Raw genomic sequence first — 230,686 nt, 5'->3', positions numbered from 1 at the left:
TCACACTCGATGCCCATTAATGCTGCTGCCGTTGCCAACGCTACGCCATGTTGTCCTGCGCCGGTTTCGGCGATTACTTTGGTTTTGCCTAATTTCTTGGCTAATAACACCTCACCCAAACAGTGATTAATCTTATGCGCGCCAGTATGGTTTAAATCTTCACGTTTAAAATAAATCTGTGCGCCGCCGCAATGCTCGGTCAAACGCTGCGCATGGTAAATGGGGCTTGGACGACCAACGTAAGTCTCACGTAAGCGCTTCATCTCAGCGATAAAGTCTTCATCTTTGATAATTTCACGAAAACCTGTTTCAATTTCTGCCATGGCTTTGGCCAGCTCAGGATGACCAGTTTTGCCACCGAACTCACCGTATAAACCATCGTCATTAGGCAAGATTGACTGATGTAATCCGTAGCCAGCTGCTATATTTTGCGTTGTCATATCGAGACCCTATTCCCTTAAATGCAATGTTTGAAATGAAAGTTTTGAAATACTAATTTTTAATCATAAAAGAATATTTTTGTACTTTTGTTCTAGTACATTGAAACAAGATATTAAGGTATTTTTTTTAGAAGGTCAAGCTCATGGATAAACTAAAATAACAAGTGGCTATAGTTGATACCAAATAAAATAAATACGTGATTTTATGACGCGAGACTGGGATGATTTTTTCTAGCTTGCTGTGCCTACGCCGACAGAGGCTGCAAAAAATTCATCCCAATCCCGCTGTATCGTTTTTACATTGAGCTGACTATATAACTATTAAAAATAATAGAAGGGTTTACTGGGTTAACTCGATTTTTATTATTCATGCTCTTTAGAGCAATAATATAAAAGACATAGTTAAGCAACCTATGTTTGCTAATATAGCGCTCGTTTAGCCTACCTAACTAGGCTTACCCTTACCAGATAATCACTTTTTCAGCTTAAATAACACCTATTAGGAAGCAGTATGCAACGACGTCAACTGATTAAAGCCATGGGTTTCAGCTTAGGCGCTATCAGCACCTCCGCTGCAGTAAGTGGCTGCCAAACGCTTACAAAACCAGTAAAACTACCAAGCAAGGTTACCCAAGCTGGTCACTTTCCTAATATCATCGTTGGTAGTGGCTATGGCGGTGCGGTATCGGCGCTGCGATTGAGCGAAAAAGGTCATAAAGTATTGATACTTGAGATGGGCATGCGCTGGGATAGAAGTCCCAAGCACGATACTTTTTGCAAGATGATTAGCGCCGATAAACGCTCAAGCTGGTTTAGCAATTGGCCAAATGCGCCCATCACCATTCCTATTCCCATTAAAAAATATCCGGGAGTTTTGGATTTAATCGAATATGACGATATGAAAGTCTTCGCTGGGCGTGCCTATGGCGGCGGCTCTATCGTTAATGGCGCGATTGCCATTCAGCCCAGACGCTCGCACTTTGAATCTGTATTTCCATGGATTGATTCTGATGAGATGTACGATACTTACTTCCCTCGCGCCATGAAGGAACTCAAAGTTAGCCAAATTCCAGAATCATTCTTTAATGAGTCCGAGCATTATGAATTTACCCGCGCCGCTGAACGCCAAGCTTCAAAAGCTGGGCTGAAGACGGAATTCTTTGGTAATAGCTATGACTTTGACTACATGCAAAAAGAAGCGCGCGGCGAAGTGTATAAGTCAGCACTCGGCGGCGAAGTAATCTATGGTAATAATGCGGGTAAATTCTCACTGGATCTAACTTATCTAAAGGACGCCGAAGCCACTGGCAATGTCACCGTCAAAACCTTACGCAAGGTCAACACCATCCAAGCGCACGATAACGACCAACTGCGCTTAGAAGTTCACGTCATCAATAAAACTGGCGGCATCGATAAAATTGAACATTACACTTGCGATAAGCTGTTCCTGAATGCGGGCAGTACTGGTACCTCAGAGCTGCTACTTAAAAGCCAAGCTGAAGGAAAATTAAACAACCTAAACGAACATATTGGACAACATTGGGGACCCAACGGCAACATCATGACCGGTCGTAATTTCGTCCATGCGGCTGGTACTATCCAATCTACCATTCCGGTCAAGGCCATTAATATGTGGGACGGCGATAGAGACGGCTCAAAGTACAAAATCTTTGCCGAGCTCGCCCCACTACCGCTAGGGCTTGAAACTTGGACGACGCTCTATCTCGCCATCACCGACAATCCCGAACGCGGCAATTACTACTACGATAAAACCACCAAAACCGTCAAACTCAACTGGAAACGTGAGCAAAATGAATACTCGGTAAATGCTGCTAAAGAGTTGTTAGATAAGCTCGCCAAAGCTAACGGCGGCTCTACTTCAAGCTTATTGTTTACCAAAGGCTTTGGCGATGACTTTTGCTATCACCCGCTCGGCGGTTGCGTCCTCGGTAAAGCGACCGATGAAGTTGGACGCGTTAAAGGGCATGAGAATATCTATGTGCAAGATGGTGCGTTAATCCCCGGTAGCGCTGGCGTTAATCCGTATGTGTTTATCACAGGACTTGCTGAACGTAATATGGCAGCTATTTTGAAGGCAGATTTTGGGTAGGTTGTTAGAGTCTTAGGATTTGGTTAGATAGAAAACGATCTTGAGGGGCGTTCTTTGGGTTAAGCTTGGGAATAATATAACTAATGCTGCTGTTTGCTCATATCTTGCCTATTTACTAGAGCGGGAGCTAAATGCTAGAGTCGTTCGAATACTCGAGCGAACGCCTATAATTATGCTAAGTAAGTTGTCAAGGAAGCACGCTGGTATTAAGCTTAAACCACGTCTCAAGACAGTTATAGATAATTAAATTAATTTGCCGACTTCAGAAAACAGTTTTCTATTATCCTAAAGTACATAATCCATTGTATTCATAAATAATAGATTGAACATCCATATTTAAAATTAATCCAAGGATAATATCATTGTCATACGATAAACTAATTCATTTTTTTGAGAAAGTAACGAAGGATGTTTGGATGAATTTGGAGTATGCCCATCATTCTAATCTCAGCTTTGGTGAAACTACAATATCAGATGTAATTTTGTTGAATATACTAAAATCAAATAACCCTAACATCTTTATTAGACAAACGAAACAAGATGAAGAATCAGAGTTTGGGACAGACTGGGTGTGGTGGATTGGTAGCAGTAAACTTGGTTGGGTTTGTTTTGCTGTTCAAGCAAAAAAGTATTACACAAATGATAATAACTACAAAACTATTAATCACCAGGTTTTAGTAAATAATATTAAAACATCTCAGTCATTAATACTAGAAGCTCATGCTAGCGCTATTGGAGCTGTACCTATTTATGCACTATATAACTATGTTTTAGACAAAAATTTTGATTTAGGTAGTCAAAATCTTAATTACTCAAAAGGTAGATATGGTGTAACAGTAACTTCATTGAATACAATCAAGAAAGCGGTAAAAACTTATGGTGGACGTAAATTCAAGTCTTTGCATGACGATCCTAGTACATTCCCATTACCTGATCTAATAAAGTTAACAAAAATATTTCTAAATCAAAACAACACTAATGGTTATAAGTATTCAGAGCTACTTAACTCTAACACTAAAATTCATCAAAAATTACCTGAAAACCTCGGTTTGATGCCAAAATCAGGATTTGTTTTTATGAATAGAGATCTAAAATTTGAGCAACCTACTTTTGCTAAAAGAGCTTTAGTTATCAATATTGATAAAGATTAATTTAATTTATGTAGAGTATGTGATGATTTTTTAGAAATCATAGTTTAGGTATAGTCAGTCCTAAATAAAATAAGCACAAATATTATAACGCGCTACTGATATAAGTTTTCCTTGCTTGCTGTGCCTGCGCAGACAGAGGCTGCGCAATACTTATCCCAGTAGCACTGTGTTTGTTTTATAGTGGATCGACTATATCTGCTTACCTAGCTTTCTATTGTACATAATCCTATAGGCTAAAACGTCAATCTATGAATTATCGTGAATAACCATAATTTCAATTACGATAGACTCATAGAAGGTAGCAGATCTCACCGCTAGCCCTGATAGCAGCGGTATCCTGACGCAGAAGATGGCGATGCGGACTATGGTTGGGGGTGGTATCGAGACAACAGGAACACCACCAGACAAAACAGTCCGCACGCCATCGACCAGTTAGATACAAGCGGATAGCAGGATTAGCTCCAAAAACTAACTATTCCTCCAACAAACTATAAATCACCTTCTCCAAAATCTAATCAAAATACTCTGCCCTATCATGATATACGAATACCCAAAATCATAACTCCTCTACTAGACAGTTATTGAATTCCAACCCCGCATCGGCAACAATGACAATATCTATTTATAACATTCAATATAGAAAAACCATTCGAGAAAAAGGAAAAAAAATGAAACTGCGCATCTTAAAATCTGCTGTGACCAACCCTTGGTTTAACCTCGCCACAGAGGATTGGATATTTAATACGCTCAATCCCGACTCGCACACGCTATTTTTATGGCGCAATAGCGAGACCGTGGTCATTGGGCGCTCACAAAACCCATGGGTGGAATGCAAAATCGATAAGATGGAAGCCGACGATGTGTTTTTGGCGCGTCGACAAAGTGGCGGCGGCGCGGTGTTTCATGATTTAGGCAATACCAACTTTACCTTTTTGTCGCCCAAAGCCGACTACGACCAAGAGGCGAACTTTACCATTATTATTAATGCACTAAAAAAATTGGGCATAGACGCAGATTTATCTGGTCGTAATGACATGCAAGTCGGTGATAAAAAAATATCAGGCAGCGCCTTTAAACATGCCGCCGATCGCAGCTTTCACCATGGGACATTACTGGTGAACGCCAACATGCAAAAGCTTGGCGATTATCTCAATCCGCATCCGCTTAAGCTGAAAGCCAAAGGTATCAAGTCTGTGCGCGCACGTGTCGCTAACTTAGTAGAGTTTAACGATACGATTAATCACGAGATCTTATCCGATGCCATTATCGAAGCGTTTTTTGAATATCATGGCGACACCGCGCCAGTAGAAGAATTGGATGAAGCCAGCCTCGCCAAGCAGCCGACGCTCAATAAATATTATCAACAAATGGCAGATTGGGATTGGCGCTTTGGCAAGACGCCTGAATTCACCCATCACATTGAAACGCGCTTTGACTGGGGCATTATTGACTTGCACCTTGATGTGAAGCAAGCGGTCATTAGCGAGGTGGTTATATTCTCTGATGCGCTAAATGTTGAGTTGATTGACCTACTAAAAGACATGCTAATTGACGTTAAATACAATAAGGTCGACATCAAAGCCACGCTTGATGAATTAGGCAGAGCGCATCCTGAGTTAGCTACGCAGGTTGATGATGTTTCTAAGTGGCTGACTAGTGAGATGGAAGGTTAAATGTGAGAGTAAGGACTTGATAAGCAACGAACTGGAACAGAGAGGCAAAACAGTCTATAGAATACAAATATATACTTATTAAGGTTATTTTATTTATGGTGTAGCAATTTTTGAAAGGTAATGTATGAGAGCATTTCGCTTTATGCTTCAAGGCTTTTTACTGTTGGGCATGAACACTCTAGCTGTAGCCATACCATTTGGTCATAGCAATGGTAGCGGTGGCACCGTTTATGCCTTAGGCTCAGATATTATCAATCAAGACGATAGTAACGATTTTGATAAACTATACATTCCTGAAGTTCGTTTGCCTTGGTATTCTTATGATCCGTTATCAGACTCTAAAAAAACCTATCTGCCAAAGATTATAGATAGCAGAAAATATTATGATGTAAAAGCCAAAAAATGGCTTTATAGCGACTTCTATATTTTTCAAGCCAGGTATTTAGCAGGTAGTAAAATTGAAATTCAGGTTAGCTACGATAATGGCGATAGACCTTGGCATGATGCTTATTTAAAAGCATTACAGTATGCAAATCAATTGGGCTATATACCACCTGTCCTTCGAAAACCTACTCATTCGATGACTATTCACAATAACTACAATGGTTTAAGAGGTGGCAGTAATAACATCATTATTTTTGAAGAACGTGGTGCTGAACATATAAAGCTAGGCTCAATAGAAGAGGCTTTGTTTCATGAAGCTACTCACAACTACTTTAATGATATGATATTTAAAAAAATAATCCGCAATATCAATTATGGAAGCAAGCTCAAGCTAAAGATAATGACTTTATTTCCTATTATGCAAAAAATAATGATTACGAGGATATTGCCGAAAGCCTTATCTCATATTATGCCGTAAAATATAAGAGTCAACGTATTGGTAAGCTGCAAAATGATGTATTAAAAGCAATACCTAATAGAATTCACTACTTCGAAAGTCTAAACTTGAATTTAACCCATTTTGATATACCTATTAATCCTCATAAAGATTATCTCATACGTAATAACACCAACTCTCATACGATAAACATTTCTTCTAAATCTAAATTAATCCACGCTACCCCAAGCTCTAAATATTCAGATCTACTTTGGCAGTTTAAGACCATACCTGCGGGACAATATGGCGATGATAGATATATATTACATGCAAAACAATCTGGTAATACTAGTTGCCTAGATATTGTCAATGGTGGAGATAATGATTAGGAATTACATTTAAAAAATTGTGGGGGTTTCTCTGGACAGAATTTCTCCCTTGTTCCTGTTGGCACTAATAAATATAACTTGATGCCGTTATGGCAGAAGAATTTATGGAGCGACTCTACTCGCTATTTTAGTTGTCTGTCTTTAACAGAAGCTAAATCTACCAATATTGTGCTAGAAAAATGTGATGGCAGTAAAAGCCAAATTTTTACTATAAAACCATCATCTCTAGCGTAGAGTTTTGACTAATTATATATAAGCTATTATTAGCTGCTGTTCTAAATTTATTCATCACCTTGAAACTGACTTTAATTGGAGCATTATTGATTTGTACCTTGATGTGAAGCAAGCCGTGATTAACGAGGTGGTGATTTTCTCTGATGCGTTAAACGTTGAGTTGATTGATCTGTTAAAAAATACGCTGACGGACATTAAATATAATCGCAATGAAGGGAAAGACAAGCTTGATGAGTTGGGTAAAGCGCATGCTAATTTAGTTGCACAAATTGATGATGTGTCTGGATGGTTGCTGAGAGAGATGGAAGGTTAGATTTTGGTGTTTGATTAAAAAACTATAGATATAGATTTTTCAGACAATAATAAATTAGAAGGTGTTTTTATGAAGTATTTACATGCAATGATTAGAACGAATAAGCTAGAAGAAACCTTATCGTTTTATTGTGAGCTTATGGGCTTGAAACTGCTTAGAAAAAAGGATTCTGAAGCAGGTAGATTCAGCTTATACTTTTTGGCGACCCATGAAGGTGCTCCAGAAATTGAGCTTACTCATAACTGGGACGAGGAAGAATATAACAACGGCAATAACTTCGGGCACTTTGCCTTTAGAGTCGACAATATATATGAGCAATGCGAAATATTTATGGCAGCTGGTGTCGATATATTAAGACCGCCTAGAGATGGGTATATGGCTTTCGTTAAAGACCCTAACAATATCTCAATCGAGCTACTTCAAGATGGTAAGCAATTAGAACCCATTGAACCATGGATTTCAATGGGAAATATTGGTAGTTGGTAGGTAAATAAGGCTGAATTAGACTTTTCAAGCTCTTATCAATAGTAAGGATTAAACGTAACTCACCGTTAGATATCAAAGTTATGGATTTGGTGAGTTACGCTACCGACCACCCTACACTCACTTAGTCGATTTTTGGATACTTACATCCTGCCATTTTCGAAAGAAAGATAAAAATACAGCCGATCCAATCAACGCCATAAACATATCAGACTGCGTATCCCAGACATAACCTTGGGTCCCCAGAAAGGATTCTGCATCGCTGCCAACTACTAAAGCTATCCACCATTCTATCAGCTCATAAAAGGCACTAAACGCCAAACAAACTGACATCACGAAAACTAATAGCCAGCGTTCGTTTTTTACTACATTTAAGCGAAGTAGAAGTTCTCTAGCAATACATGCTGGTACAAATCCCTGTACGAAATGTCCCAATTTATCGTAGTGATTGCGCTCCCAACCAAACCAGTTGGCGACAGTGTCAAACAGAGGTACTTCGGCATACGTGTAATGACCGCCTATCATTAATACGACGCAGTGCAGCAATATTAAAAAATACGTTAGCCTTGATAAGGTAAATTTTTGATAAGTCGCGGCTAATATGCCTAAACCAATCAGAGCGGGCGCAACCTCCAAAGCCCAAGTGAAATAATTTTTAGGCGCAATACCCGACCAAATGAGCACAGCAAAAAATACCACCAACCAAACGGTCTTAAGCGAAACATCGTGCCCTCTATTTTTATTTAAGTTATTCATTAACGTTTTAATATTCCTTGTTAAAAATAGAGGCTGTTATCACGGTGCTTACTATTTGATTATTAAGGGCATGTGATGAATTTGGTAAGCTATGCTATCGTTAACTCGCTCTAATAACTAAACTCAACTTACTGCTCTCTTGGCAGCTTATCCAACAGTTTCTTAACCTCAGTGACATACTGCCCCAAATCTGGCTCTAAATGAAATCCCTCTACTGGTGTGGGTAAACCTTTCTGCTTGCCCAATCTAACGATTATTGCGTTCTCTTCAGGCAACACTAAAACGCGCTGTCCCAAGTGACCCAGCATGGCATAAAACGGAATCGGACTTTCCATATCTGTCCATACTGAATGACCGTAAACTTGCGCTTGCCCTTCTGCAAATGCCTCCACATTGGGCGTAATTATAAAATCAACGTGCTCTTTGCTAAGCAGTTGCTTACCTTGCCATTCGCCACCATTTAATAATAGCTGCCCAAATTTGGCAAAATCTAAAGCACTGGCATTGAGACAGCAATATACTTTTTCAATGCTCTCTGAGCCATCGAGCGACCAATAAGCATCACCCTCCATTCCTAAAGGTTGCCAAAACTTCTCTTCTAGATAGCTAGAGATGGTATAGCCATGTGGTTCTAACGCTCTTGATAAAGCAATCCCAAGCATTTGCGTGTCACCCGACGAGTATTTGAACTGGTCACCACATTCTTCTACAAAATCGCGATTGACCATTTGCTTAACTAAGTCATGACCATAATAGGATTCCGCAGTGGGATTAATCGGAAAATAGTAATCCTCTGTCCAATCGTAGCCCGAGGTCATCGCCGATAAGTGTGAGAGGGTGCAACCTTGAGCGTATTGATTATCAGCGTATTCAGGTAGCCATTTAGTTATGGGCTCATCAATACTTGATATATAACCGTCTTCTACCGCTTTTAGATAGAGCATGGTTGTGACGGTTTTTGCCATAGAAAAGCTATTGGTATGTGAGTCGGCACTGTAGCCTTGCCAGTAGTTTTCGTACAGCAGCTTGCCGTCTTTGATAATGGCAAAGGCAACGGTTTCATCGGTGTCCAAGGCGTTTTGCAAGGTAGGCGTGAGTTTAACTTGCTCAAAGTTAGAAGATTTGTCCCAAGTAATAGGATCTTTTGCGCGGATGGTGCGATTATCAAAATCGACATAATCATCGATATTGGCAGTATTTTCGCCTTTAAGATAAGTAAGCTGTAAGCCACGAAAAATATAAGCATTGCCTGTCACTACTAAGCCTAAGCTGATAATAATGAGTAGTGCTACAATAGGCACAACGATCCATTTAAACAGTGTTTTTAACACTACCATTATAAAATCCTTTTTTATGGCGTGGTTGGTGAGATAAAAATTAACAGTAGGTCATACTAATTTGTAGTCGCTCTAGAACCTATACGTCAAACATCGTTTAAAATTAAGAATTAATAGTCACTCCATTTCTCTAATGTTTTCTTATCATAGCAATCATCGTAATCGTTTAAATATACTAAATTATTAGCGACTGCAATAGTTACAGCACCGCTTCCTGAAGCACCCCAGCTACTGCCGTATCGTATAAAAACTGGCTGCTCTTTTGATCTCTTAAACTGATATGTAGCATCTGCCCAAGTGGCATAGTCTTGGTCACAAGATGATGCAATTTTAATTATTTCCCCCGAACCAAAAAGCTTATTTATTTCACTCTTGGAAGGATTTCCCCCTTCGTTTTGAATCATTATTTCGATATTGGTGATGAAAGTTCTAGCACCATTGACATTTATTTGAGTATAGCCAATATTAGGATTTTTACTATTCCCTACTTTGGTTGTGCCTACCATAGTACTGTCATGTGCTCCCGATTCATAATACGGCCATTCCCATTCGATGCCTTGAATCTTCTCTACATCCTCCCAACCATTTACATTGTATTCAACATTTTTAGGAATGGCTATCACATCAATGATAGAAGAAAACTGTGCAGAATAAGCAGAGGCTGAGAATGTAAGAGCTGTAGTAGCGAAAGCTAGTAATAAAGTTTTACTTGCCATAAAAATTCCTTTTCAATAGCATCAAAATTAGGGCGTGTCCCTAATTCAGTTTGCAGTGGATCATAGTACAAGCCAAATACAGCATAGACTTATAATTTCGAGCTAGTTTTTCGTAGCGAGTCGCAATACTACGAAAGTGTTTTAGCCTTGCAAACGTGTTTTCAACTAAGTGTCGTAGCTTGTATAAATAGTGATCAAACACTAGGTCTGGTTGCTTAGCGTTTTTTCTTTTAGGGATGACAGGGCTTATGTTGTCTTGCTTTAGCCTAGTTCTAATGGTTTCAGAATCATAAGCTTTATCAGCAATAAAGTAGGTCGCATCCGTTAGCATCTCTATAATGTCATCTACCGCTTGGCTGTCGTGGACATCACCCCCAGTGATTTTAAAATCAATCGGGTTTCCATGCGAATCGACGGCGAGATGAATCTTAGTGGTGGTTCCACCTCGTGACTTTCCGGTAGCTCGAAGCTCTCCTCGTCTGGCGCCGCTTGAATGCTGATGACAGCGGATGTAGCTTCCATCTGCGAATATCCATTCTTCATCAATACTTGCTCGTAGGTCAAAAAAAATTGCTCCCACAAACCCTTTTTCGACAACCTATTGAAACGATTATAGGCAGTTTTCCAAGGACACAGTTCACTCGGTATGTCACGCCATGGCGCGCCTGTACGAAGTTTCCACAATATGGCTTCCATAACTTGTCTGTCGTTTTTCCAAGTATGACAGCCATGAGCTTTCATGGTACTTTGGAGTTGTTCCCATGTATTATCTGTGAGCACTGTTCTTGCCATATGTAGAGGGCCATGTTTGAAGTAGTCTCTATATTTTAAGGCTTTTGAACTTACTTTTCCAGATTAGGGACACGCCCTAGTTCAAGATAAAATACACCCTACAAAAAAGCAGCAAGATAATCTACCTTGCCGCTTTGACAACTTCTAACCTAAGTTTTAAATTCCTGCCGCAACCTCAGCCCCATCTCTTATAGCACGCTTAGCATCCAACTCTGCCGCTAGCTTTGCACCACCGATTAGATGATATTGTGCATCAGGTGCATCACCAACATTTGGCATCAAATCCACGACTGATTCTTGACCAGCACAAACGACGACGCTATCGACACGCAATAGCTGGCTTTGACCTTGATTATTGGTGATCCAAACCCCTTCATTGGTAATTTTATCGTACTGAGCACCCGATACTTGGATAACGCCATGCGATTTGACATGGGCGCGATGTACCCAGCCAGAGGTTTTATTCAAACCACTGCCCAAACGGCCTTTGGTACGCTGCATGAGATAGACTTGGCGGATAGGTTTAATCGCTTCAGGTTTAATCAAACCGCCTTCGCTTTGATAGTCAGTATCACAGGTTACGCCCCATTCTTCACGCCACTCGTCGATAGACTGGGCTTTTGGACGGTAACTTGGGTCTTTTAATAACTCAGGACCTAGCTCATCAAGCGGTTGACCATGCTTAGCCGTGAGGTACTCACTGACATCAAAACCAATACCGCCAGCACCGATGACGGCAACCGTATCGCCGACGGATTTTTCACCAGAGAGCAATTCAGCATAGCTCATCACTTGTGGTAAATCAGCACCTTCCAACTTACCTGCTAGGCTTCTCGGCACGACACCGGTTGCGACGATGACGTGATGGAACTTAGCTTTCTCGAGCATCGCTTTATCAACTTTGGTATTAAGCTTAACTTCAACGCCTAAATGCTCAAGCTCATTGATATAGTAGCGTATAGTCTCAAAAAACTCTTCTTTACCAGGGATGACTTTGGCGTAGTTAAACTGTCCACCCAGGATATCTTTGGCTTCAAATAATGTCACATCATGGCCGCGCAAAGCTGCGACATGAGCGGCTGACATGCCAGCGACACCGCCACCGATAACCGCGACTTTTTGGGGTTTTTTAGCTTTCTTATAGACCAATTCCGTCTCATAGCAAGCTTGTGGATTGACCAGACAAGTCGAGCGTTTATTCTCAAAGGTATGGTCAAGACAGGCTTGGTTACAAGCGATACAGGTATTAATACGCTCGGCTTCACCATTTTTAGCTTTATTCACCCAATGCGCATCGGCTAAAAACGGACGTGCCATTTGAATCAAATCCGATTGACCGCTAGCCACAATTTTTTCAGCCGTATCAGGCATGTTGATACGGTTAGCTGCCATCACTGGGATACTAATATGCTTTTTAATCTCAGCGGTAAAGTCCACAAAGGCAGCACGTGGTACGCTAGTGACAATCGTTGGTACACGCGCTTCATGCCAGCCGATGCCGGTATTCATGATGGTCACGCCCGCTTCTTCTAACGCTTTGGCGACGATGATAACTTCGTCCATGACGTTACCGTCTTTGACCAAATCAATCACTGATAAGCGGAACAGGATAATGAAATCTTCTCCCGTCGCTTCACGTACGGCTTTAACCACATCAACCGGAAACTTCATACGCGCATGAATGTCACCGCCGTAAATGTCTTGGCGTTTATTCACATGACGAGATAAAAACTGATTGAGCAAATAGCCTTCAGAGCCCATGATTTCGACACCATCATAACCGGCTTGCTTGGCTAGACGTGCTGAGCGTGCAAAATCATTAACCGTTTGTTCAATGTTTTTAATGCTCATTTTGCGAGGTTTAAACGGTGAGATTGGCGACTTAATCGGGCTTGATGACACCACAAATGGATGATAGCCGTAACGACCACTATGTAAGATTTGCATAATCATTTTGCTGTCGTATTTATGCGCAGCTCGGGTCACCCGTTGGTGATTAAGGACATCCATTTTGCTATTCATGGTGCCGCCAGCAGGTAGTAGCCAACCTTCACGATTCGGCGAGATACCACCCGTAATCATCATTGCTGCGCCACCTTTGGCACGCTCAGCGAAATACGCTGCAAGCTTACCGTAGTTATAAAAGCGGTCTTCAAGACCAGTATGCATCGAACCCATAACCAAGCGATTTTTTAACGTGGTAAAGCCCAAATCTAGCGGCTCAAATAAATGTGGGTAATGTTCGTTGGTGCTAGCAGTTTCAATCGTATTGGCAGTGCGGCTGGCGGTCATGTCATTTTCCTTATGAATGGTTTACGGGAATGCTCTGTAGAAATGGTTATGCTGCGGGATTTAACATTATCGCTATCGTAACACACCGCTATTATCGTCAGCTATGCAGACAAGCGACTGATGAGTGAACACTATGTTCATCCTAACGATTAATAACATCTATTGACGGCATTGCTTTATATTACTTGGTTAAATAAACGCCACAAAATCTGCCCAATTTTTGCTTATGACTGTTTATAATAATCAGTTACTGATACAGTAGTTTCGATAAAACATGGTGTTATCGAATACCAGAATGACGATAAAGGACTATCTTAATGACTGACTTTCACACCGGTCTTGGCAAAAATGCTGCCAATCATCAACCGCTTACTCCTATTGATTTTATCATTCGCAGCGCGCAAGTTTATCCTCATAAGACTGCCATCATCTATGACGACCTAGAGCATAATAATCTGACCCAAAGCTGGCAACAAACTTACGATCGTTGTCGACAACTGGCGGACGGCTTGCGTAAATTGGGCATTGATAAAAATGATACCGTTGCAGTCATGCTGCCGAACACCCCAGCTATGGTCGAGTGTGCTTTTGGGGTGCCGATGTCAGGCGGCGTAATCTGTACCTTGAATACCCGTCTCGATATCAACGCCCTCACCTTTTGCTTGCAACATTCAGAAGCCAAAGTTTTAATTTTAGACAGCGAATTTGCTGAGCATGCTGAGATTATCAATGAAACCTTTCCCAACTTAATCGTCATTCATGCAACCGATGCTGCCGTCGATACCGAGCGTTTTGGGCAAATGACTTATGACGAACTTATTGCTAGCTCCGACAGTTTGGACAATTGGGAAAAACCTTTAGACGAATGGGACGCCATTGCCCTCAATTATACTTCTGGCACGACCGGCAAGCCCAAAGGCGTGGTCTACCATCATCGCGGTGCGACGCTCAATGCCATCTCTAACATTTTAGACTGGGACATGCCCAAGCATCCGATGTATCTATGGACGCTACCATTATTTCATTGTAATGGCTGGTGCTTTCCATGGACGATTGCAGAACGCGCGGGCGTCAACGTCTGTTTGCGGCAGATAAATGCTGATTTGATTTTGCAGGTGATTGCGAAGTATAAAGTCAGCCATTATTGCTCAGCGCCTGTGGTACACAATATGATTGCCAGCGGCAAACCTGAATATAAAGAGGCTATCACCCACGAAGTCAAAGGCTGGGTTGCTGGTGCGCCGCCCTCTGAAACGATGCTCGCTGCGATGGAGGAGATGGGCTTTCATATCTCCCACGTCTATGGACTTACCGAAGTCTATGGACCGGTCACTGTCTGTGCGGAGCAAGAAGAATGGAATGAGCTCGATGTTACCACCCGCGCCCAGAAAAAGTCACGCCAAGGCGTTACCTCCCATCTCATGACAGGGTTTGATGTGTTTAAGCAAGGTACGACTGAACCGGTTGCTGCCGATGGCGAGGAAATGGGCGAGCTGGCACTGCGTGGCAATATGGTCATGAAAGGCTATCTAAAAAGCCGTAAAGCAACCGAAGCTGCCTTTGCTGATGGCTGGTTCCGCACGGGTGATTTGGGCGTTAAATACCCTGATGGCTATATTAAAATCATGGATAGGCTCAAAGATATTATCATTTCAGGTGGTGAAAACATCTCCAGTATTGAAGTCGAAAACGTCCTATATAAAATGCCAGAAATTCAAAGCTGTGCTGTCGTTGCCGCACCGCATGATAAATGGGGTGAAGTACCGGTTGCCTTTATCGAGATTTATGCTGGTAGCACCTTGCAGCGTGATCATGTGATGGAGCATTGCAAGCAGCATTTAGCAGGCTTTAAAGTGCCTAAATATATTATCTTTGCTGAAATACCGAAAACCAGCACAGGTAAAGTGCAGAAGTTTGAACTACGGCAAGCCGCCAAATCACTGGCCCATGAAACGCCAAAAGTAACGACAAGCACAAAATAACTCATCGGTTAATCACTAATACGTTTCTCAGATATTAGTGATTAAGCACAAAAAAGGTCAGACTAACAAACTTAGGCTGACCTTTTTTGTGTACTTAAAACTTTAAACTCATTATTTATCAGCCAAGCTTAGGCTCAAGCCATTGATAGATTAGCATACCCACTATCATCGCTGGGATAAAGACATAAGCCTGCCATTGACCTGTTCCTAGCAATACAATACCAGGACCAGGGCAAATACCCACCAAACCCCAACCAATACCAAATAGCATCGCGCCGATAAGAAGTTTTTTGTTGATGGTGGTTTTGCTTGGCATCTCAATTAATGACCCAATCCAGCTGGTCTGTTGGCGCTTAGCCAATTGTACACCCACAATTGCCACCATTAAGCCGCCGCCCATCACCAGTGCAAGTGAAATATCCCAAGCACCAAACACATCTAAAAATCCTTGTACTTTGACAGGATCGGTCATACCCGATATCAGCAGTCCAAAGCCAAAGAGTAAACCTGCCAGCAATCCAATTATATTTTTTAGCATTATTATTTCTCGCACGTCATTTGTTAATCCAAGCTTTTATAAATAGTATCCAACGCTGTCTTAGCACTCTTAGCCATGCGCGACGCCATGGTTAAATCAAGCCCAAAACCTGCCGACCAATATAAACCGTCACAATACCAAAGAACATAAAGGTCACTGTCGCCGCCATCGAGCGTGGCGATAGGCGCGCATTACCGCAGATACCATGCCCACTGGTACAGCCCGAACCTAGGCGCGTACCAAAACCAACGAGCAATCCTGCACCAACCAATAATGGCAAAGAGGTGCTGATTTCTATATCAGGTAACGGTCTTATCAGACTATAGAGCACTGGCGAAACAACAAGCCCTAGTATAAATAGTATTTGCCACATCTCTACACTTTTGGGTTTTAACAAGCTTGAAAAAATGCCACTAATACCAGCGATACGACCAATACCTAATAGCAGGATAACAGTCGCCACGCCCAGCATCATTCCACCCACTAAGGAAATTGGCGTAAATGCTTGCCAGTCTATTTGTATACTCATAATGTTTACCTAAGCTTATTTTTATATAAAACCAATTTAAAATTCGTTTTATATAAATACATTATATTATAAAATATAATAAAAAGGTAAAAAAATACTGAACCTTGCGTATACAGGGCTCAGTATCTCTTTATTTGATTGCTGACTGCTAAATAAAGGTATTGGTTAATAAACGAGTCAACGAGTCAGCGACTCAAATTATTTCGCTAGCACTTCGTCAAGTGCTTTTTCAAAACGCGCTACTGCACCGTCAACGTCAGTCAGTTTATCTAAACCAAATAAACCTAAGCGGAAGGTTTTAAAATTATCCGGCTCACCGACATTTAGTGGTACACCAGCAGCGATTTGCATGCCCGCTTCAGCGAAGGCACTGCCTTTATGCATATCATCACGCTCAGTATAAGACACGACAACGCCTGGCGCTTCGAAACCTTTAGCAGCGACGCTTTCAATACCTTTATTTGCCAGTACTTTACGGATACGGTTTCCGAGTTCCCATTGTGCATCACACAATTTATCAAAGCCGATTTCTTTCGCTTCTAGAATGGTATCGCGGAATTGACGCAAGCTATCGGTTGGCATAGTCGCATGATAAGCATGACCGCCGTTTTCATACGCACGCATCACAGTTAGCCACTGTTTTAAATCAAGACTGAAGCAGTTAGATTCAGTGTTCTCTACTTTTTTGATGGCAGCGTCGCTGAGCATGACAAGACCTGCACATGGCGTGCTGCTCCAGCCTTTTTGCGGCGCACTAATAAGGACGTCAATGCCCAAGTCTTTCATATCGAGCCATACACAACCTGAGGCGATACAGTCGATGACTAATAAACCACCAACGCTATGTACTGCTTCGCTCAACGCTTTGATATAGTCTTCTGTCAAGATGATGCCAGATGACGTTTCGACGTGTGGCGCATAAACGACAGCTGGTTTGTCTTCTTTAATTTTGGCAACCGCAGTTTCAATATCAACTGGCGCAAATGGTTTTGGTGCATCGCCATCATCTTCACGCTCAGCCGTTAATACCGTAGACGATTTGGCAAATTTGCCTTTTTCCAAGATTTGCGTCCAACGATAGCTAAACCAGCCATTACGGATGATGAGGCAGTCTTCATCAATGGTCAATTGGCGGGCGACCGCTTCCATACCATAAGTACCAGACCCTGGGATAATGACCGCTGCTTCAGCGTTATAAACCGTTTTTAGGTTGCTCAATAAGTCATTCATCACCTCTTGAAAGGCTTTTGACATGTGATTAAGGGCGCGGTCGGTATAAACCACTGAGTATTCTAATAAGCCGTTTGGATCGATATCTTGACGTAATGCAGGCATAGGACATTCCTTGTTTGTTGTTAGACAATTTAATTATTTTTAAGTATTGGTTATAGCAAAAAAAACACTGTTTTAGCCAAATACCAATATAGATAGTATTAACTGGGTATTAATATTGAGTATGTATTAAGAGTTTGACGCAGGGTTGACGATATAGCGCTTTATCCTAGTGCTATTGCCGTTGATGGTGGTATCTTTTACGTCGTTGATGTTATTAAATTTTAAGCAAAACCGCATATGATATGCGCACCATTATCGTTGCTACGCGGTGGTAGGCTGATAATAATGGTCGTTGACAATTGATGAGTGGAACGGCGGTTAAAATAACATAAAGGCGCTAGCACGTTTAACGAATACCGCCAGCATATTCCAATAACCATTATCAATTAACCAATCAATCATCATCGCTTAATATAGTCATAACAGCTTGATATTAGCACTGATAATGCAGCTTGACAACGCATGTTTGCGTTAGGATAACACTTGTATAATTTATAGTTTGTCGATGAGGTTTATCGATAAATAGCAGCCGACTATCGGCGACCACGATGGGCGTCCTGTAGCCCTGATACCACAAAGTCGAGCAATTCATTATCTCCTTCGCGAGCCGCTTTACGCATCAGCTTCGATGGCGCATGGGTCAACGTTTGCGTCAGGCGGCGTGATAGCTCGGTGATAATATCTTCAGGACTGGTATTATCCTGCTGAAGCTTAGCAATGGACTCATGCAGTAGTTTTTCTACCTGATCCTGAGTACGTGCACGGTAGTGCTGAATATCCTTACCCACTTGGCGCACTTGAAAACGCCGATCCATCTCAACGACCAATTGGCTGACTAATAGCTCAGCATCTACTGCCGCTTGCCGTCGTTGTTCGATATTTCCCGCAATCACGTGTTGTAGATCATCAACAGAATAGAGATAGACATCATCTATCCGGCTAATCGTCGAGTCAATATCACGCGGTACGGCTAAATCAATCATCAACATCGGCTGATAGCGACGACTTTTTAACGCCCGTAAGGTCATGGTTTTATCAATTAAGATATCCATACTACCGCTACAGCTGCTCACAATATCCGCTTCTGCCAGTAATTGCGGTAGCTCTTGCAGAGGCCTCACATCCACGCGGCGGTTAGGATTACGTAGCTCAGCAGCTAAGGCTTCTGCACGTTCAGGATTACGGTTACAAATTATAACGCGCCCTACTCCAAGGCCAGCGATATGAGTCGCCACCAAGCGATTCATCTCACCGGCAGCAACCACCAATAAAGTTCGACTGGGCAAATCATCAAAGATTTGCGTCACCAGTTTAGCAGCAGCATAGCTAAGCGATACCGCTTGTGCGCCGACTTGGGTTTCATTACGCACACGCTTAGCAGCGGCATACACTTGATCGACAATCCAACCAAGCTGATTACTAAGTGCTTTTTGATCGTGCGCAAGATGTACAGAACGCTTGATTTGACCAAGTATCTGCGGCTCACCCAGTATCATAGAATCAAGCCCTGCAGCGACTCTAAGCCAATGCGTTAAGGCGTGAGTATCACGATGGACATACAAATAAGAGTCAATCTCGCTCAGTGGTAACTGCTTAAAGTCAGCAAGCCACGTTTTTATTTTTAAGATATGAGCGCTGATGGTAGCAGAAGAAAGATTGGCGTTGCTGCTCAGTGTATTCTCTGAACCAACCTCCGCTGTACTCTCTGTAACTTGTGAGGTTGAGTTTTGTGGGATTGAGTCTTGTGCTACAGCGTTTTCTGGTACTAAGTTTTGTGGTACTAGTGCATAAATCTCAGTACGGTTACAGGTGGAGACAATCACGCTACCGTCAGTAAAGCCTTGTAGCTGCTTGAGCGCGATATTCACATCCTCACCCACAAGTGCCAAGCGCTCTCGTAGAGCGACTGGTGCGGTTTTATGATTGACCCCGATGACCACTAATCTCATTATTGATAGACCATAAATATAACGTTTATCTGCCAGCCAAACGCTCTCAGCGCTTTTTTAAAAATATTAAAAAGCAGCTTTGAAGACATCGTTTTTTGGAGACATCGTTTTTAGCTTTGTAAGACACCATTTTTAAAAGACAGCTCTTGATAAATGTCTTTGAAAAATAGCCTTTAACAGAAATTCTTCACAGTAACATGCTAAAAAGCGCTCATTATATCATTATTGCCAGCTTTATTTAACACTCGCCTATACAAGGCAGCTATTTGTCTGTATTTGGGCGCACCAGTGACAAATCAACTGCTAGCATCAGTTCAATATAAAAGAGGTACGTTAAAAATAGCGTTATGCTGGGATAAATTTTCCTCGCTTGCTGTGCGCTTCGCACTCCAGAGGCTTCGCAGAATTTATCCCAGCAGCACTATATTCTTTTTAAATTGAATCAACTGCTAGCATCAGCTCAAAATTGAAATGGTTACTTATGTTGTTTATATAGTCAGCTTAAAACAAAATAGACCCACCCGAAATAGCGATTTACTGGTAAAAAACTTCCTCGATTGCTAATATTTAAGTAACACGGGCGCTCTTGTTTATATCCTCAATCTACTCTTATAATGTTCGATATAAATATTCATCACAGACATCTGATTTTAAAGCGATTGTAATTAAATTGCCTTTTTATGATGCAGACAATTTCATGGGTAAATAATAGGTAGACACTGCTAGCTATGGTTTTTTTTGGGTCATTATTTAGACAGCAACCTATGCATAACGCTCAATCCAGCCTCCGAGCTTTACTGCACGCCGTTATTGAGCGTCTATGCCAACGTTATAAGCTAGCTTTATCGCTGGCCATTTGTTTGTGCCTAGGATTACCTGCTCATGCCAACCATTCCAACCATTCCAACCATTCCAACAATGTAAGCGCATCATCAAACATAAAATTATCCGAAATCTCATCAGTCATCGCCAATGATACAGCTGTCACTGATAGCGCCTCTAGTAAAATGTTTAATAATAAAACGCTTGATACTCAAACTCAGGTAAATGAGAGTGTGACAGATGTAAATCGTTTGCCACCCAGCGAAGCGCCAGCTGATTTTAGCGAACCAAGCTTATATGCGCTTTTAGATGCAGAGTTTTCAGCAGATCGCGATGATACCGAAAGAGCCGTTACTATTTATAAACAGCAGTCTTTTAAACAAGACGCGACAGCGGTGTTTGAGCGGGCGCTAAGCTTATCGTTACGTTATGAAAACGTTGAAGATTCATTACAATTTGCCAAAACATGGCAAGACCAAAACCCAGATCACGTGCCCGCTTGGCTTTATGTCGCTCATTTGGCATTGCGGGCGCACGATTATGAGTTGGCGGGTGAGACCCTAAATCGTATCTTAAACTATGATCCTCGCGCCGACCTCAGTGAAATTCTTATCGGCATTTATCCAAACTCCGATGAGGACAGGCGCGAATTACTCGCAGCCTTACAGCCTATCGCCAGCGAACAAAACGCCTCGCTGTCAGTATTAAAAGCCGGTTTACTCTACCAGTTTAATGAGCCTGAGATTGCCCTCGTGCATATCAATCGGGCGCTTGAGCACCAACCGGAATATGTACCTTTTATTACCTTAAAAGCCGATATCTTGCGCAAAATCGAACCGGCGGAGGTAGTCGTTAAGTATGTCAGCCAAGCACGTCTACGTAATCCTGACAGTAAAAACTTATACCTATACGAGATTCGCTATTTACTTGACTTACAACAAAGCGAGCAGGCATGGCAACGCTTACTAGACGCCCACGAGCGTTTCGCTGATGATGCTGAGATTACCTTGTTAGCCGCGCTAGTCAGTTTGGATATTGAAAAGTATGACAGTGCCGACCAGCTACTTAATATGTTGGCCAAAAATACTGCTTACCTTGATCAAGCCTACTACTATCTTGGTATTAGTGCCGAGCGCCAGCAGCGCTTTGAGCAAGCCAAATACTATCTCAATGCCGTCATGCAAGAAGACTTGGTACTAGAAGCTCGTAGAAAAGTAGTGGCATTTGACTTACTCAATGACGATGTCGATGCCGCAATCGCCACTTTAGAAAAGCTGCGTAAAGATTTTACCGTGTTCGCACCTGATAGCTTTGTGCTACAAGCCGATATTTTATGGCAGCAAAATGAGCCTGAAGAAGCATTGCGTCTATTAACTCGGGCAGCTCGTAAGTACCCTGATAATGAGATGTTGCTATTCGCCCGCGCCCAGCTTCTTGATGATAAGGATGACTATATCGTTAAGCGCACCTTACTCAATCATTTGCAAACGCTCGATCCTACCAACCCGTCCTATCAGCTTAGTTACGCACAGCTACTGCTCGTCAATGAGCGTGGCTCTGAGCAAGGTTTGGCGCTGGCAACCGCTATTATACAGATTCGCTACGATGACCCACGTTACGACAATGAGCTGCATCTACAAGCGCTCAATGTGCTGGCAGGCAATGCGTTAGCCAATGAAAAGTACCAACAAGTCATCGACTACCTACAAACACCTTATGAGGTACTTCCCACCCTGCGCTCAGGAACTTTACTCCTACGCGCTTATCAAGGCTTAGGTGATGATGAAAAAGTCGAGATATTACTGGCCGACTTGCAACAGCGCTTCTCATTTGGACAGCACAATATCAATGACCGTATACAACTATACTAATGTACATATTGGATAAGCTATCTAGTTTTGCAGTGTAATCGAGTGATTTTAAAAGAGATGCAGCGCTGCGGGGATAAGTTTTTCGAAGCTTCTAGAGTGCGGAGCGCCCAGCAAGCGAGGAAAAACCATCTCAGCAAAGCGCTATTTATCGAAGCCTATAATTACAAGCCACTTATAAGAAGCTAACAGCCACGCATAACCGAGTAACAAATAACACTTAAGCTAACCTATTTTCTAAACAATAATTTTGCAAATTTGTCCATTTTTGAGGAAATATCATGTCAGTACTAACCCCTTCATATAAGAAGCATAATAAGTTAGCCCTATTCACCGCTATGACGGCAGCGATGCTAATCACGTCTGGCTGCCAATCAATGAAAACCGCTAATGCGACCAACCAGCCTACTACCACCGTACAAGGTCAAAACGCTGAGCAACCCAAAAAGCTTGAGAGCTTTAATATCACTGGTAAAATTGGCGTCACAACACCTGGCAATGACACAACCGGCACCCAAGGCGGCAGTGCATTCTATGCGTGGGGCCAACAGAATGACCGCTTTGCCATTGAGCTCATCGGTGCGCTAGGTATTGGTAAAACCAACATCGAATACAACGGTCAATCAGCGACTTTGGTTAGCGAAAAAACTGGTACGTTGACCGCGGATGATCCTGAAACGCTACTGAAAAAAGCCACCGGCTGGCAAGCGCCAATTTCACAAATGCCTTATTGGGTATCTGGTCGCCCAGCACCTTCAGATAGCGCGCCGCAACTCGACGCACAAAACCGTTTAATTAGTTCGGTAAATGGTGAGTGGCAAGCGAGCTTTAGTTATAAAGGCACAGATAAGCTACCGAACAAAATCAGCGCTGTTCAATCGCAAGGCAATAAAGTCGTCATGACGATTGACCATCAAAAATAATAGCGACACATAGGTTTGAGTGCTATACAAAAACTGCTATTTGAGAATTTCGCTTGAGAATTGTGACGATCATTTATGACTAAAAACGCTGCTATCGCATCAGTTATCAGCCGCTTATCACCGGCAAAAATTAATCTATTTTTGCATATCACTGGTAAACGTGCCGATGGCTATCATGATTTGCAAACCGTCTTTCGGCTGCTTAATTGGGGCGATTATCTGCATTTTTCGGTCACAGATAAAACAATAGCTACTATTGATAGCGTAACAGGTAATAGTGCAGCCAATGTTAATAGCCTGTGTGGTCAGCTACTAACGTTAGATGGTGCAGAAGCTATAACCAGCAGTATAGAAGACAATTTAATTTTTAAAGCGGCTCGCACCCTACTGGCAGCTGCCATAGACTCAAATAAGCTGCCTGATCAACTGCCGTCAGTACAAGTGACTTTAGATAAGCATTTGCCAATGGGCGCAGGCTTAGGCGGTGGCTCATCTAATGCCGCGACGACTTTGATGACGTTGAATGAGATTTGGCAGCTTAATTTTACTCAAAATGAACTAATAAAAATCGGTACTAAAGTGGGCGCGGACGTGCCAATCTTTATCTTTGGGCAAGATGCGATTGCGATGGGTATTGGTGAGGAGCTGACAGCCATTGATTTACCAGATCAGCAATATTTGGTACTGACACCAAATGCTCACGTCAATACTGCTAAGCTTTTCGCACATCCGCAACTACAACGAGATATCGCTCCGTTATCGATTGAAACCATTAAAAATCAGTCCAATGATTATGTACAACATTTGGGTTCACCTTATCAAAATGTCTTTACGCCAGTAGTAACCAGTCTTGCTCCTGCCGTCGATAAAGCATTACGATATTTACAAGGGTTAGAGAAGCAAGCACTCGGCATAGCACGAATGACCGGCTCTGGTAGCGCAGTATTTTTACCATTGGATGTGAGTGTGGTTAATGATAAGGCACTTTTAGCAAAATGGATTACAGATGCGCCTTGTGCAGGATATGTGGTGAAGAATTTGTAGGGTCATATTTAAGAGGTACGTACCCTTTCTGTGCGCTGAGCGCACCCTACTCAAACTCTAAAGTCAGTTGGTATTACTATGAACCATTCACATCTCAATAAGAGTGTAATAGCAGCCACGTTTTTTGTTTGCCTGTCATCAAGTTTGACTGGGTGTACATCACTATCCAAATCTCATGATGAATCTAATTCTAATCGCTTGTCTGATAATATAGTTTTGCCACAGAAACTAGAGATAATAGCGAAAGTTGACTCTCAAAAGATGGCCATTTCTCAGCAAGACTCTAAAGTCAGCTCACCTGCTGAACTATTCACTTATGCAACTACTCTTTCAATGCGCGAGATCAATTTTGTTTTAAAAGGCAAATATGTTATTAAAAATAACTGCTTATACTTTGTCAAAAATAACAATGAGTATCTTAGTCCTATTTTTTATCCAGATAGAGTCGTTCTTTTTGAGAATGAACAAGTCATTTCTCTAAATGGAACAAAAGTTAAACTCGGTGAGGAAGTTGTTACGAGTGGTAGAATTCAAGAACGTATAGGTAATTACTACTTACGAAAAGGTGATATTGTTGTTGAAGACCCAGAGAATAAAGCTTGTTTGACAGAACCCGCGGTATTTATGAGTGGTAGAGTGGTGAATCCTCTAGTCTAAATCAACCTCGTATAGCATCAATTTGCGATTCAAAAACTTAATAAAAAATATCTATTCACTATAATAGTAGTTATTCAATTCACGCTAATTCAATTAGTTTCGAATAAAAGCCATTAAAAGCCGTAAATGACTTGCAAAAGCTGAATATTTATTTATAATAGGTCGCCTCAATAGGGGTATAGCCAAGTTGGTAAGGCATCAGGTTTTGATCCTGACATCCGTTGGTTCGAGTCCAGCTACCCCTGCCATTTTTAAGCTCAAAGCGTTTGATGTGTGCTTATTATAAGCAGTTTATAGATAGCCGCTTATCGTATTGACATTGACAATGTTATCCCAGTTTCGGTATAGTTCGCAATGAGCACCGTTAGGGAAAAGTTATGTTTTAGACGGTTTATTCGTTTATCAGATAACGAACAGGTCGTGACGCTATTCTAAGAATGACTGTTAGTAAAGTTACGATTAGATATCGACATACACAGCCTAGACATTACAGGGGTATAGCCAAGTTGGTAAGGCATCAGGTTTTGATCCTGACATCCGTTGGTTCGAGTCCAGCTACCCCTGCCATTTTTTACTGTAATAGTAGTCATCAATAGTTTTCCATACTCTTTTCTGAATTTGAGCAGTTTGACACTGCTTAGCGGTCGCTGCTTGAGTCAATCAATAGGACTTCTGTCATGCCTTATTTGGCGATTTTTACGGGTAATGCCCACCCTGAATTAGCAAAAACCGTAGCCGATCATCTTCATATACCTCTTGGTAAAGCTGACATCACGCGTTTTTCTGATGGCGAAATTGCCGTGGAAATCAAAGAACACGTACGCGGTAAAGACGTGTTTATCATGCAGCCTACTTGTGCACCGACCAACGACAATTTGATGGAAATCATGATGATGGCTGACGCTTTGCGTCGCTCTAGTGCTGGTCGTATCACAGCTGTCATGCCTTATTTTGGCTATGCGCGTCAAGACCGTCGTCCACGCTCAGCTCGTGTACCTATCTCGGCTAAAGTCGTCGCTGATATGCTAAACATCGTCAGTATCGATCGCGTGATGACCGTTGATTTGCATTCAGATCAGATTCAAGGCTTCTTTGATATCCCAGTAGATAACATCTACGGCACCCCTGTATTACTCAACGACCTACAAAAACAAGATTATGACAACATCATGGTCGTCTCTCCTGACGTCGGCGGCGTCGTACGTGCACGCGCCATGGCTAAGCAGTTAGGCGATACCGACATGGCGATTATTGATAAACGTCGTGCCCGTGCCAATGAATCACAAGTCATGCATATCATCGGTGATGTCCGTGACCGTGATTGCGTGATTGTTGATGATATGGTCGATACCGCAGGGACGCTATGTAAAGCTGCTGAAGCACTCAAAGCAAACGGCGCACGCCGCGTAGTGGCTTATATCACTCACCCTGTGCTATCAGGTAATGCGCTGCAAAACATTAGTGAGTCGGCATTGGATGAGATTGTCGTCACTGACACCATTCCATTATCTGACGCAGCTAAGGCTTGTAGCAAAATTCGTCAAGTCAGCATTGCGCCGATGTTGGCTGAAAGCTTACGCCGTATCAATAACGAAGAATCTATCAGCGCGATGTTTGATGCTTAAGCGTTATGGTCGATTAAAGATAAAGCGCCAAGTGTAGATACTTGGCGCTTTTTTTGTTCAATAGTTTTACTTAATGGTTTTACGCTATCATTTATATAAGCGTTTTGCTTGGCTTTTTTGCACGGTCGTTTTGTATGACCATTTTACGTAGGTCTTTATTATTGTTAAAGAATCACGTATAATGCGCGCCTGTATTCATCATTAGCTAACCTCTATTATTTTAGGTGTTATTATACTTAGCGACATGATTTATACTTTCTAAAGTATTGATTATCCAGTGGTAGACTGGTCGCAAGTCTATTATTGCTGGTAGATACTTCACATACTCTCTATAGGATTATATCCATGGCTATTGATCATTTTGCAATCAACGCGGTTGACCGCTCTGCTGAACAACAAGGTAAAGGTGCGAGCCGCCGCCTACGTAAGCAGAACCTAGTTCCTGCTATCATTTATGGTGGCGGTGAAGAGCCAACGGCTATCTCAATCAAAATCAACGAGCTAGTAAAGTCACTTGAATATGAAGCCTTCTTTTCACAAATTTTGACCATCACGACCGATAAAGGCGATGAGCATCAAGTTGTTATCAAAGATCTACAACGCCATCCTGCTAAAGGTTTCCCAATGCATGCTGACTTCCAGCGCATTGTGAAAGGTCAGAAAATCAACATGAACATTCCTGTACATTTCACTGGTCGTGAAGAAGCGCCTGGTACGAAAGCTAGTGGTATTCTATCAACGCTAGTAACTGAGATCGAAATCGTTTGCCTACCATCACAGCTACCTGAATATCTAGAAATAGATGTATCTGGTATGGAAATTGGTGATCTTTTCCGTCTATCAGACATCAAACTACCTGAAGGCGTTATCATCTTTGATCTTGATATGGAAGATGCACACGACCGTACGATCGTTAACATGCAGGCTCCAACGGTTGAAGAAGTTGACGAAGACACTGAAGTTGATGCAGCTGAAGTACCTGCTACTGCACAAACTGATAGTGCAGCTGAAGATAAAGACGGCAAATAATAAACAACCTCTATATAGCGACCTATCGTCTACTATGTAATACAAGGTTTGTTTAGTCAAAAAAATAGCAGGTGATGCATATCTCCTGCTGTTTTTGTAAGTAAGGTTTGAGAAATCCGATGCATGCTATTCAATAAATAGCACCATCATCACAAACCTTACCACTCATTTATTATAGTCAAGCAGGGTATTTTTATGGCCATAAAGCTTATTGTCGGTCTTGGTAATCCGGGTCAGGAGTATATGTTTACGCGCCATAATGCAGGATTTTGGTTCGTTCACCATTTGGCTCAGCAGTTTAATATTACCCTCGCCCCCGACAAAAAATTCCACGGTGTGACAGGACGCGGGCAAATTCATGGCTCTGATGTGCGCCTGTTGATGCCGCTGACCTTTATGAATAAATCGGGTCAGTCGGTTGTGCCCATGGTTAATTTTTATGGCATTGATAATGACGAGTTATTAATCGCCCATGATGAGCTTGATATTCCAGCTGGTAGCATCAAACTGAAAACCGACGGTGGTCATGGCGGTCATAATGGTCTGCGTGACATCACCCCGCATATCGGCAATGATTTTCATCGTCTGCGTGTGGGTATTGGTCATCCGGGTCACAAATCTAAAGTCAGTGGACATGTCCTCTCGAAAGCCTCACCAGATGAGCAAATTGCCATTGATAGCGCATTGACGGCCGCTTTTGAAGCCCTCCCGCTATTACTAGAAGGTGATGTCGAAAAGGCACGTTCGCAAATTAATGGCTTTAAGTTGCTTGATTAAAACGCCTGAATAAAATAGCTATTTAAGAAAAGCAGCCTTTTATTTTAACAAGTCAATCCCCATTAACACTTTGATTTGACTCATTTATATCAGTTACACTAAGGAAGCAACCTATGCTACTTAATATGCTCAAGTGCAAATTACATCGCGCCCGTGTTACTCATGCTGAGCTGCACTACGAAGGTTCATGCGGTATTGACGGTGATTTATTAGACCTTGCCGGTCTACGTGAAAACGAATCTATCGACATCTATAATGTCACCAATGGCAAGCGCTTTCGCACCTACGCTATCCGCGCTGAAGCTGGCTCAGGTATTATCTCCTTAAACGGTGCAGCGGCTCACATGGCTGATTTAGGCGATATCGTCATCATCTGTGCTTACGCGCATTTTGATGAAGTTGAAGCTTCAACGTATCAGCCAAAACTGGTCTATTGCAACGAGGACAACACCGTTAAAGACACGGCGAATATCATCCCTGTACAAGTGGCGTAATAGCCTTATTCGTACCGGCATTCAATTTGCTTACTTTTATAAATAGTATTTTTATATTTGTCAGCAGCTGACTTATTTGTATATACCGTTAACGTCGAGCTTATTAAATCTGTAATTTTAATAGAAAAGCTGAATCTAAATAGGTTCAGCTTTTTTTATATCCATAGATGCGTTTAAATCCATAAGGAAAATTATCGATGTGGCTGGCAGTCATCGCAGTATTGATTGGTCTGACTATTTTGGTTTGGAGTGCCGATGTCTTTATTGAGGGCGCGACCACACTAGCAAACCATCTACGCGTTCCCAGTTTTCTTGTCGGTGTCGTCATTTTAGGCTTGGGAACGTCAGCACCCGAGATGGTAGTATCTGTATTAGCAGCGCTACAAGGCAGCCCTGAGCTGGCATTAGGGAACGCCTATGGCTCTAATATCATGAACATTGCCTTAGTATTGGGAATCACAGCACTTATCAGCCCCATTATCATTCACAGTAGCATCGTCAAACGCGACTTGCCGCTGTTACTTGTCATTACCATACTGGCAGCATGGCAGCTGCGCGATGGGCAACTCAGTCAGACAGACGGTGTCCTGCTATTGCTAGGATTGTTAGCGGTATTAACTTTTCAGATAATTGTCGGTTTGCGTGAGGGGAAGAGTACAACAGAAAATAGAGACAAGATAGATAATAGCAAAGCTGAAACCGCTGGTTTATCTCGCGGTTTGGCAAGCTTAGTAATTGGCATGTCGATATTGGTATTAGGCTCACGCGCTATCGTCTGGGGCGCGGTCGAACTTGCAACCTATTGGGGGCTGAGCGAACTGATTATTGGTTTAACGATTGTTGCAGTTGGTACGTCATTGCCTGAATTGGTTGCCAGCTTATCAGCGGCCCGTAAGGGTGAGCATGATATGGCATTGGGCAATATTATTGGCTCTAATACCTTTAATACCTTGGGAGTAGTAGGACTTGCAGCGCTCATCGCCCCTATTCAAGCTGACCCAATTATTTTGTCACGCGATGTTTTGGCGATGGGGCTGCTTACCACGTTATTGGTTGTGCTTTCTGTATTGGCTTTTATCAGCAAACGCCAACTTGGGCGTATTTCGGGTTCTATATTGCTACTATTTTTCATCGGTTATACGATATTACTGGCAAAAACTTTTAATCTATAGATTAGAATGGCGGCTATTTGCCTTGCTTGCGGTTTCTAATCACTCGCCATAGCCCATCATTTTCTGTTTTTGGCATTTTTAAAGTAATGCTATTAGATAACATGTCTTGCACCGCGAGGCCGCGAGAGTTAAACAGGCAAAACGCATAGTTAAAGACAAAGCCCAAAAATGCACTGGTTAATAAGATAGCGCGCGAGCCACCAATAACACTACCAATGATGCCAAATATAATCGGCATCATACTGGCTGCCAAAATCCGCTTAAATGATTGCCCCCAGCTCAGCAACTGACCATTACTATTGACCGTCTTTAAGCGCCACGTCTGCATACCCAATGTCTGACCACCACGACGCCAAAACAAACCATAAAAACCGACCAGCGTCAGTATAAAAGACGGCGTCATAATAAAGTTTTGATACCAAGTTGGCAGCGACTGGGCTTGTGATGATTCTGTACCTGCATTCATGGTCAATAGCGTACCAATAACGGTCAGCACGGTACCAACCAAGAACAATAATGCTAAAATTAACATGCCATCATAAAGAATAGCGGCCATACGGGTACCTGGTTTGGCAATCGCGAGTTCCTCAATCTCAGAGGTATGATGTGCTTTATTTTTAGCAGCAAATTTGGAGGGACGTTTAGGGAGACTCTTTGACATGGTACAAGCTCATAGCCAGCAGTGAATAATGGCTCTATTGTACCGTAATTGTGCTCATTATCGTATACTATCCAGCGCTGATGTTTACACCATAAAATCATAAACAGCAGACATAAAAAAACCGCCAAATTGTCATAAGACAGGCGATTGATTTAGTAAAAAAGTGATGATGTAAAATGGTGCGCTTGGAGAGATTCGAACTCCCGACCCCTTAGTTCGTAGCCAAGTGCTCTATCCAACTGAGCTACAAGCGCGTACTTTACACATCATTCACTACGCAGTAAATAACTTTGTAGTAAATTAGGTTGGTAATTATATAGATTATATTGCCTGTGTCAAGACATTTTAATCATTAAAATATAATATATTTATTTTAACGATTAAAGTAGTTCAACAACGTTAAATTGCATTACAACTCTACTAACAAACCGAATAAATGGCGGTGAAGGAGGGATTCGAACCCTCGATACGCTTACACGTATGGTTCCTTAGCAGGGAACTGGTTTCAGCCACTCACCCACTTCACCGAACGATATAAAACGCTTATCAAAATATTTTTTAATAAAAAACACTTCTTTAAACACAGTATCAATGCTAATGATACGTCTTATGCCGTGGGCGGTATTATAGCAAAGCCCAAACGAATTGCAAGCATTCTCTGAGCTTTTAATCATGCTTTTCGCATAATTAACAATTTATTGGTCTTTATGGCTTTTTTGGTAGCGGATGGCTATAGTATTTGCTACTTATTATAAAAGATATCAAAGGATGTGTTATGCGACCAGTCGTGTTGTGTTTTTCGGGGTTAGATCCATCCGGTGGTGCTGGATTACAAGCGGATATTGAAGCCATTGGGCAAGCAGGTGCTCATACTACCATCGCCTGCACAGCGATTACCGTACAAAGCTCGCAGCAGGTCATTGGCTTTGAGGCGTGTGCAGCAAGCTTAGTAAGAGATCAAGCCATGGCAGTGCTTAATGACTTGCCTGTTGCTGTTATCAAATCAGGCATGCTTGGTACGACTGATAATATCGCCATGCTAACTCACTTATTTGCCGAGCAGGTTATCACTGCTGGCACACCTTTTGTTTTAGACCCGGTATTGGTTGCCAATAGCGGTGGCAGCTTAGGCGATGAGCAAACTTTGGTCACTGCATTTAGAAAGCTGTTGCCGTATGCCACTTTAATCACGCCAAACACCCATGAGCTACGCGCCTTAAGCGCGGAGCAAGACTTGCATACAGGTGCGCAAAAACTATGCGCCCAAGGTACTCATGCCGTATTGGTTAAAACCTCACATGATTTTGATAGTGGTGATATTGAGCAGTATTTATATATCAAAGGCGAGATGGTGCATAAAAGCACCTTGCCACGCTTAGATGGCGAGTTTCATGGCTCTGGCTGCTCATTGGCAAGCTTTATTGCTGGACGCTTGGCAATGGGTGACGCGCTTATCGATGCAGTCAAGGCAGCCGATAGTTGGATTACCCAAACCTTGCGTGCTGCTGATGTTCCGCACCCTAATGATGCTAAAGCGCAATTGATACCCAATCGCTTTGTCCGCTTTTAGCACTTATTATTTATTATTTATTATTTATTTTTATATAAACGACAAACATAAAAAAGGCGCTCTAACTTAAGCTAGAGCGCCTTTTTATTACCAATTTTTTATTCAAACTTTCTTAAAATTATTAACTCAACTAGCTTAGCCCAACATCGGCATAAAGCTTGATGCCAAACCACCGATAAAAATCTCAAGTAGATAGAAGGCAAAAAAGGCAATCATCGGCGATAAATCAATCATTCCTAAGTTTGGCGTAATACGGCGAAACGGCGCTAAAATTGGCTCGGCCAAATTGATAATGATACCAATAATAGGATGCTCAGATCTGGTAAACACCACAATCCAACTAACAATGATAGAACCAATCACCAAGTAGCGGCACATGCGTAAAAAGTCTAAAACCAAGCTAATAGTACCGGTAAAAAACAGCGGTACAGGACCAATACCTTTATGCGTTAATGCTGCTTTTCCTGCAATATCAATCAGGCGAATCAAAAACATCAGCACAATAGCGGCAATACTAATACGACCTTGTCCGACGGTTGGAAAAATACGTCCAAAGACATCGACAATATGGGTCGCTTTATAAGCAGGCGCAATCATAGGATTGCTGGCGTCCATCCCTGCAAACTGTAGCATAAAACGAATAAACACCAACATCATGGCGAAGGTGGTGACCAAATCAAAAATTTGCAATAACATGTTGTTCATGAAGTGCTACTCAATGTGACATTATTAACGGATTTTAGGATGACGAATGTCATTATCAGGCATTTATTCTTACCAATCAAAGACAGGTTTTTTATAAAATCCTGCCTCTGATATAGAGGTGCTTACTTACTCATCTCTTCACTTAATGCTTGGCTGCGATCGTAGCAAGCTTGCATGGCCTCACTAATTTGACGACCAATATCATTGGCTTGCATCGACTCAATCGCGGCTTGAGTAGTACCATTTGGCGAGGTAACCTTGCGACGTAGCTCAGCGGGCGCATCATCACTTTCCATCGCCATTTTTGCTGCACCTAGCATGGTTTGCATGGCGAGCGCTGACGCTTGCTCTTTATCCAACCCTAAAGCCACTGCCCCATCAACCATCGATTCGATAAAGTAAAACATGTAAGCAGGGGCTGAACCTGAAACTGCCGTTACTGCGTGCATGTGCTCTTCGTTATCGACCCACATCACCAGCCCTGACGCTTCCATGACGGCCGTTGCTAATTGCTTTTGCTCAGCAGAGATAGCATCAGTACCATAAAGACCAGTGGCACCCATCTGAATCATCGCCGGCGTATTTGGCATCGCGCGTACGATATTGCCATAGCCACCCAACATGTCAGATAAAATCTGGGTCGATAACCCTGCCGCTACCGAAATCACCAACTGCTTGTCCAAAACATCAGCAAAATCACTGACCACCGCTTTCATCACTTGCGGCTTTACTGCAAGCACCACAATGTCAGCATCGATAACAGCAGCTTTTGCATCCGTTGTTGGATCAACGGTATTTAACCCTTTAGCAGCGAGTTGCTCACGCGCCTCGCTACTAGGATCGGCGACCGTAATCAGACTGGGCTTGACACCGCAGCTTACAAGCCCGCTAATCAAAGCCTGCGCCATATTGCCGCCACCGATAAAGCTGATTTTCTTATTATCCAATACTGACATAGATGTCTCCTGCTGACCAAATTCAAAGGTACTCAAACTAACATAACGATAGGTAAAATGACACTCAGTTTACCATACTGCTACTAGCACCGTTTAATAAATTCATGACTGGAACAACGGTCTGAAGCTCACTATAAGTATTTCGGTACGGTCATTAAACCAGCATAAATATATTATATTTTTAAAGAGTTTGATTAAAAATTATATTGCTTTTGATACTTTCAAAAAGCGGTTTGTTATCGCTATAAACACTCGAATGATCAGCGCTTAACACCCAATTCTCAAAGGGCGAAAGTAACAATAAAGGCAACTCTATAGGTATTTCATCTTTTGTATTTATAAATATAAGAGTCACGACTATCAAACTCTCGCGTAACCATAGTGGAATACCCAAGGTTTGATATAGCTTTTTACCAGATTGCGGGCGCGACGCCAGTGCCGTTTGCAAGCGCTGCTTACGATTTAATGGTGTTATTTTTAGTACTGTCTTGAGCGCAATATCACTTTTATCATTGTCTAATAGTTGCGCCAACGCATTTGGCATAATCTGCAACTGCCAAGTAAGGTTTTGGCTGCTACGTACCGTAATGGATACAGGCTTACTATCACGCAAATTAGTGCCAGTTAAATTAGTCTCAAACAAGACAGTATTAGACAACGTCTGCATTTGTTCGACAAGCGGGATTTTAAGCCATATTAGCCATTCATTACTAAGCCGATAAAGCTGTTCACGGTAGCGGCGAATAGTATAGGACTGTTTGCGACCTTGCCAAAAAAGCGCCGTTTGATGATCATGGTCATAACGTTGGCTTAAGCTTAAGACATCATCAACAAGCTGCTTAGCAGGCGGTAATGGCTCATCTTGACCTAACCAATAGTGCAATAATTGTCGCTGACGATAAAGTGGCAACTCTTTTAGCTTATCAATATTTAGTACTCTTTGAGCAGATGACAGCTGTAATGATGCTACCTCTGTCTGCTGTAAATCTTCTGCTGCTTGTGCATTAACCGTTAATTGCGCATCGCTTAATAACTGCGCACTACGAGCAATATTATCAATAACGTTGGGATTATATTTAGCCAATACCGGCATGATGTCACAGCGCAGTCCACTACGGACATTATCACCACCGTCATTGGTTGGGTCATCGATATACGGTAGTTTTAAACGCTGAGCATAATTTGTAATATGGCTCCTACGTATAGTGAGCCAAGGTCGCCATAATACGATGCGATGCGCACCCTGTGGCTGTACACGCCACGGCTGCATACCAGATAGACCATTAACGCCAGCGCCTTGGATCAGGCGCATCAACACCGTTTCCGCTTGGTCGTCGGCATGATGGGCTAACAATAAAACATCGTCTAGATTGAGTTGCGCGCGCATAACGTCGTAGCGAGCTTGTCTTGCTGCTTGCTCATCATGACCGTTTACTTGCGCATGTAAAATATGGCATGGTATCTTTTGAGCCTCTGCCCAATTAGCCACATGCTGCGCCCAAATACCACTATCCACCTGCAAGCCATGATTAACATGCAGTAGTTGCGGTAAAAACGGCAACTTACCTTGCCAATATAACTGCACACACAGCGCTGCAAGTGCTAATGAATCACGCCCACCACTACAGGCCAGCCAAATTCGGCGACCGTGTAGATTTTCGCCATACTCAGCTAGACTGTTTAATAACGCTTTTGCCAAATTATCATCAATCGACAGTTCAGCTATTGGCTCAATAGGATATGGAAGAATTGCGCTGCTGCTCATCATTAGCCTTATTTATTTGATTACTATCGTTAAAGCACTTCAAACGATACAGTGCTGCTGCTATAAATTAACGAATACATAGGTTAATAAACACAAAAAAACGCGCCATCAAATGACACGTTTTTATTTTAACATTAAGCGCAAACCTCTAGTGCTAAAAGCTACTCACTAGCTATTTAGAATGACAGAGCACTAGCAAGGCAACATCACTTCTGAGTTAAAAGATTTGAACTTCTCATAACGCAGCTCACAACGATCGTGCGCATCTAAATTCTCAAGCTCATTCAATTGCTCAACGAGTAATGCTTTTAGCGCATTCATCACGGGCTGTGGCTGCACGTGTGCGCCCTCGCCTTCGTCGATAACCGCATCAATCAAACCCATTTCATATAGATTGATGGCATTTAATTTTAAGGCTTCACTGGCATCTTGCGCTTTTTCAGCCGTCTTCCATAGGATAGAGGCACAGCCTTCAGGAGAGATGACCGAATAAATGCTGTTTTGTAGCATATTTACTTTATCACCAACGCCAATCGCCAACGCCCCACCTGAGCCGCCTTCGCCAATGATGGTGACGATGATAGGGACTTTTAGGCTTGAAAATACAGCGATGCTCTCGGCGATAGCCTGCGCTTGTCCACGCTCTTCGGCACCGATACCAGGATAGGCGCCTTGAGTATCGACAAAGGTCATGACTGGAATATTAAAACGCTCAGCCATTTTGACCAAACGAATAATTTTGCGATAGCCTTCAGGATTGGCCATACCAAAGTTATGGGCGATACGCTCGCGCGTACTGCGACCACGGTGTTGGCCAACGACCATCACTGGCATACCGTTTAGGCGCGCAAGTCCACCAAGGATTGCCTTATCATCAGCAAAAGCACGGTCGCCATGCAACTCATCAAATTCGGTAAACAGCTGATTCACATAGTCCATAAACAATGGACGTTTGGCATGCCGTGCAAGCTGAACGCTATCCCAGACGGTACTCATAGACGCTTCCCTTTCATAATTATGTTTAATAGAGTTATGTTTAATAATGGCATCGTTATCGCTTTTAGGATAATGAAAGTACAGTTGTAAACTCAATAAAAACTATAATAGCACATCTTATATGCCATAACATTACCGACAACGCAGCTTTTGTTACGTTAGTTTTATCCAAATAACGATTAAATCGCTCACGAGTTTCAGCCTATATTGGTTTCACCCTATAAATCTTTAAACCTCAATGACGCTCAGCTTAATGCCCCATTTAGCAAATTGTTCAATTTCAGTATACAAATCTGATAATAAAAAAGCATAGTGCTCACTGCTATCGGCAACGGTGATTTCCCAGCGGTGCTCATCGACTACTTTTAGCGTTAATGTTGGTAATTCATACTCACTGCGACTGTGGTGCGCCAGTACCGCTAAACGTAGTAGCAGACAGAGATAAACCAGCTGATCGCCGCCAATCATACAAGTCTGCTCCAACATATCAGCTTTAAGCTTACGCCGATGATTGAGCATCAACTGCGCCATACGTTTTTGATCGACTTGCGAAAACCCTGGAATGTCAGAATATTCCATCAAATAGGCGCTGTGTTTATGATAGCTACTATGAGCAATCGCCAGCCCTATTTCGTGTAAAAAAGCGGCCCGCCTGAGTAGATCACCATCTTCGGTGCTGAGCCCAAGTTTTTCTTGAACTTGTTCAAAGAGAATACGACTGGTTTTGGCCACTTGCTTAGCCTGCTTTTTATCACCTGAGTAGCGCTTAATCAGCGCCAGCACGCTACGGTCACGCACATCTTCGCTAGCAAAGCGTCCGAGCATGTCATACATGACCCCTTCGCGTAACGCGCCATCCGAGTAAGTAATGGTCTCAACGCCCAGCACCTTCATGACTGCCCGTAACACCGCAACGCCTGCTGGGAATACCGCTTTACGGTGCTCCTTGACCCCTTCTAAATCGATATCATCGACGTTGCCAATTTTCAGCAGTAATTTTTCTAACTTTTTGACCCCTTTATAAGTGATGCGTTCTTGCTCATCGGCCCAGCCTTTAGAGACAAGGACATTACGCACCGCTTTAATCGTACCACTTGAGCCAATGACACTACTCCAGCCCACTTTTTGGTAGCGACCATTAATCGCAAGCACTTCTTTACGCGCACCTGAGATTGCATTATGAAAGGCTTCTTTGGTAATCATTCCGTCAGAAAAATACTTCTGGGTAAAAGCGACACAACCCATCTGTAAGCTCTCGGTCAATAGCGGGTCAAACTCTTGACCAATGATAAATTCTGTCGAACCGCCACCGATATCAATGACCAAACGCTTGTCACTACTGGCATTGGTGTGCGAGACGCCCAAATAAATCAAACGCGCCTCTTCTCGTCCCGCAATAATTTCAATGGGCTTGGGTAAAATCTTATTCGCACGATCAATAAAATCATTAGCATTTTTGGCTTGGCGTAAAGCGTTGGTCGCGACAATACGAATACGCTCAGGAGGCACCGAGTCTAAACGAGCTACGAAGCGGCTCAAACATTCAAGACCACGCTTTTCAGCCGCAGCACCTAAAATATTATGCTCATCCAAGCCTGCCGCTAACTGCACCTTTTCAGACATAGAAACCACTTTTCGCACCTCACCATGGTCGAGACGAGCAATGGCTAGGTGAAAACTGTTGGAGCCAATATCAATGGCTGCCATCATTTCATCTTCGGCGAGTGGTGGGTTTTTTAGGTAGTCTTTGGGCATAAGAGAAGTCGTTACCATGTTAGATAAAAAAATAGAGTATTTAAAAGATATCGTGCTTTTAAAATAGAGCATCTACTAGATAAAAAAGTAATAACACTCAGGAATTAAAAACATCAAACCGATATAAATTCGCAATGAAAGAGAGACATTAATATCAATAGCTCTATATCGCTCTGTATCACTCTTAAATAGAATCAATTATATCGCAATTTTTGCCATTAAAGCATTTATGCCAAACGCTGGCAAGTAAGCGGCTACCATAGCTAAACACTGATTAGGATTTGATTAAACAGTTGTTAAATAAGAAAGCCTCAGTCCACTTCTAGTACTTGTTTTACCAGTAGCAGTTTGCTACATTAAAAGTTCCTTATATTGTAATAAAGAACAAGTACTTACCCGTAACAACAATGGTGTATGCCATAAAAAACCATCCCTATTTTGCCTTATAGATCCATCACGGACTGATGAGAGATAACCAGCAAGGAAGCCAAAACCATGAACCAGACCATGAATCAGACGATCACCCAAAAATCGCCAGCCAAGACTACAATCGCTGAGAAAGTTAGTAATAGCACGCTTGTAAAAGTAAACAACCCAGCCAAACAGAAATTTTATGATTTTTATTTGGATGAACATCAAAATATGGCGTGCCGTCGGCTACATTTTGCGGGCAGTAGCTTTGGTTTAATAGGACTCGCAAAATCTATTAAGAATCGCTCAGCAAAACCATTGCTTAAAGGTATTGCTGCAGGATACGCGTGTGCTTGGGTTGGACATTTTTTCTTTGAAAGAAACAAACCGGCTTCTTTTAAGTTTCCATTAAAAAGTTTTGCCAGCGATTTTCGGATGTATGGAGATGTGCTGCGCGGTCATTTGAGTTTAAAAGACAGGAAATTCGATAAGGTACGATAAAATAAGACCTATATTTATTTTTAATAAAAAAACCAGCATGATTTCTCATACTGGTTTTTTTAAGCGTCTGAGTCTTAAATAAACTCGTTACGCCTTTGCCATCTCTGCAAATATTTCATCAGCCGCTTTAATAGAGGCATCCAAATCTTCATTGCTATGCTTGATAGACATAAAGCCTGCTTCATAAGCAGACGGTGCCAGATAAATACCGCGATCGAGCATGCCATGGAAGAAGGTATTAAAGCTATCCATGTCACATTCGGTCACTTCATCAAAATTCTTTGGCGCGGCAGTTTCATTATCTTTGACAAAGAACATGCCAAACATACCACCCAATTTATTGGTGCGTAAGTTAATACCATGTTTATCAGCAGCAGCTTGAATACCATCGATTAGATGGTCAACTTTCGCTGAAAGCTCATCATAAAAGCCATCGACGGTTAAATCTTCAAACATCGCAATACCAGCGCGCATCGCTAGTGGATTACCTGATAACGTACCTGCTTGATAGACGCCACCTAGTGGCGCGATACAAGACATAACGTCTTTTTTACCACCAAAGGCACCAACCGGCAAGCCAGCACCGATGATTTTACCAAAGCAAGTCAAATCAGGGTCAATACCAAAATGCGCTTGTGCACCGCCAAGTCCAACACGAAAACCTGTCATCACTTCATCAAAAACCAATACTGCTCCATTCGCCGTACACTCTGCGCGCAACGTATCATGGAATGCTTGGGTAGGAATAACCATGTTCATGTTGCCAGCGATTGGCTCAACGATAACACAAGCAATCTCTTCGCCCCATTTCTCAAAGCAATCTTTTATCGCTTGTGGATCATTATAACGGAGAGTAATAGTGTGCTTAGCAAAATCTGCTGGAACACCTTTAGAAGTTGGCTCACCGATATCGAGCATGCCTGAGCCAGCTTTAACCAACAAGCTATCAGAGTGCCCATGATAGCAGCCTTCAAATTTGACGATTTTATCACGTCCGGTATAGCCGCGTGCCAAACGGATGGCGCTCATGGTCGCTTCCGTGCCCGAGCTGGTCATGCGAATCATCTCAACACTTGGAACAATTTCACAAATTTTATCAGCAACGGTGGTTTCAAATGGCGTTGGCGTCCCAAAGCTGAGCCCATCGTCAGCGGCTTTTTTGACCGCATTAATAACTTTTGGATGGGCATGACCCAAAATCATTGGACCCCATGAGCCAACATAATCAATATAAGCATTGTCTTCGGTATCATAAATCTTGCTGCCGTTAGCACGGTGCATAAAAATCGGTGTGCCACCAACGCCAGCGAAGGCACGGACTGGTGAGTTCACGCCACCAGGAATGTGTTTGCGAGCTTGGGCAAAAAGTTGTTCGTTTTTAGTGCTCATAATTATTCTCTATTTATTATTTCTTTAATATTGGTTCTTTAGTATTTTATATCGCTGATTGAATATTGTTGATCAAACAATTAGATGCAACCACATTTAAGCTGAACAATTTAAGCTTTTTTAACCACAGATGATTTAAGTTTCATCGGACCAAAACCATCAAGTTTACAGTCGATATCATGACCATCAGAGGCATCAGGAAGTAGGCGAATATTTTTTGCCTTTGTACCAACTTTTATAATAGTTGAAGAGCCTTTAACTTTTAAGTCTTTAATGACAGTAACGGTATCGCCATCTTGCAACTCATTACCGACTGCATCACGAATGACCTCATCTTGGTCTTCAGCTTGCGCAGCATCGGTCTCTGACGCTGTCCATTCATGAGCGCACATCGGGCATACCAGTAACGCGCCATCTTCATACGTATATTCAGCATCACATTTCGGACAATTTGGTAAGCTCATAATTCCCTCGGCAGCCATCATAAATTAGGTTTATTGTAGAGCCTATATTGTACCGTAACTCGCCACCTTTAACCAATTCGTGCGCTTGAAAACCAATCGCTCTACCCAATTTAATGAGAATAGTCAGCTGAACGATGACGTTTTTTATGACGGCGTTTTTTGTGGTACTCTTCTTAACCTCATTTAATTTTATAGTTGCTTATTTGGCATAAAAATCTGACGTATTATTTTTTGACGCTTATTCTTAACATTTACTTTTAACCTTTAGTAATTTATAAAAAACCTCTTATTAGAAGGATAATAACAATGACACAAACTATCAATGCAGCAGCATTACCACAATTTTCTCAATTGACCGTCCAAGGCGAGGATGCCGAAAAATTCTTACAAGGACAGTTAACTTGTGATGTCACCAAGCTCGGACTTAGCTATCAGGCAGCGGCCATCGGTAACTTAAAAGGTCGGATTGAATTTGGACTTTGGATTAAAAAACAGGCTGAGAAGCATTACGACGTGGTTATCAGTGCTGATTGCGCTGAGGCCTTACAAGGGCACTTTAAAAAATTCGGCGCTTTTTCAAAGTTTGATACCAGTGCACCAACACCGATTTATCCTTGTGTGCTCGATAATGTACCGACCTTTAGCCATCAAGATGACCACAATACGCCAGAAAACACCCAAGCTTGGATGCAATCTAGTATCGCAGTCGGTAACTATTGGATAGTCGCAGCCACCCAAGGCGAGTTTCAACCACAAGAGCTGCGCCTACATCAGCGCGGTGGTATGGACTACGATAAAGGCTGTTATTTGGGTCAAGAAGTTATCGCCCGTATTTACTTTAAGTCGGCTCCTAAAGCATTTTTGCACTATGTGAAAGGAACAAGTGTTAAAGGTTCAGGTGATGTACCTGCTGCCGGTGAAAAGTTAGATAAAATCCAAGTGGTCAATGCTATCGCCAATCCAGAAGGCTTTGAAGCATTAGTCGTCGCCCGTCCAGAACACCTTGCTGATAGTGATTTAACCATACTAGAGTTACCACCAGCGCTACAGGCTGATGTCGCCCGTCCCAAATAGAAAGCGCTTAATGATATAAACCTAGCAGGGATTTTTATGACCCATATTGCGGTACTCGGAGCAGGCGTAGTGGGCGTGACCACCGCATGGTATCTTCGCCAAGCAGGCTATGATGTAACCGTAATTGAACGTGAATCTGCTGCTGGCATGCAAACCTCCTTTGCCAACGGTGGTCAAATTTCAGTCTCGCATGCCACGCCTTGGGCAAACCCTACGACCCCGATGAAGGCACTCAAATGGCTGTTTAAAGAAGATGCGCCGCTGCTTTATCGCTTGCGTGCTGATAAGGCGCAACTTAAATGGGCGATGCAATTCTTGCAAGAGTGCCGCGCCGATCGTGCAGATGCTAATTTGGTACAGATGGTGCGCTTAGGTCTGTATTCACGAGATGCTTTGCAGCAGCTGCGTGCTGATATCGGTATTAATTATGAGCAGCAAACGCGTGGTATTATGCACTTTTATACCAATCAAGCTGAGTTTAATGCCGCCATTGTGCCAACTGAGCGTATGCAAGAGCTTGGCTGCGAGCGTTATGTGATTGATATCAATAATGCCGTCAGTCTTGAGCCAGCACTTTACCCCATTGCTCATAAACTCACGGGTGCAACTTATACCAGCCGTGATGAGTCAGGCAATGCGCACTTATTTACCCAGCGTTTAGCAGAGTACTGCATAAAAGCAGGCGTTAATTTTTTATACGATACTGAGATTTTAGCCGTCAATGCGGATACTCACTCTACTCATCCGCACGTACATAGTATTACCATTCGACCTAAAGGCGAAAACGCGCAAACCTTTAGCGCTGATAGCCATGTATTGACACTTGGCAGTTATAGCGTAGCGCTGATGAAGCCACTCAATATGCATCTGCCTATTTTCCCTGCTAAAGGTTATTCTGCGACCTATCAGGTCAATCCACGCGCGCCACACTTAGCCCCCTTTGTCAGCTTGATTGATGATGAATTTAAGCTAGTGACCTCGCGTCTTGGTGATAAATTACGAGTTGCTGGGACGGCAGAATTTAATGGTTATAATCTAGACTTAAATAGCACACGCTGTGAAGCCATCACTCGCCGTGTGCAGCAATTATTTCCTAAAGGCATCATTGCCAACTCGGTGCAATATTGGACAGGATTGCGGCCAATGACGCCATCTAATGTGCCATTGATTGGGCGCGCGCATAGTGGTCAAGTCCGCCACGGTAGCCGCAACAATAGCGCTACTTTCGATAACTTATGGCTCAATACTGGTCATGGCACGCTCGGCTGGACGCATGCTTGTGGTTCGGCAAAGGCTATTAGTCTATTGATACAAGGCGAAACACCAGCAGTCGATTTTGACTTTGTAGGTATAGGAATACAAAAAAAGGCGCTAATATAAGCGCCTTTCTTATTTACATTAAAGACTTTTATTATAAAGCTATTCTATGCAGCACTTCCTGAATCAATATCGGAATCAACATCAGAGTCGGTGGTCTCCAAATTAATCACTTTTGGCTCAATTACTTCCAACTTTACTGGTACGCCATTCACAGCAGCATTACCACTCAGCCGATCGATTAACGTATCATCCGTTAGATCATTAACACTGACGCCTGCATGCGCTTGAGCAATCTTTTGCTTGACGCCTTTACGACCATGTCCAAAACCATGCGGAATACTCACTACCCCCGGCATCAGCTCATCAGTAATTTCTGCTGCGATAACCACGCTACCGACGCGCGATGTTACTTTGACATCTTGCCCATCTTTGATGCCATATTGCGCAGCCGTCTCAGGATGCAGCATCGAGATGCAACGAGGCTTACCTTTGACCAAGCGATAACTATTGTGCAACCACCAATTCTTTTACTAAGCGCTTAATTTCGATTGCGTTTATACCGGTAATATCGGCAACTGACTCAGCGCTGTAATCTTTGGCAAAATCTGCCAGTCGCTCAATCTCTGGCATGAGTGCTACAGCTCTATTATTAGTCTGTGCTTTCTTGGCATAGCCTTGCAGGTAGATTTCATTGAGCATTGCTAATAATAACAACACATCGGTGGCTGGACGAATAAAGTGATGTTCACTGGCGATATCTGCTGTTTCTGTACGCCTTGGGTCAATGACTACCACCTTACCATTGCGCGCTTTTATATCTTTTAGCTTTTGGCGCATATTCGGTGCAGTCATAATGCTGCCGTTAGACGCCAGCGGATTGCCACCGATGATGAGCATATACTGCGTACGATTGACATCAGGCACAGGAATGCGCAGCATATGGCCAAATAAATGCATGCTAACGATATGATGCGGTAATTGATCGATAGAAGTCGCAGAGAAACGACTGCGGGTTTTCAGACTGCTTAATAGATGTTTAATGGTCAGCATGCCGCCCATGTTATGCACATTCGGATTTCCCAGATAAATACTAATGGCATTTTGTCCGTATTGCTTTTGCACCGTTTGAATACCGGCAGCGACTTTATCAAGCGCGTCAGGCCAGCTTATTTCTTTCTTTCCAGCCATTGGCCGTTCTTTCAACAGGGTGGCGCAGGCGATCAGGATCTTCATGCAAATCTTGTAAAGCCGTTGCCTTTGGGCAAATATAGCCCTTACAAAAAGGATCGTCTTTATCACCTTTAATGGACAAGACTTTTTCACCATCGTGCTTGATAACAATACCGCACATCGCTTCGCATAAATTGCAGGTTCTAAAATGAGTTAGTTCACGGGTTTTAGTCTATCCACTGCTCATGGTCACGCTCCCTGTTGTTTTATATTATCATTCTCAATAGATCGATGATAAATTCCTTTTTAAGACTTTATTTGCCGACAGTCTATTCTCTACTATATCTCGCTGGCACTCTAACTCATAGTCAAATGTATGCACGGTAGTTACGCGCGTGAGTTACGTACAACGCTGACAAAACGCCCTCACTATTACATAAATCTATTACCCATAACATAGTCATGGTTTTTATCATAATCGGGTAACAGTAAAAACATTGTCCATACAGACAAAGTGTTTTGAAATTCATATATTGGTATCACAAGTTAGCTATTGGCTGATTGTGAAGTATTTAGAACGCTAGAAGCAAGGTACTTAAAAAAAGTACAGAGTAAGCAATAAGAATCATAAATAATAACTTGGATATCAAAGCGTTATACACCCTATTGATTTAGTCTCCTAAAGATTAGTTTTCTAAAGAAAAGGTGGTGTAAAAAACGCAATAACTAGAATAAGGAATATATCAATGAACGAACATACCCTGAAAGGCGAATGGAAACAGATGAAAGGTTCAGTAAAGCAAAAATGGGCTGATCTTACTGATGATGACTTATTACATGTCGAAGGTAGCCGTGACAAGCTAGTCGGTAAAGTGCAAGAGCGTTATGGTCATAGTAAAGATGATGCTGAACGTGAAGTAGACGCATGGCGCACTGAAAATAATTACTAGTAAAAAAGCAAACACTTTAAACAAAGGCCGCATTATTTTTTAATGCGGTTTTTTTATACTCTATTTATTAGTGAGCGTTTATGAAAGATATAGGTGATGGAAGATAAAGTGCAAAGCCCAGACACAATAAAGCCGCATAGCAACGAATTGCTATGCGGCTTTATTGTTAACTATCCATGTTACCTATCACGACTCTAATCACTGCATCCTTGCAAGATATTGAGTATATTGTGACAGTCGGGCATCCTGCCCATTTTTTCTTACTAGTATTGGCATTAACTGCCTTCAACACGGGTTATGTGTCCTTATTCCAATCGCTGTTATCATCCTGATGCTAGTGATTGAAGTATTATCCTTAATACGGTTAACTCAATCCTTGAGTCACATTCCCTTATGCCGTGTGTGTATAGTGTCAAATTATTAGCCTACTGTTAAGTCGCGTAAGCGTCTTTGCATGTAAGCATATGCTTACGTCAACTTAAAACCAAATACCAATAAATCAATAACCTTATGATAATTATAGCTTTATCATAACACCCTATTATCGAAGTACTATAAAAATAATCTGAAGTTTAAAAGTGTTAGCGATGTTTGTGGTTATTAACAACACCTTGGTGACTTAAAGTATCGAATGCTTACGCAATTATTTGCAAAATTTACAACTTATTAACACCAATGACATGTGGTAATGAGTTTTAGGTCTTACTATGTACATGTAAGAAAACATTTCAAAAAAAATAGAATAAAGAACAAACATCTATTATCTACAATAATAGTTTTAGCATCATTTATGATTGTTAAGCGTTATTCAGTATCAAACATTGAAAGACCAATACATTATTCAGTTAATTCATATCATAGGAGATTCCATCGTGAAAACGCTTAAACCTTTCTCATTTAAAACAGCCCTGTCTGCAGGTCTTGCAATTACTCTAATAGGAGCAACTGCTGGCTGTGCCGTGGCAGGTTCGGGTTATGATAATTATCCGATATACAATGATAATAGTGGCTATGCTAATGCTGAAAATAATCGAGCTATCCAACAGCTGCGTAAAGACTTACGTCGTCAAGGCTATCAAGTAATGGACATCAGGTCTGACAGTAATCGTGGCAATCGTGTGCTTACCGCATTTGCCAAAAAGAATAATCAAGCGTATGAGCTTAAATACACTTCTCCAGATCTAAGACTCATTAGTTCGAACAAAAAAGCTTGGTCTAATATCTGGCAAGATAAAAACAATGGCTACAATGGTAAACACCATAACAGCGGTAAATATAATAATAACAATCGTTATAAAAATGATGATGTCGAAGACAGAATAAAGAAAGAAGCGCGTTACCCAGCGATTAAACAGCGCGCCATTAGAAAAGTAGAAGGAATGGGCTATCGGGTCAAAGATATAGAGCTTGAAGAAAAGAACAATCGCGGCATTTTTGAGATTGAGGCCAAACGCGGTTCACAAGAATATGATATTTTACTTGGCTATCCAAACCTAAACGTTATTAAGATCGAAAAAGACTGATATTACAAAGACTAACATTAACAACCCTAACCTTTGTTAATTGTACTCTTTTAGGCAACAGATAAAATTTTGGCATCGTTAACCATTTGATGCCTTTGGTCAGATAAACCAGCCCTTGGTTTATCTGACCATTTTTTATAATAGCATTTCATTATGGAGTATCTATACAGTCACCATAATGAATGAAATATTAACAATATAATAGGAACATTTATTATGAAAACCTTCACTTTCTCAACGCTAAAAACCGTTTTTTCTGCTGGTCTTGTGGTTGCCTTATTGGGCACCACCGTTGCTTGTACCACTGTGACACCAAGCTACGATAATCAGAAAGTCCATCGTCAGCAAGGTAATAATCACGGCAACGGGCTCTATAAAAATAATGGCCGTTATAATCAAGGCAATTATAATAATAACGGTCATTATAATAACAACAATAATCGCTACAATAATAAAAACGGTCATTATAAAAACAATAAGGGCCGATACAATAATAACGGTAGTCATAAAAACAATAAGGGCCGATACAATAATAACGGTCGTTATAATAATAACAATTACCATTATAAATAGAATAAAACTCTTGGAGACGTCATCAAAAAGGAAATATATGGCCTAACGGCTAGGCGTTTAGCGGCCAAGATTATAAAATTGAACTCGGCTATTATAAGATTGATGACGTTTAATGTAGCTTAATATCTGCTAAGACGTATTTTAAAAACATTTAACTAAACCTTTGATGTTAATGATGGCTTGATATGAACAATGAGTACAGACAATGAGGAGTCTACATTATGAACCATAAATCTCTATTAAAAACCACCGCCGCGACCAGTATAGCAGCCATGCTATTGACGATAACGACGGGCTGTGTCACCGCTCCTGGCTACAACGCTTATAGCGACCTCTACGAAGATATTTATAAAGACAGTAGCGTCTATAAGAAACACAAGAAAACGATCAAGGCCATTGATAACGATCTTTATCGTCCCGCTATTGAGCAAAAGGCGGCTAATAAAGTAAGTAACATGGGCTACCGTGTTGAAGACGTCAAATATAAAAAAGGCGACAGCAAAATAAAAGTGAAAGCCCGACGTGGTGGTGAAGACTATAAAATCGAACTTGCTTATCCAAGCTATAACGTGATTAAAATAAAAGAAGACTAATAATCTGGCTTTTTAGGATAAGAGGTTTGAGCGATTTTAAAGGTGGCACTTCGGTTCAAAGCCGAGCCACTGTTAAAAACACATGTTAAAGAGCTTCTTTTAAAAATCCAGTACTTCAATGACATCGTAGGCAGGCGTTTCATAAGGATGCGCCTGCTTTAATGCGTGGACGACGTTATCAATATTGGCAGTAGCAACCACCATCTCTACCCGCCACTCACTGACAGTCTCTAAACTATCATGCACGCCAATATGCGGCTTACTGTCTTTCAATGGCATAAACTGCCCTGCACCCTGCACTTGCCAGCAGCACTGTTCATAATTGCCAATCTTCCCAGCGCCCGCAGCAAACAACGCTGATTTTACCTGCTCTAACGCCTCTTCTGGAATAAAAACGGTCAGTTTATACATATATTAACCTCATCAAGTATCTTTAAAATTCAATCAAAGAAAACCATAAAAGCAGCTATTTTTTCGATAGAGAAGGATGGTCGGTCCATATATAGCGCAGTAACCAATCTTTCGCCTCGCCAGCGTAATCGATACCGATGCGGGGGCGCAGTGACACTGGTGGCTGACAACCATCATCTTCGACCCAGACTTTTGAGGCGGGAATGATCGGTTTGCCGTATAACGCTCGATCTATTTGTAAGCCCTTCGTCAGCTTTCCAGGACCTGCCAGCTGTTTAATATGATTTAATTGCTTAATCGATCCTAGTAATTGCTCTTCAATCAAGCGGTCACTATCGTCTGTTAAAAATCCAGCACGTATTAGAACAGCTTCTGGCGACTCAATCGGTCCGCTGACTAAGTTGAGCATATGATGAGTGCCATAGGTCAGATACACATAAAACACACCGCCTTGACTGTACATAACCTCTGTGCGTGGCGTGCGTGTGCCTGCATGCGCATGACACGCCGCATCATCTTCACCAATATAGGCTTCCGTTTCTGAGATACGCATCCGCAAGATTTTTTGCTTACCATCGCTATCTGCCAGCTGACGACACAAAATTTTGCCAATTAAGTCAGCAGCGACCACGCAAGTTGGCCGGGTAAACCACGATGGCTCTAAAATAGTAGACTGAGTCGTGGGCAGTTCAGGCGTTAGCATTGATGACGACCTTTTATTATTTTTATATTCTTAACAGCTAATAAGTTAGCATAAAAATAACATGCGGTATCTAGGACAATGTTTGCGCTGTGTTTGATGGCTGTATAAGAAATTTAAATGAGAGAACGAATGCTTGAAATGGTCACGCTCAAGCTTAAGGGCAGCCATAAATAAGTATAGTCAGGGGGGTGAATTATTATGAGGTTTCATGAGCAGTAAGCACACGCACAAAGCTTAGTAGTCTGTCATAAGTAGTGCCATTAAACAGGTCTATTTTGAGTGGTCTATTAATTGATTAAGAGGTATAAATAGGTGCTTCCATTAGGGTATACCCTATTTAACACGTTTATAAGACTAAACCGCCCTAAGATTGTCGGAAGCTCAACATTTTGAGAGAATACAACAACACACCTTACTTTTTAGAATTTAACAATCTAGGAAGATAAAAAACTTTACTCGCACCGTGGAGTTCTAACTCATGAAAATCATTACTGAAACCAAAATTCCTGCGCCGATCGATGTCGTTTGGTACGCTTTCAATGATCCGAATGACATCCTACAATGGGACTCTTGCGGCGAATGGCATACGATCACGGCATCGAACGATTTGAAGGTTGGTGGTTTGTTAGAACTGCGCATCGAGTCTAAAGTTGGCAAGTCAGGTTTCGATTTTGCCGCTATCTACACGCAAGTAGAAACAAACCGTCTGATCGAATGGCGGCAGATGGATGATGACCGCCTTATCCGCGTGGATTTTTCCGAAAACGGCACTGGCACTATCGTCCGACAGACGTTTAACGCTGATCCGGCGATCCCCAGCAACGAGGAGCGGGCAGATTGGCAGGGTGTGCTAGACAATTTTGGAAGGTATGTAGCCGCAAAGCATAATATTTGACCGGCTAAATGTCCGCGAGACACGAAGCCCACTAAGCTTCAATATAATCGTGACTGAATATTCTAGATACTCTCTAATTGGGCGCTTACTAAACTGTGATGCATCCTTTCTTAGTCGATTAACCATCTTAAACTCCCACTCTTTAGAGTCTGAGCTGTGCTGACAATCTTGCAGAAACTAACTTGGGAGATTTCAATCAAATAGCTTAATGGGAATTATCCATCCTATCGATTTCATAGCCATTAAAGTCGTATCTAAGACTATCAGTTCGATGCCTGTATAGGGAACCAAACCAGTGAGAACGCCTGATTGGTTCGCCATAGGTATACACTTAGAATGTTGAGTGTCGCAAGCTCCACCTAGCCTATGTGTTGAAAACCTACGATTTATATATCTAAATTTTCAGACATGTCAATTATAGGTTTACAATAAGCAAATTCAGATTCTTTAAAAACCTCTTTCGCTTCTAAAACTATACTTTTAGTTTTACCATCTACATACCATGCTGCAAAATAGCCGAGGATATCATCAGAATCTTCAATTTGAACATATATTTTTGAATCTAGGTTTGTGGAAATACTAGAAAGCCATAACAGAATTTCATTCATTGTTAGCTTTACTTCCTCAGAAAAACTGATATACGAACGAAATTTAATATCTTTATAATCTTCAACACTTGAGATATTCCAGAATATATCAGATTGGCCTTCACTATCCTTAGGATAGGAAAACAGCTCAGTGTCAACAACTAAAGAAAGTTTAAAGCTTTTAAAGAATAAACCTCTAACCTTTATAAAATTGACACTGTTCTCAAAATCTAGATTTAAATGTTCCATAACATCTCACTTAGTTTAACCTCAAAACATTAACATTATGTACTTTGCCAAGTACACTAATAGCACCTTAATACTTTAAGCCATCTGTGCTATTACCCTGCAGCCTAGTGTTCAAGTCCTCACTAGGGAACCGAAATTAGTATAAGAAATTACCCGTACTTTAGATGCCTTTTATACCTTATCATTAGATAATCACTTTATCCTATAGCCATAAAAAAACTGAGCACGTGGCTCAGTTTTTTATTTTCTTAAATCTTGATCAAGCACTTAGCTTAATGGCACACCAATACGTTTTGCCACTTCTTCATAACCTTCAATGACGTCGCCTAATGACTGGCGGAAACGATCTTTATCCAATTTTTTCTTAGTAACTTTATCCCAAATACGGCAACCATCCGGTGAAAACTCATCACCTAAAACAATACGGTCGTGGAATACGCCGAACTCTAGTTTGAAGTCTACCAGTATCAAATCGCCTGCATCAAACAGAGCTGTTAACACTACATTTACTTGATGGCTCAGCTCTTCCATTTTCGCCAGTTGGGCGTCAGTTGCCCAACCAAGAGACACAGAAATCGACTCATTCACCATCGGATCACCAAGCGCATCATCTTTATAGAACAGCTCATAAGTAGGTGGTGTCAAGGCTTGACCTTCTTCTAAACCTAAACGACGTACCAAACTGCCCGCAGCAAAGTTACGCACAACGCACTCAACCGGAATCATATCCAAACGCTTGACCAACACTTCGTCTTCAGACAATTGCTTTTCAAAATGTGTTTCGATGCCAGCGTCAGTCAGTTTTTGCATGATAAAAGCATTGAATCGGTTATTTACCACGCCTTTGCGTGCTAATTGTTCGATACGCTTACCATCAAGCGCTGAGGTATCATCACGGAAATGTAAAATCAGCAGATCGTTATCTTCTGTTTCATAAACAGACTTGGCTTTGCCTTTATACAGCAGTTCTTGCTTTTGCATTATGGGGATTCCTGTTCGTTCAAGCTTATGTGGTAAAAACGCGCAGCGACCGCTAAGAGTTTTATATTACCGTGTTAACCAAATAGAGCTAACACTAATAAAAAACCAGCGGTATAGATAGGGATGAAAAAGGGGTTTACTCTGATGCTTCAACCGCAGCCAAACCACGTTGAGGTTTAGGCAATTGATACTGTTTACCCGACTCATTCTGTAATTTGAGTGTACTTGCACCCGCATTGGGTGTGGGGTATAGCGGTACAAACGGCGCAGTTTCTTGCGCAACAGGTAGCTCTATTGGCGTAAGTTTTTTGCTTTGCTGATACTCTAAGCTACCGTTATCACGCTTGCCAATCAATTCTTTTGTCGCTTGGCAGCCGCTTAATACTAAGGTGCTACCCAAAATCAAGGTCATCATAGCAGGGAATATTTTGACTGTCGTTGATGATACTTTCATCATATTATCTCTCTGAGTTAGCAATCATTGCCTATGTAGACAATCAGCTTATCGTTTTACAAAATCTTATAAACGGTTGCTAAACCGATGTCATGAATAACAGACTTAGCATTTATAAGCTTAATTTTTATAATAGGTTTGCGCGAACCAGGGCGGTATCAATCGTTGCATGATGTTGTTCAGCCAACCATACGAGTGGCAAGCGAATACCAGTATCTATCATACCCATTTTATGCAGGGCGTACTTCGCTGGGATAGGACTGGATTCAATAAATAAATCACGATGTAAGTGCTTAACGACATCATGTGCTTTGTTAGCCGCGTCAAAATCACCGCGTAAGGCTGCTGTAAAAGTTTCGCTCATCGCTTTTGGGGCAACGTTGGCAGTCACAGAAATATTACCTTTGCCACCAACTTTCATCAATTCAAGCGCTGTGCCATCATCACCAGATAAGACGATAAGTCTATCACCAACGGCTTTAATTAATTGCTCACCGCGAGTAACCGAACCTGTCGCATCTTTAATCGCAATGATATTATCGATATCAGCTAAGCGTTCAACGGTTTCTTGCGCGATATCAACGACCGTACGTCCCGGCACGTTATAAAGCATCTGCGGCATATCCACCGCCTCAGCGATGGCTTTATAATGTTGATATAAACCTTCTTGTGGCGGTTTATTATAATAAGGAGCAACCAATAATGCGCAGTCTGCACCCGCTTCTTTAGCATCTCTGGTCAGCTTGATCGCTTCCATGGTATTGTTCGCGCCTGTACCAGCAATCACTGGCACGCGACCTTTGACATGCTGCACAAAATAGCGAATCACATCGCTATGTTCTTGCATTGACAATGTCGCGGATTCGCCAGTCGTACCGACGGCGACGAGGCAATGAGTGCCTTGTTCAATTTGCCAATCTATGAGGTCTGCCAGACGTTTATAATCGACCGTGCCGTCAGGATGCATGGGCGTTATCAAGGCTACCATTGAGCCTTGTAGTTGGGTTTTGATCTCGTCGTATGCTGTGCTCATAACCGTGCCTTACTATATTATCTTAGCTTTTATCAAAGCTATCACATGATAAGTCGTTTGCAAGTGCCAATGTTCGATGCTTACTGCTTATATCTATGTCCGCGCGAATACTATGCGTGCTCATAAACGCCAATGGCAAGATCTTGCTTGATGTTAATACTGAGTATTTATATATATCATAACGTTATTAACGCTGTTTTTATCCGCTGTAAATCCAACAGATAGATAGCAATAAAAACGCCTGCTAGTGTAGCATATTTTGGCTTAACCGCTATCAATCAATTAATGCCTAATCGATGTGTCTGACGAAAAAATGCCTATTAGTTTTAGTATCAGCTATCAATAAATATTGAATACAAAGTTAATCGTTTAAAGCTTTTAGACTGAACAGTTAGTTTAGCGTAATTACTAAGCACCGATAAAACCTTTTAAGGCATCTTAACCAATCGTCAACACACCGATAGTTGGACGATACAAGCAAATAAATTATTGAGCCAGCACTGATAGAAGTGATTGATAGCAGTAGTAGTATCAACTATCCAATCCTACTCAATCCGCAAACCGATAATACCCGGGATACCTTGACGCATAATCTCAATAGTTACCACGCCTTTTTGGGGTAATAATGACACGGCATTAGAAAAATCATTGACCGCTTTGATGGGTTTCTGATGCAGGTTGGTAATAACGTCACCCGCCAGTATGCCGGAGCGTGCAGCCAATCCTGTTGGCTCAATCGCGGTAACCAATACACCGGTTTTATTATCAGATGCCAGCTCTACTTTCTCCTCTGGGGTCAAATTGCGCAGTGCCAGTCCCAAGCTTATTTCGTTATTTTTCTGAGTACTATTTTGTGCTTGCATATCGCTCGATGCGTTACTGAGCTTGCCGGTGATTATAGATTGCTTACCATCACGCTGAATCTGTACGCGAAATGTATCATCTGGACGTGCCCGATTAATGAGGTTCAATACATCTGATGCTTCCATAATCTGAATATCATTGTATTGTAAAATAATATCCCCTGATTTTAGCCCTGCTTTTTGGGCCGGTGAATCTGGTGAGACTCGTGTTAATAATGCTCCTTGTGGACGAGCTAAGTTATAAGCTTCGGCCAGATTACGATCGATATCTTGCGGGTAAATGCCGAGATAGGCGCGCGCGACCTCGCCATTGGTTTTGAGCTGCTCGTAAACGTCCATCGCCGCATCAATTGGGATAGAAAACGATAGCCCCATATAACCGCCCGTCCCACTAAAGATACGAGAGTTGATACCAATTACTTCACCGCGCTGATTAAATAAGGGGCCACCTGAGTTACCAGGGTTCAATGCCACATCGGTTTGAATAAAGGGCACGCTGGTTTCACGCGAAAAGTTGCGGGATTTGGCGCTGACAATGCCCGCAGATGCCGAATAATCAAAACCAAATGGCGATCCAATGGCCAGTACGGGCTCACCCACTTTTAAGCTATTAGAATCACCAATCGGCAGCGCTGGGAATTTTCTACCAGTGACCTTTAATACCGCCACATCCGAACGCTCATCACTGCCAACCAAAGTGGCATCCAGCTCCGTTCTATCATTGAGGGTGACGCTGATTTTGTCTGCGCCCGCGACCACATGGTGATTGGTCAACATGTAACCATCTGCGGTGACAAAGAAGGCGGTGCCATAGGCGTGTTCAATCGCAGGCGTCGCTGCTTGATCGGGAATACGCAGGCGGTCACCAAAGAACTTACGTAACAGCTCAGCGGTTTGGGCTTTAGCAAGCTCAGCCTCACTAACGGTTTTGGTCACATTCACGCGTGCCACCGCTGGGGTGACTTGCTGTACCAAACCTGAGAAATCTGCGGTGGTAACCGCCGCTTGCGCACTCGGCATAGTGGCTATATTGATACCAGCAACCATTGTAGTGGCAACGGCAATTGCCAGCGTGCTATGTTGTAGACAGCGCACTAAATTAAGCGTGTTCGGTAGTTTAGACATATTGATAAGCATATTATCCTCCCTATAATGGGCTTTATAGTTGTTATGAATCGTTGTTATAAACAGTCTTGATATGACCGTTATTGATAGTAATGTTGCATAAGCAGTTCAAGATAAAAGAGAGTCACTCAAAATAGCACTCTGCTGTGGTTTGTTAGTTTACCGTCCATTTTATACTTATGGTATAAAACTTTATCTTTTCTATCATAAACAGCGTTAATCTAGTCGCCTACTCTGAGCATGCACGACAAAACAGCAAGTCTGTTCAAAGTCCGCCTTAACATACATAAAATAAAATCATGTTATGATAACAAGCCAAATAATTCTTACAGTAAACAAAAGTTAATTTTACATGCTGTCATTTTTATTACATTAGCCATCATCACACTTATTTTTCATCTTTTGCTTTCTAGATTATGTTTATTAATCTGACAAAGCTTTTGTCTTTACTGCGATATAGTAGATATATCATATCTTACTTATATTGTGATTCATGCTTTGATCGATAGTGCGATTGATACTGATGCTGCGATTAATAGTAGCGATATAGGTTATCGCCCAGCGGTTACAGGTGTTTTTGACCGCTTATTTTAGTGGCAGGTTTTTTTGATAGCAGGTTATTATGCTAATAGCTGTCGCACTTTGATAGATATAGAATATGACAAGATTATAAAAGGATTAATTTATGGATACCGCCCTATTATTATCCGGCGTGGTTGGGATTGGCATTGCCGCCCAATGGTTGGCTTGGTATTTAAAGCAGCCGTCCATTTTGTTTTTATTACTGATTGGTATTATTGTTGGACCAGTATTAGGGGTTTTCGATCCTGACTTAGTATTGGGCGAGCTGATGTTCCCTTTTATCTCATTGGGTGTGGCGATTATCTTGTTTGAAGGCTCGCTGACCTTAGAGTTTGATGAGATTAAACAACACGGCTCTGTCGTACAGATGCTGGTGTCGATCGGCGTCCTTATCACGATTGCTATCGTGGCGCTGTCGACATACTTGCTATTTGATGTCGATCCTATTATCGCCTTACTGTTCGGGGCACTGGTTTGCGTCACCGGTCCGACGGTTATTATGCCGCTACTACGCAGTGTGCGCCCCAATAAAACTATCTCCAATATCTTAAAATGGGAAGGTATCATCATTGATCCTATCGGCGCGATTGCGGTGGTATTGGTTTATGAATATATCATCTCGGGCGGTGAAGCCAGTAGTATCTTGCTGTTTGCCAAAATTGTGGTGTTGGCAACGGTGATGGGTTTGGCTGGCGCGTGGGCTTTAGCCTTCTTAATGCGCAAGCATATGATCCCTGAATTTTTGCGTAATGTTTTCACCCTGTCTTTTGTTTTGGTATTATTTTCAATATCGAATCATTTAGAGCACGAGTCTGGCTTATTGACAGTCACCGTGCTTGGGGTGGCGCTGGCTAACTGGCCCAAATTCCCACGTGATACGATTTTAGAGTTTAATGAATCGTTAACCATCTTATTGGTATCGGTATTATTTATTATTCTTGCGGCTCGCGTTGAGCTTGAAAGCCTGCTCAGTGTTGGTTTTGCAGGTCTGGTGCTACTGGCCATTGTGATGTTTGTCGCGCGTCCCCTATCGGTTTGGGCATCGTCTATTGGCTCCAATCTAAAAACCAATGAAAAGCTGATGATCAGCTGGATTGGTCCACGTGGTATCGTCGCAGCCGCTATCTCATCACTATTTGCTATTCGCTTGCAAGAGTATGATATTCAAGGTGTCGAGCTACTCGTGCCTTTGGTGTTTTTAGTCATTATTGGTACAGTGATGATTCAAGGTTTGGGCGCAAAAATGGTTGGTAACTTTTTGGGTGTGCGTGAGCCTGAAACTAATGGTATTTTGGTGGTAGGCTCAAACCCAATCGCCCTGTTGGTCGCTACTTCCTTGAAGGATCAGGGCTTCGACGTCATCGTCGCCCATAATAACTATACCAATATTGCCAGTGCGCGCATGAGTGGTCTGCGTACCTACTTTGGTAACCCTGTCTCTGACCATGCCGATCATCATTTGGATCTTATCGGTATCGGTCGTCTGTTTGCCATGAGTATGGATAAAGAGATGAACACCTTGTCTGAGATTCATTACCGTCATGAATTTGGTGAGCGCAAATTATACCGTCTCAAATTCAGCGATGAAAAAGTTAAAAGTGAACGCGATGACAAACAAGCAAACTTTCATTCGCAGTGGTTATTTGGCAATGATGCCACTTATACCAAGCTTGCCAGTATGCTGTCCAAAAAAGCCCGTATTAAAATTACCAATATCACTGACAGCTACAGCTTTGAGCAGTATAAAGCCGATAATAAACAATTCGTGCCGCTCTATACCGTCGACAAAGAAGGCAAGCTGCACGTTATTACCGATAAGTTCGATGGTACTGTACCACGTGATCGTAAGCTTATCTCACTGGTAGTGGATGATGAGGTACAACCAAAACCGGTCGATGTGACGCCCAAACAAGCGCAAGCGCGCGCGGCAGCGGATGCAAACTTTGAATCCAGCTCTAAAGCACCTGAAAAGCGTCAAGAAATAGAGCTAACGGACGGTGACAATGATGCAACGCTAGTAGCGCCTATCGTAGAAGCGGATAAAGAGACGGATATACAGGCTGAGCAAGAAACGCTGGCCAGTACCGTAACCAATACTTCAGCCGCCCCATCTACAATAGTAATGACTCAATTATCAGCACCTAAAAACACTGTGAGTGATGAAAATAAAGAGATAGCGTCTGATCTTTCGACAGCAACTGTAAAAACCAAAATAGCTGGCAACAGTAAAAATAGTGGGAAAAGCAGTGGAAATGGCAATGGTAACGCGCCTAAAACCAAAAAAGGCTCCCTTGACCCCAATCGTTTACCGGACTCAAGTAGTGATAAAGCTGCGAATAGCGCTAATAATGAAGTCGAACTGAGCAAAGATTTAGGTAAAAAAGACTCAAGTAAAAACGATTGAAACAAAAAGTGCATAATGAATAAATATGGCTTTTTTAAATATCCAACCATTTTAAATATTTATCAATAAAGAAAGCCCCAACTTATAAGTCGGGGCTTTTTATTTGGGCAAGCTCATGGCTTTATAAAGCTATCTATTAAACATCCCAATAAAGCTATCTATTAAACATCCCATTTCTCTTTAACCGTCTGCCATATTCGCGCGCTGACCTCATCAGCGCTGCCCAATGCATCAATACGTTGTATGCGCTCAGGATGCTCGACAGCAAGACTACTAAAACCATTATGCACTCTAGTGAAAAATTCAGTTGCCTGCTGCTCAAAGCGATCAGCCGCACTACGTTTATTGGCGCGTGCCATACCTTCTAATACCGGCAAATCCAACCATAAGGTTAGCTCAGGTAACTGCGCGACGAACTGCTCGATAAGCATGTCAATTTTGCGGCGTACAGTAACATCGCCATGCGCCCGTCCAAAGCCTTGATAAGCAATGGTCGAGTCGGTAAATCGGTCACATATCACCCATGTCCCACGTTGCAACGCGGGCAAAATAACTTGCTGCATATGGTCGCAACGTGCGGCAAACATTAATAGCAATTCCGTATCATCATTGATAGCGGTATTAGGGTCTAACAATATCTCACGCAAGCGTTCAGCAAACGGACTACCACCCGGCTCGCGGGTACGCAGATAATCAATGCCACGCGCTTGCAAGCGTGAGCATAGCTGCTCAATGGCGGTAGTCTTGCCGACGCCTTCGGTACCCTCAAAACTAATAAAACGCCCTTGAATGGGCGCAGTGTTGATATGAGATAAATGAGGCTGTGTAGATGCTGACATGATATGACCTTATGTCATTGATGAGCGTTATCGTTATCGTTGTTATTGTTTATGGTTATAACGCTCATTAAACGATGGTTTTTAAATCAATATAAAAAGAAGCATAAAGAACTGATTACTGCGGCAGCGTTTGGGCTTTCTTTTCACGCATGACGCTGAGATAGTCTTTGACCGCTTGATTGTGCTCAGCCAAGCTATTGGTAAATTTATGCCCGCCATTACCTGTCGCCACAAAATATAACGCTTCGCTATCGGCAGGATGCAAGGTCGCTTCAATAGAGGCAGCTGAAGGTAATGCAATCGGTGTTGGCGGTAGACCATCGATTTGATAAGTGTTATAAGCCGTTTTTTCATCGATGTCTTTACGGCGAATATTACCTTCATAACGGCTACCCATACCATAGATAATGGTCGGATCGGTTTGCATACGCATACCTTTATTCAAACGGTTATTAAACACCGCCGATACCAATGGACGTTCTTCTGCCACACTGGTTTCTTTTTCGATAATCGACGCCATCACCAGTGCTTCATAAGGACTCTTATAAGGCAGATTTGGAGCCCGATTTTCCCAAGCTTTGGTCAACGCTTGCTGCTGGCGTTTATATAGGTCAGTCAGCACCTGCTTATCACTACTTCCTTCCCCATAATAATAAGTATCAGGCGCAAACCAGCCCTCAAGATTGTGATTGACGATAGGGTCATTACTGTTCACTACCGCATCTGGCAAGATACCAACCAAGTCCAACGCTTGCGCAATACTGGCATTATCCGCGTCACTGGTCAGCACTTCTTTCTTGATGCCTTTATTGTCACGTAGCGCCTGATATAAATCTTTAGACGGTTTACCTTCGATAATTTGCACCTTTACCATCGCTGCTTTTTCGCCTTGCTCTAAGACTTGGAGAGCTTCAGCAATTGTTGGGTTCGCAGGAAATTGGTAGATGCCTGCATGCAACGGCGCATCGACTTGCGACTTGATATAGAGCTTGGCAATAGTGGCAGAAAATAACGGCACATGCTGCCATTGCGACAATAGCCCGTAATAAGTCTGGCCCTGTTCAATCGTCACCATCTGCTTTGGTTGCTCAATCCGTCCAAACAAGGTCTGATAAACCATCACTAAGAAAAATACTGCAATCAGTCCCAGCACCAACAACACTTGATAACCGCGCTGCATAAAAAACGATGGGTTATCGACTTTATAATGGCGTGGTTTATTTTCTCCGCTAATCAGTGAGATATCCGTCGCCGGTACTTCTTCTGCGACTGCCTCATCTACTACTGGTTTTGAGTCCAGCGGTGCTGTGTCGACACGCTCATCAGCAGTGCCTTCTTGGTTATTAGATGGCGTATCATTAGGGCTTTTAGGAGGCGTTTCAGGTGTGGGCGTGCTCATGGCAACTCGCGAGGCAGAAGATTGCTAGAATTTAGCACTGAACCGTGCGATTTTCAATGGTATTTGCTTAGCTTATCAATTAACTTAGCGTTTAAGCCCAGTTATATGGCTTAATACTAGTACCTCTTATTACTTTTAATCCTTTCTTCTAATAACGAAAACTGGCTATGAATCTAAATTTTAATCAAAGTCTTGCCAAAAACTATAAATCACCAAGCCAAATCATTAGAGTGTTAAGCGAAGATTGGGTCGCTAATCAAAGCTATTGTCCTAATTGCAATGCCGAGCCATTATCAGAATTTACTAACATTGAGAATGGTTATGATAAAAAAGATGAGCAGATTTTGAAAATATTTCAAATAGAAATTATCGAGATGCTGAGTAATATCGTAGAAGTTGGCGCAGAAAACGAGCAAGAAGCGCTATTAAAAGCGCAAGAAATGTATCGAAACGAGGAAGTTTTTTTATACTCTGATGACTTTATTGGTACCAAATTTAATATTTTTGAATAGGATAAAACAGATTAAAAACTCACCACTTCACCCGTCAATAACTTCAGACTGGTCATTGGCATAATACCGCGCAGGGCATTACAAAAGAATAGTTGGCTTAACTGTGGCAAATCCTCATCTTGCAACGCCCTTATCACGACTGGATATTCCGTGGTAGACAAGGCATCAATAATTACTTGGCGCATCACTCCAGCGACGCCCGATTGTGCCATAGATGGCGTGTACCATTGACCTTGAGTTAAATAATTCGAGTCATTTTTATTGAGGTCTAAAAGGCTTTCGGATTTTGAAGACTGCTGCTCTGATGAAGTCGGCTCTGATAACTGATAAAACACATTACTCATCGTGCCTTCAACCCAGCACCCACTCATATCACGCAGCAAGCCTTCACTAATACCTAGTTCTGCATTAGGCGCTAATATATTGGCTTTAATGCCTTGTAGCTCCGCACTTGCCAGCACATTATCGAGACGATTGAGACTTTTTAGTCCCGCAAGAGGCGGCGGCAAACAAGCAAGCTGCGAGGATAAGCAAACGGCAGTGCTGGCAGACTGCATGGGAATTAAGTGACAATCAGGTAAATGCAGCTGCTTGGATGTTGCAATAGTCATCGCAGAGGATTTTAGCCAAATCTCGCACTTGCTACCGGACTCGCTTAGCGTATAGCCGTAGCCACGGATATCTTGCACGGCGCGAGTGATTATTAGCTTAAGTATACCTTGATTTAGTTGCTGGGCATGCGTTTGCAAGATAGCTAGTAGTGAGCGGCTGTCTAAATCAAGGTGCAATGCCTCGGCATGAGAGATGAGGCGCTGATGATGATAATCTTGCCACAGTATAAGCCCATTTATAACGCCCATGGTGGTAAAAAACCCATCGGCATATGCCAGTCCGCGATTGTCTAATGAGGCGATAACCGTTGAGTTATCTGGCGACTTATCTGTATGAGGCAGATGAGACAAACATGACCAGCTATTGGACGGCAGCATGGTTTATTTATTATCTGTTTGAACAGCGGATTTATTGATGATTAGCATACAGCTATAAAACTCACATTTTGCCAACTCTACTTTTTGACCGCCAACCACTTTGTTTTTGATGATTTGGCCGTTAAGCATATCAGCAACCAGCTTGCCGCCTTCATCACCCATCAGTTGACGTGCAAGCGTATAGGATTTTTTGGCATGGTTTTGGCTCAGCTCTTTTTCTTTATCAGAGTCAGTAGGATTGGCAAAGTACCAGCCAAGCTCAAGATATTTTTCAGAATCAATAAGATCTAAATAAGGCGCGTCGGTATTCATAAAACGGTATTTGGCAGCTGGATTACTGGCATAGTCTAAGCTATTTTCGTCAGTGCTGACCACCTTACCAAAGGTTGATTTTATACTATCCAACTGGTCGACATTGAGCGCTTGTACTTTTTGAGTGCCCCACGACGCGACATCATATTTAATCGGTGTACCTTCTTGGGGGGTGGCACCATCTAAATCGGCATTCGTCGCAGCGCTTTCTTGTTTAGGTGTATCAGCGACATTCTGCTTGCTGGCATCAGTACTCACTTCTTGAGCTGTTGCATCACTATCCTTGGTGCTATCACAGGCGCTCAAAGACACGCCAACTGCCATTATCGTACTGACCATAAAGGTCTGTAAGGTCTTATTCCACATGGGCAATTTACTCACACTTTTAGATGGTTCTGAAAATGGTATTAACGAGCAGGCAGAGATGCCGCTGATAATGAACAATGTCTTTTGTTAAAATAATTTTTATAACTAAGCTTTTATAACCCAGCTTTATATATTTAAGCAATCATTCGAGCATGCTGGCACTTTTTTCATGCTCTCTAGTTTACCCAACTGCTTAACACTTGACTACCCTTTACGTTACCGATAACACTCGCAGAGAGTACAGATTTGTTAAAAACCCATTTTGTCAAAAACACCTATTTAATGAAAGGCTTACTAGTCAAGCGCTAGGTTTGTCAAACACAGCGTTATCCCTTATGATGATTGAATTAGCACTGTTTCTTATCAACGCTTTTATTTTTCCTTTTACCCTTTGCAGCCAGCGGACTATTTATGACCCAGCATTTTATCGTTATTGGTAATCCGATTGCCCACAGTAAATCCCCTGAAATTCATACGCTATTTGCAGCGCAGGTAGGCATAGATATTAGCTATCAGCGACAGTATTGCCCCGATGATGCTGCCAGTTTTATTGCGGTAATCGAGGCATTTTTTCATGGCGGCGGCGTGGGTGCCAATGTGACCGTACCGTTTAAACAAATCGCTTATGATTGCTGCGTGGCGCGTGGCGGCCTATCTGAGCATGCCAAAGTCGCAGGTGCGGTCAATACACTCCTGTTAAATAAAGAGCGGCTGAAAAATGGCGCAACGATAGCAGAAGCAGTCTATGGCGACAATACCGATGGTCAAGGCTTGGTCAATCATATCAGCCGCTTAGGCTGGCCACTTAATGGCGCACGCGTGGCACTCATTGGCGCAGGCGGTGCAGCACGTGGCGTGATATTGCCACTGATTGAAGCCGGTATCAGTCAGCTAACCATCGCAAATCGTACATTGAACAAGGCTGAAGTATTAGTTGCTGAGCTTAGCGCCGCAAGCGAAACGATAAATCAATACACCATCCGTACCTGTACGACGGCTGATTTAAGCGGAGGGTTTGATATCATTATCAATGCCACATCCATCGGACTTTCAGGTGAAACCTTACCATTAGCCGACAAGCTAAACTGCCAATACGCTTACGATATGATGTATGGACGTGAGCTGCCATTTTTGCAGCATTTTGCGGCACGTGACGCCCAGATATCTGACGGTTATGGCATGCTTATCGGGCAAGCGGCGTTAAGTTTTGAGCGGTGGACAGGACATGCTATTGATGTGACACAAGCAACAGCGACATTAGAAAACTCATCAGCATAAAAAACGTCGTGTGAGTGTAGCCACTATAATATATAGTCGATTCAATTTAAAAAGAATACAGTGCTACTGGGATAAATTTTGCGAAGCCTCTGGAGTGCGAAGCGCACAGCAAGCGAGGAAAATTTATCCCAGCATAACGCTATTTTTAATGTACCTCTTTTATATTCAATTGGCTATAGCCATAACATAGTCAAAATCTAGGTTTTTTATACTAGCCAAAACGCGTGAGCACCAATTTTTCTATACGGCGCAGCGGTACGCGTAAATTCGTTGAATGCATAACGACCCCACCGCCAAGGCCGACCATGCAACCAAGTAAGGTATCGAGCAAGCGCGCGCTTGTCACTTCTTGATAAGCCGCTGACGTAAGCGGCAAACCACTGCCGTATTCCGCGATGAATATCGTCAGCGGCGTGATAAATATGACTGCTAAGCCATAATGACGATCGACTAATGATTCAATGCAAAGCATCATAATCAATATCGAAATAGCCACACCCCATATTGGCAAGCCCCAAGATAGCATCCAACTCGCCAGCCCCACGCCTACCAATGTCCCTAGTAAACGATGTATTTGCTTAATCCACATCGTACGTAAATGGATACCCTGAATGATAAGGAAGCAACTGACTGCCGCCCAATACGGATTAGGCATATTTAGCATCAATGCAATCAGCAGCGCTAAACTCACAAAGCCCGCGACAATAATGCTCTCACTAATGGTATCGGGCTCATAGCTGTAGATTGGTGTAGGCGTAGCAGGACGCGTCGCTAATAAAAACAGCGAATACAGTAGCCCCATGATTAAGGCAAAGCCACTGCCGAGCATCACAAGCCCAGTTGCTGACATGATATTTTCTAGCGGCACTGGTATGAATAACGCAATCGCTCCTGCCATCATTACAAATAGTCCTGCGGGCGGTGGCTGGCGATAATAACGCCCAAAGATAACCACACCAAAGGCTATCAGCATAAATACTGGTAGCCTAAGAATAGGCACTTGCTGCGCTATCAGACCGAATGCAAAGCATAGCGACATGGCAAAGCCCCATACCATTAAAGTCACTAAGCGATAGGGCAATTTGCCGACTAAGGGTAAGTTTAAGATAACCATAGCCCCTAACGATGCCTTGATTCCTGATGACAAAGCATCAAAGTAAGCGCCCACAAATACAGGGAAGCTAATGGCAATAGCGGCGATAATCGGCATATGCCACGGTCTTTTACTGCGATTGACGGTTATTAAATGCTCAAGCTCACCACCAATCAATGACCTTATGTGAGTCAATAATACGGTTAGCCAAGTCACTCGCCTTACCTTGTAATTTGGCTCGCGCTTTGATGCGCTCATAACTAACATCCCTCATTTCGTAGATACATTTAATTTATAGACTACTAAATTACTTTGTTCATTTGGTGATTCGATAGTAAGTGACTGCTCAATCATGAATATCAACAACAAGTTAACTGACATATTTATAACTTAATGTTTTCATTAATTTGAATAATCATGAATTTTAGTTATTAGTTGTATATTTGTCGCTATAGAAGATTTATACTGACATCAATGCCACAACAGCTGTTTTTATCAAGGATGCCTTAACGATTATCAAAATGGATAAGCTGTTCTTAATAAATCTTCCTGACGACCATTGATACCGTCTACTTTCAACCCCAATAATTAAATAACTGTTTATATAAACCGTGGCTTAAATACTGAGCCTAGCGTCTATGATAACGAATAATTAAAGAGAGCGACTATGTTAACTTACAAAGCACCTTTACGTGATATCAAGTTCTTAATTAATGACGTTTTTGACTTCCAGACGCATTATAAAGATTTGGACAATGGCGAAAATGCAGATCCTGAAACCGTTGATATGATTCTTCAGGGTATGGCTGACTTTGCTGAAAATGTACTAGCTCCTTTATATCAGCCAGCTGATGCAGAAGGCTGTCATTTTGAGAATGGTGTTGTCACTACTCCTAAAGGCTTTAAAGAAGCTTACGATCAGTTTGTAGACGGCGGCTGGCAAGGTATTTCGTACCCTGAAAAATTTGGCGGCATGAACTTACCAATGTCAATCAACTTGATTAAAGCTGAACTTATTGGTACGGCTAACTGGCCTTGGGCAATGTATCCTGGTCTATCGACCGGCTGTATCAATACCATCATGCAATATGGTACGGATGAGCAAAAAGAGACTTATCTGCATAAATTGGTCGAAGGTACTTGGGCGGGCACGATGTGTCTGACTGAACCACAATGTGGTACTGACTTGGGTCAAGTTAAGTCAAAAGCGATTCCACAAGATAATGGCAGCTATAAGCTTAGCGGTACTAAGATTTTCATCTCAAGCGGTGAACATGATTTAACCGAAAACATCGTGCACATCGTTTTAGCACGCCTACCAGGTGCACCAGAAGGCACACGCGGTATCTCATTATTTATCGTACCGAAATTCTTACCAAATGCTGAAGGCGAAATTGGCGAGCGCAATGGTGTTACTTGTGGTTCAATTGAGCATAAAATGGGCATCAGCTCATCAGCAACGTGCGTCATAAACTTTGATGATGCTATTGGTTACCTCATTGGTGAGCCGAACAAAGGCCTAAAAGCCATGTTCACCTTTATGAACACCGCCCGTATCGGTACTGGTATCCAAGGTTTGGCACATACTGAATTGTCATTCCAAAACGCCCTACCGTATGCCAAAGATCGTCGCTCAATGCGCACTTTATCAGGTACCAAAGACCCTGAAAAAGTAGCAGATGCGATTATCCATCATGCTGACGTACGCCGTATGTTACTCACGCAAAAAGCCTTTGCTGAAGGCGGTCGCTCAATGATTTATCATTCAGCACGCTATGCGGATAAAATGTCTCAAGGTATCGCTAACGGTGATGACGCAGAGTTTGAGAAATGGGATGATAAGCTTGGCTTCTATACGCCAATCCTTAAAGGCTTCTTAACGGAACTTGGTATTGAAGCGGCTAAGCATGGTCAGCAAGTTTATGGCGGTCATGGTTATATCAAAGAATGGGGCATGGAGCTTATCGCTCGTGATGCTCGTATCGCTACTATGTACGAAGGCACCACCGGTATCCAAGCACTAGATCTATTAGGTCGTAAGGTTATTTTGCAGTCTAAAGGTAAGATTATTCGCGACTATACGTCAAGCATCATGAAATGGTGTGGCGAGTATGCGCTTGATAAAGAGATGCGTAAATTCGTTTGGGCATTGACTAAGCTTTGTGCTGAGTGGAATACATTGACTGTACGCTTGATGCTAATGGCACGTAAAGACCGTGAAATCATCTCAGCGGCGTCAGATGATTTCTTGATGTATTCAGGTTATGTGATGATGGGTTACCACTGGGCTCGTATGGCAGCGGTTGCTTATGACAAGCTTGAAAATGGCGGCACTGAATCTCCAGAGTTCTATAAAGCTAAAATCCAAACGGCAGAATTCTACTTCGATAAGCTATTACCACGTACCTCAGGTCACGCCGAAAGCATGGTTGCACCAAGCAGCAGCATGACAGCGATGGACATCGATAACTTTGCTTTCTTAGACTAAGATTAATTTAAAACTAATCAATAATTTATAAAAATAAAAAGCGCCTATTTATTAGGCGCTTTTTTATGCTTAAATAAAACCTCTATCGTTTTTTAATCGTTTAATGGCACTTATGGCAAACTGATATCAACTATCGCTTTTAGGAGCTCATCATGTTGAACACTAATAAAAAAACATCTTTATCATCACGCTATGTTCGTACGCTACTGCTTAGTGCAGCACTCATTAGCTTTACTATAAATAGCTCCATCGCTGTTGCTAAAAGCAACGATACACCTATTCATTTTGCAAAAGGAGCCATGACTAGCACCATCACTGGTAAATTGAAGCCCAATGAAAATGAGCATTGGTATCGCTTTAATGCGACCAGTTGGCAATATGCCGTGATTAATATTGCACCGCTCGCAGGTAAAGGTACTGGCACATCTGAGACTGCTAACGTGGGCGTGCTACATTTGCCAAATGGAACGCAAGATGGCACCAAAGGCGGTATTATTTATCAAGGCTGCTTGCCAGCAACTGGTGAATATCGTCTACGCGTTGCGCGCAATCTCATGGCGACACAAGGTAAAACTGCCGGTTATACCGTTGAAATCATGATATTACCTAAGCCTGCTAGTGAGTCTTTATGTGAGTATTTATAAGCAATACAAGACACATTATCGTTTATTCATTCAGCATTTTCTTCTGATATACCGTACTAATCTCTTCAACCTCAACACATATCTGCAACGCTACTCGCCCTGATTGCTCTGCGCCCAGCGTTTGCTCTATGGTTGCAACCAGTAAATCAGCGAGTTGATTACGGATGAGTATGTCACGACCCGTCATTATTTTCAGATGCGCATAAACAAAGCCATTAACTTGCTCATCATCTTCAACGCCCACTAAAAACGCTCCAACAGGAACTATACGTGCTTTAATATCCGTTGCTTTACCAAAGTGTCCACTGTCCCATAGTACTTTATTTAATGCTTTTAGAAATGATTCTTCATGAGCAATACTGACATTGGGCGTCACTTGGATGGTTAAATGTGGCATAACACTATCCTTATAAATATGAGTAAAAAATGGCAAAAAAGCGACTATCTAAGGGTAAATTTATTTACTTACTATAAATAACATCATAAATATCAATTTTAATCATCAGTTATAGCAGCAAAGCGAGCCGTAAGCGTTGTCGCTAATTGCATGGGCGGTAGCTCAATCTCCAAACCACGGCGACCACCGCTCACATAGATGGTCAAATGTGCTTGCGCTGAGTCATCTATGATGGTTGCCAATCGCTTTTTTTGTCCCAATGGACTAACACCGCCCAGTACATAACCCGTACTACGCTCGACTTGCTTAGGGTCTGCCATTTGAACTTTTTTGCAAAGCAGTATTTTATTAACAGATAGGGCTTTGGCCATTTTTTTAAAGTTTAACGTTTTATGCACTGGCAAAATAGCAACAGCGAGCACATCTGTGTCAGTCAATACGACCAAGGTTTTAAAAACTTGTGTCACATCAATACCCAGCTTTTCGGCAGCTTCTAAACCAAAAGAGATGGCATTACTGTCGTGAGTATATTCGTGTAATCGATAATCAAGACTACGTTGTTTGGCGAGATTGATAGCTGGAGTCATAATATTTTAACTTAATTAAGTAACGTTAATGAGTAAGCAGAAATACAATATATAGTAAGTTCAAAATAAAATACGGACGATTGTCACAACATTCTGCTGCTATAAACTGTGCTCGCTTGCTGTGCACTTCGCCAGACAGAAGCTTTAAAAAATTCATACCACCAATACTGTATTATTTTTAAAGTGAATTGACTGTATTATTTTTAAAGTGAATTGACTGTATTATATCTTGTGCAAAACTATTATTACGCTAAACACCTTAACTTTCAAATCATTGAGTGCCTTACGCAGCGTGTAACTTACGACATCGTAACCACAGCTTATTAATATTGGTAGTATATACAGACACTATATATCGCTTTGATGGCTTTTATGGCATTATAAGGGCAATATATTTGACTAATTTTGATACCGATTATGATACCGAAGTTCTTAAAAAAACGGATTTTTAAAGCGCCAGTAGCGGCCGATAACGCCTCAGTAACTGCAGAATCAGTAACTCCAGCAACTGATGTCAGCCCCATTGCTACCAAAACGTATTCTAATGCACCACTCAATCAGCTGTATCGTCAGCTGTCCGGGCAGGTACTTGATGTTGCTGTTAAGCCAAAGCTTTTAGGCGAATTACCCGAGTTTGATAATGACGATAAGACCCTAAGATTTTATGTGCTGCAAGATTATTCGCGCTCGAATAGTATTTTGATTGATCTGCAAACACAAGAACACAAGCTACCACCAGCGTTGGTCGGGGTAAATGATAGTGCCCATGGTATTAAAGAAAACGCTGCTATTATATTTTTGCATCATCCACATGCCAAAGACACCCAGCTATCACCGCGCCTATCGCGTCTAGTATCTGCTGTTTTACAGCATCCAGAATTAAAAGTACGCTTGGTGCCGGTCTCCATTCTGTGGGGACGCGCTCCAGAAAAAGAGGACTCACTATTTAAACTGTTGACTACTGATAACTGGGAAGACCCCAGCATTACCAAACAGTTATTTAATATCGGCGTGATGGGACGTGATACCTTTGTACAGTTCCATCCACCACAAGACTTACGCACGCTTATTAATGATAACCTCAAAGGTGATGGTGATGCATCGGCTGTACTTGAATCAGTAGCCGCTAATTTAAATGTAGAAGCTTTAAAAGATATTAATTCGAAAGATACTGATTCAGCAGATAACAACAGTGCTGTTAAGAATATCGATGAAGCGCCAAATTATGCGGTGGTTGCGTCGGCTGACGGCAATCGTGAGCTGGTGCGGTCTTTGCAACAACAGCTCAATATTTATTTAGACAAACAGCGTGCCAGCATGCTCGGTCCTGATTTATCAGACCGACGTAACTTAGTAGATAAGCTGGTTTATTCACCAGCGATCAAACATGCGATAGAAGCAGAAGCTGCCGAGACAGGCACCAGCGAGCGTGAGGCTCGTATTCTTGCAAAAAGCTACGCTAATGAGATGGTCAATGATTACTCGCATTCCATTGTTCGCGGCTTTTATAAGTTTTTAACTTGGCTGTGGACGCAGCTATATGACGGTGTAGAAGTACATCACTTCGAGCGTGTACGGGAGCTTGCGGCAGATTACGAGCTGGTCTATGTACCCTGCCATCGCAGTCATGTTGATTACCTGCTACTGTCTTATGTCATCTACAAGCGTGGTTTGAGCATTCCTTATGTCGCTGCGGGCGATAACTTAGATGTGCCTATTTTGGGACCTTTATTACGCGGCGCAGTTGCCTTTTATATTCGTCGCAGCTTCCGTGGCAATGCGCTTTATACCGCCGTTTTACGTGAATATATGCATACCCTTATCACTCGTAATACACCTATTGAGTACTTTATCGAAGGCGGGCGCTCACGCTCAGGGCGTTTATTGCCACCGAAAATGGGTATGCTGGCAATGACGGTACACAGCCAATTGCGTCAAAGCAATAAGCCGGTGGTCTTTATTCCAACCTATATCGGTTATGAGCGCATTATGGAAGGCGGTACCTATATTGGTGAGCTAAAAGGTAAGCCAAAAGAGTCTGAATCTTTGATTGGTCTGCTGAAAGTCGGTCGGAAGATTGAGCGTATCTTTGGCAATGTACACCTAAGCTTTGGTACGCCGCTGCATCTGACCGACTTTATGACCAAATTTGACGTGCCAGAAAACAGCTTACCTGCTGATCGTACCGATACGCCGCTCGATAGTAAAGCCAGTGCTATGGTTGATAATATCGGCATCAAAGTCATGCAACATATCAATAAAGCTGCTGTAGTCACTCCGGTATCGCTGCTGTCATTAGTATTATTATCTGCACCAAAATCGGCGCTCGATGAAGACATTTGCCGCGAGCAAATTGCCCTTTATCAAGGTCTTGCTCAACAGCTGCCGTATTCAAGTGATACCGTTGTCACCGACATGTCGCCACAGCAAATCATTGATTACGGGATTAAGCTGAAGCTTATTGAGCGTATTCCTCATATCTTGGGTGATATCATTCAGATTGCAGGCAAGCAAGCAGCATTACTCAGCTATTTCCGTAATAACATTTTGCATGTGTTTATTCTCTTGTCGTTCTTATCGGCATTGGTGGCGCGTAACGGTCGTATCGAGCGTAGTCGTTTGGATAATATTGCCAAACAGCTTTATCCATTTTTACAAAGCGAGCTATTCTTATATTATCCTGCGCACGGCTTGGCGGATACCCTTAACAAAAAAATCGATATTCTCATCGCCCATGGACTGATTATAGAATTGGGTGATGGTATGCTGAGTGTTCCTGAAGCCAATAGTAGATGCTACCAGCAGCTGCAAGTGCTTGCCACGCCTGTTGAACAAAGCCTTGAGCGCTACTTTATGACCTTGGCTCTACTGGCCCAGCAAGGCTCAGGCAATTTGACTGAAAACGAAGTCGTTGATTTATGTCATTTACTTGGTCAGCGTTTATCAGTGCTCTATGCCGATGATATTCCTGACTTCTTTGATCGTGCGCTATTTACCAGTTTCCTCGGTGCCTTGACTCGTCTAGATTATCTACAAAAAGAGGAAGAGACTGGTCTATTAACCTTTGATCAGCGCATCGATGATATTGCGCATCATGCTAAATATGTTCTCAGCCCTGATATGATGCAAATTTTGCAGCAAGTTGCCAACCTCAATGAGGAAGAGATTGCCCATGCAATCACTGAGATTAGTAATAAAAAGCAGCGTAAATTTGGCCGTAAGCGTTAATGAGTAGACTTAAATAGCCAGCTCGTATAACAAGCATAAAAAAAGACCTCTAACTGCTTAGAGGTCTTTTTTTGTTACTTCGAATATGAAATCTCTAAGTAACTATCTGTTAAGTAATTGTCTTTTAAGTAACTATCTTCTAAACAACAGCTCTAGGTCGAAATCTTCTTATACTTCATACGCTTAGGATTGGCATCATCACCCATGGTCTTTTTACGATAGGTTTCAAACTCAGAGTAATTACCATCGAACCAAACAGGGCCTTCATCTTCGAACGCCAAGATATGAGTCGCGATACGGTCAAGGAACCAGCGATCATGCGATACCACCATTACCGTACCAGGGAAGACCTGAATCGCATCTTCTAGCGCACGTAAAGTCTCGATGTCCAAATCGTTTGATGGTTCATCAAGTAGTAAGACGTTGGCACCCTGCTTTAGCGTTTTCGCTAGTTGCAAGCGATTACGCTCACCACCAGATAATTGACCGACATGCTTCTGCTGGTCTGAGCCTTTAAAGTTAAAGCGACCAATATAGGCACGGCTTGGGGTGGTATAGTCACCAACCGTAATGATATCAAGACCGTCAGAAATTTCTTCCCAAACCGTTTTAGTATCATCTAAGTTGTCACGTACCTGACCAACATAAGCAACTTTGACGCTTTCGCCCAAATCGACTGAGCCCGTATCTGGCGTATCACGTTCAGTAATCATATTAAATAGCGTGGTTTTACCCGCACCATTTGGACCGATAATACCAACGATAGCACCAGCTGGGACGTTAAAGCTTAGGTTTTCATACAGTAAACGATCACCAAATGATTTGGAGATATCGTTGACTTCAATGACTTTATTACCCAAACGTGGACCAGGTGGAATATAAATCTCAGAGGTCTCATTACGTTTCTGGAATTCTTGCGAGTTCAATTCTTCAAAACGTTGTACACGAGATTTAGATTTAGCCTGTTGGCCTTTTTGATTTTTACGAATCCAATCAAGCTCTTTTTTCAGCGCTTTAGCAAACGATTCTTCTTGCTTATTCTGCTGCTCTAAACGCGTGTTCTTTTGCTCGAGCCACTGAGTATAGTTGCCTTCGTACGGATAGCCATGACCACGGTCAAGCTCCAAAATCCACTGGGCGACGTTATCCAAGAAATAACGGTCATGGGTAATAGCAACGATCGTACCACTATAATTCTGCAAGAACTGCTCTAACCATGCCACGGACTCAGCGTCCAAATGGTTGGTTGGTTCGTCAAGTAATAGCATATCAGGGCGTGACAATAGCAAACGGCATAGCGCCACACGGCGTTTTTCACCACCTGATAGTTTGCTAACATCAGCATCCCATGGTGGCAGACGTAAGGCATCAGCGGCTTTTTCAAGCTGGGTATTTAAGTTATGAGCATCCCATGCTTGAATGATGTCTTCCATCTTGCCCTGCTCTTCAGCAAGCTTATCAAAGTCAGCATCAGGCTCAGCATATTCAGCATAAATAGCATCAAGGCGCGATAATGCATCTAACGCTTCACGCATCCCGTCTTCAACGTTACCGCGTACGTCTTTACTGTTATCAAGCTGCGGTTCCTGCGGCAGATAGCCAATTTTGGTACCTGTTTGCGCACGAGCTTCACCACTGAATTCAGTATCCACACCCGCCATGATGCGTAGCAAGGTTGATTTACCTGAACCATTGATACCCAAGACACCAATTTTGGCACCGGGGAAAAAAGATAAGTTAATATTTTTTAAAATTTCACGCTTAGGTGGAACAAGTTTTGACACGTTGTTCATCGTGTAAATATATTGAGCCATTAACACTCCGATAGACTGCATAAAAGAGGCAAACAAGCAGACTTAGCAATACTGCTAAGCGCGCTGAACCTCAAAATCAGGGGTATTCATTGACTGTCATTATCGCATTGTGATGAAGCCCCTGCAAGCTAACTGGCTGTTTTACCGCTTGTTTCATGCCTTTTAATACAAAGCTGCGAGCATTTTACATAAAAGCTTGTATTAAACTTATCATTCAGCTTACTGGCGTATCTTTGTGATTCATTGCTGTTTTACAAAAGCCACAAAAAACAGTATCAAATCTTTCGCAAAATTAATCAATAGTAGTTACTATATTAGTTAATCTTAATAAAAATAGTTTTATAAAAAAACGTCTTTATAAAAAGGGTACTCCATGACGACTGGCTATCGACCTGAACTTATCCACCGTGCGTTTGTTGATTTTATCAGTACGCGCCTGCACCCATTTTGGTCCTTAAACGTGCCCAAGTTGCGGCTTATAGCACGCCGTATACTTAGTGATGAATTGATAGCGCTACAATTTGAGCCTAACTGTGCCTTTAAACAGCAGGCTTTTAGTTCAAGTCATCGCTCAGGTCATAGTTCGCATGAAGGCTGGCATGGCGGACAGCATATTAATTTAAGCGTACTTATTGATGGTGTCTATCATCAACGTAGCTATTCATTGGTTGGTCTACCGCAGCAGCCATTATGGTGGCATGAGGACAGCGAGCAAAAACCTCATAAAAATAATAATAATTTAAATAATAGCTTCGATAAAAAGTCGCCAGCGCAAATTGGTACTTCTACTGTGACTATCGCTATTAAACCTCAAGGTCGGGTTTCAGAGTACTTAACCAATCACGCAGTACTTGGTACTGTATTTGATAGTAGTTTACCCAGTGGTGAATTTACTCTTGCTCAGGCAAGATTAGGGCAGCAGACAAGCGAAAAGCGATCGCCTATCTCTGTACAAACCTCACTATTATTTATAGCAGGCGGTAGTGGCATTACTCCGATGCTAGGCTTGGTGACACAGGCACTAAAATATGGGCATAAAGTGACATTGTTACATTATAGTCGGATGTCACTAGGAGAAAATATTTTACAAAAACAATGGCAGCAGTTAGCCACTATCTATCCAAATTTTACTTATTATCTTATTAATACCGAAGACCCCAGCACTTACCTAGCAGGCAGTCGTCATTTAAGTGCGGCAAGCCTTCTTGCATTAAGCCCGTCATTAAGCTCATCATTAAAAGCGACATTAAACACGCCATCAAATGTGTCATTAGACTCCACATTGTCAGATATACAGATATTTGCCTGTGGTTCGCCAGCGTTATTGGCAGGGCTTTACCGCGCTTGCGATGACATTCATTTGCCACTCGGCAAGCAGCTGCGTGACAACATTATGACAGAAAGCTTTAGCCATACCTTATTGGACATAGATGAAGCAGACGAAAAAGCAGTTACTAGCGAAGCAAAAACCATTTTTTTACGTGGACGACAACGACAATTCAATAGCAACACGACATTATTAATGGGCGCTGAGAACGCTGGTATCTGCCTGAACCACGGCTGTAGACAAGGTATCTGTCAGTTATGCCGCTGCAATAAAATTAGCGGTAGGGTCAAAAACATTCAAACAGGCAAGATAAGTAATGATGGCTATGAGTCTATCCAAACCTGCATTAATGTGCCAATGACCGATGTCGTATTGGATATTTAGCAGAATTCTCAAAAATAAATAGCCATTTATGAAACAGAGAATATTCATTCTTATGGTGTATTAAAACTTACACCAATGATTAAATCGAACCTTGCAATGGTGATTTATTGATGCACTTTCGGATAAGGATTATCTATGCGCTTGTTACCCCCTATATTTAAAGCTCAATCTGCGGTGTCTACTTTAACTGCGTTAACCGATGCACAATTCAAGACCACGCGATACCCGACGTTAACGGCTACACCGTTACCAAAAGCGCAGACCGAAGCCCTCGCTGATGAATTAAATGCACTGTATCAAAGCGTGATGGACTCACTAGGTAACGATGATGCGCGCTATATCCAGCGTGTTTATGCGACGGTGGTATATAGCGAGGTCATTTCACGTGCACTACTGGCAGTAGCGGAAAAATCATCATCAAAACGTAGCAAACTTGGCGTTTGGTTACTGGGCACATCTTTGCTGAGCTTTAGTAAAATCTTAAACAATATGGAGCTTGGTCATAATGTCATGCATGGTCAATATGACTGGATACAGCATCCACATCTTAATAGGCAAAAATTTGCTTGGGATATCGTTTGTCCTGCGCCCTTGTGGCAGCATTCGCATAATTATTTGCACCATACTTTTACCAGTATCGTCGGCCGCGACCATGACGTCGGCTATCACTTGATTCGAGTTACTGATGAACAGCCTTGGACACCAAGCGATCGCTATAATCCACTTAAAACGTTGATACTGGCACTAGGGTTTGAATGGGCAGTCGCTTTTCATGATATTCAAATCAGTGTTGAAGAGTACGCCGATTCGGCGCAGCTGACGGACATAATGCAACCAAAAGCTCGCGCCCTATTTGGCAAAATCGCCCGACAAGTAGGTAAAGATTACATTGCTTTTCCTGCAGTGGCAGGTGTATCACTAGATTTTGGTAGTGCACTGACGACTCTAAGCGGTAATATTACTGCCAATATCGCTCGCAATCTATGGACATGGGCAGTGATATTTTGTGGTCACTTTACCGAGCAGGCGCATATGTATACCCATCTTGATGCCAATGAGAGCAAAGGTGATTGGTACGTGCGTCAAATCCTCGGTTCCAGCAATATTCAGGGTCATAAATGGTTTCACCTTCTAACAGGTAATTTATCGCATCAGATTGAGCACCATATCTTTCCTGATATGCCTGCTAGGCACTATGCGAAGATTGCACCAGCTGTACAAGCCATCTGCCGTAAGTACAATTTAGCCTATAATACTGGGCACTTTAGAACGCAGTTTATGCAAGTACTCGGACGTATTCACCATTTTAGTAAACCAAGTGCCGAAGAATGGCACACTTACACACAATCGATATCAAATAATAACAGCAATAACCATTCTACCGCTAATAGCGCGACTGGTACAGCACCTGCTCCTCACACAACCATATCGGATAAACAAGTTAAACGCGGTTTTAGGAAGTTTCTTCCTCAGGTCGTACGCCAAGCTATATTTTATGGCTAATGTTTTGTACGTGATGCGATGTTGTGAACAGCGACAGTAGATTCTTTAAGCTTGAATAGAATCTGTAAAACAAAAGCCTGCTAAAATAAGCTAGTGAAAGATATTAACATTTGCCCTATCTACTCTTACGGTAAATGACTGGATACTCAAATTAAAAAGGCTCACAATAAACAAAGTAGGGTAATTTAGTAAGATAGCTTAGTATGTACAAATAACTATAAAATCCAATGACGGAGAGTTTTTATGAGTAAAGAAAACGCTAAACAAGATATGAACATTGCCCACGATGCACAAGCAAAACGTTTTGAGACATCAATCGATGGTCATACTGGTTATATCAGCTATCAAGAGCGTAATGATAAATTAGTATACGATCACACCATCGTTCCTCAGGAGCTAGGTGGTCGCGGTGTCGGTTCAGCCTTGGTTAAATATGCTCTGAACTATGCTCGTGAGAATGATAAAAAGGTGGTGCCGCAATGCTCGTTTGTGGCCTCTTATATTGATAAACATCCTGAATATCAAGATTTACTATAAGCTAAGCTTACAAACTGAGTTTTATGACAAGAATTATGATATAAAAGTGAAAGCTATTCATCATTATATTATCGATATATTCTAAGCATTAACGCACCACTACCCTCCTATTTATCTAATTTTCTTTATTGTATATTTGCAACCAAATATATAATTAGAGGTTAGAAATAGGTGGGTTTTTTGTCCTATACTGCTTATAGGATTAATAGTAATCGTGTTGCTTATCTTATCGTTAATATCGACTTTTCTATCATCAATCACCATAAATCCATCCACCATAATAATAAAGGATATCACCATGAGTAGTTTATCTGACAAACAAGTAGATCTACAGCTAGACGAACTGCCCGGCTGGCAACGGGATGGTCATGCTATCGTAAAAACTTACCACTTTAGCGATTTTATCGAAGCCATGAGTTTTATGAATCAAGCAGCTTTTCATGCTGAAGCACTCGAGCATCATCCTGAATGGCGCAATACATACAACGTAGTAGAAGTACGCTTGACTACGGGAGATACGGGCGGCATCACCAGTCATGATATTCGTTTAGCGAAACGTATGGAACATATTGTCCAACCTAAGCGCTTATAAAGACTTATGATCTTTATTGATAAAGTATTACTTAACTGAGCGTGACAAAAGTAGATTAATGACTGGTTATAAACAATTAAAAATTCCATAAATCATACTCATAAAAAAAGTCCTCAAGTTGAGGACTTTTTTACCAGCCAGTTTTCTAACTGGCTAAGTTCTTTATATCACAGGTATACTTTTCTATTACATACGGCGAGTAACAAACGCGACGATGAATAGAATTACTGCTAATGCTAACAAGATATAGGCAAAGTTTGCAGATAGTCCAGCGACACCGCCAAACCCTAAGAAACTTGCTAACAATGCGATTACGGCAAAAATAATAGCCCAACGAAACATAATAATTCTCCTCAAATAATCATTGAAAAACCAGATTTTGGGACTAATACCGTAAATACTAATAAATTAGTTAGTGTTAACTTTACGACAATAGTCTCATCAATCTAATAATTTTACTTTTTGTTTTTAATATTACTTATAACTGCTTACAAATATAGAGTAGCAATGATTTTCATTAGAAAAGGTTGATTTTGGTAATAATGTCGATAGGTTATGTAAACTTTGTAGCAAATCTTACTATTTCTAGGTTTTTACTTGGCTTTTCATTACTTATGTGTAGAGATAGTTAGGGTTTACTAAATATTCAGGGTTTTTATGAGAAGATCTGCTATTGATATAAGCACTTTATCTTACATCAGTTTTTAAAATTTTAGCTCATAAATAGCGTTGGCTTAAGAAAGAAGCATACCTATAAATTAGCATTAAAAGCCAATCGTTTATTAATCTTATTTACTTGTGATAAGGATTTCACAACCGGTACGTCGCAATAAATACATCACACCAAGCATTTAATAAAAATACTTAACAAGGAAAATAACGATGAATACGGATACGTCAAAAAATACCACCCCATCAATTGATGAAAAAGAGAGCAGTAACGAAAAACGACCTTATACGGTGGTTTTATATGGGGCAACAAGTTTTGTTGGACAAATCACTGCCCATTATTTAGCGGAATTTTTATCCAATGCTAAAGATAAAAATAGCGCTGTCACTTGGGCGATAGCCGGTCGTGATGAGGAAAAACTGAATGAGTTGCAGTCTAAACTGGCAAGCAAAGTAGACATTATCATTGCTAATAGTGACGATACCACAAGCCTTGATGAGATGACCAAGCAAACGCAAGTCATTATTTCAACTGTCGGCCCTTACCTCAAATATGGTGAGCCTCTTATTAAGTCTTGTACGGATAATGGTACAGATTATGTCGACCTTACTGGCGAAGCAATATTTATTAAAGATATGATGGATAAGTATCAAGACGCAGCAAAACAAAGTGGCGCTCGTATCGTAAACTCATGTGGTTTCGATTCTATTCCGTCAGACTTAGGCGTCTACTTCACTCAAAAGCAAGCAGAAGAGAAGTTTGGCGAAACTTGCGATGTCATCCGTATGCGCGTAAAAGCAGCGAAAGGTGGTCTATCAGGCGGTACAATTGCGTCGATGGCAACTATCTTTGAAGAAGTCGGACAAGATAAATCTCGCCGCAAGCAAGTGGCAAACCCTTATTTGCTTAATGACGATAAAGATGCACCAAACGTGCGTCAAGATAATGTCAGCAAACCAGAATACGATAGCGAGCATAAGCGCTGGCTTGCGCCGTTTGTGATGGCAAGCATCAATACTCGTATCGTTCATCGCAGTAATCAACTGCTTGGCTATGAATATGGTCGCGACTTTAAGTATGATGAAGCGATGTGGATGAAAGATGGCGTTAAAGGTAAATTATCGAGCTACGCGATGAGTGTAGGCTTGTTAGGATTTGCTACGGCGATGATGATTAAGCCAAGCCGAGAGTTGTTATCTAAGCACGTTTTACCTAAATCAGGCTCGGGTCCATCTAAAGAAGAGCAAGAAAACGGCTATTTCGACATTCGCCTCTTTGGACAAACTGCTAAAAAAGATACCATCAATACCAAAGTAACCGGTGACAAAGATCCTGGTTATGGCAGTACTTCACGTATGCTATCACAAGCAGCATTATGCTTAGCGCAAGATATCAGTAAAAAGGAAGTCGGTGGTGGGTTTTGGACGCCAGCCTCTGCGATGGGAGATAAGCTGCTAACACGTCTAGAGGAACATGCTGGTCTTAGTTTCGAAGTTGTGGATAGCTAACATTAATAAATTATAGAGCAATTTGTTCTTAGTATTTTAACAACCGTATCTTGGCAACAAGCTGCGGTTTTTTAATGCCTAATGGCGATCAAAGATGGCTAGGCTAAATTTTATGCTTCTTATACCCATCAAAACATCTATCAATATACCCATCAAAAATCAAAGCTGCAAACTGGCGAAGTAACTGTCAAAAAATGCATTTATCTGAGGTTATGATTCCTCAAACCGTTATTGATAGTAATAACTTAACGGCTAGTGATTATTCAGCAGGTGCTTGTGATTTAAGCGTTGAACAATCAAACGGTCGCTACGGTGTTTCGGGTGCATTGATTGGCAAGTATGTTCCTATTGCAGCTGATATGCCCGTCAACGTCTACATGGACAAGACTGGCAATCCGGTACGCTTGAGCATGCAACAATATGACAATCACTTTGGTGCTAAATTTTCAGCATCTATTATGAGCGACGTGAAAGAAGCTGAAGCGCTAGACGCACAAGTCGCTATCGCTGGAGCGCGCAGCTTAGAGCCGGTAGTAGTCGAAACCACAGACGTTATTCGTCCTGCTAAATACCGTGTTAAAGAAGTTATGATTCCACCAGAAGATCAAATAAAATATATCAATACTGCCGACGGCACAATTATCGCTATCGAAAAAGGCAATGATTTAATACAGTAAAAGCTCTGTTCTATATTCTTATCCGACAAGAATAATACAGTAGTTGCACAAAATCACCTACTAGCATCAGTTCGTTAGATTTTTAATCTATGCACTACATAATTAGTAGCTACTTAGTTGGTATCCTTCTGTTTAGAGTTTATAACTGATTTAGATTGGCTTATAACACTCTTTACCCAAATCGATCATGATAGTCGCTTAACGGTTATCATGATTTTATTTTGCCTATAAATTACATGTTAGATATAGTAAATATATATATTCAAAATTCTAAATTAATTTGTGATATATAAAAAACACCAAATAACAGTCAAGTTTAGAACGCTTTAAACTGACATTATAAGACTATAAATTAAGGAATTAATTCATGAAAAACCGTACTCTATCTTTGCTTATTGGCGCTGCACTTACTATCCCCAGTTTGGCAATGGCTGCTCCTGCTAATAGTGCACCAGTAGATATGCAAGATGCTGCTACTGCAACCACTCTTGAAACTGAAGCTCAAAATGCCGATGGTGAACTAAGTGCAAACCAAAATAATCCGTTTAAAATTAGTGAAACTCAAACTATTTCAAGAGCAAGTGCTAATAAAAGTGCTAGCCAACAACAGATGGCTACTGAACTTCAAGCACAACCAAAAGCCATGCTATTAGAACAACAGCCAAAAGCCATGCTATTAGAACAACAACCAAAAGCCATGCTATTAGAACAACAACCAGTACAAAATTCACAAGAAGCCATGTTGTTAGAGCAAGAAGCTTTGCTAGACTCAGAAGAAGATTCATCACAGGTCGAAGATACAGCAGCTCTATAGATGATGAGGCTAACAAAATTATTAGCTTTAATCATTTGAAATAAAGAAGTTAAGTACGTTACCGTATTTCTAGTACACCAACTTTCAAATATGTATCATGCACAAAAAAAGGCAGCCATTAGGCTGCCTTTTTTATTATTTATTACTACTGCTATCGCTATCAATAGAAATTATTTTTTGGTTTTAGTCACGCCAGCTTCTTTCAATAATGCACCAAGGGTACCCATTTTGCTAGGAGCTTCCGCTTTATCTGCTTTTGGCGCCTTGCTACGATTATTACTGGCATTGTCTTTATCTTGGCGATTACCACGAGGCTTCGATGGACGCTTATCTGCTGCTGGATGGCTATTATTTGAACGGTTGCTACGTGGGCGGCTGGCTTTATCTTCATTGCCAGTGCTTGCCGCATTTGACTTCGCTGCTGCACTTGTGCGTGCTGGCTTTTCGGCTTCAGGCTTCATACTAAAACCAATGCGACCGCGTTTTTCGTCAATAGCAATGACACGTACCGAGACGATATCACCTGGTTTGACGCGGTTCATCGGGTCTGCGACAAAGTCATTGGCCATCTGCGAAATATGTACCAAACCATCTTGATGAACACCGACGTCAACGAAGCAACCAAAGGCGGTTACGTTAGTGACTACGCCTTCCAAGGTCATGCCTTCAGTCAAATCTTTAATGCTGTTAACATCATCACGGAAATTGGCCGTCTTAAACTCAGGACGTGGATCACGGGCTGGTTTAGCAAGCTCTTCTATAATGGCTTTAACACTGATGTTATCGTCGTTAGCAGCTAGCGCCGTGGTATCAATACTATTTAACACACCATCATTACCGATGATTTCTGCCAATGCTTTGTTTGTTTGCACAAGCAAGCTATCGACCAGCGCATAGCTTTCTGGATGCACGCCTGTCGCATCAAGTGGATTACTGCCACCATGTACGCGTAAGAAACCGGCGGCTTGCTCAAATGTCTTAGCACCTAAGCGCGGGACATTTTTTAATGACTCACGGCTATCAAAAGCGCCGTGCTCTTTACGATAAGTGACGATTTGCTGGGCAACATTACGATTCAGACCAGCAATGTGCGCCAAGATAGCAGGACTTGCGGTGTTCACATCAACACCAACTGCGTTCACGCTATCTTGAGTTACTTTATCTAGGCTGTCTGCTAACTGAGTTTGATTGACATCATGCTGATATTGACCAACGCCAATGGCTTTTGGATCAACCTTAACCAGCTCTGACAATGGATCTTGTAAACGGCGTGCAATAGAAACAGCGCCGCGTACAGAGACATCCATATTCGCAAGCTCGTCACTAGCCAGCTCACTGGCTGAGTAGACGGATGCGCCCGATTCATTCACGATAACGGCTTTGGCTTTTAGCGTATCATTCGCTGCCAAAATCTCTTTAATCATCGCGTCTGTTTCGCGGCTCGCCGTACCATTACCAATAGCGACCAAATCGACGTTATAAGTGCTTAATAGCTCATCGATGACTGATTTTGCTTCATTCATTTTATTGTCAGGTGCAAACGGATAAACTGTAGCTACGACAGGCTTATTTTCGCTATCTAACATAACATGACCTTGCGCATCGACGATGGCCATTTTTACGCCATGACGGATACCAGGATCAACACCCAAGATAACTTTGCGACCAGCAGGTGCTGACATTAATAAATGCTGTAAGTTATTAGCAAAAACATCAATAGCATCAGCTTCAGCGGTCAGACGTTTCTCAGTCAATAAACGATGTTCGATATGTGGACGCCACTTATCTTTCCATAAGCTACTAGCCGCTTCTGTCAAAAACTCTTGACGTGCAGCAGGCGCTTTGGCATCAATTTCAAAGTGTTTAACGATTTTTTCAATAAATGGCGCGTCTTCGCCTTCAATCTTTAGACCCAAGACGTTTTCTTGACGACCACGCAGCATGGCTAATAAGCGATGGTTTGGCAGACGCGCAAGACTTTCGCTATGCTCAAAGTAATCTTTAAACTTCTCGCCGACTTCACGTTTTTCATCACTCGCAACGCTAGAGATGATAGTGGCTGTCTTGGCAAAGCCACTACGTAAGTTATCAAGCAAATCTAGCGCTTGCGTCCATTCATCAACAATGATGGCTTGTACACCAGCAAGTTGCTTTTCGATACCACTAAAGTCAACTTCAATCTCATTACCGCTATCATCGGTAATGCTTGATTGAACTTGATAGTCTGCTAGCGCATCGGTTGGCGTGATTTCTTGCGTTAAGACTGCTTGAGCAGCAACGTCAAGACCTGCGGCACGTGCTTTGGCAGCTGGTGAACGGCGACGCGGACGATATGGCAAGTAGATGTCTTCAAGCTCAAGTTTCGACGTCGCATTATCAATACGCGTCTGTAGCTCGTCGGTCAAATTGCCTTGCGCGCTTAGCAGCTCAGTAATTTTGAGGCGACGGGTTGCCATGTCACGCTCATAATTAAGAGACTTCTCCAACGCTCGCAATTGCGCATCGTCAAGATCCTGAGTCTTTTCTTTACGGTAACGGGCAATAAACGGGACGGTCGCGCCTTCATCGTAAAGCTTCACAAACGCATTGACTTGAGCAGTCTTAATGCCAAGCGCGCGAGCAAGCTTGTCGTGAATATTCGCGTGTGTGGTTGCATCCAAAACCTGTGCATTTGTCGAGGTTTGAGATGGCGTTAAGGTATCAGTGCTACTCATATACGTATCAATCGTTGAGAAATGTAGCTTTGCATTATAGCAAAAGCTGCATGAATAAAAATCCTTTTTATCTTTTCGTTATTTATCACGTGTTTTATAGCAAAAATCTTCTTATAAGCTTATTTCTAGCGCCTTGTTAAACAAACACATACAGCATTTATCCTTATGAGTGATGCATTTATGACTGCAATCTTATACACTAAAGTATCAATAGCATAAATATTGCTAGATGCTACTACATTGAACAAAAGCCTTTAGTTTTTATAGAATTTTTTTAATAATCAATGGAATGACGCTTAAATAACAACCGTTTTTTATTACGAATGTTTTTTATTGAGAGTTTCTGCTAATAATAATTTTTATAAGAGGATGCCTGTATGACCGATAATAACAGCCCTGATACCTTAACTCAGCGTATTTTAGTCGTCGATGACGATGCACGTTTGCGCTCTTTGTTACAGCGCTTCCTAGAAGATGATGGTTTTGTTGTCCGTACAGCGCACGACGGCAATCAGATGGATAAATTGCTACAGCGTGAGCTTTTCTCATTGGTGGTGCTCGATTTGATGCTACCAGGCGAAGACGGTATCAGTATCTGTAAGCGTTTGCGGGAAGATAACGGCGATATCCCAATTATCATGCTCACCGCCAAAGGTGGCGACGCGGATCGGATCGCAGGGCTTGAAGCGGGTGCGGATGATTATCTACCGAAGCCGTTTAATCCAAAAGAGCTGTTGGCTCGTATCAAAGCGGTATTGCGCCGTCAAAATCGCGAGCTCCCTGGTGCGCCAAGTCATCAGCTTGAAGTGGTTGAATTTGGCCCGTGGACACTTGATCTATCGACTCGCACGCTTAAACGTGACGGCAATGTTGTTACTTTAACGACGGGTGAATTTTCGGTATTAAAGGCTTTAGTGCAGCATCCACGTGAGCCATTAACTCGTGATAAGCTGATGAACCTTGCCCGTGGTCGTGAATGGGGTGCAATGGAGCGCTCTATCGATGTGCAAGTATCACGTTTACGTCGCCTGATTGAGGACAACCCTTCCCAAGCGCGCTATATCCAGACTGTCTGGGGTGTGGGCTATGTGTTCGTTCCTGACGAGGCAGAAGTAGAAGCTGCTAAAAGTGAGTCGCTGTAACTTAATAAATTTTCAGTCTCTCTTATAGTACAAAAACCCCCTGCACACTTGTGACAGGGGGTTTTTGACTGCTTTTTTATTCAACTACGGCTTTATTTAACTGCTTGATGGTAGATACTGTCAGTTCAAAATAAAAACATGTGCTGATAGCAATATGCTAATTTTCCACCTTAACGTAATTGGCTGTCTTTACTACCGCGACGATTAAATAACTCCGTGGCCTTTGCTTCTTGCTCAAGCTCCGTCTGACAGCTAACGCAATGCTGTATACCGGGTACAGCTAACCGCCGTGCTTCTGGAATCGGCTTACCGCACTCATCACAAAACTCCGCGCTTTTACCTGTCGGTAGTGCACGGCGTGCGCGCTCTAGCGCATCGTTGACGGTCGCATCCATTTGTTCATGCTCAGCACCATCTCTTGACCAGCCACCTGCCATAATCCATCCCTATTATTTATATAAAACGCTTTAATAACAAATAGATGGGGTTGTATATCGTTAATTTCAATATATCAGCAATGATAAATTGTGACTAATCCTTTGGCTGTAGCTCGACCACTTGACCACGCACGCCAATACTTTCATCACTCATTAGGCAAACATACCCTGCCATAATGTCATCAGGAGTTTTGAGACTCATCGGATTCTCTCCCGGATACGCATGGGCACGCATATTGGTACGAGTGCCGCCAGGATTAACACAGTTAAAACGCAAATTGGTGGTGTTTTGCGTTTCTTGAGTGAAAATATCGCTCATACCTTCAACCGCTTGCTTGGAGAGCGCATAAGCGCCCCAAAAAGCGCGAGGATGTGTCCCTACGCTGCTCGATGTGAAAACAATGGAACCATGAGGCGCATCCTTAAGTAAAGGCAGTAACGCTTGCGTGAGCATAAAGGTAGAGGTAAAGTTAACTTTCATTACTTGGGCAAACATATCAACATCGTACATCTCAAGCGGTGTCAATGCGCCAAGCATCCCAGCATTATGCAAAATACCATCAAGCTGACCCACTTCTCTATGGATCAAATTTTCTAACTTTTGCATTTCAGCATAAGTAGCACCTTCTAAATTCATCGGTAGCATAGCCGGTTGCTTACCACCAAAGCTTTCGATTTCATCATAAACGTATTCAAGCTTACTGCTGGTACGCCCTAATAGCAGTACCGTGGCGCCATAACGCGCATAGGTTAAAGCCGCGACACGACCAATGCCATCACCTGCCCCTGTAACCAAGATAGTTTTACCATCTAAACATTTATCAGGTGCTGCAAAATGCCGAATGTCATCGTGAGTTAAAGATGGCATAGAATGTTGTACGGTTTGTGGGTTACTTTGCTGATTTTCTGTCTGACTCGCTGACTGATTCGTATGGTCACTCATGGCATTACTCACTGCTTATCATTTAATAGATGGGATGTTTAATCATTGCGGCGCGTGTTAAAAACATTGACTGATAACGCGTTTGATTTATAGCTGATTTGATTTATAGATAGTCAAACTTACCAGAAGAAAGCAACAGTTTGTTCAATTTTTCAGGGGTGTCAGTAATATAATCTGCGCCCCACTTCTTCAAGTTATTTTGATCTTCAGGTGGAATATAGCCATAAGCGGCTAAAATAGTGGGCATGCCAGCGGCATTACCAGCCTCGATATCACGGACGTGATCTCCTACGTAGAGTACACTTTCAGCAGCACCTCGAGGGATACCAAGCTTTTCTAACGCCACATACATAGGCTCCGGATCAGGCTTGGGGCGTGACACGTCATCAGGACAAACTAAAACCGCACAGCGCCCATCTAGCTCCATTTTTTCTAATAATTGCTCTGCTAAATAGCGTGGTTTATTGGTCACAATACCCCACGGTACGCCTTTTAATTCAAGTGTGCTCAGAACTTCTTCAAGCTCACTAAATACACAGCTATCGACGCAAATCTCTGCTTCGTAATCGTCTAAAAACTGCTGACGAAACTCAAGTAAAGTTTCCTCACTGAAATCAACTTGGTCGTTGTGACGTAGCATGAGTTTTACCATCGCTGAGGCACCCGCAGAGACTTGCTCGCGAATTTCTGCTTCAGATGGCGCTTGCCACTCATTTTCACGGCTCATTTTACCAATAATTCTTACAAAATCAGCGGCTGTATCGATCAATGTCCCATCAAGGTCAAACAAAACAGCTTTCACAAATTGGCTCATAATGGGCGCTCTTAGTTATGGTTATCAAAGGTTTTTTTAAACAAGGGGTTTTTGCACTGCCATCATATAATTGACATCGACGTTTTGAGCTAACCAATAGCGCTTGGTCAATGGATTATAATGTAGTCCAATAATGTCTTGGCGTATAAACCCTGCATTAATAGCCATTTTATCTAGCTCAGCTGGAGTAATAAATTTTGCGTAATCATGGGTGCCGCGATCAAGTAAGCGCAAGACATACTCTGCACCAACGATGGCAAACAGATACGATTTAGGGTTGCGATTGATGGTCGATAGGACGCAAACGCCACCTGGCGCTAGTAACTTAAAGCAAGCTTCTACAATGGCGCTTGGGTCTGGCACATGCTCCAGCATCTCCATGCAGGTTACCACATCGAACTGCCCGGCATGAGTAGCTGCCAATGCCTCAATCGGGATATGTTGATAGCGCAAGCTCTCATTTAAGTTGCTTTGCTCAGCGTGTAAGCTAGCAGCTTTTAGGTTTTCCGTACCGAGATCAATACCGGTTACATCTGCGCCGCGACGTGCCATGGATTCCGACAAGATACCACCGCCGCAACCTACATCCAGCACCTTTTTACCCGTCAAACCCATTCCTGCAGTTTTCGTATGGTCGCTACTTATATAGCCGCGCTTAACGTTTTCTTCTATCCAATTAAGACGCAGCGGATTGATTTCGTGTAAGGTAGCAAAAGCCCCGGTTTTATTCCACCACTCGCTAGCCAAGTTGTTAAATTTTTCAACTTCGCTTGCATCTACATTGATAGCGGTAGCCATGGTATCGTCTGCCCCACGGTTCGCTTGAGTATTCAAAGACTGCTCAGAAGATAAAGCTTGGCTCATAGGATTTTTCCTTTATTGGCATTATAGTTATTATCGTATACAGTGCATGATTATACAGTCAATATTAGCATGGGAGCGGCGACTTTGTCGTGCGTACATCGTCACCGATTGTGAATCGGCTGACTGTATACTTAGGCGTTACCATTATCGAGTATCAACTCTTTATAATAAGTGATGAATGACAGTGGTTTTAATTATTTTAAATCGTCTCACATGATACATTCTTAAGTACTAATATTGAGTAATCAGAATCTTGAGCAATGATAAGCTTTAAAAACCGTAAGCTTAAAAGTTATCAGTAAGATACCTTAAATAATAGCGCACAGCTTTACAACCTTTAGTTAAGAATCAGGTTCACAAGTACCAGCATTTTACGTTATTATAGTCGCTACTCTACTATAGGTCGATTCAATCGAAGAATGGTCGTTTATTCACTCCAAAACCTATATCAACATCCCAAGAAATCTCTAAATCTCGATACCTCAAGGAATAAGTATGAAACGTATCATCGCATTGACTGGTCTAGCTTGTGCTATTGGGCTTGCCAATATGGGCGCTCAAGCCGCCAATTATGTCGCAGGAAAAGACTATCGTGTGCTAGACAACCCAGAAAAAATCAGCGGTGATGCTATCATTGTGCGTGAGTTCTTTTGGTATGGTTGCCCACATTGTAACGTTCTCAATCCGCATATGGAAAAATGGGCAAAGACCAAGGGTAAAGATGTGGCATTCTTTAAAACGCCAGCAGCGCTTAACCCTGTTTGGGAAGCCAGTGCCCGTGGTTTTTATGCCGCTCAGTTATTAGGCTATGAAGACAAAACCCATGATGCGCTATTTGAGGCAGTACATAAAGATGGCAAGCAATTATTTGATCAAGCCTCATTAAGCAAATGGTATGCGTCTAAAGGCGTTGACCAAAAGAAATTTAACAGCCTTTATAACTCATTTGCTGTGGGTACAAAAATCGGTCGCTCACAAGCAGGTGCTAAGCGTTATCAAATCTCAGGTGTACCAGCCGTTATCATCCAAGGCAAATATGTCGTGACTGGCGAAAGTGCTACTGTACCTAAAGTGGTTGATTACTTAGTCAATAAAGTACGTGCTGAGAAAAAGTAATTCCGTCTGGATTCCTAATATAACGTAAAAAGCCAATCATAGTGATTGGCTTTTTTATGGTCTGTCTAGAGGTTACTGTTTTTTCTTTAGACTTTATATTTTATAAAGTTGCTATTCTAAAACAATAAAATAACTAACCTTTTAACTGCGACAATATCGCCACTTCACGAATATAGCTTGCTAGGTCTTCTTTAGATTCCGCCATCAGTTCATCATCTTGCGTATGCTTGGCGTATTCAATCCACAGCAGCAGCTGATACATACTATTACGCTCAGAGGCTTTGTATTGTTTAACGAACTGCTTGAGCGTGCCTTCGTCATTGATGTTTAAACGCTCATGCCAACTTTCAATTTTAGACACCTGCTCTTTTGGAAAAAAAGCATCAAACAAGGCTTTTACCAATTCATGGCGGTTTTCTTCACTGATAAGTTTACCAACGCGCTTAGTTTGGCGATTACGTGCATTGGCACTAGTAATATCGGCAAGCGCCATCAACTCTGCCATAAAGTAATCGCTTGCTGGTAGGTTTTTGAGCTGCTTTTTCGATAAGCTCGCAAGCGGTATCGACAACTGTTGCAAGCGCTCATGAGATTTTTTAAGCTCTGTGCGCGAGACGCGCATATCATGTTCTGACCAGTCAATCATAAAAGCTTTCCGTTTTCGAGATAATAAATAATAAAGTTAATAATGCTTTTTATACAGTCAATTCAAAATAACAGCGTGTTGCCCGCGCTTACTAACTACTACCAACGATACTTTTCGCGATGCTTGGCAACAACGGTCAAGCCCTCAGGTAGGCTGGCTGTCAGCTTATCTTGTAAATGCTTAGTAATGAACACCGAGCGATGTTTGCCGCCCGTACAACCTATAGCGACCGTTACCGTATGACGGTTATTATGTAAAAAATCCGGTAACCACCGATTGAGGAATTTGGCGATATCTTCAGTCATCTCCGACACTTCCGGATAATCGGCAAAAAACTCAGCCACTTCGGCGTCAAGACCAGTCGCAGCTCGCAGGGTCGGATTCCAGTGCGGATTGGGTAAAATCCGGACATCAAAGACAAAGTCTGCATCGATAGGGCTGCCGTATTTAAAACCAAAAGATAACAGATTAATGACTATCTGATTATCAACGCCGACATAATCACGAAGGCGCTCTTTTAGCTGATGAATATTCAGCATACTGGTATCTATTTTGATATCAGCCTGTTTAAATATCGGCTGCAAAAGCTTGATTTCTTTTTCGATTGCCGCGGGTAAGTTATAAACTGTATTCTCTACGCCTTTGGTATCTTGCACCATCAAAGGGTGAATGCGGCGGGTGGCATTAAAGCGCGCAACTAAGGTTTCCTCTTGTGCCGTCACATACATCACGGTGACCGCGTCTTCGCCATAGGTTTGCTTTAAAATATCATGAGTTGCAGCAAAATTCGATAAATCCGCACGCGGCGTACGAATGTCGACGCCAAGTGCGATGCGTTTAATACCGCTATCACAAACCAGCTTTTGTGCCGCTTCAGGAACCAATGACAAAGGCAGGTTATCAATAGAGTAAAAGCCTAAATCCTCTAGGATATTCAGTACTGAGGTTTTACCTGATCCTGAACGTCCTGACACGACCAATATACTCAACCGATCATTAGCTGATATTTGCTTTGCTTGATCGTTATTACCGTCATTACTTACATTCATGTTCCGTCATCCTAATAAATTGCATCCCGCAAATTACTGTGTCATAACGGCTGCTTGACCGTCACTAACTGATTGTCCAACAAGCGCGCACGACCTAACCATGCAGCAACTAAAATAACAAACGTCTGATTATCACTGACGCTTGCATGCTTATGAGCGATAGCAGTCAGTTCAGCCGTTTTTATTTCTAGATAATCGATAATAAAACCTGCACGGGTAATGCGCTGGCGAGACTCTTCTAAAACTTCCTCAAACCCTTGCTGCTCATATTTTCCGTCGCCAATTTGTTTGGCTAAATACTGTAATTCTTGCTGCAAAATCGGCGCTGTTTGGCGCTCAGATTCGCTTAAGTACTGATTACGAGAGGATAGTGCTAGGCCATCAGCAGCACGCACAATAGGCGCACCAATGATATCAATGGCATAACTCAAATCACGAACCAATTGCTTAATAATCGCCAATTGCTGATAGTCTTTTTGGCCAAAAATAGCCACATCAGGTTGCACAATATTAAACAGCTTAGAGACGACGATGCCTACCCCATCAAAGTGGCTAGGACGTGATTGACCACATAACTGACCGGCAATCTCCCCTGCGAGTACTGATGTAGGCGGCGGTAATACGGGATACATCTCATCAATACTCGGTGCAAACACATAATCTGCACCAACGTTTGCCAGTTTTTCGACATCGTTATCTAACGTGCGTGGATAGCTGTCAAAATCTTCACCAACGCCAAATTGAGTCGGATTAACAAAGATACTAACGACCACGATATCGGCATGCTGTTTGGCTATTTTTACCAGCTCTAGATGACCATCGTGCAAATTTCCCATCGTTGGTACTAAAGCAATGCGTTGTTGTTTAGCACGGTAAAGCTGTAGAGTCGCTCTCAACGCTGAGATATGATGATGAATAATGGGCATGGTTAAATAGTCTTCTACTTATAAGCATAAACACTAGAATGTTATATCAGCCTAGCTGAATTGGTGCTGCTCTGTGGGGAAACGGCCTTCACGTACCGATTGCTGATAAAGGGCAAATGCCCCTTCGATACTATGCTCAGTATTGCGCTCATCGGTCAAAAAATCATGAACAAAGCGCGGAACGCGACCATGCACCATACCTAGCATGTCATGCATGACCAATACTTGACCATCGGTATCTGCACCAGCTCCAATGCCTATCACTGGCACTGCAACCGCTTCTGTTACGGCTTTGGCCAGCTCAGCAGGTACGCATTCTAGTACTAAAAGGGCAGCACCTGCGGCAACCACAGATTTAGCATCTTCTATTAGCTTCTTGCCAGCCTCATCACCGCGACCTTGGATCTTGTAACCGCCAAAAACGTTGACTGACTGTGGCGTTAATCCTAAATGCACACAAGTTGGCGTGCCTGCTTGCGCCAATGTTGTCACCAACTCGCAAAGCTCACTACCGCCTTCAATTTTAATCACATGCGCGCCTGCTTGCATCAGCTTACGGCTATTAGTAACTGCTTCTGGCAGGGTCACATAACTCATAAATGGCAGGTCAGCTAAAATGAGTGCGTGCTTGTTACTACGCGCGATATTGGCCGTATGATAAGCCATATCATCGACGGTGACGGGCAACGTTGAATCATGGCCTTGCACCACCATGCCCAAACTATCACCAATCAAAATCGTATCGATTTGTGCCTTTTCCATCATGCGCGCAAACATCGCGTCATAACAGGTCAGGCAAGTAAACTTGGTGCCGTCTTTTTTAAATTTATTTAAAGTAGATAACGTTGTCATATCACCCTCAATACTTTTAACTATAATAATTATGACTATTCATCAAGCATCAATAGCTTTAACGATTGGCTTATCTATATTTGATTACGGCTTAGCTCATTATTTGATAATAATTTTAAGCCTGTCCAATCACTACTGTGTGGAAAATCCGTTATTGGCTTGCCAGTAATGATTAGCTCTGGCGCTAACTCGCGTAGCGGTATCAAGACAAAATTACGCTCATGTAAGCCAGCATGCGGTATTGTCAATTGTGGCTCTGCGATTTGTGCGTCGCCATATAGTAATATATCGACATCAAGACTACGTTCACCCCAATGGCGCAGGCGGGCACGTCTTGCTTGCTGCTCTAGTTGTTGGCAAAATGCCAGCAGTTCAAGCGGCGTGAATATGGTTTCAAAACCAGCGACCGCGTTGACAAAGTCAGGCTGATCTTGTGGTCCCATCGGTACTGATGCATAGAATGAAGAAACACGCACCTTGCGCACTTTTTTATTCTCTGTCATCACTTCAAGCGCCTGCTGTAAATGCTCTACCGGCGAACCAAGCTCATTTGCTAAATTACTGCCCAAGCCCACATAGCAGGTAATCCAAGAGCAAGTGGCGATATTATTGCTATCAACATCAGTATCATTAAAGCGCGTGTTCATCGTTATCACTTTACTCTCATATCCGCTGTCGACGTTAAACGTCATTGACGCTTGGCTGGCGACGGCGGCGCTTCGATGGCACAGGCCCTTTACTATTATTCATATTACTAACAACTGTTGGACTGGCAACTTGACTGGTTTTAGCAGGCTTTGTAGTTGATGCTTTAGCAGGTTTTTGAGCCTTGCTAACCACTTTATCAACAGGTTGAGCAATTGGTTTAGGCGCTTTTTTTGCGTACTTGCCAGCTGCTTTCTCATTGCTATTAGCGTCTGTTACCGTTGCTTTTTTGGCACTGCTAACTTCTGCTACAATGTCAGCACTTTCAATCACAGTAGGCTGACGACGACGGCGTTTATGCGGTATCGGCTCATTATTCATGCTTACGAGTGCAGGTGACTGTGCTACTGTACGAGTCTCATAGGATACAGCACGTGCGCTACTCGAAGATGACTGAGTCTCTACTGATACTTTATTGTGCGAGAGGTTGTTTGAATCTACTTTAGCCACAGGTACTTTAGCAACAGCTTTTGTCTCTTGTTTCTGTGATTGAGTCTCTGTTGATGCTTTTTTGGCCGATGCGTTTTGCTGCATAGGCGCTTGAGTAGGCTTAGACCTCGCCTTCTCTGCAATTGGTAGCTGCTTTTTAAGAGGCGGCACAACGTTGCCGTGTTCTATAACAAACAGTGGCGCAGGTTTTGGCGTATGCTGCTGGTTAGTGCCATCATTATAGCTAGCCAAAGACAGTTGCTGCAGCTGTGCCAGCTCATTATTGTCTTGTGTGACTTGCTGCGCGCTATAACCTTTATTTTTTTGGTTAGCAGATGTATGCTGACTGGCACGGCGGCGACGTGACGGTACATTTGAAGCGTCATTGACAGCAGTCGCTCTAGTATTGTTATGATCAGATGCTTGGATATCGCTATCTACTCGATTCACCTTGGCAGTATCGTTCGAAGTCTGAGTGTTTTGGCGATTACGGCCACGACCACGCTGTCCTTGTTTATAGGCACCGCGGCGAATATTTTCATCAAAATCGTCAATGGCTTTATCTTGTTGCTGCTCGGACAAAGTTTGATAGTTCTGCCACCAGTCGCCCATACCATTGGTCGATTCAGATAATGGATGCTCAGCATCGCCGCATTGCTCGCGCAATAACAAGAAGTCAAAACCGGCACGAAAGCGTGGATGCTCAGACAACTGTACAATCTGTTTGCTACGCGGCGCCGCTAGCTTTGGCTGCAATATCCAGATATCACGGATAAACTGTTCAGCAAATTTCGGAATGGCGGTCTTAATACGTTGACGATCAATAACTTTGCCCGCTGCATGCATTTGTGCGTCCGCAAAAGGCATATTGCGCTTTTTGGCTTTTTCTAATTGATGTAAATAATTTTCCCACAGCAAAGCAGCGTAAAAGAATGCCGGATTGATACTTTTACCAGCGCCAATACGTTTATCGGTATTAACAGCCACTTGCTGTACTAAAGCACTAGGCTCAGAGGGCGGATAAATAATTAAGCTATCAATCGCACCTGACTCAAACAATAACGGCAATAACGGTACTAGATAGCCACCGGTAAACATCTTTTGCGTTTCATCATAAAGGCGATGCGGAGAGATTTGTTCTAGCAGCGCCCAGTTGCCATCATGAAATTGCTCGGACAGCTCTTTATCAAATTCAAAGCCTAACTTAGCTTTAAAGCGCAAAGCACGCAACAATCTGACCGGATCTTCTTCAATACGCGTCGGTGCATTACCTAATAAGCGAATAATTTTATTATCAATATCTTCAAGCGCCCCGCAAAAATCATGAACCACACCTTTAAGCGGTTGATAATAAAGGGCATTGATAGAAAAATCACGACGGGCAAAGTCTTGTTTGATATCGCCCCAGACATTGTCGCGCAGAATCATACCATCTTGATTGGTATTGGAATCATTGATAGGTGGACCACGGAACGTCGCCACTTCGATAAGCTCACGCCCAGAGTACACATGCGCCAACTGAAAACGGCGGCCGATAATACGGCAGCGCTTACCAAAGACATCTTTAATCTCATGAGGCTTGGCATCAGTGACTGCATCGAAATCTTTTGGACGCAGACCTAGCAAGGTATCACGCACGCCACCGCCGACGATATAGGCGTCAAACCCAGCTCGGGTTAGGGTGGCAATTACTTCAGTAATGGAATTGGGTAATTCAGATTTATTCAGTTCTAACTGCTTGGCGGCACGCTCGGCCATGCATCTACTCCTTGCCTTTATTCTTAACCAACCCTGACGAACACAGCGTCTATCAGGCGGATGTACCTGCTAGTTTAACAAATTTTAAGCTTGCTGGGTGTATTTAGACATTTACTTACATGCTAATTTGTCAATATTGGGGTTAATTAAAGCAAAATACAGTTATTAATCTTGCACGGTTAAACGTCCGCGATTTTTCTCAACGGTTTTTGCACCAATCCCCTTCACCTTAGTTAATTCATCAACCGTTTTAAAGCTACCGAACATTTCACGATATAGGATAATGGCCTGCGCTTTACTGCTGCCAATTCCATTCAGCGCTGTCAGCTCACCTTCTGTTGCCCGATTGATATTAATACCTGTTTGCGTACGCGCTTGGGTCAGCGTCGTCTCTTGTTCCAAAAGGTATTTATAAGCACTTTGGGCATTATCAAAACACGGCGCAGCATAAGCGTTATTAAGTAACATGGGGAAAATGCACGCTAAATAGAGAGCAGTGCTCGTTATCAAATGCGTGAGTGACGATCTATTATGTGCGTTCATGTTGTTTTGCCGCTTCCCACAGCACGTCCATTTCAGTTATATCACTATTTTCTAGACACTTACCCGCGGCGGCTAACTGTTCTTCAATATAGCCAAAGCGTGATTTAAATTTATGCACACAAGTCAGCGTCGCTGTTTCTGCATCGAGGTTTAATTTGCGCGCCACATTAACCAGCGCAAACATACAATCACCCAGCTCTTTTTCAATATCGGCAATATTGGCGTTTATCTGATCTTTAGACTTATCTACAATCTCAGCCTTCAGCTCGTTTATTTCTTCATCAAGCTTATCAAATGCACCCCTGACACCTTCCCAGTCAAAACCCAGTTTTGAAGCCTGTTTTTGCACATCCTGTGCCTGCATAAGTGCACTACCGGCTTTGGTGTTATCTAAACGGCGTTTTGGTTTACCACGTGCTTCGCGTGCTTGCTGCTCTTCCGCTTTGATTTCATCCCAGCGCACTTTCACTGCCGCTTCATCTGTGAGTCTTTCAGCTTCAAATACATGCGGATGACGGCGAATCAGCTTCTCTTGTAAGGTAGTAATGACGTCACTGATATCGAAACGCCCTTGTTCAGCATACATCTGACAATGGAACACCACTTGTAACAGTACATCGCCAAGCTCACCTTTAATATCTTCATCATCATTACTTTGTACCGCTTCACCTAACTCATAAGCCTCTTCAATCGCATAAGGAATGAGGCTGTGATTGCTTTGTTTTTTATCCCAAGGACAATCGCTACGCAACCGCGCCATTAATGCCAATAAATCGCCCAATTCACCGCTTGCTGCAGGCGTTCCTTGCACAGCTGTAGGTGCTGAGATTTGTTTTTTTAGAATACTCATAAAGAATGCTCTTATATTTTAATTGATTAGGCAACAGAATAAAGCGGCGTTCATAGCAATGGAGCAGTTAGTGTATCATTGAACGCTGATTGGCTTATAATTGTGTTACTACTTACTCATTTTACCATTGCTCACGCGCAAGGAACCTCATTATCATGTCCACTTCTGCGACTATTGGCTATCAACCAGCCACTGAATTTAACCCTATTATTATCAATTCATTTAAGGCTTATGATATTCGTGGCGAGCTTGGAGTAAATCTCGATGAAGATATCGCTTATCGTATTGGGCGTGCCTTTGCACAGATTTTATTTCAACGCTATCAGGATCAGGCGGCAGTAGAGACTCACAATAATGATACTAGCAACAATGATATTATCAATAATGTGGTTAGCGACAATGTGATTAGCAACAATGTGGTTAGCGACATGGCAACGCTACAGCCTGCTATCGTTATTGGTAGCGATATCCGTGATTCAAGCGAGCAATTAAAACAAGCCACGATCAAAGGTATGATAGATGCAGGCGTCGATGTTATCGATTTGGGGATGACTGGAACGGAGGAAGTATATTTTGCCACCAGTCACTATCAAGCGTTAGGCGGTATCGAAGTCACTGCCAGCCATAATCCTATCAATTATAATGGCTTAAAACTGGTCAAGGAACACTCAAAGCCAATTAGTGGCGATGATGGCTTAGCAGAGATTCAAGCATTAGCAGAATCGGGACAATTTACCACTGATAAACCATCCGGAAAGTTGCAACTGTTGACTGATAAAAGTGCCTATATCGACCATGTCATGAGCTTTTTAGATATCGATAAATTGAAACCGTTAAAGCTGGTTATTAATTCAGGCAATGGCAGTGCTGGTCCTGTGGTTGATTTATTGATTGATAAGCTGAAACAAGCTGGCGCGCCCATTGAAGTAATTAAACTGCACCATACACCTGATGGCAGCTTTCCAAATGGCATTCCTAATCCAATGATTTTGGCTAATAGAGCTGCTACCCAGCAGGCTGTCCTAGAAAACAAGGCCGACCTTGGTGTTGCCTTTGACGGTGATTTTGACCGCTGTTTCTTATTTGATGAAAATGGTGAATTTATTGATGGCAGTTATATTGTCGGTATGCTTGCTCAGGCGTTTTTAAATAAACATGCAGGTGAGTCGATTGTGTATGACCCTCGTGTGATTTATAACACTGAAGCAGTTATAAAAGAACATAATGGCAAGGCGGTCATCAGTAAATCTGGGCACTCATTTATCAAGCACGTCATGCGTGATTCTGGCGCTATTTATGGTGGCGAGATGTCCGCTCATCATTACTTTCGCGACTTTTTCTATTGCGATAGCGGTATGATTCCATGGTTACTGACTATTGAGTTATTGTCTATCACGGGCAAGACGTTATCAGAATTGGTCAGCGGCTACATCAAAGCGTATCCGAGCTCAGGTGAGCTAAACTTTCATCTTACCACTCATGATGCCCCGACGATTATTAGCGCAATTGAAGCTAAATTTAGCGCGCAACATCCAGCTAAATCGGTGCTTGATGGTCTAAGTCTTGATTTTGGCGAATGGCGCTTTAATCTGCGTGCCTCCAATACTGAACCACTTATTAGGCTAAATATTGAAAGTCGCGGTGATGAAGATTTATTACGAACTAAGATACAAGAGATTCAGCAATGGCTAATGACACAAGGTGCTATACCTGCTTAAGTAGTTATCTTTATTAAGTAAAAATTGATCAATTTATAAAAAATAAGCGCCTGTTAATATAGACATTAACAGGCGCTTATTGTCATTTAAGCACTTATGATCTTTTGAGATGTTTTTATTTTTTAGCTGAATAGGATTATTTTATAGTTGATAGAACATATTATTTAGCGCGACCAATACCTCTATAACCACCCACGAGACTGTCAATTTGCGCTCGTGTTAATACATTTTGTGCATCAAATATAGGCATTGCTTGTTGATTTAATGCTGCCACATCCAGCTGATCTTGTGGCGACCAGCTGATGATAAAAACCGCCTGTGCTTCACTGAGCTGCTGATAAGGGCGGTGAATCAATTGAAGTAATGGCTGCGACCCATAAAGGGCAGCAAGCTCAGCCTGCGCCTTATCACTATAAACCAGAGTACGGATATTATAAGACCATAATAACGCCAGTAGTGGATGAATGGCTGATTCCGCTGTCCGTCCCGATCCTGCTTTATAACTACCACCCCAAATCATCACCGTCTTATTGTCGATAAAGCCATCAAAATATTGCCAAAACTTACGGAATATCAGCTCTTTTTGGTCTTCATTGATGTGCATGACTGACTGTAATAAGGACATCTCTAAGCTATGCTCTCGACTCGACTGCTGTAGTTTGACCAGTTCAGTCGGTAAAGTGTTGCCACCAAAACCCCAGCCAGCTTGCAGATAGCTACTGCCAATTCGCTCATCAAGTGCCATGATCTGGCTCACTTGTTGGATATCAACCTGTTGACTATCAGCCAAGCGCGACATCTCATTCATAAAGCTTACCCGCGTTGCGAGCATCGCCATAATACTACTGCGGGCAAACTCTATGGTCGCAATATCAGCATGATGGGACGCGCGAGCATGCTGCATTAAGGGTTGCAGCATGACTAAATGCTGGCTACTGTCCGCAGTTTTTTCACCAAGTAACCATAAAGATGGCTGCAACATCGAGCTATAAGCGTCACCGTCTTTTAAAAATACGAACGGTAAATAATAGACCCAAGCACGCTTTAAACGCTGTGCCAATGCGGCAATAGCGCCTAGCTGCTCAATACCACTCATAATCAGCGGTTGCGTCTGCTGCTGACTATGATTGAAAGCGGTAATCCAGCTATCTTCTATCCATGCTAACTTAATACTGTCTAAAAATAGCCAATATAGGGCAACTATTTTTTGGTTATTAATGTCATGGCTTATATGACTACTGTTATGGTCGTCATTGTGATTGACAACTTCATAGGACTGTATAAGTGCATCAGCACTGTCAGGCAGCGCATAAATGACGATTTTTTGCTGCTGCACATACATTTGCCATAATGCTTGTAAATGATGCTCAAAAGCATATTGCTGTAACTGCTGCGTCAATAACGCTCTATCTGCATATAGGTGAACGCACTGACCTAAACTTGCTAGCACCACTGCGCTGGTAACTGCTTCAATACTATGACCAATAAGGACGCAGACGGTAGGACTCACAGGAGAATTATTAAGCGGATTTGGTTCAGGTGTGTACGTGTGTTTATCTATGACATCAGCGCTCATGATTTTACCTTTAATAATGATTGACGTAGTAAAACTATCAAGACAACTGTTGAATATGTTTTAAAAGCTGGTTGGTGGAAGTGTCAAATTGGACACTTCCCTCTTGCTGCATGGCGTCATGAACTGACTCTGCCATCTGCTTGCCCATTTCAACCCCCCATTGGTCAAACGGGTTGATATCCCAAATACTCGCCATAACATAAACTTTATGCTCATAAAGCGCGATCAGCGCTCCTAAGCTATGCGGGGTTAGCTCATCGATAAGCAAGGTCGTTGAAGGCTGATTGCCTCGGTAGTATTTATATTTGTCGGCATTGAAATCTACCTGAGCTGCAGTATCGGCGATAGCGGCATTACCAAAAGCCAGCACGCGGCTTTGTGCTAGACAGTTGGCCAAAGACAATTCATGCTGTTGTTGTAGTGGCGTATTTTTTGCCTCATCATTATAACGACGTACGCAGGCGATAAAGTCGCAAGAAACTTGCTGCGTCCCTTGATGCAGCAGCTGATAAAAAGCATGCTGAGCATTGGAGCCAATCTCACCCCATAGAATTGGACAAGTGTCATAATCAATACGCTCGCCATACTGAGTAACCGACTTACCGTTACTTTCCATCTCAAGCTGGGTCAAGTAACTGGGCAAATAGCTTAAACGTCCATCATAAGGCAATACCGTATGGGCATTCACTTTTAAAAAGGTACTGTTCCAAACTGCAAGCAAGCCTAATAATACGGGTAAGTTTTCTGCAAAATCAGTCTGCGCAAAATGCTCATCCATACTATGAGCACCGGCCAATAACTGTTTAAATCCAGACATACCGATGCGAATGGCAATAGCCAATCCAATCGCTGACCATAAAGAAAAGCGGCCGCCAACCCATTCCCAAATTTGTAGTTGATGCTCAGGATGAATGCCCCAAGCACTCATTTTTTCGCTATTGGCTGAGATACCGATAAAATGGCGACGTAACACACTGTCTTCAGTACCTGCGCGCAATTCCGCCGTTGCAAGTAACCATGATAATGCTGTTTTGGCATTCGATAGTGTATCAACGGTGCCGAAAGACTTCGATGAGATGATAAATAAAGTGGTCTCAGGATTTAAATGCTTGAGCAGATTATCAAGCTGGGTGCCATCCATATTTGAGACAAAATGCACTTCGATATCGGTATCTGCCCACTCATCAAGCGCGGTAGCCGCCATTAGTGGCCCTAAATCAGAGCCGCCAACCCCGATATTGACCACATCGGTCATGGCCTTACCTGAGAAGCCACGCCATGTATTATCACGTACCCGCTCAGATAATCTGGCAACCTGCGCCAAACTGTGATGGACATCGGCAACCACATCTTGTTTGCCAAATTCTTGGTTAGCGACTTGTAACGTTGCTTTCGCCGGTAAGCGTAGCGCTGTATGCAAAGCTGCGCGCTCCTCACTGGTATTGACCATCGCCCCTTGCAGCAAAGCTTTAATACGCTCAGACAGATCACAGCTATCTGCTAAGCTCAATAAATTCGCTAATACCGTCTCATCAATACACTGCTTGCTATAGTCCATATATAGCGCACCAGTTTGCGTACTAAAGCGAGTCGTTCGCTCATCGTCTTTTGCAAATAGCTGAGCAAGCGACCATGGCTGTTCAGCTAGCGTTTGCAGCGGCTGCCAATATTTAGAGTGACGGGCACTACCATACACTTTATCGTCTTTTATAACGTTCATCCGTTACTCTTTATCTGCTAATTGCTGCTGAGCGAAATAAATAAACGCCTGCATGTAAGAACGCATATCGCCGGCATCATAACTATCTCCGCGCATGGTGGTAACATTGACCCCATACTCACTGATGAGGGCGTCAATGGCATCCGTCAATTGAATCTCGCCACCGACCGAAGCTTCAGTATTGGCTAAATAATCAAAAATATGATGGCTAAATACATAACGACCAACCACGGCGAGTCTTGAGGGTGCCTCTGCTACATTCGGCTTTTCTACAAAACCAGCAACTTTAAAGCTGACATTCATATCCGCTTCGTCATCTACTGCACTCGCATCGCTAAACACTTCATGTAATTGGGCGATACCGTACTTATGCACATCCTCATCCGCAACTTTATCGACCAATATTTGCGAATGACTGTCTTTAGCAAAAGCATCAATCATAAAGGACAAATTATCCGTAGACATATCGCCGTTAAATGGATCGAGTACCACATCCGGTAGCAGTACAGCAAAATTATGCTCACCAATAATCGGGCGCGCAGCAAGCACAGCGTGACCCAAGCCTAATGGCTTACCCTGACGTATCATAGAGACCGTCACATCATCAGGTAGCCAGTTTAAGCTATCTGCCAGCTCATCTTTACCTTTTTGACGCAATTGATTATCCAGCTCAGCATTGATATCGAAGTAGTTTTCAATCGCGCTTTTTTGCGCATGACCGATCAATACAATGTGCTTAATACCGGCAGCGATCGCTTCTTCGACCACATAATGAATGGCAGGACGATTACCAAGCGGCAATAGCTCTTTTGGTACTGATTTAGACAATGGCAACATACGAGTGCCAAAGCCTGCAACCGGAATAACGGCATGAGTAATTTTTTGCATAATTATTAAACTGTATTAAAAGAAGAATGGAGGCAAATCTATATTCTATAAAATTTAAACTGTGTCATAACCATGAGGATTCATGCTTTGCCAACGCCATGTATCTTGACACATCTCGGTAATAGACAGCTTTGCTTGCCAGCCTAACAAAGATTGCGCTTTATCAGCACTGGCATAGCAACTGGCGATATCACCCGCACGACGATCAGCGAACTGGTAAGGAATTTTTTGCCCTGACACTTCGGAGAAAGCCGTCACCAACTCTAATACCGAGGTGCCCGTACCCGTACCAAGATTGATAGGTAAGAAGCCTAAAGCTGAGTTTTGTTGCTCTAGATAGTTAAGCGCGGCGACGTGGCCTTGGGCTAGATCAGTGACATGAATAAAATCACGGACACCAGTGCCATCAATTGTCGCATAGTCATTACCAAAAATATTCAGCTGAGACAGCTTACCAACGGCTACTTGCGAAATATAAGGCATCAAATTATTAGGAATATCGTTTGGATCTTCACCAATCTGACCTGATGAATGCGCACCAACTGGATTAAAATATCTAAGTGTGATTAGGTTCCAATCACTGTCAGATACGGCTAGGTCTTCTAAAATATGCTCAACGACCAGTTTGCTTTGACCATAAGGATTGGTACAGGAGCGCTTCGAGCTCTCATCAATCGGTAACGTTTCAGGATCACCATAGACTGTAGCAGAGGAAGAAAAAACCAAGCGCTTCACGTTATACTCAGTCATTACCTCTAATAACGTAATCGTTCCACTGACGTTATTATTATAATACATCAATGGCTTAGCAACAGATTCACCAACGGCTTTTAAACCCGCAAAGTGAATCACGCCAAAGAACTGATGATCAGCAAACACTTTCTTAAGTGATTCACTATCGCGAATATCGCCTTCTATAAACTCGATTGGCTTTCCAATAAGGTTCGAGATACGATTCATAGCCTCATGACTACTGTTAGATAAGTTATCATAGACAACGATATCGTAGCCTGCTTCATGCAGAGCGATACAAGTATGAGAACCGATATATCCTGCGCCGCCCGTTACCAATATTTTATTTTTCATACCATCACTCAAAGCAGTTTTTAAAACAAAAAAAGACACCCCATTGTAGGGGTGTCTTTATGGTATATCAAGGCAGTTCTAGTAGTTAAGCAATAGGTTAAGACAGACGCCTATATTACCAACCAGTAACTTCTTTAAGCTTGTCACCTAGTTTAGATGGGTCACGTGTATACGCGATACCAGCATCTTCAAACGCTTTGAATTTCTCTTCAGCAGTACCTTGACCGCCTGAAATGATAGCGCCAGCATGACCCATGCGCTTGCCTTCAGGAGCAGTGACACCAGCGATATAACCAACGACTGGCTTAGTGACATGGTCTTTGATATAAGCGGCTGCTTCTTCTTCAGCAGTACCACCGATCTCACCGATTAAAATGATCGCTTCAGTTTGTGGATCTTCTTGGAACAGTTTTAGCGCATCAATCTGGTTCATACCTGGGATAGGATCACCACCGATACCGATACAGGTTGATTGACCAAAACCAAGCTTAGTCGTCTGAGCGACTGCTTCATAAGTCAATGTCCCAGAGCGTGAGATGATGCCCACTTTACCCGGCATATGGATATGACCTGGCATGATACCAATTTTGCACTGACCTGGAGTGATAACGCCTGGGCAGTTAGGACCGACCATACGTACGCCGTCTGCTTTTTCGATATAACGCTTGGCTTTTAGCATATCTAAAGTAGGTACGCCTTCAGTGATCACAATGATCAGCTTAACGCCCGCATCTACTGCTTCAACGATAGAATCTAGTACAAATGGAGCAGGTACATAGATAACAGAAGCGTCAGCTTGAGTCGCTTCCATTGCTTCAGACATCGTGTTAAACACTGGTAGACCTAAATGCGTTTGACCGCCTTTACCTGGGGTAACGCCACCAACGACTTTAGTACCGTATTCGATAGCTTGTTCAGAGTGGAACGTACCATTTTTACCGGTGAAGCCTTGTACCAATACTTTGGTATCTTTATCGATTAATACACTCATTATTTTTTCCTTTATTCGGTTGTCTTGTAATAGCCACTTGATGGTTTGTCGACCATTAAATGTTAACGATCTATTTTTATACCAGCAAGCCGCTATTACGCTTTGACTACGATGTTTATTTGCTTAAGCGTTTAAGAGCTTAGGCTTTAACAGCATCGACAATTTTTTGAGCAGCGTCTGACAAGCCTTGAGCTGAAATAAGATTCAGACCAGAATCTTGTAGAATCTGAATACCTTTTTCAGCGTTGTTACCTTCTAGACGTACAACAACAGGTACTTTTACGTCAACTTCTTTGATAGCAGCGATAATAGCTTCTGCAATCATGTCACAACGTACGATACCACCGAAGATGTTGATTAAAACGCCTTCAACGCTGCTGTCTTCAAGGATAATCTTGAATGCTTCAACAACGCGATCTTTAGTTGCGCCGCCGCCAACGTCCAAGAAGTTAGCAGGCTTGCCGCCATACAATTTGATGATGTCCATCGTCGCCATCGCAAGACCAGCACCGTTAACCATACAACCGATGTTACCTTCTAGAGCAACATAGTTTAGGTCAAACTCAGCCGCTTTAAGCTCACGCTCATTTTCTTGTGACTTATCTTGTAGCGCTGCGATTTTAGGCAAACGATATAGAGCATTTGAGTCGATACCGATTTTGCCATCAACACAAACAATCTCGCCGTTTTCACGAACCGCTAATGGGTTGATCTCAAGCAATGCAAAGTCATTTTCAACAAATGCTTGATAAGCACCAGTCATCAATTTAACGAACTGATTGATTTGTTTGCCTTCAAGACCCAATTTAAACGCCACTTCGCGCGCTTGGTAAGGCATTAAACCTACTAATGGATCAACGTTTACTTTGAAGATTTTTTCTGGCGTTTCATTTGCCACTTCTTCAATATCAACGCCGCCTTCAGTTGATGCCATGAACGTTACGCGACGCGTAGAACGATCAACAACGGCACCAAGATATAGCTCAGTTTGTACTGGGTACATATCTTCTGCAACCAATACGAAGTTAACTGGTTGGCCATCAGCGTCAGTTTGGAAAGTAACTAAGTTAGTACCGATAAGTTCTTCAGCAACTTGCTTGGCTTCTTCGCGAGTCTTAACCAATTTAACACCACCCGCTTTACCACGGCCACCAGCATGTACTTGGGCTTTGATAACGGCAATATCAGTTGGGGTTTTATCAAAAGCTGCAGCTGCTTCGTCGCCATTATAGGCAATGATGCCTTCTTGAATCGGCAAGCCGTAGCTTTTTAATAGCTCTTTTGCTTGATACTCATGTAAATTCATTGATTGAATCCTTTGTTTTTTACCATTAATAAAAAGTGAAAATAAGTACGTGGCAAAATTTTCTGCTGCACTTAAGACCGACGCACTAATGTGACTATTAATCAAAATAGTGCGACAGCCATATCATCACTTAATAGCTATCTAAAATACTTAAAATATCGTTACTTAAAATATTTTCAGCTTTTCAAATTTACTTACGCTTTTTACGCTGGATAGCGTGAATAGCGCGACCATCTGCCGATAAAGCTGCCTCGTGAACTGCTTCAGATATCGTTGGATGTGCAAAAGTCATCAGTTGCAGATCTTCAATACTAGAAACAAATTCCATCGCAATCATACCTTGATGGACGATATCGCCAGCACCAGCAGAGATGGCGTGCATACCTAATAGACGATCTGTTTTAGCATCAGCGACAACTTTAATAGAACCTTGCGCTTCGCTTTGAGCAAGCGCACGGCCGTTAGCAGCTAGGTTAAATGAACCGGTTTTAACTTCATAACCGGCAGCTTCAGCTTCTTGTTCAGTTAAGCCAACCCATGCAATTTCAGGATGGGTATAGATAACATTGATAATAGTGTCATAGTTAACTTGGGCTTTTTCGCCATGAATACGCTCAACAGCCATCATGCCCTCTTCCATTGCTTTATGAGCAAGCATAGGACCGCGGACTAGATCACCGATCGCATAGACACCATCAAGATTGGTTTTACACTGGTCATTGACATCGATAAGACCACGTTCGGTCAAAGCAATACCACTGTTTTCACCCAGTAACTTTTCAGAATAAGCACGGCGACCGACACAAACGATGAGTTTATCGAAGCTTTCTTCGCTAGACTCGCCTTTAGTTTCACTAGTAACAATAACTTGATCGCCTTTTACTTCAGCATTGGTCACTTTGGTATCGACACGGATATCAAGACCTTGCTTTTTCAGCATTTTACCAGCTTCTTTAGCGATGTCTTTGTCAGCTGCTGCTAAGAAGCTAGGTAATGCTTCATAGACGACCACTTCAGCGCCCAGACGACGCCATACAGAACCAAGCTCAAGACCGATAACACCGGCGCCGATTACGCCTAAACGCTTAGGTACGGCAGTGAAATCAAGCGCGCCGGTAGAGTCAACGATACGATCGCCATCAGTCTTAGCAACTGGGATATCAATAGGAACTGAACCTGCCGCAAGAATGACATTTTTTGCAGTAATAGTCGTTTCTGCTTCGTCAGCAAGCGCGGTAAATTTAACTTTTTTATCAGCGCCCTTACCGTCTTCTAACGTGCCCCAGCCTTGTAGCCAGTCAACGCCATTGCCTTTTAATAACGCTGCAACACCGCCCGTCAATTGCTTAACGATGCCTTCTTTACGAGCTATCATTTGCTCGATATCGATAGCGACGTCGCCGGTGCTGATGCCATGCTCAGCAAGATCATGCTTAGTAGCTTCATAGCGATGCGAGCTATCAAGTAACGCTTTTGATGGGATACAACCAACGTTTAAGCAAGTACCACCAAGTGCTGGCTCACCTTTATAGACGCGCTTTTCGATACAAGCTACGCTCATACCAAGCTGTCCTGCACGGATTGCGGCTTCATAACCACCAGGTCCGCCGCCGATGACGACTAAATCATAACTGTCTTTCATAATACGTTCCTATTTCTAATTTTAGGTATCATATAAGCCAATTTCATCTCGTTAGTAAACAATCGACATATCTATTCGATAACCAATACGATATCTAAGTGTTAGATAGTAGATGCATTTAAAAAGACGATAAAGATGGCTGCTAAATGTTCTTAGCTTGTTGCTCATAAGATAGAACTGAAAAAGCTAAGAGGCACTAAAAGATAATCTAGACAAAGTTAAAAAGCTTGTATCAGCAGAACTGATACAAGCTTAAGAGCTTAGAGGTCTAGTAATAACATGGCTGGATCTTCAACCAATTCTTTGATAGTTACTAAGAACTGTACAGCTTCTTTGCCATCAATCATACGATGGTCATAAGATAGAGCAAGGTACATCATCGGTAAAATTTCAACTTTACCATCGACTGCCATTGGGCGATCATTGATCGCATGCATACCTAGGATAGCAGTCTGTGGTGGATTCAAGATAGGCGTTGACATTAATGAGCCAAACACACCACCGTTTGAGATAGTGAATGTACCACCAGTCATGTCTTCCAGACCAAGCTTACCTTTTTGGGCAAGACCACCTAGCTCACGGATTTTGCTTTCGACATCCGCCATGCTCATGCGATCGGTATCACGCAATACAGGAACGACTAAGCCGCGATCTGATGATACCGCAACACCGATATCATAAAAACCATGATAAACAATGTCATCGCCATCTAGTGAAGCATTTACTGCTGGGAAGCGTTTAAGTGCTTCGGTCGCCGCTTTCACAAACAATGACATGAAGCCTAGACGTACACCATGACGTTTTTCGAACTGGTCTTTATACTTAGCACGCATATCCATCAACGGCTTCATATTAACTTCGTTGAACGTCGTTAGCATCGCTGTTTCTTGTGATGCTGATAACAAACGCTCAGCAACACGCTTACGAAGGCGCGTCATTGGAACACGTTTTTCAGTACGCTCGCCAGTTGATTCAGCAACAGGACGACCACTATCAGATTTGATAGAGCTGTCTGCTTTTAGCGTTGGGTTCGACATATCAGTTTTAGTAACACGACCGCCGCGACCACTACCTTCGACATCTTTAGGATCTACGCCGCTTTCTTTTGCTGCTTTACGTACTGCAGGGCTTTGATCTTTATGGTCGGCTTCATCTTTTTTATCGGTAACTTGTACTGGCTCGCCGCCATCTGTCGCTTGCTTCAATTGTACCGGTGCTGCTGGTTGATCTGGATCGACTGCTGGCGCAGCAGCATCCGCGCTGGCACCTGCTTCAAATTCAGCAATGAGCTCGTCAGACAAAACCGTGTCGTCTACTTGCTTAACGATTCTAGTAACCACACCATTGTCTGGCGCAACCACTTCTAATACAACTTTGTCAGTCTCGATTTCAGCTAATAGGTCATCACGGTTAACTTGTTGGCCTTCAGTGACGTGCCACTCAACGATTGTGCCATCGGCAACTGATTCTGGAAAAACGGGGGCTTTGATATCAGCCATCGATATACTCCTTAGATTTGGATATTACTATTTATAATTAAGTCGTGATAGGCAGTCAGTACCTTTTTAAAGTCTATTACTTAGATTCTTTTACAAAGTACTGACTGTTATCGCCTGATGCATTTATTTTATATAATCTGTTATTTAAACAATCTACTATTTAGACAGCTCATCTACACTGATACCAAGACCACCAGCGATCAAATTCTGTTGCTGTTGGATGTGTAGTTTTGCAGAACCTGTTGCAGGTGCCGCACTAGCAGGACGCGCTACCGGCTCCATCACTTTTGCCTTGGTTGGATGCGGTACTACGATACGGAACATATGCGGTGCTAAATAATACCAAGCACCTTGGTTAAGAGGTTCTTCTTGTGTCCAAACAATTTCTTTTAGATTGCTATATTTTTCAATTTCAGCAATTAAACGCTTTTCTGGTAATGGATAAAGCTGCTCGATACGGACGATTGCAACATGATCTAAACCTAATGCACGACGCTGTTCTAGTAAGTCATAATAAACTTTACCACCACATAGCACCATGCGAGTCACGTTGTCCGCATTTTGCTGATCCATCTCTGGCAATACGGTTTCGAACTTACCATTAGCCAATTCTTCAAGGTTTGATGTGGCAAGTTTATGACGCAGCAAACTTTTCGGCGACATAACGATTAACGGTTTGCGAATTGGGCGCACCGCTTGACGACGTAACGCATGATAAATCTGCGCAGGAGTCGTCGGCGTAATGACTTGCATGTTGTCTTCAGCACATAGCTGTAAGAAGCGCTCAAGACGAGCAGATGAATGCTCAGGACCTTGACCTTCAAAGCCATGTGGCAATAGCATGGTTAGACCGCAAACACGCTGCCATTTAGTCTCACCACTTGAGATAAATTGGTCAATAACAACTTGGGCACCGTTGACGAAATCACCAAACTGCGCTTCCCATACGACGAGTGCATTTGGCACTGTGGTCGCATAACCATACTCAAAAGCCAATACCGCTTCTTCTGATAACAATGAGTTATAAGTCGCAAAACGGGCTTGTGTTTCACTCATGTGAGCAAGTGGCACATACATGCTGCCATCTTCAATGTTATATAGCTCACTATGACGATGTGAGAAGGTACCACGGCCTACATCTTCACCAGTAATACGTACCAACACTTTATCGTTGTCGACTAGTGACGCGTATGCTAATGTCTCGGCAGCACCCCAGTTTAAAGGCTCTTCGCCCGTTTGCATAGCTAAGCGTTGTTCGACAACTTTTTGTACTTGGCGTTGTAGCTTATAGCCTTCAGGCATCTCCGCCATACGGCGACCATAACCTTTTAGCACTTCGATATCGACGCTAGTATCCCAATCATCGACCAAGTCATGACCAAGATAAGGTTTCCAATCGACGAATAACTCTTCGTTAGGCTCGCTTACCAATGAGTTGGCAACATATTCACCGCGGTCTAAAGATTCACGATATTCATCTTCGTAGCGTTTTTCATCTTCTTGGCTAAGCAGACCTTCTTCAATAAGCTTTTGCGCATAGATAGTACGAGTGGTTGGTAGCTTCTTAATCACTGCATACATCAGTGGCTGGGTCGCTGAAGGCTCATCGGCCTCGTTGTGACCATTGCGACGATAGCAAAAGAGATCAATGATGATATCTTTATCAAACTCGTGGCGATAATCTAATGCCAATTGTGCCGCAAATACGACAGACTCAGGGTCATCGCCGTTTACATGTAAAATTGGCGCATGAACCATTTTTGCTACATCGGTACAATATTCGGTTGAGCGTGCATCTTCTTGACGACTGGTAGTAAAACCAACTTGGTTATTAATAACAATATGTACTGTACCACCCGTGGTATAAGCGCGGGTTTGTGACATTTGGAAGGTTTCTTGCACCACCCCTTGACCAGCAAATGCGGCATCACCATGAATGACGATTGGTAATACTGAATTACCCGTCTTATTTTCATGAAGTGGCTGATCGTTACGACGTACTTGACGCGCGCGTACAGAGCCTTGTAATACTGGAGCAACGATTTCAAGATGCGATGGGTTAAACGCTAATGCTAAATGTGTCTCGCCACCTGGAGTCATCACGTTTGACGAAAAACCATTATGATATTTAACGTCGCCTGAGCCTTTTTCTGGCTGAACTTTGCCATCAAATTCGTCAAACAAATCCGCTGGATTTTTACCTAGGATATTTACCAGTAGGTTTAAGCGTCCACGGTGAGCCATACCAATAACCATCTCTTTAGTGCCATAACCGCCAGCACGTTGGATGATTTCGTTAATAGCAGGAATAAAGCTTTCGCCGCCCTCTAGACCGAAACGCTTCACGCCCGTATATTTACGAGCAAGATACTTCTCTAAACCTTCTGCTGCGGTCAGGCGCTCAAGAATAGATAAACGCTTTTCTGTATCAAATTTGATATACCCTAGATTGCTCTCGAGATATTTTTCCATCCAGCGCTTTTCTGTGCTGGTGGTCACGTGCATATACTCTATGCCAATATAACGGCAGTAGACGCGCTCCATGATTTCAATAATCTCACGTAGCGTTGCTTCATTCTTACCAATATTTAAATCATTGGTAGGAAATACCGTATCGAGATCTGCTTCAGAAAGATTGTGATAAGCAAGGGTTAGGTCTTCTATTTCCGCGCGTGGATTTAGATTTAATGGATCAAGCTTAGCATGGCGATGACCACGGCGACGATAGGCAGAGATCAGCTGCTGTACACCCATTTTTTTAGGGCTGCCAACATTGTCTGACTTACCAGTAGCTGAGTTACTCGCTTCAACGCTGACCTTGTTAGCCGTCTGATTGCGCGCTAGCAACAAGAACTGGTCTTTAATGGCATTGTGCTGCTCATCATTTGGCGACTTGTATTGTTCAAAATATTCTTGCCAATCTGTATCGACGCTACTAGGATCGTCTAGATATTGCTCATAGAGCGCTTCAATATAATTGACATTATCAGCGGCCAGTTCAGTTTGGTCTACGCTCACTGCTTCTTTAGTTATACTATTCATAATAATCGTCTATTTGATAGATAAATGAATGGAATCGTGCTTATTATTGTTTAATCGGTTGTATGCTAGCTATTTAATACTATTATTTAAAAATTGACCGTTACAACCGCTGCATAGTCTTTTACAGAAATGATCGAATCATGACTTTTTAAGGTTAAACGCTCATTAATTTTAATTGCCATTTAACGATAAAAATCATAATTACAATACCGAGACTATTATTATAATTATTTGTGAACGTCCAGTTTTCTCATATGGCTCGTTTCACAACATTAATTTATATATAATCCTCTCAGCTATAACCAAATCATTAACCATAAGGTTTGAACCGAACGTTTTTTCTTTCAGCTGGCCTATTTATTGGCTATTTCTGCTGAAACAACGTTCTACGGTAGCTTTTTGAAGATTATTACGCTAAATACATATTGCCGTATAGCGTAACATGCCTACTTTATAGGCCATAGTTTGTTTGTTCAATACTAGGTATTTAGGTAATGAATATTGATTATCATTTTTAGCGACTTATAAGTGGTCTGTATCAATTCATACAGACACTTTTTATAGGTATTTTTTATCGCCGTGTTACTTATATAAGTGACTTGTAGAATATAAGTTACTTGTATAAGTCACTTATATAAGTAACAGTCATTCTCAGTCCTACTATCATACATATTCTACGATTGTTATTTATGTCCATGATATTAGGCTGACTACGCATTTTTTCTACGTTTATGGGTTTTCTTTTTCAATTATATAGACAGACGGACCATATAGCAGGTCTTCTTACATATGACCAACGTATTGTTAATACGGCCTTACTTCCAATAACTTATTTTATCATTCTCTCTCAAGCATTAATCCCCAACTGTTCATGTCTTCATGTTTTGACAATGACTGTCGTTTATGAAAAAAACTAGCTTTTGAGTTGGTAAAGTTGTTAATACTTAGGTTTTTTGACTAATAAAAAACACCACCTAAGACAAGGTGGTGTTTTTTATAGCGCTATTATAAAGCTAATTGACCAAAAAAGGTATATTAACCTGCTTGATCGATCAACAAATTACGCAGATGACCAATAGCTTTGGTTGGATTCAAGCCTTTTGGACATACTGATACACAGTTCATAATACCGCGGCAACGGAATAAGCTGAATGGATCGTCTAAACGAGCCAGACGAGCACGCGTGTCCGTATCGCGGCTATCAGAAACGAAACGATTGGCATTTAGAAGTGCTGCTGGACCTAAGAACTTATCAGGGTTCCACCAGAATGATGGGCAGCTGGTTGAACAGCAAGCACATAAAATACACTCATATAGACCATTTAACTTGTCACGCTGCTCAGGTGACTGCAAACGCTCTGTTGCTGGCGCTGGCTGGTCATTGATCAAGAACGGGTGTATTTTTTCATATTGCTCGTAGAATTGGTTCATGTCGACAACCAAATCACGAACCACTGGCAAACCTGGTAATGGGCGAACCGTTACTTTTTCAGGCAGAGTATTCATGTTGATTAGACATGCCAGACCGTTTTTACCGTTAATATTCATGCCATCAGAACCACAGATGCCTTCACGGCATGAGCGACGGAAGGTGAGGGTTTCATCTTCCTTTTTTAGGCGTAATAATACGTCAAGCAACATACGATCTGAGTCTAGTAACTCAATCGTATAAGTTTGCATGCGTGGCGCTGCGTCCAGATCAGGATCGTAGCGATAAATCTCGATGGTGCGAGTACCTCGGCTCATAATGCTAAACTCCACACGTCGGTGATGGCGAGCGTACAAGGCTTGCAACCTAAAGATTGCAATATATCAGCGCTAATACTTCTTAGTCATAGCGCTGATATCAGCTCGTAGCTGGCGGTCACCTTTTTAATAAATTAATAAGGGATAAACATTTATGCTGTTCGTATAAATCAAGCGCACGCAGTCTAGAATTAATAGACTCGGACTTTTGGCTCGATATAATCAACGGTCAATGGTATTTTACGAACTGGCTTATAGATAACTTTATTACCTTCAGAATACCATAAGGTATGCTTCATCCAATCGTTATCGTTACGGCCATTTGGTGCATATTCATCATCTTCAGGACGGTCATAATCAGAGACACTGTGCGCGCCGCGGCTTTCATGACGTTTAGCGGCCGATATCATCGTCGCTTTCGCCACTTCATAAAGGTTTGCCACTTCAAACGCTTCAATACGGGCAGTGTTAAAGACTTGTGATTTATCAGCCAAATGGATTTGGTCAATCTTGTCCCCTAGCGCTAGGATTTTTGCAACGCCTTCGTCCATCATGGCTTGCGTACGGAATACACTCGCATGCGTTTGCATGGTCGCACGAATCTCATCAGCCACATCTTGCGCATTATAGCCTTCAGTCGACTGTTGCAGCTTGTCTAAACGACCCACGGTATAATCAAGCACGCGAGGATCAAGTGGTTTATAGTTATGGTCAGCATGATGGAACTCATCAACGATATGCTTACCGGCAGCGCGACCAAACACTAGTAAATCTAGTAGTGAGTTGGTACCTAAACGGTTAGCACCGTGCACACTAACACAAGCACATTCACCGATGGCATAAAGACCTTTAACGACGTTGCCCTTTGCGTATAGACCATCTTCATCAGTGCCCGCTTCTAGATCCGGTACAATCACTTGACCATGAATCGTGGTTGGAATACCACCCATCATATAGTGAATGGTTGGGATAACTGGAATCGGCTCTTTTGTGATATCGACGTTGGCAAAGTTTTTACCAATTTCAAATACTGATGGCAGACGCTTCATGATGGTTTCAACGCCTAAATGCGTCATATCCATCACGATATGGTCAGCATTTGGACCACAACCACGACCTTCTTTAATTTCTTGGTCCATAGAACGTGATACTAAATCACGTGGCGCCAAGTCTTTAACGGTTGGCGCATAACGCTCCATGAATGCTTCGCCATCTTTATTACGTAAGATCGCCCCTTCACCACGACAACCTTCAGTCAATAGCACGCCTGCGCCATGAACGCCAGTTGGGTGGAACTGCCAGAACTCCATATCTTGCAATGGAATACCGGCGCGTACTGCCATGCCGATACCGTCACCAGTATTGATATAAGCGTTGGTAGAGGCAGCAAAGATACGACCAGCACCGCCTGTTGCTAATACCGTAATCGGTGATTGGAATACCGCAACCGTACCTGTTTCTTGTTCAATCGCAATCACGCCATTGATATTACCGGCGTCATCTTTGATCAAATCAAGGGCAATCCACTCGATAAAGAACTCAGTACCTTGCTGTAGATTTTTCTGATATAACGTATGTAATAGTGCGTGACCAGTACGGTCAGCAGCAGCACAAGCACGTTGTACGGCCTTTTCGCCATAGTTTGAAGTATGACCACCAAACGGACGTTGATAAATCGTGCCATCCTCATTACGGTCAAATGGCATACCCATGTGCTCAAGCTCGTATACCACTTTTGGTGCTTCACGGCACATATACTCAATCGCGTCTTGGTCACCTAACCAATCTGACCCTTTAACGGTGTCATAAAAGTGAAAGTGCCAGTTATCATTACTCATATTACCCAAACTTGCGCCAATACCACCTTGCGCTGCAACGGTGTGCGAACGGGTTGGGAATACTTTGGTAAGGACTGCAACCTTCATGCCCGCTTCGGCTAAATGCAATGAAGCACGCATACCTGAGCCGCCACCACCAACGATGACCGCGTCATAGTTCAGGGTTTTAATATTGCTAATGGTATTATCTTGTCTAGTTGCCATTACGGTTTTCCTAATGCCTGTTAATGCTTAGAAGTAAATAAAAAGGTTGTTGTATCAATTATCGTATGACAAGGTTGAATAAATTTTTACTTCAATCCTGCTTACTTTCATCAACTTGCTTGCTATCATCAAATAGCAAGCAAACAACCTTCAACCACTCAATTTGCATATCTATCTTTATATTGGGTCCACTCACTGACTAAACCATGATGCATCTATTATATAAGTGACTGGTTAAGTCAGTGGTGTCCAACGCTATGATTGGCTATGACTATTTTTGGCTACTAACGGACTTTTCTAAGACAAATCAACTGTTTTAAAACAATCTAACCGTTAATAAATCTCTCAGATCAACCCGCTCTTATTGATAACTATTAAATAAACAACTATCAAATAAATAAGTATCGAAATTCATGACTAGTGGTTAAACAGCAACAACACCGAAGCCATTACCCCAAAAAATCATGATGCCCCAAAATAGAAAAACTAAAATAGCGATAATCATTAATGACTGTAGTACCAAACGCAGTCCTGCTGCGCTTGAGCCCAGTTTTCCAGTTGTAATATAATCGGTAAAAACTGTCCACATCCCAACCCAAGCATGACCCGCTAGCGCTAAAACAGCAAGCAAGCTAAACAGACGCATAGGCAAACTGGTCATAAATTGTGACCATTCAACGAAGCTCACATCACCATGAGTTAAAAAGAAGCCCAGTAATACCACGCTGTATACGGCTAAAATGACCGCACTGATACGCTGGATAATCCAATCGCGTGTGCCTGATCCTGTCAGACCCGTTGCGCTTTTGATTCCTGAATCATTTTTTATCATTAGAACATCACCCATACAAATGACGCGACAATTAAGATTGCTGCAATTACAAAGCTAATCATAGAAGCGGCACGGCCAGATTTTAGCTCTTCGTTCATGCCCATATCAGCAAATAAATGCTTGATACCCATCACAAAGTGATAAGCGATAGCGGCGACAAAAATCCACGCCAAAAAGCGAACGAGAACATTGTCAAACACGGTTTCAAAACTCTCAGGCGACGCCAAAGAATTCTGCAATAACCACAACATGACAGGGATAAGTAGAAATAAAACAATGCCAGATATACGATGCAAGATTGAAGCAATTGCAATCGGTGAGCGGTTCACGCTAATCACTTGGCTTAAGGGCAGGTCAATAGGTCGGTTGCTTTTCACAGCGGGCATCCTTTTTGCGGTTATGTCTGGTAGTTACTTATGATTTAGCAATCGTCTGCCAAATACACTGAGCACCACACAAGACGAATAAAGTAAGGAAGGGCTAGCTGACGTCGTTTAATTTGCACTAAATTTGAAAGCTGGACATGGGTTATACGGTCTTTATAGACGGTGTAACATAGCTCGTTAAATGGATACACCCTTTCAACAACACTCTTTTTACTTACTTTTTGACAGTAAGAGCGAAGCATGGGGTAAATCGATTAACTATTCTATTTTTACTGGTTGCCATTAACAAAAAAAGATAACGCCGTTGTGTCATCTCTATATTATCATTTTTTTGTTAAGGTAAACTTCACTGTCGACTATTTAAAAATAGAACAGTTAACAAGAATATTCAAGCGATAAGCTAAGTTTGGTCTATAAACTGACTGTCCAATCGTAACAAAGTATGAGCAAAGCAGAGCTTTCCCCGTTATTTATTAAAATGACTTATCAATTTGCGCAAAGCTAGTGCCAGTTAAATCCCTACAATTATAAAATGACTGAGCCCTAATTACAAATTTATCCCCTGAATAGTGGTTATTAGAGATTAATTAACAAAAAACTGGCTATTTGCAATATGAATTCATTAGTATTACTCAGGCTTGATGAGTTATAAACCCAAATGAATTTGTCGGTCACTCATACTCTGTCTGTTTCATCGTATGTGAGATGAAGTATTGGCGCTGATTATCTAGCTGAAAACGCTTTACTATTACAATGTTAATGAGAATCATTACATGATGATAAATAAGCTTGTTTACAGCCAGATTACTGATTAGACATATTTTGATACAAAGTTTACAGTACATAAGTACTCTGAAACCACGACAATCACAGACATTGCAGGTAAAAGTCTTTTCAAAACCTAAGTAATAACTGCTAATATAGCCTGCATATTAAATGAGTTAAATTCATTTTGACCATTTGTGACGCGAGGGTATGCGTCTCTATATTTTTATTCTAACAAGTTAAAGCACTGGAGATTAAATTATGGCTGATAATCAAGCCACATTAACCGTAGATGGTAAGGATTACCAACTTCCTATTACCGAAGGGACTTTAGGGCCGTCAGTTATCGATGTTGCTGCTTTCCAAAAAGCTGGCTACTGGACCTATGATCCAGGTTTTATGGTAACAGCGCCTGTTGAATCAAAAATTACTTTTATTGATGGGGGTAAAGGCGAGCTACTTTATCGCGGCTATCCTATCGATCAGTTGGCCGATAATGCTGAATACTTAGAAGTGGCTTATGCGTTGATTCATGGCGATTTGCCTAACGCTGAGCAAAAAGCCGATTTCTTTGAAAAAATTCGTAAGCATACTGGTGTTCATGACCAATTACGTAAATTCTTTGAAGGCTTCCGCCGTGATGCGCATCCTATGGCAATCATGGTTGGTGTCGTTGGTGCTTTATCAGCGTTTTATCATGAAAAACTAGATGTTAGCAATGAAGAGCATCGTGAAATTACCGCGATTCGTCTAATCGCTAAGATGCCAACGCTTGCTGCGATGAGTTATAAATACTCACAAGGCGAACCGTTCATGTATCCGCGTAATGACTTCAATTATGCTGAAAACTTCTTATATATGATGTTTGCAACGCCTGCTGATGTTGATTATAAAACCAACGATGTCATCACGCGCGCTATGGACAAAATCTTTACCTTGCATGCTGACCACGAGCAAAATGCTTCGACGTCTACGGTACGTTTAGCTGGTTCTACTGGCGCAAACCCTTACGCTTGTATCGCTGCTGGTATCGCCGCCCTTTGGGGTCCATCACATGGCGGCGCCAACGAAGCTGTGCTTGAGATGCTAGATGAAATCGGTTCTGTAGAAAATGTGCCTGAATTCATGGAAAAAGTAAAAAGCCGTGAAGTGAAGCTGATGGGCTTTGGTCACCGTGTTTACAAAAACTTTGACCCACGCGCACAAGTACTGAAAAAGACTTGTGACGAGGTCCTACAGGCTCTAGGTATTGACGATCCAAAGCTTAAACTTGCGATGGAACTTGAGAAAATTGCGTTAGAAGACCCGTTCTTCATTGAGCGTAACCTGTATCCAAACGTTGACTTTTACTCTGGCATCATCTTAAAGGCCATCGGTATCCCAACCTCAATGTTTACCGTAATCTTCTCATTGGCACGTACCTCTGGCTGGATCAGCCATTGGCTTGAGATGCACAGCGCACCGTTCAAAATCGGTCGTCCACGTCAGTTATATACTGGTGAGAAACAACGCGAATTTGTTAAAGTAGAAGACCGTAAATAGTTTTTAGCAATGCATAAAAAATCTCGCCATGTGCGAGATTTTTTTTATGGCTAGATTTGACAGATTATTTAAACTCTTTTAGCGTTTGCTCATATTTGGCGATTTGCTCATCATAGCCTTTGATAGTCTCGTTAAACTTCGACATCAGCATCTCAAACTCTTGCTGTTGACTCTGTTTCATTTGCTGCATATCTAGCACTTGTTGCGCTTCTATCTGCTCCCACACTTGATGCTGAATAATCAAACGCGCCAGTGCTGGGCTTTTGGCGCTGACTCTACCAGCAATTTCCGCATCTTCAAAAAGCTGTGGCACTAAGGTTGCGATATTAATCAACGTATCAACATCTTCTGCACTTAGTGGCGTGGTGACTGGCTGATAAAGCGCTTCTATCGCTTGTTCATAGCGTTCTATAATCTGCTCTTCGGTCAATAGGACAGGCTTGCGTGGCTCTAAGCTAATACGTTTTAACACCGTTAAGTCGCGCTCACCAACTTCGGTACTGGTATTAATTTCAGCATCTGTAGCAGGTTTATTATCAATATCCGCTATTGAAACCGGGTCTGCTGAATCAAGCGCAGCTGGTTCAAGCGCTGTACTATTATTAGTACCTGCTGCAGGCAAACTATTACTATCGGTAGTTTGTTCATTGTTATTTTTAGTATTACTGTCAGCAGGATCAGTTGCGCTATCAACCAATAAAGAGCTTCCATTACCAGAGGCATCAGCAGCTTGCAACGACTCATACTCTGCTTGCAAACGCTGCTGTAGTCCTTGAAATTGAGTCACATACAAAGGCTGAAACTGCTCTATACGTGCTGCAGCTGAGTCACTTTTCGGCATAGGCTGGCTATCTTCAGCCCTCATTTGCTCGCTGGTTTTCTCACTACTTTGAGCATTATCCGGCACAGTTTCGTTTGCTGCTTGTTGCTGACAACCACTCAAAAACAATATGCCTGTCAGTGTGGCCGCAAGTAACGTTGGGGCTTGACGTGGACTCATGATGCCTTGATTTGCAAGGTTATGATGGGCACCCGTATGAGGTGTTGCGAGCAAAAATTTAAACATCCGAGTACCTATCCTTTATTAAAAGCAGAATATTAAATAGCAATATAGAGAGTAAACATAAAAATTAAACGTTGAATGAGTTGTCGCTATGCTGAGTATTATTAACAGACTGCCCAGCTAGAAATGGAATACAGGCTTCTAAATCCTGACAGTCTTGTCCACGCTGACGACGAATAAAGTAATCTTGAACCATACGTGCTTGTTGCTCAATACCGTACTTAAAAAAAGATTTACCCACCTCTAACACATAGTCATAGCGGCGATTAAGGATAGCGCCGCGTACCACTTTTAAGCCACGCTGTAGTTGCCAAACGTGCGTCAACTCATGTATAAGCCAGCTTTGTTTACCCAATGACGCCTCACTAAAGTCTTCGATCCAGTCTGCCGGATGAAAATAAATATGACCATTCGGGCTAACAGCATAATTTTTGAGTACCCACCATGCTGTCTTTAGCTGAATATCATCAAAGCTGAGACTGTCACCAAATACTGAGCGTGCCAGTACTATTTCTCCAGCAGTTAGCTTACGGGAATATCGTTTTGCAGCTCTAGTAGCTGGATCATGATTGAATAAGCGTTTAAAAATTGACTGCAACATTATTAATATCATCCGTTATGTTTGATATATTAGGCTGATAGAGAGAGTTAATCCCTTAATAAGGGTAAAAATCTAAAAAATAAAGTCTTAAAGACATAAGCTGTACATTTAGCTGACTTTTATTAACGTAAATCTGCGTTAGCCTAGCCCATATGATAGCCATTAATGACAATATTAATTATGTATAGTGTATTCAAGATAAAAGAGATATACCTAAAAATAGTGTTTATTAATATAAAAAATTTAAGTTCTCATGCCGCTGTAGCCAATTGATAACCATTCGATTTTATAATAGAGAGCCTTATGCCGCCTAACTTTCATGCTGATACTCCCCTCGCTCAGCGCATGCGCCCTACGACGCTCGATGCTATTATTGGTCAAGAGCATTTATTGGCAGCAGGCGCACCATTACGGCGCTTAGTAGAGCAAGGACACCTGCCCTCTATTATTTTGCATGGCGAAGCTGGTATTGGAAAGACGACTATAGCAATGCTATTAGCAGATGCGGTTGGCAGACCGTTTCATGCGTTATCAGCCCTGAATACAGGGGTAAAACAATTACGTGAGGTGCTAGATAGTAAGGATTCGCTAAGCTTTGAGTCGCCTGTCGTGTTCATTGACGAGATTCATCGCTTTAATAAAGCGCAGCAAGATGCATTACTCGGTGCGGTAGAATCTGGTGATATAACCTTGATTGGTGCAACGACCGAAAATCCATCTTTTAGCGTCAATAACGCTTTATTATCACGTTGCCAAGTATATCGCTTAGAACCACTGACGCCTGAGCAAATCAGCGCGGTATTACAGCGTGCGCTTTTAGAAGATAAAGTATTGAAAAACTTAACGGTTGATTTGCAAGCGCAAGAGACTATCAGTCAATTGGCGCATGGTGATGCAAGAAAAGCGCTAAATATATTAGAGCTGGCGATTCAAACGGCTGATTCTAATCAATCACCGCTTGTTATTGATGATGCACTGGTCGCCCGCGTCGCCCAGACCGCACTAGTACGCTACGATAAAGATGGTGAACAGCATTACGATATTATATCTGCCATGATAAAGTCCGTCCGTGGCTCAGATCCAGATGCAGCGCTATACTGGATGGCCCGCATGTTGGTTGGTGGTGAGCCAGCAGACTTTATTGCGCGGCGTTTGGTCATTTTAGCCAGTGAAGATATTGGCAATGCTAATCCCAACGCCTTGCTTCTCGCTGACGCTGCTCTGCGTAGTGTGCAGTCAATCGGTATGCCAGAAGCGCGTATTATATTAGGGCAAGTGGTGGTTTATCTTGCGACCAGCGCTAAAAGCAATAGCACCTATAAAGCGATTAATGCGGCGATGACACTGGCAGAAAAAGACGCCTCGCCTGTGCCTTTACACTTGCGGAACGGCGTGACCAAGCTCATGCGTGAACAAGGCTACGGTAAAGACTATGCTTATCCGCACAATTATCCCAACCATTATTATGCGCAAACTTATTTGCCTGACAATTTATTAGGTACACGCTTTTATGAATTTGCTGATAATCAGCGTGAGCAGCATAGCGAGAAGTTTATGTCATGGCTCAAAAGCCAAGCAGCAAGTAATGACTGATACCGCACAATATGGATTGGTTCATCGCTTAATACCTGATTGAATATATGAATCGTCGTGACCATTAATAATACTTATCGCTATTTTTGACATACTAATTGAGATAGTAGGAAGATGAAGCAGCACGTTGGGATGAAAAGCGTTAAAATGACCTCATAATGATATATAGAAGCTAATTGAAAGAGTCATTTTTATGGCAGTTTACTCTGACTGCAGCGCACTTTGCTTTAGCACAACAGCGCTTTGACCAATCTACTGCTACAATAAGCAGATAATGCTTTATATCACCAATCACGCCTATCTATAAATAATAAAAGATTGAGACTTCCTATGAGTTTAAATACGATTCCTGAGATTATCGAAGACATTCGTGCTGGAAAAATGGTCATCTTGATGGATGATGAAGATCGTGAAAACGAAGGCGATATCATCATGGCAGCGACCCACGTCCGTCCTGATGATATTAACTTCATGATTACCCATGCACGCGGTTTGGTTTGTCTAACCTTATCACAAGCACGCTGCCAGCAATTGGCGCTGCCGCTAATGTCAGACCGCAATGAGGCAAAGTTTAGTACCAACTTTACCGTCTCTATCGAAGCGGCTGAAGGTGTGACAACTGGTATTTCTGCTGCCGATCGCGCTCGTACCATCCAAGCAGCCGTTGCATCAGCCGCAAAACCTGCTGACATCGTGCAGCCTGGGCATATTTTCCCAATTATGGCACAAAATGGTGGCGTTCTTCACCGTGCAGGTCATACCGAAGCGGGTTGTGATTTGGCTCGACTGGCAGGTCTAGAGCCTGCAGCCGTTATTGTTGAAATCATCAATGCTGATGGTACCATGGCGCGCCGCGATGATCTTGAAATATTTGCAAAAGAACATGACATCAAAATAGGTACGATTGCTGACTTAATTAACTATCGTATTGCCAATGAGCAAACGGTAGAAGAGATTGAGTCACATCCGTTTGAGACCGAATATGGGACGTTTACTTTGCATCGTTTTCGCGAGTTTGGTGCTGACGAGACCCATTTGGCTTTAGTGAAAGGTGATGTAAGCCAAGGCGTTAGTACCGTGCGCGTCCATGGATTTCACCCACTACGTGACTTGTTTGCTGCCAAAAATGACACGACCGGACGTAGCGGTTGGAGTGTGCAATCTGCTCTAAAAGAAATTAATGCCTCAGAACGCGGCGTGCTGGTCTGGATTGGTAGTCATCAACCGATTGATTTGGGAGATGCATTGGATAAAGCGTCTGCCAATGAATCTATTTCAACCATTGCGCAGCAGCCTTATCGCAGCATTGGTGTTGGCGCGCAGATTTTACGCCATTTGGGGGTTCGTGATATGCGCCTATTGTCATCACCGATGAAGTTTTACGCTTTGTCAGGTTTTGATTTAAACGTGGTAGACTTTATTCATGCACCAAAGCAAGATTAATAAGGTTGAATAAACCAACTTAAGTAACCAATACTACTTTCAAACTGACTAATAAAAAGGGCGCGCTAACTTAAGTTAGTGCGCCTTTTTACTTTTTACTAAATATTCAAATATAAAAAACGAGACAATACTTATAATTTAGGTGTATGACCAACGGTTGCTTCTAATGCCAGCAGCCGTGCACGCTCTTCAGTTGTCCACGGTAATTTATCTTTGCCTTCACTATCTAAACGTACCACTACCGCCTCAGCAGTAGCAACGACTGCACATTGCGCACTGCTATAATAGCTGTACTCTATAACTATACTGGTTGTGCCCAAACGCTGACAACGTACGCCTAATAATAACGTATCAGGATAAGTCACTGGGCGTAAATACTGGCAGCTTGATTGTGCCAATACCGTGACCATGCTGCCATCAAACATGCCTAACGCTTGCAAATAGCCAATACGTGCTGACTCAGCATAGCGATAATACACCACATTATTTAAATGATTAAAGGCATCCATCTCACCCCAATGAATCGGCTGATGGTGAATAATTGGATAATGTGACAGCTCTTCAGGGCCATGTTCATGGTTAGCCGAGATATCAGGCGTTGAATTTGTGGTTTGATGCAAGCTATCCATAACTGTCTGTCTCTTGTTTTTTATATAGTCAGTTCAAAATAAAAGCGCTACGATTGTGAGAACGTGCTATTGCTATAATTTTTTCTTGCTTGCTGTTCGCAGGCGTGACAGAGGCTGCAAAAAAATTATAGCCAATAGCACTTTATCGTTTTTAAAATGAATCTACTATACTAATAAATTTTTTAAGCAATATATTAAATCATCAAAGTATCAAATCATTAACGTTGGGACTTGTTTAAAATCTGAGAGGTCAACAATGGCGTTGGTTTTGGCGCATTGGCAATCAGCCGATCTAACCAGTCTATGACTTCTGAGATATCAGTAGGCGATGATTTGGTTTGCAAGTTATTCGTGCTAGAGCCTTTTTTTGTGCTGGCAGCTGTTTTTGGTACTGATGCTTTTGATTCCAGATCTTTGGGCTCTAGCGTTTGCAGCTGCTTTCGCGCTTGACTCAGATAAGCAATCAGCTGTTCGCGCTCGCGCATATTGCTGGCTTGAATCGCTAGATTCAATGTCATAATGACTTCGTGTATCGTGAGCTGCCTGCTCGTTAAGTTTATATCAGAATTAACAGCACTCTCATAGCTGTGCAAAAACTCCTGAATATTTTGGATAGCTATATTTTGTAGCTGCCAAGGACTGGGCTGAGAGCTTCTTGCCTGTAAGCGTTCGATATCTTTTAGCAAGCTCTGTTTAATGACGATGGTGAGCGCTGGGGCAATCTCATTACTGCTTTGGGACAGCTGCCAATGTAGGCCGCGCAACAAATCAATCGCTGCACTGTCGTTATTGTCTACCAACAATCTATCAGCAGCTTGAATTTGAATACGTAATAAATCCAACTGGTTTTGAGCTTGGCTACTAGCGGCAGTGCTAGGCGTCGGCAACGTCTGTTGACTCACGGCAAATAAGCGGTCGTCCATCTCGTTTAAGCGGCTGACCATTTGCTCATTACTTTGCAAGCGCTCATTAATATTATGCTGAAAACGCTGCTGACTGATGTATAGCCATAACAATGCGGCAATCAGCAGCAAAATAACCACCCACTGCAGCCGCACCAAGAACATATTTGCTTGGCGGCGCTGCTGAATAGCAGAAGGCTCCTTCGATAACGATTCAGAGTTCATTGACATAAGGCAGCACCGTTCATGATTAATAATTTTAAGCGCATAAAGTACAGTAAACGCTTTGGGTTTTCAGTAGTTAAAAAAAACACCCTATTTAAACTTTATAAATAAGTAGGATGAATAGCAGCGAGAATGGTTGCTGGCGCTAAATCTTCCACACGCCAATAACTTAACTGCTGCTCAGCGAGCATATTGGCCAAACGTTCACCCAATACTACATAGGCAAAATCTGCTAGTTCAAGCGCTACATTATCTGTTATATCTTTATTTGATGTTGATTTTAATCCCTGCTCCGCTACTGCTTTAACGACACTTTCCCAATGCTCAAAGGCAGTACCACTACTTATAATAACGATGGGCTTTGGTTGTTCTACTGATAGTGTTTGCGGCAAAGACTGTTGCGCAATGAGTTGTGTTAACCACTGTTGATACTGCGCCATGGCATCGATAGGCATCGTGCGCTCGTACCAAGCAATGCTATCGATATGAACACCGCGCGCCTGTAGCGTATCGACCAATAATCGTCGCCCACCAAGACCGCGCCACACGAGCAGCTTATCCCCTGCTTGCAGGCTTTCAATCTCAGGCATCGCCAGCATACCTTCGTTATTGGCAACGGTAGGCTGCCGTACCTGATAGCTGGCAAATGGTAACTTTACCTCATTTAACACCGCGGCAGTCGCTTCACCAACAGCAATGATATCGCTCGGCGCTGCTAAAATCTTAAAGTTTTCCTCTATGCCTTCTATGCCGCCTATGCCCAGTATTTCTTTATCAGTCGTGTCTTTATTGGTCGCGCCCTTAGCTTGACGTTCACGCTCAAGCAACTGCCAAGCAGCCAAACCTGAGGCTGCCGCTGTCGGACTAACGATGACGAGTGCTTGATACTCACCTTCTAGCCATTGGCGCATCAGTCTCATATCGTCGTCGGTGGTTTGGCGCGGTTGCAGTGTCAACATCGGCATATCAATGACTGACATACCAGCCGCTTGTAGATGTTGCGTCAGCGGTGCGGCACGCTCTACTGGGCGCGTATTGATGACAACTTGCGCCAGCAATGACGGCTTATCAATAGGTTGATTTGAATCCGTGGACTTAGGTGATGACCAAGACATAAACATACCGTAAAAAAAGCGGATGGAATTAGCATAATCATAGAGCAATCTAAACAATGATCACTCTATGATTGAGGTGGTTAAATGTTATCCAGTTTAGATATTATTCAGGATGATAAATCGCTGATAAAATAGCACCAGCACCAGCGTCCAATAACATCTCAGCAACTTCGATGCCCAGCTGGTTGGCTTGGGCTTCTTGCTCAGCTTGACTGCCCGTTAACGTCAGGCGCTTTTCAACTTTAAGCAGCTCGCTACCATCTTCTTGACCGACGCGACCACGCAGCCATAATGTGTCACCAGCATCATTGTTACCATTTTGGCTATTAGCGTTTTGGTTCTTACCATTATCGTCATTACTGGTATCTGTTGCCCCAGCCATTTGTAATACTGCATAAGCTGCGATCGGTACTTGGCAACCACCTTGCAGATGTCGATTTAATGCGCGCTCAGCGATTAAACGGATACGGGCTTTGTCATCATTGAGTGGTGCCAGTAATTTTAATACTTCAGCATCATCTTCACGACATTCAATCGCTAATGCACCTTGCCCAACAGCTGGCAAGCAAATATCGATATCCAATTCACTGCGAATACGCGCATCAAGCTCAATGCGCTGGAGACCACTGGTCGCTAAAATAATAGCATCATACTCGCCCGCATCTAGCTTTCTTAGGCGCGTACCGACATTGCCGCGTAGAGTTTTAATTTGCAAATCTGAACGATAGGCTTTGATTTGACACTGACGACGCAAACTTGCAGTACCGACTACCGCACCTTGTGGCAATTCATCGATACTATTATAAGTGTTGGAAACAAAGGCATCCGTTGGCGAAGCACGTTTGCAATAAACACCCAGCATTAATCCTTCCGGTAACTCCATCGGCACGTCTTTTAAAGAATGTACCGCAATATCTGCCTGCCTCTCATATAATGCTTGCTCAAGCTCTTTGACGAATAAACCTTTACCGCCAATTTTAGCCAGTGGCGTATCCAAAATCTTGTCACCTTTAGTGACAATTTTTAGTAGATTAATCGTCATCTCAGGATACAACTCTAGTAGCCGATCACGAATATGCTCAGCTTGCCATAATGCCAATGGACTTTGGCGCGTGGCGATATTTAAGGTAGTCAAAGCAGGTTGCTTCATGGTGCTCATAAAAGGCCTCAATAAGTTCGATACTAGAATGTCAGTGCTCAACAATAATGTTAATTTGTCACACAAAATGGGTACTAAAAACGGTTTATAGAAAATAATAACGCAAAAAAATACCCCTATTTAAGCATAAATAAGGGTTTGATGATATGGCGCGATTATTTCGAGAGATAAGAGCTTCGAAAAAGAAGAGCCTTGAAACTTATATGTTTTGGATTTTTTCACGTAGTGCGGGTAGATGGCGACGGCTGACCGCTAATGTTTCATCAATTCCTTTGAAATGCAATTGATACTGTCCAGCATCTAAAGTTTCTAAAAAGTCCAAATACTTAATGTTAATAATAGCGTTTCGATGCACACGAAACAGCTTTTCTTCAAACTCTTGCTCAAGCTCTTTTAAGGTGTCATCAATGAGAACGATACCATCCTTATGACGGACTTTGACATATTTTTGGTCGGCAGTAAAATAGTAAATATCTTTGAGTTTAATTAGCTCAACACCGCGATGGGTACGTGCCGCAATATGTTCACGCACCGGCCGTGCTGTTGGATTCTCAAGCTTACGAATCTCATTTAACTGCGCGGCATTTAAGTTGGTGGCTTTTTGTAGCGCTTCTAATAGCTCATCTTTATTGGCAGGTTTTAGTAGATAACCTATGGCATTGGCTTTTAAAGCAGCAATCGCATAATGATCATAAGCCGTCACAAAGATGATTGCTGGTGGATGTGCAAGCTTCGCAAGCTCTTGGGCACACTCTACACCATCCATCTCGGGCATACGAATATCTAGCAATATGATGTCTGGCTGCTGAGTTTTTACGGCAATAATGGCTGCTATACCCGTTTTTGCTTGAGCAACGACCTCATGACCTGACTCTTGGACAATCCTGACCAAACGCTCACGGGCTAATGGCTCATCATCACAAACTACAATCCGCATGCAAACTCCTTTTTTTTAAGGGCATACTTAGAAAATATTTTAAGAGCATCAATAACATATTAGCACTTACCGCCTATCATTTAGCATAAAATAGCGCCTGATCTAAGTTATAAACCTAACGGCTAGAGCTTGCAAGCCGTTAATATGGCCTTAGTGTTCCTATATTTGCCATAATATAAAAGTCTGGCGATACTTTTTAAAATTTAATCACTCAACTTTAAAGATTAGCAGAGCACATTCGTTAATACTAAGCCATTATCATGGTCACATTGTGATAGATATTGCAATAAATATGCCACTGTTAATGGGAGAGTAATGCACCATCAAAAAAGTAAAGGTTATAAACTGACATCTTGCAGCGGATAATCAATAATAGTGATAATTTGTTTCGTCGTCACCGTGCTTTGGATATCGCTACTTTGCCCAAAGTATGCACGTAAGCGCTCCGCTTGAATATAAAAATTCATATGCTGACGTAAATGATGGTTAATCATTAATGTCTTTTTGGGAAGCTGTACATGGATGGTAATCACAACACGATGCTGCACCCACCTAACTTTAAGATCGATATAAATGGTTTCCGTGGTCATCTCAACCACATTGAGTAGCATTTTTTCAATCACGCTTTGTAAGGTCAAGGCGGTGATTACCATGTCATACATCACATCCTCATCGGGTAGCTGCCAAATTATCACCAGCTTATCTCCCAATCGAATAGACTCGATGGCCAAGTAATGCTCACAAAGGGCAACTTCTTCTTCAAAACTAATCTCACGCGCCCCATTAAAACTGGCACGAAATAATGCTGAAACGTGCTGTAATAAATCAGCGGCGCGAGATGGATTGGATTCAATGAGTGACATTAAGGTATTAATAGTATTAAAAAAGAAATGCGGCGCGAGACGGGCTTTAAGTACATCGTTTTGTGCCCTCAATTTTTGCTCAAAGGATTGCTTGAGCGCATTCAACTCACGATGGCGACGTAAAAAGAACAATAACGCTGCGATAGTGAATCCCGCTGTAATGATCATATTAAATACAAGCGCTGAACTAAACGCCTGAAGACTGTACTCAAACAAACCAGAGTTCATCAGAAGTAGCAGGACTAACGTGAGGGTTACTAATGTGCTTGTTGTTAGGATTAGCACAACATACATACTGACAGTCGGTATGCGCAGGCGTTTAAAAACAGGGCGCAGATAGTCAATTAAATAAAAGGAAGGTATCAGCGTTAAGCTGATTTGAAAAAACCTAGCCATAAACTTTATGATAAATTGCGTTTCATTAGCCACACTGTAGCGATCAACGATCGCCACAAACAACGACCAAAAAAAGATTGCCAGCAGCCATTGCCAAGGTTTCATGAGTTCCATGAACTTGGGTATAAAAAACTCTAAGCGCTCCGCTAGTAAGGCAACCTCATCATTTGCTATACTTGAGTTCTTATTCTCTTGACTTGTCTTGTACCGATATGAACGCAAACTCTTCAAATATTAGTAATCCTGATTCAAATAAAAACTCATCTGTTTCTGATTCTAGCACAGAAGCTTCTCTAACAAATACTGCTGCACCGCAAAGCCCTGCAAGCAGTCAGGGGCAACAGATGTGGGGCGGACGTTTTAGTGAAGCGACAGACAGCTTTGTCGCTGCCTTTACCGCCTCTGTCGGCTTCGACCAACGCTTTGCGCGTCACGATATTCAAGGCTCGATTGCTCATGCGACCATGCTGAAAGAATGTGGCATCTTAGAAGCTGATGACGTTGCGACCATTATCGATGGTCTGCAACAGGTATTGCGTGAAATTGAAGCGGGTGAGTTTAATTGGTCAATTGCGCTTGAAGACGTACACATGAACGTCGAATCACGCTTGACCGATATCGTCGGCGCAGTTGGCAAAAAGCTGCATACTGGACGTAGCCGTAATGATCAGGTCGCCACTGATATTCGCCTTTGGTTACGCGAAGAAACCGATAATATCATTGCTTTATTGATACGCTTGCAAAGCGGTTTGCTTGATTTGGCTGAGCAACATACCGATACCATTATGCCAGGATTCACTCATCTGCAAACCGCACAGCCAGTGAGCTTTGGTCATCATGTTATGGCATGGTTTGAGATGTTATACCGTGATACCGAACGTCTTGTCGATGCGCGCCGCCGTATCAATCAGATGCCTCTTGGTAGCGCCGCCCTTGCTGGCACCACTTTTCCAATCGACCGTACGATTACCGCTGAGTTATTAGGGTTCGAAGGCATTTGCCAGAATTCACTTGATGCAGTCTCGGATCGTGATTTTGCGATTGAATTCACTTCTGCTGCGTCTATTTTGATGATGCATATGTCACGCATGAGTGAAGAGATTATTCTATGGATGTCAGCGCAATTTAACTTTGTGCAAATCCCTGATCGCTTTTGTACCGGCTCATCTATCATGCCGCAAAAGAAAAATCCTGACGTACCAGAGTTGGTTCGTGGTAAAGCGGCGCGTGTCTTTGGTCAATTGATGACGCTACTTAGCCTAATGAAAAGTCAGCCGCTTGCCTATAATAAAGACAACCAAGAGGACAAAGAGCCGCTTTTTGATTGCGTTGATACCTTGACGGGCTCGCTATTAGCCTTTGCCGATATGCTACCGAATATCACGCCAAATAAAGAAAATATGCGCGCTGCCACCATGAAAGGTTATGCCACAGCGACTGATTTGGCCGATTACTTAGTACGCAATGGTGTTGCGTTCCGTGATGCGCATGAAGTCGTTGGCAATGCAGTCGCTTTGGGTATTAAAGAAGGCGTGGATTTGAGTGATTTGTCCTTGGCGCAATTGCAGCAGTTTAGCGATGCGATTGGCGATGATGTCTTCGATTATCTAACCTTAGAAGGTTCATTAGCAGCGCGTGACCATTTGGGCGGCACTGCACCCAATCAAGTGAAACAAGCGGTCAGCCGCGCGCGCACGCGTTTAGAAGTGTTTGCTTAGTATTTACTGAATAAAAGTAAAATCGTACAATTAAAAACACCCGCCATCATTGCGGGTATTTTTATTTGTAATACCATCCCCAAATGATACATCAGATACCCTTTGCTAAATCCGCCAAGACCGTTATCATAGATGGATGCAAATATTCGACTCGATAATTTAATATCAATAATAAGGAACTTACTATGACTGAGACTTTTAATCCTCAAGCCAATACCGTATTTTGCCGTAAATATCAGCAACAATTACCAAAAATGCCACATCCGCCCTTCCCTAATAAAAAAGGTCAAGAGCTACAAGAAACTGTATCTGAGAAGGCTTGGAAAGAATGGCTTGAGCAGCAAACGATGCTGATTAACGAAAATCACTTAAGCATGCTCGATCCGGAAGCCAAAAAATTCTTAATCGAACAGCGTGATAAATTTTTGGATAATGAAGACTATGAGCGCGCGCAGGGTTGGACGCCAGAAAGCTAATATTAAGACCGTGATTGTTAAAATAGTTGAAGCCATAACAAACAGGTAAATGACTAGGACTTGTCAGCGAAGTTTGCTAGTATGAAGGTGATTTACAACACTGACAGACTCGGGGTGCGGTGTATTATGGCTTAAAAGCCTTTATACATTCGCTGAGATATCACCCGCCGAACCTGATGCGGTTAGTACCGACGCAGGGAAGTCTTAAGCTTATGTTATACAAGTACAAAGGGCGCGCAGAAATGCCTTGTTATTATGGTCAATATCTAGCAAGTTTTTATAGTGCTACCTGACTATCAATAATAAGCTGCGCCCATCAATCCTTTAGAGATGACTCACTAGATTTCGTTCGGATAGTGCGTTTGTCTTACGATTATATTTGTCCGTATGACATAGACTTACCCCGCAGCTACTGGCGGTGTTGATTTTATTCAAAAACCAACACGCTAGGACAGCATATGACTATTTTACAAGCGACTACCCCCGCCAAAAAAACTGCTAAAACAGATGCGCTAAAGACTCCCGCTCATCGCAACGTAAGCGATGCTCGCTTTGAAGAAGACGCGCGTGATTTACACCGTATTTTACCTGCCTCTTGCAAAGTTTATATCGAAGGCTCGCGCCCTGATATTCAAGTACCGATGCGCGAGATCACCCTTGATCCCACACCGATTCAAGGCGTTCCTGAGAGCGAATGGGAACAAAATCCACCGTTTTATGTCTATGATACTTCAGGCGTTTATACCGACCCCAATGCCAGCATCGACTTGACAAAAGGTCTGCCAAAATTACGTGAAGGTTGGATAAATGAGCGCGGCGATACCGAACAGCTCGCTGGTTTATCAAGCTTATACGGTCTGGCGCGCGCCCGTGATATCAGCACTGCAAACCTACGCTTTGCTCATATTGACAAGCCGCGCCGTGCTAAAGCTGTTGATGGGAAAGTAGGCAACGTTACTCAATTGCATTACGCGCGTCGCGGTATTATTACCCCTGAGATGGAATATATCGCCATCCGCGAAACCCAAAAACAGCATGAGCTGACGGATATGCGCCAACACGATGGGGAGAATTTTGGCGCTAACACACCAATTATTATTACCCCTGAATTTGTACGCAGTGAAGTTGCCGCTGGTCGAGCCATTATCCCAAATAACATCAACCACCCTGAATCTGAGCCGATGATTATTGGGCGCAACTTCTTAGTAAAAATTAACGCCAATATCGGTAACTCTGCGCTGGGCTCTTCTATTGATGAGGAAGTTTCTAAAATGACGTGGGCGACGCGTTGGGGTGCAGATAACATCATGGACTTATCTACTGGTAACCATATTCATGAAACCCGTGAATGGTTGATTCGTAACTCGCCAGTACCAATCGGCACAGTTCCTATTTATCAAGCACTTGAAAAAGTCGATGGCATTGCCGAAGATTTAACGTGGGAAATTTTTCGTGATACCTTAATAGAGCAAGCCGAACAAGGCGTAGATTATTTCACGATTCACGCCGGTGTACTGCTTCGTTATGTGCCGTTGACCGCCAATCGGTTGACTGGCATCGTCTCGCGTGGCGGCTCTATTATGGCGCAGTGGTGCATGTTTCATAATAAAGAGAGCTTTTTATATACCCATTTTGAAGATATCTGCGAGATTATGAAACAGTATGATGTAGCGTTTAGTTTAGGCGACGGTTTACGTCCCGGCTGCTTGCAAGATGCTAATGATGAGGCACAATTTGGAGAATTACGTACCCTTGGCGAGTTAACAAAGGTAGCATGGAAGCATGATGTGCAAGTCATGATTGAAGGCCCTGGGCATGTGGCGATGAACCGTATTAAAGAGAATATGGACTTGCAACTTGAGACGTGTGCCGATGCGCCTTTTTATACCTTAGGGCCATTAACTACCGATATTGCACCCGGTTACGACCATATCACCAGTGCCATTGGCGCAGCAATGATTGGCTGGTTTGGCACGGCGATGCTATGTTATGTCACCCCAAAAGAGCATTTAGGTCTGCCGAATAAAAAGGATGTCAAAGATGGTATCATCACTTATAAAATCGCCGCTCACGCTGCTGATCTTGCCAAAGGTCATCCCGGTGCACAAGCTCGTGATAATGCGTTATCCAAAGCGCGTTTTGAATTCCGCTGGGACGATCAGTTTAATCTAGCACTTGACCCTGATACCGCGCGCGAATTCCATGATGAAACCTTACCTAAAGACGCCCATAAATCAGCGCACTTTTGCTCTATGTGTGGGCCGAAGTTTTGCTCAATGAAAATCACTCAAAACGTGCGTGAGTATGCGACTGGGCTTAAAAGCAAGGAAGAATAAGCTGAATTAATTAGCGCTACGATATTCTAATACGAAAAAGCTTGAATCTAATTTGATTAGGTTCAAGCTTTTTTATTACAGTACAAGAAAACTGAGTAAATGAAAGAGTTATGCGAAATGCACTACTCCCACTCTCCTGCTAGGATTGTATCGTGTACAGCAATTAAAAGGCTGGTTTGACCTAGACTTTCAAGCGAACGCCATATCCTAAGAAAAGCGTGACTCTGAGAAATTTCTTTTCTTATATAATCTTCGTCTTCATTTGGGTTGAGGGCTATGCTTGGACGCACTTCATCGTACTTTTCAGGATATTCAGCATAGTTAAATTTATATAAGCAATATAGCTCAAGCACATCTTCCTTACTAAGTTCATCTTTAATCATAAACTTAAGTTCTTCAATACATTGAATAGTGTAGTTATACTCTTCTTCAGATGTTTTATGGAAGCCTTTAGCCCGTAATATACAAGATTTATAAATTTTTAGAAATTCATTTATATATATTTTCAGTACAGATATTGATAAAGAGACTTTCTTCTCTAAACCTATATTGTTTGAGAACTCATAGTTACTTTCAATAATTTTTATACACTTGTTCATTTCATTAGCGCTAATATTATAATCACTGCGAATATTAGCAATTATTTCTTTTATATTATTTTTTTCGGACCATTCCTGACGATTTGGTAACTGGTGGGAAATTTTCTCAATTTTAACTCTTGATAAATTTTCAGTGAAAGTATTGCAACTATATTCTTCTTCTAAATAACAATACATCATCTCAAAGTTTTTAATATTGTCTGAGAATTTTAAATATTCTTCATGAACTTCTTTTAGATTGATTATATTTCTATCGGTCAAATGTAGCTTGTTTTCAATATTATACGCATACCTAAACGTTTGACCATTAGGATCCATATCAGCTATGAAATTTACAAAAGCTTTCAATCTATGAACATCCTCAATCGTCCTTTCATCAAATCTCGTGAAAGCTCTCTCAAATATTATCCATAAACTTGATATGTCATGGCTTGATTTAAGAAACTTATCATCAATTATTATGTTACCTTTTATCATTCCGAAAGATTTTAAATATCTCTTTAGAAAAATTTCTACACAATGCCGAACCAAGAACATATAAGGATAGACGATAGTGTCTATAGTCGCTTGCCCTGATTTAAAGATGTGTTCTCCCATTGCTCTAACCGACTCGTCATAACCATCTACGTAAGAGAAGTCTCCGTTCCAACCGTTATGACCAACACAAGCGTTAAATCGCCACATAGTATTTCCTACGTTCACAAGAGACTAAAAATACCTTCCAAAAAAAATCTCAGCGAGCAAAGCACTCACTGAGAATCTAAATAAGTATTTTACCTAATTAAATACTAAACCTTTGACGCCTGATAAATCTCATCAATCGAAGTATTAATGGTATCGGCAAACTCTTGATCGCTTTGCTGTTTGCTCAAGCCTTCGGTAAAGGCACGCGAGAAACTGGCAATCATGCCTGGATTTTCCTTGAGCTTAGCACAAGCATCACTACGGCTATAGCCACCAGATAGCGCCACCACTTTAAGCACTTTTGGATGGTCAACCAGCTCTTGATAAAACCCAGCTTCTTCAGGCAATGTCAGCTTCAGCATCACTTGCTGCTCATCATTTAAGCGCTCAAGATTGTGCAAAATACTGGTCTTAAGTATCAACTCACAGTCATGTTTTTTGCTGCTATTAATATCAACTTCTGGTTCTACAATTGGCATCAAGCTTTTTGAGATAATTTGCTTCGCCACATCGAACTGCTGCTGTACAACTAGCTCGATACCATCAACATTAGGCTCATAAATGACTGAGCGCATTTTAGTACCGAATACCGGATAATTTTTAGCCTTGTTTAATAATAGGTCTAAATTAGGTATCGGGCGCATCACTTGCACGCCATTCATGTGTTCCGCCAACCCTTTATCAACTTTTAAAAATGGGACGATATTTTTATCTTCCCACAAATAGTTGGCCGTTGGCTTACCATTAACTTCACGCTCCATCGTATCTTCGAATAAAATTGCTCCAAGGACGCGCTCATTATCAAACGCTGTGCAAGTCATAATACGGGCACGCATCTCATGTACCAAATCAAACATCGCTTCGTCGTTGTCATAGTCGTCACTAGTGACGCCATAATTTTCTAGCGCTTTTGGCGTGCTGCCGCCACTTTGGTCGAGAGCGGCGATGAAGCCTGAACCGTTTTTTATACGCTGTAATTGTTTTTCGTATTCCATTGAAAGTGCATCCTATTTTTATTAATCAAAGTCAAATGTTACAAAGGTAAACGGATATTTATCAGTTTATACACGTCTGTCCGTTTGCAGATAACCTTACCATAGGACGCTCTGTGTGCCTATATCTCGTCAGTTAAAGAATTAGAGAAACTTGTTCTTACGCTAAAATTATTACGTTAAAACTATTAGGCTAAAAACAGTACCGCTACACAGCTTACTGCTAATAGTAATCCCACCACGTTGACACGATTAAGTGATTCTTTAAATATGCCGACGCCAATAATGGTAGCCACCGCAATAACCCCAACGTTCATGCCAGTAAAGACAATACTTGGCGACTCAGATAACACTTGATGGGCGCGGATATAAGCATAAATATTACCGATATTCAACGCACCTAATAATAATCCAGCTGCCAATGCTCGACCTTGCCAGCGTACCCGAGTGATAAGCAAATAGATAAATAGCAGTAAGCCCGCTAAGCCAAAGCTGACAAATAACGTGAGCGGAAATGCAGCGCCTTGTTTGGCAACTTGCTTAAATAAAATATCAATAATACCGTAGCCTACCCAAACACCGAATAACCACAGCGGTGTGCGTAGTGCCTGTTTATTAACCACGTTATTGGTCACAGTATCTGTACTAGCGTTCTCATTAACAAGTCCGGTTTGCTGCGGACGATACACCAGTGCCCCAAGTGCTAAAAACCCTAATGCTAAGCCAAAAACGCGCGTGCCTGTCAGCACTTCTCCAAATAAAAGAAACGCCGCAATTATCGGAATAATTAGTGATAAACGCTGAGCAGCATCGGTCGCGACCATGCCAACCGCCGCAATCGCGCGACCAAGAATAACGAATACTGTGGGCAATAAAATACCAAGCGCAATAATAATACCCCACGCGCCACCAAGCTCACCGATTTTGCTGACATCAGGTTTTAATAATAACCAAGTAAGCAAAAAGGCAACTGGATAACCAGCAACGATGGTCTGACGAATATCTATATTTTTTTGTCGTAATATTTTTAATAGCACGGAGACGGCGACGCTACATAACACCGCAATCGTTAAATACATCATAAGTTTCTACCTTAATTGAATCGCAGCCTTGCTTTGTTATTATGATCATCATTTAAATGACACTGCTGATAAATGACACTGCTGAAATATTTAGAAAAAAACCATTAAATGTAACAATATATTTCATATACAGCAACTGATATATACGATTTTCAGTTTTCCATTGAGAGTTTTTCAAGAAACATTGAACTAGAAAGGATTTACAGCGTTTAAAAGCACTCAAATTACAATTACCATGCAGGCGCGATTGCTAAGTTTTGCTAAAATAGAATGCTATTTTATTAACATAAGTAACCACTCAAGATAACGTTTGCTAGCGTTTATCTTGACGTATTGCTATTGACGTATTACTACCGCCTATGAACGCTCTATTTCGCTTTTTTGAATCCCGCCTATCCGCCTTTCCTGATACCCCAATGCCACTGCCCCGTGATGGGCTGATAAAATTTCTGTGGGCGTGTACCGAAGGTTTGCGCGGCTGGTTACTTCTTTTTATGATTCTGTCCGCTGGTATTGGTGTCTATGAGGCCATGCTGTTTGCATGGATTGGTAATCTGGTCGACTGGCTAGGCACTTATACACCGCAGACGCTATGGACTGAAAAAGGCGATATGCTACTGTTGATGCTAGCTGTGCTGATTATTAGCCCCTTTTGGATTTCGTTGTCCTCACTGATTCGTTTTCAATCGATTCAAGGTGTTTTTCCGATGCAGATGCGCTGGCGTTTTCACCAGCGTATGCTCAATCAATCGATGCAATTCTATCAAGATGAGTTCTCTGGTCGAGTCTCTGCTAAAGTCATGCAAACTGCACTAGCGGTACGTGATACGGTCATGACCGTTACTGATATGCTGCTGTATGTCCTCGTCTACTTTATCACCACTGGGGTGATTTTATTTAACTTAGACGTCTTATTACTGATTCCGTTTGTGATTTGGTTTGTGTTATTTGGCCTGACCATGTGGTTTTTTATTCCTAAGCTCAAACATACCGCCATTGTGCAGGCTGATGCTCGTGCATTGATGGTTGGTCGTATCACCGATGCCTATGCCAATATTATGACCGTTAAGCTTTTCAGCCATTCACGCCGTGAGCTAAGCTATGCTAAAGATGCGATGGGACAGTTTCTAGGTACGGTACACTCGCAAATGCGCTGGGTCTCGCAACTCGAAATTGTCAACCATACTATTAGTGTCATTTTAGTCGGTACTACCGCTGGGATTGGTTTATATTTATGGCAAAGTGGTGCAGTTGGCGTCGGTGCGATTGCCGCAGCAACCGCCATGGCGTTACGGTTAAACGGTCTCACCAAAATGATTATGTGGCAAACCGCCAGCTTATTCGAAAGTATCGGTACGGTTCAAGATGGCATGCGCACCTTATCCGCACCGCAAACCATCGTAGACATACCCAATGCTAAAGCGCTAGTTGTCACAGAGGGCAATATTGTTTTTGATCATGTTGATTTTAGTTACGAAAGCGTCGATATCGAAGGTGAAAAAATTGATACGGTTAGCACTACCCTTACCGCCTCGCACACAAAACTATTAGATGATTTTTATTTAAATATTAAACCGGGTGAAAAGATTGGCTTGGTTGGTCGTTCAGGTGCTGGTAAGTCTACTTTGGTGAATTTACTACTACGTTTTTTTGATGTTGATAGCGGCAAGATTTATATCGATGGTCAAGCGATTGACGAGGTGACCCAAGAATCGTTGCGTCAGCAAATTGGTATGGTTACCCAAGATACCTCATTGCTACATCGCACGGTACGTGAAAATATTGCCTATGGTCGCCCTGATGCTAGCGATGATGAAATCGTCTTTGCCGCAAAACAAGCGCAGGCATGGGAATTCATTAAAGACCTATATGATGATAAAGGTAATAAGGGGCTCGATACTCAAGTTGGTGAACGCGGCGTTAAACTCTCTGGTGGTCAACGTCAACGTATTGCTATCGCACGCGTCATGCTAAAAAACGCGCCTATTTTATTGCTTGATGAGGCAACCAGTGCCCTTGATTCTGAAATTGAATTTGCTATTACTGAAAGCTTAAACGACATCATGACTGGTAAAACCGTTATTGCCATTGCTCATCGCCTCTCTACTATTGCCGCTCTCGATAGATTGGTGGTTATGGATAAAGGACGTATCATTGAACAAGGCAGTCATGACGAATTGCTAGCATTACATGGCGTCTACGCACGCTTATGGCATCGTCAAAGTGGTGGCTTCTTAGGTGAAGACGACTAAACTGCCATAGCTTCACTCAATCAAAAAACACAGGGATGTCGCATTATTATGGAAAACTTTGCAAAAAATATTACGATTTCTGGACAACGAGCGCGCTATTACGGTCTAGCCAAACTTAACAAGGTAGCCGATTTAAATGCTACTTCACGTCCTCCGGCACACTTTTATGGCGGTAATAGTTTTCCCGTTGGCACTTACGCACCATTATTAAATGAGCTGGTATCTGACTTTGATATAAGCTCGCTTGCCTTACGCGGCTATTGGTATGATAAGCCGCAGAGCCGTCGCCTCACGCGCGAGCAAGATGCTGATATGCTTATTGAGTTTTTGGAAAAGACGCAAGATAAGCCTATCGTTGGTATTGGACATTCTCAAGGCGCGACTGCTACCGCGATGGCCGCAGCGAAGCGCCCAGAGCTATTCTCACAGCTATACCTAATAGAACCGGTGACATTCACCAAAAAACAAGCGACGATATACAATCTGTTGCCGCGTCAGTTTCTGCTTAGCCGCGAGCCTTTTAAAAGCACTTTGACCAAGCAATCTACTTGGGCAAGTGTCAATGATTATTATGATAGCCTGCGCGCTCAGCGTGCCTATAAACGTATCAGCGATGCCCACTTGCGGGTGTTTGCTGAGCAAAGTTTAGTGGCAAATCCTGAGGATAGCTATACATTGATGTTTGCGCCAGAGCAAGAGCTGGCCAACTATTTTGGTGCGCCTCATATTGATGCAGCCCTTAAGCAGCTTAGCTGTCCTTATACGCTTATTACGGGCAAGCCAACGTTATTTATCAATCATCAAGTGCGCAAACAATGGCAAAAATTTATCCCTGATAACAGCATTATATCCTTGCTAGACTATGGTCATCTGTTACCGATGGAAGCGCCTGAATTATGTGCTCAAGTTATCAATGAGCATTATCAGAGCAGTAAAAAGGCTTAATATATGACTGATCTTTTTGCCCCTGCACCGACTGACAATCTATTGCCTTACGACGGTAAGGTGAATGACTTAGGGCTTATTATTGATTATCCTAGCGCTTTATATTATAGCTTGTTGACCGATCTACCTTGGCAAGCTGATGTTGTGACTTTATTTGGCAAAACCCATATCACGACTCGCCAAATCGTTTGGATGGGTGAAAGTGATATTGGTTACCAATATTCTGGTCATTCGCGTCAAGCGATTCCATGGTCAGATACGATGTTTCATGTGAAACATCATATTGAACAGCAACTATTGAATATCGGTATCGAAGCTAGTTTTAACTCGTGCTTGCTCAACTATTATCCTACTGGCGCTGACGGTATGGGCTATCATGCGGATGATGAAAAAGAGCTAGGCTATCAGCCAATTATTGCTTCTTTATCACTGGGCACTACACGCAAATTTGTCTTTAAGCATAAAAAGACTCAAGATAAAGTCGAGCTTTATCTTGAGTCAGGTCAGCTTATCGTGATGCACGGCGATACCCAGACTTTTTGGAAGCACACCATTACTAAGACTAAAACGGTAGATACTGGCCGAATTAGCCTAACATTTAGACAGATGTCCTGTAATTAATCAAATCTGGCAATCAATCAAATCTAGCTTAGCTTAGCTTACTTTTAAAACAATCTTACCAAAGCTATCGCCTTTTTGCAGCTCGCGGTGTGCTTCTACCACCTCAGATAGCGGATAAGTTTGCTGAATCTGTAAGGTTAATTTACTATCAGCAACGAGCTGTAAAACTCGCGCCATATCTTGACCATTTGGTTTGACTGCATAGCCTTCCACGCTCAGATCTCTGTCACCACTGACCTCTTTAAGTTTATCCACCCAAATCGTTGGCAACACATTGACACGAGCACCAGATTTGAGCACGCTAAGCGCACGCACACCTGCACCATCACCAACTAAATCTAATAGCACATCCGCTTGCAAATCAGGGAAAGTGTCATCTTTAGTATAATCAATCCAGCCTGCTAGCTTACTGGTATCTATCAACTCATCAAGCTTAGCATGTTTTTCTGGTGAGCAAATAACCGTTACTTTGATATTATTTTGCGCCACTTTATCAATCAATAGCTGAATAACTAAATGACCAACACCGCCAGCTGGGGCGTTCATCACGACGTGCTCACCTTTTTTGATATCAGCAAACTCTACAAACTGTAGCGCCGTTTGTCCGATACAAGGTAGCGCGCCTGCCTGCTCCAACGTGACAGACTCTGGTACTTTTGCCAGTAGGTTAGTATCGACCGCCACGTATTCAGCATAGCAGCCACCGTCAAAGCTAAGAGCCGCTACTTGATCACCCATATTAAATTGATCGCTATTACTTTTAACTACCTCGCCAGCCACATCAAAGCCTAAAATGGCAGGCTGATCGTGATCGAATTTATTTTTTTGAATGCCATCAGCACCCCAACCTTTACCTTGGCGAGTTTTATAATCGACAGGATTGATACCAGCATAAGCAACTTTCACTAATACTTGGTTATCTTTTAACTCAGGAATAGCTACATCATCTTGATACATCATTACTTCAGGTTCACCAAACTCCCGTATGAGTACGGCGTGTTGAGTGGTAGGTATTTGCTTATCAGACATGATTTATTATCCTTTTATTATTCTAATATTTCTTCGTTCATTGAATTGCTACTTCGTTGCTTCGTTATTCTAGGGCAATGCCAACTCTGCACTCAAAGGCAGATGATCCGATAACGTTGACCACGGCTTGCCCGTATGTACCCAAGCGTCTTTTATTCTCAGATTACGTACGTAGATACGGTCTAAGCTAAGCACAGGTAGCTTTGCGGGAAACGTTGGTAGCAACTTGCCATGACAGTGTTTAAAAGCTTCCGTCATACCTAAATTAGCGGCGAGTTTATCGCAAGACATTTTTTTCCAGTCATTAAAGTCGCCTGCCAAAATCAATGGCTGGTCAGGTGCAATCTCATTACGGACGTAATTAGCAATAGCTTCGTATTGCTTAATGCGATCGCGCTCAAACAAGTTTAAATGCGCGCATAATACGACGACAGGCGTCTCCCAGCCTATCGGCTGCACTTCACAGTGCAAGACACCGCGCTGCTCAAGTTTATTGACCGTAATATTGACGTTATGCTTGGGATCTAATGGGAAACGGCTCAACACCGCATTGCCATGATGACCATTTTCATACTCTGAGTTTTTGCCGTAGCTATTTTGCAGCTGCAGATACTCACCAAACCATTCATGCTGTGATTGGTCAGGATACTCGTTGTATTGCATATTGCGTTTGAGATTCTGACCCTGCACTTCTTGTAGACAAAGTATATCTGAGCCAATGATATCGAGTGCTTGGGCGATACCTTGTATTTTGACTTGGCGATTCATCGGCGACATGCCTTTATGAATGTTGTAGCTGGTTAAAACAAAAGAGGTGGTATTAGTCATAATTTTATTAGTCATAAACTCAGTATTGATAGAGTAAGCGTTAAAAGCGATGGGTATCAAACAAAAATATCAAGCCTAAAAATAAGCCATGCTTCTCATTTGATTGTTGGTCCTAGCGATTAAATAATGGTAATGAATAGCTTTAAAGAATAGCTATTCATTACCATTATAGATATAAAAAGAGCATTGATTCGTATCGAACCAATGCTCTCATATTATACCTATGTGCTACCAATGGCTAATTCATTCATGAATATCAGCCGTCGATTAGTAACGAGTTACCAGAGCAATCGGTTGGTCTTCAGCCATAATATCTTGCGGCATAAATACTGCTTTGCCGCCATTATGAATGACATGCTCAATAATTTCACCAATCGCATCATCAGTGACGCCTTCTGCAGTAGCATCATCAGCCATGCTTAAGGTTTGCGCTTCTTCATCAATCTTGGCAGGTTGCATGTAACCACGGCGGACATATAGCGTCTCGCCTACGCCTTGGAAAGCACTGCGGTAGACTTCTTGTAGATCAGTCTGCAGCATGTTTGCACCGCGGGCTTTATCAATCTCACCCAAGGCAGCTTGATGTAGCGACGTCCGATAGCCTTCTACTGCTTCTTGAACACTATCAACGATATGCTGTGCACTACCTGCTTCCAAATTGGTCGCATTTGATACGGTAGCAATGATATTTTCTGGACGGTCGCAGGCATCTTTATAATAACCGATATTTTTTGCATCCCCAACAATGACAAGCGGCATTTTATGCTCGCCCCACAGCTCTTGAACGCTCTTATCTACTTGGTTAAAGAACTCTTTTAAATAACTACTTTCATTGTTTGCTGAACGATCAGAGCCAGCATCGCCTGTCGTATACAAGCCATTATTCTCAATAGGGAATGGAATGTTTTCCATATTATTTTGCGCTTTATCGTCTTTATCAAACTCACGCACGACGCGATCGTTAGAAGCTTCTATCAGGCGCGCACTGTCACGGGTTAACACCACGGTATAATAATGAACCGCGCTTGCCATATCACGGACCAAGTCACGCGTAGCAAAGCTGTCTGAGATGACAACACGTTCTGTGGTATCAATCGGCATACGGACAATCTGAACATCATCAGTACTGGCAAATATCGCTAACGTATCCAAATTATAGTTATGATTAAGTTCTTTGGTTTTAGCGTGAATATTTTCCAAAATAGTGGTCGCCGTCCGCTTATCAAATTCGTTAGTTAAGCGTTCTTCGACAACTTTTAATTGATTTTTTAGGGCAATAGGATCTTTTTCGTTGGCAGGATGCTCACGGTGAGTCTTAACAAAAATACTGACTGCTGGATTTGCTTTAGTCTCACGTAAGCTTTTAAGAGTTGCTTTCATAAATACTGCTCCTTATTTTATTATCATTAGTTTCTAGTACTTCTTTCGGTATTAGTTAGCTATTACTCGTTTGAAATTTTTAATATATGATAAGTAACTATGATAAGTATTCATAATAAGTACCAATCGTTACTATTACCCTATCAACTTAACCTCATTAGCTATAGGGTTAATTTGCAAGCAAATGATGACGCTTTGTAAGTGGTGCTTTAACAAGCTACAGCAGCTTTAATAAGCGTAACCTAAGTATTAATATGATAATGCTAGATAACTGGGTTGTATTTTCGCTAAGTAACACCCATCTTTTAAATAGTCTCTATAAAATCAACCAACAATATCAGCCTTATTTATCACTATTACATTGATACATTTTTATCACTATTACATTGATACATTTTTATCACTATTACATTGATACATTGTGATGAGCGTGTAACCACTAGCACCCTTCATACTAAGGCTTCTCAATAGTAGCGCCAAAATAAAATAATTGATGTATGACACTCATTTACACTCTATTTTCTCTCCAAACTATTTATACCGGATACCTTTATGACTTCCATTGCTCCAGATTTACGCCTCGTCGATTTTGCTAGTGCCACGCCTACTATCTTACAAAGCCAAGTCGTTAGCGCTATCGATGCTGCCAATAATTTTTTGGATGAGATGACAGCAAAGAGCGATAATAATGCTTTTGAGCTCAACGCTAAGCAAGCCTTAGCCGATGTGATGAGCTTTGACCATATCAATCTAGCATTGGATCGCAGCTGGGGTATTTTATCGCACCTCAATAGCGTGATGAGTAACGATGAGATCCGCCATGTCCATCACGAACTGCTACCGAAACTGTCTGCTTACGGCACACGAGTAGGACAGCATCAGCCGCTATTTAACCGGTATCAGACAATTATTAATGATAAAGCATTTTTTGCAGCGCTTGAGCCAGCACGGGCACGCGCCATTGAGCTTGCATTACGAAGCTTTGAGCTATCAGGCGTGGCATTACCCAAAGCAGAGCAAGACAAGTTTGCGGCTATCCAAAGCAAGCTATCTACTTTATCAGCGACATTTTCTGATCATGTATTAGATGCCACCCAAGCCTATGCGCTTCCGCTTAATGACGAGCAATTAGCGGGCTTAACTGACAGTGGTTTGGCGCTATTGGCAGATGCCGGTGAACAATATAAAACCCGTGAGCTTGCCAGCAGTGCGCTTACGCAAGCGGATATTGATGCTCTGCCAACCCCTTATTATGTGGCAAGCTTAAATATTCCTGTGTACCTTGCCGTCATGACTCATGCTGACGATCGCCGTCTACGTGAGACGCTATATCGAGCTTATGTTACTCGTGCTTCTGAATTTGACGAGCATACCAATGCCAAAGGCGAGTCATTAAACAATGCCAATCTCATGAGTGATATCCTGAAATTACGTGAGCAAAAAGCCAAGTTATTAGGCTTTAATCATTACGCTGAAGTATCGCTATCAACTAAAATGGCAGATAGTGTGGCTGAAGTTGAAACTTTCTTACGTGATTTAGCTGTGCAAGCGACCCCAACGGCTAAACACGATCTAGCACAGTTGCAAAAATATGCACAGGATTACGACATTACTGATTTGCAACCATGGGACAGTGCCTATATCGCTGAAAAAGTAAAACAAAACGAGTTTAGTTTATCGCAAGAAGAGATTCGCCCTTACTTTCCATTGCCAAAAGTGATTAGTGGTCTATTTGCTATCGTAGAGCGTTTGTACGGTATCAAAGCACTAGAACAAAGTAGTGATAATATGGACAATCACTCTGTATCACGCTGGCACGATGACGTACGTTTTTATCAATTATTTGATGCTGACGATAACCTACTTGGCGGCTTTTACTTTGATTTATTTGCCCGTAGCGGTAAACGCGGCGGCGCATGGATGAGTGGTTTTCAGTCGCGTTATCGCTATGATGAACAAGATCATCAGCAGCTACCTGTGTGCTTTATGGTGGGTAATTTCACGCCAGCACTTGATGGTAAGCCAAGCTTATTGACACATGATGAAGTGCTGACCTTGTTTCATGAATTCGGTCATGGTCTCCATCACCTATTGACCCAAGTGACCGTCGGTGACGTTGCTGGTGTCAATGGTGTGGAATGGGACGCGGTTGAGCTGCCCAGCCAATTTATGGAAAACTGGGCGTGGGATGCGGAAGGTATCGCCCTGATCAGTAGCCATGTCGAAACAGGCGAACCCTTGCCCACAGACAAACTCGATGCACTGCTGGCAGTAAAAAACTTCCAAAGCGGATTACAAACGCTACGCCAAATCGAGTTCGCCTTATTTGATTTATTAATTCATGCGCATACGCCAGCACTTGATTACGAAGGTGTATTAGCAACTTTAAATACTGTGCGTAGCGACATTGCTATTATGCAAACGCCTGACTATAACCGCTTTGCCAATGGTTTTAGCCATATCTTCGCCGGTGGTTATGCAGCAGGCTATTACTCTTATAAATGGGCGGAGCTATTATCTGCAGACGCTTTTAGTAAGTTTGAAGAAGAGGGTATTTTTAATCCAATCACAGGTAGAGCATTCCGTGAGACTGTCTTGTCCGTTGGCGGTAGCTTCCCAGCCAAAACCAATTTTGAGAACTTCCGTGGTCGTAGCGCCAGTATTGATGCCTTATTACGTCACAGCGGTTTTAGCAATGGCAAAAACATTGAGGCTGCAAATGCCAAAACGACACACGAGGTCATCTAAATGCGTTATCAGTCGTCACGACCAAAGCGGCAATTCTTAGCAGGGGTACGCTGCCCCAAATGTCAGACAATGGATGCGGTAGTACAAGTAAATATCACTGAGCCAACGCCTGATGAATATATCGAATGTACTCAGTGTGGTCATACAGAGCATCGCCCCGATCCTGATGCTATTAGTGCCAAAAATCATGCTGAGGATCAGCTAACTCGTGATGCGATGGCCACCGGCACTAGTGGTACAGTGAAGTTTAAGTTATAAGCATTTAACATCACCGTTTAGAGCATAATATTTGCGTCATTCATTAATAGTATTTTCAGCCTATCTAGCAATAGATAGGCTTTTTATTTTGAGTTTGCTATAGTATGGCTACTTATATTTTTTACATAAATCGACTGTGGTATGAAAAACAAAAAAATACGTCCTTTATCTGCCAAAGCATCAAAAAAAAAGTCTACCAATCCTACTAAGCTACGCCAAAAATGGTGGTTTGCTATTATATTGATAGCGTTATTGATTGGTTATTTGGTTTGGAAAAACTCTCTACCTGCAGCTAACACGACCGCTGTAGAAAGCTTACCGACTACTACTGAACAAACTGAGGCTGTACCGTCTACTGCTACATCATTAGACAATGTGGTAAAAGATGGTACTTTAGATGACAGCCAAGCTATCGCTGCTGTTACAGATACTGAAGCACCTGACCCCGAGACTATCTTAAATGCGCCTCTACCGGAAACGGATAGCTTAGCTAAAGAAGAGATTGATCGCTTAGAGGACGAACGTAAACGCTTGGCTGAACAGGAAAAGCTAGCCACTGAACAAATTACTATGACTAAGCAACTGACAGAGATGAAAGCTGAGCAAATCGAATTGCTCGAACAGCAAATCGCTCAGCTAGAGGCAGATACAAACGCTAAAACCAGCGCTAAATAACATAAATTTTTATCAAGGGGATGATGATGGCAACGTTGCAACTCACTCATGCCCCTGTTTTAAATAGCAGTGCGCAGCTATTAATTCTGCCAGTCAATACCGCAGGTGTGCTTTTAGACCCTATCCTTACACGAACCAAGCGTCTATATCCAGATAATTACCAACGCTACTATCGTGCTTGCCGTGATGGTAGCTTGGAAGTCGGTAGCTGTTTACTTCATAAACGCTCCCGTGAGCAAGCGGGGCTGGCTGTTAGTAGCAATGGTAACCAACCCAGTTATATTGCCAACCTCGTCATCTCAGACCATCCTTATCATCCGACAAGATTGCGCTGGTTAACGGCAGCTTTGGTTGATTTGCAGCAACAGCTTATAGCGCTGATACGCTATCAAGGTGTTCGTAGAGTTGCGCTGCTAGCACGTCCACTTATTTTTAATCATCCGCGACAAGATACGATCGATGAATCTAGCCTAGAAAATCTAGTTCCTCTAGATTGGTATGCCGATTGCTTACCGCTACTGACGCAGAAGTTACAAGATTTACCTAAGCTGCGCATCGATATTCATCTTCCTAAAGATATCACTCTTTAATTACCTTCCTATCTTGTACGCTCTTTTTTAAAGCCATAAAAAAACCGCCTTGAGCACTGATAATAAGTGACTCAAAGCGGTTTTTTATTTCTTATTACATCAAATATCGAGCCTTAGCTTTGCTCAATACCTTTCATAGTCAATTTAATGCGACCACGGTTATCAACGTCTTGTACCAATACTTTAACGATTTGACCTTCTTTTAGATAGTCAGATACATTCTCTACGCGCTCATCTGCGATTTGTGAGATATGAACTAAGCCATCAGTGTTTGGTAAAACGTTAATGAAGGCACCAAAGTCAACGATACGAGCAACCGTACCTTCATATGTTTTGCCCACTTCAACTTCAGCAGTTAAGGCTTCGATTTTACCGATAGCCGCTTTGGTTGCTGCTTTATTTTCGCCAAAGATACGAATAGTACCAGCGTCATCAATATCAATAACGGCACCAGTTTCTTCCGTTAGCTGACGGATAGTTGCGCCACCTTTACCGATAACATCACGGATTTTGTCAGGATTGATTTCGATAACGGCATAGTTAGGCGCATGTGCATTAATTTCAGTACGGCTCTCAGGCAATACTTTATTCATCGCGTCTAAGATATGGATACGACCAGCATGGGCTTGTTTTAACGCTTGCTCCATGATATCTGGCGTAATACCTTCGATTTTGATATCCATCTGAAGGGCGGTGATACCATCTTTAGAACCAGCAACTTTAAAGTCCATATCGCCAAGATGATCTTCATCACCTAAGATATCAGACAGTACAGCAAAGCGCTCGCCTTCTTTTACTAAACCCATTGCGATACCAGCAACTGGTGCTTTGATTGGTACACCAGCGTCCATCAATGCCAAGCTTGCGCCGCAAACTGAAGCCATAGACGATGAACCGTTTGATTCAGTGATTTCTGATACCACACGAATAACATACGGGAAGCGTTCGCTATCAGGAAGCATCGCCTGTACACCACGGCGCGCTAGGCGACCATGACCGATTTCACGACGTTTAGGAATGCCTTCACGACCAGTCTCACCCACTGAGAAATGCGGGAAGTTGTAATGCAACATGAAATGGTCACGAATCGTACCCGCTAGCGAGTCAATCATATTGACGTCACGGCTGTTACCAAGCGTCGTCGTTACCAAAGCCTGAGTTTCACCGCGGGTAAATAGCGCTGAACCATGAGTAAATGGTAATACACCTACTTGCACATCAATGGCACGAACTGTTTCAAGATCACGACCATCAATACGTGGCTTACCAGACAAGATATTGTCACGAACCGTACGGTATTTTAGATCGTTATAAATTTCTTTTAGCTCAGATACTGTATCGCTATAAGTTTCTGACTCTGCATCACCAGCAAGCGCAGCAAGAGCAGCTTGTTTAACTTCATCAAGCTTGGTATAACGCTCTTGTTTATCAGTAATGGTGTAGGCATCAGAAACCTGCGCACCGAACTGCTCTTTCATGCCGTTCGATAATGCTTCGTCACGCTTAGGAGAAGTGAACTGCTGCTTAGCGGTACCTACTTCTGCTGCTAGTGAGGCAATGTTATCAATAACGATTTGCTGCTGCTGATGACCGTACAATACTGCGCCTAACATTTGATCTTCTGACAACTCTTTAGCTTCTGACTCAACCATCAATACTGCCGATTTAGTACCAGCAACGATCAAGTCAAGATCACTTTCTTTAAGTTCTTCAAGAGTCGGGTTTAAAACATATTCACCATTAATAAAGCCAACGCGTGCACCGGCAACAGGCCCATTAAATGGCGCGTCAGAGATAGCTAGTGCAGCTGATGCACCAATCAATGCCGCGATATCTGCCGACTGACTTTTATCTGATGATACAACCGTCGCCGTGATTTGAATTTCGTTCAAATAGCCTTCAGGGAACAGTGGACGAATCGGACGGTCAATCAGGCGCGAGGTTAAGGTTTCAGACTCACTCGCACGGCCTTCACGTTTGCCATAAGCACCTGGGATTTTACCCGCTGCATACATTTTTTCTTGATAGTTAACTGTCAATGGGAAGAAGTTTTGACCTTCTTTCGCTTCCGACTTAACAACGGCTGCTACTAGTACAGTTACGCCGCCCATATGAACTAAAATAGAGTTGGCTTGGCGAGCGATACGACCTGTTTCGATCACAACCTGTTGGTTGCCGTACTGGAATTCACGCTTAATGGTATTAAACATTGTCATATAATTTTCCTAATATTGACTGACGAAAGTAATATCAGCGTTATAAAAGCTGATACCTGTCATTAAAAATTCTTTGTATTTCTTTGTACATAGCCCCTAATTAACCATTAGTCGATTAAAAAGTCGCGTCAATTAGGGCTAATATCCTTACCTATTTATCTTATGTATTTGCCTGTCTATGCATTTACCTATCATGAGCACAATACTTTTACGTGTGTTCAGTTTTTCGAATTCGGTTTTATATAAGTACTATCAAAAGTGACACCAAAAACGCTACCAAGTCGAAACCATGCATGCATGATACTGGTTACTTTCTTTAATAAAATATTAATGCTTAGCATAGATACTTTATAAGTAGATATTTGATAGATGGTTAGCCATATAACGATCAGCTGTATAACTAATAGCGCGATAAAACTTACAAGGCATTATTTTACAGTGATTTATGACCATTGACCAATTAAATGCAAAGCTGCCTATTTATTGATAGTAAATACTTATCAATAACAATTCTTTATTAATAATGACTACTGAGGTTTAGCGCAAGCCATCATAATTTAACTCTGCGTCTTTAGCACTTACGCTGCAATAATCACATAATATGAGCTTGGAGCCTGTAAGCTAACTTAACCACAATAATAAGCATAAAAAAACGGCGTGAAACTATTCCACACCGTTTTAGAAAAATCTATTTTATCGATATCAACAAGCAAGTTCCAAATGGCTTGACCAAAAATCCGAAATATTGCCTTATTAAAGCATATTTTGTTTTAGCGACCACTTGTACTACTGTCGTCAAATTAACGACGTAGACCTAACTGGCTAATAAGGGTGGTATAGCGACCAAGATCTTTACCTTTTAGGTAATCAAGCAGTTTACGGCGGGTATTAACCATACGGATAAGACCGCGGCGGCTGTGATGATCAGCTTTGTGCGCTTTAAAATGGTTTTGCAAATCGTTGATACGAGCGCTTAACAAGGCTACTTGAACTTCTGGTGAGCCTGTGTCATTTTCGCCACGTTGGTATTGAGCAATGATTTGTTCGCGATCGGCATTAGTTAGCATAAATCTCTCCGGCAATGCTAAACATTCTACAATTCATCAATAAATTTTAATGAGTGTAAAATGATAGAATAAATAAAATAGTCTGTATGACATTCGGGACAACCCTGCATTACTAGAGTTGACCTAGTGGTCGACAAACACGTTGTTTAACTTGAAAGCGATTATAACAAAAAACTGCTGAACTAACAGCAGTTTTCCGTATTAGTTTCAACAGTTTTAAGAAATAAACTTAGCTTGATAATTTGTTTACAAAAGCCTTATTTATGTTTATTTTTCTTAACGTCATCTTCAGTCGCGTTGCCACCAAGTGCATCATCATCTAACGGTACTGTGGTTGCTTCCGCTAAACTATCAGGAATTACGTCTTGGCTAGGATTGATATCGTCAGCTAGTTTTTGTATCTTTTGTTCTTGCTTATCCATATCTTTCTGTGATTTATCCATAACAGCTCTCCTAGTATATTAATATTAGAATTCAAAATTAAATAATCTTAATAAATTTAAATGTGAAGTATATTATTAGGAATGCTAACCGTTTGAGCAGTTAGCATTTTTAGTTTACTAATTAAAAATTTAAAACACACATCGAACCTAAATTAAATTTTATTTATCTTCTTTATCTTTTTTAGCTTCTTCTGCGTTATTAGCGATACGATCTGCTGCCGCGTCAGTATCTTTTGTATAATTACTTTCAGTTTGGTTTTTTAATGAGGCTTCAGCTGCGTCAGAACGTTGTTGTTCGAGCTTAGTATCATTTGGATTAGAATTTGACATATTATTTTCCTTTTTATGATTGTAATTGGCTATGAAAATCAATAATGATAATTGAAATTATGATAGAGCTTTATCGATAGCTTCGACGAAATTTTTAATATCGTCTGGGTTGCGTGAGGTAATCAAATTACCATCAATTTGTACCGTTTTGTCTACAAATTTTGCCCCAGCATTTTCTAAATCAATCTGTAATGTCTGATAAGCTGTCAGTGTTTTTCCTTTTGCAATACCTGTATTAACAAGCACCCAAGGGGCGTGGCAGATGACAGCTAATGGCTTTCCGGCATCGTTAATAGCATTAATGATGCCATGCGCTTCTTTATTGCCGCGTATGGTATCCGCATTTACCGTACCACCTGGCAACACTAAAGCATCGTAATCAGCAACTTTTGCGTCTTTAGCAAATATATCGGCGCTGAAAGTATCGCCTTTGTTGACATCTTGCTTCATGCCTTGAACTTCTTTTTGTTTATCAGTAGTAATAAGAAGGGTCTTATAACCTTTATCTTTTAGCTGGTTATTAACCTCTTCATATTCTGCTTGTTCAAAATTATTGTGTAATAAAAAAGCAATAGTTTTCATAACATTCCTTATATTTTAATATTTTATAGGCTAGTTTTCTTGTTTTTCTTATAATGGTATTTAATTTAAAATCTCAGAAATTGCTTTATATTAGTTAATATCTTTTTATTTTTATATGAAAAATTTATTATTAACTATATTTTTTATTATATTAATATTTCTACTTTTTATTATTGTACAACTTTCCCTAGCTGACTAAACTACGATACAAAAAAAGCAGGTTTCACTATAGGTGAAACCTGCAATAAAATGTGACGATATGTGATTAGTGTAAATTCTTAGTAAGTTTTACAGACTTTCAGTTATAAAAATAGGGATAAAATAAGAACTTAATATTATAACTGAATCAATTTTTTAGGTTGCAATCGACCATTGAGACTCACAGCGCCGAGACCAATAAATTGTCCCTGCTCATTTATGAGACAGATATCTACCGCTATCTCATGCAATAATGGTGCTTCTGTATCATTTTTACTATCATCAATATTTTGTTTATTATCATCAATACATGGCTGTTGAGCTATGGTCATTTTAATATAGCTTTGCAAATCATCAGTCAGCTGCTCAAATACATTTAGGCGTTGACCCATTTGTACACGTTCACACTGTTCTGCTGACAACGTAAGCTCAGCATCAATATTGACACAAGCATCCACTGGCAATAAATGTGTCTGACGACTCGCTAATGTTAGCGCTTCTAAATCCGCCAAAGCAATTGCTTCGTCTATTTTGAAACCACCAACTTGTAGACGGCGCAATGCAGTCAAATGTCCTAGCGTGTGCAGCGTTTTAGCGATATCTTCTGCTAATACACGTACATAGGTGCCCTTGGAGCACGTCACCGTCAACTGAATCTGCTTATCATCGATAGCTTTTAGGTCGATTGCTTTGAGTACAATATCCCTTGGCGCGCGCTCAATCTCTATACCCGCACGTGCATATTCATATAGCTTTTTACCGTCTTTTTTTAAGGCAGAGTACATCGGCGGAATTTGCTGCTGAGCGCCTAAAAATTGCTGAGCAACTTTGTTTAATAGTACCTCATCAAACGTTGGTATTACAGCCTGTGCGACAATTTTTCCATCGGCATCACCAGTATCAGTTTGGCTACCAAGTAAAATAGTCGCTTGATAAGATTTATCAGCATCAAGCTGATAATGACTAAATTTAGTCGCCTCTCCCAAACAAATAGGCAGTAAACCGGTTGCCATTGGGTCAAGCGTGCCAGTATGACCTGCTTTTTTACTGTCATGATTTGGTGATTTAAATAAATATTTCACCTTTGATACCACTTGCTGTGAGGTCATACCCTGAGGCTTATCTACTAATATAACGCCCGACACTTTAGTTTTGGTGAGCGTTTTATTGGCATTCTTATCAGCTTGCGTAGAGGCTTTTGTAGAGACAATCGACATAATGGCTTTTTACCCTTTTACTCTTGGTTTTCTTGCTCGTCAGACTCATTTAGCTCAGTTTTGGTGACGGCTTTACTAATTAAATCCATCATATAATTACCGCGAGCAGTGACTTCATCATAATGAAAACGCAAACGCGGCGTCGTACGAGTTTTTAGACTATGACTTAGTTCAGTACGCAAAAAGCCTGCTGCCTTATTAAGGACTTTAATACTCTCTTCATGATTGGACTTGGTCATGGCGTCATTGAGCTCTGGCTCCATAATAGTGACATAAATATCAGCATAACCTAGGTCTGGGCTGACTTTAACACTGGAGATGGTGACAAAACCAGTCAGACGCGGATCATTGACGGCGTCACGGATAAGGACAGCAAGCTCACGCTGAATCTGATCAGCTAAACGTTGTAAACGTTGGTTCATGGTATTACCTTGTTTTTAATATGGCTTATCTTTATTGATACTGAACCCAAAAAATACAATGAGCTGTGTGCAACTTGCTTAGCCTGCAAAAAGTAGTACTTACACTTATTTTACTAGCTACTCTAATTTTTGGGAACGGTATTCTTAATAGATTGAATGAATAATATTTGTTAAAAAAGGCCTAGCAGGGTGTACCTGTTAGGCCTAAGTACAGCTGGATATTAAGAGGATATCGGACATGCTTAGCTGGTTAGGCGTATTGCATCATCGAATATCATTCTATCGAACAGCAACTTTAGATAGTACGTGCGAACTCTTGGATCTCAAAGACTTCGATTTTATCGCCATCTTCTACATCATAGCCACGAACGGCTAGACCACATTCCATACCAGTACGTACTTCATTGACGTCTTCTTTGTAGCGACGTAATGATTGCAATTGACCAGTAAAGATAACTTGGTCATTACGTAATACACGGATAGGCTTGTTGCGATAAATTGTACCTTCAACCACCATACAACCGGCAGCTGCACCAAACTTACTAGAGCGGAATACTTCACGAACATCCGCAACACCCAAGATTTTCTCACGATGTTCAGGTGCCAACATACCGCTCATGGCCGCTTTCACATCATCAATCAAGCCATAGATAACACTATAATAGCGAATATCCATGTTAGCTGCATCTGCTTTACGGCGGGCGGTTGCATCTGCACGGACGTTGAAACCTAACAATACTGCTTCACTAGATTCTGCCAATGTCACATCAGACTCAGAGATAGGACCAACACCTGAGCTAATGACCCTGACTTTAACTTCATCCGTTGATAATTCGTTCAGTGCTGCAAGTAGGGCTTCAAGTGAGCCACGAACATCTGTTTTTAGGACAATGTTTAAGAATGACACATTACCTTGTTCCATCTGATCGAACATACTCTCTAAACGCATCGCATTCTGGCGTTCAAGCTGACGCTCACGCTCACGGTTGGTTCTAAAGTCCGCAACTTCACGGGCTTTTTTCTCATCAGTGACGACTAAGAATTCGCTACCAGCAGCTGGCGTTTCAGGTAAACCTAAGATCTCTACAGGGATTGAAGGACCAGCTGATTTAATACGCTGACCATGTTCATCGGTCATCGCACGGACTTTACCATAATGCTCACCGGCTAAGACTAGATCGCCTTGTTTTAACGTTCCTTTTTTAACTAGAACACTAACAACAGGACCGCGACCTTTCTCAAGTCTTGACTCGATGACCACACCTTGAGCTGCACCATCTAACGGCGCTTCTAGCTCCATCAGTTCCGCTTGTAGGCTGATGAGTTCTAAAAGCTCGTCAATACCGTCACCGGTTTTGGCTGAGATGCGAGCCATTGGGGTATCGCCGCCCCACTCTTCTGAAACCACTTCTTTAGCCGTTAATTCATTCAGTACGCGATCAGGATCAGCACTAGGCTTATCCATTTTGTTGATAGCAACAATGATAGGTGTACCAGCGGCGCGAGCATGATCAATCGCTTCTGCAGTTTGTGGCATCATACCGTCATCAGCAGCGACAACGATTACAACGATATCCGTTGCTTGAGCACCACGTGAACGCATTGCACTAAAGGCCGCGTGACCTGGAGTATCAAGGAATGTGATAACACCGCGATCTGTTTTCACATGGTAAGCACCGATATGCTGGGTAATACCGCCCGCTTCGCCAGTCGCGACCTTCGTTGCGCGAATTTTATCTAACAGTGATGTTTTACCATGGTCAACGTGACCCATGATAGTAACAACCGGTGGACGCGTTTGCACGTTACTGCTGCGCTCATCAACAGCATCTTGTAAGTCGTCTTCAACTTTAGTATCACTAACTGGTACTGGATTATGACCCATCTCTTCTACGATTAGACTGGCTGTTGCTTGATCAATCGTATCGTTTTCGCGAGCAATCTCACCCATTTTCATGAGTAATTTAGTTACTTCACGGGCTTTCACTGCCATACGTTGAGCAAGATCAGAAACAGTGATTTGTTCGCTGATTTCTACATCATAAACGATTTTTTCGACAGGCTTTTCAAACTTATGCTGTGCCGACTGGCTTGAACGTAAACCGTTTTTACGGTTTTTAATTTCACGCTCGTCTTGATTCTTACGACGACCACGGCCACGGGCACTAGTGCTACTTGCGCCGCGCTTGATTTCACGACGCTCTTTTTCAAACGATTCTTCTAGCGCATCACCCACCAAACCTTCTGCCAATGGTTCATCTTTACGAACTTCAGCAGCAGGCTGATCCGTATATTGACCGGCCATTTTACGCATTTGCTCAAGCGTACGTTTTTGTGCTTCTTCAGCTTGGGTACGACGTGTTTCTGTTTCAATCTCGCGTAAACGAGCTTCTTCTTTCTCACGCACTTCGCGAGCTTTACGCTCCGCTGCCGTTTCAACTTTTGGTTTGGTCGCAGCGACTTTCTTCTTAGGTTGTTCTTTCGGCTTGACCTCAACTGTGGTCTTACCGCCTTTTTTCACAACCACTGACGTTGAGATATCGTCGTTCTTATCATCAGACTTTTTGCTAGAGCCTAAACTTGCGCGCATCGCGGCTAGAGTAGCCGCCTGACGATCTTCAGATTTTTTCTTAGTAGCAGCACGGTCTTCAGCATCTTTAGCAGCACGCTCTTGCGACTCAATCATCGCCTGTTCGCGTGCAGCCAAATCTTCAGCCATCTTTTCTGGATCAGGCTTTTCGAATACTTTCTTTTTACGCACTTCAACATTAACGCTCTTAGATTTACCTGAAGAGCCAGTCACGCGCGCGGTGCTAGTCGTCTTAGACTTAAGACTAATACGACGCTTGTCTTGCTGACCATGACTTTGCTTTAAATACGTCACCAACTTTTCCTGCTCAAGCTCGGTGACTAGGTCATCCTCTGCGCGAGCAGGCAGTCCAGCATCTACCAGTTGCTGTTTTACAGCACTTGCGGTTTTGCCTACCATATCTGCCAGTTCTTTGACGGTCTTATCTGCCATTTATTATCACCTACTGTCTATTATTTGCTATATGTTCAATTCAGTTGTTGGCTACAAATGATTGGGGTAAGGCTAGTATTTGTATTGCAGTCATACCAGCACTTTATTATCGATAGCATATCACCAAAAGACAGCGATATGCAGTTACCGCTTATTCATTGAACCAAGATTCCCGAGCTTTCATGATGAGTTTTCCTGCGGTTTCGGTATCTAAGCCTTCGATATCTTCTAAATCGAAGACGGCTTGTTCTGCCAAGTCATCAACCGTAATGATGTCTTTTTGTGCCATTTTATAAGCCCAACTGACCGTCATTCCTTCAAGATCTTGTAGTTCTTGACTTGGCTCTTTCATGTTTTGTTGTTTGACTAATTCGTCAGCGATGACCACTTCTTTAGCACGCTCTTGAATCATATCAATCGCTTCATCGTCTAAACCTTCGATATCATAAAAGGTTTCAACTGGCACATAAGCCACTTCTTCAATACTGGTAAAACCAATATCGACAAGCGCTTGTGCTAAATCTTTATCCACTTCTAGACGTTCATAGAATAATTCGATAAAGGCTTTAGATTCGTTTTCTTGACGCTGCTGATACTCTTCTTCTAGCATCATATTAAGCTTATAGCCGGTCAGCTCAGAAGCTAAACGTACGTTTTGACCTTGTGAGCCAATCGCGCGCGCCAACTGATCATTGGTGCTAAAGATAATATCAGCGGTTTTGGTATCTTCATCTAAAATAATACTGCTAACGTCAGCCGGCTCTAAAGAGCTGATGATAAATTGGGCTGGGTCATCTGACCAAACCACCACATCAATACGCTCACCATCAAGCTCTTGCTGTACAGCTTGGATACGTGTACCACGCATACCGATACAAGCGCCAACAGGATCGATACGATGATCATTGGTCTTCACGGCTATTTTAGCACGAGTACCCGGCAAGCGAGCGACATTACGAATTTCAATGATTTGTTCTGCAATCTCAGGCACTTCTTTTTGCATCAGTGCCGAAAGCATTTCAGGATGGGTACGTGACAATAGCAACTGTGCGCCGCGATTTTCACGGTTCACATGATATAAGATGGCATTGATACGTGACTTTGCACGTAGCTGCTCACGTGGCAACATTTGATCGCGCGAAAGATAACCTTCTGCGTTGTCACCTAAATCGATGATATAACCATCGCGTGTCTGTTTTTTCACTTCGCCATACATCATTTCACCAACACGTGGCTCAAAAGCATCAGCTACAAGCGCACGCTCAGCTTCGCGAATTTTTTGGATGATAACTTGTTTGGCTTGTGTGGCCGCAATACGACCGAATTCGATCGACTCAATTTGCTCTTCTTTTATATCACCAATTGACCATTCATCTTGATCAAGATCAGTAATAGCAAGCTGACAAGCAGGCATTTCATGGTCTTCGTCTGCAACCACTGTCCAGTAACGATAAGTATCATAATCGCCAGTCGTACGATCGATGGCAACCCGCACGGCCACTTCTGGCTGTTCGGTATATACTTTTTTCTTGGTCGAAACCACTAAAGCCTCTTCAATTGCTTCAAAGATATCTTCAGGATTTAAGCCCTTTTCATTACTGACAGTTTCTACTACCGTTAAGATTTCACGACTCATGCTATACCTGTCCTATCATTTTTAATTGACTTAAATTTTATAATTTGTGTATTACTGTATATTTTCACCATCAGCTATCTAAGCTATTTGGAGCGTAAAATACCAATTTATAATGAGCGACTTAACCTATCAAATTAAACTATCCATGTTTATAAATTAAACATTTTGATTAACTAAGCATCTTCATAAATTAAATTGGCTTTATCGATATTACTTAATGCAATCTCGAACTGCTCACCGTCGGTGGCAGTCAGCTTTAAAGAGACGGCATCTATGCTATCTAATCTTCCCGTGGCTTTACGGCGTTTTTTGTCACCCTCGCCAATCGCTTGTATCAAACGCAAACTCACTGTTTGACCCACATAGCCATGCATCTGCTCATCTGAGAAAAAGGCACGGTCAAAACCAGGTGAAGATACTTCTAAAATAAACTCACCAGCAATCGGATCATGAACCTCAAGAATACCACTTACTTGGTGATTCACTGCCGCGCAATTTTCAATCGTTACCTGCTTATTCTGGGCTTGCTCTTCTGGCAACGCCTCAATATAAATACGCAACAAAGAGCGATTGCCTTGTGGTGCAAATTCTATGCCCCACAACGCTACATCACAAGCAGCGACCGCAGGGGCAATAATACTGGTTAACTCTGTAACTTTGGTAGAAAGTTTCATAATCTATTAATAATGTCCTATTTACCTATCTGTTGTAGATGCATCGTCTTAATCGTATATCTATAACAGGCAGTATAATCGTTGTATATTGTATTTTTTTTACTACAAACCTAACCCGATATTATATGGATTTTGCTTCTTTATAAGGGCACAACCAATAGATATCAAGCTCAAAAGCTTAGTGCTATTATTATTCATAAAGCAAAACTATCAGCAAAAGAGTATGAAGTAGAAGATAGTGTTGCTTACGATCAATCGCGCAAATAGCGGATATCAACGTACTCTATAGGCATAGAGCTTAGCATAAATAGGATAGATACCGCGATAACACCGACTTTCAGATACAAAAAAACCCACAAGCATAATGGTGGGCTAATTGGCACTGACAGATTTAGTGTACAAAATATCAGTATAAAAAGTGGTAGCGGGGGCTGGATTTGAACCAACGACCTTCGGGTTATGAGCCCGACGAGCTACCAGACTGCTCCACCCCGCATCAATCTAGAACGCGTATTATAGGGAGGTTTTATAGAACTGTCAATCTTTATTTGAAAATAACTTAAAATAAAAATTTTACCTATATAACCACTCATTTAATACGATACAACTTTAAAAATTGGTGCGATTGGGGGGACTTGAACCCCCACAGCTTGCGCCACCACCCCCTCAAGATGGCGTGTCTACCAATTCCACCACAATCGCATTTTTCTGACTGCTCTGTTTTCTAACATCTCGTCTATCATAATTAATGCTTAAGGTAGGCATCGATAGATAAAGACTTATAAAAACAGAAAAGCATTGTAAATGTAACGTCTTAAAATAGCAAGAGCTGCCTGCTTAGAAAACGCTGTTTAAAGACGGCTACTGAGGATTTTGAGTCAAAGGACGCGGCGTTTGTGGTGCTGAAACTGGTGCATCTAGGCGAAACTGATCTTCCGCTTGCTTACGAGCATGGACGGCGAGCGTCATACTGGTGATAAAAAATATGAGGGTCAGCACGGCCGTCGCACGAGTTAAGAAGTTTGCTGTGCCTGCTGCGCCGAATACTGTGCCAGAAGAGCCTGCGCCAAAAGAAGCCCCAGCATCTGCCCCTTTGCCATGCTGTATCAAAATCAAGCCAATCATGGCAATCGCCACGATAATATGCAGGGCTAATATAAACGTATACATGGTGGCCTCTTTTGCCGCGTAATGACGACTGATAACGAAAAATAAATCGTAAGGTTTAATAGTGATAAAGATCAGCGTGTGATGACGCCAAACCAATGCTATAAATAAGGCGCATTGTACACGATTGCAAGGGCACTGTTAAAGCCACTTTTGCCAACTGATAAAGACATTTTACGGATAAAGCAAATAATAAGTCTTTAATCCTTTTTTTTACTTATTAAGTATTGGCTCGACTAAAGGCGTTGGCAATCGCTAAAAAGCTCTCTGCTTTTAGTGAAGCGCCGCCAACCAAGGCGCCGTCAATCATAGAATCTGCAGCAAAACTATCGGCATTATCAGCATTGACACTACCACCATATAAGACAGTAATAGCAGATAGCGACTCCGTAAAGCCTGCAACCGATTGCTTGATATGTTGGTGAGTCGCGCTAACCTCTGCCACGGTAGGCACTTTGCCAGTCCCAATTGCCCATACCGGCTCGTAGGCAATGATTAGACGGGTCGATAACGAATCAATAAGTTTTGGCTGCTGCGCGAGTAAGTCTTTGATGACCGATAACTGGCTGTCGATGACTTCCAACGTTTGCTGAGCATCATATTGTGCTTGGGTCTCACCGATACAGAATACGACGCCCAAGTCTTGCGTTAGTGCGTGAGTCACTTTTTGCAATAAGTCCTCATGAGACTCTTGATGATACTGACGGCGCTCAGAGTGACCAAGGATTGTCCACGTTGCGCCAGCGTCAGCAATTTGTTGCGCTGAACAATCACCTGTATATGCGCCAACAGTAGCACTATGGGCACTAATATCCTGCGCCGCGCACAGTGCTGAGGTGCCTTTTAAACGAGCACTGACAGTAGTTAAATGAATCAGACTTGGCGCTAACATCAACTGACATCGAGCGGTAAACTCTGTATTAGCTTGCTCTGTCGCATTCATGGTAGTAAGTAAGTCATCTAGTAGCGCATTGACATCATGGATCGTCGCTGGATTCTGCTTCCAATTTCCAATTATCCAAGCTTGCATTCTCATCTACCTTGTCTTATGTATGACTGCCAATGTGGCTAATATGCGCGCAAGTATAACAAATATTTCGCAAGTGCTATAGTATAGTGCGTCCAAAATAAAAACTGAGCTTTAACAGCTTGTTTAGTAGATTTCGCTAAGCGGATATTTTTAACTGCTCAAAAGCCCTTTACCCCTATAAAACCTTTAAGCTCACGTAAATTCCTATATGATGCTATCAATATAGAATAAAGTGCAGACAATTAGTTATTTCTATATCTCAAACTATTTTTTAAAATCAATACCTTTAAATGAATACCTCAACATACACATCTTAAAAAAATCGCTTAAACATCATCGCTAGATTGGCTGTTATTTGAACGTGATAAACAGATAGCCTGTGGTTTAGGTAAATATATCGCATATTCGATATCGAGTAAGGAGAAGTCTTAATGTCTATCACAACCAGTAAATACGGTGGCTTAGCGCAGCAGTTGATCAGCGAAGGTATCGTGAGCGAAGCACATATGAAAGCGGCGCAGACTGAGTCGCAACAGCAGCAAATAGGGCTGGTGTCTTATCTAGTAGAGCATAAACTTGCCAACGCTTATCAATTGGCACAGATGCTGTCGCAAGCTTTTGGCGATCCTTTATTTGATCTTGATGCGCTAAGCTCAGATGTCATCCCAAAAGATTTGGTTGATGAGAAAATTGTCCGCAAGTTTAATGCTTTGCCAATCTTTAAGCGTGGACAACGCTTGTTTGTGGCATTAAGTGATCCAACACGTATCGACGCTATCGACGCCATTGCCTTTAACTCACGCTTATCTATTGAAACGATTGTAGTCGAAGAAGATAAGTTGAAAAGGCGTATTGAGAGCCTTTACGCTGATACGATGCAAAGTTTCGATAGCTTTTCTGATAGTGATTTAAATATTGGCTTTGATGAAAGCGAAGAAGAGGAAGGCGAAACCAAACTCTCTGATAGTGTCGAGGAAGCACCGGTAGTAAAATTTGTGAATAAAATGCTGGTTGATGCCATTCGTATGGGAGCATCAGATCTACATTTCGAGCCTTATGAAAAGAGTTATCGGGTACGTTTCCGAGTCGACGGTGTCATGCAAAAAATGGCCAACCCGCCCGTACAACTTGCCAGTAAGATTGCTGCACGCCTAAAAGTTATGTCACAAATGGACATCTCAGAGCGCCGTGTCCCACAAGATGGACGGATTAAGCTTAAAATATCTAAAGATAAAGCCATCGATTTTCGGGTAAGCTGCCTACCTACCCTATTTGGTGAAAAACTTGTCCTACGTATCTTAGATCCATCCTCAGCCATGCTCGGTATTGAAGCGCTCGGTTATGAGCCCGATCAAAAAGAGATGTTTTTAGAGGCACTGCACAAACCGCAAGGAATGCTACTGATTACTGGCCCAACGGGTTCGGGTAAAACAGTTTCTTTATATACAGGAATTAACATACTTAATACCGGTGATACTAATATCTCAACCGCTGAAGATCCCGTCGAGATTAACCTTGAAGGGATTAACCAAGTCAACGTCAACCCGAAAGTGGGACTGACTTTTTCCAGTGCTCTTAAGTCATTCTTACGCCAAGATCCCGATATTGTGATGGTTGGTGAGATTCGTGATCTTGAAACGGCCGAGATTGCTATCAAAGCCGCGCAAACAGGCCACATGGTTCTCTCAACCCTCCATACCAACTCAGCACCTGAGACGTTAACGCGTTTACGAAATATGGGTGTGGCCTCTTTTAATATTGCGACTTCCGTGAATTTGGTGATTGCCCAGCGGTTAGCAAGGCGCTTATGCAAGAATTGTAAAAAGCCTATCAACATTCCACGTCAAAGCTTGCTTGAGCTTGGCTTTAACGATGCTGACTTGGACAATCCAGACCATACTATTTATGAACCCGTAGGCTGTAATGAATGCCGCGAAGGCTACAAGGGCCGTGTCGGTATCTATGAGGTCATGAAAGTCAGCCCTGATATTTCGCGTATCATCATGGAAGACGGTAACGCGATAGATATCAAAGATGCCGCAGTTAAAAATGGTTTTAGAGACTTACGCCGTTCTGGTATTTTAAAAGTTTTACAGGGCGTCACCAGTATTCAAGAAATGATGCGCGTCACCTCTGAATAATATGCATAGCTTAAAAGTAAGAAAAAATAATGCTAAAAACAGAAAGTTTATATCTTGCTTCTTTACCAACAGTAAAAAACAATTAGTCGTGATAGAAAATAAAACAGATATATACTGGTTTTTTGCGCTAAAATAAAGTAAGTCTGTTTCGAAAGATGAATCAGGTATATTTTTCGAGCTTGCATTATCTATATTCGACTATATCAGACAGTTTTTTGAGGGAAGGAACATGGCAAAAGCTAAGACCGACATGCTGTTAGACTTTGTCTATGATGGGGTAAACCGGCGTGGGCAAAAGGTAAAAGGCGAGACGACCAGTCGAAGCTTAGAGCTAGCAAAAGCCACTTTGCGCAAACAAGGTATCACGGTTAAAGGTATTAAGAAAAAACCGAAACCCTTATACACCTTGAAAAAATCCATCAAGCCTATCGATATTGCTATTTTTGCCCGTCAATTGGCAACGATGATGAAAGCTGGGGTGCCGTTAACACAATCCTTTGAGATTGTTGCTGACTCCCTTGATAACCCTAGTATGAAAGATTTGGTGCTACAAATAAAAGCAGATATTGAAGCCGGTGGTACCTTTGCTTCGGCATTACGTAGACACCCACGCTATTTCGATGATCTATTTTGTTCCCTTGTTGAATCCGGTGAGCAGTCAGGCGCATTAGAAACCATGTTAGAGCGAGTAGCGACTTATAAAGAAAAAAGTGAACTGCTTAAAGCAAAAATAAAGAAAGCTATGAAATATCCTATCGCCGTCGTGGTGGTCGCTCTTATTGTTACTATTATTCTACTGGTTAAAGTGGTTCCAGTGTTTTCTGGATTATTCGAGTCTTTTGGTGCAGAATTGCCTGCTTTTACCCAAATGGTGGTGGGTATGTCTGAGTGGATGCAAGCATGGTGGTTCCTTTTGCTTATTATTATTGGTGGTACCATCATTAGTTTTTCAGAAGCTAAAAAGCGCTCGAAGAAATTTCGTGATGTTTTAGACCGTGCGGTATTGAAGGCACCAATATTTGGTAATATTGCTTATCAAGCGGTTATTGCACGTTTCTCTCGTACACTATCGACTACTTTTGCTGCTGGTGTACCACTACTTGATGCTCTAGACTCTACTGCTGGTGCGGCCAACAACGTGGTCTTTTATAACGCTATTCAGCAAATTAAAAATGATGTCTCTACGGGTCAACAATTACAGTTTTCAATGCGCTCAACCAATTTGTTTCCAAGTTTAGCTATTCAAATGGTCGGTATCGGTGAAGAGTCTGGTAGCTTAGAAGAGATGCTAGATAAAGTAGCAGTCTATTACGAAAACGAAGTTGATAACGCCGTTGATGGTCTGACCAGCTTAATGGAGCCAATGATTATGGCAGTGTTAGGGGTATTAATCGGTGGCTTAGTCATTGCTATGTATTTGCCAATTTTCCAAATGGGTGCAGTGGTAGGGTAACGGCTAATTAAAGGACAGCTAATTAATGCAGTTTATACAATTATTACAAGAAAATATGGCTTTAGCTTTAATCATATTTGGTCTGCTAGGTCTTTGTGTGGGCAGTTTTTTAAATGTGGTCATTCACCGTATTCCGCTCATGATGATCTCTGCTTGGCGACAAGAGTGTAGCCAGTTTATGTCTCAACAAGCAGATATGCCGCATGAACATACTGTGCCTCTAACCGATATAGTAGCCACTGATACGCCTATTACTTTAAGTAGACCGGCATCACGCTGCCCTCACTGCGCACATAAAATCAAGTGGTACGAAAATATACCTTTAATTAGCTGGATGGTATTACGCGGACGCTGCTCAGATTGCAAAGCTGCTATCGGACTGCGTTATCCCATTGTTGAGCTGGTGACTGCGCTTCTCTCTGTATTGGTCATTTATAAGTTTGGCGTCAGTGCAGCTGGGATATCGGCATTAGTTTTGGTATGGACACTTGTTGCGTTAACCGGTATTGATTTTGATACTCAGCTACTACCTGACCGCTTAACGTTCCCATTAGCAGGGTTAGGATTGGCCGTAAACTCGCAGGGTTGGTTCGTGTCCCCTACTCAGTCCATTTGGGGCTTATTGCTTGGATTTTTATCATTGTGGATAGTGGTTAAAGTGTTCTATTTAATCACTAAAAAGCATGGTATGGGACAAGGAGACTTTAAATTATTAGCGGTATTGGGTGCTTGGCTTGGGCCTATGATGTTGCCGCTAATTATTCTATTATCATCTTTACTCGGCTCAATCGTTGGAATCATTCTCATGAAGAAACAAGGCGAGAGCAGACCTTTTGCCTTCGGTCCTTATATCGCTATTGCCGGTATCGTAGCTTTACTGTACGGCTCAGATATCGTCAGCTGGTATTTAGGTATGTATACTTAAGCATTTATACCTAAGCATGTACGCTTTGACATGTATAATTAAGCGAGAAAATTAGCTATTTATCCATAATGATCTTTAACCTTTAATAACCATTTTTCAGGTTTATGGTTTATTAATACCATTATCCTTCTATCGGTCAGATAAGTCCTTACTATGTCAAAATATGCAGAAACATCCTTACCTTATTCGCATCAACCACAGCTTCATCAAACCAAAAGTAAGACTCTGGTAGTAGGTTTGACCGGTGGTATCGGCAGTGGCAAATCTGCTGCCAGTGACTGGTTTGCCCAGCAAGGGATTGATATTATTGATGCGGATGTGATTGCTCATGAAGTGGTTGCTAAAGGCAGCTCATCCCTACGCAAAATCCAGAGAAAATTTGGTAACTGGGTGTTAAATGCCGATGGAGAGATGGACCGTGCAGCGGTACGGACGCATGTATTCACCCATCCTGAAGCCTTAATTGAGCTTGAGTCAATTACCCATCCTGCAATACGTGAAGCAGCAAAAATACAGTTGGCAGAGAGTAAGTCACCTTATGTAGTGTTGTCAGCCCCATTACTGATTGAAGCAGCAGAAGCCGGCTTAGCTAATTTATGCCAGCGTATATTGGTAATGGATGCTACCGAAGACACCCAGCTTGCGCGTGCCAGTCAGCGTGATGCTCAAAGCGTACAGAAAATTAAAGCCATTATGGTGAATCAGCTGGGTCGTGAAGAGCGTAATCGTCATGCTGATGATGTGGTGTTAAACGAGCATGATCTTGCGGCTCTATATTTACAACTAGAGCCACTGCATCAAAACTATCTTACGCTTGCCCAGCAGCTAAAGTTCGCTGTCGATTAATCTCGTATAAAGCCATACCGGTAGCAACACTCACATTTAGGCTCTGTAGATTGCCATGCTCATTCCCTGACATCGGAATATAAACCAGCTCATCACAGCTTTCTGTTGTTAGGCGACGCATCCCTTCTCCTTCCGAACCCATAATGATAGCAGTTTTGCCAGTCAAATCTGCTGCATGTATTGGTTTAGCGTCCGCATTGAGGGCGGTACCAAATACAAATACCCCAGCATTTTTAATCTTTGACAGTGTACGTGCCAGGTTGGTCACGCTAATAATAGGCATCATCTCTGCCGCGCCAACCGATACTTTGGCGACCGTCGGGGTCAGGCTTGCCGCATGGTGCTTTGGACAAATAACGGCATCAACGCCCATCGCCACTGCTGTACGCAAGCAAGCACCGAAGTTATGTGCGTCGGTGATTTGATCTAGTACCAGCAGCAAACACTCATCGCGCCCAGCAATGATGTCAAGCAAGCCTTCATCAGCAAAGCCTAACGGACGAGCGTTAAGCACCACACCTTGGTGTTGCGGGCTGCCACAAAGTTGAGTGAGGTTGTCTTTTTGGGTCGGTTGAATACTAATGCCATTAGCGCTTGCTTGCGCCATAATAGCCTGTACACTGCTATCGCTTTCACGTCCTTGCTGCACAAATAAACTAAGCCCATCAAGAGGGCGATGTTCGAGCAAAGCATCAATTGCATGAATGCCATAGAAATAGGTGGGTTTTGCCATAATAGGCCTGCTGATTATAAAGTGGATATCGCGTCATGCGATAGAATAGAAAAAGATATGACGATCATTGTAGCAACAAATCAATAATTTCATATCGATAAGATAATAAAAAAAAGAAATAAACCTTATCCAACCGATAGGGTTTATTTCTTTTTAAATGATAGGTTGTTAGGTGTCATAAACCATCTAATGACACCTTTAACACTATCAACCTTCTAAGTGACAGATATACTGGACGATTTCTTCTGTACGTAAGTTAAAGCCACTATTGCCTTCAACCACGAATGATTGTCCGGCGCGGTAGTAGCTGAATTCTTCGTCACCGTTTATTTTGACTTCACACTCACCGCTGATAATTTCGATACGTTCAGAAGTGTTGGTGCTAAAATGATAATGTTCGACCAAATTGTCGCAAGGCAAGATAACCCCTAAGGTTTTATGGCGACCGTCCTCGAACATAATGGTATGGCTTGAGCAACGTCCATCGTATGATATCGTGGCTTGGGCATTGACTGTTACATTGGTAAATTGCGCCGCTGTCATAGTGGCTTCCTTATCAAATAATTATTGCCAAACTAAAGAACCAAAGTAAAAAACTTAACTGAAAAACCGAGTTGAAAAACTTAACTGAAAAATAAGTAACTGAATAGATTACAGTTGTCGTACATCTCTTTTAACCATCTGTTCTATATCAGGCTTACACCGCTATACGTTGACTGTATATACAGACCAAGTTAGATTTTTCTAAAATAATGAATTATTACTGACACTTACTTATGGATAGCTTTGCATAATCATGTATGAGATACATGCTATGTACTAGGATGTATGAAAATCTGGTAGTAAGAGTTTATCATTATGTGAGATTATGCTACCACATTATATCTATAAAGTTTGTTACAGCGACTATGAAAGTTGCGCTTATTATTAAAGCAGTGATGGATGTTATTGATTACCTTTAAAATTTGTATTTAAGGCTTTTTGCCACCATACTATTTGCCAATCGCATTTATATATTTAGCAGTACTAAATGAACCATTCCACTCCTTTATTTACCCTATTGTAGAGATGACCTCCCAGCATTGCATTGTATGTGAGGTTTATTGTCTGTCATGAGAGGCGTTGATGCTAATATCATTAACTTTACATCAGTTTGCGTTGATCGCTCAGCATGAGCTGAGTGTGGCTGAAGGCTTCAATGTCATCACCGGTGAAACGGGTGCTGGCAAGTCGCTATTACTTGATGCGTTATCCTTATGTGCAGGCGAGCGCGCCGACAGTGCGATGGTCAGACATGGCGCTGCGCATGCCGATATCTACGCGCAATTTGATGTGGAAAACAACAGCGTCGTCGCTGAGTGGTTTGCAAAAAACGATAGACCGCTAGAAGAACCAGAAGTATTGATTCGCCGTCAACTCAGTAATACTGGGCGCTCAAAAGCATGGCTAAATGGTACACCTGTCAGTTTGGCTGAGCTAAAAAGCTTAGGATCGTTGCTGGTCAATATTCATAGTCAGCACGCTCAACAAGCTTTGCTAAAACCGCAGTTTGTGGTGCAATGGCTTGATGAGATGGCACAGATAACTTCTCTTGCTAAGCAGACGGCAAGCAGTTATCAAAGCTATCAACAGCTCAAACGCCGTGCCGATGATATCGCTAACCGCGAGGCTCAACGTCAGGATAGAATTCAATTACTGCACAGCCAACTTGCCGATATTGCGCCGTTACTGGTCGTTGATTATACGGAAGTCGAAGCAGAGCACGAAGAATTATCCAATATTGAAGCGCTAATGCAAGAAGCCAGTCATGGCTTACATTTACTCGACAATGATACCGACGAGCCAGATGTGATGACCATGCTAGGACAAGCGATTAAACTTTGTGATAACCAACTGGGCGTCAGTCAAACCTTTGAGCAAGCGTCTGAACAGCTGCATTTAGCACAGCAGCAAATAATTGAGGTGACTGGCTTGTTGTCAGATTATGCTGAGCAGCAACTGCCTGATCCTGAGCGCTTGCAGTCATTAGACAGTTTAATCAGCTTGGGTCATCGCTTATCACGTAAACACAACTTGCCAGCTGGCGACTTGATCAATGAAGCAAAGGCGTGGCAAGCGCAATTAGAGCAGTTAGAAAATGAGCCGAGCAGTGATGCGATGGCGGCGCAAATTGAGCAAGCTTGGCAAGATTATCTCGCACTAGCAACGCAGCTAAATAAGGAGCGCTCTAAAGCAGCACCGACTGTCAGCAAACAGCTGATTAAGCAATTACAACCCCTTGCCTTACCCAATGCACGCTGCGAATTTGTTTTTACCAAAAAAATAGAACCTAGCCAATATAATGCGCAAGGTTGCTATGATATTGATTTATTATTTAGCGCTAATGTCGGCATGCCGATGCAGCCGTTACATAAAATCGCCTCAGGCGGTGAGTTGTCACGTATGGCCTTAGTGATGCAAGTTTTGCAAGCGACCAATGCTGATAATAATGCGGCAAAACCTATGCTGGTATTTGACGAAGTTGATGTCGGTATCAGTGGCGGTACGGCACAAGTGGTCGGTGAGCTACTACGCGCACTTGGGCAAACGCAGCAATTGCTCGCTATTACCCACCAAGCACAAGTAGCAGCGCAAGCGCATCAGCATATCTTGGTGCAAAAACACCATGACCAGCAGACTGAGAGTGAGCTGTTAATCTTAACCGATAGCGCACAAATCGATGAACTGGCACGCATGTCTGGCGGTGTGATCATTACCGACGTCACCCGTGATCATGCTCGTAGTTTATTGACTGATGTAAAATAAGCGTTAGAAGCTCCTAGTTAGAAGCTCCTAAATGTGTCTAATAGCTGCTAAATATTTGCTTTAGTTGATTTTATACTCATTATCGCCATATAGTGGTCTCTCACCTTTGTTAGTAGGTTGTGCTTGTCTCTATGTCTAAAGCTAATTTGACCCATCATTTCTTAATTGCAGCACCAGAGCTGTCAGACCCACGGTTTGAGCAGGCGCTGATTTATATCTGTCGTCATGACAAACACGGTGCGCTCGGTCTGATGGTCAACCGCCCCTTAGAGCAATCTCGGGTGGGTAAATTGCTAGAAGATTTAGATATTGAAGTTACCGATGCGCAGGTGATGGAAGATCTGGCATTAGAAGGTGGCCCTATGTATCCTGAAGTTGGCTTTGTGCTGCATACAGGGCAACCAGAATGGGCGTCATCATTTGGTATTTCAGAAAATGTCTGTATTACCACCAGCCAAGATATCCTCAAACGTATTGCCGCAGGTCAAGGCGTTGGTCATTATCAGCTGTGCTTGGGTCATGCCAGTTGGGGTAAAAAACAGCTCGAGCGTGAGCTTGATAACGGCGACTGGCTGGTATGCCCTGCTGATTTAAACTTATTATTTGATACGCCATTTGAAGAGCGCTGGCAAATTGCCGCCGATAAAATTGGGGTTAATTTTGACTATCTAAGCAGCGACATAGGTCATGCTTAGCGTTATATACTGAGCATCATATGCTCAACGTGTACAGAAATGAAAATAGGAAATATGCCTTATTATGGTAGATAGCACTCTTATAACAGATAGCACTGATACTAGCGTTGCTGAACCAGCCGTTAAGCCGCATCTTATTTTGGCCTTAGATTATGGGGTTAAAAAAATGGGCATGGCGCTGGGTAATAGTATTACCGAGACAGCGCGCGCTTTTGATATCTTGGCGATGAATAATGGTCAGCCTGATTGGGATAATCTACTGGGTATTATCAAAGTTTGGGGCGTGGCAAAGGTAGTGGTTGGACTGCCGCTAAATATGGACGGCAGCAGTTCAATGCTATCAAAAAGGGCGCATAAATTTTCCCGTCGTCTAGCACATAGAATAATGGAACAGCATTTACCTGTGACCGTATCTCTATGCGATGAGCGCTTAACATCCGTCGCAGCGCGTGAGATAGCGTGGGACAACGGCTGGATTCAGAATGAGCGCGACCCAATTGATGATATCTCTGCCTGTATTCTAATGTCGACCTACTTTGCTGATCCTAATAGCAGTATCGCCATTGACGCGATCAAAGCCGATTAATTAAGCGATAACGTTATTTCAAATGATCATCACTTTCTGATATATCATCAATCTGAACGAATAAATGACTGATTACTATGACCACTGTCTCAAACCAATCCTTGCCAAATAACTCTCAACATGGTTTTTCGCCGCTAGCTATCGCTCGAATTAAGGGCGCACAGCGAGCGAATCAAATAGCGATTTACCTCATTTATGCAGCGATTATTGCGTTTATGGTGTTTGGTACGATTGCCAGCATAAAGATGTTTCATGATAACCAGCTACTCTACCGGTTATTTTTTAATCTACCGTATGCCCTAATTGCTCTCACCATTCCAATGACGCTATACGATGCATTTATTATTTATCGCTATCGTCTCAATCAGGCCTCAATGGTTGTAATGACGATTGGCGTCTCAAGTATTATCCTTATTGGCGGGCTATTATTTGCTGATACCGCTTGGCTCGGCTTGGCCTCATGGCTTGGCGTGGCATTTTTATTTAAAGTGAGCTTTAAGCGTTTCTTTAATTTTTTAGAAGTGGCAGACTTGCCTGAAGCTGATGAAGCGTTAGCAGCAGATATCGATACTGCCACTGAAGTAGAAAATACACCATCATAAGTAAGCGTATTGGGCAGCAAAATCTTACTTAACTCATTCAATTTAAAAAAATGACTATGACAACTTCAATATTAGACATCTCTATTAATCATCATCTAGATACTCAAGGGCTAATCTGCCCTGAGCCAGTGATGATGCTACATAAGACCGTTCGCAAAGCGGATAGTGGCGATATTATCGAAATATTAGCCACCGATCCGGCGACCACGCGCGACATTCCTAATTTTTGCCGTCATTTAGGGCACACGCTTGTCCATCAAGAAACGCTAAATGACGCGCCAACCTATCGCTATTTGGTTAAGAAAAAGAGCGCTTAATAGGCGGTAGTGTTATAGGCAGTATCTCATCCATCATTTAAAGGCAGGCAGCGTGTTAGCAATAGAAAAGCAGTATGTGCAGTGGCACGAAAACGAAACCTTACATCATGCCTGCTGGTTGTCCCAAAGCAATCAAGTGCCGCCTACGCGTATTGTTTTAGTCGATGACAAAACAACAGCAGATGAGGCTTATCGCTTGGCTTGTGAAGGTACATCATTGCTATGGCGCGGTGACTTTCATAATGCACGGCAATTGCTACAAGCGCTTGGTCGGCGCATTGATCGCACTAATGAACGCTCTGAGCAGCGTAAATTAAAAAAAGCCGCGAATAAGTCTGCGGCCAATAAATCGGTTACTACTAAAGAAATACCCAACTTGTTCCATCAGCAACGCCAAATGCAAGCCCAGCGTTCGCGCATATTAAGCCGCTTACTATTAGAGCTTGATGCTGGATATATCAGCCAATTACGCCGTGCCCCTGATGTTAGTGCTGCCTGTACTGCTGCTTTTGGCAAGTTGGATAAGGCGATAGATGAGACATGTGTGCTGTCGTTTCGTGACCTACAAGGGGCATTAGGCGCAGAGGGATGGCGCGAGAAAGGTGTGCCAATTACAGGTTTAGGTTTATCGGTTTTTCCTCATTATGGTGTCTTTGCGCCAACCCGTCATGAATATGTGCAACTGCTACTCGATGCGCCGCTGCCAGATACTTGTGATGTCGCTTTTGATATTGGTACCGGCACCGGTTTGCTGGCCATTATCTTAGCGCAGCGTGGCGTAAAACAGATAATTGCGACAGACTTAAACCCGCGTGCTTTAGCCTGTTCCAATGACAACTTTACACGTTTAGACTTATCTACCGTGCAGTTGCAGCAAGCAGATTTGTTTCCAACTGATGCGCCATTGGCTAATCTGATCGTCTGTAATCCACCGTGGCTACCTGCTAAGCCAACTTCGCCCTTGGAGTATGCCGTCTATGATGCCAATAGCACAATGTTGCGTGGTTTTTTGCAGGGCGCAAAACAACACTTAGCCAAGCAAGGAGAGGTCTGGTTGATCCTGTCGGATTTGGCTGAACATTTACAGCTGCGTAGTCGTGATGAGTTATTAGGCTGGTTTTCGGATGCCGGTTTAGCGGTAAAATACCGTCTCGATACCCAACCTAAACACGGTCGCAGCCAAGACAATACGGATCCACTATTTGCTGCGCGCAGTGCGGAAATTACCTCATTATGGTGTTTAGTGCCTTTTGATAGTTGAAGTAATACCTGAATAGTAGTTGAAGCATAAAAGTCATTTAGTAAAAATTACTTAGCATTATCAAGTGATAAACGTTTAAATGAGCCAACCCATCCTTTCTTATACAACTACCGAGTATTGTCTTATGAGCCGTGATCGCGCCGTACAGCAGCGACAGCCAAAAGCGCTAGCCGTAGATGATGAGCCGGCTTATATGACTGAATTTCGTCAAGCGATGCTGGCGCGTGGTTTGGCAACGCGTACCCGTAATGCTTATGTGCGCGATTTGCGCTCTTGCGAGCTAACCAGTCATACAGCACTGACACTTTGGCAACCCGATGAAGTGCTGCATTGTTTATCTATACTCACTCAAGATGGCAAAACTCCACGCACCCAAGCACGAATGCTCTCAAGTCTGCGCCAGTTTTATCTCTGGATGATTGCCAGTAATCTACGTGAAGACAACCCTTGCGAGCGTATCAAAAGCCCAAAGCTTGGTCGTCCACTACCGAAAGATTTAGCCGAAACTGACGTTGATAATCTACTGGCTGCGCCTGATAGTAGCACTGCGCTCGGACTACGTGATAAAGCTATGTTAGAGGTGCTCTATGCCTGTGGTCTGCGAGTCAGTGAGTTGGTTAATTTATCACTAGAACAAGTGAATCTAAACTCAGGCTGGCTACAAATTACCGGTAAAGGCAATAAGACCCGCTTAGTGCCATTAGGAGAATACGCAGCAGATGCGTTAGAGGATTATCTAACGCATGGACGTGGTGATTTGATTGCGCATCTAAAAGCAGGAAATTGCCAAGCGGTGTTTCTAACCGCGCAAGGCGGCTATATGACGCGGCAAAACTTTTGGTATCTGCTAAAGAAATACGCCAAAGTTGCCAGTATTGATAAAGATTTATCGCCGCATACCTTACGTCACGCCTTTGCCACGCATCTATTGAATCATGGCGCGGATTTGCGTAGCGTACAACTATTGCTCGGGCATAGTGATTTATCGACCACGCAGATATATACCCATGTGGCGACGGCAAGATTGCAGAAGTTACATGCTGAACATCATCCAAGGGGATGAGGCTGTTATTGGAGATGATATCAAGACAAGCAACTTAAGCCGGCTTAGGTCGATTCAATAGTAATATGTCTATAAAAACTGACAGCTTATAAATTAAAGCAAAAAAAACGGCAGTATTATGCATAATACTGCCGTTTTTTCATACCTATTAGAAACGTGATCTTATTGATATTTAAGACAACTGTCCTAACTTCTAACTTATATTTTTATAGTGATAATGAGGATAAGTTTGCGTATTCGGTGCCTTTTGACAGCACATAACGCTTATTGGTTTCACCATCGGTCAGGAAACCACCAAACGTTTGCGATACAGCGCTAAAAAGAATAATACTGACAGCGGATAATGCCTCTTCAGCCAACTCTTCAGTGTGTAGTAATTCTTTAGCTTTTGCCACACTAATCACCGCACAGCTTTCATTTTCACTAAGACGTGGTTTTGTCTCTTCATTATAGTTTTTATAACAAAAAGCGATAGACACATATTCATCAGAACCAGACAGCTCAGCGAGGTAAGCTTTATCAATGGTTTTTACCGCTTCAACACATTTGACACCCGGCTGTTTCTTGAGGGGCTTAATACGCTTACTATGTACGATATGGATAAACGTTTCTTGTGCTGGATTTATTTTCTTAGACTTCATATTTAAGCATCCTTTCTTTTTAAGTAAAGCTTAGCGAATGTAAGCTTAGTGAGCTGGTATACCTCCTATTATGACAGGAAGTCCTCATCCTAAAACGTCACTATAATGAATAGTTGACCAATGAGTTAGCTTTCTAAGTATTCCATAGCTTCAATAAGTATGCTATAGCATTTGCGATATAAATGCGTAAATAAGTGATTTTAAATAGCTGAAAAACACATGCGAAAGGTAATTCGACTTTTTTATCATCTAAGCGATAATTGAATAGCCTTATTTAACCTTTAGGGAGTTCTGAACTAATTTTTATTTATACTCATGTGGCGATGGCTAGATTGTAGAAATTGCGCGCGGAGCATAATCTAAAAGTTTAGAGTACTTTCAATCTTTCGTCATGAAGTAACCCAAAACCTATTAGTCTAATTTTAATAACACTTTTCGAGACGTCAAAGTAACGAGCCAGCTTGCTAATAATATTATTAGCTATCATTTTATTTTCGGGTTGGTTATCTAAATAAATCCAGAATGCACCTCTTCGCTTTAATCCTGACTCAGAATATATTTTTGAAAATACTTTTGCTAATTGCTCATTAGGGACTAATAAACAGCTTGCTAAATAATTTGCTTGAAACTCAAGCTTTGCAACCATAGAGTTATCTAATATTTCTATACTGGCTAAGTCATCTTCTCCAAGTGAATCCTTATCCAGATATTGACTGTGTCCTAATAAGATATGCGACAGTTCATGTGCAAGAGTGAATCTATCTCTTTTTCCATCTTCAACTTCTTTTTTGTACATAAAAATTTCATTACTTTTAAAATCAACTCTACCTAGTAGACTCTTCTCATGTATAGATGGAATAACGTCTTTATATAACTTTACGCTCTTTAATACCTCGTAAGATAGTAAGTCAGATAAGCAAACAACACCGTCTAAATACTCAATGTTTATAAGTATGTCTTTAGCCATGCTTTCCAAAGTATCTTTAGAAAAATATTTCACTTGAGATTTAAGGCCTTCGTCTTTCTGTCCCGTGATGTATCTTAGATAGTCCTTAAAACCACTAAACCATCTATTATGAGAATAAAAGTACCAACTAGAATTATAGTAGTTTGGTTGGTCACTATCCACAAATACGCCCTTTGAGCTAAGAGCTTGATTAATACCATACTTTTCAAAACTTCTATTTAATACCCATTTCAGTCCATCACTTTCGTTTATTTTGATGAGTCCTACATTTCTCTCTAAAGCTACATTAAATGCCGATTTTGCTAAATTAGAGCTAATCGCCATTATAGGTTTTAAATTATAGCTAAAATTACCTTCACTTAAATCTCTGACATCTTGTAAGAACTTATTAACCTGATCAACACCAACTGGTCCTTTATAGTCCTTACACTCAATCAGTATTAGAGATGAATAGTTTGGAATTTTTTCATCCTGATATACCTCAATAGCAATATCAAACTCTATATCATTTTTCCTAAATCTTGAATAATACTTCTTCTTTTTGAAAACTTTTATATGGTTTTTAGGATTTATAAATGTATTAAAACCTTCTATTTCTTTCATAAGAAGTGTTAGCACTTTATCTTCAAAATTATCGCCTTTTTCTGTCGTATTCATAGTGATCTCATAAGCTATATCGTTACAAACCAATCTTACACTACAAAATTAGTTGTAGGGTGCTGCAAACCTCCCCCTTTATCGTTACAATACTCGTCATAATATGCATATTGCCTGATTGGGCAGCGAATCACCTTTTACTTATCCATTATTCGAGAAAACTATGAGCCATAGACCTCCTGCTGACCTATTAGAAAAAGCAAAACACTGGCGCGAAGACATCAATTTTCGTCAAGATGTGCTCGGCAAGCCTTTCGACTTTGCCACCACGTGGGGCATTTTTTCACCACAAAAGCTCGACGACGGTAGCTTGATGCTACTCGATTATGTGGATTTTCAAGCGGATGACGATTCGATAGATTTGGGCTGTGGTTATGGTGTACTAGGTATGGCAGCAGCGCGCGAATGTCCAAATGGTCAGCATACTTTAATTGATAAAGACTTTATGGCAGTAGAATATGCACGCCGCAACTGTGAAAAGAATGGTCTGAATAATGTCGATGTACATTTATCAAACGGTTTTAATCATGTGGATAAAGCGAAAGATTTTAGTCTTGTGATGTCGAACTTGCCAGCCAAAGTAGGTAAAGAGCAGCATTATCTCTATTTCCTCGATGCACATGCGCGGATGCGTAAAGGTGGACGCTTTTATGTGGTGACGATTAATGGCTTACGTCAATTTATGAAACGCTCATTTACCGAAGTGTTTGGTAATAGCGAAAAAGTAAAACAGGGCAAGACTTATACCATTACCATGGCAACCAAAGATTAAACGCTAGAATTAGACAAACAAAAAAGCACGCTAGATCATTATGATTTAGCGTGCTTTTTTATGGCTAAACTTTTAGAATTACATTTGCCGTTTCAGTAAATATCCACCCAATATCGCACTGGCAATAATCGGTAATAGCACCATCAGTAACGGCGAAAAGCCAGTCGCGAGCGAAACAAAGCCAACTAAATCCTGAACGTAACTAAATAGCAGGCCAAACAATAACGCTACAACAATACGCAAACCTAAGCTATGGGTTCGTAGCGAGCCAAAGACGAATGAGCAGGCGACAATCACCAGCGATAAGATGGACAACGGTGATAATAGCTTTTGCCAAAATGCCAGCTCATGACTTAAAGAACGCTGACCTTGTTGGCGCATAAACTGACGGTGCTCATATAGCTGGGTCAACGATAAATCCTCAGCTTGGCGCGTTAGCAAATACACAGATTCAGGCGCAAACGGTAAACTTAATGTGTCTGTGGGCGATATGGCTTGGCTGCTTTCAAAGCCTTGATTGATAGTGAGCTTGGTCATATTGTTCAGCTGCCACTCGTAACGATACTGCTCGCTCGGTTTGCTGCTAGCAGTATCAAGCGGCTCGCGCCCAATATATTGCCCGCCTTCCGCATGAATGGCAGTTTGCAAGTTGCCATTATTATCCAAGTGCCAACGCTTTACCTGACCAATATTGCCTTTAACATCGGCATAATCGATATATAAAATATCGCTGCCATCCGGTTTTGTACTGCCATCTTTTGTATTCTCAAAACGTGGTTGCACTGTCCAATAACCGCGTACTGAGGTGACTAATGAGCTGTTATCTTCACTATTAATGGCTTTCGCCAATTGATTGGAATAAGGTAAAACGAATTGGTTAATGAATAATGCTAATATCACGAAAATCAACGCAGGCTGTAATACCCAACCGACGATACGATAGACGCTGACCCCTGCGGCGCGCATCACCACCAGCTCACTATTATTAGCCAGCAAGCCCAAGCCTACCACTGCACCAAGTAACGCGCCAGTTGGCATAAACTGCTCTAAGAAGTAGGGCGAGCGATAAAAGATATATTTAATCGCCTCACCCATCGTATAGTTGTCATCTAACGAATCAAGCTCTGATAAATAAGAAAATATCAGCTGTAATGCCCACAAGCCTATGACCGCAGCGATAATCGCCAGCAAGGCATTGAGTTTCACATAGCGGCTAAGCACTTTTAAGTTGGTAGGTTTTGCAGCCAAGTGATGAGTCGCTGGAGATTTTGCAAATAAAGAGCGCATTATGACTGCCCTCCTTGTGAGCCACTGTTTTGATTATTATTAACTATTAAAGGCTCATTCTCTTGTTTGCGAAAGCGCAATCGATGCTGCACGCGGCTACCCCAATTCATATAAAGCGCCAACGCCATAAACCCTAAAATCAGCCATGCGTATGCCCAAACGCTAACGCTACCTTTACCGACTGCATTTTTGAGAGAAATAATGCCCAGCGCACAGCTGACAAATAATAAAATAGAGGGGAATAGACGCAACCAACGACCTTGGCGCGGACGTACTTGCGCCAGTGGCACCGCCAGCATAGGCGCGATAATCATCAACCAGGGTAACGCCAAGCGATAACCAAGCTCACCTTGTGCCGCACGCATTGCATTGTTACTGCCGACTTGTGCATTGCCAGTAGCGGCTTGCCATAACGGTCCAATCGCTTGCGTTTCGATATTGTCTTCGGTAATGACTGCTTCGGAGGGTTCCGTCAAGGTGATGCGATAACGATCAAAGCCCACTTGATTGTATTTTAGACTACCCGCGCCGACTTCATAACGGCGACCTTGGAATAAATCCAATTGAGTCACGCCGCTATTACCCGTCTCTACTTGCTCAGCACGTTTGGCCAGCGTAATGGTGTCTTTGCTAATATTGCTATTATTTATAAGCGCCTTTGGCAGCTCTGGAATATTTAATTGCTCGGCAGTTTCAGGATCGACGTTGTTTCTAACATCAACGGCAGTGCTTTTATTAGTGCCGACATTTTTAGACGTGCTGCCTTTTTTTGCAGGTTCAGACTGGATGAGTATCACATCTTGCAATTGTTTTTTATCATCACTCAAACTGCCCACATACAGATGATAATTACCACTGCTGATAAATTGATTGGGCCGAATTAAATCAAATGCACTGGTCAACGCTTGCTGCTGCCAAACACTCTCGGATGAACGCACCCCCCACGGCTTACCAACGATGGATAAAGCCGCTTCACCGACAAACAATGCCAGAATCAATGGGGTCATCAAGCGCCCAAGCCGACCGCGCGACACGCCACTGGCATTAATCACCGCCATTTCTTGGTCAACATACAGCCGCCCAAATACCAACATTAAGGCGATAAAAAATGCTAACGGTAGAATCAACTCTAAAAAATACGGCAAATTATAACCAATAATGGTAAATAACAAGCTGATATCAAGATTGCCTTCAGCCGCGATGCCAAAGTAACGGATCAAACGACCGCCAAGCATCATCACCACTAAAAAACCCAATACCAAAGCGGTAGTAGAAGCAACTTGTTGGGTCATGTAGCGGCGTAATATCACAATAGGCACTCTTAAAAAAGGGTTGGTATTCGTACAATTCATCACCGGCTTATTGACAGATGATTGATAAATGCTAGCGCGACAGCTAAGTATTATAGACGCAGCGCTGCTCAGTCAGATATTCGAACAGGCGTAAAAGCAATTTAATGGCTTAGTCGTTTAAGAACTGAGTCACTTATTAGCGATACCCTACTATAAATATTAACGATAAAGATAACCGCTAATCCTAGCATATTTTGCTAAAAAATGACCGTAAAATGTGTTTGGAAACATTGCGTCGATCTTGCTGATGGCGTAGTAATATGGACTGATGGTAGCTACAGTAAGGAAAGGATAAAGAGACAATAAAGCATAAAACAGCATTAGGTTAAGCAAGCTTCTTGAATAAAGTTTTTGCTATATTGCGTTTAGAAAGGTTTGTTTGTCGTTCGTATCATTGCCCGTGCATCTACCATATTAATTGCTAGACTGATAAATCCTCAGAATTCATACTCATACTCATACCGCATAACGGAGCACACCATGTCTACGCCTTCTACCTTACTCGAACTCGCTGGTGGTAAATTTGATACACTTGATTGGTCAAATTGCGCAATCGTCCTTATCGACTATCAAAACGAATACGTTGATGGTGCGATGCCTTTAGGACAAGCAGGTACTAAAGCTATTGAAAACGCACGCCTACTCCTTGATAAAGCTCGTCAGCAAGACATCCCTATTTTTCACATCGCTCATCACGGCAATGAGAAAATTTTTGATCCATCCTCTGCTAATGTTGCCATTGTTGATAGCTTACAGCCAATGAACGATGAAAAAATCATCACCAAAATGCACCCTAATGCCTTTCATGAAACGCCGCTACAAGCGCTTATAAAATCTACTGGCAAACAGCAGATTGTTTTTGCCGGTTTTATGAGTCATATGTGTGTCAGTTCAAGCGTTAGAGCAGCGTTTGACTTAGGTTTCCAGAATTTTGTATGTCATGATGCTTGTGCCACTCGCGACCTGCCTAGCGTTACAGGGCAAGTCATAACGGCTAGCACTGTACATGATAGTGCAATGGCTGCACTTCAAGACAGATTTGCCGCTTTAGTAGCGACTGACAAGTTGACTAACGGCTAACTGTAAATGCTAATATAATGCAGGAAATAGCTTCAGAAACATTACCTAACCCTTGCTAACTGCGTACTTTGCGCTGATATGCTACACTACTAACGCTTGCTCGATGGGCGTGCTATTTAAGATAGGTAGCAGCTTAAACACAATATCGATTCAAACACGTTAGCAGTTTAAATTTGATACCTTACTGTATTCACGCTTTTAAAATAATGCATTCATCTAATAAGGATAACAATATATGAATATTAAATTAACGCAAAGTTTACCTAAAACCCATACACAAAAAATTCTCAAAAAAGAAGCCAAAAGTAAAGACGCCGCCTGCCTCGTCGTCTTAATCGATGATAAAAAAAATATCTTAGCTGAGTCGGTATTGAGCGATTATCAAACCCGTATTGAGCAATTGATCGAAGTATCGCACTTTAATGGCAAAGCTTGTGAAACCGTTGCTGATTATGCGCTGGCTGGCGATAAAAAAACCACTAAAGAAAATCCGGTACAGCTGTTATTGGTTGGTGTGGGTAATGTTGATAAATTGCGTCATAGCGTCCTAGAAAAAATTGCTAATACCATTTATAAGAGCACCCAAAAACGCGTCGACTCTATCACTGTGGCCTTGGGTGATGCGTTAGAAGAAAACCAGTTTGGTCAATTTGCCCTGAGTTTACTGGCAGCAAGCTATCGTTTTGACAAGTACAAATCTGAGCAGCAAACGCCTGTTTTAACGGACATCTACTTATTGGCAGAGCCGTCTTTAGAAGAGTCATTAGACTTTGCACAAGCGGTCTTTACTGGTCAGAGCTTGACCCGTGATGTCGCCAATGAGCCGGGCAATATTTGTTTCCCAGCGTATATGGCTGAGCAAGCACAGGAATTGGCAGCCACTTATCCTGACCTATTAAAAGTCACCGTATTAGGTGAGAAAGAGATGTCAGCACTGGGTATGAACTGCTTCTTATCGGTCGCGCAAGGCTCTACCAAAGAAGGTAAGCTGGTGTTGATGGAATATCGTGGTCAGTCTAATTTTAGTGCTACTGCAGATACTAGCAAAGCCACTACCAACAGCGCGAAAGTAGCTGGTGGTCTAAAAGCGTTGGCTGATAAATTACCAACCAAATCTGCTAGCAAAAAAGCCGCTAAAAAATCTGAACAGAATAGCGAAGACAATGCCCATGCTGCAAATGATGATGCGCCTATCGTGCTTGTCGGTAAAGGTGTTACCTTCGATTCAGGTGGTATCTCAATCAAACCGGGTGCGGCGATGGATGAGATGAAATTTGATATGGGTGGCTCTGCTGCGGTACTCGGCACCCTAAAAGCACTATGTGAAGCGCGTCTACCAATCAACGTCGTCGGTGCGCTAGCTTGTGCTGAAAATATGCCATCAGGAGAGGCAACGCGTCCAGGCGATATCATCAGAGCAATGAACGGTAAGTCAGTTGAAATCCTAAATACCGACGCTGAAGGTCGTTTAGTATTGTGCGATACCTTGTGCTACGTACAAAAGTATTATCAGCCAAAAGCCATCATCGATGTCGCAACCTTGACCGGTGCTTGTGTGGTTGCATTGGGTCACGTCCGCTCAGCGGTCTTTAGTAATGACGAAGATGTGTTGTTTGACTTAGAAAACGCCAGTCATTTATCTGGTGATCTTATCTGGCACATGCCGATGGATGACGAATATCAAGCGCAGATTGACTCGCCTATCGCTGATATGCAAAATATCGGTGGTAAAGGTGCTGGCGCTGTCACTGCCGCATGCTTCTTATCGCGCTTTATAGAAGAAGGTCAAGCATGGGCGCATTTAGATATTGCTGGTACGGCTTGGATCTCAGGTCAAGACAAAGCCGCGACTGGTCGTCCAGTGCCATTATTCATGCAATACCTAAAAAACCATGCAAATATGGCATAATATATTGATGAACAACCAATCAATGAAAATCAGTCTATGAAAGTTAGCTTTTATGTATTAACTGAGAATAAAGCCCAAGATTTCTTGGGCTTTATTTGTCAGCTCACCCAAACGGCGCTCAATAAAAGCAATCAGTCCTTGTTGATTCTTATCGACGATGATGAATTGCTGTCGACGCTTGATAAGGCATTATGGGCACAAGAGGCAACTAGCTTTATACCACATCAATGCCTCTTAGGCGCTGATACTGATGTTGCTAATACTAATGTGACTAATACTGGTTTTTCTAATGCTGATATTAATAATAAAGCATTAGCACCAGTGTTGCTTGGCAGCTATATGCCAGCCGACTTCAAAGGCATTGTCCTTAACACCACCATACATCCGGTCAACACCTTTATGGCAGCAACCAATAATGCTCAACCTACTCGGGTACTTGAGCTGATAAAACCTGACGAAACTAGCATGCAAGAAGGTCGTCACAAGTATAAAAGCTACCAGCAACTCGGCTATGAGCTGACCCATTTCAAAGTTTAATGAAACAAACCTCTTTATTTTTCACGATAAAAACCTTCCTATTTTCCTTATACGACGCTTCTTTCTTCGCCCCATGAGCCTAGTCAGGTGTGGGTTAAAGGTAGGCGCTTATCTGAAAAAATGCTACCATCCTTCGATTAATTTTCCGTTTTCGTTATAAGTTTCTTATTTATTGACTAAGTCGAGGGTGTATAGATGCGTTCATTGATTGCGATGTACCAGCGTATAGGGCTGGTGCCGCTCATTATTATCGGTTTAATATTAGGCGTGTTGATTGGTTGGTTAGCACCAAGTGTTGGTATTGCATTAGGATTATTAGGAACGCTATTTGTTGGTGCGCTAAAAGCTGTTGCCCCCATTTTGGTATTTATCTTGGTCATGGCAGCCATTAGCCAACACCGCAGTGGCAATGAAGTTTTTGTCAAACCAGTGCTGATTATGTATATGTTTGGCACCTTTTTGGCTGCACTGACTGCCGTAGGTGCCAGCTTCTTATTTCCAACAAAGTTGGTCTTAATCAATGCGGTTATTGAGCAAGTTCCACCGGCCAACCTCAAAGAAGTGTTGACCAACCTTCTGCTAAGTCTAGTAGCGAACCCCGTCGGTGCGATCGCTGAAGCTAATTATATTGGTATTTTAGCGTGGGCAATCATCATTGGTTTTGCACTGCGTCAAGCCAGTGATACCGCTCGTACCGTGGTCAGTGATTTTTCTGATGCCATCTCACAAGTGGTAAAATGGGTCATTGCCTTAGCGCCTTTCGGTATTTTGGGCTTGGTTGCCAATACAGTTGCTGAGACAGGTTTTGCCGCTTTGGCAGGTTATGCCCGTATCTTGATGGTGCTGGTCGGCTGTATGTTATTTATAGCGTTGGTGGTCAACCCACTTATCGTCCTTGTTAAGACGGGTAAGAATCCTTATCCACTGGTTTTCATTTGCCTACGTGAGTCAGGCATTACCGCATTCTTTACTCGCAGTTCAGCGGCTAACATTCCGGTCAACATGAATCTTGCACGCAAATTAGGTCTACACGAAGACACTTATTCAGTGACCATTCCATTGGGTGCAACCATTAATATGGCGGGGGCAGCGATTACTATTAACGTCTTAACCCTTGCTGCTGCTCATACGCTCGGTATCGAAGTGACGTTTGCATCAGCGCTGTTATTGAGTTTGGTGGCAACGATTAGTGCTTGCGGTGCGTCGGGTGTCGCTGGTGGTTCATTGCTGCTGATTCCGCTTGCCGCCAGTTTATTTAGTATCCCAAACGACATCGCCATGCAAGTGGTTGCCATTGGCTTTATCATCGGCGTCATACAAGACTCGGCAGAAACAGCTTTGAACTCGTCAACAGACGTGTTATTTACCGCTGCTGCTGATCCAAAATATGCGCGTTAATCTTTTATAAGACCTTTATAAGATATTTTTTTTAGACAAAAAGAGCCCATCAGGGCTCTTTTTTATTGTCTACGTTTTGCTATTTATCTAATACCCTGCCCAAAAGCTAGAGTAGCTAGGGAAACGTGTGTTAGTACTACGTCTAGTAGGCTAAGCGAGTTTGATACCGCTAAGTGTATTTCTTGGATTTGGTATCACTATTTCAAATGCTAGATATCTACTTCAATGACAGGTTTCTGACTATCTAGCTGATGTTTTAGTTGGCGTAATTGCTCGACCTCCTCCAATAGCTCAAGTATCAAACCAATAGCAGGGACGCTGGCTTCAAAGTCGCGACTGAGGCGTGAAGCACGGCGCACGATCGTCAGCTGATAGCCAGTGAATTGCTCGCGTTCAGGCACATCGTATTCAATGATATCTTCTTCAATCAATTCGATGACCCATTGGCGCTCTTGACCACAGGCAGAGACTAGCTCATCTAAGCTCATGATAATGTCGGTAAATTCAGGCGAATGCTTCATAGCTATTATCCTCGTTTGCGCTTTATTTCATCATTTCATCATTTCATCGTTATCGTATTCATCTGTACTCTTTATTGCTTATTGCGGTGATACACAACTGTTATTTATGACTTCATTTAACGGTCGATACTGGTATCAGCAAAGGCTTGTTTTAACGCCTCATAAGCTTGGGTTTCCGCTTCGCTATTGATACTAGGATTGACAATATTTAAGGTTAAGTATAAATCACCCGCTTGCTTGGCTGGGATACCCTTACCTTTTAAACGTAAGTTGCTGCCTGATTTGCTGTTTTTAGGAATCGTTACACCTAGTGTACCTGCTGGTGTACTGACATTAATTTTTTCACCCAATGCCGCTTCCCATGGCGTTATATTAACAGTTTGATAGACATCCGCACCTTCGACACGAATATTGGCCGCATGACGAATCTTAACCTTTAAGAATAAGTCACCATTTTTACCACTACCGCTACCAGCCGCGCCTTGCCCAGCTAGGCGAATCTGCTTGCCATCGGTAATGCCTTTAGGAATTTTAATTTTAAGGGTTTTATTCTCATACTCTACGCTACCGTTAGGCTGACGAATCGGCACGTTTAACTTGATACTGTAGTCGTCGCCACTATAAACCGAGGCCAAATCAACGGTAATCTCTGCATGCTGATCTTGACCTTTGCTATTTTGCGCGCCAAAATCACCGTACTGCGTTTGACCACCAGCTTGTCCACGCGCCCCGCGGCCAAAAGCAGAAAAAATATCATCGAAGCGAAAACCTCCGTCACCATAGGCTTCGCCTTCACCAAATTGACCTTTCATATCTTCCCAGCGTTGTCCACCGCCAGCCTGCCTATTAGAGCTGCCACCAAAACCACCGCCTTGACCGGCAAACGGATTGTTTAGCATCGCGTCATATTCAGCGCGCTTGTCTTTATCTCTGATGGTCTCGTAAGCGTTATTAATCTCAGCAATCTTATTATCAGCATCTGGATCGTCACTGACATCTGGATGAAATTGACGAACGAGCTTACGATATTTTTTCTTGATATCAGCGTCAGAGGCGTCTTTTTTGACTCCTAAAATGTCATAGTAGTTTTTCTCTGCCATATTGTTTTTCCTTATCGTATTTATTTCTAATAATTTCAGTTAATACATAATATGGGGATAATGAGTCAATATTTCATTTTTTCGCTTGCTGCTGTAATTAATAAGGTGTTACCAGTAATGATGCCAAGCGAGACTCGCCGCTGAACTGTCTAAATCGCTTAAAGCCGCATTATTGGCATGTGTCACTACGATTCTGGCATCATTATTCTTTGATAACTGTTGACGTAATGTCAATTTGGTAAGGGCAATAGATGCACGACCCTCTCGCTTAGAAGCAATATAAGACAACTCAGCGCTTTGTTGGTCACGCTTAGCGCGCAAACCAAGCTCGATACCGATATCGGCATGTCGGTCTTGATCGTGAACAGTCGCATTTACCATACCATAGCCAAGTAGGTGCTGACCAAATTTTGCACCCGCTCCCATGCCAGCTTGCGCATAAGGGCTGTGATGGTTACCTGTAAACAAGTCGGTGCGAGCACCTGTTTTCAATTGCCAAGATAATTTGGGCTCGCCTGATAACGGTTGTCTAAGGTCTTCAATTTGCTGCATGTCTAAAAAGACGAAGTCTGTCAGCGTCCACTTACTATCATCAAAATCATAACCCAAAGAGGCTTGTACTGCTTCAAACCGTTTATCAATATCAGTGTAAGCGTTGAGCGGATCTTTCACAAATAATGATAGCCCTACCTCCGCTTTGTCATCATGTAAAATCACTTTAGTTTGCGTGGTTTTACTACTCAATGCGGGTGACGCTTTATTAGGCACAACCAGCTTAGCTAAACCGTTACTGGCTGGTAGCGTAAAACGTTGACTCAACAATTTGTTTTTTAATGCTTGCTGCTGTGGCGTATGCTCTTGTGATAGTTGATAGGTGCGATGCAAAATCAAAAAATCCAGCGCAAGCGCTCTATCATCGGCATTCAAAGTGGCAAGCGAAGTGGTATCCTCTGTACGAATGATGCCATTAATAATACTTTGTATTGGCTTGGACAGCTGTACAAACTTCTCTCGCAGCTGCGTTTGCTCAGAAGGTAGATAACGTACCGAGGCTACTAATGGCGCTGTGCCATTATCGTGTTCTAACAGCTGGTCAAACACATAATCTGGTGCGTACCACGGGCCTATACGCTTAGTCGTTTCTACATCGCTAATCAACTCTAATATCTCGCCTGAACGATAGCCACAATTTTGCTTGATGAAGTAATAATCAAATCGGGCTGATTTTGCTTCGTATAAATGGTAGTTCAATAACTGCGTTTCGAACGTTTCAAGATTGAGCACATACTCCCACATATCTCGTTGCTCATTCTTAGAGTACACAGCATCTTGTTTAAAAAACTCTGTCTCCGAAAATCCAGCATCATACAGTCCAAAAAGCCCTTTGATAGCATACATTGCCCCATTTTCATTGGCTGGAATTCGCGCGCCAAAGTTATAGGAGTTATTGAGTAAATCCTCGCTTGAAAGCTCTCTCACTTCTTCAATAGTACTGTCTTTATCATCTGTTGGCATACTGGTCTTCACCAATACATGACCGAACGAAGAGGCTGGATTTTTTAAGTAATTACTGACTAAGATTAGGCTTATTTCTTGGTTTGGATCTGGCAACTGTGCGCAGTTTTTGAAACTGATATTTAATTCAGGTAAATGGTGATTGAGCCATAAATATCTGGCTGGATATTTGCAGACAACGCTCTCGTTACTTGCCTGCTCTATCGTTGCCATAAGCTCTGCATAAGGATCGAAGTTGCGTTTTGAGCGTGGTTTTGGGTTGGTTAAATAAAAATTTGGTGAAATAACTTCAGCTTTGCCATTTTTATAGAATAATAAATGTTGCCACTGGGCCTGCTTAGCTAATGCCTTTAGCTTTTCGGGAGCGATAGCTAGGTCTTTATTATGCTTTCGTTTTGGCTCAAGTGTGTCTTTATCATTGAGCGGTTGTACGCCATGCTCTTCTGCTGGCGAAGTATCGAGTCCACTAACAAGCACGGGCATTTCAGCAGTTTCATTGTTAATAAATGGATTACTGTCTTTTTCTTCAGTCACCACCGAATCTACGTTATAGATTTCGGCTGCATAAGCAGTTGAAACAGCAAAACAAGCCACGCACAAAAATATTTTTTGCATTTTTTCTCGACACCATAAACATATAAGCAATAAAAAACACGTAAGCACTAGGTTTACGTGTTTTTATCATTAAATAGCCAAGAGCTTAATAATTAAACCGATGACTTAATACTTCAATACTTACAAGCTTTAGATAGCACAGCTTGTTTTAACGATGCTGAATAGCGCTTCTGCGTTTTGATCTTGCGTAGCAGTACGATACGCAGCAGTCTGTGCATACTGACCATACTGTGCACGTACGCTAGCGGCTGAATCACAGTTAGCAACGCTTTGTAGTGCTGATAAATGAGCACCTTGGCCAGAAGCCAAATCTTTTTCAACACTTGGGAACGCTTCTTTAATCAAAACCGCCGCTCTAACATTACCACCTTGGCAAGTTTCAGGAGACATAGAGTCAGAAGTCGCAGCCGTAGTACCTAAATCCCAAGTCACGTTAGAGATGATCGCTAGGATAGGGCTAGAATTACCAAACAAAGCACCGCCAATACCACACTGCTTGTAAATCTGCTCAATGGTGCGACCAGTGTCTGCTGACTTAAAGCTAGAACCAAGATCAGCATTAGCTGCGCCAAATGGAATCATAGCAGCTATAACTGAAGCAATCGCAATTTTTTTCAACATAAAACTTCCTCAAAGGGGGACTAAGAAATAAGTAAATAAATGGTTTAATCAAACCTATAATGAGTATTATGATACTCTAAAATAATGTTTAATCTTGCGTATTTTACAAAACTGTAAGAATATAGCAAGTTTTATTTACATAGTTTTTTGCTTAATTTTTTGTCACAACTATGGCAGCGTTAAACCGTTCCGATAGAGTTAGCTAGAATCTAGCGGTAAGCGCCTTGTATAAGGGCTAAGCCTTAAGAAAACCTTGCTTGAACTGTTCCTAACACCCTTTTTGAAAAATTAATTTTCTTTTAAATCAATACTTTATTTTGTATATTTACTGGTCATTTAGTTGATTTTCGATATGAAAATATTTGACCTTGGGAGTTCTTTCACAGAGCTGTAATAATCGGACAAGTTATTTCTTGTAAGATATTTTATATTATTTGTACTCACAGGGAGTATGGATAACATAGGCAAGGGTATCTGTCTATCTCATCAATAGAACACAGGTTTTAAATGTCTTATTTAATTAAGTCTTTGGTTATCACATTATCACTATTATTAAGCACCACCGTTTTTGCCGGAAACACCAGTTACTATGGTAGTAAGTTTCATGGTAAACGTACTGCTAGTGGTAGTATCTTCAATATGAACTCTCTAACCGCTGCGCATAAGACGCTGCCGTTTGGTACGAAGGTACAAGTGACCAACAAAAAGACAAAGCAGAGCGTGATCGTAAAAATTACGGATAGAGGACCTTTTATTAAAGGTCGAATTCTTGATTTATCGAAAGCCGCTGCTGGTCAAATAAACTGTCAGCTTTGTACGACCACCATGAAAATCCTCTCTTACGGGGATGGTAAATATCGTATGCAATAAGCGCATAAAATAAAAAAAAGGGAAGGCTTACGCCTTCCCTTTTTTTATGACTGACTGTTTATGGCTTGTTTTTTAATTGAACGATAACGTGATAAAACGGTGGGGTTTTTTAGCCCTAGTTCGTTAGCTAATGTCTGCTTCCATTTCCTCTAACGTCGTCATCGCTAGCAATAATTTTTCTTCATTATCACTATGTTGCTGCTGTAACGCGGTTTGCTCATTAAGTAGCTTCATTAAGTCAGACTTACGGCTTTCTTCATAAAACTCGGTGTCAGCAAGCTTTGTTTCAAGGGTCGCTAACTTCTTATCAATATCAGCTAGGGCTTTTTCTGTATTTTCAATATCGCGGCGAATAGGCGCGGTCAACTTGCGTTGCTCAGCGGCTAATTTACGCTGGGCATCTTTACTAAGCGCAGGCTGAGACTCGTTATTACCCACCTGCTTATTCGCATGGCTGTCTGCTGAATTATCATTCGTTTCACGTGAAACAAACGTCTTACTCTCTTTTTTACTTTTTTTCTTACTGGTATTTTTATCTTGTGAATTTTCTTGCTTACGCTTTTCAGCAAGCCATTTGCCATAGTCACTGATATCACCATCGAACTCATCGATTTGCCCATCATGTACCAAAAACAGCTCATCACAGACGTTGGCAATCAACTCGCGGTCATGCGATACCAGTACCACTGCCCCTTCGAACCCTTGCAAAGCGATGGTCAACGCTTGACGCATTTGTAAGTCTAAATGGTTGGTTGGCTCATCGAGTACCAGAACGTTTGGACGTTGCCAAACAATCAATGCTAGCGTTAAGCGCGCACGCTCACCGCCTGAGAATAGCTCACTTGGGGTATCAATACGGTCGCCACGGAAATCAAAGCTACCCAAAAACGACCGTAGCATCGCATCAGAAGTTTTGCCTGCTAAACGACGCATCATCTCTATCGGGGTTGCCTTGGGATCAAGAATATCCATTTGATGCTGGTTAAAGTAGCCAAGCTTTAGCGTGTCTGAAACATTATAACTGCCCGTTAATACACCAAGCTCACCGACCAAGGCTTTAATCAAGGTCGATTTACCAGCGCCATTCATCCCAAGTAGTCCAATACGAGTATCAGGGGTGACTTGTACATTGGCATTATAAAGTAGCGGGGTGTCGCTATAACCAATATCGGCATCAGTCAACTCAATCAATGGCGAGCTCATATTAGCAGGCTCATAAAAGCGGAACGAAAACGGATTGTCCGCCATCATCGGTGACAGCTCTGCCATACGCTCAAGCTGCTTGATACGGCTCTGCGCTTGTTTTGCTTTACTGGCCTTTGCACGGAAACGACGAATAAAGTCATCTAAATGCGCTTTCGTTGCTTCTTGCTTCTCAAAGGCTTGCTGCTGCTGTGCCATACGCTCATGACGGGTACGGATAAACTGCTGGTAGTTACCGGTATAAAGGGTAATTTTTTGTTGTTCAACATGCAAGATATGACCGACGGTATTATCTAAAAATGTTTGGTCATGCGAGATAACAATGACCAGACCAGTAAAGGCATTAATCCAAGTCTCAAGCCAAAGAATAGCATCTAAGTCCAAATGGTTGGTTGGCTCATCGAGTAACATTAAATCAGCGCGGCTCATCAAGGTTTTAGCAAGGTTTAAACGCATGCGCCAGCCGCCCGAAAAGCCTTCTACCGGCAATTCATGCTGATTGGTATTAAAACCTAGACCCGCCATGATTTGTGCCGCTTTAGTCGGCGTACGATAACCATCAATTTCGTCAAACTGCTGATGCAGTATGCCAATCTGCTCGTCACTAACACTGCTCAAGTCATTCAAGGTAGCATTAATCTCGTACCACTGCTCATCACCGCTGAGTACATAATCAATCGCGGTCTGTGTGGTCGCGCCAACTTCCTGCGCCATGTGCGCCACATGCCAGCTATCAGGGATACTCACTTCGCCTTTATCAAGCGTCACTTCGGTATCACCGGTACCCATTCGTGTCAACAATAAGGCAAACAAGGTCGATTTACCGGTACCGTTATTGCCCGTTAAGCCAACTTTATGGCCCGGATGTAGCTGGAAGCTTGCGCCCGCAAACAACTCACGACCATCACGGCGAACACCAACGTCTTTAAATTCGATCATATAATTTCTTCATCTCAGCGGTAATATAAAACATAAGGCAATAGGAAAAACACACGTCTGGCATGTTTACTGGCGGCTATTATTTCAAACGCCTAACCGATAGGCAAACAATTAAATAAGTATTTTAAATTCAATCCTTTATACTGCTAATTATTCTGCTCTATCAGTAAAGAATAAGTGACGCATGCTACCCTTATATAATAGCAAACGCTGCTGTCACCCTTGACAAATCAATCGTTACCCCAATTATGTTATACTAGCAAAACACTATTGACATCAGTCAGTTAAGTGCTAATAGCCTTAATGTTAGCCTAACGGCTATGCCACAGTCGCTAGCTAAAATAACCGCCACTCTCAATAATAGTACCGTCGCCTGTGATTCATTAGTAGCAGTCATTAAAAACTCCTGCTAACTCTGCACTACCCAGTATAAATAGACGACCTCGCATCAGTAAAAAATAATATCATTCGATTTTAGCAATTGAGGTAAATATGAACCAATTTGACCCAAGCTCAAGCCAACTCGTAGATCCAACGGTTTTAAATTTAACCGATAGCGCGGCGCAAAAAGTCCGTCGCTTGCGTGAAGAAGAAGGCGATAGCAACCTGATGCTACGCGTTTATGTCACTGGTGGCGGCTGCTCAGGCTTCTCTTACGGCTTTAACTTTGCTAACGAGCTCAATGAAGATGATGCCAATTTTGATAATAATGATGTGACATTAGTTGTCGATTCGCTAAGTTATCAGTACTTACAAGGCTCTACTGTTGATTATACCGAAGGGCTAGAGGGGGCACGCTTTGTGGTCACCAACCCCAATGCAACCACTACTTGTGGCTGTGGTTCGTCGTTTTCTATCTGAGTAAGTACTCATAGTCAATAGTAGATAATTTGGTTACTATAAATTTATCAGCTATTAACGACACGTATCATTCAAAGCTCGCTGACTCAATTATCATTGTGAATCAGATAAGTTGTAGGTCAGAACTATTTAGATAAATATAAATGTACAAACGTATACCCAAAAACAGGCTTTATACCGTTAATCCGGTTAAAAGTGCATTTAGTCGGTTTACGATTGCATTATTATTAGCATATGCTTAAATACCGCCTACTTTTAAGTAGCTAATCTAATCAATCCTATTTATATCTGAAATAGTTAAGGCATATTTGCATGGCGAAGTTATCACTTGACGCATTAAACGACATTGACGGTTTTATCGCCGCAGCACTGGTAGACAGCGAATCAGGTCTCGCAATGGCAACCCAAGGCTCTGGTATTGACCTTGAACTTGCTTCTGCTGGCAACACTGATGTCTTGCGTTCTAAGCGTAAAGTGGCAGAATCTTTAGGCTTAAACGAAAGCATTGAAGACATTCTCATTACCCTTGGCAAGCAATATCATTTGCTACGTCCATTGGTACGTAATGATAATTTATTTTTATACCTAGTACTTGATCGTCAAAAATCTAATCTTGCGATGGCACGCCATAATCTAAAAAGCTTTGAGACTGAACTAGAATTCTCATAAGCCAATGACGCATTGGAAACGGTTATTAATCATCATATGACTGATAAAAAACCACCATCCAGATTAACGATATTTAAAGCATCTACTTTATTAGTAGATGCTTTTTTTGTTTAAAGTAGTCCCTAAATGATGACTAAACCTCACATGCAAATGATGCGATAAACCAATTTTTATCAGTCAAATAGCATCAAGTAAAGCTTACTGTATTTGTAATTGTACGTGGTTTTTAGACTGGCTTTGGGCTAAACTGACGTCATTATCTCACCCCTTTTTACGGTCGAATATCAACTTTGTTTCGAGCGACCATAATTAATAACAATAGATGACTATTATGAGTAATTTTGCGAGTAGCTTTGTCGATTTTGACATTCCAGGTTGGTTTGCTAGTGAGCATTTAACGGGCATGCTACGCGGTATCGAAAAAGAAGGGCTACGCGTTAAGCCTGATGGTTATTTGTCACAAACGCCGCATCCAGCCAAACTTGGCTCAAAGCTTACGCATCCGTTTATCACAACCGACTATTCAGAAAGCTTACTTGAGCTGATTACCGACCCTAAAACGTCGCCAAAAGAAACACTTACCATGTTGCGCCAGTTGCACCTATTGGTTTATCAAGGTATGCCTGAAGATGAGCTGATGTGGCCATTATCTATGCCTTGTATGCTATCCGCCAATGATGAAGATATTCCACTGGCAGACTATGGCAGCTCTAATACCGGTAAGCTAAAGACTTTATATCGCAGTGGACTTGGTATTCGTTATGGTCGCCGGATGCAGACGATTGCCGGTCTACATTACAACCTGTCATTTGGCGATGATTTATTTTCAGCATGGCAAGCGCAAACGCCTGCGGCACAAGCGCTAACTCTGACAGAGTTTAAAAACGATAAGTATTTGGGTCTTATTCGCAACTTTAAGCGTCTGACCAGTTTGGTACTTTATTTATTAGGAGCGAGCCCCAGTGTTTGCCCCTGCTTTGTCGCAGGGATTGACCATGATCTCGAGCTGCTCAATGGATCAACCTATTATAAGCCAACCGCAACCAGCCTGCGTATGGGTAAACTTGGCTATACCAATAGCGTGCAAGAACACCTTGATATCCGTTATAACAATTTACCAGAGTATGTCAAAGGACTGCGCCGTGCGATTCAAACCCCGCATGAAAGCTTTGAGAAACTCGGTTTAGATGATGAGAATGGCAATCCTATTCAAATCAATAATCATATCTTACAAATAGAAAATGAATACTATAGCCCTATTCGCCCCAAGCAAATCGCTATGAGTGGTGAGACGCCGACCGAAGCGCTTGAGCGCCGTGGTATTGCTTATGTTGAGTTTCGGGCGATTGATTTAGACCCTTATAGCGATATTGGTATTCGCCTATCTAGCGCCTGTTTTTTAGAAGTGATGGCGCTATATTGTCTATTAAGTGATTCGCCTGAATTGATGCCTGAGGAAGAAGAAGATCTGGCCATTAATCTGGAGCGTGTTGTCAATGAAGGTCGCCGTGAGAATCTGCAAATACTCAATAATGGCACTGAACAACCACTCGAGAGCTGGATGCTCATACATTTGAGCCGTATGCAGCCCTTGGCAGCATTACTTGACGCGCATTATGGCGGCAATGATTATCGTGCGGCCGTCGCCTTAATGCAAGGCAAAGCCGGTCACCCTGAATCGACCATATCTGCACAAGTAAACTCTGATAGTAAGCGTTTGGGCAGTTTATGGCAGCTAGGCTTTACACTGGCTCAGCAGCATCGCGACTCGCTATTACAGCAAACACTCAGTCCAAACACCCAAGCCAAATATGAAGTGCTGGCCGAAAAATCAATCTTACAACAAGCTGAGATGGAAGAAGCCGAAACGGAAGATTTTATGGAATTCTTAAAACAATATCGCTAATTCATCACCAATTTTGTCATTCATCCATAAGCATTTTATAAGAGTATTCGCCCCATGCTACAGCTGACCACTTACCGCAATCTGCAAGTTTTTTTAGTGATAATGGCCGTGATAGGTATGAGTTTTGCGCTGTTTTTCCTGCAGCGTTATATGGGATTTTCACCTTGTCCGCTTTGTATTTTTCAGCGTATTGGGCTAATGGTAATGGGCGGCTTTGCTTTAATTGCCGCTTTATTTAATCCTAAATCCATGGTCGTCAGATTACTATTATGGCTTGGTAGTCTGGCAGGTATTGGTTGGGCTGCGGCAGTAGCAGGGCGCCACGTTTGGCTACAACATTTGCCAGCTGATCAAGTTCCTTCATGTGGTCCAGGTTTGGATTATTGGCTCGATACCTTACCAATGCAGCAAGTATTAACCGAAGTGTTTGCTGGCTCTGGTGAATGCGCTTCTATCGAATGGACATTTTTGGGATTGAGTATCCCTGAGCAATCCTTGATTCTGTTTAGCATCCTGATACTGGCTCACCTGCTAATATTATGGCGTATCGTGCGACCTGTTTCTAACCGTCACGCTTAATAAACGGCTGATGGTTATATCACTTTTGTACTTTATAAGCGCTCATTGGTTAAAACCTTTCAAAACGATACCGGCCTTCTTAACACATAATTTAACGAAGTCAGGCTCGCACAGTTTACTTATTATCGTTAAGCTAGTCATTATCATGATTGTTTATCACAGCTTTAGGTCATGCATAATGCTGGCAACATTTAAAAATACTATTTAAAAACTGTTTTTTGGTATCACTATGACATATCTTTCACCCGTCTCCTTATCTACTGTTACCGTCATCAGACGCTGTATCCGCCTACTATTGGCTGTGCCAGTATGTATACTGCTCATGAGCTGCGACAGTGCTTCATCTTCTACTAATAATAAGATGACTCAAGGTGCAACGATTAATAGTACACAGAATACTGACGTGGAAGATGATGACACTGTTTCACAAAAGAGCGATGCTAAAAATTTAGCGGATGAAGCAAGTAATCAAGAACAATCGCTCATTGCAACTGCCAACCCAAACGCGAGGTCGCATAACTCACCGATGATTTCAGCATTGAATAGCGACAGTATGCTGCAAGCCACATTAATGGGCGACTATGGTGGCATCGTGCCGTGCTCATCTTGCGAAAGCATCAATATCACTTTAAATTTATTTGCTGATGGTTCTGTACTGAAAACCAGTGTCTTAAACGATGCTGAAGCGCAGCAACCAACCTCAGTCGAATCCGGTGTATATCGTCAAGACAATGATATGATTACGATTGTTTATGAGAGCAAAGATATTGAAACTTATCATATTCAGGACAATCATTTAGTAATGATGAATGAGGACAAAAACCCTGATGAAGACTACACGTTGTCTCGTATATAAAGACGCGCATCAATAAAACAGGTTATAACCTATATAGATGTTATAGCCTATATAAATAGTATAAGCATGAATAAGACTGCTTTACAAATTGCAAAACGCCTACTTGTTAGGCGTTTTTTATTGGTCAACGAACAGCGTTTACTTTACAATGAGCGCTGGTCTGCCACACTATTATATTAATCACTACTGGCAGCTGTTTATCAAAGATATAAGCCCGTACTAAACATAGCTGAATCAGTCTTAGCTTTATTATTAGGTGATGCTAAGCATGTAAATCTCTATATTTTACCGGCTAATTTTAGATTTTTATTCCTTTTATTTAAGCTCGTATGGAACGTCTATGCATATTCATATTCTTGGTATTTGTGGTACTTTTATGGGCTCGCTGGCATTGCTAGCGCGCGCGCTTGGACATACAGTCACGGGCTCAGATGCCAATATTTACCCTCCTATGTCTACCCAACTTGAACATGCGGGCGTCACTATTGAAGAAGGCTACCTGATAGAGCATTTGCAGCCTGCGCCGGACTTAGTGGTTGTCGGTAACGCGATGAAGCGTGGCATGGATGTGATTGAATATATGCTTGATACGAGTCTGCGCTACACCTCCGGACCACAGTTTTTATCTGAGCAGGTATTGCAGTCGCGTCATGTCATCGCGGTGGCAGGTACTCATGGCAAGACCACGACGACGACTATGCTCGCTTGGATACTGCATTATGCCGGTATTGATACTGGGTTTTTGATCGGCGGCGTGCCATTGGTCGATACCCCTGATGAGCACTTGCAGCATGTTTTTGCTCATAGCAGTTATTTAGGGGCAGAAAAAGATCCTAATGACTCAGCAAACACAGGCTATTTCGTCATCGAAGCAGACGAGTACGATTCTGCGTTTTTTGATAAACGCTCAAAGTTCGTTCATTATCGTCCGCGTACGGCGATTTTAAATAACCTTGAATTTGATCACGCAGATATTTTTGCAGATTTAAATGCCATTCAAACCCAATTTCATCATATGGTGCGCATGATTCCAAGCACGGGTAAAATCATCATGCCAGCAGCAACCATTAGCCTAGAAGATACTTTGGCAAAAGGTGTTTGGACGCCCATTTGGCGTACAGCGGTTATCGGTACAGATTTGGCTAAAGCTAATACTTTGGTTAACGCTGATATACAAGATAGCCAACCAGAAAATAGTAGCGACTGGCAAGCTAAGCTCATGAGCGCAGACGGTAGCCAGTTTACTGTGAGCTTTAATGATGATAAGGATGCCACGGCGCTGGTAGATTGGTCGATGAGCGGTGTGCATAACGTCAATAATGCGCTTGTTGCGGTAGCTGCTGCTTATAATGTTGGGGTTGACGTTAAAACTGCTTGCGCCGCCTTATCGGACTTCGCGGGTATTAAGCGCCGGATGGAGCTGATTGGTGATGTGAACGATATCTTAGTGTTTGATGATTTTGCTCATCACCCAACCGCCATTACCACCACGCTAGATGGTGCCAAAAAGAAACTGGCAGGCAGACGACTTTGGGCCATCATTGAGCCGCGTAGTAACACCATGAAGATGGGTATCCATCAAGATAGCCTAGCCGAGTCTGCTGCCCTCGCCGACTATACATTATGGTATGAGCCTACTGGTCTAGAATGGGGTCTAAAAGAAGTCATCGAACATGCCAATGCCAAAAACCCCAATATTGGCAGCCAACAAGTCCTCTCTAGTGTCGATGCCATTATTGAGCATATCAGCAGCCATGCAAAAGCGGGCGATGCCATTGTGATTATGTCTAATGGCGGCTTTGAAGGGATTCACCAACGTCTATTAGCAGTCTTAAGTAGCAAATAGTCTGGCTAAATAAAAGCTGCTTAAAAAATTTAAAATTGAAGCGTAGTATCGTTGTCGACGAGCTACGCTTTTTTATTTTATCGTCTATATTTTATAGTTTCTAATATTAATTTTAATTTGTGCTAGCCATTTAGCCTTAACGGCGTTAGCGACTCTCCTACCTTTGTAACCTCCCGTTTACCTATCTCCTCTGCTAAATAGCAAATATGGCTTTTTTCTCACATAGCGCATACACAGATAACATTTTTTGCTTATTTTTCAACCTAAAGAGTGACTACAATGAATCCATCACAATAAGTAAACCATTATAAATTAAAACATTTTAGGAGAGTGAATATGAGCTTTATTTGGATGATTATCGTCGGTTTGGTCGCAGGTTTATTAGCACGTGCCATTAAACCAGGCAGTGACCCTATGGGTTGGATTATGACGATCGTATTGGGTATCGTTGGTGCGATGCTTGGTGGTTTTGTTGCTAGTTTGATCGGTATCAATGCTGACGGTGGCTTTACTGGTCTTATTTTCTCAGTAATCGGCGCGATTATCTTACTGTTCATCTATGAGATGATTATGAGTAAACGCCGCGTATAATTGAGCCTACCTCAATGGATATCATATAAAAGAAAGGCCTTGCTTATTTGTGAGGCCTTTTTTCCTGTTCTATTGAAATTCTCATCTTAGTTTTTTAGAATCATGAAAAGTGATAATTGCGGGAAAGTATTGATAAGCATTACTTTTGTCCCCATTTATCTTATAATATCAAACCTATTTTATCTTTATCATTGAGGTGAGCCTTATGGCATTACTCCCTATTTTAAGCTATCCCGACCCGCGCTTGCGCACGATTGCAACGCCTGTCAAGGAAGTCACTGCTGAAATCAAAACCTTAATCACCGATATGATTGAGACAATGTATGATGCGCAAGGTATTGGTCTGGCTGCCAGTCAGGTTGATCGCCATATTCAGCTCATCGTTATGGATTTGTCTGAAGATAAAGATAGCCCAAGGGTGTTTATCAATCCGAAAGTGACGCCATTAGTCGAAGAGAAACAACCCTATGAAGAAGGTTGTCTATCGGTACCGGATGTCTATGATAAAGTTGAGCGTCCAAACAAAGTACGTATCGAAGCACTAGATCAAGATGGCAATGCTATCGATGAAGAGGTAGAAGGCTTACTTGCGGTATGTATTCAACATGAGATGGATCATCTAAACGGGGTAATATTCGTCGATTATTTATCAAACCTTAAGCAAACCCGCGCTCGTGATAAAGTCCGTAAAGTGCTTAAAATACGTGAAAAACAAGAAGCCGATAAGCAGCCACAAGCAACGACTGTTTAATACCAGTCGTATTAATACCACCTGCATTCGTTATCTACCTATATTATTGTTTTTATTAAGGGTTCCCTAGCATGACCATGATCAAAATTGACCAATATTTTGACCCTGCCAGCTGGCAGAAATTCACTCAAGCTGCTGAAGGTCGTGAAACCCCTTTTTTAGTTGTTGACCTTAACCGTATCAAAAGCAAATTTAACGAAATGGTTGGACTTTTTCCTGAGGCAAAAATTCATTATGCAATGAAAGCCAGTCCCGCCGTTGAGGTAATTAATTTACTTGCCGATCTAGGGTCAAACTTTGACTGTGCATCGATTTATGAGCTCGATCGCGTGCTTAACTGCGCTGTCGATGCCAATCGTATCTCTTATGGCAATACCATTAAAAAAGCACAACATGTTAAATACGCTTATGAGAAAGGCGTGCGATTGTACGCGACCGACTCAGAAGCTGACCTTAAAAACATTGCTACCTATGCGCCCGGCTCTAATGTGTTCGTACGCATTTTAGTAGAAGGTTCGGACACTGCTGAGTGGCCGCTGTCGCGCAAGTTTGGTTGTGATCCTGCTATGGCGACTGATTTGCTGATTCAAGCGCGTGACTTGGGCTTAGTACCTTATGGTGTCTCATTTCATGTCGGCAGTCAGCAAAAATCTGTTGCTGTATGGAATGATGCCTTGATGACGGTTAAAAATATATTTGAGCAGCTGCTAAACGATCAAGGTATTAAGCTGCAAATGATTAACTTAGGTGGTGGCTTCCCTGCTAGATACTTAAGTCAAGTCAATCCGATTAAGGAATATGCTGAAGCGGTAAAGCAGTATTTAGTGGATAGTTATGGTGTTAACGATATGCCGGAGATTATCTTAGAGCCGGGTCGCTCATTGGCGGCAAGCTCTGGGGTTTTGGTCAGTGAGGTCGTGCTGATTTCACGCAAGTCGCATGACGATACGACGCGCTGGGTCTATACCGATGTGGGCTTATTTCAAGGTTTAATTGAAACTTTGGGCGAGGCGATTAAATATCCTGTTTATACCCCTAAAATGGAAGATTCAACCAATGCGGGTAAGGTAGTATTAGCGGGTCCAACTTGTGATTCGGCCGATATTATGTATGAAGAAACGGATTATCAGCTACCAGAAGAATTAGAGATTGGTGACAAGATATTTTGGTTAGCCACTGGCGCTTATACTAACTCTTATTCGTCAATTGAGTTCAATGGTTTTCCGCCTTTAGAAGTAGTCTATGTTGACTAGCTTTTTATATTAACGACCATTTATTAAAAGCGCGGCATTGTGAATAACAGTGCCGCGCTTTTTTATGTTTTTTATTATTTATGAGATGTAGGCAGTGAAGTGTAATATCGATACATCATGTACTGCTGGTATAAATTTTTCTTGCTTGCTGTACCTACGCAGACAGAGGCTGCAAAAAAACCATACCAGCAGTACCCTCGCGTTTTTAAGGTGTTTTGACGATAGCCTACTGTACCAATAGTGAAATAGGCACGCTATTACTACTATTATTTGTGCGGTTACTCCCATAACTTGAGCTTTGGTTTTGACCGTTTTGAGAGATTTGTCCGATAGTCACCCACTGCCCGCGCGGTACGATAATCGTGCTGTCGAGCCTTTGACCTTTAACGCCACTATTATCATTCTGACGATAAGATGAATTGGAACGCACTAGCTTTTCTTCGACTTGTGATAATTTTACTTCAACTTGTCCATTAGGTAAAAGTCTTGGCGTCACCGCTATGCCTTGGGTCGTTGGCAGTAATATCTGCTGTTGAATAATAATCTGTCCCGACGGTCGATTATAGTTAGGATAGATAGTGGCATTATAGGTCTGCGTTAATGACCATAAAGTGCCTGTACTAATGCTGGCAGCGCTACCAGACAAGGTTTGCACTTGGTATAAATTACTGCTTTGCTGTTGGCTGTTGCGCTGATTAATAATTCCTGCGCCTTGGATACCGCGGTTGGTAATAATCACCTGGCCTTGCTGGATATTACCTTGGCTACTGCTATTATTGCCGACACGCACAGAAACCGTTAACGCTTGCGGCTGACGGTCAATCTGTGTCAATAGCTGTTGTACCGCCTGATAATTGGCAGCACTGGTGCGAAGTACTAACTTATCTTGATAAGTCGCCACTGTACCGCCGTCGCGGCTACTATCTAGCTGCTGACGAATGGCAGGCAATAACGCGTCGCCGCCATAGGTTTCAATCACGTAAGTCTCATAACTGCTTTGATTGTTGGCAGCTTGCACTGTTAACGGTAGGAGAGTCAGAGTTAACGTAAAGGCTGTTTGGCGCACGTAGCTAGCGCTTTTTATAGTAGTCGTAATGCTACTATAAAGTGCTAACAGGCTACATCTAAACTTATTCACATTCGACTCCTAGCCGTAATCAATAATTAATAAGCCCTTCATTTAAATCTAGTGGCTTAAACCTAATCGTTCAAGCCTAAAACATCCTGCATATTATATTGCCCAGCGGATTGCTGGACGATCCAAGTAGCGGCGCGCACTGCACCAGCAGCAAAGGTCATTCTTGCGCGTGCTCGATGGGTAATCTCAACCACTTCGCCATCAGCAATAAACATCACGGTATGATCGCCAATGATTTCACCGCCACGAATCGCATGAATACCAATCGTGCCCGCTTCGCGCTCCCCCGTTTGTCCTTCACGGCCATAAATAGCGACGTCTTTTAGGTTTTGTCCGCGTGCTTCTGCGACTGCCTCTGCCATCATATAAGCTGTACCGGATGGGGCATCGATTTTATGTTTATGATGCGCTTCGATAATTTCTACATCTACCTCAATGCCAAAAGCTTTAGCAGCCATACCTAACAGTTTTAATGACAGATTAACGCCTGTTGAATAGTTACCCGCGTAAACGATAGCAACCTGCTCACTTGCTTTTGCCAGTACTTGCTCTTGCTGCTCATTAAACCCTGTCGTACCGATGACCATCGCGACGTTATTTGCCGCGCAAACCTGCATATTTTGTTCAGTGGCAGCAGGTAAACTAAAATCAATCAATACGTCGATATCATTAATCACTGCTTTTAGGTCATCAACAATCTGTACCTCTAAGCATCCAATAGCAGCGACTTCTCCCGCGTCTGCTCCGACAAGGCTTGAGCCTTGACGCTCAATCGCTGCCTTGAGTGTGGTTTGCGGATTGTCTTGTATCGCCTCGATAAGCATACGACCCATACGCCCGCCTGCACCGATGACACCGACCTTAATCATTTTTTTACTCTCTTTCTGACTCATATCATTACCCTAAATATTTTATTTTTGATCCGCTGTTTTTAAAATTATCCCGCTAAGTTTAGCAAATATAATGTATGAATGGTTTTTTATACCACTAACAAAAAGCCCCATTGTTTCACGTGAAACAACGGGGCTTTAGATAACCTAGCAAATCAAATAAGTTGAATTATCAATCAAACAATTCGCCTATCTTTTTAAAGAAAGATTTTTTATGTGGCGACTGCTGATGTTTGCTATCACCATCTAATGTATCTTGGAATTGACGTAGCAAGTCTTTTTGCTCACGGTTTAAATTTACTGGTGTCTCGATGACTACACGGCAAATCAAATCGCCTTTCATCGTGGTACGTACTGGCGTCACGCCTCTACCGCGCACACGTAGCAGTTTGCCACTTTGCGTACCTTCGGCGACTTTGATTTTTACTTTACCATCTAAGGTTGGGATTTCAACTTCTTTACCCAATGCGGCATCAGTAATGCTAACCGGCACATCCATATATAGATCTGCCCCTTGACGAGTAAAGACGTTGTGCGGTTTGACACGTACTTCGACGTATAAGTCGCCGTTTTGTACGCCAGCGCCGCCCGCTTCGCCTTCTCCCGCTAAGCGCACGCGATCACCATCATCAACACCCGCTGGGATAGAGACTTCTAGCGTACGTGACTTGTCTTTGACGCCATTACCGTGACAGTCAGAACAAGGATTTTTGATTTGTTTGCCAGTACCGCCACAATGTGGGCAGGCTTGTTGAACGGCAAAGAAGCCTTGCTGCATGCGGACTTGACCTTGGCCATGACAGGTTTGACAAGTCACAATATCAGAGGCGTTTTTTGCGCCCTTACCATTACAAGTGTCGCAAGGCGCAGGTGCAGTAAAGCTAATTTCTTTTTTGCAGCCACGTACCGCTTCTTCTAAGGTCAGCTCAATTACATAACGCAGGTCTGAGCCGCGACGCGAACGTCCACCGCCGCCACGTGATTGACCAAAGATATCGCCAAAGTTACCAAAGATGTCGCCAAAAATATCTTGGAAATTGCCGCTACCACCACCGCCGAAACCGCCACCGCCCATGCCGTTTTCAAAGGCTGAATGACCCATACGGTCATAAGCAGAGCGTTTTTCTTCGTTGCTCAGTACTTCATAAGCCATCGATGCTTCTTTAAACTTCTCTTCGGCATCAGGATCGTCAGAGTTACGGTCTGGATGGTATTTCATGGCAAGCTTGCGGTAGGCTCGCTTGATTTCCTTGGTTTCAACGGTCTTACTGACACCTAATACTTCATAAAAATCGCGCTTACTCATGGGCTCTCCTATCGTCTTTACAGTCCACCACTCGGTCAATTCATCAACCCGATTCATTAATACATTTCATCAACGCTAGTTAACGAGCGATTATCTTAATATCGTCCATCATCGTACCCAAAGGTTTCACATGAAACATAGCAGAGTATAAGAAACAGAGATGATAATCATATGAATGTTACAAGCAATATGGTGGGATGCTGCTTAGCCAAATCAATTATTAAAAGTTTGCGCTATTTATGGAGATGGCATCGCCGTTTATCAAGCTTTGAGGTATGGAAAGTATAAATTAGGGGGTTTCCTATATATTAAAAAGGTTCTATTAAGGAATCAACAAAGGTTTTCATACCTTTATCAGGGTTAGCCATGCTAGTATTTATCGCCATATCCACGTATGTCTAAACTCTGTTTTCAGATTTATATTAATAACCATTAAGTTTGCAACAAGGTATCGATTTTTATGAAAAAGCTGATTGTTTTATTGATTGTTATTGCAGTCACTGTCTATGCAGGCTCGCCTTATTACAGCGCTTATCAGCTTAAAAATGCCTATGATGCCAAAGACGGTGCCACTATCGCAGCGGCTATTGACTATGAACAAGTGCGCCCGAGTATTCAAAACCAACTAACCAGTCAATTTGCCGTGACCATGACCAAATATCCATTGGTCGCTGAGCTAGGCGGCGAGCCATTAAAAGAGGCGGCAAACGGCTTTATCATGCAAGCAGTCGCTGGCGCTATCACGCCGAAAAATATCGAAAAAGTCATTAACACCCAAGGTCAAGCCAATACCGCTACCAAAGAGCTGGCTGCAGCATGGGCCATCGCCAGCAACCAAGTCGACTTAAAAAACCTGATTCAAAACTTAATCATCCAGCGCGGTGATATCGATGCGGTGGTGAAAAATCAAATGCAGCAAATCATGGAAAAACAAGCGGATGAGCTTGAAAAGCAAGCTGCGCAAGGCTCTGATAGTGACCAACCAAAGCTGAGCTATTGCGGTATTAATTGCTTTAATATTAGCGGGCAAGTGAAAGGCTATCCGCTTACCATAGAGATGCAGCGTGAAGGTCTGATTGATTGGAAAATCGTTGATATCGTTTTGCCTTAAATATCTGCCTTGTAAGACAATTTATAGAAAAACCGCCACATAAATTGATTATGTGGCGGTTTTTTTATCAGTATTAAGATATGCATTACTTAATACATTCTCCATTAGTAACTGTTTTATATATCTGCCTGAACTATTGCACACCCAAAAACTCTAAAAACTCAGGACTTTCAAAGCTCGCTTGAAACAGTACGCCATCTTCACGATAAATGGCAGGCGTCGCCATTACTGCAAGTCCTGCGGCTTTTTCGCGGTTAGCTGTCACATTATCGGTAGTACAGCTTGCCGCTGCTGGAGTCATCTTACCTTGTAACATTGCTTTATCGAAAGCTTTACGGCGACCGTCCTCGCTCCCTTGACACCAAATGCCGCGCATTTGCTTAGGTGACTCTTCATAGATCGGATAGCCAATAGTTTTTACCGTCACGCCTTTGGCATTCAGCATCGGTAGCTGTTGATGTAGACGGCGGCAGTAAGGACAATTGACATCAGTGGCCACGTAAATAACCGCTCTTTCAGGACTAGTGGCTGGATAATTGATTAACTGCTTATCAGCCAAAGTAGCAAAAACAGACTGATTTTTTTGCTTTTCAAATGTTTCATCGAGCCCAATAAACTGACCGTTTTCGATCACTGATATCTCACCGTCGGTGATGTACTGTGCGTCATCTGATAACAAGAACGGCACGCCTTCTAATGTTGCGCCCCAAATGACACCTGGCACTGCGGTATAAAAGAAGGGGGTTTTTGCACTCATGTTTTTGAGCGCCTCCATATTTGCCAGTATGTCAGATTTGACACTGGCACTGACAGGCTTACCTATTTGCGCACGATTACTACGCGGTGGTACTTTAGTCACTACCCGCTTACTTGGGTTCTTTTGCAGCTCGCCTTGAATGACATATTTACCATCTTTAGTGATATGTAACGGCAACTGTTCCGCCAAATTGACTTGATACATATTGGGTAATTTAGAGGGTGCAATCGAGGTTATCTGCGTTTTGATACCCGCTTGAGTCAGTAATTGGCGCAAACGACTATCAACAGACTTACTGACTGTGCCAATAGCTTGCGTATTCTGGCTGGTTTGGCTTGCGGTTTTATTGTTCATGTCGGTAGTGCTCGGCTGCGCACAGGCAGTGGTTGCCAACAACATAACACCAATCAAACTTGCAGGTTTTAATACAGGGAGTTTCACAGAGACAGTCCTATCTGGTTTTTAATAACGACCGTTATTTAATAATGCGCGTTTAATTAAGGAAAACTTTAAATAACGATAACTATATTATGTAAAAATGTAGATTAAAAAAGATAAGCAGACTGTAGCATATGAACGGATTTTTTAAAGTCTTAACGACCCAATTTTGCAAAATTGCTACTGAGCTTTAAGAGATAGGCAACACAGGCAACTCCTAATACTAACTGAGAGCAATAACTAACAGAACTAGCAGACCGCAAAAAGCAGCACACTTTTTAGTGGCTGCTGATATTGGAAGCTGATGTCAAAACAATGTTTTTAGAGGATTTGTTTTTAGAGGATTGTTTTTAGAGGATTACTTTAGAATTTAATAGGGCGCAAACTTAAAACTTGGCCACTTCTTCAGGTGTTAAGAAGCGACTGTCGCCTTTCTCTAAGCCGTTTAAATTGATATGACCGACACTGGCACGATGCAGCTCAACCACTCTATTACCAAAATAGCCCATCATACGTTTAACTTGATGATATTTACCTTGCTCTAACGTCAAGCGTGCATGAGTCTCGTCAATGAACTCAAGGGTCGCAGGCTTGGTTTCTTCATGATCACCTTCTAATAAAACCCCTTCAGCCACTTCTTTGATAGCATTGGCTTGTGCTGCACTATCCATAGCATCCGCTAGCGTCAGCTCGTAGATTTTGGCATGTTCGTGCTTAGGGCTCGTCACGCGATGTAGCCAGCCGCCATCATCACTGATGAGCAATGCGCCAGTCGTATCGACATCAAGACGCCCAGCAATACGTAAGCTACCAAGTTCTGGAACCGCAATGAGGTCGGTGACGATTGGGTACTCTTTGGCTTTTAAGGTACATTCAAAGCCTTCAGGTTTATGAAGTAGGATATAGCGATTGCCAGTCGCAACCGACAATGGCTCGCCTGCCCATTGTACATCGTCATTGACAATATCGACATGTACACCTGGATCTTTGATGACCTGCTCGTTTACGGTAACTTCACCAGCGTGCAGAATCTTCTTTGATTCTTTACGCGATAGTTCAGTGGCTTTACTCAGAAATTTATCTAGACGCATATATTGCCTACCATTCGTTTTGGGATACTCACTCTCAATCAAAGACCAACGACGCATGCACTTACAGGTTTGCTGTTGGCTATCTTCAATGGTTAGAAGTGGTACTATAATGAAAAATGAAATTTACACTGCGCCAAATACGGACAACAGTGAAAGTGAGACAAGTTTACCATATCCAACCTAGACCTGATGAAATATGAGCTATCAAACATTAAAACGTGCCGTCACTGCGCGCTTAGAAATTAAAAAATCCGAGTTTATAGCTTACGCTTATCCAGTAACCTCGCGTGAGCAGGCGATGTTTCACGTGGAACAGCTACGTGAGCAGTATGCTGATGCTCGTCATCATTGCTGGGCATATATTATTGGTGATCCTAATAACACTACTAGCGCGGGCTTCGATGATGATGGTGAGCCAAATGGTACAGCAGGACGACCAATATTAAATGTATTACAACACAAAGCTATCGGTAATATCATTATCATCGTGGTGCGTTATTTTGGTGGTATCAAGCTAGGTGCTGGCGGTCTGACCCGCGCTTATGCAGGCTCGGCGCAAGCGGCAGTTGACCAGATGGTATTAAGCCCTTATGTAGCGATGGCGCAAGTGCAAATACTGGCAGAATTCGCCACCGAAGCCCAATGCCGCTATGTGGTTGAGAGTTTAAACGGCAGCATTGATGAGGTTGATTATAGTAAGCAAGTCACCTTGACCGTGACGCTTGCGGAAGCAGATATCAACAATCTAAAAGAGCGCCTTGCAATGGATGGGCGGGTATTAGAGTCACCGTGACTCATGAATATTTTGAGTAACCATTCGTTCACTGAGCGTTCACTGAAAGTCATTGGTTTTGATAACTACCATCGGTATGATAAAGCACTGATTATTAACAACGATTTTCAACTGCCATTAAATAAGACGCCTTTATGTCAACTTCAAAACCTACTAAGCCTTTCGCGCCCGCTCCTTTTAAACCGCCATTTTGGTTATCTAATCCGCATCTGCAAAGTATCCTACCTAAGTTTTTTGCGCCAAAAGCGCCCAGTTATCGCCGCGTGATTAAGCAAGACTCGCTTGGTGAAACAGATATCGCCTATGATTTTTATGATGCGCATCCTATAGAAAAAACAACTAATAGCGAGCGTGAACAAACCCCATTAGTTGTCCTGTTTCATGGTATGGAAGGCAGTAGCGACAGTCATTATGCACGCGCTTTGGCGTATCAAATGCATGCGCAAGGCTGGCATTTTGTCGTTGCCCACTTTCGCAGTTGTGGCGGCATTCCAGCTAATGGAAGGGTGTTTTATAACGCTGGTGACACGGAAGAAGTGCATCATATGTTAGAAAACTTGCGGGAGAATTATGCTCATATTTATGGCGTTGGGGTATCACTTGGCGGTAATGCACTGGCAAAATATATGGGCGAATACGGCGATAAGGCACTATGTAAAGGTGCAGCAGTGATTTCTGCACCTGTCGATATGTCATCGGCTGCTATTACTATGCACAGCTTTTTGAGTCATCGTATCTATACGCCGTATCTACTTAATCCAATTATCAAAAAAGCACTGGCCAATGATTTAAATCAAGATGAAATCAATTCTATCAAAGCCGCCAATCGTATCAGTGATTTTGATGATATTTTTACCGCGCCGCGTCATGGCTATCGCTCTAAAAACGACTATTATCATTCATCCTCTGCCCTGCCTTATTTAAGAGATGTCACCTATCCGCTGCTATTAATTACTGCCAAAGACGATCCCTTTATTGGTTTTACCGCCACGCCAAACGATGTCTCGGACAGTGTCACTATTTTGGATACCGACCATGGTGGTCATGTCGGTTATTTGCGTTATCGTTCGGACAAAGACAAGTCACCTCATCTTTATAAAAAATCAAGATTTGATATTAATTGGATACCTGAAACTGTTAGCGCTTATTTTAACCACATTGGCGTGTCGTCTAATAAATAATAATTTGATCAACCTTAAACCTATTTTCTAACCTTTTTGAGATTGTTCTATGTATCCATTTATTCGTTATGCCAGCACCATCGCTCATGCCGCGCTACAAGTAAAAAAAGGCAATACTTTAACGTTTAAAGATACCAGTGAAATTACTTTTCGTTGCCGTTTATCAGATATCGATAATTTTTTAGAGATGAATAATGGTCGCGTCTTCACACTTTATGACATGGGGCGTACCGACTTTGCGGTACGTAGCGGACTTGGCAAACAGCTGCTAAAACAGCGTTGGGGTTTAGTAGTCGCTGGCAGTACCATCCAATATCGCAGGCGGATTCGCGCTTTTGAAAAAGTCACTATGAAAACCAAAATTGTCGCCTTTGATGAGCGCTGGATATATATTGAGCAATCGATGTGGGTCAAGGGCAAGCCTTGCTCGTCTGCCCTACTGCGCACTGGCGTCACCGAGGGTGGTAAAGTCATCGAGACCGCTCGTATATTGGCAGCTTTGGACCAATCTGATTGGGCGCTACCACCGAGCGGCTATGTCGAAGAATGGATTGTCAGTGATGCTGATCGTCCGTGGCCGCCGAAGGGTTAAGGTATGATTGTTCGATAAGCGCGTTACCGTTATCACTGGCGATGATACGGTTGAGCTGCCGATGAATGCAAAAGGTGTGTTGCAGCTGAGTTAGCAAAAAAACTTTAATAAAAGCTTCGTACTTAGAAGCGTATTAATAATTTAATCACAATGCTTCTAAATTTTATGACTAGAAAATGTATAGTTTATTAATATTAATACAGAAGCACCTCGTCTGATAGTATTACCTGTCTGTGGGAAAATAGATTTGAGACTTTCTTTGAGTAATTCTTCGTTTTTCAAATAAAACTCTTCCAATTGCTTTATATTTTCAATACCTAAGCTTTTAATTCTGTTTATTAGTCGGTCATGAGCAAAGCTATCCACATCAGACTCTGTGATAACCAAACCATATTCACAACCAAATACGTTATTTTCAAAATTAATCACATTATCATTCTTACTCATGAAGAATATTAGAGAGGCCTTATTTATTTCAATTTGACTAGGGTTAGCTTTAATATCATAAGTCAGACTTCCTTCATATTCTGATATAGTTGACTTTAGTTTTACGAACTCAATATCGGCTTGCTCCAAAAGTGCTGCAACTCTATAGAAAGTACGTTTTGCAGAAGTTGGAATTTCAGAAGCACCTTTATAACCTAGGTCATGTTCAATTTCTGCCCATGAGTGTTGTAAAATACTTCGAATTTGAAACTCAAATTTAAAATCTCCGTAATCAGAGTACTCTGAAAGAATAGTCCTATTTTTGTTCAAACTAGCTACATAATGTAAACTTCTATATCCGAATCTATCAGTATCTATCTCGCGCTTATCGACGGAATTCTCGTGATCTATATCAAACTCTTCCTCGACTACTTTAGCTACCTTATTCACATCATCTTCAAAGTATGTGATTATACGGATACCGACTACATCTGTAATATCGTCTAAAGACTTGTATTTTTGTTTTGCTAAAATCTTCTTTTCTAAACTATCTCTATCCTTGACTCTGGTTTGTATTTGATGAGCTTTAATACCTTTCTGTTTAAGCAAAGAGTTTATAAGCGTATCGAGAGATCTATCCAGATTCTCTAGCACACCTTTCTTTTTGTCATATTCTTTTAGTATTGAATTCATTTTGTAGCTCATTGGATAAATTGTTATGAGACAGTCGATAATTGTATCTTACATTATAAGTGCTCGAACAAACCAATTTATAATTACAGGTTTTGATGTACGACTTAGCTATAACTTCGCAGCAAAAACCTTCTTCTTTTATTGAATAAGTAAATAAACATTATCTAACACGCGCATCCCTTAGCTTTGTTAAAGTAAGTATTGTAAATTCTTCAATAAAATAAAAAGGACGCCCGTCATGACCTTACTTGATACCTTTGATTTAACCTACCCTATCGTTCAAGCACCGATGGCAGGAGCAACGACACCTGAACTGGCGGCGACGGTGAGTAACTTTGGTGGACTGGGGTCATTGGGAGGAGGTACGACGGCGCCAGAGGTTTTAAACGACCATATTAATACCCTAAAAACCCTGACTAATCGCCCTTTTATGATTAATTTAATGGTGTTATCCGAGCATGAATCTACTACTTTAGATAGCGAAATTCCTGCTTGGCTAAGTAAGTATTATCAAGCAAACAATATAGAAATAAAATTACCTGAACGCCCCGCGCTAAACTTCAGCGAGCAACTACAGGTGCTCTATGACAACCCGGTGCCTGTTGCTAGTTTCACCTTTGGCATTATCAGTGCTGAGCAAGTTCAGCGTTTACAGGATTTAGGTACGCGCGTCGTCGGTACTGCCAATCACCCTTTAGAAGCAAAAGAGTGGGCAGATATTGGCGTCGATGCGGTGTGTGTGCAAGGGGTAGAAGCTGGCGGACACCGCGGCGGTTGGTTGCCGCAAAGCGCAAGCGATCCATTAGGATTATTGACGCTGATTAGTCAAACGCGTGCGTGTACCGATATTCCGTTAATTGCAGCGGGCGGTATTATGACGGGGCAAGCCATCAAGGCGATTCAAACAGCAGGTGCCGAGCTGGCACAAATAGGGACAGCGTTTTTGACTACCGACAAGTGTGGTATTAACGATATTTATAAGCAAGCATTGCTCGATGCTAGTGAAAATAAACGCAGTGCTGAGACACGTTTAACTCGACTGTTCTCAGGTAAGCAGGCTCGTGGGTTATTGAATGATTATCTGCGTGACTTTGCTCAATATGAGAGCGCTCATGAGCTGCCGCCTTATCCACAGTTAAATGCCATGACTAAATTTTTGCGTGCTGATGCGAAAAAGAATTTTGACCCAGAACATCAGTCTTTATGGGCAGGACAAGGGGTTGCATTGGTCAGACAAGAGAGGACGCTTGAGTTATTAGAGCGGCTGGTAAAAGAGAGTTAGTTTGACGTAGGCTGAGTTTTTAACCCAGCCTACAATATAGTGGATACCCTTTTAAAAGAATACAGTGCTACTGGGATTAATTATTCGCAGCCTCTGTCTGCATAGGCACAGCAAGCAAGAAAAATTGATACCAGTAGCACCTTACAACGTTTATATTTCTTTTATTTAGGACTGACTACAGCTCATACTTAATCAATATTTGGATTACTATTTGGATTACTATTTGGATTACTATTTGGATTACTATTTGGATCAATGACAGCTTAAAACATCATATGTAAACGACTATTTCTTTAGCTTTTCACGAAACGCTTTATAATCATTCGCCGTCTGTTTTACCGCCTCTATCATCGGTACATGACCAATTTCTGGCATGGTAATAACTTGCGATTGCGGGATGATTTCTTTTATCAGTGTAACCGTTTCAGGCTTGATTACCTTATCCTCCTCACCCCAAACCACTAGCGTGGGAATATTATATTCAGCGATAACTTTGGCGCGTTCCTCGACATTGTCTTCGACTATTTGCGCTAGTATTTTAGATTCTAGCGCTTTATTAGCGATACGTTCTTGCGCGAATACGGCTTTTACAGACTTAGGGATATAAGGCGGCTTAGACATGACAAAGTCATACATATTGTAAAAGTCTTCGGTCTTATTGATTAATAGCGGATTGTTCTCAAGGGTGGCATTCTCCAAAGTCTTCGGCACGCCCGCTGACCAAAAACCCGCACTATCTATCAACCACAGGCTGTTGACCTCTTTGGGATACTTCGCGGCATAAGCCACACTGATAGCACCACCCATCGAATTGCCGCCGATATGAATATTGGATGCTAAGCCCTTAGCTTGAAGTAACTCATGTAAGCGCGTTGCTTGCGCCTCCGAGCGATAGTCAGCCGCTATCGGTTTGCTAGAATCACCAAAGCCGAGCAAGTCAGGAATGATCAGATTATAGTTCTCCAACTGCCGAGCAATACGAGTAAAGTTGTCTTTATTACCGCCAAAGCCATGAATCAATAATAAAGGCTCGCCTGCTGTATTACCGTTTTCGGCATAGACCATTTTGTCACCAGAGCTTAATGTCAGCGCTTTTATGGCTAAGTCAGATTTTGAGCGTTCATACTGAATAATCTTTTGGGTCGTATTTACCGCTAACGTATTGGGCGCAGTGGTACAGCCAACGATTGACAGACTTAATAGAGTGGCAAAGCCTAGGCGTTTTAAGATCATCGGAACATCCTTGTTAAAATCTAGCAGAGTAAATTAAAAAGCATCATCCTAGCACAAGCTTATGTTGAGTTTAAGCGCTCATAATAACTATCCCTCCCTACAAATTGCTCGACAATCGCCTAAAAAAATGACAGGCAAATAATCATAGCGTTTGCTGAGGGGTTACAGCTCTAATAAAGACGGTACCAGTTTTCTGGTTTATGATAAGTGTTTTCGTTTCATTAGCTCCAATTATAGACCCCAAATTAACCGTCTGGCACAAAAGGATAAACATTGAGTAAAACAGCTACCTCCACTGGTAAACGGCTTGACCTCACCGAAGGGTCGATTGCCAAAACCATGCTCCTGTTTGCATTGCCAACACTGGGATCATCGGCACTACAGTCGTTGAACGGATCGATCAATGCCGTTTGGGTGGGCCGGTCTTTAGGTGAAGAAGCGTTGGCAGCGACGGCGAACGGCAACATCTTGATGTTTATACTGATCTCTTTCGTTTTCGGTTTCGGTATGGCGTCTACTATTTTGATTGGTCAGGCAATGGGTCGCCGCAACGAATCCATGGTCAAAAAAACCATGGGAACGGCGCTAGGAAGCATTATTCCGATCAGTGTATTGGTGTCGGCAGGAGGGTGGATATTTGCGCCGATGCTGCTTGATCTGCTTGGTACGCCGCCAAGTGCCTTAAGCCTTGCTCTTACCTATATGCGGATGATTTTCATTGCGATGCCAGTCACATTAACGTTTACGCTGATAATGATGGCACTGCGCGGGACGGGCGATTCTACGACGCCGCTTTGGTTCATAGCTATGTCGGTCGTTATTGACCTGATTTTGACACCGACGCTCATTCTGGGTCTCGGGCCATTTCCCGAATGGGGTATATTTGGCTCGGCCTTCGCAACCGCCGTTGCAAACACACTAGCGCTTATTGGTATGCTCATCACCATGTACCTGCGTGGCTCTGTGCTGGCGCTTCGTATGCCTGAGCTGCGCTTTTTGCGCGCAGATCCAGAAATTTTGAAGTCGATGTTCTCGAAAGGATTGCCGATGGGCATTCAGATGATCGTTATCTCTTCAGCCGCATTGACAATGCTGTCGCTGATAAACCGTGAAGGGGTGCAGACGACAGCCGCTTATAGCGCGACCCAGCAGCTTTGGACATACGTGCAAATGCCTGCGATGGCGCTAAGTGCCGCGGCGAGTGCGATGGTTGCACAGAATATTGGTGCCAACCAATGGCACAGGGTTGCAGGGATCACACGTTGGGGGCTCCTTTTTAACTTGGTATTGACAGGAGCTGTCATCGTGGTGCTCACCATTTTTGATGAAACCTTTTTAGCTCTGTTTCTTGGCAGTGACAGCCAAGCGGTGCCAATCGGGCGGCATATTCAGATAATGGCGACATGGGGCTTTATGTTTTTTGGGATAGCGCAGGTTTTGTTCGGCACCATGCGGGCAAATGGCTATGTGATTTGGCCGCTGATTGTGATGATCATTTCGATGTACCCGGTACGTCTTGGATTTGCTTTTGGGCTTTATCCAATGCTTGGCGACGATGCGCTTTGGCTGTCGTTCCCAGCAGGCATGGTGGCGACTGCCCTGATGGGGGTAGGACTGTATCTGCACGGTGGATGGCGTAAAGGTAAAATGTTGCCCGCAGATGAGGCTGCGCAAAGATCTGAGGAATTTCGCGCGAATACAGGTACCAGTGCATCGTTCCGTGATATTTTACCAACAACTGTATGGAAGCTATTACCTTTGCGCCGTATTACAAGGTTGCATCGACGACTTCGTAGACGACTTCATAGACGCCACATGATAAAAAAGAATAAACGATAATAGCGCGGTTTATATATAGTCAGTCCTAAATAAAATAAGCACAAATATTATAACGCGCTACTGATATAAGTTTTCCTTGCTTGCTGTGCCTGCGCAGACAGAGGCTGCGCAATACTTATCCCAGTAGCACTGTGTTTGTTTTATAGTGGATCGACTATAGAACTTCAAGCGGGCGGCTTTCGCCCATCAGTGTAGAGGATTCACAAGCTGAAAGTGGGTTGATAAAAGATTAAAAATTTGCATTACCTAATAAAAAATCCACCGCTGCAGCCGCATGAATAGCGGTGGTATCAAATACTGGGATTGGGCTGTCTGCTTGCTTAATAAGCAATCCAATCTCGGTACATCCTAGTATCACGCCTTCTGCTCCTTGCTCAGCTAAGTCTGTAATCACTTGGCAATAATACTGCCGTGAACTATCAAGAAACTGCCCTTGGCACAGCTCATCGTAAATAATACGATGGACTTCTGCTCGCGCTTCGGTATCTGGTATCAGCACTTGCAAGCCAGCATCAATAAGGTGCTGCTTGTAAAAGTCTTCGGTCATCGTAAACTCTGTACCAAGTAGCGCTACTTTGGTCAAACCTTGCTGCTTAATCGCAGCAGCCGTGGCATCGGCGATATGAATGATAGGTAAGCCAGTCGCAGCTTGTACTTCATCCATAACTTTATGCATGGTATTGGTGGCAATTAACAATCCTTGCGCACCAGCCGCTTGCAAACGCTTGCCGCTACTTACCATCATTGCACCCAACTCATCCCATGCGCCTTGTGCTTGCAGTGTGCCAATCGGCGCAAAGTCGACACTATGAATCAATAAATCTGCTGAATGCAAGTTGCCAAGCTCAGACTTGATACCTTCATTAATCAGTCGATAATAGCTTTGGGTACTTTCCCAACTCATACCACCGATGATGCCTAATGTTCTTTGTTGAAGTGTTCTTTGATTAGCGGTTCGTTGTTCAGTAGACATTATTTATCCTTAATGATTGTTTTGATGATAAAAGTTAAGCATTAAGCTCATCGCAATATAAAAACTTGCACTTAATGATTGATAATAACCATTTTACCTAGCCGTCGTCACACGATATCATAGTCGCCGCCAAGCATTCGCAATGCTTAACTTCACTACTTCTTATATCAAAAAATTACGTTTTTATGATTAAAACGTAGCCCTCATCATGCAGGACGACTTAACGTTATGGCACAATTCCCCATCATCAGAATACGCACACGGCGCAAATACTACCGGCTTATCTTTACCTTTTTAATGGCGCTACTGATGTCCACGATTATATCGACGGCACTGCTACTGATAAACGTCGGTTTTGTCGACGGCTTCTTTATGACATTGTTTCACTCATGGAAATATGCCTTTATAGTGGCGTGGCCAAGCGCTTATATCTGCGCTTATTTGATCCAAGAGCATCTGCTAAGTCGTATTGAGTTTTATTAAGGGATATAAAAGATGAAAAAACGATGATGAAACCTCACTTTGCACTAATGGCAAATTATAATACTGTCATGAATCAAAAAGTCTGCGACAGTATAGAGAGCCTTTCTGAAGACGCTTTATGGCAAGATAATAAGGCGTTCTTTGGTTCAATATTAGGAACGCTAAACCATTTAATGGTAGGTGATCTAATTTGGCTAAGACGTTTTGGTGCTCACTCTAATTATCGTGCTGGCTTCAAAGCGCTGGAGTCGTTAGCAGGTTTTCCATCACCAACCACGCTTACTCAGTTTTTATATTTAAATATGCATGACTTCACAAAAAACCGTCAAATATTAGATTGGGTAATCATCCAATTTATAAATGAGACCGTTGAGAGTGATTATTCACAAACTCTTACTTATACCAATACTCAAGGTAAAATATTTAATAAACCTTTCGCTATGCTACTACAACATCTATTCAATCATCAGACCCATCACCGTGGTCAATTAACGACGTTACTTAATCAGATAGGTGTGGATATTGGCGAAACAGATTTATTAATGCTTATTCCTGATGCCGACTCTTAAACTACGCTCGCTGTCTTAAACCTCTAATTGTATATTAAATAATTATTTTCCAACTTTAGTGTACTCGTAAGTTATAAAAACAGATAAGATGAGCTAAATAATCTTTTTATCTAGAGAATGCTATGAGTCAATCACGGCGTACTATCGAGCAATTGCTTAATAAAGGCGCGTTGTCTGTTGAGCAAGCAGATGCCGCTGCTATATATTTAGAGGTTTATCCTAGCAAACGTACTTGGCTATCCTTTTTTGACAAAGCCTTGCTCATTATCGGGGCGGTTGCCTTAGTATTATCGCTAGTATTTTTTATTGCCTATAACTGGCAGAATTTAGGCAAGATAGGCAAGTTCGCTTTGGTCGAAGGCGCACTTGCTTTCACTATCGCCCTCTACGTTGCGCTCTCTTTTAAACAAAAATTTCAACTTATTCGCCAGTTATTACTTCTATTAGCAAGTATCATCACTGGGAGTTTGCTAGCGCTGTTTGGACAGGTCTATCAGACGGGTGCGGATACGTGGCAGCTGTTCTTTGGTTGGGCAGTATTGATTACGCCTTGGGTGCTTATCGCGCGCTTTCCGGCGCTCTGGTTGTTGTGGCTCGGGCTGATTAATACTTTTCTATTACTTTATCTTGATATCGTAGATCTCTCTTTTATTAATGAAAGCTATCAAAGCGTTATACAAACTGGAATATTGGCACTAGTCAATTTTATAGCGTTGAATCTTTGGCTTATCTTTCTCGATAATAAACATAATATCTCTAGCCAAGCTCTCAATTCTGATACTGCTACTAATGCTTTAAATTCTGATACTTCAATCTCTGATTCTAGCCTTTCCAATCTCCCCAACTCCAGAAATCCTACTAACGACACAGTCTCACGAGCTCAGACTGGCTTACACTGGAGTAGTTATCTTGTCGGTCTAGTAAGCACTATCTCTATTACCTTCCTAGCTATTATCACTGTTTTTGACGTTGATAGTATTTTGGCCACGCTCCTATCTTTACTGTTATGGGGAGGCTGGTGCGCCTTTATGGTTTGGCGTTTTTATATAAAGCAACTCGATATACTAATGCTGACCTATTTTTGCTTTTCTACTATTATTGTAGTGATGTTTTGGGTAATTAAAATATTACCAATTGATTTCGATGCTGGCACATTTCTTTTCTTAACTTTTCTGCTGCTTGGCATGATCACTTATGCTATCAAATGGTTATTTGCGATCGCAAAAGCAGATAACAACCATCCCGAAAACCTTGAAGTTTCTAAAGCTGTTGATACTACTGTGTACAGAAAAGGGGTGGACCATGAATAATGATCAATACCAGCAAGAACTAACATCGTTACAAAATAGCGGTTTAGTTGCTAGCGATTATAGAGTCGCTGATAACCATCTAAGCGACAGATCCGAGAAACATACCCCTTGGTTTTTGCAACTTTTTATCGGTTTTGGTGGGCTGTTAGCCAGTCTATTCTTCACAGGTTTTCTGACCTTAATTTTAGCTGGGTCTAATCTTTTAGAAAGTACGGTAGGATTGATTATAGTAGGATTGCTATTAAGCGCACTGGGTCTTTGCCTATTTAAAGCAGCAAGCAAACATCATAGCCTATTCTTTGAATATTCAGCTTTTGCCATTAGTGTCACTGGGCAGCTTTATGTCGCTGCTGGATTATTCTTTTACCAGGTAGAGTTACCTTTAGCAGTCTGGCTGTTTTTGATCATTCAGAGTTGTTTGACTTTTATCATACCCAATGTCGTTTATCGACTGATAAGCGCTAGTATCGCACTCGGTGTCACGGTATATTTATTCAATTATTATCAGCTGCCTGAGTTGAGTTTGGGGGTGTTGGCGCTATTGACCATAGTGACTCAATTGCAACGCTATCCACTATTACAACGTATTTCTCGCCAGTGGCAAGCCTATGCAAAGGCTATCATTAGCGCATTTGGCTATGCCAGCGCGCTTATGCTGCTATGCGTTTCGGTGTATTTTATTGCCGCTGAATATGGAAATAGCTTTGGTCACTATAATGCGGCTTTCAGCTACAACTACTATTTGGCACAAGGGCTACTGACGCTCGCCAGCCTTTATGCTGCTTTGCTTATTCTCAAGCGCTATCAAGTCAAACTGCTATCATCAGCAAGTATCATTATCGTCTGCGCCATTATCGTCTTAGGTGTCATGTCGATTTACGTCTCAGGATTGCTTGCCACTAGCCTGATCATCGTCATCGCTATCGCTAATAGTCAGCGCGTGTTATTAGGGCTGGGTATTGTGGCGTTGGTCAGCTATATATTTTGGTACTACTATCAGCTCGATACGTCTTTATTATTAAAGTCGGCTTCTATGCTAATTGTAGGTATCGGCTTATTGCTCATGCGTTGGCTGCTCATTCACTATTACCTTGCCAATAGCACAGCATGGGACAACAGCTCGACACCTAGTAAAAATAAACTTAGTGAAAATGAACTTAGTAAAGCTGACAGTCAGGAGCGCTTATTATGAGTAATAATACGATAACTCAAAAGTTGCCGCTGCTGAAGTCGCTTGGATGGCTTGAGAAACGCACTGTTAGAATTACTATCGGCCTACTTGGACTTATCATTATATTAATCGTGATGACCATCAATGTCGCGAAATATGAGAATCATTTAGCTACTGGTGATACCGTATTATTAGAGCTAGCGCCTGTTGATCCGCGCGGCTTTATGCAAGGCGATTATATGACGTTGCGTTATGCGTTAGAAGCTGAGGTTTTTAATAAGTTAAACGAAAGATTCCCAGAAAACGAATACTATATTAACGCTACTGAAGGTTACGTCATTGTCACCTTAGATAATAATAAAGTTGGTAAATTCAGCCGATTAATAGATGCAAAGCCTACCCATCTAGCCGCGAACGAGATGGCGATTCACTACCGCGTACGTAATAACACCATGAAGCTGGCGACCAATGCCTTCTTCTTTCAAGAAGGTCATGCTGAGGCGTTTGAAGCTGCTGAATATGGCCTGTTTCGCGTGAATGATAAAGGCGAGCCGCTATTAACGAACATGGTAAACGATAAATTTCAAATTATTAAAGGGGTTGAGAGTAAAACTGAATCAGCCGATGACGCATCGCTTTGAGTATTGACCGTGGACTAGGTGATAGCCTTCATTAACCAAACTGATATTGCGATAGATGCGCGCGACTTGTTACTGTTGCTTGTCGTTTTAACTATTTAATCAGACAATCACTCAAATAATAAATAAAGGAATTTATCATGCGTAGCGCAACTTACGACCATTTCGGTAAACCAACCGAAGTACTAAGTCTCGGCGACCGCCCTACTCCAGAGCCAAAAGCCAATGAAGTCCGCGTTAAAACTATCTTAGCTTCTATTCATAATCACGACTTACTCACCATTCGTGGAAAATATGGCTTTAAACCTGAGCTGCCCGCCATCGGTGGCTCTGAGGCCTTGGGTATCATTGATGCGGTTGGCAGCGAAGTCAAAGATTTAAAAGTGGGTCAACGTGTTGCAGCAGCCAGCGTGCAGGCAACGTGGGCAGAGTATTTCGTTGCTTCAGAAGATATGGTTTTCCCCGTACCTGAGAGCTTAGAGGATGAAATGGCGGCGCAGCTGATCGCTATGCCACTTAGTGCATTGATGCTGCTTGAGTTCTTAGAAGTAGAAAGCGGTCAATGGGTCATCCATAACGCCGCCAATGGCGCGGTTGGTAAATCACTGGCGATGCTAGCGGCAGCGCGCGGCGTCAAAACCATTAACCTAGTCCGCAGTAACGATGCGCTCGCAGAGTTAGAAGCGCTCGATATCAAAAACAATATCAATACGTCTGATGACGACTGGAAAGACCAAGTCAAAGCTATCATTGGCGATGATAAAATCAGCGCAGCGGTCGATTCTGTCGGCGGTGAAGACAGTGGCAATCTGTTATCGCTACTGGGTCATGGCGGCGTGTTTGCGGTATTTGGCGCGATGTCAGGCAAGCCGATGATGCTTAACCCGACTGATATGATCTTCAAACAAGCCGTTCTAAAAGGCTTTTGGGGCAGTAAACTTAGTCAAGAAATGAGCGTCGGGAACAAGCAACGCCTCGTCAAAGAGCTGATAGATCGTGCGGTTGATGGCAAATTAAAACTACCCGTTGAAGCGGTGTTTGATTTGGCAGATATCTTAAAAGCCGTTGACGGTAAATTGCAGTCTGAGAAGAAAGGTAAAGTGTTGTTAAAGCCTTAATTAATTATTAGTTTTTAATCTTATCAGCAATGGCGGCGTCTCCTAATTATGGAGCGCTGCCATTGCTTTTTTTTGGCAATCAATCCAGTAGCCTAGAAGGTAACAGCCTCTAACATTTAGGGTGCAACGTTACCTTAACCTCAGACGCTTGTCTTTTACAATTATCAGCAAACAACAAGGTTGCTTAACCAAAGTCAGGTTGAGTACGCTAAGGCTAAGTTATTAAGGTTGATGACTGATAACAATTCCGTATATCTATAGTGGCGTCACTTTAAAAACGATACCGTGCTATGGCTATAACTTTTCTTGCTTGCTGTTCGCAGGCGTGACAGAGGCTGCAAAAATTTATAGCCGTAGCATGTCACTACCATCGTCTCGCTTTTATTTCGAACGGACTATATATCAATAATAAAAATGATTAGCGACTTTTATATGTCCACTTAAAAAATAAATAAAGGAAATTCTTATGCGTAGCGCAACTTATAATAATTTTGGTAAACCTTCAGAAGTCCTTAACATAACCGATAGCCCTACCCCAGAACCAAAGGATAATGAGGTTCGTATCAAGACTATCTTATCTTCCATCCACAATCATGACCTAGTGACTATTAAAGGCGAATACGGTAATAAACCTAAGCTGCCTGCGACTGGCGGCTCTGAGGCGGTAGGTACGATTGACGTGCTTGGTAAAGACGTAGAAGGTTTTAAAAAAGGTCAGCGCGTAGTAGTTTCTGGTGTACAGGGCACGTGGGCGGAGTATTTTATTGCGCCAGCCCAACGTATCATTCCGATACCAGACGCCATCGACGATGAAATGGCGGCTCAACTCATCGCTATGCCTATGAGTGCGCTGTTACTGATTGAATTCTTAAACATCGAACCCGGTCAATGGATCATCCAAAACGCGGCCAACGGTGCAGTTGGTGAATCTATGGCGATGCTTGCACCCGAGCGCAATATTAATACGATTAATTTAGTACGCAGTAAAGAATCAGAAAAAGAGCTGATTGAGCTTGGTATCACCAAAAATAACGTGGTGACCGATGACGACGACTGGAAAGAGCAAGTACAAAAAATCGTTGGTGATGCCAAAATAAGCGGTGCAGTCGATGCGGTCGGTGGTAAGTCTGGTGGCGAGCTCCTATCGCTGCTAGGTAAACACGGTGCGATGGCATCCTTAGGCTCTATGTCTGGCGAACCGCTGATGATTAATCCCAGTCATTTGATTTTTAATTTGAGCAAGGTAAAAGGCTTTTGGGCAAGCGATCTGATGCAAGAGATCAGTACCGATGACATGCAGCGCTTAACGAAAGAGCTGATCGAACGCGCGGCTAGCGGTACATTAAAGCTGCCTACTGGTGGCATTTACGATTTAGCCGATATTCAAAAAGCGGTCTCTGAAAAAGTACAATCTGAGAAAAAAGGTAAAATATTGATTAAACCTTAAGCTATTCGTTTAAGCTATTCGTTTAAAGTGCATTCAATACAAAAGTAATAAAAAGGAAATAATATAATGTCTAACCAAACGGACGCTAACAACAGAACCTTTAAAGCCTTGGTCATCGAAGAAACTAGCGACGGCAAATTCAATAAAAGCATCCAAACGCGTAACCTCAGTGATTTACCAGAAAATGATCTGTTGATCGAAGTACATTATTCATCATTAAACTTCAAAGATGCCATGTCAGCATCGGGCAATAAAAGAATTACTAAAAACTATCCGCATACGCCCGGTATCGATGCAGCAGGCGTCGTGGTCAGTGATAAATCTGGTACTTTTAAAGCAGGTCAAGAGGTTGTGGTCTTCGGTTATGATTTGGGTATGGATACCGATGGCGGCTTGAGTCAAATGATTTCTATCCCAGCCGATTGGGCGCTGCCCTGCCCAGAAACGCTGACATTAAAAGAAGCGATGATCTATGGTACAGGCGGTCTCACCGCTGCGTTAAGCATTCAAAAATTAGAAAAAATGGGCGCAAAACCAAGTGATGGACCAGTCGCTGTTACGGGTGCAACTGGTGGCGTCGGTAGTATCAGCATTGCAATCTTGAAGCAGCTAGGCTACGAGGTCATTGCCTTTTCTGGTAAACCTGAGCAAAGCGAACACCTAAAAGAATTGGGTGCGAGCGAAGTACGTCATCGTGATACGATCAATGACATCGGCAATAAACCTATTGGTCGTGAGCTGTGGGCAAATGCCATTGATACGATAGGCGGCGATTATTTAGCCAATTTACTTAAGCAAACCAAAGCTGGCGGCGCAGTCACTAGTTGTGGCTTAGCAGGTGGTGCTGAGTTTTCGATGTCGGTCATGCCTTTTATCACTAGAGCAGTTTCGTTATTGGGTATCGACTCGGTCTATATTCCACTGGCTGATAAAAAGGCTATCTGGGAGCGCGTCGCTACTGATATGAAGCTGCCTAATCTTGAGAAATATTGCGAAGAGATTACCTTAGAGCAAACGCCTGAATACTTAGATCGATTTATAGATAGTAAAACTGTTGGGCGTTATGTGGTGAATGTTCGGGGTTAGTTTTGGTTTAGAAGTCTAGTTTTTAAATGATAGCAGCGCTTCTTTTGGGGTGTTGCTTTTTTTTATTAGCTGATTGATAGGTTGGTTCATAATTAGCTGAAACTACCTATATTACTAGACCTTAAATGAAGCCTTTTTATACAATTTCCCTAATCCTAAAAAATATTATTCGGTCATGGTAATCTATCCGAGGTTATATTATTCAAAGCGTTGTTCACGTTGGTTATGTTCTTTTGTCTCTCTTTCTCTCTCTTTCTGTATCCATTGATTAACTAAGGCTAATTTTTTTTCAATCAATTTCTGCACTTCTATAGAAGCATGGTTGCTTAATTCGGAAAAAGCTTTGGCCCTTGATTCCAAAACATCTGCAAGAGAGTCTGACCAGCGACTTGGCATTATCTTGTCATATATGATTTCAACTATGTCATCTTTGTCCTTAGCTGTGTAAAAAAAAGCTTTTATATGACCGCTTAATTCAACAGGTCTTTTATCCACTGTTGGGAAAAGTGGCTCTTCTATTGGAGTATATATATTAAGTAATTTTGCCACTTGTTGGACTTTAGCTTGATCATTATTACACCAGTCTAAAAGTCTTTGAGCAGGTACTATATTGAGTGAAACTCCATCATAGTGGTTAAAAAATTGCTGATAAATCGAGTCATGTTCTGACAACTGATTATTATCAAATGGTAATCCCCCCAATAAATAAGAACACTTAGAAATAGAGATTAACTGCTAAAATATACCAGCAGGAGAATCCTATGAAAAAGACACGCTTTACTGATAATCAAATCGTTAATATCCTTAAACAAGCA

General features: G+C 42.3%; 203 protein-coding genes, 6 tRNA genes and 1 riboswitch (1 of these 210 cut by a window edge). Of the genes, 96 read left to right on the top strand and 113 right to left on the bottom strand.

All coding sequences use genetic code 11. The annotated features are described in order from the left end of the window. Nucleotides 1-440, bottom strand: the 5' portion of a protein-coding gene (gene trpB / locus EPB74_RS03960; RefSeq protein WP_274902897.1) for a tryptophan synthase subunit beta. The gene continues 787 nt to the left of window position 1, outside the view; only the first 440 of its 1,227 coding nucleotides appear in the window; its start codon is at nucleotides 438-440; its stop codon lies off the left edge, out of view. A gap of 511 nt (nucleotides 441-951) precedes the next feature. Between trpB and EPB74_RS03955 the strand changes: the two genes are divergently transcribed. From EPB74_RS03955 to EPB74_RS03930, 6 genes are all read left to right on the top strand, one after another. Continuing rightward, nucleotides 952-2,550, top strand: coding sequence for a GMC oxidoreductase (locus EPB74_RS03955; protein ID WP_274902895.1), 1,599 nt, complete (start codon nucleotides 952-954; stop codon nucleotides 2,548-2,550). A gap of 416 nt (nucleotides 2,551-2,966) precedes the next feature. Continuing rightward, the gene (locus EPB74_RS03950) at nucleotides 2,967-3,701 is read left to right on the top strand and encodes a DUF6615 family protein (RefSeq protein ID WP_274902894.1); all 735 of its coding nucleotides are present in this window, start codon (nucleotides 2,967-2,969) and stop codon (nucleotides 3,699-3,701) included. A gap of 668 nt (nucleotides 3,702-4,369) precedes the next feature. Beyond that, nucleotides 4,370-5,374: a lipoate--protein ligase gene (locus tag EPB74_RS03945; protein WP_274902893.1), complete on the top strand. Its 1,005-nt coding sequence runs from the start codon at nucleotides 4,370-4,372 to the stop codon at nucleotides 5,372-5,374. 124 nt (nucleotides 5,375-5,498) lie between these two features. Further along, the gene (locus tag EPB74_RS03940) at nucleotides 5,499-6,236 is read left to right on the top strand and encodes a hypothetical protein (RefSeq protein ID WP_274902892.1); all 738 of its coding nucleotides are present in this window, start codon (nucleotides 5,499-5,501) and stop codon (nucleotides 6,234-6,236) included. A gap of 672 nt (nucleotides 6,237-6,908) precedes the next feature. Continuing rightward, complete coding sequence (locus tag EPB74_RS03935) at nucleotides 6,909-7,130, top strand: lipoate protein ligase C-terminal domain-containing protein (RefSeq protein WP_446740014.1); 222 nt, start codon at nucleotides 6,909-6,911, stop codon at nucleotides 7,128-7,130. 69 nt (nucleotides 7,131-7,199) lie between these two features. Further along, nucleotides 7,200-7,616, top strand: a complete 417-nt coding sequence (locus EPB74_RS03930) for a VOC family protein (protein ID WP_274902891.1) — start codon at nucleotides 7,200-7,202, stop codon at nucleotides 7,614-7,616. 117 nt (nucleotides 7,617-7,733) lie between these two features. Here the strand turns inward: EPB74_RS03930 and EPB74_RS03925 are convergent, their stop codons facing one another. The 5 genes from EPB74_RS03925 to EPB74_RS03905 form a co-directional block, all read right to left on the bottom strand. Beyond that, nucleotides 7,734-8,369 (bottom strand): DUF2238 domain-containing protein, encoded by a 636-nt coding sequence (locus EPB74_RS03925; protein WP_274902889.1) that lies wholly within the window; start codon nucleotides 8,367-8,369, stop codon nucleotides 7,734-7,736. Nucleotides 8,370-8,497: 128 nt separating this feature from the next. Beyond that, nucleotides 8,498-9,706, bottom strand: coding sequence for a serine hydrolase domain-containing protein (locus EPB74_RS03920; RefSeq protein WP_274902888.1), 1,209 nt, complete (start codon nucleotides 9,704-9,706; stop codon nucleotides 8,498-8,500). A 110-nt stretch (nucleotides 9,707-9,816) separates the two neighbouring features. Beyond that, entirely contained in the window at nucleotides 9,817-10,422 is a 606-nt protein-coding gene (locus tag EPB74_RS03915) for a hypothetical protein (protein WP_274902887.1), read from the bottom strand. Nucleotides 10,423-10,462: 40 nt separating this feature from the next. Further along, a protein-coding gene (locus EPB74_RS03910) for an IS5 family transposase (protein WP_274902886.1) occupies nucleotides 10,463-11,214 on the bottom strand; the annotation gives its coding sequence in 2 pieces (ribosomal slippage) (nucleotides 10,463-10,986 and nucleotides 10,986-11,214; 753 coding nt in all). 156 nt (nucleotides 11,215-11,370) lie between these two features. Then, complete coding sequence (locus tag EPB74_RS03905) at nucleotides 11,371-13,506, bottom strand: NADPH-dependent 2,4-dienoyl-CoA reductase (protein WP_274902885.1); 2,136 nt, start codon at nucleotides 13,504-13,506, stop codon at nucleotides 11,371-11,373. A gap of 317 nt (nucleotides 13,507-13,823) precedes the next feature. On the opposite strand from EPB74_RS03905, the gene EPB74_RS03900 reads away from it, so the two are divergent. Then, nucleotides 13,824-15,488 (top strand): AMP-binding protein, encoded by a 1,665-nt coding sequence (locus EPB74_RS03900; protein WP_274902884.1) that lies wholly within the window; start codon nucleotides 13,824-13,826, stop codon nucleotides 15,486-15,488. A 118-nt stretch (nucleotides 15,489-15,606) separates the two neighbouring features. On the opposite strand, the gene EPB74_RS03895 is transcribed toward EPB74_RS03900, so the two are convergent. From EPB74_RS03895 to hemA, 4 genes are all read right to left on the bottom strand, one after another. After that, nucleotides 15,607-16,026: a DUF6691 family protein gene (locus EPB74_RS03895; RefSeq protein ID WP_274902883.1), complete on the bottom strand. Its 420-nt coding sequence runs from the start codon at nucleotides 16,024-16,026 to the stop codon at nucleotides 15,607-15,609. Between the two features lie 91 nt (nucleotides 16,027-16,117). Beyond that, nucleotides 16,118-16,555 carry a YeeE/YedE family protein gene (locus EPB74_RS03890; RefSeq protein ID WP_274902881.1) on the bottom strand — a complete coding sequence of 146 codons (438 nt, stop codon included), beginning with the start codon at nucleotides 16,553-16,555 and terminating at the stop codon, nucleotides 16,118-16,120. A gap of 198 nt (nucleotides 16,556-16,753) precedes the next feature. Beyond that, nucleotides 16,754-17,890 (bottom strand): aminotransferase class V-fold PLP-dependent enzyme, encoded by a 1,137-nt coding sequence (locus EPB74_RS03885; protein WP_274902879.1) that lies wholly within the window; start codon nucleotides 17,888-17,890, stop codon nucleotides 16,754-16,756. Between the two features lie 533 nt (nucleotides 17,891-18,423). Next, nucleotides 18,424-19,839, bottom strand: coding sequence for a glutamyl-tRNA reductase (gene hemA, locus EPB74_RS03880; protein ID WP_274902878.1), 1,416 nt, complete (start codon nucleotides 19,837-19,839; stop codon nucleotides 18,424-18,426). Between the two features lie 764 nt (nucleotides 19,840-20,603). Between hemA and EPB74_RS03875 the strand changes: the two genes are divergently transcribed. The 11 genes from EPB74_RS03875 to EPB74_RS03825 all read left to right on the top strand — a co-directional run bounded on the left by EPB74_RS03875 (nucleotide 20,604) and on the right by EPB74_RS03825 (nucleotide 30,250). Beyond that, a complete protein-coding gene (locus EPB74_RS03875) occupies nucleotides 20,604-22,532 on the top strand; it encodes a tetratricopeptide repeat protein (RefSeq protein ID WP_274902877.1) in 1,929 nt (642 codons plus the stop codon). Nucleotides 22,533-22,810: 278 nt separating this feature from the next. Beyond that, the gene (lolB, locus tag EPB74_RS03870) at nucleotides 22,811-23,452 is read left to right on the top strand and encodes a lipoprotein insertase outer membrane protein LolB (protein WP_089555694.1); all 642 of its coding nucleotides are present in this window, start codon (nucleotides 22,811-22,813) and stop codon (nucleotides 23,450-23,452) included. A 75-nt stretch (nucleotides 23,453-23,527) separates the two neighbouring features. Then, nucleotides 23,528-24,496 (top strand): 4-(cytidine 5'-diphospho)-2-C-methyl-D-erythritol kinase, encoded by a 969-nt coding sequence (gene ispE, locus EPB74_RS03865; protein ID WP_274902875.1) that lies wholly within the window; start codon nucleotides 23,528-23,530, stop codon nucleotides 24,494-24,496. Between the two features lie 78 nt (nucleotides 24,497-24,574). Continuing rightward, complete coding sequence (locus EPB74_RS03860; protein WP_274902874.1) at nucleotides 24,575-25,153, top strand: hypothetical protein; 579 nt, start codon at nucleotides 24,575-24,577, stop codon at nucleotides 25,151-25,153. A 172-nt stretch (nucleotides 25,154-25,325) separates the two neighbouring features. Next, nucleotides 25,326-25,401: transfer RNA gene (locus EPB74_RS03855), tRNA-Gln, on the top strand. Between the two features lie 243 nt (nucleotides 25,402-25,644). Further along, nucleotides 25,645-25,720 (top strand) — tRNA-Gln (locus EPB74_RS03850). Nucleotides 25,721-25,830: 110 nt separating this feature from the next. Then, on the top strand, nucleotides 25,831-26,778 hold the full coding sequence (locus EPB74_RS03845; protein ID WP_079690680.1) for a ribose-phosphate pyrophosphokinase: 948 nt from the start codon (nucleotides 25,831-25,833) through the stop codon (nucleotides 26,776-26,778). A gap of 345 nt (nucleotides 26,779-27,123) precedes the next feature. Continuing rightward, nucleotides 27,124-27,807 carry a 50S ribosomal protein L25/general stress protein Ctc gene (locus tag EPB74_RS03840; protein WP_274902873.1) on the top strand — a complete coding sequence of 228 codons (684 nt, stop codon included), beginning with the start codon at nucleotides 27,124-27,126 and terminating at the stop codon, nucleotides 27,805-27,807. 195 nt (nucleotides 27,808-28,002) lie between these two features. Continuing rightward, complete coding sequence (pth, locus tag EPB74_RS03835) at nucleotides 28,003-28,584, top strand: aminoacyl-tRNA hydrolase (RefSeq protein WP_079690678.1); 582 nt, start codon at nucleotides 28,003-28,005, stop codon at nucleotides 28,582-28,584. A gap of 113 nt (nucleotides 28,585-28,697) precedes the next feature. Beyond that, complete coding sequence (gene panD / locus EPB74_RS03830; RefSeq protein ID WP_010196068.1) at nucleotides 28,698-29,078, top strand: aspartate 1-decarboxylase; 381 nt, start codon at nucleotides 28,698-28,700, stop codon at nucleotides 29,076-29,078. Between the two features lie 197 nt (nucleotides 29,079-29,275). Beyond that, nucleotides 29,276-30,250 (top strand): calcium/sodium antiporter, encoded by a 975-nt coding sequence (locus EPB74_RS03825; protein WP_274902861.1) that lies wholly within the window; start codon nucleotides 29,276-29,278, stop codon nucleotides 30,248-30,250. Nucleotides 30,251-30,263: 13 nt separating this feature from the next. Here the strand turns inward: EPB74_RS03825 and EPB74_RS03820 are convergent, their stop codons facing one another. The 3 genes from EPB74_RS03820 to EPB74_RS03810 all read right to left on the bottom strand — a co-directional run bounded on the left by EPB74_RS03820 (nucleotide 30,264) and on the right by EPB74_RS03810 (nucleotide 31,438). Continuing rightward, entirely contained in the window at nucleotides 30,264-30,911 is a 648-nt protein-coding gene (locus EPB74_RS03820) for an RDD family protein (protein ID WP_274902860.1), read from the bottom strand. A gap of 177 nt (nucleotides 30,912-31,088) precedes the next feature. Further along, a tRNA-Arg gene (locus EPB74_RS03815) sits at nucleotides 31,089-31,165 on the bottom strand. 183 nt (nucleotides 31,166-31,348) lie between these two features. After that, a tRNA-Ser gene (locus tag EPB74_RS03810) sits at nucleotides 31,349-31,438 on the bottom strand. 248 nt (nucleotides 31,439-31,686) lie between these two features. Here EPB74_RS03810 and EPB74_RS03805 point away from each other — a divergent pair. Then, nucleotides 31,687-32,481, top strand: coding sequence for a hydroxymethylpyrimidine/phosphomethylpyrimidine kinase (locus tag EPB74_RS03805; protein ID WP_274902858.1), 795 nt, complete (start codon nucleotides 31,687-31,689; stop codon nucleotides 32,479-32,481). Between the two features lie 135 nt (nucleotides 32,482-32,616). Here EPB74_RS03805 and EPB74_RS03800 read toward each other — a convergent pair whose 3' ends face one another. The 5 genes from EPB74_RS03800 to ppx form a co-directional block, all read right to left on the bottom strand. Then, entirely contained in the window at nucleotides 32,617-33,186 is a 570-nt protein-coding gene (locus EPB74_RS03800; RefSeq protein ID WP_089555688.1) for a YggT family protein, read from the bottom strand. Between the two features lie 122 nt (nucleotides 33,187-33,308). After that, nucleotides 33,309-34,142: a pyrroline-5-carboxylate reductase gene (proC, locus tag EPB74_RS03795; protein ID WP_274902857.1), complete on the bottom strand. Its 834-nt coding sequence runs from the start codon at nucleotides 34,140-34,142 to the stop codon at nucleotides 33,309-33,311. A 181-nt stretch (nucleotides 34,143-34,323) separates the two neighbouring features. Next, on the bottom strand, nucleotides 34,324-35,907 hold the full coding sequence (gene tilS / locus EPB74_RS03790) for a tRNA lysidine(34) synthetase TilS (protein WP_274902855.1): 1,584 nt from the start codon (nucleotides 35,905-35,907) through the stop codon (nucleotides 34,324-34,326). Between the two features lie 192 nt (nucleotides 35,908-36,099). Continuing rightward, a complete protein-coding gene (locus tag EPB74_RS03785) occupies nucleotides 36,100-36,903 on the bottom strand; it encodes an acetyl-CoA carboxylase carboxyltransferase subunit alpha (protein ID WP_446740013.1) in 804 nt (267 codons plus the stop codon). A gap of 228 nt (nucleotides 36,904-37,131) precedes the next feature. After that, nucleotides 37,132-38,658 (bottom strand): exopolyphosphatase, encoded by a 1,527-nt coding sequence (ppx, locus tag EPB74_RS03780; RefSeq protein ID WP_274902854.1) that lies wholly within the window; start codon nucleotides 38,656-38,658, stop codon nucleotides 37,132-37,134. Between the two features lie 507 nt (nucleotides 38,659-39,165). On the opposite strand from ppx, the gene EPB74_RS03775 reads away from it, so the two are divergent. Beyond that, nucleotides 39,166-39,570: a DUF962 domain-containing protein gene (locus EPB74_RS03775; RefSeq protein WP_274903158.1), complete on the top strand. Its 405-nt coding sequence runs from the start codon at nucleotides 39,166-39,168 to the stop codon at nucleotides 39,568-39,570. Nucleotides 39,571-39,657: 87 nt separating this feature from the next. Here EPB74_RS03775 and hemL read toward each other — a convergent pair whose 3' ends face one another. Further along, entirely contained in the window at nucleotides 39,658-40,959 is a 1,302-nt protein-coding gene (hemL, locus tag EPB74_RS03770) for a glutamate-1-semialdehyde 2,1-aminomutase (RefSeq protein ID WP_274902853.1), read from the bottom strand. A gap of 110 nt (nucleotides 40,960-41,069) precedes the next feature. Next, a complete protein-coding gene (locus EPB74_RS03765) occupies nucleotides 41,070-41,423 on the bottom strand; it encodes a zinc ribbon domain-containing protein YjdM (protein ID WP_274902852.1) in 354 nt (117 codons plus the stop codon). A gap of 306 nt (nucleotides 41,424-41,729) precedes the next feature. Here EPB74_RS03765 and ygfZ point away from each other — a divergent pair, with 306 nt between their 5' ends. After that, nucleotides 41,730-42,497 (top strand): CAF17-like 4Fe-4S cluster assembly/insertion protein YgfZ, encoded by a 768-nt coding sequence (ygfZ, locus tag EPB74_RS03760; protein ID WP_274902851.1) that lies wholly within the window; start codon nucleotides 41,730-41,732, stop codon nucleotides 42,495-42,497. A 36-nt stretch (nucleotides 42,498-42,533) separates the two neighbouring features. Beyond that, the gene (locus tag EPB74_RS03755; protein WP_274902850.1) at nucleotides 42,534-43,877 is read left to right on the top strand and encodes a D-amino acid dehydrogenase; all 1,344 of its coding nucleotides are present in this window, start codon (nucleotides 42,534-42,536) and stop codon (nucleotides 43,875-43,877) included. Between the two features lie 44 nt (nucleotides 43,878-43,921). Here the strand turns inward: EPB74_RS03755 and EPB74_RS03750 are convergent, their stop codons facing one another. From EPB74_RS03750 to EPB74_RS03740, 3 genes are read right to left on the bottom strand one after another with little or no spacing between them, the layout of a single operon-like run. Then, a complete protein-coding gene (locus EPB74_RS03750) occupies nucleotides 43,922-44,332 on the bottom strand; it encodes a molybdopterin dinucleotide binding domain-containing protein (protein WP_274902849.1) in 411 nt (136 codons plus the stop codon). After that, on the bottom strand, nucleotides 44,322-45,005 hold the full coding sequence (locus EPB74_RS03745) for a molybdopterin-dependent oxidoreductase (protein WP_274902847.1): 684 nt from the start codon (nucleotides 45,003-45,005) through the stop codon (nucleotides 44,322-44,324). Before EPB74_RS03745 ends, EPB74_RS03750 begins: the two co-directional genes overlap by 11 nt. Then, nucleotides 44,974-45,168 carry a hypothetical protein gene (locus EPB74_RS03740; RefSeq protein WP_274902846.1) on the bottom strand — a complete coding sequence of 65 codons (195 nt, stop codon included), beginning with the start codon at nucleotides 45,166-45,168 and terminating at the stop codon, nucleotides 44,974-44,976. The genes EPB74_RS03745 and EPB74_RS03740 overlap by 32 nt, the downstream gene beginning before the upstream one ends. Before the next feature lie 565 nt (nucleotides 45,169-45,733). Here EPB74_RS03740 and EPB74_RS03735 point away from each other — a divergent pair. The 4 genes from EPB74_RS03735 (at nucleotide 45,734) to EPB74_RS03720 (ending at nucleotide 48,626) form a co-directional block, all read left to right on the top strand. Next, the gene (locus EPB74_RS03735; RefSeq protein WP_079690664.1) at nucleotides 45,734-45,937 is read left to right on the top strand and encodes a CsbD family protein; all 204 of its coding nucleotides are present in this window, start codon (nucleotides 45,734-45,736) and stop codon (nucleotides 45,935-45,937) included. 872 nt (nucleotides 45,938-46,809) lie between these two features. Beyond that, nucleotides 46,810-47,460, top strand: coding sequence for a PepSY domain-containing protein (locus EPB74_RS03730; RefSeq protein WP_274902843.1), 651 nt, complete (start codon nucleotides 46,810-46,812; stop codon nucleotides 47,458-47,460). Nucleotides 47,461-47,676: 216 nt separating this feature from the next. Continuing rightward, nucleotides 47,677-48,033 (top strand): hypothetical protein, encoded by a 357-nt coding sequence (locus EPB74_RS03725; protein WP_274902842.1) that lies wholly within the window; start codon nucleotides 47,677-47,679, stop codon nucleotides 48,031-48,033. Between the two features lie 221 nt (nucleotides 48,034-48,254). Beyond that, on the top strand, nucleotides 48,255-48,626 hold the full coding sequence (locus EPB74_RS03720) for a hypothetical protein (RefSeq protein ID WP_274902841.1): 372 nt from the start codon (nucleotides 48,255-48,257) through the stop codon (nucleotides 48,624-48,626). A 99-nt stretch (nucleotides 48,627-48,725) separates the two neighbouring features. Here EPB74_RS03720 and EPB74_RS03715 read toward each other — a convergent pair whose 3' ends face one another. Both EPB74_RS03715 and EPB74_RS03710 read right to left on the bottom strand, forming a co-directional pair. After that, entirely contained in the window at nucleotides 48,726-49,037 is a 312-nt protein-coding gene (locus EPB74_RS03715; RefSeq protein ID WP_274902840.1) for an NGG1p interacting factor NIF3, read from the bottom strand. Nucleotides 49,038-49,092: 55 nt separating this feature from the next. Further along, nucleotides 49,093-49,740 carry a DNA-3-methyladenine glycosylase gene (locus tag EPB74_RS03710; protein ID WP_274902839.1) on the bottom strand — a complete coding sequence of 216 codons (648 nt, stop codon included), beginning with the start codon at nucleotides 49,738-49,740 and terminating at the stop codon, nucleotides 49,093-49,095. A 478-nt stretch (nucleotides 49,741-50,218) separates the two neighbouring features. Here EPB74_RS03710 and EPB74_RS03705 point away from each other — a divergent pair, with 478 nt between their 5' ends. After that, nucleotides 50,219-50,635: an SRPBCC domain-containing protein gene (locus EPB74_RS03705; protein ID WP_274902838.1), complete on the top strand. Its 417-nt coding sequence runs from the start codon at nucleotides 50,219-50,221 to the stop codon at nucleotides 50,633-50,635. Between the two features lie 386 nt (nucleotides 50,636-51,021). On the opposite strand, the gene EPB74_RS03700 is transcribed toward EPB74_RS03705, so the two are convergent. The 5 genes from EPB74_RS03700 to EPB74_RS03680 form a co-directional block, all read right to left on the bottom strand. Then, the gene (locus EPB74_RS03700; RefSeq protein WP_274902836.1) at nucleotides 51,022-51,471 is read right to left on the bottom strand and encodes a hypothetical protein; all 450 of its coding nucleotides are present in this window, start codon (nucleotides 51,469-51,471) and stop codon (nucleotides 51,022-51,024) included. Nucleotides 51,472-51,738: 267 nt separating this feature from the next. Continuing rightward, nucleotides 51,739-52,452: a phosphoribosylaminoimidazolesuccinocarboxamide synthase gene (gene purC / locus EPB74_RS03695; protein ID WP_274902835.1), complete on the bottom strand. Its 714-nt coding sequence runs from the start codon at nucleotides 52,450-52,452 to the stop codon at nucleotides 51,739-51,741. Nucleotides 52,453-52,588: 136 nt separating this feature from the next. Continuing rightward, nucleotides 52,589-52,909: a hypothetical protein gene (locus tag EPB74_RS03690; protein WP_274902834.1), complete on the bottom strand. Its 321-nt coding sequence runs from the start codon at nucleotides 52,907-52,909 to the stop codon at nucleotides 52,589-52,591. 124 nt (nucleotides 52,910-53,033) lie between these two features. Then, entirely contained in the window at nucleotides 53,034-53,939 is a 906-nt protein-coding gene (gene dapA, locus EPB74_RS03685; RefSeq protein ID WP_089555671.1) for a 4-hydroxy-tetrahydrodipicolinate synthase, read from the bottom strand. 545 nt (nucleotides 53,940-54,484) lie between these two features. Next, entirely contained in the window at nucleotides 54,485-55,849 is a 1,365-nt protein-coding gene (locus EPB74_RS03680) for a Do family serine endopeptidase (RefSeq protein ID WP_274903157.1), read from the bottom strand. Between the two features lie 763 nt (nucleotides 55,850-56,612). Here EPB74_RS03680 and EPB74_RS03675 point away from each other — a divergent pair. Beyond that, on the top strand, nucleotides 56,613-58,913 hold the full coding sequence (locus EPB74_RS03675) for a cation:proton antiporter (protein ID WP_274902833.1): 2,301 nt from the start codon (nucleotides 56,613-56,615) through the stop codon (nucleotides 58,911-58,913). A 161-nt stretch (nucleotides 58,914-59,074) separates the two neighbouring features. On the opposite strand, the gene tmk is transcribed toward EPB74_RS03675, so the two are convergent. Both tmk and mltG read right to left on the bottom strand, forming a co-directional pair. Further along, entirely contained in the window at nucleotides 59,075-59,752 is a 678-nt protein-coding gene (tmk, locus tag EPB74_RS03670; RefSeq protein ID WP_274902832.1) for a dTMP kinase, read from the bottom strand. 115 nt (nucleotides 59,753-59,867) lie between these two features. Beyond that, entirely contained in the window at nucleotides 59,868-61,151 is a 1,284-nt protein-coding gene (gene mltG / locus EPB74_RS03665; protein WP_274902831.1) for an endolytic transglycosylase MltG, read from the bottom strand. A gap of 167 nt (nucleotides 61,152-61,318) precedes the next feature. Here mltG and EPB74_RS03660 point away from each other — a divergent pair, with 167 nt between their 5' ends. Further along, on the top strand, nucleotides 61,319-61,663 hold the full coding sequence (locus EPB74_RS03660) for a DpnI domain-containing protein (RefSeq protein WP_274902830.1): 345 nt from the start codon (nucleotides 61,319-61,321) through the stop codon (nucleotides 61,661-61,663). Between the two features lie 11 nt (nucleotides 61,664-61,674). Here EPB74_RS03660 and EPB74_RS03655 read toward each other — a convergent pair whose 3' ends face one another. Together EPB74_RS03655 and EPB74_RS03650 are read right to left on the bottom strand one after the other, a co-directional pair. Next, complete coding sequence (locus tag EPB74_RS03655; RefSeq protein WP_274902829.1) at nucleotides 61,675-62,625, bottom strand: aminotransferase class IV; 951 nt, start codon at nucleotides 62,623-62,625, stop codon at nucleotides 61,675-61,677. Nucleotides 62,626-62,655: 30 nt separating this feature from the next. Further along, complete coding sequence (locus tag EPB74_RS03650) at nucleotides 62,656-63,330, bottom strand: hypothetical protein (protein WP_274902828.1); 675 nt, start codon at nucleotides 63,328-63,330, stop codon at nucleotides 62,656-62,658. Between the two features lie 411 nt (nucleotides 63,331-63,741). Between EPB74_RS03650 and aroE the strand changes: the two genes are divergently transcribed. Continuing rightward, entirely contained in the window at nucleotides 63,742-64,608 is an 867-nt protein-coding gene (aroE, locus tag EPB74_RS03645; RefSeq protein ID WP_274902827.1) for a shikimate dehydrogenase, read from the top strand. Nucleotides 64,609-64,819: 211 nt separating this feature from the next. Here the strand turns inward: aroE and EPB74_RS03640 are convergent, their stop codons facing one another. After that, entirely contained in the window at nucleotides 64,820-65,959 is a 1,140-nt protein-coding gene (locus EPB74_RS03640) for an FUSC family protein (protein WP_274902826.1), read from the bottom strand. A 409-nt stretch (nucleotides 65,960-66,368) separates the two neighbouring features. Here EPB74_RS03640 and EPB74_RS03635 point away from each other — a divergent pair, with 409 nt between their 5' ends. Both EPB74_RS03635 and EPB74_RS03630 read left to right on the top strand, forming a co-directional pair. Beyond that, complete coding sequence (locus tag EPB74_RS03635; RefSeq protein ID WP_274902825.1) at nucleotides 66,369-68,189, top strand: acyl-CoA dehydrogenase C-terminal domain-containing protein; 1,821 nt, start codon at nucleotides 66,369-66,371, stop codon at nucleotides 68,187-68,189. Nucleotides 68,190-68,341: 152 nt separating this feature from the next. Beyond that, nucleotides 68,342-68,833, top strand: a complete 492-nt coding sequence (locus EPB74_RS03630) for a hypothetical protein (protein ID WP_274902824.1) — start codon at nucleotides 68,342-68,344, stop codon at nucleotides 68,831-68,833. Between the two features lie 22 nt (nucleotides 68,834-68,855). Here EPB74_RS03630 and EPB74_RS03625 read toward each other — a convergent pair whose 3' ends face one another. Together EPB74_RS03625 and ybaK are read right to left on the bottom strand one after the other, a co-directional pair. Then, nucleotides 68,856-69,230 (bottom strand): 5-carboxymethyl-2-hydroxymuconate Delta-isomerase, encoded by a 375-nt coding sequence (locus EPB74_RS03625; RefSeq protein ID WP_274902823.1) that lies wholly within the window; start codon nucleotides 69,228-69,230, stop codon nucleotides 68,856-68,858. Between the two features lie 98 nt (nucleotides 69,231-69,328). Beyond that, nucleotides 69,329-69,817, bottom strand: a complete 489-nt coding sequence (gene ybaK / locus EPB74_RS03620) for a Cys-tRNA(Pro) deacylase (RefSeq protein WP_274902821.1) — start codon at nucleotides 69,815-69,817, stop codon at nucleotides 69,329-69,331. Nucleotides 69,818-70,234: 417 nt separating this feature from the next. Between ybaK and plsB the strand changes: the two genes are divergently transcribed. Next, complete coding sequence (gene plsB, locus EPB74_RS03615; protein ID WP_274902820.1) at nucleotides 70,235-73,045, top strand: glycerol-3-phosphate 1-O-acyltransferase PlsB; 2,811 nt, start codon at nucleotides 70,235-70,237, stop codon at nucleotides 73,043-73,045. A gap of 152 nt (nucleotides 73,046-73,197) precedes the next feature. On the opposite strand, the gene ettA is transcribed toward plsB, so the two are convergent. Beyond that, complete coding sequence (gene ettA, locus EPB74_RS03610; protein WP_079690639.1) at nucleotides 73,198-74,859, bottom strand: energy-dependent translational throttle protein EttA; 1,662 nt, start codon at nucleotides 74,857-74,859, stop codon at nucleotides 73,198-73,200. A gap of 373 nt (nucleotides 74,860-75,232) precedes the next feature. Between ettA and EPB74_RS03605 the strand changes: the two genes are divergently transcribed. The 4 genes from EPB74_RS03605 to EPB74_RS03590 all read left to right on the top strand — a co-directional run bounded on the left by EPB74_RS03605 (nucleotide 75,233) and on the right by EPB74_RS03590 (nucleotide 79,202). Beyond that, nucleotides 75,233-76,570 carry a flavin reductase family protein gene (locus tag EPB74_RS03605; RefSeq protein ID WP_274902819.1) on the top strand — a complete coding sequence of 446 codons (1,338 nt, stop codon included), beginning with the start codon at nucleotides 75,233-75,235 and terminating at the stop codon, nucleotides 76,568-76,570. A gap of 135 nt (nucleotides 76,571-76,705) precedes the next feature. Beyond that, nucleotides 76,706-78,073 carry a fatty acid desaturase family protein gene (locus EPB74_RS03600; RefSeq protein ID WP_274902818.1) on the top strand — a complete coding sequence of 456 codons (1,368 nt, stop codon included), beginning with the start codon at nucleotides 76,706-76,708 and terminating at the stop codon, nucleotides 78,071-78,073. Between the two features lie 243 nt (nucleotides 78,074-78,316). Next, entirely contained in the window at nucleotides 78,317-78,610 is a 294-nt protein-coding gene (locus EPB74_RS03595) for a GNAT family N-acetyltransferase (protein WP_274902816.1), read from the top strand. Between the two features lie 298 nt (nucleotides 78,611-78,908). Then, nucleotides 78,909-79,202, top strand: coding sequence for a 4a-hydroxytetrahydrobiopterin dehydratase (locus EPB74_RS03590; protein ID WP_079690635.1), 294 nt, complete (start codon nucleotides 78,909-78,911; stop codon nucleotides 79,200-79,202). A 186-nt stretch (nucleotides 79,203-79,388) separates the two neighbouring features. Here the strand turns inward: EPB74_RS03590 and EPB74_RS03585 are convergent, their stop codons facing one another. Further along, the gene (locus tag EPB74_RS03585; RefSeq protein WP_079690634.1) at nucleotides 79,389-79,544 is read right to left on the bottom strand and encodes a DUF1328 domain-containing protein; all 156 of its coding nucleotides are present in this window, start codon (nucleotides 79,542-79,544) and stop codon (nucleotides 79,389-79,391) included. A gap of 540 nt (nucleotides 79,545-80,084) precedes the next feature. Here EPB74_RS03585 and EPB74_RS03580 point away from each other — a divergent pair. The 3 genes from EPB74_RS03580 (at nucleotide 80,085) to EPB74_RS03570 (ending at nucleotide 82,871) form a co-directional block, all read left to right on the top strand. After that, entirely contained in the window at nucleotides 80,085-81,380 is a 1,296-nt protein-coding gene (locus tag EPB74_RS03580; protein ID WP_274902813.1) for a saccharopine dehydrogenase family protein, read from the top strand. A gap of 212 nt (nucleotides 81,381-81,592) precedes the next feature. After that, complete coding sequence (locus EPB74_RS03575; protein ID WP_274902811.1) at nucleotides 81,593-82,057, top strand: hypothetical protein; 465 nt, start codon at nucleotides 81,593-81,595, stop codon at nucleotides 82,055-82,057. Nucleotides 82,058-82,424: 367 nt separating this feature from the next. Next, the gene (locus EPB74_RS03570) at nucleotides 82,425-82,871 is read left to right on the top strand and encodes a hypothetical protein (protein ID WP_274902810.1); all 447 of its coding nucleotides are present in this window, start codon (nucleotides 82,425-82,427) and stop codon (nucleotides 82,869-82,871) included. A gap of 170 nt (nucleotides 82,872-83,041) precedes the next feature. Here the strand turns inward: EPB74_RS03570 and EPB74_RS03565 are convergent, their stop codons facing one another. Beyond that, nucleotides 83,042-85,585, bottom strand: coding sequence for a Tex family protein (locus tag EPB74_RS03565; protein ID WP_274902809.1), 2,544 nt, complete (start codon nucleotides 85,583-85,585; stop codon nucleotides 83,042-83,044). A gap of 377 nt (nucleotides 85,586-85,962) precedes the next feature. On the opposite strand from EPB74_RS03565, the gene ompR reads away from it, so the two are divergent. Then, nucleotides 85,963-86,727, top strand: a complete 765-nt coding sequence (ompR, locus tag EPB74_RS03560; RefSeq protein WP_079690629.1) for an osmolarity response regulator transcription factor OmpR — start codon at nucleotides 85,963-85,965, stop codon at nucleotides 86,725-86,727. Between the two features lie 170 nt (nucleotides 86,728-86,897). Here the strand turns inward: ompR and EPB74_RS03555 are convergent, their stop codons facing one another. The 4 genes from EPB74_RS03555 to ubiG form a co-directional block, all read right to left on the bottom strand. Further along, nucleotides 86,898-87,164: a DksA/TraR family C4-type zinc finger protein gene (locus EPB74_RS03555; RefSeq protein WP_079690623.1), complete on the bottom strand. Its 267-nt coding sequence runs from the start codon at nucleotides 87,162-87,164 to the stop codon at nucleotides 86,898-86,900. Nucleotides 87,165-87,258: 94 nt separating this feature from the next. Continuing rightward, nucleotides 87,259-88,107 (bottom strand): YciK family oxidoreductase, encoded by an 849-nt coding sequence (locus EPB74_RS03550; protein ID WP_446740012.1) that lies wholly within the window; start codon nucleotides 88,105-88,107, stop codon nucleotides 87,259-87,261. Between the two features lie 103 nt (nucleotides 88,108-88,210). After that, nucleotides 88,211-88,921 (bottom strand): HAD family hydrolase, encoded by a 711-nt coding sequence (locus tag EPB74_RS03545; RefSeq protein WP_274902808.1) that lies wholly within the window; start codon nucleotides 88,919-88,921, stop codon nucleotides 88,211-88,213. Nucleotides 88,922-88,957: 36 nt separating this feature from the next. After that, nucleotides 88,958-89,785: a bifunctional 2-polyprenyl-6-hydroxyphenol methylase/3-demethylubiquinol 3-O-methyltransferase UbiG gene (gene ubiG / locus EPB74_RS03540; protein WP_274902807.1), complete on the bottom strand. Its 828-nt coding sequence runs from the start codon at nucleotides 89,783-89,785 to the stop codon at nucleotides 88,958-88,960. 495 nt (nucleotides 89,786-90,280) lie between these two features. On the opposite strand from ubiG, the gene EPB74_RS03535 reads away from it, so the two are divergent. Further along, nucleotides 90,281-90,901, top strand: coding sequence for a thiol:disulfide interchange protein DsbA/DsbL (locus EPB74_RS03535; protein WP_089555715.1), 621 nt, complete (start codon nucleotides 90,281-90,283; stop codon nucleotides 90,899-90,901). 133 nt (nucleotides 90,902-91,034) lie between these two features. Here the strand turns inward: EPB74_RS03535 and yjgA are convergent, their stop codons facing one another. The 8 genes from yjgA to mazG all read right to left on the bottom strand — a co-directional run bounded on the left by yjgA (nucleotide 91,035) and on the right by mazG (nucleotide 98,659). Next, on the bottom strand, nucleotides 91,035-91,547 hold the full coding sequence (yjgA, locus tag EPB74_RS03530) for a ribosome biogenesis factor YjgA (protein WP_079690618.1): 513 nt from the start codon (nucleotides 91,545-91,547) through the stop codon (nucleotides 91,035-91,037). A 98-nt stretch (nucleotides 91,548-91,645) separates the two neighbouring features. After that, nucleotides 91,646-92,596, bottom strand: coding sequence for an RNase adapter RapZ (gene rapZ, locus EPB74_RS03525; RefSeq protein ID WP_274902805.1), 951 nt, complete (start codon nucleotides 92,594-92,596; stop codon nucleotides 91,646-91,648). Between the two features lie 41 nt (nucleotides 92,597-92,637). After that, nucleotides 92,638-93,522, bottom strand: a complete 885-nt coding sequence (gene panC, locus EPB74_RS03520; protein WP_274902804.1) for a pantoate--beta-alanine ligase — start codon at nucleotides 93,520-93,522, stop codon at nucleotides 92,638-92,640. 51 nt (nucleotides 93,523-93,573) lie between these two features. Continuing rightward, nucleotides 93,574-94,374, bottom strand: coding sequence for a 3-methyl-2-oxobutanoate hydroxymethyltransferase (gene panB / locus EPB74_RS03515; protein ID WP_274902803.1), 801 nt, complete (start codon nucleotides 94,372-94,374; stop codon nucleotides 93,574-93,576). A gap of 74 nt (nucleotides 94,375-94,448) precedes the next feature. After that, nucleotides 94,449-95,021 (bottom strand): 2-amino-4-hydroxy-6-hydroxymethyldihydropteridine diphosphokinase, encoded by a 573-nt coding sequence (gene folK, locus EPB74_RS03510; RefSeq protein ID WP_274902801.1) that lies wholly within the window; start codon nucleotides 95,019-95,021, stop codon nucleotides 94,449-94,451. 34 nt (nucleotides 95,022-95,055) lie between these two features. Further along, nucleotides 95,056-97,266 carry a polynucleotide adenylyltransferase PcnB gene (gene pcnB / locus EPB74_RS03505; RefSeq protein WP_274902799.1) on the bottom strand — a complete coding sequence of 737 codons (2,211 nt, stop codon included), beginning with the start codon at nucleotides 97,264-97,266 and terminating at the stop codon, nucleotides 95,056-95,058. 165 nt (nucleotides 97,267-97,431) lie between these two features. Further along, entirely contained in the window at nucleotides 97,432-97,734 is a 303-nt protein-coding gene (locus EPB74_RS03500; RefSeq protein WP_274902797.1) for a ComEA family DNA-binding protein, read from the bottom strand. A gap of 61 nt (nucleotides 97,735-97,795) precedes the next feature. Beyond that, nucleotides 97,796-98,659: a nucleoside triphosphate pyrophosphohydrolase gene (gene mazG / locus EPB74_RS03495; RefSeq protein WP_274902795.1), complete on the bottom strand. Its 864-nt coding sequence runs from the start codon at nucleotides 98,657-98,659 to the stop codon at nucleotides 97,796-97,798. Nucleotides 98,660-98,814: 155 nt separating this feature from the next. Between mazG and EPB74_RS03490 the strand changes: the two genes are divergently transcribed. Further along, complete coding sequence (locus tag EPB74_RS03490) at nucleotides 98,815-100,377, top strand: phosphomannomutase CpsG (protein ID WP_274902793.1); 1,563 nt, start codon at nucleotides 98,815-98,817, stop codon at nucleotides 100,375-100,377. Between the two features lie 160 nt (nucleotides 100,378-100,537). On the opposite strand, the gene EPB74_RS03485 is transcribed toward EPB74_RS03490, so the two are convergent. The 13 genes from EPB74_RS03485 to sdhC form a co-directional block, all read right to left on the bottom strand. Beyond that, the gene (locus EPB74_RS03485; RefSeq protein ID WP_274902791.1) at nucleotides 100,538-101,953 is read right to left on the bottom strand and encodes a UDP-glucose/GDP-mannose dehydrogenase family protein; all 1,416 of its coding nucleotides are present in this window, start codon (nucleotides 101,951-101,953) and stop codon (nucleotides 100,538-100,540) included. 37 nt (nucleotides 101,954-101,990) lie between these two features. Continuing rightward, nucleotides 101,991-103,673 (bottom strand): glucose-6-phosphate isomerase, encoded by a 1,683-nt coding sequence (gene pgi / locus EPB74_RS03480; protein WP_274902789.1) that lies wholly within the window; start codon nucleotides 103,671-103,673, stop codon nucleotides 101,991-101,993. 3 nt (nucleotides 103,674-103,676) lie between these two features. Continuing rightward, nucleotides 103,677-104,561, bottom strand: a complete 885-nt coding sequence (locus EPB74_RS03475; RefSeq protein ID WP_274902788.1) for a UTP--glucose-1-phosphate uridylyltransferase — start codon at nucleotides 104,559-104,561, stop codon at nucleotides 103,677-103,679. A gap of 54 nt (nucleotides 104,562-104,615) precedes the next feature. After that, the gene (galE, locus tag EPB74_RS03470; protein WP_274902787.1) at nucleotides 104,616-105,647 is read right to left on the bottom strand and encodes a UDP-glucose 4-epimerase GalE; all 1,032 of its coding nucleotides are present in this window, start codon (nucleotides 105,645-105,647) and stop codon (nucleotides 104,616-104,618) included. Nucleotides 105,648-105,762: 115 nt separating this feature from the next. After that, on the bottom strand, nucleotides 105,763-106,638 hold the full coding sequence (sucD, locus tag EPB74_RS03465) for a succinate--CoA ligase subunit alpha (protein WP_274902786.1): 876 nt from the start codon (nucleotides 106,636-106,638) through the stop codon (nucleotides 105,763-105,765). A 139-nt stretch (nucleotides 106,639-106,777) separates the two neighbouring features. Next, a complete protein-coding gene (sucC, locus tag EPB74_RS03460; RefSeq protein WP_079690605.1) occupies nucleotides 106,778-107,944 on the bottom strand; it encodes an ADP-forming succinate--CoA ligase subunit beta in 1,167 nt (388 codons plus the stop codon). Nucleotides 107,945-108,134: 190 nt separating this feature from the next. Beyond that, entirely contained in the window at nucleotides 108,135-109,586 is a 1,452-nt protein-coding gene (gene lpdA / locus EPB74_RS03455; RefSeq protein WP_274902783.1) for a dihydrolipoyl dehydrogenase, read from the bottom strand. Nucleotides 109,587-109,846: 260 nt separating this feature from the next. Beyond that, complete coding sequence (odhB, locus tag EPB74_RS03450) at nucleotides 109,847-111,085, bottom strand: 2-oxoglutarate dehydrogenase complex dihydrolipoyllysine-residue succinyltransferase (protein ID WP_079690603.1); 1,239 nt, start codon at nucleotides 111,083-111,085, stop codon at nucleotides 109,847-109,849. 156 nt (nucleotides 111,086-111,241) lie between these two features. After that, nucleotides 111,242-114,127 carry a 2-oxoglutarate dehydrogenase E1 component gene (locus EPB74_RS03445; RefSeq protein WP_274902781.1) on the bottom strand — a complete coding sequence of 962 codons (2,886 nt, stop codon included), beginning with the start codon at nucleotides 114,125-114,127 and terminating at the stop codon, nucleotides 111,242-111,244. A 1,035-nt stretch (nucleotides 114,128-115,162) separates the two neighbouring features. Beyond that, entirely contained in the window at nucleotides 115,163-115,873 is a 711-nt protein-coding gene (locus EPB74_RS03440; RefSeq protein WP_089555730.1) for a succinate dehydrogenase iron-sulfur subunit, read from the bottom strand. A gap of 191 nt (nucleotides 115,874-116,064) precedes the next feature. Beyond that, nucleotides 116,065-117,915: a succinate dehydrogenase flavoprotein subunit gene (gene sdhA, locus EPB74_RS03435; protein WP_079690600.1), complete on the bottom strand. Its 1,851-nt coding sequence runs from the start codon at nucleotides 117,913-117,915 to the stop codon at nucleotides 116,065-116,067. A 424-nt stretch (nucleotides 117,916-118,339) separates the two neighbouring features. Then, nucleotides 118,340-118,726, bottom strand: coding sequence for a succinate dehydrogenase, hydrophobic membrane anchor protein (gene sdhD / locus EPB74_RS03430; protein WP_227516758.1), 387 nt, complete (start codon nucleotides 118,724-118,726; stop codon nucleotides 118,340-118,342). A 20-nt stretch (nucleotides 118,727-118,746) separates the two neighbouring features. Beyond that, nucleotides 118,747-119,133, bottom strand: a complete 387-nt coding sequence (sdhC, locus tag EPB74_RS03425) for a succinate dehydrogenase, cytochrome b556 subunit (protein WP_079690599.1) — start codon at nucleotides 119,131-119,133, stop codon at nucleotides 118,747-118,749. A 1,026-nt stretch (nucleotides 119,134-120,159) separates the two neighbouring features. Between sdhC and gltA the strand changes: the two genes are divergently transcribed. Next, on the top strand, nucleotides 120,160-121,440 hold the full coding sequence (gene gltA / locus EPB74_RS03420) for a citrate synthase (RefSeq protein WP_079690598.1): 1,281 nt from the start codon (nucleotides 120,160-120,162) through the stop codon (nucleotides 121,438-121,440). A 64-nt stretch (nucleotides 121,441-121,504) separates the two neighbouring features. Here the strand turns inward: gltA and EPB74_RS03415 are convergent, their stop codons facing one another. Together EPB74_RS03415 and EPB74_RS03410 are read right to left on the bottom strand one after the other, a co-directional pair. Then, the gene (locus EPB74_RS03415) at nucleotides 121,505-122,506 is read right to left on the bottom strand and encodes a hypothetical protein (RefSeq protein WP_274902778.1); all 1,002 of its coding nucleotides are present in this window, start codon (nucleotides 122,504-122,506) and stop codon (nucleotides 121,505-121,507) included. A gap of 64 nt (nucleotides 122,507-122,570) precedes the next feature. Beyond that, nucleotides 122,571-123,104 carry a type IV secretion protein Rhs gene (locus tag EPB74_RS03410; protein ID WP_274902777.1) on the bottom strand — a complete coding sequence of 178 codons (534 nt, stop codon included), beginning with the start codon at nucleotides 123,102-123,104 and terminating at the stop codon, nucleotides 122,571-122,573. 303 nt (nucleotides 123,105-123,407) lie between these two features. Here EPB74_RS03410 and EPB74_RS03405 point away from each other — a divergent pair, with 303 nt between their 5' ends. Then, nucleotides 123,408-124,697 (top strand): replication-associated recombination protein A, encoded by a 1,290-nt coding sequence (locus EPB74_RS03405; protein ID WP_274902776.1) that lies wholly within the window; start codon nucleotides 123,408-123,410, stop codon nucleotides 124,695-124,697. Nucleotides 124,698-125,027: 330 nt separating this feature from the next. Then, a complete protein-coding gene (gene ribBA / locus EPB74_RS03400) occupies nucleotides 125,028-126,140 on the top strand; it encodes a bifunctional 3,4-dihydroxy-2-butanone-4-phosphate synthase/GTP cyclohydrolase II (RefSeq protein ID WP_079690594.1) in 1,113 nt (370 codons plus the stop codon). Between the two features lie 131 nt (nucleotides 126,141-126,271). Here ribBA and EPB74_RS03395 read toward each other — a convergent pair whose 3' ends face one another. From EPB74_RS03395 to EPB74_RS03370, 6 genes are all read right to left on the bottom strand, one after another. Beyond that, nucleotides 126,272-126,769, bottom strand: coding sequence for an acyl-CoA thioesterase (locus EPB74_RS03395; protein ID WP_079690593.1), 498 nt, complete (start codon nucleotides 126,767-126,769; stop codon nucleotides 126,272-126,274). A 218-nt stretch (nucleotides 126,770-126,987) separates the two neighbouring features. Continuing rightward, on the bottom strand, nucleotides 126,988-127,902 hold the full coding sequence (locus tag EPB74_RS03390) for a hypothetical protein (protein WP_274902773.1): 915 nt from the start codon (nucleotides 127,900-127,902) through the stop codon (nucleotides 126,988-126,990). A gap of 95 nt (nucleotides 127,903-127,997) precedes the next feature. Continuing rightward, nucleotides 127,998-129,011: a uroporphyrinogen-III synthase gene (locus EPB74_RS03385; protein ID WP_274902771.1), complete on the bottom strand. Its 1,014-nt coding sequence runs from the start codon at nucleotides 129,009-129,011 to the stop codon at nucleotides 127,998-128,000. 103 nt (nucleotides 129,012-129,114) lie between these two features. After that, a complete protein-coding gene (gene hemC / locus EPB74_RS03380; protein ID WP_274902770.1) occupies nucleotides 129,115-130,170 on the bottom strand; it encodes a hydroxymethylbilane synthase in 1,056 nt (351 codons plus the stop codon). Nucleotides 130,171-130,369: 199 nt separating this feature from the next. Next, nucleotides 130,370-131,107, bottom strand: a complete 738-nt coding sequence (locus EPB74_RS03375) for a LytR/AlgR family response regulator transcription factor (protein ID WP_079690589.1) — start codon at nucleotides 131,105-131,107, stop codon at nucleotides 130,370-130,372. A gap of 338 nt (nucleotides 131,108-131,445) precedes the next feature. Beyond that, nucleotides 131,446-132,471: a sensor histidine kinase gene (locus tag EPB74_RS03370; RefSeq protein WP_274902768.1), complete on the bottom strand. Its 1,026-nt coding sequence runs from the start codon at nucleotides 132,469-132,471 to the stop codon at nucleotides 131,446-131,448. A gap of 239 nt (nucleotides 132,472-132,710) precedes the next feature. Here EPB74_RS03370 and argH point away from each other — a divergent pair, with 239 nt between their 5' ends. From argH to thiC, 3 genes are all read left to right on the top strand, one after another. Then, a complete protein-coding gene (gene argH, locus EPB74_RS03365) occupies nucleotides 132,711-134,084 on the top strand; it encodes an argininosuccinate lyase (RefSeq protein WP_274903153.1) in 1,374 nt (457 codons plus the stop codon). Nucleotides 134,085-134,269: 185 nt separating this feature from the next. Then, on the top strand, nucleotides 134,270-134,560 hold the full coding sequence (locus tag EPB74_RS03360; RefSeq protein ID WP_079690586.1) for an oxidative damage protection protein: 291 nt from the start codon (nucleotides 134,270-134,272) through the stop codon (nucleotides 134,558-134,560). Nucleotides 134,561-134,660: 100 nt separating this feature from the next. Further along, nucleotides 134,661-134,777, top strand: a riboswitch (TPP riboswitch). Between the two features lie 241 nt (nucleotides 134,778-135,018). Beyond that, nucleotides 135,019-136,896: a phosphomethylpyrimidine synthase ThiC gene (gene thiC, locus EPB74_RS03355; protein WP_274902767.1), complete on the top strand. Its 1,878-nt coding sequence runs from the start codon at nucleotides 135,019-135,021 to the stop codon at nucleotides 136,894-136,896. 122 nt (nucleotides 136,897-137,018) lie between these two features. Here the strand turns inward: thiC and EPB74_RS03350 are convergent, their stop codons facing one another. From EPB74_RS03350 to EPB74_RS03340, 3 genes are all read right to left on the bottom strand, one after another. Continuing rightward, on the bottom strand, nucleotides 137,019-138,179 hold the full coding sequence (locus tag EPB74_RS03350) for a hypothetical protein (protein ID WP_274902766.1): 1,161 nt from the start codon (nucleotides 138,177-138,179) through the stop codon (nucleotides 137,019-137,021). 104 nt (nucleotides 138,180-138,283) lie between these two features. Continuing rightward, a complete protein-coding gene (locus EPB74_RS03345; RefSeq protein WP_274902763.1) occupies nucleotides 138,284-139,174 on the bottom strand; it encodes a fructose bisphosphate aldolase in 891 nt (296 codons plus the stop codon). A 185-nt stretch (nucleotides 139,175-139,359) separates the two neighbouring features. After that, on the bottom strand, nucleotides 139,360-140,253 hold the full coding sequence (locus EPB74_RS03340; protein ID WP_274902761.1) for an EamA/RhaT family transporter: 894 nt from the start codon (nucleotides 140,251-140,253) through the stop codon (nucleotides 139,360-139,362). Nucleotides 140,254-140,612: 359 nt separating this feature from the next. Here EPB74_RS03340 and EPB74_RS03335 point away from each other — a divergent pair, with 359 nt between their 5' ends. Genes EPB74_RS03335 through EPB74_RS03325 form a run of 3 tightly spaced genes read left to right on the top strand, consistent with a single transcriptional unit; the run spans nucleotide 140,613 to nucleotide 144,071 of the window. Then, nucleotides 140,613-142,505: an ABC transporter ATP-binding protein gene (locus tag EPB74_RS03335; RefSeq protein ID WP_079690582.1), complete on the top strand. Its 1,893-nt coding sequence runs from the start codon at nucleotides 140,613-140,615 to the stop codon at nucleotides 142,503-142,505. A 48-nt stretch (nucleotides 142,506-142,553) separates the two neighbouring features. Further along, the gene (locus tag EPB74_RS03330) at nucleotides 142,554-143,450 is read left to right on the top strand and encodes an alpha/beta fold hydrolase (RefSeq protein ID WP_274902760.1); all 897 of its coding nucleotides are present in this window, start codon (nucleotides 142,554-142,556) and stop codon (nucleotides 143,448-143,450) included. A gap of 3 nt (nucleotides 143,451-143,453) precedes the next feature. Next, nucleotides 143,454-144,071, top strand: coding sequence for an alpha-ketoglutarate-dependent dioxygenase AlkB family protein (locus EPB74_RS03325; RefSeq protein WP_274902759.1), 618 nt, complete (start codon nucleotides 143,454-143,456; stop codon nucleotides 144,069-144,071). A 33-nt stretch (nucleotides 144,072-144,104) separates the two neighbouring features. Here EPB74_RS03325 and EPB74_RS03320 read toward each other — a convergent pair whose 3' ends face one another. The 3 genes from EPB74_RS03320 to EPB74_RS03310 form a co-directional block, all read right to left on the bottom strand. After that, nucleotides 144,105-145,100: an NADP-dependent oxidoreductase gene (locus EPB74_RS03320; protein ID WP_274902758.1), complete on the bottom strand. Its 996-nt coding sequence runs from the start codon at nucleotides 145,098-145,100 to the stop codon at nucleotides 144,105-144,107. Between the two features lie 69 nt (nucleotides 145,101-145,169). Then, a complete protein-coding gene (locus EPB74_RS03315) occupies nucleotides 145,170-145,928 on the bottom strand; it encodes an endonuclease/exonuclease/phosphatase family protein (RefSeq protein WP_079692977.1) in 759 nt (252 codons plus the stop codon). Between the two features lie 267 nt (nucleotides 145,929-146,195). Further along, a complete protein-coding gene (locus tag EPB74_RS03310; RefSeq protein WP_089555746.1) occupies nucleotides 146,196-147,308 on the bottom strand; it encodes an AOC03_06830 family ribosome hibernation factor in 1,113 nt (370 codons plus the stop codon). Between the two features lie 552 nt (nucleotides 147,309-147,860). Between EPB74_RS03310 and EPB74_RS03305 the strand changes: the two genes are divergently transcribed. The 4 genes from EPB74_RS03305 to EPB74_RS03290 all read left to right on the top strand — a co-directional run bounded on the left by EPB74_RS03305 (nucleotide 147,861) and on the right by EPB74_RS03290 (nucleotide 151,579). Continuing rightward, nucleotides 147,861-150,056 (top strand): M3 family metallopeptidase, encoded by a 2,196-nt coding sequence (locus EPB74_RS03305; protein WP_274902754.1) that lies wholly within the window; start codon nucleotides 147,861-147,863, stop codon nucleotides 150,054-150,056. Continuing rightward, a complete protein-coding gene (locus EPB74_RS03300; protein WP_089555748.1) occupies nucleotides 150,057-150,314 on the top strand; it encodes a YheV family putative metal-binding protein in 258 nt (85 codons plus the stop codon). It begins immediately after the preceding gene. A gap of 141 nt (nucleotides 150,315-150,455) precedes the next feature. Next, nucleotides 150,456-150,989: a hypothetical protein gene (locus tag EPB74_RS03295; RefSeq protein ID WP_274902751.1), complete on the top strand. Its 534-nt coding sequence runs from the start codon at nucleotides 150,456-150,458 to the stop codon at nucleotides 150,987-150,989. A 26-nt stretch (nucleotides 150,990-151,015) separates the two neighbouring features. Beyond that, nucleotides 151,016-151,579, top strand: coding sequence for a hypothetical protein (locus tag EPB74_RS03290; RefSeq protein ID WP_274902750.1), 564 nt, complete (start codon nucleotides 151,016-151,018; stop codon nucleotides 151,577-151,579). 113 nt (nucleotides 151,580-151,692) lie between these two features. Here EPB74_RS03290 and pnp read toward each other — a convergent pair whose 3' ends face one another. The 14 genes from pnp to tpiA form a co-directional block, all read right to left on the bottom strand. Continuing rightward, a complete protein-coding gene (gene pnp / locus EPB74_RS03285; RefSeq protein ID WP_079690573.1) occupies nucleotides 151,693-153,795 on the bottom strand; it encodes a polyribonucleotide nucleotidyltransferase in 2,103 nt (700 codons plus the stop codon). Between the two features lie 800 nt (nucleotides 153,796-154,595). Continuing rightward, nucleotides 154,596-154,862 carry a 30S ribosomal protein S15 gene (gene rpsO / locus EPB74_RS03280; RefSeq protein ID WP_079690572.1) on the bottom strand — a complete coding sequence of 89 codons (267 nt, stop codon included), beginning with the start codon at nucleotides 154,860-154,862 and terminating at the stop codon, nucleotides 154,596-154,598. 257 nt (nucleotides 154,863-155,119) lie between these two features. Further along, nucleotides 155,120-155,305 carry a hypothetical protein gene (locus tag EPB74_RS03275; protein ID WP_079690571.1) on the bottom strand — a complete coding sequence of 62 codons (186 nt, stop codon included), beginning with the start codon at nucleotides 155,303-155,305 and terminating at the stop codon, nucleotides 155,120-155,122. A 159-nt stretch (nucleotides 155,306-155,464) separates the two neighbouring features. Next, the gene (locus EPB74_RS03270; RefSeq protein WP_165767643.1) at nucleotides 155,465-155,635 is read right to left on the bottom strand and encodes a hypothetical protein; all 171 of its coding nucleotides are present in this window, start codon (nucleotides 155,633-155,635) and stop codon (nucleotides 155,465-155,467) included. Between the two features lie 57 nt (nucleotides 155,636-155,692). After that, complete coding sequence (locus EPB74_RS03265) at nucleotides 155,693-156,217, bottom strand: type 1 glutamine amidotransferase domain-containing protein (protein ID WP_274902748.1); 525 nt, start codon at nucleotides 156,215-156,217, stop codon at nucleotides 155,693-155,695. A gap of 335 nt (nucleotides 156,218-156,552) precedes the next feature. Next, nucleotides 156,553-157,632, bottom strand: coding sequence for a tRNA pseudouridine(55) synthase TruB (gene truB, locus EPB74_RS03260; protein ID WP_274902747.1), 1,080 nt, complete (start codon nucleotides 157,630-157,632; stop codon nucleotides 156,553-156,555). A 17-nt stretch (nucleotides 157,633-157,649) separates the two neighbouring features. Then, a complete protein-coding gene (locus EPB74_RS03255; protein ID WP_079690568.1) occupies nucleotides 157,650-158,054 on the bottom strand; it encodes a ribosome-binding factor A in 405 nt (134 codons plus the stop codon). Nucleotides 158,055-158,349: 295 nt separating this feature from the next. Further along, on the bottom strand, nucleotides 158,350-161,076 hold the full coding sequence (infB, locus tag EPB74_RS03250) for a translation initiation factor IF-2 (RefSeq protein WP_089555605.1): 2,727 nt from the start codon (nucleotides 161,074-161,076) through the stop codon (nucleotides 158,350-158,352). 151 nt (nucleotides 161,077-161,227) lie between these two features. After that, on the bottom strand, nucleotides 161,228-162,712 hold the full coding sequence (gene nusA / locus EPB74_RS03245; protein ID WP_079690566.1) for a transcription termination factor NusA: 1,485 nt from the start codon (nucleotides 162,710-162,712) through the stop codon (nucleotides 161,228-161,230). 173 nt (nucleotides 162,713-162,885) lie between these two features. Next, entirely contained in the window at nucleotides 162,886-163,386 is a 501-nt protein-coding gene (gene rimP / locus EPB74_RS03240; RefSeq protein WP_079690565.1) for a ribosome maturation factor RimP, read from the bottom strand. Between the two features lie 419 nt (nucleotides 163,387-163,805). Next, nucleotides 163,806-163,882, bottom strand: a tRNA-Met gene (locus EPB74_RS03235). 121 nt (nucleotides 163,883-164,003) lie between these two features. Continuing rightward, nucleotides 164,004-164,088, bottom strand: a tRNA-Leu gene (locus EPB74_RS03230). Between the two features lie 159 nt (nucleotides 164,089-164,247). Further along, the gene (gene secG, locus EPB74_RS03225) at nucleotides 164,248-164,556 is read right to left on the bottom strand and encodes a preprotein translocase subunit SecG (RefSeq protein WP_079692976.1); all 309 of its coding nucleotides are present in this window, start codon (nucleotides 164,554-164,556) and stop codon (nucleotides 164,248-164,250) included. Between the two features lie 217 nt (nucleotides 164,557-164,773). Further along, nucleotides 164,774-165,583, bottom strand: a complete 810-nt coding sequence (gene tpiA, locus EPB74_RS03220) for a triose-phosphate isomerase (RefSeq protein WP_274902744.1) — start codon at nucleotides 165,581-165,583, stop codon at nucleotides 164,774-164,776. 431 nt (nucleotides 165,584-166,014) lie between these two features. On the opposite strand from tpiA, the gene pilB reads away from it, so the two are divergent. The 4 genes from pilB to coaE all read left to right on the top strand — a co-directional run bounded on the left by pilB (nucleotide 166,015) and on the right by coaE (nucleotide 170,948). After that, nucleotides 166,015-167,724: a type IV-A pilus assembly ATPase PilB gene (gene pilB / locus EPB74_RS03215; protein ID WP_274902743.1), complete on the top strand. Its 1,710-nt coding sequence runs from the start codon at nucleotides 166,015-166,017 to the stop codon at nucleotides 167,722-167,724. A 229-nt stretch (nucleotides 167,725-167,953) separates the two neighbouring features. After that, nucleotides 167,954-169,177 carry a type II secretion system F family protein gene (locus EPB74_RS03210; RefSeq protein ID WP_274902742.1) on the top strand — a complete coding sequence of 408 codons (1,224 nt, stop codon included), beginning with the start codon at nucleotides 167,954-167,956 and terminating at the stop codon, nucleotides 169,175-169,177. 25 nt (nucleotides 169,178-169,202) lie between these two features. Beyond that, nucleotides 169,203-170,102, top strand: a complete 900-nt coding sequence (locus EPB74_RS03205; protein WP_274902741.1) for a prepilin peptidase — start codon at nucleotides 169,203-169,205, stop codon at nucleotides 170,100-170,102. A gap of 153 nt (nucleotides 170,103-170,255) precedes the next feature. Then, a complete protein-coding gene (gene coaE, locus EPB74_RS03200) occupies nucleotides 170,256-170,948 on the top strand; it encodes a dephospho-CoA kinase (RefSeq protein ID WP_274902740.1) in 693 nt (230 codons plus the stop codon). Here the strand turns inward: coaE and rlmB are convergent. Continuing rightward, nucleotides 170,911-171,681, bottom strand: coding sequence for a 23S rRNA (guanosine(2251)-2'-O)-methyltransferase RlmB (gene rlmB, locus EPB74_RS03195; protein WP_079690559.1), 771 nt, complete (start codon nucleotides 171,679-171,681; stop codon nucleotides 170,911-170,913). The two genes, coaE and rlmB, sit on opposite strands and share 38 nt — an antisense overlap. Nucleotides 171,682-171,888: 207 nt before the next feature. Next, a complete protein-coding gene (ppnP, locus tag EPB74_RS03190; RefSeq protein ID WP_079690558.1) occupies nucleotides 171,889-172,224 on the bottom strand; it encodes a pyrimidine/purine nucleoside phosphorylase in 336 nt (111 codons plus the stop codon). A 582-nt stretch (nucleotides 172,225-172,806) separates the two neighbouring features. Here ppnP and recN point away from each other — a divergent pair. From recN to xerD, 7 genes are all read left to right on the top strand, one after another. Next, nucleotides 172,807-174,486, top strand: coding sequence for a DNA repair protein RecN (gene recN / locus EPB74_RS03185; RefSeq protein ID WP_274902739.1), 1,680 nt, complete (start codon nucleotides 172,807-172,809; stop codon nucleotides 174,484-174,486). A 131-nt stretch (nucleotides 174,487-174,617) separates the two neighbouring features. Beyond that, a complete protein-coding gene (locus tag EPB74_RS03180) occupies nucleotides 174,618-175,181 on the top strand; it encodes a YqgE/AlgH family protein (RefSeq protein ID WP_079690555.1) in 564 nt (187 codons plus the stop codon). Between the two features lie 64 nt (nucleotides 175,182-175,245). Continuing rightward, complete coding sequence (gene ruvX / locus EPB74_RS03175) at nucleotides 175,246-175,767, top strand: Holliday junction resolvase RuvX (protein ID WP_274902737.1); 522 nt, start codon at nucleotides 175,246-175,248, stop codon at nucleotides 175,765-175,767. A 77-nt stretch (nucleotides 175,768-175,844) separates the two neighbouring features. Further along, nucleotides 175,845-176,369 carry a hypothetical protein gene (locus EPB74_RS03170; protein ID WP_274902735.1) on the top strand — a complete coding sequence of 175 codons (525 nt, stop codon included), beginning with the start codon at nucleotides 175,845-175,847 and terminating at the stop codon, nucleotides 176,367-176,369. Between the two features lie 56 nt (nucleotides 176,370-176,425). After that, nucleotides 176,426-176,686, top strand: coding sequence for a sulfurtransferase TusA (gene tusA, locus EPB74_RS03165; RefSeq protein WP_274902734.1), 261 nt, complete (start codon nucleotides 176,426-176,428; stop codon nucleotides 176,684-176,686). A 52-nt stretch (nucleotides 176,687-176,738) separates the two neighbouring features. Beyond that, nucleotides 176,739-177,947, top strand: a complete 1,209-nt coding sequence (locus tag EPB74_RS03160) for a class I SAM-dependent methyltransferase (RefSeq protein WP_274902733.1) — start codon at nucleotides 176,739-176,741, stop codon at nucleotides 177,945-177,947. A 124-nt stretch (nucleotides 177,948-178,071) separates the two neighbouring features. Then, nucleotides 178,072-179,010 carry a site-specific tyrosine recombinase XerD gene (gene xerD / locus EPB74_RS03155; protein ID WP_274902732.1) on the top strand — a complete coding sequence of 313 codons (939 nt, stop codon included), beginning with the start codon at nucleotides 178,072-178,074 and terminating at the stop codon, nucleotides 179,008-179,010. A 206-nt stretch (nucleotides 179,011-179,216) separates the two neighbouring features. Here xerD and EPB74_RS03150 read toward each other — a convergent pair whose 3' ends face one another. Both EPB74_RS03150 and EPB74_RS03145 read right to left on the bottom strand, forming a co-directional pair. Next, nucleotides 179,217-179,651: a hypothetical protein gene (locus tag EPB74_RS03150; RefSeq protein ID WP_079690547.1), complete on the bottom strand. Its 435-nt coding sequence runs from the start codon at nucleotides 179,649-179,651 to the stop codon at nucleotides 179,217-179,219. A gap of 367 nt (nucleotides 179,652-180,018) precedes the next feature. Continuing rightward, the gene (locus EPB74_RS03145; RefSeq protein WP_274902730.1) at nucleotides 180,019-181,275 is read right to left on the bottom strand and encodes an ImmA/IrrE family metallo-endopeptidase; all 1,257 of its coding nucleotides are present in this window, start codon (nucleotides 181,273-181,275) and stop codon (nucleotides 180,019-180,021) included. 163 nt (nucleotides 181,276-181,438) lie between these two features. On the opposite strand from EPB74_RS03145, the gene EPB74_RS03140 reads away from it, so the two are divergent. After that, entirely contained in the window at nucleotides 181,439-182,047 is a 609-nt protein-coding gene (locus EPB74_RS03140; protein ID WP_274902729.1) for a class I SAM-dependent methyltransferase, read from the top strand. 78 nt (nucleotides 182,048-182,125) lie between these two features. Here EPB74_RS03140 and lptG read toward each other — a convergent pair whose 3' ends face one another. Both lptG and EPB74_RS03130 read right to left on the bottom strand, forming a co-directional pair. Further along, a complete protein-coding gene (gene lptG, locus EPB74_RS03135) occupies nucleotides 182,126-183,334 on the bottom strand; it encodes an LPS export ABC transporter permease LptG (protein ID WP_274902728.1) in 1,209 nt (402 codons plus the stop codon). Next, complete coding sequence (locus EPB74_RS03130; protein WP_274902727.1) at nucleotides 183,334-184,626, bottom strand: LPS export ABC transporter permease LptF; 1,293 nt, start codon at nucleotides 184,624-184,626, stop codon at nucleotides 183,334-183,336. The genes lptG and EPB74_RS03130 overlap by 1 nt, the downstream gene beginning before the upstream one ends. A 540-nt stretch (nucleotides 184,627-185,166) precedes the next feature. Here EPB74_RS03130 and EPB74_RS03125 point away from each other — a divergent pair. From EPB74_RS03125 to sstT, 4 genes are all read left to right on the top strand, one after another. After that, on the top strand, nucleotides 185,167-185,766 hold the full coding sequence (locus EPB74_RS03125; protein ID WP_274902726.1) for a cysteine hydrolase family protein: 600 nt from the start codon (nucleotides 185,167-185,169) through the stop codon (nucleotides 185,764-185,766). A 235-nt stretch (nucleotides 185,767-186,001) separates the two neighbouring features. Next, nucleotides 186,002-187,675, top strand: a complete 1,674-nt coding sequence (locus tag EPB74_RS03120) for a leucyl aminopeptidase (protein ID WP_274902725.1) — start codon at nucleotides 186,002-186,004, stop codon at nucleotides 187,673-187,675. Nucleotides 187,676-187,711: 36 nt separating this feature from the next. After that, nucleotides 187,712-188,212: a DNA polymerase III subunit chi gene (locus tag EPB74_RS03115; protein ID WP_274902724.1), complete on the top strand. Its 501-nt coding sequence runs from the start codon at nucleotides 187,712-187,714 to the stop codon at nucleotides 188,210-188,212. 195 nt (nucleotides 188,213-188,407) lie between these two features. After that, complete coding sequence (gene sstT, locus EPB74_RS03110) at nucleotides 188,408-189,610, top strand: serine/threonine transporter SstT (protein ID WP_079690537.1); 1,203 nt, start codon at nucleotides 188,408-188,410, stop codon at nucleotides 189,608-189,610. Nucleotides 189,611-189,819: 209 nt separating this feature from the next. Here the strand turns inward: sstT and EPB74_RS03105 are convergent, their stop codons facing one another. From EPB74_RS03105 to EPB74_RS03090, 4 genes are all read right to left on the bottom strand, one after another. Beyond that, nucleotides 189,820-190,131, bottom strand: coding sequence for a chaperone modulator CbpM (locus tag EPB74_RS03105; protein ID WP_274902723.1), 312 nt, complete (start codon nucleotides 190,129-190,131; stop codon nucleotides 189,820-189,822). 116 nt (nucleotides 190,132-190,247) lie between these two features. After that, nucleotides 190,248-191,231 carry a DnaJ C-terminal domain-containing protein gene (locus tag EPB74_RS03100; RefSeq protein ID WP_274902722.1) on the bottom strand — a complete coding sequence of 328 codons (984 nt, stop codon included), beginning with the start codon at nucleotides 191,229-191,231 and terminating at the stop codon, nucleotides 190,248-190,250. Between the two features lie 108 nt (nucleotides 191,232-191,339). Further along, on the bottom strand, nucleotides 191,340-193,361 hold the full coding sequence (locus EPB74_RS03095) for a lipoprotein N-acyltransferase Lnb domain-containing protein (protein ID WP_274902721.1): 2,022 nt from the start codon (nucleotides 193,359-193,361) through the stop codon (nucleotides 191,340-191,342). A 129-nt stretch (nucleotides 193,362-193,490) separates the two neighbouring features. After that, complete coding sequence (locus EPB74_RS03090) at nucleotides 193,491-193,982, bottom strand: DUF3015 family protein (RefSeq protein WP_274902720.1); 492 nt, start codon at nucleotides 193,980-193,982, stop codon at nucleotides 193,491-193,493. A 507-nt stretch (nucleotides 193,983-194,489) separates the two neighbouring features. Here EPB74_RS03090 and EPB74_RS03085 point away from each other — a divergent pair. Next, a complete protein-coding gene (locus tag EPB74_RS03085; RefSeq protein WP_079690531.1) occupies nucleotides 194,490-194,852 on the top strand; it encodes a septal ring lytic transglycosylase RlpA family protein in 363 nt (120 codons plus the stop codon). Nucleotides 194,853-194,975: 123 nt separating this feature from the next. On the opposite strand, the gene EPB74_RS03080 is transcribed toward EPB74_RS03085, so the two are convergent. Further along, nucleotides 194,976-196,994, bottom strand: a complete 2,019-nt coding sequence (locus tag EPB74_RS03080) for an ATP-binding cassette domain-containing protein (protein ID WP_274902719.1) — start codon at nucleotides 196,992-196,994, stop codon at nucleotides 194,976-194,978. A gap of 492 nt (nucleotides 196,995-197,486) precedes the next feature. On the opposite strand from EPB74_RS03080, the gene erpA reads away from it, so the two are divergent. The 9 genes from erpA (at nucleotide 197,487) to EPB74_RS03035 (ending at nucleotide 206,306) form a co-directional block, all read left to right on the top strand. After that, entirely contained in the window at nucleotides 197,487-197,855 is a 369-nt protein-coding gene (erpA, locus tag EPB74_RS03075; protein ID WP_274902718.1) for an iron-sulfur cluster insertion protein ErpA, read from the top strand. 312 nt (nucleotides 197,856-198,167) lie between these two features. Next, on the top strand, nucleotides 198,168-198,524 hold the full coding sequence (locus EPB74_RS03070; protein WP_079690528.1) for a hypothetical protein: 357 nt from the start codon (nucleotides 198,168-198,170) through the stop codon (nucleotides 198,522-198,524). Nucleotides 198,525-198,846: 322 nt separating this feature from the next. Next, complete coding sequence (gene gshA, locus EPB74_RS03065) at nucleotides 198,847-200,430, top strand: glutamate--cysteine ligase (protein ID WP_446740011.1); 1,584 nt, start codon at nucleotides 198,847-198,849, stop codon at nucleotides 200,428-200,430. Between the two features lie 54 nt (nucleotides 200,431-200,484). Beyond that, the gene (locus EPB74_RS03060; RefSeq protein ID WP_274902714.1) at nucleotides 200,485-201,009 is read left to right on the top strand and encodes a disulfide bond formation protein B; all 525 of its coding nucleotides are present in this window, start codon (nucleotides 200,485-200,487) and stop codon (nucleotides 201,007-201,009) included. A 229-nt stretch (nucleotides 201,010-201,238) separates the two neighbouring features. After that, complete coding sequence (locus EPB74_RS03055; RefSeq protein ID WP_274902712.1) at nucleotides 201,239-201,865, top strand: copper resistance protein NlpE N-terminal domain-containing protein; 627 nt, start codon at nucleotides 201,239-201,241, stop codon at nucleotides 201,863-201,865. 340 nt (nucleotides 201,866-202,205) lie between these two features. Further along, complete coding sequence (gene mpl / locus EPB74_RS03050) at nucleotides 202,206-203,711, top strand: UDP-N-acetylmuramate:L-alanyl-gamma-D-glutamyl-meso-diaminopimelate ligase (RefSeq protein ID WP_274902711.1); 1,506 nt, start codon at nucleotides 202,206-202,208, stop codon at nucleotides 203,709-203,711. A 336-nt stretch (nucleotides 203,712-204,047) separates the two neighbouring features. Beyond that, complete coding sequence (locus EPB74_RS03045; RefSeq protein ID WP_274902709.1) at nucleotides 204,048-204,302, top strand: GlsB/YeaQ/YmgE family stress response membrane protein; 255 nt, start codon at nucleotides 204,048-204,050, stop codon at nucleotides 204,300-204,302. A 205-nt stretch (nucleotides 204,303-204,507) separates the two neighbouring features. Next, nucleotides 204,508-205,053 (top strand): peptide deformylase, encoded by a 546-nt coding sequence (gene def / locus EPB74_RS03040; RefSeq protein WP_089555633.1) that lies wholly within the window; start codon nucleotides 204,508-204,510, stop codon nucleotides 205,051-205,053. Nucleotides 205,054-205,130: 77 nt separating this feature from the next. Continuing rightward, nucleotides 205,131-206,306, top strand: coding sequence for a type III PLP-dependent enzyme (locus EPB74_RS03035; RefSeq protein WP_274903152.1), 1,176 nt, complete (start codon nucleotides 205,131-205,133; stop codon nucleotides 206,304-206,306). A gap of 226 nt (nucleotides 206,307-206,532) precedes the next feature. On the opposite strand, the gene EPB74_RS03030 is transcribed toward EPB74_RS03035, so the two are convergent. The 3 genes from EPB74_RS03030 to dnaJ form a co-directional block, all read right to left on the bottom strand. Further along, nucleotides 206,533-207,444 (bottom strand): hypothetical protein, encoded by a 912-nt coding sequence (locus EPB74_RS03030; protein WP_274902706.1) that lies wholly within the window; start codon nucleotides 207,442-207,444, stop codon nucleotides 206,533-206,535. Nucleotides 207,445-207,506: 62 nt separating this feature from the next. Then, complete coding sequence (gene dapB, locus EPB74_RS03025; RefSeq protein WP_274902705.1) at nucleotides 207,507-208,337, bottom strand: 4-hydroxy-tetrahydrodipicolinate reductase; 831 nt, start codon at nucleotides 208,335-208,337, stop codon at nucleotides 207,507-207,509. 169 nt (nucleotides 208,338-208,506) lie between these two features. Beyond that, complete coding sequence (dnaJ, locus tag EPB74_RS03020; RefSeq protein ID WP_274902704.1) at nucleotides 208,507-209,640, bottom strand: molecular chaperone DnaJ; 1,134 nt, start codon at nucleotides 209,638-209,640, stop codon at nucleotides 208,507-208,509. Nucleotides 209,641-210,100: 460 nt separating this feature from the next. Between dnaJ and EPB74_RS03015 the strand changes: the two genes are divergently transcribed. Next, nucleotides 210,101-210,751: a DUF2939 domain-containing protein gene (locus EPB74_RS03015; RefSeq protein WP_274902703.1), complete on the top strand. Its 651-nt coding sequence runs from the start codon at nucleotides 210,101-210,103 to the stop codon at nucleotides 210,749-210,751. A 133-nt stretch (nucleotides 210,752-210,884) separates the two neighbouring features. Here EPB74_RS03015 and EPB74_RS03010 read toward each other — a convergent pair whose 3' ends face one another. After that, a complete protein-coding gene (locus EPB74_RS03010) occupies nucleotides 210,885-211,949 on the bottom strand; it encodes a disulfide isomerase DsbC N-terminal domain-containing protein (RefSeq protein ID WP_274902702.1) in 1,065 nt (354 codons plus the stop codon). A 383-nt stretch (nucleotides 211,950-212,332) separates the two neighbouring features. Continuing rightward, nucleotides 212,333-213,037: a pseudouridine synthase gene (locus EPB74_RS03005; protein ID WP_079692974.1), complete on the bottom strand. Its 705-nt coding sequence runs from the start codon at nucleotides 213,035-213,037 to the stop codon at nucleotides 212,333-212,335. Nucleotides 213,038-213,233: 196 nt separating this feature from the next. On the opposite strand from EPB74_RS03005, the gene EPB74_RS03000 reads away from it, so the two are divergent. The 3 genes from EPB74_RS03000 to EPB74_RS02990 all read left to right on the top strand — a co-directional run bounded on the left by EPB74_RS03000 (nucleotide 213,234) and on the right by EPB74_RS02990 (nucleotide 215,603). Next, complete coding sequence (locus EPB74_RS03000; protein WP_274902701.1) at nucleotides 213,234-213,830, top strand: YigZ family protein; 597 nt, start codon at nucleotides 213,234-213,236, stop codon at nucleotides 213,828-213,830. Nucleotides 213,831-213,964: 134 nt separating this feature from the next. Then, a complete protein-coding gene (locus EPB74_RS02995; protein WP_274902700.1) occupies nucleotides 213,965-215,011 on the top strand; it encodes a YheT family hydrolase in 1,047 nt (348 codons plus the stop codon). A gap of 49 nt (nucleotides 215,012-215,060) precedes the next feature. Then, complete coding sequence (locus EPB74_RS02990; RefSeq protein WP_274902699.1) at nucleotides 215,061-215,603, top strand: acyl-CoA thioesterase; 543 nt, start codon at nucleotides 215,061-215,063, stop codon at nucleotides 215,601-215,603. Between the two features lie 156 nt (nucleotides 215,604-215,759). Here EPB74_RS02990 and EPB74_RS02985 read toward each other — a convergent pair whose 3' ends face one another. Then, nucleotides 215,760-216,722 (bottom strand): GTP pyrophosphokinase, encoded by a 963-nt coding sequence (locus EPB74_RS02985; protein WP_274902697.1) that lies wholly within the window; start codon nucleotides 216,720-216,722, stop codon nucleotides 215,760-215,762. 238 nt (nucleotides 216,723-216,960) lie between these two features. On the opposite strand from EPB74_RS02985, the gene EPB74_RS02980 reads away from it, so the two are divergent. Continuing rightward, nucleotides 216,961-218,004 carry an NAD(P)H-dependent flavin oxidoreductase gene (locus EPB74_RS02980; RefSeq protein WP_274902696.1) on the top strand — a complete coding sequence of 348 codons (1,044 nt, stop codon included), beginning with the start codon at nucleotides 216,961-216,963 and terminating at the stop codon, nucleotides 218,002-218,004. A gap of 285 nt (nucleotides 218,005-218,289) precedes the next feature. On the opposite strand, the gene EPB74_RS02975 is transcribed toward EPB74_RS02980, so the two are convergent. Continuing rightward, complete coding sequence (locus EPB74_RS02975) at nucleotides 218,290-219,237, bottom strand: alpha/beta hydrolase (RefSeq protein WP_274902695.1); 948 nt, start codon at nucleotides 219,235-219,237, stop codon at nucleotides 218,290-218,292. 273 nt (nucleotides 219,238-219,510) lie between these two features. Here EPB74_RS02975 and EPB74_RS02970 point away from each other — a divergent pair, with 273 nt between their 5' ends. After that, the gene (locus EPB74_RS02970; RefSeq protein WP_274902694.1) at nucleotides 219,511-221,076 is read left to right on the top strand and encodes an MATE family efflux transporter; all 1,566 of its coding nucleotides are present in this window, start codon (nucleotides 219,511-219,513) and stop codon (nucleotides 221,074-221,076) included. A 229-nt stretch (nucleotides 221,077-221,305) separates the two neighbouring features. Here EPB74_RS02970 and EPB74_RS02965 read toward each other — a convergent pair whose 3' ends face one another. Then, entirely contained in the window at nucleotides 221,306-222,049 is a 744-nt protein-coding gene (locus EPB74_RS02965) for an aspartate/glutamate racemase family protein (RefSeq protein ID WP_274902693.1), read from the bottom strand. 228 nt (nucleotides 222,050-222,277) lie between these two features. On the opposite strand from EPB74_RS02965, the gene EPB74_RS02960 reads away from it, so the two are divergent. The 8 genes from EPB74_RS02960 (at nucleotide 222,278) to EPB74_RS02925 (ending at nucleotide 229,871) form a co-directional block, all read left to right on the top strand. Next, a complete protein-coding gene (locus tag EPB74_RS02960; RefSeq protein WP_089555648.1) occupies nucleotides 222,278-222,532 on the top strand; it encodes a DUF2798 domain-containing protein in 255 nt (84 codons plus the stop codon). Between the two features lie 23 nt (nucleotides 222,533-222,555). Continuing rightward, nucleotides 222,556-223,101 (top strand): DinB family protein, encoded by a 546-nt coding sequence (locus tag EPB74_RS02955; protein ID WP_274902691.1) that lies wholly within the window; start codon nucleotides 222,556-222,558, stop codon nucleotides 223,099-223,101. 122 nt (nucleotides 223,102-223,223) lie between these two features. Then, a complete protein-coding gene (locus EPB74_RS02950) occupies nucleotides 223,224-224,411 on the top strand; it encodes a DUF2157 domain-containing protein (protein ID WP_274902690.1) in 1,188 nt (395 codons plus the stop codon). Further along, complete coding sequence (locus EPB74_RS02945; RefSeq protein WP_274902688.1) at nucleotides 224,404-225,603, top strand: DUF4401 domain-containing protein; 1,200 nt, start codon at nucleotides 224,404-224,406, stop codon at nucleotides 225,601-225,603. Before EPB74_RS02950 ends, EPB74_RS02945 begins: the two co-directional genes overlap by 8 nt. Continuing rightward, nucleotides 225,600-226,223 (top strand): GDYXXLXY domain-containing protein, encoded by a 624-nt coding sequence (locus EPB74_RS02940; RefSeq protein ID WP_079690499.1) that lies wholly within the window; start codon nucleotides 225,600-225,602, stop codon nucleotides 226,221-226,223. Before EPB74_RS02945 ends, EPB74_RS02940 begins: the two co-directional genes overlap by 4 nt. 137 nt (nucleotides 226,224-226,360) lie before the next feature. Next, entirely contained in the window at nucleotides 226,361-227,338 is a 978-nt protein-coding gene (locus EPB74_RS02935; protein ID WP_274902684.1) for a zinc-binding dehydrogenase, read from the top strand. A 466-nt stretch (nucleotides 227,339-227,804) separates the two neighbouring features. Beyond that, the gene (locus EPB74_RS02930) at nucleotides 227,805-228,785 is read left to right on the top strand and encodes a zinc-binding dehydrogenase (protein ID WP_274902683.1); all 981 of its coding nucleotides are present in this window, start codon (nucleotides 227,805-227,807) and stop codon (nucleotides 228,783-228,785) included. A gap of 66 nt (nucleotides 228,786-228,851) precedes the next feature. After that, nucleotides 228,852-229,871, top strand: a complete 1,020-nt coding sequence (locus tag EPB74_RS02925; protein ID WP_274902682.1) for an oxidoreductase — start codon at nucleotides 228,852-228,854, stop codon at nucleotides 229,869-229,871. A gap of 198 nt (nucleotides 229,872-230,069) precedes the next feature. Here EPB74_RS02925 and EPB74_RS02920 read toward each other — a convergent pair whose 3' ends face one another. Further along, a complete protein-coding gene (locus EPB74_RS02920) occupies nucleotides 230,070-230,573 on the bottom strand; it encodes a hypothetical protein (RefSeq protein WP_274902680.1) in 504 nt (167 codons plus the stop codon). Between the last annotated feature and the right edge of the window lie 113 nt (nucleotides 230,574-230,686).

It is taken from the genome of Psychrobacter sp. DAB_AL62B (genome assembly GCF_028895345.1).
GTDB lineage: Bacteria > Pseudomonadota > Gammaproteobacteria > Pseudomonadales > Moraxellaceae > Psychrobacter.
Note: the sequence above shows the minus strand (reverse complement) of the source record. Positions and strands in the feature narration are given on the sequence as shown.

Bases quoted from the DNA above. Each gene is read 5' to 3' on its own strand.
- EPB74_RS03955 (WP_274902895.1), top strand. From the start codon at position 952: ATGCAACGACGTCAACTGATTAAAGCCATGGGTTTCAGCTTAGGCGCT.
- EPB74_RS03950 (WP_274902894.1), top strand. From the start codon at position 2,967: ATGAATTTGGAGTATGCCCATCATTCTAATCTCAGCTTTGGTGAAACT.
- EPB74_RS03945 (WP_274902893.1), top strand. From the start codon at position 4,370: ATGAAACTGCGCATCTTAAAATCTGCTGTGACCAACCCTTGGTTTAAC.
- EPB74_RS03940 (WP_274902892.1), top strand. From the start codon at position 5,499: ATGAGAGCATTTCGCTTTATGCTTCAAGGCTTTTTACTGTTGGGCATG.
- EPB74_RS03930 (WP_274902891.1), top strand. From the start codon at position 7,200: ATGAAGTATTTACATGCAATGATTAGAACGAATAAGCTAGAAGAAACC.
- EPB74_RS03925 (WP_274902889.1), bottom strand. From the start codon at position 8,369: ATGAATAACTTAAATAAAAATAGAGGGCACGATGTTTCGCTTAAGACC.
- EPB74_RS03920 (WP_274902888.1), bottom strand. From the start codon at position 9,706: ATGGTAGTGTTAAAAACACTGTTTAAATGGATCGTTGTGCCTATTGTA.
- EPB74_RS03915 (WP_274902887.1), bottom strand. From the start codon at position 10,422: ATGGCAAGTAAAACTTTATTACTAGCTTTCGCTACTACAGCTCTTACA.
- EPB74_RS03905 (WP_274902885.1), bottom strand. From the start codon at position 13,506: ATGACCGCCAGCCGCACTGCCAATACGATTGAAACTGCTAGCACCAAC.
- EPB74_RS03900 (WP_274902884.1), top strand. From the start codon at position 13,824: ATGACTGACTTTCACACCGGTCTTGGCAAAAATGCTGCCAATCATCAA.
- EPB74_RS03895 (WP_274902883.1), bottom strand. From the start codon at position 16,026: ATGCTAAAAAATATAATTGGATTGCTGGCAGGTTTACTCTTTGGCTTT.
- EPB74_RS03890 (WP_274902881.1), bottom strand. From the start codon at position 16,555: ATGAGTATACAAATAGACTGGCAAGCATTTACGCCAATTTCCTTAGTG.
- EPB74_RS03885 (WP_274902879.1), bottom strand. From the start codon at position 17,890: ATGCCTGCATTACGTCAAGATATCGATCCAAACGGCTTATTAGAATAC.
- hemA (WP_274902878.1), bottom strand. From the start codon at position 19,839: ATGAGATTAGTGGTCATCGGGGTCAATCATAAAACCGCACCAGTCGCT.
- EPB74_RS03875 (WP_274902877.1), top strand. From the start codon at position 20,604: ATGCATAACGCTCAATCCAGCCTCCGAGCTTTACTGCACGCCGTTATT.
- lolB (WP_089555694.1), top strand. From the start codon at position 22,811: ATGTCAGTACTAACCCCTTCATATAAGAAGCATAATAAGTTAGCCCTA.
- ispE (WP_274902875.1), top strand. From the start codon at position 23,528: ATGACTAAAAACGCTGCTATCGCATCAGTTATCAGCCGCTTATCACCG.
- EPB74_RS03860 (WP_274902874.1), top strand. From the start codon at position 24,575: ATGAACCATTCACATCTCAATAAGAGTGTAATAGCAGCCACGTTTTTT.
- EPB74_RS03845 (WP_079690680.1), top strand. From the start codon at position 25,831: ATGCCTTATTTGGCGATTTTTACGGGTAATGCCCACCCTGAATTAGCA.
- EPB74_RS03840 (WP_274902873.1), top strand. From the start codon at position 27,124: ATGGCTATTGATCATTTTGCAATCAACGCGGTTGACCGCTCTGCTGAA.
- pth (WP_079690678.1), top strand. From the start codon at position 28,003: ATGGCCATAAAGCTTATTGTCGGTCTTGGTAATCCGGGTCAGGAGTAT.
- panD (WP_010196068.1), top strand. From the start codon at position 28,698: ATGCTACTTAATATGCTCAAGTGCAAATTACATCGCGCCCGTGTTACT.
- EPB74_RS03825 (WP_274902861.1), top strand. From the start codon at position 29,276: ATGTGGCTGGCAGTCATCGCAGTATTGATTGGTCTGACTATTTTGGTT.
- EPB74_RS03820 (WP_274902860.1), bottom strand. From the start codon at position 30,911: ATGTCAAAGAGTCTCCCTAAACGTCCCTCCAAATTTGCTGCTAAAAAT.
- EPB74_RS03805 (WP_274902858.1), top strand. From the start codon at position 31,687: ATGCGACCAGTCGTGTTGTGTTTTTCGGGGTTAGATCCATCCGGTGGT.
- EPB74_RS03800 (WP_089555688.1), bottom strand. From the start codon at position 33,186: ATGAACAACATGTTATTGCAAATTTTTGATTTGGTCACCACCTTCGCC.
- proC (WP_274902857.1), bottom strand. From the start codon at position 34,142: ATGTCAGTATTGGATAATAAGAAAATCAGCTTTATCGGTGGCGGCAAT.
- tilS (WP_274902855.1), bottom strand. From the start codon at position 35,907: ATGAGCAGCAGCGCAATTCTTCCATATCCTATTGAGCCAATAGCTGAA.
- EPB74_RS03785 (WP_446740013.1), bottom strand. From the start codon at position 36,903: ATGAGTACCGTCTGGGATAGCGTTCAGCTTGCACGGCATGCCAAACGT.
- ppx (WP_274902854.1), bottom strand. From the start codon at position 38,658: ATGCCCAAAGACTACCTAAAAAACCCACCACTCGCCGAAGATGAAATG.
- EPB74_RS03775 (WP_274903158.1), top strand. From the start codon at position 39,166: ATGAATCAGACGATCACCCAAAAATCGCCAGCCAAGACTACAATCGCT.
- hemL (WP_274902853.1), bottom strand. From the start codon at position 40,959: ATGAGCACTAAAAACGAACAACTTTTTGCCCAAGCTCGCAAACACATT.
- EPB74_RS03765 (WP_274902852.1), bottom strand. From the start codon at position 41,423: ATGAGCTTACCAAATTGTCCGAAATGTGATGCTGAATATACGTATGAA.
- ygfZ (WP_274902851.1), top strand. From the start codon at position 41,730: ATGACACAAACTATCAATGCAGCAGCATTACCACAATTTTCTCAATTG.
- EPB74_RS03755 (WP_274902850.1), top strand. From the start codon at position 42,534: ATGACCCATATTGCGGTACTCGGAGCAGGCGTAGTGGGCGTGACCACC.
- EPB74_RS03745 (WP_274902847.1), bottom strand. From the start codon at position 45,005: ATGGCTGGAAAGAAAGAAATAAGCTGGCCTGACGCGCTTGATAAAGTC.
- EPB74_RS03740 (WP_274902846.1), bottom strand. From the start codon at position 45,168: ATGTGCGGTATTGTTATCAAGCACGATGGTGAAAAAGTCTTGTCCATT.
- EPB74_RS03735 (WP_079690664.1), top strand. From the start codon at position 45,734: ATGAACGAACATACCCTGAAAGGCGAATGGAAACAGATGAAAGGTTCA.
- EPB74_RS03725 (WP_274902842.1), top strand. From the start codon at position 47,677: ATGAAAACCTTCACTTTCTCAACGCTAAAAACCGTTTTTTCTGCTGGT.
- EPB74_RS03720 (WP_274902841.1), top strand. From the start codon at position 48,255: ATGAACCATAAATCTCTATTAAAAACCACCGCCGCGACCAGTATAGCA.
- EPB74_RS03715 (WP_274902840.1), bottom strand. From the start codon at position 49,037: ATGTATAAACTGACCGTTTTTATTCCAGAAGAGGCGTTAGAGCAGGTA.
- EPB74_RS03710 (WP_274902839.1), bottom strand. From the start codon at position 49,740: ATGCTAACGCCTGAACTGCCCACGACTCAGTCTACTATTTTAGAGCCA.
- EPB74_RS03705 (WP_274902838.1), top strand. From the start codon at position 50,219: ATGAAAATCATTACTGAAACCAAAATTCCTGCGCCGATCGATGTCGTT.
- EPB74_RS03700 (WP_274902836.1), bottom strand. From the start codon at position 51,471: ATGGAACATTTAAATCTAGATTTTGAGAACAGTGTCAATTTTATAAAG.
- purC (WP_274902835.1), bottom strand. From the start codon at position 52,452: ATGCAAAAGCAAGAACTGCTGTATAAAGGCAAAGCCAAGTCTGTTTAT.
- EPB74_RS03690 (WP_274902834.1), bottom strand. From the start codon at position 52,909: ATGATGAAAGTATCATCAACGACAGTCAAAATATTCCCTGCTATGATG.
- dapA (WP_089555671.1), bottom strand. From the start codon at position 53,939: ATGAGCACAGCATACGACGAGATCAAAACCCAACTACAAGGCTCAATG.
- EPB74_RS03680 (WP_274903157.1), bottom strand. From the start codon at position 55,849: ATGGTTGCTGGTATCAATATAGCCACTATGCCGAGTGCGCAAGCGGCG.
- EPB74_RS03675 (WP_274902833.1), top strand. From the start codon at position 56,613: ATGGATACCGCCCTATTATTATCCGGCGTGGTTGGGATTGGCATTGCC.
- tmk (WP_274902832.1), bottom strand. From the start codon at position 59,752: ATGTCAGCATCTACACAGCCTCATTTATCTCATATCAACACTGCGCCC.
- mltG (WP_274902831.1), bottom strand. From the start codon at position 61,151: ATGAGCACGCCCACACCTGAAACGCCTCCTAAAAGCCCTAATGATACG.
- EPB74_RS03660 (WP_274902830.1), top strand. From the start codon at position 61,319: ATGAATCTAAATTTTAATCAAAGTCTTGCCAAAAACTATAAATCACCA.
- EPB74_RS03650 (WP_274902828.1), bottom strand. From the start codon at position 63,330: ATGTGGAATAAGACCTTACAGACCTTTATGGTCAGTACGATAATGGCA.
- aroE (WP_274902827.1), top strand. From the start codon at position 63,742: ATGACCCAGCATTTTATCGTTATTGGTAATCCGATTGCCCACAGTAAA.
- EPB74_RS03640 (WP_274902826.1), bottom strand. From the start codon at position 65,959: ATGAGCGCATCAAAGCGCGAGCCAAATTACAAGGTAAGGCGAGTGACT.
- EPB74_RS03635 (WP_274902825.1), top strand. From the start codon at position 66,369: ATGTTAACTTACAAAGCACCTTTACGTGATATCAAGTTCTTAATTAAT.
- EPB74_RS03630 (WP_274902824.1), top strand. From the start codon at position 68,342: ATGTTGAACACTAATAAAAAAACATCTTTATCATCACGCTATGTTCGT.
- EPB74_RS03625 (WP_274902823.1), bottom strand. From the start codon at position 69,230: ATGCCACATTTAACCATCCAAGTGACGCCCAATGTCAGTATTGCTCAT.
- ybaK (WP_274902821.1), bottom strand. From the start codon at position 69,817: ATGACTCCAGCTATCAATCTCGCCAAACAACGTAGTCTTGATTATCGA.
- plsB (WP_274902820.1), top strand. From the start codon at position 70,235: ATGATACCGAAGTTCTTAAAAAAACGGATTTTTAAAGCGCCAGTAGCG.
- ettA (WP_079690639.1), bottom strand. From the start codon at position 74,859: ATGGCTCAATATATTTACACGATGAACAACGTGTCAAAACTTGTTCCA.
- EPB74_RS03605 (WP_274902819.1), top strand. From the start codon at position 75,233: ATGACGACTGGCTATCGACCTGAACTTATCCACCGTGCGTTTGTTGAT.
- EPB74_RS03600 (WP_274902818.1), top strand. From the start codon at position 76,706: ATGCGCTTGTTACCCCCTATATTTAAAGCTCAATCTGCGGTGTCTACT.
- EPB74_RS03595 (WP_274902816.1), top strand. From the start codon at position 78,317: ATGAGTAAAGAAAACGCTAAACAAGATATGAACATTGCCCACGATGCA.
- EPB74_RS03590 (WP_079690635.1), top strand. From the start codon at position 78,909: ATGAGTAGTTTATCTGACAAACAAGTAGATCTACAGCTAGACGAACTG.
- EPB74_RS03585 (WP_079690634.1), bottom strand. From the start codon at position 79,544: ATGTTTCGTTGGGCTATTATTTTTGCCGTAATCGCATTGTTAGCAAGT.
- EPB74_RS03580 (WP_274902813.1), top strand. From the start codon at position 80,085: ATGAATACGGATACGTCAAAAAATACCACCCCATCAATTGATGAAAAA.
- EPB74_RS03575 (WP_274902811.1), top strand. From the start codon at position 81,593: ATGATTCCTCAAACCGTTATTGATAGTAATAACTTAACGGCTAGTGAT.
- EPB74_RS03570 (WP_274902810.1), top strand. From the start codon at position 82,425: ATGAAAAACCGTACTCTATCTTTGCTTATTGGCGCTGCACTTACTATC.
- EPB74_RS03565 (WP_274902809.1), bottom strand. From the start codon at position 85,585: ATGAGTAGCACTGATACCTTAACGCCATCTCAAACCTCGACAAATGCA.
- ompR (WP_079690629.1), top strand. From the start codon at position 85,963: ATGACCGATAATAACAGCCCTGATACCTTAACTCAGCGTATTTTAGTC.
- EPB74_RS03555 (WP_079690623.1), bottom strand. From the start codon at position 87,164: ATGGCAGGTGGCTGGTCAAGAGATGGTGCTGAGCATGAACAAATGGAT.
- EPB74_RS03550 (WP_446740012.1), bottom strand. From the start codon at position 88,107: ATGAGTGACCATACGAATCAGTCAGCGAGTCAGACAGAAAATCAGCAA.
- EPB74_RS03545 (WP_274902808.1), bottom strand. From the start codon at position 88,921: ATGAGCCAATTTGTGAAAGCTGTTTTGTTTGACCTTGATGGGACATTG.
- ubiG (WP_274902807.1), bottom strand. From the start codon at position 89,785: ATGAGCCAAGCTTTATCTTCTGAGCAGTCTTTGAATACTCAAGCGAAC.
- EPB74_RS03535 (WP_089555715.1), top strand. From the start codon at position 90,281: ATGAAACGTATCATCGCATTGACTGGTCTAGCTTGTGCTATTGGGCTT.
- yjgA (WP_079690618.1), bottom strand. From the start codon at position 91,547: ATGATTGACTGGTCAGAACATGATATGCGCGTCTCGCGCACAGAGCTT.
- rapZ (WP_274902805.1), bottom strand. From the start codon at position 92,596: ATGAATGTAAGTAATGACGGTAATAACGATCAAGCAAAGCAAATATCA.
- panC (WP_274902804.1), bottom strand. From the start codon at position 93,522: ATGCCCATTATTCATCATCATATCTCAGCGTTGAGAGCGACTCTACAG.
- panB (WP_274902803.1), bottom strand. From the start codon at position 94,374: ATGACAACGTTATCTACTTTAAATAAATTTAAAAAAGACGGCACCAAG.
- folK (WP_274902801.1), bottom strand. From the start codon at position 95,021: ATGAACACGCGCTTTAATGATACTGATGTTGATAGCAATAATATCGCC.
- pcnB (WP_274902799.1), bottom strand. From the start codon at position 97,266: ATGGCCGAGCGTGCCGCCAAGCAGTTAGAACTGAATAAATCTGAATTA.
- EPB74_RS03500 (WP_274902797.1), bottom strand. From the start codon at position 97,734: ATGTTACTTAATAACGCTTATGCTGCGCCGTGTTTTGATAATGCCCAA.
- mazG (WP_274902795.1), bottom strand. From the start codon at position 98,659: ATGAGTATTCTAAAAAAACAAATCTCAGCACCTACAGCTGTGCAAGGA.
- EPB74_RS03490 (WP_274902793.1), top strand. From the start codon at position 98,815: ATGTCCACTTCTGCGACTATTGGCTATCAACCAGCCACTGAATTTAAC.
- EPB74_RS03485 (WP_274902791.1), bottom strand. From the start codon at position 101,953: ATGAGCGCTGATGTCATAGATAAACACACGTACACACCTGAACCAAAT.
- pgi (WP_274902789.1), bottom strand. From the start codon at position 103,673: ATGAACGTTATAAAAGACGATAAAGTGTATGGTAGTGCCCGTCACTCT.
- EPB74_RS03475 (WP_274902788.1), bottom strand. From the start codon at position 104,561: ATGCAAAAAATTACTCATGCCGTTATTCCGGTTGCAGGCTTTGGCACT.
- galE (WP_274902787.1), bottom strand. From the start codon at position 105,647: ATGAAAAATAAAATATTGGTAACGGGCGGCGCAGGATATATCGGTTCT.
- sucD (WP_274902786.1), bottom strand. From the start codon at position 106,638: ATGAGTGTATTAATCGATAAAGATACCAAAGTATTGGTACAAGGCTTC.
- sucC (WP_079690605.1), bottom strand. From the start codon at position 107,944: ATGAATTTACATGAGTATCAAGCAAAAGAGCTATTAAAAAGCTACGGC.
- lpdA (WP_274902783.1), bottom strand. From the start codon at position 109,586: ATGAAAGACAGTTATGATTTAGTCGTCATCGGCGGCGGACCTGGTGGT.
- odhB (WP_079690603.1), bottom strand. From the start codon at position 111,085: ATGGCTGATATCAAAGCCCCCGTTTTTCCAGAATCAGTTGCCGATGGC.
- EPB74_RS03445 (WP_274902781.1), bottom strand. From the start codon at position 114,127: ATGAATAGTATAACTAAAGAAGCAGTGAGCGTAGACCAAACTGAACTG.
- EPB74_RS03440 (WP_089555730.1), bottom strand. From the start codon at position 115,873: ATGAGCCGAGGTACTCGCACCATCGAGATTTATCGCTACGATCCTGAT.
- sdhA (WP_079690600.1), bottom strand. From the start codon at position 117,915: ATGGCAACTAGACAAGATAATACCATTAGCAATATTAAAACCCTGAAC.
- sdhC (WP_079690599.1), bottom strand. From the start codon at position 119,133: ATGCCCGCTGTGAAAAGCAACCGACCTATTGACCTGCCCTTAAGCCAA.
- gltA (WP_079690598.1), top strand. From the start codon at position 120,160: ATGGCTGATAATCAAGCCACATTAACCGTAGATGGTAAGGATTACCAA.
- EPB74_RS03415 (WP_274902778.1), bottom strand. From the start codon at position 122,506: ATGTTTAAATTTTTGCTCGCAACACCTCATACGGGTGCCCATCATAAC.
- EPB74_RS03410 (WP_274902777.1), bottom strand. From the start codon at position 123,104: ATGTTGCAGTCAATTTTTAAACGCTTATTCAATCATGATCCAGCTACT.
- EPB74_RS03405 (WP_274902776.1), top strand. From the start codon at position 123,408: ATGCCGCCTAACTTTCATGCTGATACTCCCCTCGCTCAGCGCATGCGC.
- ribBA (WP_079690594.1), top strand. From the start codon at position 125,028: ATGAGTTTAAATACGATTCCTGAGATTATCGAAGACATTCGTGCTGGA.
- EPB74_RS03395 (WP_079690593.1), bottom strand. From the start codon at position 126,769: ATGGATAGCTTGCATCAAACCACAAATTCAACGCCTGATATCTCGGCT.
- EPB74_RS03390 (WP_274902773.1), bottom strand. From the start codon at position 127,902: ATGTCAATGAACTCTGAATCGTTATCGAAGGAGCCTTCTGCTATTCAG.
- EPB74_RS03385 (WP_274902771.1), bottom strand. From the start codon at position 129,011: ATGTCTTGGTCATCACCTAAGTCCACGGATTCAAATCAACCTATTGAT.
- hemC (WP_274902770.1), bottom strand. From the start codon at position 130,170: ATGAGCACCATGAAGCAACCTGCTTTGACTACCTTAAATATCGCCACG.
- EPB74_RS03375 (WP_079690589.1), bottom strand. From the start codon at position 131,107: ATGCGGATTGTAGTTTGTGATGATGAGCCATTAGCCCGTGAGCGTTTG.
- EPB74_RS03370 (WP_274902768.1), bottom strand. From the start codon at position 132,471: ATGAAACCTTGGCAATGGCTGCTGGCAATCTTTTTTTGGTCGTTGTTT.
- argH (WP_274903153.1), top strand. From the start codon at position 132,711: ATGTGGGGCGGACGTTTTAGTGAAGCGACAGACAGCTTTGTCGCTGCC.
- EPB74_RS03360 (WP_079690586.1), top strand. From the start codon at position 134,270: ATGACTGAGACTTTTAATCCTCAAGCCAATACCGTATTTTGCCGTAAA.
- thiC (WP_274902767.1), top strand. From the start codon at position 135,019: ATGACTATTTTACAAGCGACTACCCCCGCCAAAAAAACTGCTAAAACA.
- EPB74_RS03350 (WP_274902766.1), bottom strand. From the start codon at position 138,179: ATGTGGCGATTTAACGCTTGTGTTGGTCATAACGGTTGGAACGGAGAC.
- EPB74_RS03345 (WP_274902763.1), bottom strand. From the start codon at position 139,174: ATGGAATACGAAAAACAATTACAGCGTATAAAAAACGGTTCAGGCTTC.
- EPB74_RS03340 (WP_274902761.1), bottom strand. From the start codon at position 140,253: ATGATGTATTTAACGATTGCGGTGTTATGTAGCGTCGCCGTCTCCGTG.
- EPB74_RS03335 (WP_079690582.1), top strand. From the start codon at position 140,613: ATGAACGCTCTATTTCGCTTTTTTGAATCCCGCCTATCCGCCTTTCCT.
- EPB74_RS03330 (WP_274902760.1), top strand. From the start codon at position 142,554: ATGGAAAACTTTGCAAAAAATATTACGATTTCTGGACAACGAGCGCGC.
- EPB74_RS03325 (WP_274902759.1), top strand. From the start codon at position 143,454: ATGACTGATCTTTTTGCCCCTGCACCGACTGACAATCTATTGCCTTAC.
- EPB74_RS03320 (WP_274902758.1), bottom strand. From the start codon at position 145,100: ATGTCTGATAAGCAAATACCTACCACTCAACACGCCGTACTCATACGG.
- EPB74_RS03315 (WP_079692977.1), bottom strand. From the start codon at position 145,928: ATGACTAATACCACCTCTTTTGTTTTAACCAGCTACAACATTCATAAA.
- EPB74_RS03310 (WP_089555746.1), bottom strand. From the start codon at position 147,308: ATGAAAGCAACTCTTAAAAGCTTACGTGAGACTAAAGCAAATCCAGCA.
- EPB74_RS03305 (WP_274902754.1), top strand. From the start codon at position 147,861: ATGACTTCCATTGCTCCAGATTTACGCCTCGTCGATTTTGCTAGTGCC.
- EPB74_RS03300 (WP_089555748.1), top strand. From the start codon at position 150,057: ATGCGTTATCAGTCGTCACGACCAAAGCGGCAATTCTTAGCAGGGGTA.
- EPB74_RS03295 (WP_274902751.1), top strand. From the start codon at position 150,456: ATGAAAAACAAAAAAATACGTCCTTTATCTGCCAAAGCATCAAAAAAA.
- EPB74_RS03290 (WP_274902750.1), top strand. From the start codon at position 151,016: ATGGCAACGTTGCAACTCACTCATGCCCCTGTTTTAAATAGCAGTGCG.
- pnp (WP_079690573.1), bottom strand. From the start codon at position 153,795: ATGACAATGTTTAATACCATTAAGCGTGAATTCCAGTACGGCAACCAA.
- rpsO (WP_079690572.1), bottom strand. From the start codon at position 154,862: ATGCTAACTAATGCCGATCGCGAACAAATCATTGCTCAATACCAACGT.
- EPB74_RS03275 (WP_079690571.1), bottom strand. From the start codon at position 155,305: ATGGATAAATCACAGAAAGATATGGATAAGCAAGAACAAAAGATACAA.
- EPB74_RS03270 (WP_165767643.1), bottom strand. From the start codon at position 155,635: ATGTCAAATTCTAATCCAAATGATACTAAGCTCGAACAACAACGTTCT.
- EPB74_RS03265 (WP_274902748.1), bottom strand. From the start codon at position 156,217: ATGAAAACTATTGCTTTTTTATTACACAATAATTTTGAACAAGCAGAA.
- truB (WP_274902747.1), bottom strand. From the start codon at position 157,632: ATGTCGATTGTCTCTACAAAAGCCTCTACGCAAGCTGATAAGAATGCC.
- EPB74_RS03255 (WP_079690568.1), bottom strand. From the start codon at position 158,054: ATGAACCAACGTTTACAACGTTTAGCTGATCAGATTCAGCGTGAGCTT.
- infB (WP_089555605.1), bottom strand. From the start codon at position 161,076: ATGGCAGATAAGACCGTCAAAGAACTGGCAGATATGGTAGGCAAAACC.
- nusA (WP_079690566.1), bottom strand. From the start codon at position 162,712: ATGAGTCGTGAAATCTTAACGGTAGTAGAAACTGTCAGTAATGAAAAG.
- rimP (WP_079690565.1), bottom strand. From the start codon at position 163,386: ATGAAACTTTCTACCAAAGTTACAGAGTTAACCAGTATTATTGCCCCT.
- secG (WP_079692976.1), bottom strand. From the start codon at position 164,556: ATGTATACGTTTATATTAGCCCTGCATATTATCGTGGCGATTGCCATG.
- tpiA (WP_274902744.1), bottom strand. From the start codon at position 165,583: ATGCAAGCTTGGATAATTGGAAATTGGAAGCAGAATCCAGCGACGATC.
- pilB (WP_274902743.1), top strand. From the start codon at position 166,015: ATGTCTATCACAACCAGTAAATACGGTGGCTTAGCGCAGCAGTTGATC.
- EPB74_RS03210 (WP_274902742.1), top strand. From the start codon at position 167,954: ATGGCAAAAGCTAAGACCGACATGCTGTTAGACTTTGTCTATGATGGG.
- EPB74_RS03205 (WP_274902741.1), top strand. From the start codon at position 169,203: ATGCAGTTTATACAATTATTACAAGAAAATATGGCTTTAGCTTTAATC.
- coaE (WP_274902740.1), top strand. From the start codon at position 170,256: ATGTCAAAATATGCAGAAACATCCTTACCTTATTCGCATCAACCACAG.
- rlmB (WP_079690559.1), bottom strand. From the start codon at position 171,681: ATGGCAAAACCCACCTATTTCTATGGCATTCATGCAATTGATGCTTTG.
- ppnP (WP_079690558.1), bottom strand. From the start codon at position 172,224: ATGACAGCGGCGCAATTTACCAATGTAACAGTCAATGCCCAAGCCACG.
- recN (WP_274902739.1), top strand. From the start codon at position 172,807: ATGCTAATATCATTAACTTTACATCAGTTTGCGTTGATCGCTCAGCAT.
- EPB74_RS03180 (WP_079690555.1), top strand. From the start codon at position 174,618: ATGTCTAAAGCTAATTTGACCCATCATTTCTTAATTGCAGCACCAGAG.
- ruvX (WP_274902737.1), top strand. From the start codon at position 175,246: ATGGTAGATAGCACTCTTATAACAGATAGCACTGATACTAGCGTTGCT.
- EPB74_RS03170 (WP_274902735.1), top strand. From the start codon at position 175,845: ATGACCACTGTCTCAAACCAATCCTTGCCAAATAACTCTCAACATGGT.
- tusA (WP_274902734.1), top strand. From the start codon at position 176,426: ATGACAACTTCAATATTAGACATCTCTATTAATCATCATCTAGATACT.
- xerD (WP_274902732.1), top strand. From the start codon at position 178,072: ATGAGCCGTGATCGCGCCGTACAGCAGCGACAGCCAAAAGCGCTAGCC.
- EPB74_RS03150 (WP_079690547.1), bottom strand. From the start codon at position 179,651: ATGAAGTCTAAGAAAATAAATCCAGCACAAGAAACGTTTATCCATATC.
- EPB74_RS03145 (WP_274902730.1), bottom strand. From the start codon at position 181,275: ATGAATACGACAGAAAAAGGCGATAATTTTGAAGATAAAGTGCTAACA.
- EPB74_RS03140 (WP_274902729.1), top strand. From the start codon at position 181,439: ATGAGCCATAGACCTCCTGCTGACCTATTAGAAAAAGCAAAACACTGG.
- lptG (WP_274902728.1), bottom strand. From the start codon at position 183,334: ATGCGCTCTTTATTTGCAAAATCTCCAGCGACTCATCACTTGGCTGCA.
- EPB74_RS03130 (WP_274902727.1), bottom strand. From the start codon at position 184,626: ATGACCCAACAAGTTGCTTCTACTACCGCTTTGGTATTGGGTTTTTTA.
- EPB74_RS03125 (WP_274902726.1), top strand. From the start codon at position 185,167: ATGTCTACGCCTTCTACCTTACTCGAACTCGCTGGTGGTAAATTTGAT.
- EPB74_RS03120 (WP_274902725.1), top strand. From the start codon at position 186,002: ATGAATATTAAATTAACGCAAAGTTTACCTAAAACCCATACACAAAAA.
- EPB74_RS03115 (WP_274902724.1), top strand. From the start codon at position 187,712: ATGAAAGTTAGCTTTTATGTATTAACTGAGAATAAAGCCCAAGATTTC.
- sstT (WP_079690537.1), top strand. From the start codon at position 188,408: ATGCGTTCATTGATTGCGATGTACCAGCGTATAGGGCTGGTGCCGCTC.
- EPB74_RS03105 (WP_274902723.1), bottom strand. From the start codon at position 190,131: ATGAAGCATTCGCCTGAATTTACCGACATTATCATGAGCTTAGATGAG.
- EPB74_RS03100 (WP_274902722.1), bottom strand. From the start codon at position 191,231: ATGGCAGAGAAAAACTACTATGACATTTTAGGAGTCAAAAAAGACGCC.
- EPB74_RS03095 (WP_274902721.1), bottom strand. From the start codon at position 193,361: ATGCAAAAAATATTTTTGTGCGTGGCTTGTTTTGCTGTTTCAACTGCT.
- EPB74_RS03090 (WP_274902720.1), bottom strand. From the start codon at position 193,982: ATGTTGAAAAAAATTGCGATTGCTTCAGTTATAGCTGCTATGATTCCA.
- EPB74_RS03085 (WP_079690531.1), top strand. From the start codon at position 194,490: ATGTCTTATTTAATTAAGTCTTTGGTTATCACATTATCACTATTATTA.
- EPB74_RS03080 (WP_274902719.1), bottom strand. From the start codon at position 196,994: ATGATCGAATTTAAAGACGTTGGTGTTCGCCGTGATGGTCGTGAGTTG.
- erpA (WP_274902718.1), top strand. From the start codon at position 197,487: ATGAACCAATTTGACCCAAGCTCAAGCCAACTCGTAGATCCAACGGTT.
- EPB74_RS03070 (WP_079690528.1), top strand. From the start codon at position 198,168: ATGGCGAAGTTATCACTTGACGCATTAAACGACATTGACGGTTTTATC.
- gshA (WP_446740011.1), top strand. From the start codon at position 198,847: ATGACTATTATGAGTAATTTTGCGAGTAGCTTTGTCGATTTTGACATT.
- EPB74_RS03060 (WP_274902714.1), top strand. From the start codon at position 200,485: ATGCTACAGCTGACCACTTACCGCAATCTGCAAGTTTTTTTAGTGATA.
- EPB74_RS03055 (WP_274902712.1), top strand. From the start codon at position 201,239: ATGACATATCTTTCACCCGTCTCCTTATCTACTGTTACCGTCATCAGA.
- mpl (WP_274902711.1), top strand. From the start codon at position 202,206: ATGCATATTCATATTCTTGGTATTTGTGGTACTTTTATGGGCTCGCTG.
- EPB74_RS03045 (WP_274902709.1), top strand. From the start codon at position 204,048: ATGAGCTTTATTTGGATGATTATCGTCGGTTTGGTCGCAGGTTTATTA.
- def (WP_089555633.1), top strand. From the start codon at position 204,508: ATGGCATTACTCCCTATTTTAAGCTATCCCGACCCGCGCTTGCGCACG.
- EPB74_RS03035 (WP_274903152.1), top strand. From the start codon at position 205,131: ATGATCAAAATTGACCAATATTTTGACCCTGCCAGCTGGCAGAAATTC.
- dapB (WP_274902705.1), bottom strand. From the start codon at position 208,337: ATGAGTCAGAAAGAGAGTAAAAAAATGATTAAGGTCGGTGTCATCGGT.
- dnaJ (WP_274902704.1), bottom strand. From the start codon at position 209,640: ATGAGTAAGCGCGATTTTTATGAAGTATTAGGTGTCAGTAAGACCGTT.
- EPB74_RS03015 (WP_274902703.1), top strand. From the start codon at position 210,101: ATGAAAAAGCTGATTGTTTTATTGATTGTTATTGCAGTCACTGTCTAT.
- EPB74_RS03005 (WP_079692974.1), bottom strand. From the start codon at position 213,037: ATGCGTCTAGATAAATTTCTGAGTAAAGCCACTGAACTATCGCGTAAA.
- EPB74_RS03000 (WP_274902701.1), top strand. From the start codon at position 213,234: ATGAGCTATCAAACATTAAAACGTGCCGTCACTGCGCGCTTAGAAATT.
- EPB74_RS02995 (WP_274902700.1), top strand. From the start codon at position 213,965: ATGTCAACTTCAAAACCTACTAAGCCTTTCGCGCCCGCTCCTTTTAAA.
- EPB74_RS02990 (WP_274902699.1), top strand. From the start codon at position 215,061: ATGTATCCATTTATTCGTTATGCCAGCACCATCGCTCATGCCGCGCTA.
- EPB74_RS02985 (WP_274902697.1), bottom strand. From the start codon at position 216,722: ATGAATTCAATACTAAAAGAATATGACAAAAAGAAAGGTGTGCTAGAG.
- EPB74_RS02980 (WP_274902696.1), top strand. From the start codon at position 216,961: ATGACCTTACTTGATACCTTTGATTTAACCTACCCTATCGTTCAAGCA.
- EPB74_RS02975 (WP_274902695.1), bottom strand. From the start codon at position 219,237: ATGATCTTAAAACGCCTAGGCTTTGCCACTCTATTAAGTCTGTCAATC.
- EPB74_RS02965 (WP_274902693.1), bottom strand. From the start codon at position 222,049: ATGTCTACTGAACAACGAACCGCTAATCAAAGAACACTTCAACAAAGA.
- EPB74_RS02960 (WP_089555648.1), top strand. From the start codon at position 222,278: ATGGCACAATTCCCCATCATCAGAATACGCACACGGCGCAAATACTAC.
- EPB74_RS02955 (WP_274902691.1), top strand. From the start codon at position 222,556: ATGATGAAACCTCACTTTGCACTAATGGCAAATTATAATACTGTCATG.
- EPB74_RS02950 (WP_274902690.1), top strand. From the start codon at position 223,224: ATGAGTCAATCACGGCGTACTATCGAGCAATTGCTTAATAAAGGCGCG.
- EPB74_RS02945 (WP_274902688.1), top strand. From the start codon at position 224,404: ATGAATAATGATCAATACCAGCAAGAACTAACATCGTTACAAAATAGC.
- EPB74_RS02940 (WP_079690499.1), top strand. From the start codon at position 225,600: ATGAGTAATAATACGATAACTCAAAAGTTGCCGCTGCTGAAGTCGCTT.
- EPB74_RS02935 (WP_274902684.1), top strand. From the start codon at position 226,361: ATGCGTAGCGCAACTTACGACCATTTCGGTAAACCAACCGAAGTACTA.
- EPB74_RS02930 (WP_274902683.1), top strand. From the start codon at position 227,805: ATGCGTAGCGCAACTTATAATAATTTTGGTAAACCTTCAGAAGTCCTT.
- EPB74_RS02925 (WP_274902682.1), top strand. From the start codon at position 228,852: ATGTCTAACCAAACGGACGCTAACAACAGAACCTTTAAAGCCTTGGTC.